This is a genomic window from Litoribacillus peritrichatus, assembly GCF_039537985.1.
GTDB classification, from domain to species: Bacteria; Pseudomonadota; Gammaproteobacteria; order Pseudomonadales; family Litoribrevibacteraceae; genus Litoribacillus; species Litoribacillus peritrichatus.
Map to the genome: position 1 here is coordinate 114,621 of NZ_BAABBN010000004.1, position 230,686 is coordinate 345,306.

The window sequence follows — 230,686 nt, forward strand, 5'->3', positions numbered from 1 at the left end:
AGTGGCTAATGCAGATTTTTGAGTGTAAGGAATATTTACGAGAAGAAATTGTAAAAAATCCAAAGCTGTTTGCTCAGTTAGAAAAGCATTTTAAGATTTAATGGTAGCGGCGCTAGGTCGCCGCTAGTTGCTTAGAAGTCATTCAAAAGAAAACAGCCGCTTCGAAGTAATAACTTCTGCCCGGGCCGCCCGGCGTTTCGACCAGATTGGTTCGAATGTACTCGGGGTACGTGTAGGATTCATCCAGCAGGTTTTTTATTTTACCTGTGAATTTGTAACGCTCAGAAGGTTGGTAGCTGAGGTTGGTGTTGAGTAGCAGGTAGTCGTTCACTTTCCCAGAAGTACCGTCGTTGGTGGTGTAGGCCTTGTCTCCAATGTACTGAGCGTTGGCGGAAGCGCCCCAGTACTTACTGGCTTTATAGGCCACAGAGGCATTGCCCTGGATGTGCGCTATGTATTCCAGCCCGTTGTTTTGGCTGTCCTGACCTTCTTTGTAAGAAATGTTCACAAAACCACTGAGCTGTTTGTTCAGTGAGTATTTGAGTTCGGACTCAAGTCCCCAGATGTTCACATCGTTGCCATTTACGTAGGTGGCAGATGCTCCGTTCATGGGTGGCTGTCGGACAATGCCTTCTTCCAGTTGCTGATAAAATGCATTAATCCGCAAAGCCAGGGTTTTCCATTGGGTATCTATGCCTAAATCCAGGGTTTTAATTTTTTCTCGGTCGAGGCTCTGGTCACCGAGGATGACGTTGGATTCAGAGTATCGCTCTAAATAATCCGGATTTCGGAAGGCTTCGCCATAGAGCAGTTTGATCCGGGTGTCGGGAGAAAGGGAGTAAACGGCGCCCAGTCTGGGAACGAAATCGCTGATGCCAGCGTCTTCATTATGATTTAACCGGCCACCGGCGATGAGTGAAAGCTGATCATTAGCCTGCCACTTCCACTGTGTAAAGATGGATTTGTTGGTGGTGCGTATTTCGCCATAGTAGGGCGTAAGCTGGTTGTCTGCACCCGTGTCATTGAAGGTTACGGAATAAGGCTCGCTCTTATCGTGTTCTATTTCCAGCCCGCTGATTAAGGACATCCCAGGCTGAATGTGCCATTCGTAATTCAGGTCGAAGGCCCACATACTGCTCTGGGTATCAAGCGTCGAGTTGTAGTTGCTTCGGTTCGGGGTAAACGGGTCTATCAAATTGCCGCCATCGGTTTGTCTTGAGTTTTGGTCATGGCGAAGTCGGGTTGATAAAACGCCATTCTCAAATTGCCAGTTATATTTGGCGTCAATGTAATAGGCTGAGAATTCATGGGTGCCAGCTTGTTGGACTTGTGGCCAAACACCGTATTTCATTTTGGTTTGTTTGAAGTAACCGACGTTTAATCGAAAATCATTCTGGGTGAAGTCAATGAAGAGGTTGGTCAGGTCGTTCTGATAATCCAGATTAACGGGTTCTCCCAGCTCATCGATGGTGTCGTTGTAATCATAGCCATTGTCTTTTTGGGTACTGGCGCTGATCAGCAAAGGGCCGGCCTGGCTTATGAGTTCGGCGTAGCCGTGGTTGTTTTGTCCTATTCTGGTGTAGAGTTCGGTTGAGTTTAAGCTGGCACCGTCTCTTGTAATGATATTGATGACACCTGAGAGGGCATTAGTGCCATATAATGCAGAACCAGGACCTCGTATAATTTCCACCCTTTCAATCATGTGTAACGGCATGAACTCAAGATGTGAAGAGCCAGTAACGGTCTCAAACGTAGGATGGTCGTTGATCATAACTAATACTTTATTATTGTGATGTGGCTGCAATGTGCCACGAACATTAATAGCGGTATATCCAAAATACGTTTCAGTCAAAGTAATTCCAGGAACAAAACTCAGCGCCTCATAAAGTGTATTCGCTCCAAGGTTTTCAATATCTTTGCGGGTTAATACACTGATTATTGATGGGCTTTGGGAAACAGTTTCCTTTTGTCGGCTACTGGTTATAACTTCAATTTCGCCGAGCGCCTCGAGAGGAAGGTCAAAAAAGTCTTCGTCAGGTTCGCTGTCAGCGACAACTTGGGTGCTGTGTAATAGAAACACAAGAACAGAAAAAAAGAGACGAATACACATAAAAAGTCTATGGCTACTAAATTATTCTTATAAGTTATGTTCTGTAACCATACTAGACCTTTAGAAATGGTCAAGTAATTGACGATGTTTGATGTGTAAAAAAAGTAACAGTGACGCAATTTTGTTAATCAATCGTAAACAGTTTTTTCGGGCCTTAAAAAACCACTTATAAAACACAGGGTTCTGAAATTGGCTATCTTGTAATACAAGAGGATCGGTTAATCTGCGCGTTACGCAAAATTTTCGGGGAAAAGTCATGACATTGGATACCATTGAAGGCTATTTGATGACCATCGTAGGTACATTAAATGATGTAGTCTGGGGTAATCTGCTTATTTATTTGTTATTAATTTCGGGTGTGTTTTTTACCTTAGCTACGCGTTGTGTTCAGTTCCGGTATTTTGGACACATGATTAAAAACTTAAAGAACAGTCGCGAAACCCGAGGAGGAATTTCTCCGTTTCAGGCGTTTTGTACCGGATTAGCTGCTCGTGTTGGCACAGGTAACCTGGCGGGAGTTGCGGTGGCTATTAGTTTGGGTGGCCCTGGTGCGATTTTCTGGATGTGGCTGGTGGCGATCATTGGCATGGCAACCAGCTTTGTTGAATCAACGTTGGCGCAAACCTTTAAGGTCAAAAACGAAGATGGCAGTTCACGAGGCGGACCGGCTTACTATATTGAGCAAGGGTTGGGCTCTAAATTTTGGGGCGTCATTTTTGCGTTGTGTTTGATGGTGTCTTTCGGATTTGCTTTTAATGGCGTTCAATCAAACTCGATCAGCGCTGCATTGGAACTATCCTTCGATATTCCGACCTGGTTAAGTGGCGTCTTTATTACCTTAGCGACCGCAGCTGTAATTTGGGGAGGCACCAAGCGCGTCGCGAAGTTTGTTGAGGTGGTTGTACCTGTGATGGCGATCGCCTATATCCTGGCTGCATTGACTGTGGTGGTGTTGAACATTCCTGAACTGCCGTCGGCATTCATGAATATTCTCTCCTCGGCATTCGGTTTGCAGGAAGCGGGTGCCGGTGCTTTGGGTGCTGCCATGATGAATGGAATCAAACGGGGTTTATTCTCGAACGAAGCGGGTATGGGCAGTGCAGCCAATGCGGCAGCCACGGCCAACCCAAATCCTCATCACCCGGCGACACAGGGTTTCTTTCAGATGTTCGGTGTTTTTATCGATACCATCATAATCTGTACCTGTACTGCGGCGGTTGTGCTGTTATTCGACGGATATGCCGATTCAGATCTGAAAGGCATTCAACTGACTCAGGTTGCGCTTTCTTCCCATCTTGGTGATTGGAGTGGTACTTTCATTGCGCTGATTGTGACTGTGTTTGCGTTTACCTCCATCGTGGCGAACTACACTTACGCAGAAGGCAATCTGAAGTTCATTACTGAAAGTGATAATGCGTTGAATGCATATCGCATCTTGCTGTTAGGCATCGTTATGTATGGTTCCATTGGTAGTCTGCCTTTGGTATGGAACTTTGCAGACTTGACGATGGGCATCATGGCGTTAGTGAATTTAGTGGCGTTATGTTTATTGTTCAAACACGTAAAAGTGATCTTCAAAGATTACGAAGAGCAGCATAAGAAAGGGGTTATTCCTGTGTTTGAGAAGAAACGCTACCCTGAAATTGAAAAGCGGATTCAGAGTGACGTTTGGACGGAAAACCGTTCAGAAGTTTAGAATTGATGTTTTCATAGCATAAAAAAGCCCGAGTGATCGGGCTTTTTTATGGATGACTTCTGGTGTTTAAGTCGGCTTCAGACTAGAGCTTAAACCAGTTCGAAGTTAATTTGTTTTCTGTCCCAATTGACACCTTTGACTTTAATCGTAACATTGCCTTGTAACTGGAATCGTTGGCCTTCTTTGGCGTGTTCCATCAGTTCTTGATTAAAGCTGGTACCCAGTTCTTTGGTTGCGATAAAGCCTTCAACGCCATTTTCATCAATGCGAGCGTGGAAGCCTGCGCTGTTTACGCCGCAGATTACTGCTTCAAACGATTGGCCCGCCAGAGTTTCAGCATATTGGCACTTCATCCATTGTTCCAGATCGTTCGCGGCGGATCGAGATTGCAGCTGTTGGCTGTAAATGGACTGGGCTTGCTCAAGAGAAAGCGCTGGTTGAGGTACGTCAGTCAAATGCGCCGCAAGAATACGATGAATAATTAAATCATTGTATTTACGGATTGGAGAGGTACAGGTGGTGTAACACTCAGCGGCCATTCCTACATGCGGTTTGGCTTCTAAGGTCATTTCGCTGCGCTCCATGTTGCGGTTTACGATCACCGCCAGAGGGAAGTCCAGATCAAGTGCATCGGCACTCTTTAATACTTGCTGGTATTCGCCCGGCTTTCGTAGTGCCTCACCTTGAATGTTCAGACCGTGGTTAGTTACCAACTGAACCAACTGTTCGACCCTGTCTTCTCTGATTCCGGCATGGTTGATGAACAAGGCGTTAATTTTTTGAGCTTTTAAGAAGGCTGCAACCAATTGGTTGGTGGCGATCATGCATTCTTCGACAATTTTATGCGCGACGGTCTTTGATTGTTTTTCAATAGACACGACTTTCTTATTGTCATTCAATCGAATGCGATAATCAGGTCTGTCTGGTAAAACAGAGGTAGGACGCTGGTTGTTCAGTTGAGCACTGGCTTGTTCAAGCACTTTTAATGATGTCTGAATGGCGTCGGAGTAGGTCGCAATTTCTTCTTGGTTATCTTGATCTTCGGTTAGGAAAGAAGCGACGCCTTGGTAGCTTAATTTACCGTGAGATTTTACGACGGCTTTTTGCAACGCTAAATTGCTTGTTTTACCTGAGCTGTCGATGTCCATAGAAATGACTAAGGCTAAACGTTCCTGATCAGCCACTAATGAGCTGAGTTCGGTCGATAACTCGGCAGGAATCATAGGGATGGCGTTATCAATCAGGTAAGTCGAGGTCGCTCGTTTCTTCGCTTCGGCATCAATAGCGCTGCCGGGAGCGATCAACGCTGCAGGATCTGCAATGGCCACCATTAATTTGATGTCGCCATTGTCTTGCTGTTCAGCGTAAAGAGCGTCATCCATGTCTTGTGTGTTGGATGAGTCAATCGTGACAAAAGGAATGTGCGTCAGATTCTCTCTATTGGCTTTAAAGCCCTCAATGCCTTGCTCTGTAATGGCCTTGGCTTCTTCAATGACTTTTTCCGGCCATTGGTGGGATAACTGATAGCGACGAATAATGAGCTGTTCTTCAATGCCTGGTGTTTCTGTATTCCCCAGAACGGACAGGATTTCTGCCTGAGCCTTACCTTCTGACTTAAACGGGTGACGTGTCAGCTTACATTCAATGAAGTCGCCATCTTTAGCGTTTGCTCGTTTGTTTGGTGGAATGAATATCCAGCGGGTGGCGCGGCCAATTTCCGCATCCACAAAGTGCCCTTTGCCTTTTATTATGTAGCGGCCGATTACATCGGAAACATCGCTTTTAATCAATCGCTCAATTTCAGCGGTGGGCTTATCCGACTCTGCGTTAAGCAGAGACACTTCGACCCGGTCTCCCGGTAATACTTTCATGTATTCATCGGGAGGCAGAAAAACTTCACGTCCTTCATCCAGAATGACAAAACCAAATTTGGTGGAAGTGGCTTTAATCTCGCCTTCAAATGTTGGTTTACTTGCTTTGATTTCGCTTTTAAGTTGTTCTAACTGGGCAAATGCTTCTGGATTAATCATGATAATAATTCTGAATTGATGCGCTTTTGAGTAAATCGAGACGAGTGAATATTCGTTGGCTCGATATAAAGGATGATTGGTCAGGTCTGGATGGATTCAGAACTGTCGATTAAGGCCTATAACAGGTATTATTTCTAGGAGCGCATGATACCGCCAGTGTTTATAATAGGCCAGCGATCCGTCAAAGAATCTTGATTCGGTTGGTAAACTGGTGGCTTTTTTACTTTGTCTGAGAGGTCTGCTCGTATGGGGCAAGTCATAGAATTTAAAAAACCGAATCAGAAACAAAAAACCAAGGAAAAAGCCAAAGGCAAGACCTTGTGCATTAATGGATTCCATAAGTGGGCTGTGGATAAGTCCAAACAGTTTGATGTTAAATCAGGCAAACTGGTAACTGTGTATCGCTGTGAACGTTGTAATGAAGTGAAGGTAAAAGCCCATTAAAATGTCTGTGGATCATTCCGCTCAGCTTGCTGAAGCATCTCGAACTTGTCCTTTATGCCATCAAACGGACACCAACCTTTATTTTGAAGATAAGCGAAGACCCTACCTTCAATGCAGTCAGTGCGATTTGGTGTTTGTGCCGGATGTTTTTCGGCTGGAGCCAGACGAAGAAAAAGCCGTTTATGATTTGCATGAAAATGATTTCGATGATCCAGGGTATCGTCGGTTCTTATCACGATGTCTTGATCCGGTTGTTGAGCGGATTAACAAAGGAGATATCGGTCTGGATTTCGGTTGTGGCCCCGGCCCTGTTTTGGCCAGCATGTTTGAAGAGAAGGGTTGGTCAATGGCGATCTATGATCCCATTTATCACTCTGATGATTCGGTGTTTTCTCGGCAATATAATTTTATTACCTCCACGGAGGTCATTGAGCATGTGTATGAGCCGGATATTGTCTTGAAGACGCTCATAGATCTGCTCGCACCCCAGGGACTTTTGGCGCTTATGACAAAGCGGGTTCGTTCAAAGGAAGCCTTTACCGGATGGCACTATAAGAATGATGTCACTCATGTAGGCTTTTATAGCGATGCTACATTTCAATGGATTGCAGACCAATATCGGTTGGAATTGACGTTCGTTGGGGCCGATTTAGCGTTATTAAAGAAGTAAACTATATCAATTTTTTTCGATTTATAATTAAGCGTTCTATCAATAACTTTATTCATATTTTTTCTTTATGCCGCTTATCCTCAATCGGTGGCTACTTTTCCTAAAATGAGCATTAATTCACAATTATCTTAAATTTCGGCTTGAAGGTCTGAATCACAACGATTAGTCTTAGGGTTGAACAGACAACAACTATATGTTCCAAAAATAATAACAATATGGAAGCAGTCCAATGCGTGATTACTATAAGTGGATAGGGCCCGTTTACGACTTTCTTGGCAGAGTCTACAGTGGTCAACAGATTGAACATTGTAAAGTTGCTATGTTAGAGCACTTGAAACCTGGTGAAAAAGTTCTGTTTGCCGGGGTTGGTCACGGCCGTGATGCAATTCATGCTGCAAAGCAGGGCGCGGACGTTACCGTTGTCGACTTATCGAAAACCATGCTTGATAACTTCCAAAAGTTGCTGGATAAAGAAAATGTTAGTGTGAACGTGCGTCAGGTTCGCAGTGATATTTTTAAGGTCGATGAGTTAGAGCAATACGACATGGTGGTGGCTAACTTCTTCCTGAATGTGTTCAGCAAACCTATGATGCAGGATGTTCTTAAGCATCTGATTACTTTATGCAAACCAGGCGGTTACGTGGTTGTCGGGGACTTTATCTATCCGACAGGTAATATTATCTCTCGTACTCTGAAGAAAGCTTATTGGTACGGCGCTGTGGTGATATTTTGGGCGATTGCGAACAATGCCTTGCACGAAGTGTATAACTATCCGGAATTTATGAAAGAAGCGGGCCTTGAAATTGAACAAAAGAAACGCTTCAGCTTATGGAAATTTAATGCCTATTGGTCCGTTTTGGGCCGTAAAACTGCGTAATTTTAATGCCAGTTTAGTTATTTAATAAAACCGGGACGAAAGATTCCGGTGACAAAATAAAAATAAAAAATAGAGGGCGGAATAATGGAAGATCAAACACTACTTGTCTCAGGTAGAGCGCTGACTGGTTTTAACGGTTTCTCTTTATCGGAGCGCGTTGAATATTTAAAACAGTTTGGTGGTCACAGTCAGTCATATTCAGCGATGCAGCCGGATATGAGGTATTTTGATTTGCCTGGTGTGGGCTTTATCGGATATAAGCAGAAGTTTGGTATTTCCTTTGTGTTGGGTGATCCGGTTTGTGCTACTGAGCACAGAGAGCATCTCGTTGCCCAGTTTTTAAGTAAATTCCCTAATACCTCGTTTGTTCAGGCATCGGAAGACGTCGCCGTTATGATGCATAAGCGTTTTGGTTATCATTCCACTCAGTTTGGTATTGAGTCTTTCATTGATTTAACCAAGTGGTCTTTGAAAGGAAAGAAAAAGCAGGTATTACGTACTTCGCTTAACCAAGCTGAAAAGCGAGGCATCGAAGTTAAAGAGAGTTACGCAGAGCAGCGTACCAAAGAAATCTCAAAGGCCTGGCTTCAAACGCGCCGGGTCAGCAAAAAAGAAATTAATTTCGTGATTCGCCCGATGTCGATGGATTACAAAGAAGGCACCCGAAGCTTCTATGCCTATCAAGATGGTGAGCCTGTCGGTTTTATCTTCTTCGACCCTATTTATGAAAACAACAAAATTGTGAGCTATGTTCCAAACATCTCACGTGCATGTGCTTCATTTAAACAGGGCATTTGGTATACCTTGATGATTCACGCGATGGATGTTTTCAAGTCGGAAGGTTTAGAACGTGTGGATTTAGGCCTGATTCCTTTAGCCGGTTTGGATGCACCAGCTTCACATGAGTCCAAGTTATTGAAAGGGATCATGAATTTTGTTTATGACAAGTGTAACTTCCTTTATAACTTTAAAGGACTTCACTTTACCAAGAGTCGTTTCAGGGGTGAGGATTTTAAGATTTATTATTGTCACCGCCGCTCATTGCCAACTCGCGACATATTGGGCGTGATGTTGCTCTCGAATCTGCTTTAACCTCTATTGAGGCAGATATTCCGCTTTTGCGTTATTACGTTTCGGCCCATCCTTTGATGGGCTTTTTTATGTCCGAGTGTTATTTAACGATCCAGGTTTTGTGTTTGTGAAAGGGAATCGCTGGGTTCATCTTCGGCAAAGTACTCTTGGTATTGTTTGTCATCAAGCTCACTGATGTCTCTTCTTTCTTCTACCTGCTCTGCAAATGTCCAGATATAGCCATTCAGGTCTTTTGCTGTGTAAATGCGATCTCCCCAAAAGGTATCCAAAGGCTCGGATACAATTTCAGCGCCACACTCGTTTGCTTTTGTGTAGTGCTCAACAACGTTAGGGACATAAAGATACAGACCGATGCCTTGTTGTTGCCCCGATTGGTTTGGTGTTTGTGAAGCGCTGCTGAAACTGCCTTGTCGTTGAAGCATGATCCTGGCGTCCAGGCAAAACATTTCAGCAAAAATAATCAGACCGTCACGGATCAGGGGCGTGTCTATTCTTTCAAATCCAAAGACAAGTTCGTAAAAACTCATGCTTTCTTCTGGCTCTAGAACTGTAATACATGGCGTTAATTGAGGAATGTGCTCGGGTTTGAAGTGGCCTGATGACATGAGACTGTCCTGCAGTAGGAGAGTTGGTATCCGTTAACTCTAGAACAGTCTCTGCATCTCGACAATGTAATCGCATTAACTTTGAGTATTTTTTAATCGGGGTTAATCCGCGCAATTTATGCATTTAGTCGCATAGGGTAGGGCGGCTATACGCGCCGGGTTAATTGTATTTCCACATTCGGAGCACAACCCGTAATCACCGGTTTCAATTCGGTTGAGCGCGTTGTTGATTAATTTAAGTTCAAACTTACCTTCGGATTCAAGGGCATGGAGGACATCAAGGTTCTCTTGCTCGGTTGCTTGCTCGCTAAAATCCTGGCTGAGCGGTTCTGACCGGTTCAGGTCATGGCTGATTGCATTGACCCGGCGCTCGATTTGGTCTTTCTGTTCTTCTAGCTTGAGTTTTATTTCATGAATATCCATAGGCTACCTCTTTGTTTCTATAAGATGCCTCCCCATTAAGGCATCTGACTGCCAGGGTTTTCCTGGCTCAGCCCGTTGGACATGGGCCTAACTGGTTTTTGGCAGTGCCGATATTTCTGATAGGATCACGAATCAAGCAGATTGATTGTGCACTTTTATCAAATTCATTGTCTAATTTAAGTATATCTAAGGATTCTAATTTGTGTTCAATTTAAGGGGAGAAAACATGATTGAGCCAGAACAGGCGTTGAAGGGGCGTTCAAAAGTCATGGACGTTTCTGGGGTGCATCGGGTCACTGGAAATTCCATGCGGATCTCTCCGGCTTCGGACATGTCGAGTATTGTGGTTGGGATGGGCTGTTTTTGGGGGGCTGAACGTTTGTTTTGGAATATCCCTGGTGTCTACTCAACCGCTGTGGGGTATGCCGGAGGGTATACGGAAAACCCCCTGTACGAAGAGGTTTGTTCTGGAATGACAGGCCATACCGAAGTTGTTTTGGTGATTTACGATGCGAGCAAAGTAAGTCTTGAAACTCTCTTAACGTGCTTTTTCGAGAATCACGATCCGACGCAAGGTATGCGGCAAGGTAATGATATGGGAACACAATACCGGTCCGCAATTTACACCTCAAACGAGCTTGATAAACAACTGGCTGTTTCGATGAAAGAACAATTTGAACTGGCGTTATCCAGGCGAGGTTTTGGGTCGATCACTACTGAAATAGACCTTCTGAATCATTTTTATTACGCAGAGGAGTATCATCAACAGTATTTAGCGAAGAACCCAAACGGTTATTGTGGGTTGGCCGGAACCGGTGTGTGTTTCAGTCAATAAAGTTCTTGATGGCATGATGTACATCATCGCGTCATTCTGCAGGTTTTGTAATCTCAATCTATACTTTGATGATTCAATAGGAGTTTTTTAAATGCCAAAACAAACCCTGAGACAAGCCATTGACGAGTTAAGAGACAACCTTGATGGTGTGGAGCTTAAGAACCCTGAGAAGGTGAATGACCTGTTAGACCGCATTGATCACCAATTGGTGTATCAGGATGTTTCCGATTGGGATGAAGATATTATTTCAGAAGTTGAAATGAGTGTGATTGAGTTTGAAGATCAGCACCCTATGGTGGCCGGTGCTTTGAAAAGCATCATGAATGCCTTACATTCTATTGGTGTATAGAATTGGGGTTATAAGCAGGCGATTTGTCGCCTGTTTATAACCTGTGGCCTGAAGAGCTTCAGGCTAACATTATTTTAGTGACGCGTAATAAGCTGCTAGATTTTTGATGTCGTCGTCGCTAAGAGGTTTTGCCATTGATCCCATCACAGGGTCTTTGCGTCGGCCATCTTTAAACGCTTTTAATTGCTTAATCAGATAACCTTTTTTTTGTCCTGCCAGATTTGGATACATGTCCATTGCAGCAATGCCTGCCGCGCCATGGCAGGCAGCGCATGTGCCTGATTTTGCTTTACCTGCAGCGATATCGCCTGCTTGGACGGATGTTGAAAGTGCAGCTATGGCTACCAGGCTCAAAAACTTTTTCATCGGCTTCTCCATTTATAATAATTGAGCAGACTTTCACTGCTCATGCTAAGTCGTATTATTAAAGAGAAAACAAAAAATAGTTTTGCTACAGGTCAATGGTTTCATTAATCAGGCTATCGAGCGGCAGGGGTTTCGCGATGCCGTAGCCTTGGCTGAATTCCACTCCGATGTCATTGATGATTTCCAGAATGGTGTCGTTTTCAACGAATTCAGCGACGGTGCTCATGCCCAGTGCTTTGGCGACGTCGTTAATTGATTTAACCATGGTTTTATCAATATGGCTGTTTGCGATGTCGCGGATAAAACAACCATCAATTTTAAGAACGTTAAACGGTAAGTTTTTAAGGTAGCCATAAGAAGCGAAGCCGGAACCAAAGTCGTCCAGTGCCAGATTGAAACCTTCATCCCGAATGCGGCGAAGTAAGGGTAAGGATTTGTCCATGTTAATGATGGCACTGCTTTCCGTTACCTCGAAACAAATTTTCTCGGGAGGAATGTTGTTTTCATGAAAACAGTTGATGATGAAGTTAATGGCGCTGACGTCATTGAGCGACGCTGCGCTTAAATTAATGGACGCCCGGTTAAGCTCTTTTAAATGTTCCGGGTGTTTAATAAGCCATTGGCAGTAGTTTTCAACTACCCATTGGTCGATGGCCGGCATTAAGTTATAGCGTTCGGCGGCAGGCAAAAACAACCCTGGCGGAATAATTTCATTGGCACGATTGGTCATTCGCACCAGTATTTCGTAATAACCTGAATAAGCCCCTGTTTTGGTGGGGACGATCAGTTGTTGATGCAGGACGAATCGGCCGTTTTCCAAGGCCTGGTTGATTTCAGACACCCGGTGCATTTCGGACTTTAAGGCCTGGGCTTCGCCTCGTTCATGATCATAAATATGAATGCTGTTGCGGCCCTGGTCTTTTGCAGCAAAACAGGCGGTGTCTGCCAGGCTGTGAACGTATTCAACGGAGCTGCAATCGTCGTTGATTGAAATAATCCCTATGCTGGCCCCCAGAGAAAACATAAGGTCGCCCCATGGAAACTGGAAGTTGCTGATGGTTTGTCGCATGTGTTCGGCAAACTGGTAGCTGCTCTCTTCGTTATACCCAGACAAGATGATTGCAAACTCGTCTCCACCTAATCGTGTTAGGCATGACCCCAGCGGAATGAGGTCGCTCATGGTGGCAGTCAGCTCTTTCAATAACTTATCACCAGCGGTATGACCGCAAGTATCGTTTACGACTTTGAACTGATCCAGATCGATGTAAATTACGGACGAGTCGACGTTTTTGTTTTGATAGTTCTTAATTGCTTCAGACAACGAACTCATGAACTTTCGTCGGTTGTAGAGACCTGTCAGTGGGTCGTGATCCGCCAGGTACTCAAGTTTCAGCTGGCTTTCTTTGCTGTGGGTGATGTCCAGTAGTGCACCCGAGAATACTTCAGAACCGTTTGCGTTAAATTGATCCGTGCGTAAGTAGACGGCGGCCCAGAAATTACTGCCGTCTGTTCTTTTACCCTGAACCTCATAGCTTCTGACTTCACCTTCTTCACGAATTTGCTTCATGATGTTTTTCAGATCGTGGTCTGAAAATAATTTATCGGACTTTACAGAAGATTTAAGTTCATCAATGTCTGCGTAGCCGAGCATGTTACACAATGCTGGGTTTGCTTCAATGAGCTCGCCTTGGGTCGTGATGGTGAAAATACCTTCCAGCGAGTTTTGAAATAAGTTGTAGAATTTTTCCATCAACTTTAACGAGGTGGTTTGGGCCCTTTCTTGCTCCAGTTTAGCACTGTTGATCCGGTTCGCTAATGAAAAAGACAATAAGAACAAACCTGTTAGCGAGGTGTAGACCAGAAGGTATTCGGTAGAATCGTTACGGGGAAGAATGCTTAAACGATTGAGGATCATAATGGCCCCGCCAAAAAGGAATAACCCCCATGAAATGGTAAATAACCGGACGCCGGGTACTTTTTTTATCCACAGATGAATGCTGAGAATATTGATCAGAACAATGGAAACAGATGTGATAGCAAACGCTGCACCTATGCGTGTGGAGTGGTTCAGGATGAATGCAGATAAAATGATCCACACACCCAGCAAGGCAATGGTATTACAAATATAGTAGTAGGGTTTTAAGGTGTATTTTAATCGCAGCGCGACAATCGGTAACAGTGCGCCAGAGATGGTCATGATTCCTAAGCAAACGGTCATCCATCGTTCATTCCAGGTTTTTAAGTCCAGGCCCAAGTATTGGATGGATACTCCAGAGGAAATCGAAACCAACGCCGAGGTGCTGATGGCGAGTAAGGCGAACAGTAAGTAGGTTTTTTCATTTACGGATAAAAACAAGAAAATATTATAAATGCCCAGTGCGGTTAAAATCCCAATGAACGCAAATAGCAGCGATTGACTCATCAGTCGGTTTTCATAAAAGGCAACTTCGTCCCAGACGGTGATCGGCGCCTGAATAAAGCCGTCATTCTGTAGACGCATGTAGACGGTCACTTCCTGACTTGGGCCTAAGTGGATCGGAAAGGCAAATGCCGAATCGCCGATGGGTCTGGTTGAGTAGGAATAAATGCTGCCTGTACGGTAGTGGTCTGAATAATCGGTACTGTTACCATAGCTGTAAAAAACTTCGACATAATCCAGTAAGGCGTAATCAAGATGAAGTATTTTCTTTGTTCTTTGGTGGTCCTGATTTTCCAGTTTTATTCGTAACCAAATATCACCAGTCACCAGAGAAAAGCTTGGCACACTCTGGTTGCTGGATTGCCACAATTCAGATGGCAGGTTGATCATGTCGTGAATGTCTTTTTGTTGTTGAGGCGCTAAATAATAATCAACGTATTTGCCAATGCTGTCGCCTTTATTTTGGTGGTTCAACGGAAAGCGATCGAATTCACTGTTGGCGATACTGGCGGTGCTTATTAGTGTGAAAGCCATAACGCAAACTAATTGCAGAATGTAGGTAGGAAGCAGGGCTGTTATTTTTAGAATTTGCAGGGAGGTTAAATACATTGGGCCAATCAAAGTGAAAGATATCGTAAGTGAAATATGGACTATAAATCTAAAAATCCAGTGCTAGACTGAGGTTAACCCATAACTAACCTTCAGGGTAGTCTAAATTCACGGATGTGCATGTTTTAAATAGGATTTTTTGTGATTTTTGCCCATTTTAAATCATTTTTTCCATACCGGATTGGCTGTTTTGTTGTTATCTCCGTGTTTTCGATATTGGCCTATGAACTGCAATTTCCTTTGTTGGAAAGAGTGGCTGGCGGTTTTGATGATATAAAGACGGTCATGCGGCAATCCATGGGTGCTGCGCCGGAACCGCATCCGAACTTGGTGGTGGTGACAATCGATGAGCCGAGCATCAATGAGTTTGGTCGATGGCCGTGGGACAGAAAAAAAATGGCGGCGTTATTCCAGTCGCTGAAACCTGCCGCCGTCGTTGTGATGGATATTGTCTTTTCCGAACCCTCCAATCCTGATTCGGATCAAGCCATGGTTGACCAGATTGAAGCGAATCAGAATGTTATTTTAGGGTATTTCTTACGCAATGAAGCAACCGAGCATACCGATGAGGAAGCGCTCGATTTTTTAGAAGAGTGTTCTTATTTTGATTACGAGCTCAAAGCCGATAAAGTGAAGGTTCGGGAATTTCCCTATTCCGAGCTGAATATACCGGACGTTGCAGACGCAGCTTTAACTTGCGGTTTTTTCACTACGGAACCCGACCCCGATGGTTTATTCCGACATTATTCCATAGCCTATATCCATGAAGGATTTTTGCTGCCACCGATAGGCATTCAAGCCGTCCGACAGTACTTAAACCAAGAAGCTAAGTTGGTTTTGGATGAAAAAGGCATTCAACGTTTTTCTTTGGGCGACTCACTTTTAGAGTCTCAGAATTTTCTCAGAATTAATTTTACCAAGTCCGTGAACAGTTGGTCTGCAAAAGACGTTTTGAGTGGCAGTATTTCCGCAAAAGACATCAAAGATAAAATCGTTATTGTTGGGGTGACGGAAGTGGGAGTGTTTGATATGCGTCCAACTCCGATTGATGCAGTGACACCGGGAGTGTTTCTTCACTACATGGCTGCCAGTAATTTACTGAATAATAACCTGATTGAAGAATGGCCTGCGCTGGATGTGTTCAGTATTTTGTTTGGTTTATTGTTGGTGTTAGTCATTAGTTGGATGAAACAGCCCAACTATAGAATGACCTCGTATTTCTTTGTTATACCTCTGTTTATTGTGATTTCTTGGCTGCTTTATTTTCAGGGGAATATTTGGCTTAGGGAGTTCTATACGGTCATGCCGATGGTGATTTTAGCTATTGCCATTGAGTTGATGTCCGCAATCCATGCTGATCGGCAAAGCCGTCAAATTAAAGATGCCTTTTCTTCGTATGTGTCATCCGAACTGGTGGGTGAAATCATTAAAAATCCGGAAAGCCTTAAGTTGGGGGGGGATGAAAAGGAAATTTCGGTGTTGTTTTCTGATTTAAGAAACTTCACTTCCATGTCTGAAAAGCTGACGCCAATAGACCTTGTTTCTTTGCTGAATCAGATTTTTGACCCCATGACTGAAGCCATACTGAAAGAAAAAGGCATGCTCGATAAATACATCGGTGATGCCATTATGGCGATTTTTAATGCGCCCATAGAACTGGAGCAACACGCAGACAGAGCCGTTCAGGCGGCACTGGCTATGGTTACGATCAAAAATCAAAAGAACATTTCGCTCCGGGAGCAAGGGCTGCCAACCATTGAGATTGGTATAGGGGTAAATACCGGGCCTGCGGTGGTAGGGAACATGGGGTCTAAGCTCAGATTCAGTTACACCGCAATCGGTGATGCAGTGAACTTGTCCTCTCGTTTAGAAGGCATGAACAAGCCTTATGGGACGAGAATTTTAATCAGTGAAAACACGAAAAACGCTTTAAGCCAACCTTATCAGGGCTTCTTATTACGGATGATGGATCGAATCCGTGTGGCCGGTAAAAACGAACCTGTCATTATTTTTGAAGTGATGATCGATAATGACAACAATAAAGCTTTGGCAGCTCAATTTGAACGGGCTTTAACTCAGTATTTTAACAGCCAATTTTTACTGGCTCTGGAGTTATTTTCTGAGTTGGCGCATGCCTATGAGGATCAGGCTTCGAACTACTTTATTGCCCGATGTGAACAGTGTTTGGCTGAGCCCCCCCCGGAGGACTGGGGTGGGGTGACCAGTTTTAAGAAAGGATAGCTTTTGCGGTGGGCTTAATTGCTCAGGATTAATCGTTCAGGGTTAATCGCTCAAATTTAAGCGCTTACGCGTTAATTCCGCCTGCTTATCGAGTGCTTCAAATAAGGCGTTATAATCGTCGGGCATGGGGTACGAAGTCAGTTCATCGCCTGAAATAGACACCGCTGTTCCTGCTTCCATATCAAACGATTTTAAATACTCAACAAATTCGCGTTTCATGTCGGCAATCCCTTGGCGCATTTTCTGTTTCTCTTCTTCGAACTGGCTCATCATTTGTTTGCTGTATTCATCGAAACTGTCTGAGGTCACGGCTTTATAGTGTTTAAATGAACCCTCAACCGGGTTCACTTCTACACGGCCTTTGTTGAGGTAGACATCCACCTGATCATTTTCATCCTTAACCAGAAATTGAGTGCCTTTTACGCCAATAACGGCGGTTTTAGTGGAGACTCTTAGCCCTTTTGAATTGCCTCGTTTTCGGATATCAAACAGGACGGTGCCTTCTTCCAGGCTCAAAGACTGAAGCCCTTTCAGATGGATGGAAGATTTTTCCTGAAGCAGTACCGTTGATCCATCAATCAGCTGAATGACGGCATTTGAGTTTCTTTTGGTTCTCAGTACGTCCTGAGCCTTCAGGGCATCACCAACGGATGCACTGGCACCTCGTGCTTCACCTTGCTTGTTGAGAATTGCCTTACCTGATAGCTCCCTGATTTCACCTACGACCAGGTTTTCTGCAATGACAATCGGGTTGGGTTTGTTTTCGGAGGTTCCAAACGCTTTTTGTGGTGAAGCAGATGCACCGGCGGCATCGGTTTTTTCCAGAGTTGACGGGACACTTGAGCTTGCAAATACAGCTAAAGAGCATAAACAAAGCACTACTAGGGTCAGTAGTTTTTTCAGCATGGCAGTCTTCCTGACAGGTCAAAAAGTGGATAAATATACTGTTAACTTTAGACCAGTCCGATCCAGTGTCTAACCATATGATCGGCTAAAATTGCGCCAAATAATCCTAAAAGATACACAATGGAATATTTAAACAATTTTCGGGCTAAGGCATCGGTGCCTTCAATGAACAGTTGCCAGGCTAATTTAATGAATTTGAGGTTGAGGTAACTGACGAAAAGTAAGTAGACCCAGGATGAAAATTGAGTGATCCATGGCAAGGCTGTAACCAGTACCAACAAAATCGAATACAGCAGTATGTGCAGACGGGTAAATTTTTGCCCGTGTGTGACAGGCAGCATTGGCACCTGGGCTTTTTTGTAATCATCCACGCGGTAGAGGGCCAGCGCCCAGAAGTGAGGCGGGGTCCAGGTAAAGATGATCAGTACTAATAATAGTGCGTGGGCATTAATGGTTGGGCTGATGGCTGTCCAGCCAAGTAGGGGCGGGAGGGCACCGGCGATGCCTCCAATGGTGATATTCTGAGGTGTGATGGGTTTTAAAATTAATGTATACATCACGGCATAACCTAAAGTGGCCGCCAGCGTTAAGAGCAAGCAGAGTGTGTTTACATTCAGAAGCAGAAGCACCCCGGTGGATAATAAACCGGCTGCAAACAAGAGCGCTTTGACCACCGGGAGGTTTCCGGCCGCTACAGGGCGTTTACGGGTTCGGCGCATTTTCTGGTCTCGCCAACGATCAACCACATGGTTAATGACGGCGGACGAAGATGCACAGAAAGCAATACCGGTTAATGCAATGATCATGGTTCCCATCTGATTTAAGGTTGGGATGGACTCTAAGGCCAAACCCATTCCTACCATCGAGGTAATTAACATTACGGCGACAACCTTAGGTTTACATAACTCTAAATAATAATTAAAGATTGTCCTGTAAGAGGAATGGCTACCTGTTTGATTAATTGTGGTAGATAAGGCCATGCTCGATCTCCTTATGATGTACACCGTGAATCAAGTTGCTTGTCAGTATCCAAACCAACATTGCCAACAAGGATGCTGCAACCAGGTTATGGCCCAGTGCAACGCTCAATGGTAATAACAAAACCGCAGATAAAATGCCTAAGATGATTTGAGTGAATAACAGCACCAATAACCCGTAAGCTTTATATCGATTGCTGGTGGACGATTGTTTAAGCAGCTGATAGGTAAAAAAGAGTAAGGCAATGGTGGTCAATAAAGCGCCAAGCCGGTGAAAGTACTGTATTGAGACCCGGGTTTGGGCATCACTTCGCCCGTGTAAATAGGACTCGTCATCGTAATTCGGCAGTTCAAATGCTTTATTGATTGAAACGTCGGGCAGCCATTGGTTTTGGCACGTCGGAAAGTCAGGGCAGGCAAGCCCAGCGTAATTACTGCTCGTCCAGGCACCGAGGGTGATCTGAAGGACTAACAGGAAGAGCGCAGCCACCCCGGAAACTTTAGGAAATGAGCCAGAGGTTGAAAAAGAAACGGCGTTTTGGCTCGGCTTGCTGGCCTTAATGTAACTGGTGTTCAAAGACTTCAGCGCGATGAGTAAACAAAGTGTTGTGAAGCCGCCTAAAAGATGAAGAGTGACCACTGGCGGCCATAGTTTCAGTGTGACCGTCCACATCCCGAATAATGCTTGGGTGACTACTACAATACAGAGCGTGATGGTGAGCTTTTTCAATAATGGAGGTTTTTGGGTCTGGAATGCAATCCAGGTAAGAGCGAGAACTAAGATTCCTAGGCTGCCTGCTGCGTAACGATGGATCATCTCCATCCATGCCTGATGCTCTATGACAGGGGCCTGAGGAAATAAGGCTTCTGCTTGTTCAAGTGCTTCGGTGGTATCGGGCGGGATAAGTTGACCGTAACAACCCGGCCAGTCCGGGCACCCTAACCCTGCATCCAGCAGCCGCGTTAAGGCGCCAAGGCCAATAACAATAAACACAAAAATCAAACTGATATTAATGAGTCTTTCAAACATAGTTTTAACCCAGTTTGCTGTATTTGAGTAAACGCTTTATGTCTTGGAATATGTCTTTATGACTGGCGTTTTCGGGATAAATCATGATCAAATTGTTGAGTGGGTCAACGATCCCGGAAGCAACATCCGCACCTTTAGGCATGACTTGCCGAAGGCTGGGCTTCAAACAAACTTCGCCATTTTTCACTCGGTGAGATTCCCGACCGAGGGCTTGAATGATCTTTTCGAGTTTTTGATTGTTTGGGTTGATGGTCGCTGGATCTGTAGAAACGGAACAGGCACTGGTGCCCTTCGTTGCTTTAAGTGTAACTAATTGCCATTGTCCAACATTCAGGGAAGACTTATCTTGAATGTCCGGTTTCCCCTGATGGGTTAAAGGAATGACAGGAGATAACAGGTTGCCATTATGCTGGGGCTCCAGTTGTTGGTGAAAGTTACCAAAGAATAATACAAAGGCGGCAACCATAGGTGCTAATCCAAAAAATGTGATTAAAAATAAAGGCAATAATCGCATTCGGCTTACAGTGGTTTTAGTTTCCATATGAGTTACTCCTTCCGTGTTAATTGACTGAGCACTTAGCGCTTGAACGTTAAGTCGCTAACTTTTTATTGATCGTTGAGTGCTGATCTGCTTTTTTTCGGTGTATTGAACTGATGAGTAAGATGATCGCTGCTACTGCTGTAAGCAGAAACCATTGCACGGCATAACCCATGTGCTTTTCGGGGGCCATTTGGTTGTTAATCCAGTGGTTTGTGGTCAATGCTGTGTTGTGTGACTGCAATCTCAGGTAGTCAAGGCGTGGTTGATTTAAGGTGCTCAACAGCTCGGGATTGATTGCTTGTACTCGTAGGATGTCTTTGGTAAGCCATTCTGTATTGTGCGACGGGCTTCTGGTGGACAGCGTATGCTGCTTTAACGGCAGGGATACTTTGACATCCGAAGGGCGCTCCAGTGGCGGTATGACAGAACGTTGCGAGTGAGCTGGCACCCACCCTCGGTTAACTAATATCTTCTGGCCTGAACCCGAGGGTGAGAAGAATTGGATAACCTCATAACCGACTTTTCCATGGGCGTGCTGGTTGTCTAAGAGAATGATAGGTGAAGCAAGAAATTTACCGCTTATGAGCTGGACTTGTCGGTTCTGTTCGAGCTTCAACGCTTGTTCTTTTTGATCGGCCCGGTCGAGCTGCCAAACCCCGAGGCGAATGCCTAACGCAATAACCAGTAGCATGAAGATCCAATAAAAGGGGCGCACTTGCAGATACCAGTTTGCATTCAGCCAGCTAAACTGAATATTGATTTCTTTTATTGGGGTATCTTTCGTGTTTTTTAAAACCATTATTATTGTTCTGCTTATCGCTGTAATTGGAAGTTTATTCTGGTCTTTCTGGCATCTCGTTCGTCATCAGCAGCCAGGTCGTAAAGTGCTTCATGGCCTGGCTGTTCGGGTTGCGCTCAGTGGTTTGACGCTGTTAGCGATCTTTATATTCTTGTGGTCTAAATCGACCTGAAGTTATTCGTGTATGCTCTTCAATGAATTTTTTAAAGCACATACACAAACGTAAATAACAACAACCAAACTACGTCCACAAAATGCCAATACCAAGCGGCGGCTTCAAAGCCAAAGTGTTTTTCTTTGGTGAAATGCCCCTTGGTTAAACGCACTAACATCACGGCCAGCATAATGGTACCGATGGTGACATGAGCACCGTGAAATCCCGTTAGCATGAAGAACGTAGAGCCATAAATGCCCGATGACAGGGTCAGTTGCAGCGAGTTGTACGCCTCATCATATTCGTGAATCTGGAACCCAAGAAAAATAATGCCCAGCGCCACAGTGGAGGCCAGCCACAAAATGCATTTCTTACGGTGATCTTCTTTCAGTGCATGGTGAGCCAGTGTCAGGGTGAAACTGGAAGTCACTAAGATTACGGTATTTAAAAAGGGAATCTGCCAAGCGGGAATAGTGCCGCTGGGGCCAGGAAAGGTTTCTGGGTCCGGGTTGGTTAATAACGGCCATTGTGCGCTGAAATCTTGCCACAGCAGGTTGCTGATACCTTTATCCCCTTCGCCTCCGAGCCAGGGAACGGCGAGAGTTCTGACATAAAACAGTGCGCCAAAAAAGGCGGCAAAGAACATGACTTCTGAAAAAATAAACCATGCCATGCCAAGGCGAAAAGACTTATCCAATTGATGTGAATAAAGCCCGAGGCGGCTTTCCTTGACGACGCTGGCGAACCAACCGTAAATCATGTAAACGGTCAGCCCTAAACCGGCGAGCATGATCCAGCTGGGCAGGGCACTGGACTCTCCCATTTTGGAGGAGTGAAGCATCGAAGCCATGCCATAAATAAGCAGTACAACTGCGATGGTCGCAATGATCGGCCACTTGCTTTGGTGTGGCACATAATAATTGGGCACGTTGGAATTATGTATTTGGCTCATCAGATTTTTCTCCTTCAGCGAAGTTGGTATCTAATTCTTGAGCGGAGTCCTCTACAGAAACGCTTTCGATCGGGTAGAGGGAATAGGAAAAGGTGATGGTTGAAATATGATCTGGCAGTTCTTCGGATACCTGAAAGGTTAATCCCATTTCCCGGGTTTGCTGTGGGTCTAAGCTTTGTTGGTTAAAACAAAAACACTCCATTTTGGTCACGTAGGAGGACGCCTCCGAAGGCGATATGCTGGGAATGGCTTGCAAGCTGACCTTCTGATTGGAGGCATTACGCGCAAAGTAGGCGGTGGTTACCGGCTTGTTCAGCTCTGCTTTTAATGTGGCTGAGTCGGGATAAAAGTCTCCGGAAAATCCAGTCTGCGGGCTGGCAAGAAACTGGACTTTGACCAATCTTGCATTGCTCTGGGGCTGATTTTCAGTTACTTCCGCCGTTGGTACGGGGTTCAGTTCAGTTATATCTGAACGTTCGAACCCTTTCCCATTAATGCCGGTAATGTCGCAAAATACATCATATAAAGGCACTAAAGCGAAGCCAAAACCGAACATGCCTAATGTGATCACTGCCAATTTGGTTGGTAAGTTTTTAATCGCCATGATTAATCCACCTTTGGTGGTGTTTCAAACGTATGAAGTGGCGCAGGAGAAGGAATAGACCATTCAAGACCTTCTGCGCCTTCCCAAGGCTTTTGTGGTGCCGGTTCGCCTTTGCCTCGGGCACACTGAACAACTATGTATAAGAACAACAGTTGGGTTGTTCCAAACAGAAAGGCTCCAATACTGGTGATCATATTGAAGTCAGCAAATTGCAACGCGTAATCAGGAATACGGCGTGGCATGCCTGCCAGTCCGAGAAAATGCATTGGGAAAAACGTCAGATTCAGGCCGATGAAAGATAACCAGAAATGAAGTTTCGCCAAGGGTTCGTTATACATGTAACCAGACCACTTTGGCATCCAATAATAGGTCGCGGCAATGATGCCAAAAATGGCGCCAGGCACTAAAACATAGTGAAAGTGTGCTACCACAAAATAAGTGTCATGGTATTGAAAATCCGCAGGGGCAATGGACAGCATCAGGCCGGACAGCCCTCCGATGGTAAATAACACCACGAAAGCGATTGAAAACAGCATCGGTGCTTCAAAGGTCATAGAGCCACGAAACATGGTTGTGACCCAGTTAAAGACTTTTACACCGGTGGGTACGGCAATCAGCATGGTGGAGTACATAAAGAACAGCTCAGCCGCTGCGGGTAGGCCAACCGTGAACATATGGTGTGCCCAAACAATGAAAGACAGTATGGCAATGGATGCGGTGGCATAGACCATGGACTTATAGCCAAACAGCGGTTTTCTGGCAAATGCCGGAATGATTTGAGAAACCACCCCAAAGGCCGGCAAAATCATGATGTAAACTTCCGGGTGACCAAAAAACCAAAATATGTGTTGAAATAACACAGGATCGCCGCCACCGGCCGCATTGAAGAAGCTGGTACCAAAATGAATATCCATCAGCATCATGGTGACTGTGCCTGCAAGCACGGGCATTACCGCGATTAATAAAAACGCAGTGATTAACCAGGTCCAAACGAACATGGGCATTTTCATGAGGGTCATGCCGGGGGCTCTCATATTCAAAATGGTGGTGATGATATTGATTGCCCCCATGATTGAAGACAGCCCCATCAGGTGGACCCCAAAGATGAAGAACGTGGTACTCGGCGGAGCATAGGTGGTGGAAAGGGGCGCATAAAATGTCCAACCAAAGTTAGGACCGCCGCCTTCCATGAATAAACTGGAGAGGAGAATGGCGAATGCGAAGGGCATGATCCAGAAGCTCCAGTTATTCATGCGAGGTAAGGCCATATCTGGCGCACCAATCATCAGAGGAACCATCCAGTTCGCCAGCCCCACAAAGGCCGGCATGACAACCCCGAAGACCATAATGAGGCCATGCATGGTGGTCATCTGATTAAAAAATTCAGGATTAATGAATTGAAGTCCAGGCTGGAAAAGTTCGGCCCGAACCACAAAGGCCATGCCTCCGCCAATGAATAACATGACAAAGCTGAAAATCAGGTACAGTGAACCGATTTCTTTATGGTTTGTAGTGTACAGCCACCTTGTTATGCCTTTTGGGTGGCTTTCGTGGTGGTTGAGATCGACCTTAGTGGTTGATATGGATGATGTGTCCGTCATAGTGCACTCCCTGCCTGACTAGCGAAGACTGGTTACGTCTGAAGGTTGAACGGTTTCACCTGTATTCTGGCCCCAGGCATTTCTTTCGTAGGTGACAATTGCGGCCACCTCTGAATCACTGAGCTGTGGTGCGAACGCAGCCATTGCAGTGCCTGTTCGACCATGCAGGACGATGCGAATGTGGTCTTCAATCGACCCTTTGATTACCGGGCTGTTCTTAAGTGCAGGAAATACCGGGGGAAGTCCCTCGCCTTGTGCCTGATGGCAGGCCAGGCAATTTTTCTCATAAACGCTTTTGCCTAATGGCATCAGGCGATCCATGTCCCATCTCTGGGCGGCTTCTTCGGCTGCTTTGGCCAGCTTAAGGGCGGTTTCCTGCTGCTTGGTTTGAACCCAGAGATCGTATTCTTGCTGTTCAACAGCTTCGACAACGATGGGCATAAAACCATGGTCTTTCCCGCACAGTTCAGCGCATTGGCCACGGTAAGTGCCAGGCTCTTTAATGTAAGTCCATGATTCATTGATGAAACCAGGAATGGCATCTTTTTTAACGGCCAGTTCCGGCACCCACCAGGCATGAATGACGTCGTTGGAGGTGAGTAAAAAACGAATTTTTTTACCCACCGGAACCACCACCGGGTTATCTACTTCCAGAAGGTAGTTTTTGTTCTTTGTCTGTTGGTTTTGGATTTCTTCGCTGGGGGTGGTCAGTGTGGAAAAAAAATCGATGTCGTCATTGAGGTACTCGTAGCGCCATTTCCATTGGTAACCTGTGACTTTGATGTCTATTTCGGAGTCATCGTAATTGTACATGGCAAATACGCCTTCGGTGGCGGGTACCGCCATCACTACCAGTATCAGTAAAGGAATGACCGTCCAGATGATTTCCACTGTGGTACTTTCATGAAAATTCGCAGGTTTATAGCCTCGGGATTTTCTGTGATAGATGATTGACCACAGCATTACTCCGAAAACAATGACAGCGATGACTACGCAGATATAAAAAATAATCATGTGTAAGTCATAAACGGTTTCGCTGATGGGAGTCACGCCTTTCGGCATATTTGTTTCCCAATCTGCGAGTAAAGACGTTGGAAAAAAGAGGGCAGAGATCAGAAGTAAAAATCGAGAATAAGACCGTATTGCGACTGCTGTCATAAAGGTGTCTCCCTGATTACCTGTTACTCACGTTCCTTATGATTCTGGCTGTCTGTCCAACATATCCATTCAGCCAAAACTCCTTTTAAATTCTTATTGTGCAATTTTTAGTCAGTATAGACAGGGGCTTCGCTTTCACAAATTTGATTTGGAATATATTTCATTTTTTCCCACGCCTATATGCTATGTTTATGATAAGAAAGGACTTATTTTTATTTGTAAATTCGTGTTGAAATGTTATTTGGTTGGGGCTAATCATGCGCGTTTTCATCCTGTTGATTGTTGGGGTTGCAGCTTCCCTGAATGTGCCTGTTACGCAGGCGGGTGAGGTTCAATATCAGAAAGGAAGTGTTCTTACACCGGCCTCCGGTTCTATTTCCTATTCGGTGTCGAAAGGTGAAAAAGGAGAGAGTGAGTACCGTGAAGGTGAAAAGGCCAGATTAAAAAAGGATTTTAAGCGTGCTGAAAAGTACTTGTCTAAGTCCGCGCAGAAAGGGTATGGGCTTGCTCATTTTCGATTAGGCCAAATGTACGCAACGGGCAGGGGCAGTGTTCGTAGCCTGGTTGAAGCGCATATGCATTATAACCTGGCGTCTTATCTTGGCGTGGAAGACGGTCGTAAGGCCATGTTGGTGATGGAGCCGCAGTTGACGGAAGATCAGTTGGAACGAGCGATGAGAAGGGCTGTTTCTTACCGGGAGCGTTATCACTTGTAGAGAAAGTTATTCAAGAATGTCAGTTAAATGTTTGTTTGCTTGGATCTTTGTCTAAACTGTGGATGAACGACTGTAAATTGTTAGGATCGGCAGGAAGGAAAGGAACCGAGATGCTTGCCAGTGCAAATAATGCTGTGAAACCCAGACCAACCTGTTTACTGAAACAATTATCGACTTTGACTTTGTTATCTTGCTGCTCCGTTAGGGCGCACGCAGATCTTGAACATTCCCTGTTACCTACTTCAGCCAGTGTGTCGTTAATTTTTATTCTTATCTCTGCTCTGATTGTTCTGGTGGTTTTTTTATTAAAATCACTCAGGCGTAATCATGAACTCTCGTTGGCTGTTGACCGACTGGAGGCCTCAGAAAAAAGTTTTAAGCGATCTGAGGAGAAGTATGCTCTGGCATTTCATGCCAGTCCGGATGCGGTTCTCATAGTCCGTTATTCTGACATGAAAATACTGGACGTTAATGAAGGTTTTGAACGTTTGCTTGGATACCCTCAGCAGGAAGCCATTGGGAAAACCACCCTGGAGCTGGATTTATGGCAAGACCTGATGCGAAGGGATGTACTGCTTAGGCACGTTGTCGAGCACGGGGAAGTCAATAGTTGGGAAATGGGACTCATCACCAATGATGGAGACACCTTGAATTGCGAAATGTCCTCCAGCCTGATTAATCTGGATGGTGAAATGTGCTTATTGACCATTTTACGTGATATCAGTGATCGCAAAGCTGCAGAGCAAGAATTGAAACGCGTTAGTGCACTGTTGGAAGCGGCATTAGTGAATTCTCCGGTGGGAATAATCATCGTCGATGCACCTGACGGGCGCATTCGCTTGATAAATGAGTCCGCCCGCCGTATTCGTCAGTTGTCACACTCTCAGTATGTGGGAGGCCAGGAAGATCACTGTTTGATATTGGACGAAAAAGACAGGCCTTTGGTCGGTGATGAGTCCCCGTTGATGAAAGCGGCCAAACAGGGCGAACACACAATCAATAAGGAAATAAAAATTGTTTACCCGGACAAGTCGTATTGCTGGACTATCGCGAATGCTGCGCCCGTTATGGATGGTCAGAATCAAATAATAGCGGCGGTGATCGTTTACCTCGACATTACCGATATGAAGTCGGTTCAAAATGATTTACAGAACTTAAATCGGGATCTTGAAAAGCGCGTTGATGAGCGAACGAAAGCGATTACAGAAACCAACGTTCAGCTTAACCAGGCGATTAAACGGGCCGAAGTTGCTAACCAGGCCAAAAGTGATTTTTTAGCCAATATCAGCCATGAAATACGGACGCCGATGAACGGGATTTTAGGCATGACTCAGTTGGCGATGAATCATTGCAAAGATGAGCGACTGTTCAGATTCTTGAATAATATTGAAAAGTCCTCGGATGTCCTGATGCATATGATCAATGACGTTTTGGATTATTCCAGAATCGACAGTGGCAAAATGCTGATTGAGCATGCGCCGTTTAATTTAATGGAAATCATAGAGCAGCTTAATCTGTTTGCGAACAAACAGGCTGGCGAAAAGCTGTTGAACTATCACTTTGTTGCAGAGGATGATTTACCGGACTTTATTATTGGCGATGCTTCAAGGGCTAAGCAGGTTTTGGTGAATTTGTTGGACAATGCCATTAAGTTTACGCCCGAGGGGGAGGTCGTCTTATCGGTAGCCATAGACACGTCTTCTGATCTGGCTGAAAAAGTTATTTTTAAGGTGAAAGATACCGGTATTGGCATCAAGGAAGCCAATATTGCTGGCTTGTTTGACAGTTTTGCTCAATTGGACAGCTCCATGACCCGTCAATACGGTGGAACCGGGCTGGGGTTGGCATTGTGTCAAAAGCTGGCTCGCTTAATGGACGGTTCAATCGAAGTGGTCAGCAAAGAGGGTGAAGGCAGCACATTCAGTTTGATTATCCCGCTAATTTCAGAGGAGCCCTCTGCAGGTAAGATTTGGGATGAAGCCACTATTGAACAATCAGATCGAGATGAGTCTGAGGGGGTGGTGGGTCATGATCAGGTGATGAAGAGTAAGGACATCATTGAACATGTGAATCTAAACACTGACAAGGAGGAGAGCGCTGACCCTGTTAAAAGGGTGGCGCATTTTAATCTGCAAGAGCTAACTGAAAAGGTGGGTGGAAATGAGGCCACTATTCTGAAACTTCTGCTTATGTTTTATAAAGACTACATTGAATCGGAAAAAGTCATTGAGTCGCTTTTGGACGATGTTGCCTATGATGTTTCAACAAGCCTTGAGCAGTTGACCCAAGAGTTAATAGGGCGGGTGCATGCGTTAAAAGGGGTTGCTGGTAATCTGTGTAACGATTATCTGCATAATATTGCGAAGGATGTTGAGTCGGCATTAAGAGAGAAAGGAATAACGAACATCATCAAAGAACATATTCGCTCGTTGTTTTCGGTGGCGCAAAGAGAAGCAGGTGAGCTTGAAGTGTTTTTGTCCGCCATGCAGGAAGAAACTAAGGTTGGGGGTGAATCCAGTTCTGTGTCTGATAATGAAATTAAAGTTGAATTAATGCCGGTATGTAAGGCGTTACATGAACAAGTAGCGAATAACTTTATGATAGATAATGAGGACTTAGGCCGCCTTAAAGCCTTGTCTGGTCAATTAAATCTTGACCATATTGCAAACGGAATAGAGCACTCGTTAATGGCGTTTGATTACCAAAAGGCAGGAACCTTGCTGGAAGAGCTGGCTTTAAAAATTGAGTAATAGGATGTTTACAGACATAAAAAAGCCGAGAATAAATTCTCGGCTTTTTTATTAAAATCTGGTTGCGGGGGCCGGATTTGAACCGACGACCTTCGGGTTATGAGCCCGACGAGCTACCAGGCTGCTCCACCCCGCGTCATTGTGGGCGCTATTATAGGCATATCTTATGTGGTGTCAATGGAAAACTGAATTAATTGGACAATCTTTATTGGAAGTGACGAAAAGTTAAATTAATTCGTGCTTTGAGTGGCTTTTTTGATTTGGGTATCGAGTGTTGTAAATGACTTTGGCAGCCTTCATTCATGACCAAAGCAGAGTTATGAGCCAGGGGTAAAGAAAACATCTGTTTCGTTTCTGTATTCTTTCGAACGGCAAACATTCGTGGTTGGCCGAAAGAGACCGAAGTGATGATCGGGTTCTCTCCCAGTTCTTTTTCATTGTCACTGTGCCAACCCATGGCGTCGCAGCCATCTCGATAGAGGTTGCATAACACACCATTAAAGGGAATATTACAAAACTGGCTGACTTTGGCATTTAACCAGGACAGTTCTTTACCCCATTTTTTGGCGTGAAAGGTTCGTCCTGAGTACCGATATGAGACATTGGGCTCACCGTAGAAACATTGTAATCTGGGCGAAGGAATCTGCTTGCCAAAAATCATGATGTTTTCTTGTTGCCAGTCCAGTGTTTCAAGAAAAATCTCAAATAGATCATCTGCCAGACTATCTTCCAGGAAATGGCGATAGTAATCCAAATTACAGTGCTCTAGCTGAATCCGTTGACAAAACATACTGAACTTTTTTGATTGTGTGTCTGTTGAGGGCCATTTGGTCGATTTCGCCATTGTTAATGGCTCAAGGGATGAGCCCTTGGGATCTTAATATATCAACTGCGTAAGGCAAAACAAGGGCGGTGTATGCTCCGGTAAGGCCCATAGACAGGGCTGAGAAGGCGCCGCATTGGGGGCTGATTTCAAGTGCTTTGGCGGTGCCTACTCCATGAGCTGCAATGCCTATGCTCATTCCTTTGATTCCATCGTCATGCTCTCCGATCAGCTTGAACAAAGGTTCGGCAATAACGGCACCAATGACTCCGGTAATTAATACGAACGCGGCCGTTAAAGAAGGGATGGCACCAATACTTTCTGAAACACTCAGGGCAATTGGCGTGGTTACCGACTTTGGTGTCAAAGACAACAATACATCGTGGCTGGCATCAAAGCTCCAGGCAATCAAAACAGAAGCAAATACAGCCACGCTGCCGCCAATGATGACCGCCAGAAATAAAGGTACTGCCAGTTGTTTTATGCGTTCTCTGTTTTTAAAAAGCGGGATGGCCAAAGCAACAGTGGCAGGGCCTAAAAGCAGATGAATCGGGTAGTTGTATTTAAAATAGGTTTCGTAGGGAATTTCAAGCAAGGTTAAGGTTGTGATGATTGCGACGATACTTGTCATGACCGGCTGTAGGAGAGCTGTGTGATTAAATCGGCGATATAACGCTAAACACAAGTAATAGAATATCAGGGTGATGAATAAGCTAACGGCGGCATTGTTTTGGAGCCATGTGTATAAATCGGCCATTATTTTTGAATGTCCTTACGCGTTTGACTTTTAAAGAACAGACGAGTGAACAGTGAAATGAAAATCATTGTAAAGGCTGTTCCCACCAGCAACGCACAGGCAATAGCAATGGCCTGGCCTTTAATGAGTTCCAGGTATTGCATCACACCAACTCCGGCAGGAACTAAAAGCAGCGGTAAGTACATCAGTATTTTCTCACTGGTTGTAATCAAAGACGGCGGAGCTTTTCCTTTTAGAGTCAGGGCAATGAACAGCAATAACATGCCAGCCACAGACCCGGGAATAGGACTGGCCAGGAAATAGACGACAAGTTCACCTAAAATATAGAAAAAGAACAGAATTGAAATACCAAGTAACATAGCTTTACTGTTTTATAGTCGGAACGATGATTTTCTTTGAGGTCAATAATTATCACAGGATTTTAACCGTTCTAATTAAGTATGGACACTTAATGTATTTAATAAATGCTCTTACAGCAGTTAGTTTTTTGGGGAGTCGTCATAATGTCGCGTTTGGATTTAAAACACGTTCGTGTAGGAAATGAAGTTTTTCTTAAAACTCAAGTGCTTAAGAAGCTTTCAAATGAAATTGCTTTAATGGCACAGCACATGGTTGATTTGTATGCGAGCGGTCATGACGAGCTGGAGGTTGAACGAATCGATTTAATGATTAAACAGCGAGCGGAAGTTATCGCACAATTGACCGGAAACTAAGTCGCCAACTTCTTAAAAAGCGCCAGCTGTTGTCGCTTTTTTTGTAGGATTTTGGCTAACGATTGATCTATGATTGACCTATCTAATATTGGAAGTTGTTAGTAGAGGTGTATATGGATTACGAAGTTGTACTGGCGTTGGTCGCTATTGTTCTTTTTATGGCTGTCTGTGGGATGGTACTCAGAGGCCAGTGGGCTGACTATTGCTCAAGAGTGTTTAAACGGTCTGAAAAGAAAGCCCGCCGACAGGATAAAACCCACCACGCATAGTACCGTATCTGGTGTCAGGCTCATTGGCTGATATCGGTTCCGGCGTATTTTTGGCAATGGGCTTCGGCTTCGCTAACTATATAATTTAATTGTATTAAAAAAGGCCTTGTAAGATTAAGGCCTTTTTAGTGTGACGACAAAAAGCCAGCGCTTAACTGTCTTTGATGCTTTCGTATTCTTCGAGCGTCAACTCACGAGCCTCGTGCTCCAGCATGACCGGAATGTCGTCTTTGATTGGGTAAGCCAGTTTGCTTTTTTTGCACCAAAGCTCTTCCGTTAATTGGTGGTAGCTAAGTTGTCCTTGGCTAACCGGGCAGACCAGCATGGCAAGTAGTTGTTTATCAATCATGTTTAGAATCCTGTCTGTTACAGCAGTCTTGTTCTGTGCCGGGCACATAATCAAAGCCACCGTCACTCCATGGGTGACAACGACTTATTCGTTTTACAGCAAGCCAGCTTCCTTTCAATACGCCGTGCTTTTTTAGAGCAATGATCGTATATTCTGAGCAGCTGGGGTAAAAGCGGCAATTGTTACCCAACAGAGGGCTTATGCACCACTGATAGACGGTGATAAGCCCGATGAATAACTTACTGATCCAGTTACGCACGTTGCCAACGTGTGCCTTCACGAGTGTCTTCCAGCTCAATACCTTGGGCTTTCAGGTCGTCGCGAATCTGATCGGATCGGGCAAAATCTTTGTTTTTCTTTGCTTCAATTCGTTCTTGAATCAGCGCTTCAATGGCGTCATCGCTCAGGCCGCCTTCAGATTGGTTACCCCGTGATTTAAACCAATTTTCAGCATCGTGAGAAAGTAATCCAAGCAGCGAGGCCGACTTTCTTAATTGTGCCGCAACCAGGGATTTTTCTTCTGCTGATTCAGTTTTGTTAATTTGTTTTGCTAGGTTGTGCAATTCCGCAATGGCCATTGGGGTGTTCAGGTCATCGTTGAGTGCATCAATGAACGCTTGAGGCAGTTCAGCGGATTCAATTGAAGTGGAGGCCGGTATGTCTCTTAGCGCTGTGTATAAACGATCCAGCGCAGTGTAGGCCTGCTCAATCAGGTCAATGGACCAATTCAGTTGTGAACGATAGTGGGCAGATAACAGCGCAAAACGAACCACTTCCCCCGGAATTTCTTCAAGTAACTCTCGAACGGTGATGAAGTTACCGAGCGACTTGGACATTTTTTCCTGGCTGTTACTTTCTTTGTTCTGGATGGTGATGTAGCCGTTATGCATCCAATATTTTACGTAAGTTTCACCGTCATGGGCACAGGTGCTTTGTGCTATTTCGTTTTCATGATGAGGGAAAGTCAAATCCTGACCGCCACCATGAATATCAATGGTGGTGCCAAGGTGGCGTTCGATCATTGCTGAACACTCAATGTGCCAGCCAGGTCGGCCATTGCCCCATGGGCTGTCCCATCCTGGCTGTTCATCAGAAGAGGGCTTCCAAAGCACAAAGTCACCGGCGTATTGCTTGTAAGGTGCTACTTCAACCCGCGCACCGGCGAGCATGTCGTCCAGTGAACGTTTGGAAAGCTCACCGTATTGCTCATAGGCTTTCACGTTAAACAGTACATGGCCTTCAGCGGCGTAAGCAAAGCCTTTTTCTATCAGTCGCTCGATCATGTCGATCATTTGATCGATGTTCTCGGTGGCTCTTGGTTCAATGTCAGGCGTCAGTACATTCAATTGGTTGATGTCATCGCGATAGGCTTGGGCAAATTTGTCACTGATGACACGAATATCGACGTTTTGTTCTTGTGCTGCTTTATTGATTTTATCATCTACGTCCGTGATGTTGCGTGCGTAGGTCACTTTCGGGTAGTGATGCTGAAGCACTCGATACAGCGTATCGAAGACAACCGCCGGGCGAGCATTACCAATGTGTATGTAGTTATACACAGTGGGGCCACAGACATACATTTTAATATGGTCTGGGTTGCTTGGAGTGAATGCTTCTTTCTTTTGAGTCAGCGTGTTGTATACCGAAAGCGTCATTTGTTTTTTGTTTCCTGAATATATTCATCTGGCCGCTATGATAGCGAAGCCAATTAAGAGTTCAAGCGATGAGCTTGAAGTTTGGCCGTTACTGATCGTGGATTAGTATTCAGCAATGGCGCCTTTCCGATAGCCCTCAAACGCTTTGACCTTATAGGTGTTCGACGGTGTTTCTTTTTTCAGCTGTTGTGCGATGTGGTCGGCAATCCACTCTACCGTTGAGTCAGTGTCAATCAGGTACACCTGGTCTGAATTGATCGACAGTTCAAAGTGCCCCTGAGGAGCCTGATAGCTGAACTTGGTGCATGAGACCTGATTCTTGCTGGTTGTGGCAGCAATGTCTTCACGGGTACCGATGTAAATATCTTTAAATTTTTCAGCCCAAACTTGTTCTAACTCAGCGCTTCTTTGTTGGTTTTCATAGATCTCAATGGGCGATCTGTGTCCGTGGGCGATTCGCTGGCAGTTTCCTTCGTGTTTTTTCAAACCGTGGCTGTAGTGATAGAACGATCCCGCCAGGTTTTCGCAATACAGGTGCAGCTTAATACCTTTTACATTTTCCGGAAGCAGCGTTTTAATCCAGGTTTCAAGCAGCTCAGTCAGTGATTCGGTGGTGACTTCTTTATCTTCTAAAAATAAAAAGGCATCTTCAGGTGCGCTGGTGGATAAGTAGCGCTGACCGTTTTGCCATTCAATTTCAGTTTGTCCGTCCCCGAGGTCCGAAATGGTTAAATTGTCTGTTTGGGTGGCAATGATGAGCTTATGGTCTGCGTAGGTATCAATAAATTCTTTGATGAATTTTTTTACATGGCCAAAATCAAACAACATACCTTCGTCATTTAATTCGCCGGATAACTCACAATCAACCAGCCAGCTTTCTCCTAATAGGCCTCTTGAGCTATTAAGATACGAGAAATCAATGACAGTCAGTTGGTCAACAAAAAGGGTTTTCATTCTTTAAACAACACACGCAGAAAAAAGGTTGGTAATCATACCGTAATCGACAGGTTTTGTATTCTGTTTCATCACTTGTCGAGATTAGATCTTAGTCGGTTTACAGTGGTTTTGGCATAAAAAAAGACGCCCGTAAGCGTCTTTTTTCTGAACCGGGCCGCTAAATTATGCGAAATTTTGAGCAGCGAAGTCCCAGTTAACCAATGCCCAGAAACCTTTCAAGTATTCTGGACGTACATTGCGGTAGTCAATGTAGTAAGCGTGTTCCCAAAGGTCGACAGTGATCAGTGGTGTCACGCCTTCTTCAGTGATTGGCGTACCCGCATTAGACGTGTTTACGATGTCTAAAGATCCGTCCGCTTTTTTCACCAACCAAGTCCAGCTTGAACCGAAGTTGTTGACTGCTTTGTCGTTAAACTTCGCCTGGAACTCTTCAAAAGAACCGAATGCTGCATTGATTGCATCTGCCAACGCACCTGTTGGTTGGCCGCCACCGTTTGGTGATAGGCTGTTCCAGTAGAAAGTGTGGTTCCAGATTTGTGCTGCGTTGTTAAATACGCCGCCTTCAGAAGTCTTGATGATTTCTTCAAGAGTTTTGTTCGCTAGATCAGTCCCTTCAACAAGACCGTTTAGCTTCTGAACGTATGTGTTGTGGTGTTTGCCATGATGGAACTCAAGTGTTTCCTGAGAAATATGTGGTTCCAATGCATTAATTTCATAAGGTAAAGCAGGCAATTCAAAAGCCATTTTAACTCTCCATATCAAGTCACGGTTTAAAAGTGCCATTGAGCCGTTGTGTAGTTGTGGTGGTCTCCGGCATATGTGGTGGCGATAGTACCACCGTTTAAAATTCTAATCTATTCATGAAAAAAGTGTGGTTTTTATTCATTCATATCGCCAAAAGTGATCTTACCGCAGTTAGGCAGGTTTTCGATCAATTTCCAGGTCATCAATTGAGCGGGCGTATAAACTCCACCGCTTCTTTCGTGCTTTAGCAAATACAGCGCAATATGAACGGCGGCATCCACAGTAAACCGATAAATGTCCGGAGTAGAAACCCTGGCGGTCATGGTTCTGCCATTTTCTGATGTTCCCCTCGCCCAGAAATGGCTTTGAGAGGATGCTTTATAAGTTGAGTTGAGGAACAAGCGGTCGATGGCTTTAAAAAGGGGTTGGGTTCTGAATATGCCGGGAAGCCAGTTTAATAGTTGCAGGAGGGGAATAAACTGTTTTGAGGTTGCAAAGTAGCTTTTTACATTCGGGCAGCCTGTACTGCTGTTGATCGCAATCAAGTCGCCCGTAGGAACTTGGCTGACACGTTTTTTTCTGTTTCTGAACAGTACTTGACGCGCTCCAATTGTATAGGGCGCAGCATTGGGATGGCCGTTGTGAATTTCTATGTTGCCTCTGGTGAGGCGTTGTATGGTTGACTTGATGCTACCCGACGAAAACTTGTGATCGATGTCGTAGGCAACCTCAAGAGACGCCAATGACGTTAGATTGTGTTTGATACTGCCTGCCAAACATTCACCGGGTATACACTCGGCACCTATGCCGGCGCAAATTACTGAGTGGTTTTGGCTTGCAAGTGGTTTAAGTGCCTGAAGATTGGAAAGCGTGCTGAATTGACCTCCTACGTCCAGGTAGTGGCAGTTTTGGGCGATGGCCGCTCGTACAGCAGGTTCAGGGTTGTCAACTAATGACCCGGCGCAGTTCAGAAACAGTTCTGTGGATTGGAGGTGTTTCTCGATGGTTCGGTTGTTAATAAGGTTGAAACATAGGTAGGGAAGGTTCGTTCTGCTGGCCAAAGCGATCAGTTTTTTTTCATCTCTTCCTGCTAAAAGTGGTGCGACCCCTTTGTTAACCAGTTCGTTAATAACTGCTTGGCCTATTTGCCCATAAGCGCCATAGACAATTATTTCGATGGTTTTTGTCATTGATGATTCCGAAAATGAGGGCTTAATAAAAGAGTATGAATACCACAGTTTTCAGGTTGATTTCGAGAGGAAGATATTTTTTAAACTCGGTATACTTGTCCCGGCATTATACGTTGATAATAAACTTTAAGCATTTAGCCTAACAATAGGAAATAGTTAATGGCTCACGATGATTTATTGGATTTAAAGGCTGAAAGGGACGATTGGCAAAACAACGCGCCTTCAGATCGCTCAAGTAAAAAGAAAGGGAATAAAGCGCCTGCGTCGTCCGGCGGGAATAATACCGGGCTGATTATTATCACACTGGCTTTGGCCCTATTGCTGGGGGCTATGGGGTATTGGGTTGCCGGTCAGTTTAATCAGGTTTACGGACAGTTTGATCGTGTCACTCAGCAGTTTGAGCTGTTATCTCAAAGAGTTAAAACACTGGAAGGTAAACTGGATTTGTCGAATGATACTATGTCCAGTTCTGATGCGGCTGTTCGTGCGACATTAAAGGAGCACGGTTCTGAAATTCGTAAGCTTTGGGGCGTCAGTTATGACACCAATAGAAAAGCAATTAAAGCGAACAAAACGGCGTTAACCTCATTAAAAAGTACTGCAAATCAGCTTCAGAAAGAAAGTAAGAGCCTGGCTTCTCAAATAAAAGAGGCGGAAGCGCAACTGACCGCTTTGTCAAAGCAGTTGGGAAGTATGGACTTTAAAGGCTCCATTGCAAAACTCAGAGAAAGCCAGAATAGCCTGAAAGAAATCCAGAGTAAGTCTGAACAGAAACTGGCTTCCTTATCTGAAAAAATGAAACCCATTTCGTCAACACTTGAAAGCCATCGGGCTGATTCGGTTGCTCAATCCAAGAAAATCAAGGAACTGAATGACGAGCTGTTAAGATCTATAACGGATATTCAGATTCAGTTGAATGATGAATCGCTGAAGAAACGAGTGGATAAACTGTCTGGTCTGATTGATTCGATCGATAAAAACAGAAGTCGGGTGAATGCTGAATTGGTTAAACTTTCAAACCGGGTGAATGAGCTTCAAAAAGCTGAGACAAAGTAAAGCGGGTTCATTTGGGTAGCTGAGAACTTGACTCAGCTACCTTTCTTAAGATCAGAAATTAGGACTTTTTATTTAAACGGTCGAACTTGGTAACAAGGGATTCAGGGTACTTTTTCTTGTTACTTTTGTTGAGGACAAAAACAACCGTTTCACCATTGGCTCCGTAGCCAATTTTAGCGTGACGATACGCAGCTTCGCCTGTTTTACGAACGGCTTTCATATCTTCCAGTTCGCTGAACACAAATGTACGGCCATGTAGGTTCATTTCTGCATAGAAGTTTTCAGCTGGTGCAAGCTTTCCGTCCAACAACTCCACGCTAGGAATACCTTCACGTTTTTTCTTGTCTTGCTTGGTCAGCCCGAAAACCATTGTTTCGCCGTTCGGGCCTGCACCAATTCGAGTGTACATGTAGGCTGTGTGGCCGTGTTTCAGAAAATCCTGGTACAATTTAAAATCATAGAAGGTGTAAATTCTGTTATCTTTGTGTACTTCAAACAGCTGGCCGTTTCGCTTATCTTCTTGTTGGATTTGAGCAGTCGTTTGATTGTCTGACGTACTCTCTGGCGTAGTTTGGCAGGCTGCGGTGAATGCAATCGATGTGGTTAATAATGCAATTTTTAGTGATTTCATATTAGTCTCCTATTTCAATTGCCTAATAGGCTAAGACCGGTGTGTTTCAAAAAGATGACAATAAAGGCGGGGGAAGACTAAAAATGGAAGTATGGACAGCTCTGAAATCTAAAGTCCATGAGTATCGATCTGTTTCAGATCAGAGTCTCTACATAAGAACATGCCTTGAAACGTCCCGGTCGGCAAGCTTGCTCGACAGCCTCGAAGTGTTGGTTTCAAGTGCTGCCAGTGCTTCTTCTTCTGCTTCGTTTTGGTTGGGGTATCAGGTGGCGATTCAGAAGCTCTTCGGACATGTTCTTGAAGGTCAGCTTGCTTCATTTGTTGTCAATGAGAAAAAAAGCCCGGTTCCCAAGCATTGGCAAACTTCGCTGAATAAGCAGGGGCCTGATGCGCTGTTGGAGTTACAGGGAGCTAAAGATTTTGTGACGGCGGATGATCAGATCGAGGCGTTGCTCGTAGCGGCCAACCTGAAAATGACCAGCCTGAAAGTGACCCCTAATGAAAATCAGAACGAACAAAAACCGGAGTGTAAGGTGGCCTTAATTCCCTGCCAGGCTAAGGGGGTTCAACTGACCGAATTTGATGGTATGCCGGTTTTTAAAGATCTTAAAAAAGCCAGGTCGGTGTTTGATCGCGTGCACGTAGCTGATCAGGGTTTATTGCCTGGCGATGGTTATGACCTTTATGTGAAGCCTTTCAGGGTTGTTGAAGACTTTTATGTATCTGCTTCGTTGCTTGGTTATGTTTCCAGGCTGCTAATTATTTCTGGTGAATTGAAGCAAGAAAATAATCTTATTGTGGAGCAGCTGAATACGCTGTTTAAGGCGTTGGCTGAAGCAGAGCGGGATTTATTATTGGTAATGCCTGAATGCCAGACGACCTCGTTCCTGTTTGAGACTGTGCTTAGAGATATCAGCGCTTTTATTTCGGAAATGGTGCTGAAACACAAAGATGATGCCGGATGGGAGGGGTTGACCGGGGATCTGATGGTTTTGAAAATAGGAGAGAAAGCCCGATCCATTCGTTATGATCGGGCCTCTGAGCGCCTTACTTGAGAAACATTATCTGAAATTGGTGTTGTTCAGATTACTTTGAGAAATGCTGGAAACTGAGTTATTGGTTACGCGAGAAGATATGTTGGCGTTCACTCTCACCCCAGAAGCGTTAACGGCACCAATGTTATTCAGACTTGAAGAGCTGCCTCGGTTGTGAGATGTACTGAGCAGTTCTAAGGTTTCACGAATTCTTTCGTTCAGATCTTCCTGGTCAATAATATCGGTCAGACCTTCGGTGTCTTCGTCGTCATTTCTTTCAATATCTTCAAGAACACTGGTGTCCGCAATTATGTCTGCTGTTTTTAATGTTGTGGTACTTACGCCACCAGCGGCAGTTGCATCAAGAGCACCTAACACAACAAGATCAGACATCTCGTCGGCTTCCAGAGCTGATAAACCGATATTGCCCGTTAGTGGGGAAGGTTGCTGATTGTCGGCTTTTTGAATCGCTTCAACGATGTCCGAGCTGTAGTAAGAATCAACTTGCCGGTTTGGAGGGATGTAGTCACCGTAATACTCTTCCGGAACCTGCTCCAAAGCGTCACTGGCATTTTCGGATTGTTGAGTTTGGTCTGCAGACTCTACAATTTGTTCTCTTTCTATTTCTTTCTGTTGAAGTACGGCGGTTGCTTCCGGATCATTTTTTTCTATGACCGATATAGACTCTTCTGAAAGCAGACTGTCGTCAATGACAGGGTTGTTCTCATGATTTACTTCAGGCGCAGGCTGTAGTGTTGTTTCCTGGCTAAGTTGCTGTTCTATTTCTGTTGGGTTTTCCGCAATCGCTTTAGGCTCTGGCGTGCTGAGTTCTGAATTAGCTATTGTTTGTGGCTGAGCTGTAAGCTCGGCGGATGATTTCTGTCCAGGGTTAAGAGGCTGCTCGGCAACGACCGGTTTGCTGTCTTGCACGACAACCACGGGTTGCGCTTGTTCATTGTTTTGCTGGGTTTCAGTCTGGTGTTGATCGCCTGTTTGAGGTGCTGAGGACTGTGCCGCCAGACCTTCTTTGGATTCTGATGGTTTTTGGTTGTCGGCAGGCTGTACCTTGGAGGTATTTTCGACCAGAGCTTCGGCTTCAGTTTTTTCTTGTATTTTAGGTTGGGAAGCGAACTGATTATCGGTGTCACTTTCATTTAGGCCGGCGTCTTGAGTACTTGAGTCGCTGGACTGATTGGTACCTTCGGTGGATACTTCTCCAATGACTTGGGCTGAGACTTCTTCTTCGGAGGAGGGTTCACTGTCGTCACTGCCAGGCTTTTTTACAATTACAATGGTCAGTTCTTCGTCATCAAGTTCAATGCCTGCTTCTTTGACGGCTTCTGCAATCAGTTTATTAAGCTCTGCCTGTTTTTCTGCAGTTAACTTTGATTTGCCGTCTGCACCGTAACTGCTGGTGGCTGATAGCCCAAGAATGATTGACAATGCCGTTGTCTGATAAATTTCTTTGGTTAGAAATTTCATATCCATGCCTAAGATGAGATTATTTTTATTGTTAATTGTTAAGTAATGTTAATAAATTCTGTACGAATCTCAACCAAAATTCGCGATATTGGCGGTAAAATGTGAACAAGCTCCATAAACTTGCTCAATACCATTCTTTTAGTTGGTTTTAGTTGTTATAGTTTCCGTTACAAAATAACAATAAAAGTCTGTAACTTGGATTGAGTTATGCCTTCAAAAATATCAAAAGCACTGACCCTTATCTTAATTTCTGTCGTTGCCCTTAATTTGGGTGGTTGCCGTATCTACCAATCTTTAGGGAAAAGTATCCCGGGATCTTGGCTTCATCCGGTGAATGGCCCTGAATATGCCTTACCCTCCGATGTGGATATGGAGAACAATGCCTTATTGGTGATTTATCGTCCTGATTCAAAGTGGGCTTCAGAAGAAATTGAATCTCCCAGCTTTTACATAGACGATGAACGTGAGTTTGGTATCAAAAACAACGCGCATTATTGGTTTGAAGTGGAGCCAGGCAAGCGTCATCTCGTCATTCGAAGACCTTTGTTGGGGTTAGAGGGCGTTACATTCTTTAGTTTACGCATCATTTCTGACTTTACTGTGGATCTGAAAGCAGGGCAGACTTATTTTCTAAGGTATTCGGAATTGACTGCACCGCCGATGGATAAAGCAATCAGTGAAGAAGAGCCTATGGGTGATGGAGCTCTATTCTTAATTCCTGAGGCCTTAGCAAAAAGAGATTTACTGACGACCATGTTTGATGATCAAAGCGGTCGTTTTCTTACCTATAAAATGGAATATCATGAGCCTGAACAATACGCTGCACTTGAAGAACAAAAAAGTCAGGGCGAAGGCAAGTGGTGGTGGCCATTTTAATTCAGGTGTAATTTGAGCAGGCCGACAGCGGCCTGCAAAAATTCCATATCATTCCCTTTTAAACTCTAATTTACGCCGCAAAGTGGCTGTTGTTGGCCGGTTCTGCGAGAATAACTTGGTTCCTGCCTCTTTGTTTTGCGTTATACAGGGCTGCATCTGCCCGAGCAATCAGGCTCTCTGTTTTTTGATGGTCTTCTTTGGACGAATACAGGGTTACGCCAATAGAGAGGGTGAAGGAAGGGGCATCCGGTATTTCGTCGAAAACTACTTTTCCGAATTCAGTACGAATTCGCTCTGCACATTCCATCGCCGCATATTTGTCGGCACGTGGAAGAAACAGAATAAACTCTTCGCCGCCATAACGAGCCAGTAGGTCGTTTTTTCGCAAGCATTTACGTGCTGTTTCGGCAAACCGCTTGAGGACTAAATCTCCAATGATGTGGCCGTATCTGTCGTTCACTTGTTTGAAGTGGTCTAAATCCAGCAAGCACACTGAAAACTCACTTTCAGGGGTGGATTGTTCCAGGTAAGGCCGTAGACAATCAATGAAATGACGACGATTGGCCAGGCCTGTGAGTTCATCCGTCGTGGCCTGCGTGCTTAGCTTTGATAATACGGCTTGTAATTCATTGTTGGTTCTACGGATTTCATCTCTCTGTCGCTCTATCTCCATGCGCTTTCGGATGAGTTGAGATTTTTTCACTTTGTTCTCATTACGCAGCTCATGGACTTCATGTCCGAAATACGAGAACCATATTAATAAAATGGCTAATACTGCCCATTGAACGAGATTTAAAGTGAGGTTGAAATGCGGCGCCAGCAATGCAACGTCTTTGGCAATAATTAGTCCGTATCCGATGAGAGCAAGTAATGACAGGGCTAAATATTGACGAGCTGTCAGCCTGAAAATACCAAACATTAAAATTACAAAATAAAAAACCAGAACCACCCCTCGTACGGACTGGGTAATAGAGAGTAGGTAGGTTACCCACAAAAAGCCCGGAATCATTTGCTGGATGGTAAGCGAAGGGTCTTTAAATCGTAGGTTTTTACCACTTTTTATGAACAGATAAAACGCTGCTTGCAGGATCAATGAAAGCGAGGAGGCCATAGCAATTTCTGTGATATGAGTTTGCTCTGTTTGGTCGGTTAAATAGTAAAGCCATACGATCGCGCCACAGACAACGTAGGCGGCAACCGCCATCATCAAGCGCTTGAGTCTTATTTTTTGTTTTTGTTGTATTTCATCTGACAAGGTTACAGCTTCCTTTATCACTCAATACTTTCTCTTATCGGTGTGCTTTCAAATATGAATCGGACTTTTAACGAATCAGTTAAGGCTATCACGGCGATCTGTTAGTGAGATTTATGATTCGTTCGTTTTTGTTACGATATGTCGAACACAGTGTTGTTTTATATGTATAAAGGTAGGTGATAATTCGCCAAACTTATGCTTTCTTTTGTTAAATAATGTAGAATTAGCTCCGTTTTTTAACGCATATAATTTGGGTAAGCGCGAAACCTGAAGTGAACCGCAGTTGATGAACTTAACTTTTTTTTGAAGGGTTAAGTGTATTGAACAGCAGGTGTTCAGATTCCGGATTTCGAAAAACCAGTTTTACCCCACCAGATTAGCCGGAAAGAGGTTCCTCAATGACTGTAATTCGCCAGGATGATTTAATCGACAGCGTTGCCGATGCCCTGCAATACATATCTTATTATCACCCGAAAGATTTTATTGATGGCGTGTACGAAGCCTATCAACGTGAAGAGTCTCAGGCGGCGAAAGATGCCATGGCTCAGATTCTGATCAACTCTCGTATGTGTGCAGAAGGTAAACGTCCTTTGTGTCAGGACACAGGTATTGTGACTGTGTTCGTTAAGGTGGGGATGGATGTCCAGTGGGATGCTGACATGGGCCTTGAAGATATGATCAATGAAGGTGTTCGCCGGGCATACACGCACCCGGATAACGTCCTTCGAGCTTCTATTTTGGCTGATCCGGCGGGTAAACGTCAGAACACGAAAGATAATACACCAGCGGTGATTCATACTCAGGTTGTACCTGGAAACACGGTGGATATTCAGGTTGCTGCTAAAGGTGGTGGTTCTGAGAACAAGTCTAAAATGGTTATGCTAAACCCTTCTGACAGCATTGTTGACTGGGTAGTTAAAACGGTACCAACCATGGGTGCAGGCTGGTGTCCACCTGGCATGTTAGGCATAGGCATTGGTGGTACGGCAGAAAAAGCGGCATTAATGGCGAAGGAGTCGTTAATGGAGCCGATCGACATCCATGAATTGCGTGAACGTGGCCCTCAGAACCGAGTGGAAGAGTTACGTATTGAAATCATGGATGCAGTGAATGAGCTGGGTATTGGTGCTCAAGGTCTGGGTGGTTTAACTACGGTTCTGGACGTGAAGATCATGGATTACCCAACGCACGCAGCCTCTCTTCCTGTTTGTATGATTCCTAACTGTGCTGCGACACGTCATGCGCACTTTGAACTGGACGGTTCTGGCCCTGCATTGCAGACACCGCCGAGCCTGGAAGATTGGCCTGAAATTACCTGGGAAGTGGGCGACTCGGTTCGTCGAGTGAATCTTGATACGCTGACTCAGGCAGAAATGGAAGAGTGGCAACCGGGGGAAACCGTGTTGCTGTCAGGTAAGATGTTAACTGGCCGAGATGCAGCCCATAAGAAGATGGTTGATATGATTTCGAAAGGCGAGAAATTGCCGGTCGACTTGAAAGGCCGTTTCATCTATTACGTAGGGCCGGTTGACCCGGTTCGTGATGAAGTCGTAGGCCCTGCAGGTCCAACCACTTCTACTCGTATGGACAAGTTTACTGATACCATGCTTGAAACCACAGGTTTGATGGGAATGATCGGTAAGGCTGAACGTGGACAAGTGGCGATCGAAGCGATTAAGAAACATAAAGCAACCTACCTGATGGCGGTAGGTGGTGCTGCTTACTTAGTTTCAAAGGCTATTAAAGGCGCTGAAGTGGTTGCGTTCCCTGAGTTGGGAATGGAGGCCATTTATGAGTTTGACGTTCAGGATATGCCTGTAACGGTGGCGGTTGATGTGAATGGTACGTCCGTGCATCAGACCGGCCCGCAAGAGTGGTTTGAAAAAATTCATGAAGCGAAGGCAATTGAAGTTAAATAAACTTTAACTGCTTTAAAAAGCCCCAGTGTTGCTGATGGTGACTCTGGGGCTTTTTTATTGTTTAATCCGTCTCGTAATATTAACGAAAAGAATTTAGGTAATTAAATGGAACGCGTTTATCGATTGGTTATATCTTGTCCTGATGCTACTGGCATTGTTGCGAAAGTGAGTAATTTTCTTTCCGGGCATAATGGTTGGATTACAGAGGCTAATCATCATGCCGACAGGCCAAGTGGCATGTTCTATATGCGCAATGAGATACGAGCGGACTCGCTGCCATTTGATTTAGAAGAGTTTGAAACGTTGTTTCAGCCGATTGCCCAAGAATGTGGTATGAATTGGCGCATTACCGATTCTCATCAGCCCAAGAAAGTTGTTTTGATGGCATCGAAAGAAAGCCATTGTTTGGCGGATATTTTACATCGTTGGCACAGTAATGAACTGCCGTGTGAAATTTCGTGTGTGATCGCAAATCACGATCATTTACGCTCAATGGTTGAATGGCATGATATCCCGTTTCATCATGTACCGGTAGATCCGAACAATAAGCCAAAAGCATTTGCGGAGGTGTCAGGGTTAATAAAGCAATACCAGGCCGACACGGTGGTTTTAGCCCGGTATATGCAGATATTACCACCTGAACTGTGTCATACCCATGCAGGGCGCATTATTAATATTCATCATAGTTTTTTGCCTTCGTTTGCGGGTGCAAGACCTTACCATCAGGCTGCGGAAAGAGGTGTGAAGCTCATCGGTGCAACATGCCACTATGTCACGGAAGTGCTGGATGCAGGGCCAATCATCGATCAGGATGTGAGCCGTATCAGCCACAGGGATACGGTTGAGGACATGGTTCGGCTGGGCAAAGACGTAGAAAAGAACGTGCTGGCTCGAGGATTGCGTTGGCATTTGGAAGACCGTGTGATTGTTCATGGCAATAAAACGGTCGTTTTTAGCTAACTCAATATTGCCAGTCATTAATTAAAAAGTGACTGGCTCAGTGTTTTATTATTGATTGATGTTTTTCCTTTCAGAATCTCAATTTGCTGAGGTTCTGACCCTTCTTCTGTTAATTCTATCTTACCTTTTGTTTTCGCTATAAGTGACAGAAGGTGGTCGTCCATGTATTCGGGCAGGTCTGGAAACTCTATTTTTCCTGTTAATCGTTTGTGTTGTTTTTGAGTTGGTGAGTAAAAAGAAAGCTGATTCAAGTTCAGTGTTGCTCTGTCTGAAAGCAGCGCTGGCGTGAGTGTTTGTATGGCGGTCATATACTCCAATTGAGCATATTCATCTGTAATCGAGTCAAACTCCAAATACACTTTCTCTATCAGATCATAAATTGCGGACATGGCAGCCAAATCTGCTCGATGTATCCGGGCATCGAGTGTTAGGTTTTGCCAATGGCTCCAGGGGGTTTTTAAGTCGTTGGACTTTGCCAGAATAATCAGATGAGTTGCCTGGGCGGATTCTTCTATGTTGATGACGTTATGAATGGAAAATGTCAGTTGCTTGATTCGAAGAGGAAGATTAGGGACGTCTATTTCTTCTGCTTTAAATTCAGTATTTCCTTGCCAGCTTTGATCGTCTTTACGCTCGATGGCGCCAGCCAATCTTAAATTTTTAACATTGAGCCCGGAGTTCTGATCATTGGATGAAGCGCCTTGCCAGTGAATTCGGTAGTGAATTTCATCAAACTCATAATCTGCTTCGATGGACGCGATTAATGGCTGCAGTTTGGTTTCCTGAGAATCAGAAGAATCCATATTTAAGTTTAAATTTAATTGGATATTGCCCAAGAATCCGGCTCGGGCAAAGGCAATCAACGAAGGCTGTTTTGAAGTGTCCGTTTTACGCTGAGTGAATAAGTAGAAGGCGCCAATACCGGGCTGACGATTTATGACCGTTACTGGGCCGTGGCCAAGCTGAACTTGCAGTGTGCTGATTTCTATGTGGCTTTCTTCATACTCATCCAGCACGCTGGCGGTCAGATTGAACGAACTGCTGAACCAGCCTTGCTGATAGTCACTGATTTCAAGATGAAGCGCTGTGTTCAGGTTGTTTAGGTAAATACCACGCTCAATATACTCTTTGGCTAAGTAACCTAACGCACCGGGTAGCGTCAGCAAGCAGAACAGGGTTGTCAGGGTGAAAACCAATAAACGTTTTATCTGCATTTGTTGCAAGCCTTAAGATTGAGCAGAGTATATTTTCTCGATCTTAAGCGTAAATTGATTCATGTTTGGCGAGCAAGAGTATATGTCTGTTTCAGGAAACGATTCTTTGATGGTGTTCATTATTTTAATTCGGTTGTCTGGAGAAAGAGCTGCACCGAGATAAACCCGCTTTAAGCTGTCACCATTAAAGGTGTAGTCCGTGTATTTGGTTTGCTCTGATTGGGTTACCTGAACTTCAGAAAGCGTTCGTAAGCAGCGCCATTCCTGCTCTGCTATGAAAGACTTTGACTTTACCAGGAACTGACCTGAAAACATGGTCTTTGGGTCGAGGCGACGAATTCCCATGATATGTTCAATCTGTGCTCTCATGTCGGTTAAAACAGGGCGTTGTTCACCGTATTTCACTTTATTCGGGTTCTGGGGGGCGCCATCGTCGTGGGCGGCATTGACTTCAAAACCAAAGGCGACGCCACAGTGGTTATCAGCGTGATGCTGCCAAAGCGCTAAATTGTCTGGCTTGTCTCCTAAGCACAATAAGCGTAGGTGGGATAAGTAGAAGTCCCAATGCTCAAGCATTTCCTGGTTTTTTTCTTGTTGATTAAGAATTGTGCTTTGTAGTAAATCAGTTAATACGCCTCGGGCTTCTTCTTCTGAGTCGAACCGCTCAGTGGAACGCCAGCGGATAATGGCTTTGACAATCGGGTTGGATGTGTCTTTGAAGGGCAGTGAGTGGGTAAAGATCATGTTTGCCACAAACTTGGCCAGTGCTTCAGTTAAAACATCGTCTTTAATCATCAATGACTTAGCGGAGTTAACGGCAAAAGGCTCTGGAAGTTCAGACGGTGCAATCCAACGAAGTTTCTTGGATGTGATAATTTTATTGGCTGTTTCGAGATCAGCGAACTTATAAAGTAAAGCGGGAATGGAGGACACTCCGTAACTCCATGTTTAACAAAATATAGTTATTTGAATGGGTAAAAATATTAGTATTGTTTAGATCGGCCCTGAAAGCAATGGCTTTAACATCTTAGAATAATTTAATTCAACAGGCGGTAAGAGGAAGTTGGCCTGGATAGATTAATAGCTGTCGACCATAATGTCTGTTTAGATTAAAATGTGAACGAAAATCCGTCAGTAGAATTCTAGATCAGAGGAAAAGATAAATGCGTCGAGTCGTGTTTAATCAGAAAGGTGGAGTAGGGAAATCCAGTATTACCTGTAACTTGGCTGCTATCAGTGCTCAACAGGGATTTAAAACGCTTGTTATTGATCTGGACATTCAAGGCAATACCACGCATTACTTGCTTGGCAAACCTTCATCCGAGTGTGAGAACAACATTGCCCAATATTTTGAGCAAGTGCTTTCTTTCAAGGTCTTCAATAAAAAACCTGAGGATTTTATTACGCCAACGCCTTATGAAAATCTGGACGTGATTGCCTCAAGCCCCGAGCTTGAACATTTGGAGCGTAAGCTGGAAGCAAAGCATAAAATCTATAAGTTAAGAGATGCTTTGAAGGCGCTTGAGCGTAAGTACGACCGCATTTATGTGGATACGGCACCGGCGTTAAACTTTTATACTCAGTCTGCATTGATTGGTTGTAATAAGTGCCTCATTCCGTTCGATTGTGATGATTTCTCGCGCAAAGCGCTTTATAACCTGGGCATGGAAATTCAGGAAATACAGGAAGATCACAACGAAGAACTGAAGATTGAAGGGATCATTGTAAATCAGTTTCAGCCAAGAGCAAGTTTGCCTCAGCAGCTGATTAAAGAGTTGTTGGACGAAGGATTGCCTGTGCTTCCCGTGTATTTGACCAGTTCAATTAAGATGAAAGAGTCGCATCAAAAGAATCGTCCTTTGATCCACTTGGATCCAAAACATAAGTTGACTCAGCAGTTCAGTGAACTTGCCGAAGTGCTGGAAGGGAAAAAAGTAGCTCACCCTGAGTTTGCTTAATTCAGGTTACTCGCTTTACTTTTTCTGCCCTTTCTAAAATACAAAAGCCGCATCATCCGATGCGGCTTTTTTGGTTCAGCAGGTTTGATCTAACAGTCCAGGCGTTACTTAATGCCATTGAATAGCACGCCAATGCACTTGCTAAGCGCTTCAGACCGTTCGGTGCTGCGAATGACAGCCATAAGCCAAGGTCTGACGCCCGGAATTGCCACCAAGTCACTGTAGAATTGAATGAATATGTACTCGCCACTGTCCATCTGGGCGATGCATTCAAATAATTGAAAACACAGGCTTTCGTTTTCTAGGTCTTTCCAGCAGCGGCTGGCAATCGCAGAAATCAGCTCCAGGTTATTATTTACCTGATCATTGGCTAACATCTCAATGATCAGCTCTTGCCTTGGCGTTGCTGCTTTCGAACCGGACATTGCGCGTAAGTAGGCAGCTAATAACGTTGGGTTGGGTGTGGATTGTGCCAGTTCCTGACGTGCGAGATCTAGAATGGTCAGAGACAAATCTGTGGAGGGTATTTCATTTTCCAACAGTGTTAGAACGAGCATCTTGGGTGTTTCAGGTAACCACTTTAATGAGCTTTTAATCACTTCTTCATGGTTCATGTCTTCCAGTCTGGCGCAAACATCGGCCAACCCCTGAAGGCCAATGGTATCCCAGCTGTCTACTTCTTGTTCTTTCTTTAAGTAGCTGATTGCAGGTTCGTAAAAACTGGAGGCATTTTTATTCAGAAAGTGTGAAATTTTTGCGTGAAACGCAGCCATGCGTTCCTGATTAGGCGTAAAAGCTAACTCTGATTCGCTTAAAATGCTTTGGTCTCTGGTTTCCGGGTTGTGAACTCGGTTCTGGATGGCTTTCATTAATCGCTGAATGAAGTCGTCTCTGGAGGCAGGAATAATAATGCCTTGCTCATCCAAGGGGAGTTTCAGAAACCATATCAAGGGCTCTTCTTTGGTTTCTTTCCACCAAATCAGAATTCCCAGCCAGGCGTGTCTTTGCAGTGGCGTGGGGTAAGGCGTTTCAAAATTTTCAAAGGTCTGGAATTGTTTGTTGGAGAGTCTATATAATCTCCGCCCCATATCAAAAACACGAAGCTCTGCGTCCAGTGACTTTACAAAATCTGTGATCGTATTAATGACGGTGTCCATGGTACCTCTAAACTTATTGATTGGGTTGAGCGTAATTTAGTGGGGCAGAATTATAGCACGCCGTTGGCAAAGGTAGGTTTATCTTTATGTATCATGATCGACAAGCTGTTCAGGAAGTATTGCGGGCTATTGAACAGGAAATGAAGCGACTTGAAGTTTGGTCCGCTAACCCACCTTCACCGGAGGCATTACTTAGTCGTCAGCCATTTTGCTATGACACCATGGCATTAACGGAATGGGTTCAGTTTGTATTTCTGGTGAAAATGGAGGTGCTGATGGCTCTTGGAAAACCTTTGCCTCTTCAGTGTGGTATTGCGCCCATGGCTGAAGAGTACTTTAAAGGTTACACGCTGGACGTAGATACTTTAATTCACTTATTCAGGCATTTAGACGAGCTTTTAGGCGGATTGGCTGAAAATTAAACAATTTGGTATGAGATGTGCATTACTCTGCTGAGAGATACGAAATGTTACATAGGCAGAGCTGAAACATGGCGATCAACCAAATTACCAACAATAGTGTCAATACTTCGACTCAATCGTCCGTCAAACAAACGAACGATGTTGTCGATAAGTCAAAAAGTGGTCGTAAGGAAGGTGAGGGCGATCAGGGTAGCCCTTACAGTGATAAAGTTTCAATTTCAGGCAAAGCCTCTCAGCTGGAGCGCTTATCCCAAGAGTTATTTACGGACTTAAAACCGGATACTCAGATCGGTGATGTTGCCCATAAATTGTATGAGTTTGGTTTTATTACTCTGGAAGACTTGAATCACATTCCGCTGGCAACCCGGACTCAGAAAATTAATAGCCCAGACCAGGCTGTCAGTGTTCTGCAAACGCAGTCCAGAGATCTTGCTCTTCAAGGAGAAGATTCCGCGACGCTGGAAGGCGTTAATCGCATGCTGACGACTTTGAAAAATATGACGGCGCCCAGTTATCCAGCCAGTGCTTATCAGCGTGTGACTGGATACGGTTATGTAGGGATACAATAATCGCTCCCTGTCGGTTTGGTTGCTTAATTCGGCGTCTCTTTGGCCCATTCTTAGCCGAAAGTGTGGGCTTTTTCCGTTCTGAAGTAAAATTCCTGTAAGTTGTGACGCTCATCATTTCTTGTTAAAACATCTAGTATGTCTATTCTAAATCCCGTTGTTACCATCCAAATTAGCCCTTCAGCACAACTTTGAATGGTTAAGCTGCACTTTCAAGGACGTGTTTGTGTTTAACTTTAAAAAGGATAAAAGCTATGTCTGAAGTAATTGAAGCTGTTGAAACGGAAGAAGCCACAAGCGCTAAAATTGCAGAACGTTTAAAGGTTTCAGCGCATCAAATTTGGTTGGCTGGTTTAGGTGCTTACGCAAAAGCGGAAGAAGAAGGCATTAAAGCCATAGAGTCATTGATTAAAGAAGGTGAGGACGTAGAAGTCCGTGCCAGCGAAGCTCGTAAAGAAACCATCGCCAAAACCACAGAGTTACGTGAAAAAGCGAATCAATCTATTGAAGACATTAAAGAAAATCTTTTAGGGTCTTTGGGGAAGGTTGAAACGGTCATTGATCAGCGAATAGAAGCCATTATTAACTTCTTTGGTTTGCCAAGTAAGTCCGATGTGGATGAGTTGATCATTAAGGTAGAAGAGTTGAATAAAGCCGTTAAGGCGTTAGTAAAAGCATCTTAGTATCTGCGTGTTATTCATAGGCCTCCTTATGAGGTCTATGAAAATACCGCTTATAAATATTTCTTACTTAAGTCCTGCATGAAGGCGCGATGCGTCGGTTCCAGGTAAGGCGTGAGTAGGCTCATGACCTGATAAACCCCCTTGCCTAAGTCTTCAGTGTGCTTACCTTTATTTCTCACATTTTCATAATTAAGCCAATACGTCATGGTCATTGCGATGTTGCGTGATAATGACTCTACTTCTTCCATACCGGCGATCATAGTTCCGTTTTGGATTAAGCCTTGGCAAATGGCTTTATTAACACGTTCTTTTTTATCCAGGATGCGGTTGAAGTGGGTGGCGAGTTTATCCACGCTGGCCAGAAGGTCAGGCAGGTTTCGGTAAATAAAGCGGTATTCCCAGATATGTTCAAACAGTAAATGAATGAACAGCCAGTGGTCTTCCATGGTGATTTCCCGGTCTTCGGGTGGCGCGACCAGGATCTCATTCATTCGTTTTTCAAACTGTTGATACAGCTCGTAGATGATTTCATTCTTGTTTCTAAAATGGTAGTACAGATTGCCGGGAGAAATATCCATTTCGTCCGCTATGTGAATGGTGGTTACATTAGGCTCACCAAATTCGTTGAATAATTCCAAACTGGTTACAAGAATTCTATCTCTAGTTTTCATAACTGCCGACCGCTTAGTCAATCCCTATGGCACAAATACAAACCGTCACTCTGGGGTGAAAGTTCTCATCCAAATAGTGTTATAACGAATTCAATTAGAATCAACCACCAAAAATGAACACAAGTTGGCCAAAACCTGCGAGAAGTCCCAGAATTCCGCCTGCCAGAATCAGCATCCACTCATCTTCCTGAAAGGCAGGGCGTAACACACCTTGAAATTCTTCCGGAGATAAGGCTTCCATGCGTTCCCTGATCATATCTGCGACCAAGGTTGCACGGCTTTCATTGAACTTTTTGTCTATGAAAGGCTGTTTGGAATACTCGAATGCAATGTCTGTAATGTTATCTTTAAGGTTGGCGTAGCCTGTAGGTCCCATGGTTACTTGGGCAAGGGTTCTTAATGCCACCGACTCATCAAGTAATGTGCGGATGTGTTTATCAACGAGGGCTTTGGTTTTGTGTGAGTCCGGCCCTTCCATCAGCGTTTTGGTGAAGTTCTCTACGGTTAATAATTCGTGGGCAACGATATCGCACCAGGCTCGGGATACTTCTTTTTGACGCTTCAGGAATATCCCCTGAATTTCAAACTTGCCGATTTTGATAGGACGTAACGGTCTGAAAACAATGTTCAGGGCAATCCAGTTGGTGACATAGCCAACCAATAAACCAAACAGAGGAAGAATCCACCAAGCCGGTAGAAAATACCAGATTAACATCTGAATGAAGCCAAAGGCCAAGCCAAAATATAAACCGGAATTGACGATGAATTTGAACTCTGCATTCCCTGATTCCAGGAAGATGCGGTTCAGCAATTTTTTGTCCTTACCTAATTCCGTAATGACCATGTGTTTTAAGTTGATCAGTTGGTCTGCGTCTTTTTGGAAGTCGTTGATGATGGAGTCGATGCGTTTTGGCAGCTCTCCTTTGATGTGGTTGTATACTTTGTTTTTTGCGACTTTTGGCAGATTCTCCCACAAAACCGGCTTTTCTTTACGCATGATGTCATCGACCATGGTTTCTACCTGGGGTAAAAACACGTGAATCATTCGGTCGATTAAAGCTTTGGGTTCGAGGCTTTGGATGATATCGGAAAGCGTACCCAGTTTGCTCATCGTGGTGTCGACGCAAATGGAAGCCATTTTTTTGTATGAGCGTGGAACAATGCCTTGCCAGCCAAAGAAAGGTTTTTTGTAACCTTGGAACTCAACGGGATAGAAAGTAAGTTGGATAGCCAGCCAATTGGTGCTCCAGCCAACTAAGCCGGCGATTAAAGGGATACTAAGGTATTTCCAGATTTCTGGATTAAAAAGAACTTCCTGCATGCAGATTTACCAATCTATCTTCGTTGTTATAGGTTTTAGAGCAATAGAGTATAACAAGGGGTCAGTGATATAAAGTTGAGAAATTACGACATAGTTGTTCAGTTGGGAACTGTGTCTGTTTGATGGTTTTTTAATTTCTGTTGTTTTGGTCAGGTATTTGTTTGTTTGAAAATGTAATTCCGTATTGAGTTCCGCTTTACCGAACACTATATTTCGCGTTTAAGGTGTAATAAGGCTCGGCGATTTATGAAGTGTGTGTTTTGTGAGCGTAGCGTGATAGGGAGTAGCGATGCAGTTTCCATTGACGGTGGTGCGCCAGCTCACCAAAATTGCTATCAGTTTCAGTTGCTGTCTCAAAGGGTGTTTAAAAACATACAGCTCAAAAGTCTGAGTGACCACGAGTTGGAGGAGTTGGAGGATTTAGTTAAACAGGAAAAAAACAGCAGGGAAGAGAGCTTTGAAATGGTTGAGTTGTTTTAATAACAAACGGTAAGTAATGTGGTCAGAAGCAGAGGAGTTCTGCTTCTAGGGTCTATTGATTAGCTTTCTTTGATTTCAAACACGCCTTCGGCTACGTTCTTTTTCACTTTTCCGGCTTCAAAAATACGGCCGCTCATGGATATATAGACCCCTTCAGGCAGGGATTGTACTGCACCCACGGCGCAACCTGCGTTAAATTCGGCATCGCTGGTTTTATACATGGCCGGTTCCATTGCGCCAAACAGAACAATGGTTTTGCCTGTGATTGCTTTTAGCGTTTCGGCGGTTTCTGGCATGGTATCTGTGCCGTGAGTCACTAAGATCAGGTTGTTGGGGCAGGTTGATATTGCGTCTTTTAAGGTATTTCTGTCTTCCTGGGTCATTTCCAGGCTGTCTTTGCGAAGCACTGAATGCACTTCAAATTCAATGTTCAGTTTGTATGCTTCCAGAATTCGGCCAACTTTGGGTTCGCCAACCTGGTAATCGCTTTTTGCATCGAAGTAAATCTTGTCGATGGTTCCGCCGGCACAAAAAATATCAATTTTCATAAGCATCTTAAGTTAATGTGTTGTGGGTAAATGGAATAAGTTAAAAAGACTGGTTTAAGAGTAAACAAAAAAGGAGGCTTTCGCCTCCTTATTGAGCTCAGGCGTGGAGGTTAGATATTTTTAATCTTTTCCATCTGCTCTGAAAGCTGCTTAACCGCCGTCGACATTTCTTCCAGCTTGGCTTTTTCTTTCGCAACAACGGCTTCAGGCGCTTTGCTGACAAACTTCTCATTATTCAGTTTGCCGGAAACACGTTGAATGTCTTTTTCAAGCTTTTCGATTTCTTTGGTTAACCGGCCTACTTCGGCTTCTTTGTCGATCAGACCGGCCATAGGTACGAGTACTTCCATTTGTCCGACCAGTTGAGTGGCGGACATCGGGGCTTCTTGACCCGCTTCCAGCCATTCGATGGACTCAAGCTTCGCAAGTGCTCTCAGGAAGTTTTCGTTGTCATCCAGGCGTTGTTTGTCTTCGTCACTGCCGTTGCGGAATAACAGGTTCAGTGGCTTCGTTGGTGAAATGTTCATTTCACCGCGAATGTTGCGAACGCCGTCAATGATGCCTTTTAGCCATTCAATGTCTTGTTCTGCGTGGGTGTCGATCTTAGAATCGTCCGCCTCAGGAAATGCCTGAAGCATGATGGATTCGCCGTCAACACCGGCCAAGCCTTTGATAGACTGCCAGATTTCTTCGGTAATGAACGGCATGATTGGGTGAATCAAACGAAGAATCGTTTCCAGCACTCGTACCAAGGTACGGCGAGAACCACGAAGCTGAGCATCAGTGCTGTTTTCATTCCAGAAAACAGGCTTGGACAATTCCAGATACCATGCACAATATTCGTTAAGAATGAAGTCGTACAGGGTTTGACTCATCAGGTCGAATCGGTACTGTTCGAAGTTTTTATGAACTTCGGTTTCAACCTGCTGAAGGCGGGAAATGATCCAGCGGTCTGCCAGGCTCAGTTCTACATCACCGCCATTTTGACCGCAGTCCAGAGCATTACCTTGTTCGTCTTCTGTGTTCATCTGGACATAACGTGCAGCGTTCCAGATTTTATTGCAGAAGTTGCGATAACCTTCGAGACGCTTCACGTCGAATTTGATGTCACGACCCAGAGAGGCCATGGACGTCATGGTAAAGCGGAGGGCGTCCGTACCACTTTCGGCAAACCCTTCCGGGAAGGCTTTGCGGGTTGCTTTCTCAATTTTCTTTTGCAGTTGAGGCTGCATCATGCCGCTGGTGCGTTTTGAAACCAGGTCTTCAACGTTGATGCCGTCAATTAAGTCAATAGGGTCTAATACGTTGCCTTTTGACTTAGACATCTTTTGGCCGTTTTCATCACGGATCAGGCCTGTCACGTACACTTTCTTGAACGGAACCTGAGGGGTGCCGTCTTCATTTTTGATGAAGTGCATGGTCATCATGATCATTCTGGCGACCCAGAAGAAAATGATGTCAAAGCCGGTGACTAACACGTCGGTCGAATGGAAAGTTTTGACCGCTTCCATGTCATCAGGCCAGCCAAGCGTGGAGAATGTCCACAATGCTGAACTGAACCAAGTGTCTAACACATCGTCGTCCTGACGAAGTGTTACGTCGTCATTCAGGTTGTGTTTTTCACGTACTTCCTGTTCTGTACGACCGACATACACTTTGCCGTCTTCATCGTACCAAGCGGGAATTTGGTGACCCCACCAAAGCTGACGAGAAATACACCAGTCCTGGATGTCTCGCATCCAAGCAAAATAGGTGTTTTCCCACTGTTTTGGAACAAATTCAATGTCGCCATCTTCAACGGCTTTGATTGCCGGTTCAGCAAGTGTTTTTGCGGAAACGTACCACTGGTCTGTTAACCATGGCTCAATTACCACGCCGGAACGGTCGCCACGAGGCACCACCAGGCTGTGATCTTTAATCTCTTCTAGTAACCCCTGAGTTTCGAAGTCAGCCACAATTTGCTTACGCGCATCGTAACGATCCAAGCCTGCATAAGCTGCCGGAATAGAGCAGTCCACACCTTCGATTGGCTTGCCTTCAAAGTTAAATGACTCCGCTTCTTTCAGAATTTGTGCATCGCGGTTAAAGACATTGATTAATGGTGTGTTATGACGCTTACCAACTTCGTAGTCATTGAAGTCGTGTGCCGGGGTAATCTTTACACAGCCGGTTCCGAAATCTTTGTCCACATACTCATCTGCAACGATAGGAATGCGACGGCCTACAAGAGGTAATTCAATGAACTTACCCACTAATGCAGTGTAACGCTCGTCCTCAGGGTGCACTGCGACCGCCGTATCACCGAGCATGGTTTCAGGTCGGGTGGTTGCGACAACGATGTAGTTTTTGCCTTCGGCTGTGGTTTCGCCATCCGCTAATGGGTATCGGAAGTGCCACATGTAGCCGGATTCGTCCTTGTTTTCTACTTCCAGATCAGAAATGGCGGTGTGCAGTTTCGGGTCCCAGTTCACCAGGCGTTTGCCACGGTAGATCAGGTTTTCTTCATACAATCTGACGAAGACTTCGTTTACTGCGTTTGACAGGCCTGCGTCCATAGTGAAGCGTTCGCGAGACCAGTCCACTGAGGTGCCTAAACGACGCTGCTGGGAGGTGATGGTCCCGCCGGATTGTTCTTTCCATTCCCAGACTTTGTCGATGAACTTCTCGCGGCCAAGGTCGTGGCGTGTCACATCGTCTTGAGCTAACAAGCGTTCAACCACCATTTGAGTTGCGATGCCTGCGTGATCAGTTCCCGGCTGCCATAGGGTATTATGGCCCTTCATCCGGTGGTATCGGGTTAACGCATCCATGATGGTTTGCTGAAATGCGTGCCCCATGTGAAGGCTGCCAGTGACGTTCGGCGGCGGGATCATGATGCAGTAGGATTCACCTTGACCTGAGGGAGCAAAGTAGTTTTTCTCTTCCCAGTTTTTGTACCAGTTTGTTTCTATATCTTGGGGTGCGTATGTTTTATCCATAGTATCCGAACGTCAGTAATCTTTAAGACAGAAAAATGCAAAACATTATATAGGGCTAACAGGTGTTTAGCTATGATTGAATGGCCTCTGTAACGGTGATTTCAGAGGAATTCTATATCATTCGTCGGAGGGGGCATCTTTCAATGATTGTTTAATAAACTCCGTTAATGACTTTCTCAGCGCTTTTTCCATGATCGGGCGATATTCATCCATGACCTCATCTACAAGAGATTGTATTTCAGTATCGCTGGGCAGCTTGATGACCGCTGCGACGGGCTTTGATTGAATGCCAGGAGGTGTTTCGGGTTCAGTTGGTGACAGTGAATCTGGCTGTGTTTCTGTTTTTACTTCCGGCTTCGGGGCATTTTTCGAGTATTTAAACAGGTCAAAGCCATCAATGGGCGGTTTTTCAATGCCTTGTTGCGCTGCCTGCATCACTTCGGCGGCAAAGTTACGCATGGAACTCCGTTCTTTGTTCAGGCGGTCAATGGCCTCGTAAGGAATGAACGGGTTGTTGTTTTTTGGCTTGCCTTTTTTCTCTGCCGGAGCTGCGGAGTTTTGATCATCAACTTTTGCATCACTTTGGCCTGAGACTACGTCTGACAGGAGTGGTATGTCCGGAGCGTTTGACTGATCTGTTTCTTTCGAAGGCGTCTCACTGTTAAGCAGTTTTTGGATTTTTTCCAAATCACCCAATAAGCTTTTTTTACTGTCCTTTGAATCTTTCATAGATAACTCAATCGCTATTATCTGTTTCTAAGGTCGTGGTTGTGCAGAGGGTAGCCTCGTTCTTTATAAAACTTATAGTGTTCCCTGCTTTTGGCTCTTTGCGTTTCGTGTTGTGACGCAATCTGGGTGACGCGTTGAAATCGTGTGAATTCAGAAGGGACTTCACTGGATAAGTTAATTAACACTTCGTAGTCGTTGCCCAGTTTATCCCATACGATTCTTACAGGGGCGTCTTCCGTATCATTCTCTTTGACATGAGGAATGAAACTTTCTGGCCTGAATTCCCATAATAGACGATCCAAATCGGTTGCCTGTGCTTCGGTGTCCACTTTAATGGTGATTTTGTGATCGAGTTTGAATGCTTTTTCTGCCAGTTTGCAGGCGAATATTAAAATCTGCTCAGGTTGATCCTGAGGAATTATGTAAAAATCAATCCGGGTCATTCGTTGGCACTGCTGTTTGTACTTTCTGTGTGGATGCAATCCATCGGTCGATGAATTGCACAGCTTTGGTGGCTAAATACCTGATTCAAGTCTTTCATGACGGTGGAGACCATCGACGGCTAGCAGTGACTTGAACAACAAACTAAATACCCCAATGGGGTGTTTAGTTTGTTGTGGGTGTTCAGCGTAAAGCAATTATGAAGTGATCAGGCTTGTTTTAAAAGGTAATCTACCAATAAGGGTACAGGTCGGCCTGAGCTGCCTTTCTTTTTACCTCCGCTGTGCCAAGCGGTGCCAGCGATATCAAGGTGTGCCCACTTGTATTTCTTGGTAAACCTTGAAAGGAAGCAGGCTGCTGTAATACTGCCTCCTGCCCGGCTGCCGATATTTGCCATGTCTGCGAAGTTCGAGTCAAGCTCCTCCTGATACTCATCCCAAAGCGGCATTGGCCACACTCGATCCCACGATGCCAGCCCAGACTCCACAATGGTTTTGCTTAATTCGTCGTCGTTGGCGTACACCGCAGAAGGGTGATGACCAAGCGCAATCACACAGGCACCGGTTAATGTTGCTATATCGATGACCGATTTAGGGTTGTACTTTTCAACGTATGTCAGTGCATCACAAAGTACCAAGCGGCCTTCTGCATCGGTATTCAAAATTTCAACGGTTTGTCCTGACATGGTTTTGACGATGTCGCCCGGTTTGGTTGCATTGCCGCTTGGCATGTTCTCTGCCGCGACTGCAACGCCGATGATGTTGGACTTAGGCTGGATATCAATGATGGCTTGCATGGTGCCAAAAACACTGGCAGCACCGCACATATCCCATTTCATTTCGTCCATGCCTGCACCTGGCTTGAGGCTAATACCACCGGTATCGAAGGTAATGCCTTTGCCCACTAATATGTTCGGCTGGTTATCGCCATCGTTTGTGTAGTGCATGATGATCAGCTTAGCGGGTTGTTCACTGCCACGACTGACGGACAATAGAGAACCCATACCGAGTTCTTCCATGTCACTTTCTTCAAGAATGGTGACGCTCAGTTTGTCGCTCTTAGCTTCCAGCGCTTTTGCTTGCTCGGCAAGGTAGGTCGGGGTACAGACGTTACCAGGTAAGTTACCCAGCGTTTTGGTTAACGCCATGCCTTTGGCAGTGGCCTGAGCTTTATTCAGGTTGTCTTCGTTTACGCCGGAGGCGTGGATGCTGATGGTTTCCAGTGTTGCCGCCGGAGCTTTTTCACTTTTCAGTTCGTCAAACACATAATGCGCAGATTCGATAGCGATGACTTGTTGTTCTGCTTTCCAGTTTGCATCACGGTTGCCAACTTCTGCTTCCGATAGAAAGAGTGCTGCTGAAGTCGTTGGTGTGGCTTTGATTGCTGCGGCTGCGGCATTCACCACGGATACATAAGCGCTTTCGTTCAGCGCTTCGCTGCCAAGCCCGACCAGAACGAGGCGGCCTGTGGATAAACCGGAAGGGCGATGCAGAGTCAGTGTTTCACTCTTTTTACCTTTAAAGTCGCCAGAAGAAATTAGTTCGCTGATTAAACCATCGGTGGCTTTATCTGCTGATAAAGAAGAACCCGACAGTGGTTTCTCTTGTTGCACACCGATCACAATGCAATTAGCTGAGCTGGATAGAATGTCTCCGCTTTCCAGTACAAAATTCATTAGTTGCTCCGCAAGACTTTATAAGGATATTTGTGGATAATTGCCATTTTCTGTTGCCTGTAAAAATACCTATCTGGATTAATAAGATAGGGCAGTGTTTGTATTAATGACAATTAGTCGTAATTGTAATTTGAATTAGTGTATCCCTCCATTCGATGGACTTCCAGTGTCTTAAGTGAGGGAATAAGGGTTTCTTTTGATTATATTTCGTTATTTAGCCCGGCAGGTTTTAGTCAATATGCTTGCCATCATCAGTATTCTGCTCATGATCATTGTCAGTGCGAGGCTGGTGAAATACTTCAAATACATAGCAGAGGGCACTTTAGCGCCCGAGTTTTTATTACTTTTTATTGGTTATCGTATTCCTGGTTTTTTGGAGTTGATTGTGCCACTGGCGTTTTTCTTAAGCGTCCTGCTGGCGTATGGCCGAATGTATCTGGACAGTGAAATGTCGGTGCTTTCATCGTGCGGGATGAGCCGTCAGCATGTATTACGTTATACCTTAGGGGTCAGCATGGTGGCCTTTGTGGCGGTGGCTTCAATGACTTTAGGCATTACTGCCTGGGGGGAGCGAGAGGTACAGAATATTAAAGACAAACAAAAGTCGATGCATGTGCTGGATTTCATTTCTGAAAAAGCATTTAGTTTCATTGGTCGTACCGGCATGGTGGTTTATGCCGGTGACATGTCAAAAGATCGCTCTGAAATGTTCGATGTATTTGCAACCCGGCCTGTGCCGGATCAGCCTGAAATGCGTGATGTGGTGGTTGCCACCAAAGGCCATCAAATCACATCAGCAGATGGCGAACGCATGCTGGTGCTGGAAGACGGTCAGCGGGTAATGCTGATTCCGGGTAAGTTTGAAGCTGACGTGGTTAAGTTTGAGGAGCTTCGAGTTCGGCTGCCGAAGTCTGTGGTGGTGCAACAGAAAGACGTTGAAGGCATGGATATTCACGAACTTTGGGCGCAGAGCGACTCCGAAGCAAAAGCTTTTTTACATTGGCGGTTGGCGTTGCCTTTCATGTTACCGATATTGGCGCTTTTGGCCGTTCCATTAAGTGAAATAAACCCAAGAGACGGTCAGGTTAAGCGGTTTGTTCCTGCCATCGGGATTATCTTGGGCTATGCCGGATTAATGATTTGGGCAAGAGACAATATTGAAAAAGAGACGTTGCCTGTGATTGCCATTTGGGCGGTACACATTTTGTTTATAGGGCTGGCAGCCTTCCTGAATAGACAGATATGGAAAGATAAAAAAATCATGAATGATAACACTTTAATGTCTGCACCTGAGACGAAAGGAACGGCTGCGTAATGAATACGATTGAACGATACATTGCCCGAGTTGTTTTTTCTTCGTTTGCTGCGCTGGCTTTGATTATTCTTGGTTTGGACTTGTTGTTTTCGTTTCTGACTGAATTAGGTGACACTCGCAATCAATATCAGTTTGTTGATGCGATGATGTTTATGTTGATGACCACGCCACGTCGCCTGTATGAATATCTCCCTTTGTTGGCAATGATTGGCGCTTTGGTGGGCATTGGCCGACTTGCCAATAACAGTGAGCTGGTGATTTTAAGAGCCGCAGGGATGTCGACTTACCGTATTGTGTATGCAGTAATGAAGGCGGCGTTTTTCTTAATGCTTGTTGGCTTTTTATTGGGCCAGCTGGTGGTGCCGGTTTCTGAGGAATACGCGCAAACCTCCAAAGCGATTAAAATGGCGGACGGTAAAGTTCAGCTCAGTGGCAAAAAGAAAGGTTTTTGGCATAAAGAAAGCAGTGAGTTTGTGCACTTCAGTTTGGTCGAACCTTCAGGTAAGTTGCACGGCGTAACGCGTTATAAATTTGAGGCCGATCAGCAGCTTGAGTCCATCGAATATTCCAAAATGGCGGAATATACCGATGGTCAATGGCGCTTGTACGATACCGAATTAACGCGTTTTTCAAACAACAAAACGCAAGTTGAACAAATTCCTGAAAAAATCTGGGATGTTTCTTTGCAACCTGCGCTTTTGTCCGTCATTGTGCTGAAGCCTGATTATCTGGCGATGACCGACTTATACGACTTATCTGATTACCTTGAACAGCAAGGTCTGGATGCCAGTTCATTTAAACTTTCATTTTGGCGAAAAGCCTACCAGCCGCTGGCAATCGGTGCTTTGGTGTTGATTGGTATCTCTTTTGTGTTTGGGCCATTGCGTTCCGTTGCAATGGGAACCCGGTTGTTTTACGGCATCATTACCGGGTTAAGTTTTAAATACCTGCAAGACTTTATGGGGCCGGCGGCAACGGTTTTTGGTATTGAGGCCTGGCTGGCCGCACTGTTGCCAACGGTTTTATGTGCCATTCTTGGGTGGCTGATGTTAAAGCGGGCCGGTTAAAGCTGGTTGGTATTCTTATCGGAATAAATTAAGGGGAAGCAGAGTTCCCCCTTAATTGGTGATTACTTTTGTGGCTTCGGTATGACCGTTGTGCGGGTATTGGAAATACGTTCGTGCAAGGTTAATTGGTTACTGTCGACAAACATCCATAGATAACCAAGGCCTAAAGGCAGGGCTGAAACAAAAGCAAACAGAAAACGGATTAACGCTTGTTGAAGCGTAATTGGCCGGCCATCCAGCGTTTCCACTCGTATTTTCCATGCTTTCATACCAGCGGTTTGTCCGCCGTCTGTCCAGAACTTGGCGAAGAAGCTGAACGCTGCGATAAATAACAGGCTTTGAAACAGCGGACCTTTCACGGACTCCATGCCATTCACTCCTGTCACAATGAGAGTCAGTACAAAGTATATCCCCAACATGATTAACGTGTCGTAAACCATCGCGGCAAAGCGTACAACGATGCCGGCACTGGGAAGGGTTGCTTCAATTGGATACGGTTGAGATAAATTTGGTTGCATAATTTTTGTTGACCATAAGAACACGCGAAGTGCATTCTAATGGATAGCTCGCGCAGGTTCAAAGCCACTCCTCACTTTCAAGCTTTGTGTATCGCCGTCGGGTTGTTTGCTTCATGTTTTCCCGAATAGGATATGGTGTGATTTTTCGTTTAAAACCTTATTTGACAGGGCTTGTCATCATTATATTTGCCCAGTGGTTATTAGAGACTCAAACGGAAACCTTACGAGGTTGGTTTGATTTGTTAAAGTGGTCTGGCTACGGCTTATTGGTTTTAACGCTCGTTGTGTCCGTGCATTTTAATCGTCCGGTTTATGCGCACTTTATGGTGCTGGTGGGCATTCAGTATTATTTAATTCAGAATTTCCTGCAGGTTCCTCTCAGTGAGCCTTCTGCACAGGTGTTGTATTTATGGTTGGCCATTTGGTTGCCATTGAGTGCTTTGCTGGTATCAGTGGTTCCTGCCAAGCCGATTAAACACTGGTTCCAGGCACTGGTTGCCTGTGTGTATTTAGCCCCTTTACTTGGTGTTATTGCTTTATTGGATTCAATCAGTGTTTGGTATTCCGAATTCTTAGCCTCAGGTGCCGCACCGGATTTATTGTTTCAGTTCTGGCCTTCCGACTGGCTGGTTTCATCGGTTGGTGTTGTGATCTTTTACCTGATGTGTCTGCTGATAGGCCTTACCTTGGTCCGGTTTAACAAGGCATTAACGTTGCTGCCTTTGATGATTCTTCTGCAGGCCGTGTTGTTGATGCGTTTTCATTTAACCTTCGCTTCTGCGGTGATGTTTTTGGCGGGCATGCTGATTGTATTTGTGTATTTGCTTCAGCAATCCTGGCAGTTGGTGTATTTGGATGAACTGACCGGGTTACCTGGCAGGCGAGCGATGAATGAAACCCTTCAGGGGTTAGGGCGAAGATACACGCTGGCCATGATGGATGTAGACCATTTTAAGAAGTTCAATGATACCTACGGTCATGACATCGGAGATCAGGTATTAAAAATGGTGGCGTCACGGATAGGCGAAGTCGGCGGGGGAGGAAAACCGTTTCGTTATGGCGGGGAGGAGTTTGCAATTGTCTTTCCTGGCAAAGCGCTGGGTGAAACCCTGGTGCACCTTGAAACAGTGAGAACCGCTATAGAAAACTATCAGATGACCATTCGCCAGCCTGATCGCCCGGAAGATAACGTCGAAGGTAAGAAAAAACGCGCGGTTAAGGTGGCTGAGTCGACCAAGGTTGTTTCCGTGACGATCAGCATCGGGGCCGCTGAGCGGGTGCAAGGGGAAAAGGACCCTAATGATGTCTTGAAAAATGCCGATAAAGTTCTGTACCAGGCGAAAGAGGCTGGCAGAAATTGCGTATGCTATTAATTGGCTAAGATTTTTGCTTTAACAAGATGCGCTAGCAAAATTACTTGCCTGGTCTAAAGTAATAATTAGATCACTTAGGTGGGTAAGAAACATGTCTATATTATCAACGAGTCTATCGGCGAGACTTATTGCAGTAACCTTGTTCGGTACATTGGTGTCCGTTGTCGTTGCTCTGTGGGGAATGGGGAACATCAACTCTTCGGTAGATGGCTACCGTCATCTTGTCTCGGTTGAAATCGAATCCGAAAGAACCATTGCTGCGATGAACTATGCCTTTAAGGTTCAGGTTCAGGAGTGGAAAAATGTTCTGCTGCGCGGTGATGACCCTAAACAGCTAGAAAAATATTGGGGTAAGTTTCAAAAGAAACGTGCCGAAATAGACAAGTTGGCCAAGCACCTGAAAAGCATTCTAGAAAATGATGAGGCGTCCAAACTGGTCAGCCAATTTATTTCCGCTTACGCCGAAGCCATGCCCAAGTATGAATCCGGCTATCGGGCGTTTCAGGATGCCGGATACGACCACAAAGCGGGTGACAAAGCGGTCAAAGGCATTGATCGGGCCCCGGCTCAGCTTTTAAATCAGGCGCAAGAAATTATTTCTCAGGTAGCGGCGGATGAAAGCGCCCTGATGGACACCAACGCGTCTTCAGCGTTTGTGCTGTCGATTACGGTATTGATTATTTCTTCGCTCGTTGTGCTCGTAATACTCTTCTATGGCTTTTATAAAGGTTTGATTCGGCCGACCAAGTCCCTCGAATCTTTCTTCAGTGAGCTGGCCGATGGCAATCTGGCCGTTTCGTCTGATATTCGAAGTCAGGATGAAATAGGTCGTCTTGCAGCATCCGCTCGCTCATTACAAAGTTATTTAATTGAAGTATCGAATGGGTTAAATAACGCTGTTAAAAGCGTGGAGCAAGCATTTACTGAGATAAAAACAACGTCCAGTCAGGTTTCGGAAGCAGCGCAAGAACAAAGCAGCCGCGCTGAAACTGTGGCCGCTGCCGTTCATGAGATGTCTACCGCAGCGCAAGAGATATCCAGCAATGCGACGAATGCTGCGGAAGCGGTGGATGAGACGCGAAATATTTCTGCCTCGGGTACTAAAATTATGCAAAGTACGGTGGGCGGTATTAATCAGTTGGCCGAAGAGATAGGCAACGCGGCGGATGTGGTTCAGAAACTCGAAGAAGAATCCCAGAATATCGGAACGGTGTTAAGTGTTATTCAAGGCATTGCTGAACAAACGAACCTGTTAGCGTTGAATGCTGCCATTGAAGCAGCGCGAGCGGGTGAGCAGGGTCGGGGGTTTGCGGTGGTGGCCGATGAAGTGAGAACCCTGGCTCAGAGAACTCAGGATTCAACCACGGAAATTCAGGATATTATTGATAATATTCAAAAAGGCGCGCAAGCGGCCGTAACTGCTATGTCCAATGGGTCGGAGCGAACAGCAACTTCCGTATCTCAAGTGAACGAAGCGGGGACTGCATTAGAGAACATTAACCAGCAGGTAATGCGAATTCACGATATGAACATGCAGATTGCGGCGGCTTCTGAGGAGCAAACTCAGGTTATTGATGAAATTTCCACGAATGTGAGAAGCATTTCTGATTTGTCTGTTAAGACGGCTGAATACGCGACTCACGGAGAAGATTCGCTAAGTTGTCTGGATGAAGTGAAAGAAGAACAAATTAAATTAGCCAGCCGATTAAGAACATAAATCGGAATTGACGCTTTATAAATGCCTGCATTCGAATAGAATGTGGGCATTTTTTATGGATCGGAGAAAAATAAAATGAAAGACGTAGTGATTGTTTCTGCTGTTCGTACTGCGATAGGCAGCTTTGGTGGCGGTTTATCCAGTTTACCTGCTTCTAAATTAGGAGAGGTGGTGATTTCTTCTGCGTTGGAAAAAACGGGCATTTCTTCCGATCAGGTGGATGAAGTAATCATGGGGCAGGTGTTAACAGCAGGCTGTGGCCAGAATCCGGCAAGACAAGCTTCCATTAATGCAGGTTTGGCAAATACCACTCCGGCAATGACCATCAATAAAGTGTGTGGTTCTGGGTTAAAGGCTGTGCACATGGCGGTTCAGGCAATTCAGTGTGGTGATGCAGAGGTTGTTATTGCGGGTGGCCAAGAAAGCATGAGTCAGTCTCCTCATGTTCTTCCTAAGTCTCGTGATGGTCAGCGCATGGGGAATTGGAGCATGATCGACACCATGATCACAGACGGGTTGTGGGATGCGTTTAACGATTATCACATGGGGATTACCGCAGAAAATTTAGCCGAGAAATACGATATCTCCCGTGAGGCTCAAGACGCGTTTGCTGCGGAGTCTCAACAAAAAGCGGTTGCTGCTCAGCAAGCCGGTAAGTTTGCAGATGAAATAGTCCCTGTATCAATTCCTCAGCGTAAAGGTGAGCCGGTGATTGTCGATCAGGACGAATGCCCTCGTGCCGGTACCACCGCAGAGAAGTTGGCAGGCATGCGAGCTGCGTTTAAGAAAGGCGGTACTGTTACCGCTGCAAACGCTTCTTCTCTCAATGACGGCGCGGCTGTCGTGGTAGTAATGAGTAAAGAAAAAGCGGATGAGCTTGGCTTGGAACCTTTGGCCATTATCCGTGGGTATGCAAATGCAGGCGTAGCGCCTGAAATTATGGGTATTGGCCCTGTCACTGCCACTCAGCGTTGTTTAGAAAAAGCAGGTTGGTCCATTGATGAGCTGGATCTTGTGGAAGCCAATGAAGCGTTTGCGGTGCAGTCTTTGTCGGTTAATAAAGAATTGGGTTGGGATGCTTCCAAAGTGAACGTGAACGGAGGGGCAATTGCTCTTGGTCACCCAATTGGTGCCTCAGGTTGTCGTATTTTGGTGAGTTTACTGCATGAAATGAAGCGCCGGGGTAAAGCGAAGGGTTTGGCGACACTTTGCATTGGCGGTGGTATGGGAGTTGCGTTGGCGGTGGAAACCCTGTAACTCGAAAAGCCTGTAGTTAAGACCAAGACTAAGACAGTCAAAACTTCATGATTTTAATGCCCTGAAACCAAACAACGGTGGTTGGTTTCTGGGCATTTTTCGTTTTTGTCGTGGTGAATTTTCTAATAGTTTCAATAAAATCAACTGGTTGAGAGTTGGCCTGGTATTTGAATATGTATTCAATATATTCTAAGTACAGGGCATGGTTATGTTTGGCGCAGAAGTAATCGCATCTTTTATTCTTATTTTTTCAGCCGGTATGGTTTTGGTATTAGGAGGGTTGTATTTAATAACTTCCTACTCTAAAACACGCTATCAGCGTCGCTCTTTGGCCAACTATGAGGCTGTACTTCAGTTAATAAGACTGGTGCAACAACACAGGGGATTGTGCCAAGGTGTTATTTCCGGTGATGCATTACTGGGAAGTAAGTTGAGTGAAGTGCAACGGCAGATTGTCCATTTGGTGGATGTGCTAAACCATAAACTGGAAGGCAAGTCTCAACAGCGTTGGGAAGGTTTTTTTGATCATTGGTTACGTTTAAGCAAGGGGTCTACGTCAGCAAAAGCAGAAGACAGTTTTCAACAGCACAACCACATGATCAGTAACTTAATGTATTTGAGTGAGGATATTTGTCTTAATTCCGATTTGGGTTATGGCGCGAACAGGAGTCAAACACAGTTGCTTTGGCGGCAGTTATTGATGTTGTCAGAAAGCCTGGGTCAATCCAGAGCCATCGGCACTTCGGTGTTAACCCGTCAGGAAACCAGTTATTTAGAACAAATACGTGTACAGCTGTTGTTTGATCGTATTGAAGCTCATATCGAATATTTGGCGGGGTATGTGTCGGAAGGAACACAGGCAAAGTTACAGGCTTGCATTGCTCCTATTTCGGCCACTTTAAAATTTATTTCTGAGGATATATCAAAAGTCTCCTACTCCGGCCAAGAATTTTTCTCGGTCGCGTCGCATTCTTTGGCGCAGGTGACGGGTATGCTTGACAGTGAAATCCATAGAGTAAAGCAGAGTCTGGGCCATTCGACTTCGCCAACGGTTGTTGAGTCGGTTACGTTACAACCGGACGATACTCGCGTTCAAAACAGGATGGTTTTTCATTGATTTCAGACCCTTCTGAAGGCGCGGGCGTTAGGTTTTTTGAACTTGCTCAGAGGTTTTTTAACGTTTTATGAGATTGAAAGAATGCTTCTGCCTGCTCTTTGGTTAAAGGTCGAGAGTAGAGGTATCCTTGCGCTTCATCACAGTAATATTCTTTTAGAAAGTCGGATTGTTGTTGGGTTTCTACCCCTTCAGCAATGACTTTCAGGCCCATTTGGTGCGCGAGCGCAATGGTTGATGTTGCGATGGCGGCGCCACCTTCGTCGGTTAAAATATCATCGACGAAGCTTTTATCAATTTTCAGTTTGTCGATGGAAAAGCGTTTCAGGTAGCTCAAGGAGGAATAGCCAGTACCAAAATCATCGATCGCCAGGTGTATGCCGAGGGACTTTAGTTCTTTGAGGGTTTCAATGGTGACTTCGATGTTTTCAATGGCGATGCCTTCGGTAATTTCCAATTCCAGGTTGTCCGCTGGCAGCTCAAATGTGGCTAAGGCTTGTTTGACCTGGCCGACAATGTCGGAGCGATGGAATTGTTTTGCTGAGAGGTTCACGGCAACTCGGCCAAACTGATACCCCATGTCCAGCCATTCTTTGGCTTGCCGACAGGATTCCATCAAAACCCATTCACCTAACTTTAAGATTAAACCACTTTCTTCCGCCAACGGAATGAAGTCTCCCGGCGATATCATCCCTCTGCCGGTGTGCTCCCACCGAACCAAACTCTCAAGCCCTATGATGGATAAGTCGCTCAATGATAATTGAGGTTGGTAGTGCAATGTGAAGTTTTGATCCTCTAACGCCTTGTGCATGTCGTTTTCAAGAATGAGCAACTCGACGGCACGATGGTTGATTTCTTCGGTATAGAACTGGTAATTATTTTTGCCTTTTTCTTTGACCTGATACATGGCTGAATCAGCACAACGTAATAATTCATCGCCGTGAGTGCCGTTATCCGGGAAAAGACTGATGCCAATACTTGCGGTGCTGTGTAGGTTATGGTTTTCCACCTGAACGGGCTTTGATATGGCTTTTAACAACTTTTTAGCGACCAGAACGACATCGTGTATGTCTGGTGTGTCTTCCAGTAATACCACAAACTCATCGCCGCCTAACCGGGCAAATGTGTCTGATTGGCGAATGCACTCATTAGCACGGTTGGCGATGCATTTTAAAAATTGATCGCCTATTTCATGACCGAGGCTGTCATTGATGTTTTTGAAACGGTCTAAATCCAGAAGCAACACCGCTAATTTGTAGTTTTCTCGTGATGCTCGGGTAATCGCATGGTGGAGTCGATCATTATAAAGTAATCGGTTGGGTAAACCGGTTAATGTATCGTGATGAGCAAGGTGTTGCAGATGGGACTCATGCTCCAGCAATTTATCTTGGGCGACCTTGGTTTCCGTTATGTCCTGAATGGCGCCGACAATCACGGTCCGGCCTTCGTCATTCACTTTTCTGTTGCCTTGTAACCTGAGCCATTGGGTGTTGTTTTCGGTTTCCGTTCTGAGGTTTAAGTCCAGGGGTTCTCCGGTATCAAGGGTGATTTCAACGGATTTACTGAATAAATGGCTGTGCTCGTCGTGAAACATGCTAGAAAAGGTATCTAAGTCACTCTGGTTGTTGGTCAATTTAAGAATGGACGTGGTTTCCTGAGTAAAGAAAACAGTGTTGTCTGAGAAAAGTTCCCAACCGCCAACCTTGGCTAACTTGCCGGTTTCGGTCAGCAGTTGTTTGCTGTGCCTTAGCTTTTCCATGGTTTCTTTTTGACGGCTGATGTCTCTGACCAACAGCCAAAAGGCAACCGGATGGCCTAATTCATTAATATGAAGGCATTGACGAACGTTGACAGGAAATACTTCGCCATTGCTGCGAATGAGTTCTTTTTCATACTCCTGACAGTGCTGGCATTGTTTTATTTGGTTATTACGGATTTTGGCATCAATCCTGTGCCAGTTCTTAGGGGTCACGTGTTCTGAGTTAGACTCAATGACCTTCTCCCATTTCATGCCAAGCATGTGACAGTAAGTATCATTGGCATCAAGGCAGGAGCCGTCCAGATCATAATAAGCGATGCCGTCTGAATTGGTTTCGAAGAGGGTTCGGTAGCGACGCTCAGATTCTTTCAGCGCCCCTTCAACGACCATTTGGTCTGTAATGTCGTATTGAATGCCAACGAAATGAGTAACTTCCCCCGAGCCGTTAAACACTGGAGAGATGGTTAACTCGTTCCAAAACATTTCCCCCGACTTTTTGTAATTTCGAAGAACGGTTTTGCATTCAGTCCCTTTTTCAATGGCTTGATGAATGATGGGAATACCGCGTTGATCGTTATCGCTGTTTTGTAAAAAACGGCAGTTACGGCCAAGAATTTCGCCGATGTTGTAGCCTGTTAATTCTGAAAATGCCTGATTGCAATAAATGATCGGCTGGTTGGGCAGTCGTGCATCCGCAATTGTGATGCCGTGTTGTGCGGCTTCCAGGGCTCGTGATAACAGATACATGAATGTACTGTCTGTTGCCGGCTCAGCAACTGATATTTGCACAAGAGCGCAGTGCTCGGCCGGAGCCTGTTCACTGGATTGGCTTGTTGAATTTATTTCGTTTTTTTGAGGTAGCAGACTGGCACAGACATTCAGGTTGCAGTTGTCGAGTGCAATCTTTTTTTGAAAGTACTTGCTGTCGACCAGACAATTAAGTTCATTTTCTATGGCCGATAGCTCAGGAAAGGAATTAAATAACGGTTTTGAGACAAAGGTATTTAAGCAACGTTGAAGCGTAAGTTCTTTACTGCATATGGAGCGAACGCATTGGTCTGCGAGATGAATCACCAGAGAGAGATCATTGATCTGCCGAAAGTAGGTGGCTAAAGATTGTTGAATGACTTCCTTGTTGTCTTGCATATGCACTGAATTTCCGAATCTCAAAGAAACGTTATTTTGTAAAACTATAGTTGAGATCTAATGTGGCGTTAGGAATTTTGGTGAGAAGGCACACAATAAATAGGGCCAATTAGGGATGTTGGTATCAGGATAAATAGATTTTTCCGTCTTCGACATCATCCTGCTCAGGCAAAAGGACTTGTTTAGCGTATTTTTTCCACACTTTACTTCGAACAAACAAATCAAATAAGTCCGGATCAATGTGGTTGCTTTCTTTCATGTTTTTAAGAATTTTCAACGCCAGACTTAATGGCATCGGTGGTTTGTAAGGGCGATCTCTGGCAGTTAATGCTTCAAAGATGTCAGCAATGGCCATCATTCTTGCCGGTAACGACATTTGTTCGCGTGTCAGTCCTTTGGGAAAACCGGAGCCGTCCATTTTTTCGTGGTGGCCTCCGGCGTACTCAGGCACGCGTTTTAACTTTTTGGGGAAAGGCAGAGACTCAAGCATGTCGATGGTGACCTGCATGTGATTGTTGATGATCTTCCTTTCATCCACTGACAATGTCCCCTTGGGAATACACAGGTTTTCCACTTCTGAAGGTGTTAACAACGGGTGCTCATTGCCCTGTAGGTCTGTCCAGGTAATGCTGGCCAGTTCACGAACCTTTTCCTGATCTTCCTCCCGCATAAATTCCCCCCCTTTATTTGCTGAGGTGAGGAATTCTGCAATGCTTTGTATATCTTGGGTGGTAAGGCTTTGCTGGGTGCTCTCTGCAGCACTGGACGGGACGGTATTGGACAATCGATGGTTCAGTGCCGCGAGCCGGGCGAGTACTAAATCAATGCCGTCCTGCATGGTGTGCAGTTTGGTGGACTTTTCAAGCACGGTATCTGGTGTCGCCAATTTGCCACAATCGTGCATCCAGGCGGCCACCCTGACTTCATACCACTCGTCTTCGTTGAGGTTAAAGTCGGCAAAGACTTCCTCGTCGTCACAGGCCGCCTTCGCTATCAGCTCCATCAGTAAAGGAACGCGTTGGCAGTGCGCTGACGTATGCGGTGATTTTGCATCGATGGCCTGAGCAATGCATTGTATGAAGGCATCCAGCAGGTCTTTATGGTCTTGCAGCAGGATTTGATTGTTCAAGGCAATGGCGGCATAAGTGGCTAAGCCTTTAATTAATGGCTCTATGTGCCGACTGAATGGAATGGTTTCTTTGGTGTCCGGGTTTTTAGCGTTAATCAGCTGCAAGACGCCGATGACATCTTCATTGTGGTTGAGCAGTGGCACCGTCAGGAATGAGCAGGACTTATAGCCGCTTGAGCGATCAAAGGCTTTGGTGCCATCAAAACAAAATGCTTTGTTTTGATAAGCGTCTTCAATGTTTACCAGTTGCTTGGTATTAGCGCAGAAGCTGGCAATGTTGGTTAAGTTATCCTGGCCTTCTTTATCTTTTAACGGAATGGGCGGGAAATTACTTTTTTCCTCAGAACCCAACAGGTTTTTGTTGATGTTTAAGGTTTGGTTACGTATGACCGAAAAACACAGTTTTGGCTCGGTTTCTTCATCTTCCATCAGGTAAATGGTGCCTGCATCCGCCATGGTTAGTGCTTGCGCTTCCTCGAGAATTTTGGGAAGAAGAGTCTGTGTTGAAGAAAAGGCTGATAACTCGGCTAATAAGGCTCTTTGGCTGTTGATCTGCAGTTGCTGATCCATTGCGACGGAGGCAAAGCGCCCCAGTTCCGACAGTATTTCTTCACAAGCGTCGTCAAATTGAATGATGTTGTTGTTTTCGTCCTGAGCATTGATTAACTGAAGTACACCCACCAATTGATTGGCTTGGTTGATCAAGGGGAGGGCGAGGACAGACTCGGTATGGTAATGAGATTGCCTGTCTATTTGAGTGGTGCCCGAGTGATGCTGCTCGTCTTGGTAAACGTCAGAAATATTAATCAGCTCTCTTTCATGGGCAGCGCGCGTGACCACAGTGCTCAAATTGGGTTCGCAATTAAAGGAGTCGTAAAGCGGGATTGGAGAAAACTTAACTTTTCTTCCGGAGGTGCCTCCTTGGTGTATTTTTAACGAGGTGTTTTTGACAATAATGAATTCGAGTGATTTAGGTTGCTGAGGGTTGGTGATGTATAGGGTTCCGCCGTCGGCATGGGTTAACTCTTGGGCGTAAGAGAGTACTTTTTCGAACAGTTCATTGATGTCTCTTTCTGCGAACAATTCATGGGCGATGTCCATTAAGTGCCGACTGGTTTCCAGGTCTAAGACACGTTTTACTCGATTCATGAGATTGCTCCTGGCCTATGCACCGATTATGGATCTTTCCGGCTCCTTTGTTGAACTTAGAAGCAGAGACAAGGTGTGTCAAATGGGGACTTCCGTTTCCGTACTTGGCAGGTTAAGACAAGACAATTGAGTCTAATCAAGTGGTTCGTAATGTTAATTGTGATAAAGTTGCTCGCCCTTGATTTCGGCGCACAAACGATCGCTAAAGTTAAGGTAACGGGAAGAAAAATACATGGGCTTGGGCAGTGGATGTCGTTGTATGTTGAAGCCTCCAGAGATGAGAAATTATGAGTTCCACAATTGATACACTTACTAAAACCCGGAAAACGGCTGTTCAAGAGGCGGTGGAAGATTTAGAAATTCGTTCTGACATTACCTCGTTAGGGGGGGTGAACGAGGCTGAAGGGGTCGAAGAAAAGAGCAATGAATCCATAACGAAGAGCAGCTTTGGCCTAAGTTGGCACCCGAATCGTAACCGACTGTACGATGAGTTACATACACGACCATTCCCTGTCATCAGTTCGTCGGTAAGAGTTTCACATTTTGCTTCACTCCATGGTACGGAAGGGAAAACAGAGGCTTATCTGCACCTTGTCGAGTTGTGTTCTCGATATGGCGTGAATCCACCCGCTGAAGGCATCAATTGTTATTATCAGAGTTTTGGGGCCTTTGAAGTCCGGTGGGAAGCGCATACCGAGTTTTGTACTTACACTGTCATTCGTCCGGTGAAATCCGCATCGCCTTTTGACGGCAATGCATTGTCTACGCTGCCGGAAGACTGGGTATCCCAGATTCCGGGGCAGGTCATTGCGGCTGTGCACGTAGAGATGTTAAATGAACAGGAGTCGATTCCGCCACTGGATGAGTTGCATGACTATTTTGAAGGGCATCGGTTGATTGGCTGTATCATTGACAACAATCAGGCCAGGTTATGGACGGCTTTTCGTCCACACAGTGATGGGTTTGGCCGGGTGCTGGTCTATAACCGTAGTCTTAATGCATGTCAGGCGGGCCGGTTATTAAGGCGCTTATTGGAGTTGGAAGCGTACCGTTCGATGATGCTGCTCGGGCTTCCGGTCGCCCAGGATCTGAATGGTGAACTCACTCAGTTAGAGCAAAAGCTGACGGATCTTACCGGTGAAATTTCGGACATCCAGGGGGTCGCTGATGAAAAGAGAATGCTTGGTCAGTTGTCCACGTTGTCTGCCCGAATTGAACAGATAATCACTTCTCACAGTTATCGGTTCTCGGCCACTCGGGCTTATTACGAGTTGGTGGTGACGCGCTTGAAAGAACTTAGAGAAGCGGAAGTTTCTGGTTTGTTAACCATGACCGAGTTTTTGACCCGCCGTGTGACGCCGGCTTACCGTACCTGCGAAGCCACCAGCAGCCGAATGGACGACTTGTCCCGCAGGGTAGACCGCGCCAGTGAATTATTAAGAACCCGCATTGATGTGGTCATTGAACAACAGAATCAATATTTACTGAAGTCAATGGACCGTCGGAGCAAGCTGCAGCTTCATATGCAGCAAACCGTTGAAGGTTTGTCGGTGGCGGCGATCAGTTATTACTTACTGTCCATGCTGGACTTGGTATTGGGGTCAACTCACATATTGAGTATTAACCTGGATCATAAAATGATTATCGGATTGGCGGCCCCGTTTGTTTTGGGTATGGTCTGGTGGTCTCAGAAGCGGCTCAAAAATAAAATTCATTCGGTCAACCAGACCATGAAAGAGAAGCAAAGAACCACCGAAGAGCAAAAGCTTGTTGAGTGATGCCTTGCAGACAGGGCCACTTTATTGTGGCTCTGTTGGTGTTTCGATGGTGTGCCAATGCTGCTTGAACGCTTCCATGCGTTTACGATTGACGCCAAAATCAGAATAGCCCACTCGGCTTGAAGATCTTAACTGAATTTCAGTTAAGTCATCATTTATCATGAGTTCTATATCATCGACAAACCTGAAAAATGTCGATACTGCCTCAGCATGGACGTATTGAGCGCTGTGAATGGTTACGTTCAGCCCCATTTTGTCTGTCAGAATGTCTATAATTTGAGCCATTACCTGTTCTTGAGTGTGGTTTTTTTGTCCATGAATCTGGATAGGGGCTATGTAAAACTTACTCCGTTCATCGGTAGACGATACACAGTTAGGTGAATTCTTACATACGGTCAGGGCTTCTGGAGGTGCGATGTTTTCTGGTTTTTTCATAGTGCTGCATCCCGTCAGTAATACGAAGGTTACGCCAGCGGCTAAAAAAAGTGCTGGAGTATTGATGAAGGTTTTTAGATAATCTGACTCTTTGGTCAATATTTTGATCATAAAAATAAACTCAAATAACAATACATCAACAGAAGAACGTACTTATGTTGGAAAGACTCTTTAAACTATCTGAACACAATACGAATGTGAAGACAGAACTGGTCGCTGGTCTGACTACATTCCTGACAATGGCTTATATATTATTCGTTAACCCGGATATCCTGTCCGCAACGGGCATGGACAAAGGCTCTCTGTTTACCGCGACGGCGCTGGCCGCTGCATTTGGCTGTCTGGTGATGGGGCTGGTTGCTAATTTCCCTGTTGCATTGGCACCTGCGATGGGCTTGAACGCATTTTTTGCGTTTACCGTGTGCGGTTCAATGGGGTATACCTGGCAGGAAGCCATGGCTGCAGTGTTTGTGGCGGGTATCGTTTTCTTTCTTTTGAGTGCGTTCAAAATACGTGAGTGGATCATGAACAGTATTCCAAAGAACTTGCGCTTTGGTATTGCTGCGGGCATTGGTTTGTTTTTGTCGATCATTGCTTTAAAGAATTCCGGGATGATTGTTGACCATCCTGCAACCTTTGTCACCTTGGGTGATTTCACACAAATCGGCCCATTATTAGCGGCGGTGGGTTTGTTTATTATTCTTGCTCTTGAATACCGTAAAGTTCCCGGCGATGTGCTGATCAGCGTGCTGATCGTGACGGCCATTTCAGTGGTGATTACGGGGCAGGAAGTTGGTTCATTGGTGTCGCTTCCGCCAAGTGTTGCGCCAACGTTCTGGCAAATGGATTTCAGTAAAGTGATGGAAGGCGCCATGATCTCGGTGATCTTTGCGTTTGTGTTTGTGGATTTGTTTGACACGTCCGGGACTTTGCTGGCCGTGGCCCAGAAAGCTGAGCTGGTGGATGAAGACGGCAAAATTGAAAATATCGGAAAAGCCATGGTGGCTGACTCCGCCGCCAGTGTGGCGGGGGCTGCTTTAGGTGCTTCGACTGTGACCAGTTATGTCGAGAGTGCTTCCGGTATTGCTCAGGGTGGACGTACCGGCCTGACGGCCGTTGTGGTCGGTCTGTTATTTTTGCTGGCTTTGTTTTTTGCACCGATTGCTGGTTTGGTGCCGTCATATGCGACCGCACCAGCCTTATTGTACGTTGCTGTGTTGATGATGTCTGAGTTGCGCCACGTTGAGTGGGATGACCTGACGGAAGCGGCTCCGGTCTTTGTGGCTGCGTTGGGTATGCCTTTAACCTTTTCTATTGCCGACGGTATAGGTTTGGCTTTCATTACTTACGCGCTTGGTAAAGCGGTGACCGGTCGCTACAAAGACGTTAGCCCTGCCGTTTGGTTGGTTGCCTTTGTGTTTGCATTGAAATTGGCGCACGTTTTTTGATTTTGAGCGAAATGATTCATAAAAAAACCGCATGGATTTGCGGTTTTTTTATGTTTGGTTCAGTGGTTCAGGCCAATTAATGGGTGATCACAATCGAACCATTCCCTTCTGCTTTTGCTTCCAATAAAGCCTCTTCGGTGTTGTGGTACATTTGATCGAAGGGGAGTTGAGATCGTCCTAAAACATGTGCACCAATGGTTACGGAGGCTTTGAAAACCCGGCCTTCAAATTCAAGGTCCAGGTTATTGAATAAGTCTTTGGTTCGTTGCGCAATGGTTTCGGTTTGTTTTTGGTTTGCGCCGGACAGTAAAATTGAAAATTCATCGCCGTCTAATCGTCCGATTAAGTCGTAATCCCGATACAGTTCTTTGAGTTCGTTGGCCACCTGGATTAAGCAGTAATCTCCGGCCTGATGGCCAAACTTATCGTTGATGTCTTTTAGTTTGCATAAATCCATGAGCAATAGCGCGGTTGGTTCGTTGGCGCGATAGCCCCGGCTGATTTCACTTTTGGCCCGATCTGCAAAGGTTCTGTGGTTGAGCAAGCCGGTCATTAAATCCCGACTGCTGGCTTCGTTTAATAACGTTTGCGAGTGGATTAATTCTTCATGGGCTTCCCGGCTATCGGTTTGATCGTAAAAGAACACGCAGAGGTGGTCGTCTTCCAGCAATTGTTCAACGATTAAAAACCAGCGGCCGTCGAGGCTGTCCACTTCAAAGGAGCGATAAACTTCTGATCGTCGGTGGAGCATGGCTTCGGTCAGCCATTCATCAATGTCGTCTGACTGAATTGATAAACCGCTTTGTGTCGTATAGGCATGTCTGATAAGGCTTTGGTACTCCTTACCGCCTATTTCGTGGCTCTGGTAACCAAAGAGTTCCGATGCCATTTGATTGCAATACACGACCACATCGTGCTTATCTAAAATCATAATGCCGTTTTCAGTAAGGTCGAGTGCGGCAGTTAATAATTTGATGATGTTCGAGTTCATAGATAGCCATCTTACAAAACATGTTACGTGTATAAAGTATTAGTTCGGATATTCATGTTTTGCAACTTAGTGACTGATTTAACTGCTAAATCTGGCACAGTCGGGCAAGACGGTATTGAAAGCTTTTCTCGAACCAGTACATATGCCCCTGACCGGGCAACAGGTGATATTGGGCGTTAGGCAGGCAATCCGCGAGGTGTTGGCCAATGCGTTCAGGGACAAAAGGGTCTCTGTCGCCCTGAAACACCGTCACAGGGCACTCGATGCTTTTTAAATAAAACGGCCATTCTCTGAACTGGATTAACAGATCCATGAATAGGGTGGATGCCGATTGGCTGATGCTTTGCTTTTGCGCCTCAATCAGCATGTCCCGGTAATGAGGATGTGCTTCTATGATATCGGAGTCGGGCGTATGACAGTGCTGCATCAGCAGCTTGAAATAGAGAGAAGGCATGTATTTCAGCAGATATCCGGCCATCTTACATGCAAGTAAGCCGAGTGCCGGGAAGCGAGTGGTCACTTGCTTTAGAACCGAGGCTTGTCCTGCAAAATGCGATGGTGCCTGATCCAGTTCTGCAAAATGGCTGTAACTGCTCAATAAGATGACTTGCGATATTTGGGTATGGCTGTGTTTTGCCTGCCATAAAGAAGGAACGCCGCCAGATGACCAGCCAATTACCGTGACTTTATTGAATGCCAGTGACTCCAATAGAAAAAAACAATCTTGGGTAATTTGAGATAATGAATATTCGCTCAATGATGAAGATCGACCGATGCCTGGCCGATTCGGGCAGATCACGCGAAGTCCGTTGTCTTTAAACACATCATTCAAAACCTGAGCTTCAAACGCCGAGCCGGGCATTCCGTGGTTGTAAAGTACTGGTGTGCCTGAACAGTCTCCGTATTCAATGTATTCGAGAGATCTGCCGTCGGGCAGGGTGATTAACTGTGAAGTATTGATGGTGCTTTTCATCCCGAATTATGAATCCTTAGCCTTCAATGGCTTTCTTTGTAGATTATCTGGTCGATAATTCTCATGTGTCATGATCTGAGGTTTTTGCTACAATGCCGCCTCTTTGGTGATCACATAGTGATCAATGAATTGTATTTAGAGTGCGAGCTTAATAACGTTTAAGGCTCGTTCTCATGATTATTAACGGCTGAGTGATAAGCAGGCTGACCCTATATGAAAATTCAAGCACAAATAGAGCAAAAGATTAGCTCAGATTTTGAGCCTCAGTTTCTCGAAGTTCTGAACGAAAGTTATATGCACAATGTTCCGGAAGGATCTGAATCCCATTTTAAAGTGACGCTGGTGTCCGATAAGTTCGAAGGCAAGCGTTCGGTGGCGCGTCATCAAATGGTTTATAAGGCCTTAGGTAACTTAATGGATTCGTTTCACGCACTGGCGTTGCATACCTATACCCCTTCCGAATATCAGGAAGTGCAATCCGCACCTTCCTCGCCTCAGTGTATGGGCGGCGGAAAATAATCTTCTTTCAGAATTGAACAGTATCAGAGAACAGGCTTTAAAAATGACAGACCAAGCAGTAAATAACGAGCAGGGCGAATTTGTTGTCGCTGCAATGTATCACTTCGTGACGTTGGAAGATTATCAGGACATTCGGGACCCTCTGAAAGCGTTTTGTGATGAACACGAAATCAAAGGCACCTTGTTGCTGGCTCAGGAAGGCATTAACGGCACGGTTGCTGGCCGTCGTGAAGCGATTGATGCGTTGTTGGCGTATCTGAAAAAAGATGATCGTTTTGAAAAACTGGAGCACAAAGAGTCGTTTGATCAGGTTCAGCCGTTTTATCGGATGAAGGTCAAACTTAAAAAAGAAATTGTCACCATGGGCATTGATGGTGTGGACCCTAATAAAGAAGTGGGCACTTACATCAAGCCGAAAGACTGGAACAAAATCATTTCTGATCCGGATGTTATCTTGCTGGATACTCGCAACGACTACGAAGTTGAAGTCGGAACCTTTGAATATGCGGTAGATCCTAAAACCAAGATATTTCGAGAGTTTCCGGAGTATGTGCGTGAAAATGTGGATAAAACAAAACACAAAAAAGTGGCCATGTTTTGTACTGGCGGTATTCGTTGTGAAAAAGCTTCATCATTCATGAAAAATGAAGGCTTTGAAGAAGTTTATCACTTGGAAGGCGGCATTCTTAAGTACCTGGAAGAAGTGCCGAAAGAAGAAAGTTTGTGGAAAGGCGAATGTTTTGTTTTTGATAACCGCGTTACGGTGGATCACAATTTAAATAAAGGCTCGTATGAGTTGTGCCACGCTTGCCGTATGCCGATTACCGATGAAGACAGAGCGTCGGAACAGTTTGAAGAGGGCATTTCTTGTCCGCGTTGCTTCGATTCGTTGGATGAAACCACGCGTCAGCGTGCCAGAGATCGTCAGAAGCAAATGGCACTGGCTAAAACTCGTGGTGAAGAGCACATAGGTATGTCACTGGAAGAGCGAAAGGCCGCGAAGTTAGCGCGTAAAGAGGCGCAGCGTGCCCGCTCCCAACAAGCAGATTCGTAAAAAGTTCCCTGAATCTGCGTTCTGGCAGTGAGACGCTTCTATAGCGCACCTGGAACTCAAAAGGGCATACACTGGGAACCCTAGAAACATGATGTGTGTTTCTAAACCTTTCCAAGCGATTGTTTGGAAAGGAGATATCAGTCTTAATGATTGGTATCCCCTCCTATGATGTGCCCTTTCGCCCCACTATTGAGTGGGGCTTTTTTATGTCTATTGATTGAACTATAAATAACCAAAAAGGGCTGTCGTGAACATAATTTTGGTAACTCCTGACGACTTCATCGGTGAACAGACAGTACGCTTTGACGATCAGCGAGCCAAACATATTAAGGATGTCCATCAGGCAGAACCGGGTCGTCGACTGAAAGTCGGTTTGATGAACGGGTTGATGGGGATGGGGGAGGTGATCGAGGCAGAGGATTCTGGCGTGGTTTTGGAATTATTACTGGATCGACACCCTCCTCAAAAACTGCCCTTAACGGTTGTTTTGGCTTTGCCGAGGCCTAAAATGTTACGTCGTATTATCCAGAGTTTATCTTCTCTTGGAGTTCGAGAGTTAGTACTTATTAACTCTTATCGCGTTGAAAAAAGCTACTGGCAGTCCCCGTTTTTAAATCAGCTGGACGATTATGTGCGCTTGGGGTTGGAGCAATGCGTCGATACCGTGCCGATGCAGATCACGCTTGAAAAGCGCTTTAAACCTTTTGTTGAAGATCGTCTTGAAGCCTTGTCTGAAAACAGTTTAAAACTGGTCGCCCACCCATACGTGGATAGGGTTTGTCCCAGAAATGTCGAGCAAGCCACGACCTTAGTCATTGGCCCGGAGGGCGGCTTTATTGACTACGAAGTGGATAAGCTGGCAGCGGTAGGGTTTGAACCCGTTTCGCTTGGTGATCGTATCCAGAAAGTTGAGACGGTATTGCCTCAACTGATCGGACGCTTATTCTGACCGGTTACAAATTGACGTTTAAGCACAAATGGCTTCTGAGTCGTCACTGACAGAAGGGCCTAAGATAATAGGCTTTCGAACTTCCGCGTTTAAAATATCCGTGGCTTCTTGCCACTCCTGACGGGTGATGTATTTAAACCCAGGAAAGGCTGCATTAAGTAATGCGATTTGTTGATGCAAGGAAACGTCAGAATGGTAACTCATTGGTTTGAGTGTCAGCGCAACCGCAGCAATGGCCGTTGCATAGTTCAGGTTGGTGCACAGTTCGGTGTGTGGTGTTTTTAAAAACTGATGTTGACTGGCCAAGCCTCGAACCGAAGAAGCAAGGTTCGGGTTCTTTACCAGGTGGTCATCCCATATGGTGGTGTGTTGTTCTTCCTTGATGTGAAATAAGCCGAACGAATCCTTGGTTTGATGAAACAAACCGGAATTTCGGCCCAGTCCGATGGTGGCTGCCATGAGCAGGTAATGGTTTGTTTGCTTTGGTAATTCAACAAACTCCGCCACTTGATGAGTGATAGGGCCGATAACGTAATGTTTTAATGATTCTAGATTGAAATCCATAATCTTACCCTGTTTCCTTATAAATCAGGGGGAGAGAGGGAGTTTTAATTAACTTGATTAAGTTGTCTCCCTAACTCATTGATAACGCTACATTGAATAAGTTAGCTGGTTCTTGGGAATATAACAGTGGCTTTGGTGAAAAATGGCCAAAAAAAGGCAGGACCCGATAAATGGTCATGCCTTTGGCTTTTCTTTATGAGTGTACTTAAGAAATGGAACCTTGGTTTTGTTCTGGTTGCGCTAATTTTCGTCTTCAAATGCGCACAGACTGTACACGCCAATGCCCAGATTTTGCAGCCGGGTGGAGCCGTTCAGGTCAGGTAAGTCAATGATGGCGGCTGCTTCCATAATTTCAGCGCCCTGGCTTTTAAGCAGCGTGCTGGCGGCCATCATGGTGCCGCCGGTCGCGATGATGTCATCAATGATGAGAACCTTATCTCCTTTATTGCATGAGCCTTTCTGAATTTCAACGGTGGCGGTGCCGTATTCAAGCTCGTAACTTTCAGAGATGACAGGAGGCGGCAACTTGTCTTTTTTGCGAACCAGAATCAGTGGTTTATTCAGGTTGTATGCCAGGACGGAGCCGATCAGGAATCCTCGGCTGTCGATTGCAGCAATTCGATCAATTTCATGGTTAATGTAACGCTGGGTCAGTGCATCAATCACCATTCTGAAGGGCTTTGGTTGTTGCAGAAGCGGTGTAATGTCCCGAAATACGACGCCTTCTTTTGGCCAGTCATGCACTGCTTTGATGTTGGCTTTAATGTAAATTTCATCAACTGACATATTTGAATCCTTCCTGTGTTCAATCTCTTTATTGAATACCAGAATGGCAGAGGATGCCAGTCTGGTTTATATATTTACAATAAAAACAAATGCTTGCTGATTATCTTTAGAGGGGTTAGCAGAGCCTTACTTTGAAGGCTCTGCAGCAGGAGGCGTTGTTGTCTGAGGAACCGGGGGCGGTGTTCGGGTGACCGTACGTTTAATTGATAACTCATTGCCATCGTTATCTATGGCGTGAATTACAATTTTATTTTCACCGTAAGCCAATGGCACAACCACCGCGAAAGCCGTGTGGTAGAAAAATTTACCGCTGAATTGGCCCGACACTTTATTGCTGGTGGCGTACACGCGCTGTAAACCCACACCAATGTCGTAGGCCTGGCCTCTTAAGCGGATTTCTTCGGTACCTGAATCAACCACTTCTCCGTCATTGCCGGATAACTCGAGTGCTGGCTGCAGGTCGTCCGGGAAGCTTTTAGGGTCGTTCGGGTCTGAATCAAAGGCTTCTTCGACGTCATTGGCAAACAGGTCGCCATCGCGATCAATGTCTTTATTATCGCCGATGCCGTCCTCATCGAGGTCAGACCACTCGCTGTAGTCATCCGGAAAAACGTCCGTGCCATTATCGTAGCCATCTCCGTCTCGGTCGGCATCCAGGCTGTCCGGGATGCCGTCTTTATCCATATCTGGCGGTGTGCTGTTCGGGTCGTTCGGATCGGTGCCGACCTGAATCTCATAATGGTTGTTGATCTTATCGCCATCCCGGTCCGGGTCTGAATTATCGCCAATGCCATCGCCGTCCATGTCTGCCCATTCCGTTGGGTCGTAGGGAAATTTATCGGCTTCATTGAGGTGGCCATCGCCGTCAATGTCCGGGTCCAGGCTATCCGGGATACTATCTTTATCTAAGTCCGGAGGCGTGTCGTTCGGATCGTTCGGGTCAGTACCGACCCGTTCTTCATAATGGTTAGAAATGCCATCACCGTCGCGGTCTTTATCCGAGTTGTCGCCGATGCCATCCTGATCGATGTCCGACCACTCCTTGGCATTGCGGGGGAAGGCGTCCTGTTCATTCAGGTAACCATCGTTGTCCATGTCCGGATCGAGCGCGTCGGGAATACCATCAAAATCAAAGTCCGGCGGTACACTCTCAGGGTCGTTCGGGTCTGTGTTTAGCTGAATTTCATAAGCATTGGAGATGTTGTCGCCATCGCGTTCGGGGTCGCTGTTATCACCGATGCCATCATTGTCGATGTCAGACCATTCTGTCGGATCAAACGGAAAGGCGTCCTGATCGTTTAAGTGGCCGTCATTATCGATGTCCGGATCACTGTTGTCGCCTATGCCGTCTTTATCGAAATCTGCCCACTCTTTAGGATCTGTCGGGAAAACATCCACGTCGTTATTGTAGCCGTCACCATCCCGGTCTAAATCGTTTTGATCCGGAATGCCGTCACCGTCGGTATCAAGGCAATACCTTGGGTCGTCCGGAAAGGCATCTTCGTCATTTAAACATCCGTCGCCATCCCGGTCGTCATCAATGCTGTCTGGAATGCCATCGCCATCTGCGTCTGGTGGCACACTGTTTGGATCGTTCGGGTCTGTGCCGACTTGTTCTTCATAGTGGTTGGCTATACCGTCGTTGTCCCGGTCGGGGTCAGAATTATCGCCGATGCCATCACCGTCGAGATCGGCCCATTCTTTCGGGTCCGTCGGGAAGAGATCATCGTCGTTTAAATAGCCGTCGTTATCGATGTCATCATCCAGCGCATCCGGTATGCCATCGCCATCGGTGTCCCGAGGGTAGCTGTTCGGGTCGTACGGATTGGTTTTTAACTGACGCTCAATGGCATCACTGAAACCGTCGCCATCTTTTTCAAGATCGGCGTTATCCCCGATACCGTCCCCGTCGATGTCGCCCCACTCTTTTGGGTTTTTGGGAAACTTATCCAGTAAGTTATTTACCCGGTCACCGTCTAGATCAACATCAATTTCATCCGGCAGGCCATCTTTGTCCTGGTCAGCAGGCGTGCTGTTCGGGTCTCGAGGGTCTTTGTGGGTCTGGAGTTCGTAATGGTTGTCGATGCCGTCTCCGTCCATGTCGATGTCCCTGTGATCCGGGATACCGTCTTTGTCCATATCCGGTGCATGGTTAGCGGCGAGCTGTAAGCCGTTAAGTGCAGAAGAGGATTGGAACGGGTTTTCTGAAAGCACAAACGGCGCCGCAATTGCGACGGACAGAGTGCAAGCGGAAACAACGATCAATGTTTTTCGTTTAAATGGCTGGCTAGGCATTGTTTTTTTATTTGTTTTTTGATTTCCGAAGATTCTACTGGAGCAATTCTTTAATGGGAATTAATTCGGTGAAAGTTTGTCTATAAGTTCACGACTCGATGCTGGAAGAAGTTGATACATACGCCATTTTTATTGCTAAGTCGCCAAAAGCAATTGTTAAATGATATTGAGCCGTTTAGGATGGTATTTTTTATGCATTTCATTGAGAACAGATAATAATGTTTAAACCTACAAAATTAGCCGTACTATTATCATCTGCTGTAGCACTTGCTGCATGTGGAGAAAAAGAAGTTGAATTGAAGACAGAGCAAGACAAAGTTAGCTATGGTATTGGCTATAATGTTGGTTCTGGTATGCGTCAGGAAGGCCTTGAAGAGATGAATGTTGAGGCAATTGCTCTTGGTTTGCAGGACTCATTGGCAGACAAAGAGCGTCGTCTGACGATGGAAGAGTTAACTGCGGCATTTAATGAAGTACGCGCTCGTCAACAAGATAAGCAAAAAGCTGTCAACGACGAAAATGCGCGTGCGGGCAAAGAGTTTCTTGAGCAGAACGCTGAGCGTGACAACATCACTACCTTGGATAGCGGTCTTCAGTATGAAGTATTGAAGTCGGGCGAAGAAGGGGCTTCTTCTCCGGGCATTTCTGATATGGTGACCACGCACTATCATGGTACTTTGGTTGATGGAACTGTGTTTGATAGTTCGGTTGATCGTGGTCAGCCTGCAACTTTCCCGGTTGGTGGTGTGATTAAAGGCTGGATCGAAGCGCTTCAGCTGATGAAGGTTGGTGATAAGTGGAAACTGTACGTTCCTGCGGATTTGGCTTATGGTGCTCAAAGCCCGAGTCCTAAGATTCCACCAAATTCTGCGTTAGTATTTGAAGTTGAATTGCTAAGCATTAAAAACGAAGACTCATAATTCTTCGTTTTAATAAGAAAAACCGAGGTTTATACCTCGGTTTTTTTATGCCTTGGATATAGCTACATGACAGTTTGTGGACGGTTAGTTCTTATGATGGAAGAACGAGAGAGAACTGAACTTGAAGGCCTTTGTAAACAAAATGTCGGGGAAGGTTTCCAGCCTTTCGTTGTAGGTGGTTACAGCATCGTTGTAACCGTTTCTAAGCAGTGCCAGTTCGGTTTCCAGCTTGGTAATATCCGTCATGAACTGTGAAACAATGTCGTGGCTTTTTAAATCCGGGTAATTTTCAATGATTGCTTTCATGGTTTGTTGGGTGTTTTGAGTGGCAACAAAGCATTGCTCCAGTGACGCATGCTCTTCCTGGGCGTTCTCAAAGGCACGTCTGAATTCGGCGGTTTGCGTCATTACGGTTGTTTCATGTTGCAAGTATTCTTTTACGATGGTTTCCAGAGCAGGAATCAGGTTTTTCTTTTTCCGGATGGCTATGCTGATGTTGGCCCAGTTACGATCCGCGCGCTGTTTCAGAAATATCAGATCGTTGTAGTGAAGTAGCAGTGAAAACAGCAGCATGTAAATGGGGCCAAACAATGCGGCTAATAAGAAGTCGCTGGGCGAAAAGCTGCCCGTCTGAGCGAACCACAGTAAACTGCTGATGACAATGCCGGTAAACGCGAGGTTAAGAAACAGCAGTCCTGTCCATGCTTTTCTGAGCATGACTTTGGATTCCGGTAGGTTACTGACAATAAACGGAAGCTTGGAGCCTGCTTCGGTGATTTGCAGTTTGTCTTGCTGAGCAGGTTGTGACTTTGCTTCTCCAATGACATACAGAGGGTCATCAATTTTCACGATGGTTTCCGTGTATCGCCGATTGCCACTGCTACTGCTGTTGGTATGAGAAGAGATAACATCGGCATCTTCAGGAATGATTTTGACACTGCCTTCATCGTCTTCACAAAGGAAGTCGATATGCTCTTTGGTGTTAATTACGGTAACCCATTTATCCTTGTCACCACTTCTTCTTTTTTCTTGTACCCGGTAATGGTACCAGCAGCAAGGGGTTGAAGTTAAAGGGCTTTCTAGGGCTGTTGTATTCTCCGCAAGGCTGACTTTGCCTGCGACTTCGGCCATGCCGGGTACCAGGCCAAGGGTTTTTTGGGTGGGAATATTTTCTATGAGTCTTTTAAATTTTATGGTCTTGAAGCCAAAGTAGGTGCAAATGGCCATGATCACCAGACCTAGAATCAGGAAGAAGGTGCTGAACCCGCTGGATAACTTTGTTTTGGTAATACTGGACAGCCGCTGATTCAGTAATGTTTGCTGTTCTGGTGTCAGAGATACCCGCTGTTTCTCGTTTAAAGAGTATTGCCAGAGGGGGGCCAGAATGATTTCCGGGAACCGTGATAACTGATCATTAATGAGGTGCTCTGACATGGCTAAGTTTATTTTTAATTCGGTCAGTTCATCGTTCAAGGTTTCTTTATCTTGAGGGGTGTATGGTGTGGTTAAATATTTTTCCACCGTTTCATGGGGTTCACTGAAGCTATTTGCCAGTTTTACAAGAGTGCCTTGCCATTGTTGTTGATAACGAACGGTGGCTTGATTCAGATCTGAGTTCATTAACAGGAGGCTGAACTGAATTAACACCAGGCTAACGACTGTGATCAGAATTACCTGGTACTGCCAAACCTTATGAATTCGTAATACGATTGAAAAACCGTACAACGACATAGCGACCAGAGCGAGACCGCCCCACAGAAAGTAAATACCGGAACTGCCCATTTCCAGTTGTTCGTATTCTTTATCGAAAGAAGAAATTAAGGGTGAATACCCGTCTTGAGATGTGAATGTTAATTGGCTGGATGTTTTTCCGTCGGCACCAAGTGTTTGTTTTACATTGGAGAAGATAAAGAGCTTATCGCCGGGGTCTATTCGCCATTCAGTGTACCTTTCCTTGCCCGATACCGTTTGAAATTTACGTTTCACAGACCAGTTGATTTGGCTGAAGTCAGGGCTTGGACTAACTTCTGCGATGTCTGTTCGGTCGTTCAGGTTGAAAGATACCGAATCGGATTTGCTCTCCGCCAAGCTCCAGGATGTATTGCCGTCGGAATCTTTGGTTTCTACTTCGCGGGTGTAATAAAAATAAAGGGATGTCGTTTTGGTGTATGGGCTGGTCAGTGTTTCGTTGCGTATTTCTGCAAAGCCGCTTACCGCCGCTGGCCCCGGAATCAGACTGATCAAAGAGGATATCGGAGTTCTTTCCAGTTGCCTTAGGCTTTGGATGTCATTAAAGCCTGTGGTCATTAATTGCCAACCGCCCCAGAAACTTAATGCGCCGAGCAAAAGGGGTAAGAGTTGAGTTAAAAAGCGCTCCTTTAATGTCACAGTAGCTTTCCTTGAGTGCAATAGTTTTGGGTTGTAACAGAGTTTAGGTTTTTTTGATGGCGTTGTCACAGTCAGGTGTTTGTGACTTGCGAGTATGGATCAATTTGTATCCCTAACTGTCTCTTTCGCCTCGCTTTTATGTGTTGAGCTACTTTTTTTTTATGATTGGTAGTAAGGTGTTTGTGCTTGTTTTTTGATGGGAATCAAAGGCAGCTCAAATCTTACGACTATGATCGTGCAGATAACATAATAATCTTGGGGAAGAAGATGAAATTAGAAACGCTTGCTCTGCATGCAGGGTATGACGGTGATCCAACCACAAAAGCAGCGACCACGCCGATTTATCAAACAACATCGTATACATTTGATGACACTCAACATGGCGCGGATCTTTTTGATCTGAAAGTACCGGGCAATATTTACACCCGAATTATGAATCCGACCACTGGCGTGCTGGAGCAGCGCTTGGCTGCGTTGGAAGGTGGTATTGGTGCTTTGTGTGTGGCGTCAGGTATGGCTGCGATTACTTATGCGATACAGGCGATTGCTTCGGTCGGCAGTAATATAGTCAGTACCAGCCAACTGTATGGCGGAACCTATAATTTATTTGCACACTCTTTGCCGAAGCAGGGAATAGAGGTTCGTTTTGCTGCGCACGATGATTACGCTGGGTTAGAAGCGCATATTGATGAAAATACAAAGATGCTGTTTTGTGAGTCGATTGGTAATCCTGCCGGTAATGTGGTGGATATTGAAAAGTTGGCAGAAATAGCGCATAAGCACGGGGTGCCTCTGATGGTGGACAATACAGTGGCGACGCCTGCTTTGTGTCGACCGTTTGAGTATGGCGCTGATATTGTTGTGCATTCATTGACAAAGTACATCGGTGGTCATGGTACAACCATTGGTGGTGCCATTATTGATTCGGGTAAATTCGACTGGGCAGGGAATAAAGAGCGCTTTCCTATTTTAAATGAGCCAGATCCTTCCTATCACGGTGTGGTCTATACGGAAGCTATGGGGGAGGCCGCATTTATTGGTCGTTGTCGTGTGGTTCCGCTTCGGAATACCGGTGCTGCACTTGCGCCACACAGTGCTTTTCTATTAATGCAGGGTTTGGAAACCCTTTCTCTGCGGATGGAAAGACACTGCGAAAATGCGCAAAAAGTTGCAGAATATCTGGATAAGCATGAATTAGTTGAGTGGGTTAACTATGCCGGTCTTGAGAAAAGCCCTTATCGAGCTTTGTCTGAAAAGATCACACAGGGTAAGGCATCCGGTATATTGAGCTTTGGCATTAAGGGCGGTATTGAAGCGGGCTCCAGATTTATTGATGCGCTTCAAATGATTTTGCGTCTAGTAAACATTGGTGATGCCAAGTCACTTGCTTGCCATCCTGCTTCAACGACTCACCGCCAATTGTCCCCGGAAGAGTTGAAGTCTGCCGGTGTCAGTGAAGACATGGTTCGGTTGTCCATTGGTATTGAGCACATAGACGACATTATTGCTGATATTGATCAGGCTTTGAATGCATCTAAGTAAGATTTGGGTGCGCTTAAGGTAACGAGTCGGGTGACTTAGGTTGCCCGTTTTTTTGATGACTTCTGAGTAGGTTAGTAAGTTTTAGATAATGGTCGGAGTGGAGGGATTCGAACCCCCGACCCACTGGTCCCAAACCAGTTGCGCTACCAAGCTGCGCTACACTCCGATATATAAGATCAAGGATAACCTTGTCTGACTAAGCTTCATGCTTAAGAAATTGTGATTCCATCACAGGGGAATTGATGAGAAAGAATGGTCGGAGTGGAGGGATTCGAACCCCCGACCCACTGGTCCCAAACCAGTTGCGCTACCAAGCTGCGCTACACTCCGAAATGGCTCCTCGAGCTGGACTCGAACCAGCGACCAATAGATTAACAGTCTACTGCTCTACCAACTGAGCTATCGAGGAACAACTCATCAAGTTGGCGCGTATATTAATGACGACCTTGTTTAGTGTCAACTGTTTTTAACGTGAATTTTAATAAAAAACGATTTAATTTAACGGCTTGTATAAAGTTCGAACAAAAGTGTTTGGTGGTCGATTAAATAGTAAACAGAGTGGTTGATTATTGCTCTCTTTTGAGTAGCCAGTCACTGATGACAGGCCAAACTTTTTGGGGGGCATCGCTTCCGCAGATGATGTCCATGTGGCCAAAGTGTCGATGGTCTTCCGGTTTTCCGAATTCTCGCCATTGGCGATCAATGCTGCCTATTTTGTCGTACGCTCCGGCAATGGACTCTGGCGGTACGACTTTGTCTTTATCAGCAGATAAAAATAATACCGGGATAGTGATTTGCCGGATGGACTGTTCGTAATCGTGTTGTCGGTTAGTACTTAAAAATCGTCCTTCGGAAGCCCAGCTTAATAGAGTAGAGAAAACGGCCATGCCGGTTCGATCAAACGCAGTGAGTAATAATTGCGATAGATGATTTGGTTCTATAGTCCCAGGAACCCAAAGGGGGGCAAACCACCGGTTTTTATGATTATCTAAGAAGGGGGTTGCCCGGTGTGTTAACACGCCGACTAAATCAATGCTCAGGTGGCGGGGAAATAAACGGGTCATTTTAAGGGTTTTATTTATCCAGCTGTTATTGAGCCAGTTATACAGTTTGGCGAGAGGTCGAATGACTTTGGTTCCCTTACCAAAATTGAATGGCCCACAAACGGAGATAAAGCCTTTTAACTGCTTTTGCATTTCGGATGAAGCTCCGTAACAAATCGCACCTCCCAGAGAGTGGCCAATAAGGTAAATTTTGGGGTGCTGGGTGCGTTGGCAAATAAAATGGATCAGCGCGGGGACATCGTAATCCACGTACTCTTCAAAGCTGTTTGGGTAGGGCGCTCCGTTGGCACGGCTTAAACCATGCCCTCTGAGTTCGGCGATAAAGACATCAAACCCCTTGGAAACCAGAAAGTCAGCCATAGACCGGCCTGGTAAATCCCAGAAGTGTCTGTTTTGACCCAGCCCGTGAATCAGCAAGATAGGCGTTAAGTTTTGTTTTTGAATAAGCGGCAGTTTACGCGTGACAATCAAAGGGATGCCATCGTCTGTCGGAACTTCGAATAGCTCTTTATAGCCTATTTGAGATGCTTGGCCATGGTTGGTGGAGCTGAATCGTTGCCGCATTTTATCTTCCTTGGTTGATTAGTTGATGGGTTAACTAATTAAGTATGAACCAAGTATAGATGAGTTATTTCTTGTTAGAAGTCAGGGGCCATCTGGGCAGAGAGTCGTTCATTGCTGATTGGATGAGTCACGGTCAGTTGCTTGGCGTGGAGTAGTAGCCTGGGCGCTTTAGCAATTGAATCTTCACAGCCATAGAGGTTATCACCAATGATGGGATGTCCTAATGCTTTCATGTGCACTCGTAATTGATGACTCCGGCCGGTGATCGGGGTAAGTTTGACTCGGGTTCTGTCTGCTTGTTGATCGATGATTTGCCAAAGGGTCTGGGATGGTTTGCCATCCTGAAAGCAGACTTTTTGTCTTGGTCTGTTCGGCCAGTCGGTAATTAACGGCAGATCGACCGTTCCTTCTGTTGTGTTCAAATGCGTCTGCAAATTGCCGTCCACCACTGCGATGTAGTGTTTTTCTGTTTGTCGGTCCTGAAATTGTCGACTTAATTCACGATGAGTCGTGGGTGTTAAAGCGACCACTAATATTCCAGATGTTGCCATGTCCAGACGGTGAACCACTTTCGCGGTTGGCCAGTTCTTTTGAAGGCGGGAGATCATGCAGTCCGCTTTTTCCGGACCTTTGCCTGGAACGGTTAACATATCAGCGGGTTTGGAGACCATGAGTAAATGATCGTCTTTATATAGGATCTGGATATCTGAAACCTGATCGATCACATTGTTGTACAGGGGTTGTGTCATGCCTTGCTCTGGATGCAGTAGGGGAGCCGAAGGATTATCCAAAAAGAATTTCAGAGTGCAACCAATTATCTATCTTTGCAGACCGCCTGCTTACAATTTATTGCACAATTATTAACTCTGATGTCTAAACTCAGTGTAGATCCTTAGTTTCTTGAAATGTTCAGTCTGGGATTTGGAGTAGCTACATGTTTGATGTAATGAGTGAACATCAACTGCAAGAATTGCATTTATTTCAACATGATAAGTTGAAGGCCATCGTTGCAGTGCACAGTACTGAACTTGGTCCTGCGCTGGGGGGGTGTCGGTTTGTCGAATATGACGATGTGGAAAAAGCAACCGTGGATGCCGCTCGATTAGCACGGGGGATGACTTATAAAGCTGCAATGGCAGGTGTCCCTTACGGCGGTGGCAAATCTGTAATTATGCTTCCTTCGGAACCTTATGACCGGACCGAACTCTTTGCAAAATTCGGTCAATTCATTGAAACACTGAATGGCAGATACATTACCGCAATGGATTCTGGCACGAATGTCCAGGATATGGATGTCATTCATTCCAAAACACAGTTTGTGGCGAGCCATTCGGGCATAGGTGATCCATCCCCTTATACGGCTGAAGGCGTTTTTCAATGCATTAAATTTTCCCTGCAAGATGAGCTGAACATCCCTTTGAGTAAAGCTACTGTTGCGATTCAAGGGTTAGGCAATGTGGGCTATCGTTTGATGGAAAAGCTGATTGATCAAGGCGCGACAGTTATTGTATCTGACGTTGATCAGGAAAAAACACGAAAGGCCATCAATGAACATGGTGTGTTTGTTGCGCCTGTAAGTGAAGTGTTGATGGAGCCATGTGATGTGCTCGCACCATGCGGTTTGGGTGGTGTGATTACCGAGGCGTTAATTCCTCGTCTCAACTGTAAATTGATAGCGGGGTGCGCAAATAATCAGCTTCTGAAAGACTCTGTTGGTCAAATGTTGTGGGATAAAGATATTTTATATGCGCCAGATTTTGTAATTAATTCCGGCGGACTGATTTATGCCTCGGGAAGAATCGGGGGGAAATCCATGGATCAGATTAATGATGATATCGATCGATTATCAAGGACGCTTCTTTCTGTATTTTGTCGTGCTCACAAAGAAGGCCAATCGCCAGATCAAGTGGCTTTTGAAATGGCGAAAGAAAAGTTGGCGCCTTAATTGTGAGTATCTTAGGCTTTTGCTGATCGGGGCATATACCGAACAACCCAGGCTAATGAAAGCACAATCACAAATGATGCCGCATTGGCAGGTAGTTGCAGGCTAAAATCAACCGTACTGTGAAGTAGCATTGCGATGATCGACATGAGCGGTGCAAAAGCCATTGCTTGCATTTGAAGCGTTTTTCTCTTTCTCATGGTTTGTACTGAAAGTACCAGAGCAGCTATAACGATGGAGATTAACGGAATCACACCAATCAAGCCGTGTTCAGCTACAAACTGTAAATAGTCATTATGAGCATGGTCGTAATATAGCGTAATGTCCGCTTGGCGATACTGCGGAAATGCGGTGTAGAAACTTCCCGCGCCTGTGCCGAATAAAGGCTGATCCTGGATGAGCGTTAATGTGTCCCTGTTCACTTCATCACGGGTTTCTTTGTTAAAGGCGGTGCCTTCCAGACGTTCTGCAACTTTATCAATACCGAACCAGGCGCCCACGATCATGGTGTCGATAACGATTAGGCTGATAATTAAAGCAATGCTGCCTCGGGTAAACCGTTTTGTTGCGGCCAACCATATGATCCCCGAAGCGATCAAACTAAAAAAGAACGCCGTGTTGCCCATTCTAGAATGGGTCAAGACTAAGGCGATTACCATAATAGCTAAGCTTATTCTTACTCTCGCTTTGTTACCCAGTAATGAGGCTAAGATGCGACGGCTTCTTTCACGCCAAGTAGTTGATTGTGTTTGATAAAGCTCAGACAGCAACAGCCCTGTCCCCATTGCTAGGCAAAGAATTAAATAATTTGCTAAATGATTTCTGTTCCAGAACGTTCCTGTGGCTACACCATGGAAGGCTTCTTTCTTAAAAAAGAAGCCAAATTCAATCCCGGAGAGTGTCATTAAGCTGCCATACAGTGCTTGTAGAGCACCTGATATGACAAATACGAGAGCAAGTACTTTTAGACGTTTTCGGGTATTGATGAGCGCTAAGGTCAAAAACGCTAAGCAGGTATAAGCGAGTGTCTGTTTTATGTGAAGCCAGCTGATGACGGGGTCGATTGAGAGCGTAATCCAATTGCCTGGCTCAACGCTTTTATTGACAGGCCTTAATAACTCAATGAGCGAAGCTGGGAATGGGATTATTTGAAGCAGAATGATGGCAGCGAAAGTTAATAAGCCTGTAATTAACCAATTGTTTTTTGAGAATACGACTGGTAACTCAACTTTTTGCTGGATGTAATGGTAACCCCAGACGGCGACCAGAGAATAGCTCATTACTTCCATTAAGTGCCACGCCCAAGGACGATTACTGCCTAAGGGCAAAGGAAGCCAGATGATTAAAGCTAAAAATATATAAAAGAGGGTGGTGTCTTTTGGCTTGATTGCTTTTGAGGTATTCAGAGGCATGGGTCGTCAAGGAGGTTATGAGCGGGGTGAAATAAAAAATCCCGGAGAACCGGGATTTCATCAAATAGTAAAACTTTCCAAATACATTAACCGCCACTTGCAGTCGAAGTGCCGCCGCCGCCACTTCTGGCAACGATGGTTGGTGCTCTGAACTGGACTGGTGTTTCATTACCTGAGGCGGTTGTTGGTAAACCCTGGATGATGGCAGCTGCAATTAAGTCACCTGAAATTTCCATCGCTGAAGACAGTTCTTGGATGATTGAAGTTAACTCTGGGAATTTGCTAACCGCTTCAGCAATTAGCTCTGCAATTTGATCGTCACTCTTGTTTGCTTCAATGGCTGAGTTAAGCGCCTGACTGAAGTTTTCGATGGCAGACTTTTGCGCTGAAGTTAACTCTTCTGCCGCTGACTCATTTGCTTGGTCAGCATTTACTGCTTCTTCTGCAGAAGCCTGAACAGCAGGAACGGCACCCATGGCAACCGCAAGTGTGTATTTGACAAATGGATTCATCGGTAATTCCTTTTACAAAAGTGAGTTGAACTCATTGGTGTGAATACTAACTTAAATTTTTCTTCAACAAAAGCAGACATTTGCCATGATTGTTGAGATATCTCTTACGTATATTTGTGTGTAGTAAAGTATCAGGTTTGGGTATTTAAGCGTGGTGATTGTATGGTATATTGGAACACTGTGTTTATTTAATGTTATTAATAATGATGTCTTTGCATAAACGCTGAGTAGTTAATACAAGGAGTGTATGGTGAAAGTAATGCTTGTGTTTGGGACTCGTCCTGAAGCGATTAAAATGGTTCCTGTTGTTCACGCATTAAAACGAAGGCCTGATTTGTTTAAGGTTCAGGTTTGTGTAACAGCTCAGCATAGAGAAATGCTTGATCAGGTTTTAGATTTGTTTGAAATTACTCCTGACTTTGATTTAGACCTTATGCTACCAGGGCAGAGCTTAGGAGGGCTAACTTCAAGAGCATTACAGGGCTTAGAGTCTGTATTTCAAGAGCAAAAGCCTGATGTGGTTCTTGTTCATGGTGATACAACAACAACTTTTACAGCCTCTTTAGCTGCATTTTATCAGCAGATTTCGGTAGGTCACGTAGAAGCTGGTTTAAGAACACATAATATGTACTCGCCTTGGCCTGAAGAGTTTAACCGTCGTGTAACAGGCCTAGTTGCTAACTATCATTTTGCTCCCACAGAAAAATCTCAAAATAACCTATTACAAGAGAATGTCGATCCTGTTACTACGTTAGTAACTGGTAATACGGTAATTGATGCCCTTCAATGGGTAGTTAATAAAGTCCAATCTGATGACAATATTGCTGCTCTTATGGCAAGGCAGTTCGATTTTATAGATGAAACAAAAAAACTGATTTTAGTTACCGGTCATCGCAGAGAGAACTTTGGTGGTGGCTTTTTAAATATTTGTAAAGCAATCAGTACAATTGCTGAACGTGATGATGTACAGGTTGTTTACCCTGTTCACTTAAATCCTAATGTGCAGAAACCTGTGAATGAAATTTTATCTGGATTTAATAATGTTCATTTGATTGAGCCACAAGATTACCTTCCTTTTGTTTATTTAATGAATCGAGCCTATTTGATATTAACTGACTCTGGTGGTGTACAAGAAGAGGCCCCTTCTTTAGGTAAGCCTGTGTTAGTGATGCGTGATACTACAGAAAGACCAGAAGCGGTAGAAGCAGGTACAGTGAAACTGGTAGGTACAAGCCAAGAAAAAATAGAACAAAATGTTATTTCGTTGCTAGATGATATTGATGCATATAAAGCGATGTCATTTGCTCATAACCCTTATGGTGATGGTGAGGCTAGTGAACGTATTGCAGACTTTTTACAAAATTTAAATCTTAATAGGGAAATAATGTAATGAAGCAAGAGATCAGTTTTAAAACTGTTAGCGTGATTGGATTGGGTTATATTGGATTGCCTACCGCTGCGGTTATTGCTTCAAGAGGCATTAATGTTATTGGCGTAGATGTGAATCAGCATGCAGTTGATACGATAAATAATGGTTGTATACATATTGTTGAGCCGGATTTAGATATCGTTGTTCGGGGTGTGGTTTCTACAGGTAATTTAAAAGCTACGACTAAGCCTGAGCCTGCTGAAGCATTTATGGTTGCTGTACCTACTCCTTTTAAGCACAGTGAAGATGGTAGTCATAAACCAAACCTTGATTACATTAAATCTGCTGCACAGGCGATTGCTCCTGTATTAGAAAAAGGTAATTTAGTAATACTCGAATCTACATCACCAGTAGGGGCAACTGAAAAATTAGCAGCTTGGTTGGCAGAGGCTCGCCCTGATTTAAGCTTCCCGCAAGATAAAGGTGATAGTGCAGATATCAAGGTAGCTCATTGTCCAGAGCGCGTCTTGCCTGGTTATGTTCTGCAAGAGCTAGTAAGTAATGACCGTGTTATTGGCGGAATGAGTAAAGCTTGTAGTGAAAAAGCTGTTGAGTTGTATCAAACATTTGTGCGTGGCGAATGTATTATAACAAATTCACGTACAGCGGAGATGGCAAAGCTTACAGAAAACTCTTTCCGTGATGTCAATATTGCATTTGCAAATGAACTCTCAGTTATCTGTGACAAATTAAAAATTAATGTTTGGGAGTTGATTAAGCTTGCGAACCGTCACCCTCGGGTAAATATTTTAAATCCAGGCCCTGGTGTGGGTGGTCACTGTATTGCTGTAGATCCTTGGTTTATTGTTGATAGTTGCCCTGAAGAAGCAAAAATCATTAAGCAAGCACGCCTTACCAATGATGCTAAACCTCATTACGTTGTTAATAAAATAACAGAAGCTGCAGATCAGTTTAAGAAACCTGTTATCGCTTGCTTAGGTTTAGCTTTCAAAGCTGATATTGATGATTTGCGTGAAAGCCCTGCACTTCAAATTGTAGAAGAGTTGGCTAAATCAGATGTTGGGCAAATCATGGTTGTAGAGCCGAATATAAATGACAGTGAGATGCCAGAAACCCTAATCCAGTCAGAGGTCGAATTAGTAACGTTAGAGAGTGCATTAGAAAAAGCGAATGTAGTTGTTGTACTTGTCGATCATAAAGAGTTTAAATCAGCCGATCGAGTCCAGTTTGCTGCGAAAGTGGTAATAGATTCACGTGGTGTTTTATAGGTGATTCTATGCGTAAGTTAATGTTAGCTATTTATTATCTTAGTTACAAAATATTACCTCCGTCTATCGGGGGACGATTTTATTGGGGGAATGCAATTAGGTTTTTTCTGCTGAGCAGGATTGTGGATAAGTGTGGCTCCAATGTGGTTGTTGATAGAGGTGCTTATATTGGAAATGGCAGAGGTATCCGGGTGGGTGATAACTCAGGGATTGGGCCAAATTCATACTTGCAGGGGCCTTTAGTTCTTGGAGATTATGTGATGATGGCTCCTGATGTAAAGATTTTAACTCGTTCTCATGAGTTTGACAGAACTGATATACCTATGGCTTTACAAGGCCATCAGCCTCAAAGAGGTGTTGTTGTTGGTGATGACGTCTGGATAGGGACTCGAGTTATGATCATGCCTGGTGTCAATATTGGGCGTGGCGTAATTATAGCTGCTGGATCGGTTGTGACTAAGGATATGCCGGACTACGCAGTATGTGCTGGTGTTCCTGCAAAGGTGATTAGGTTTCGCAGTGATAAATAAGCTTGCCAAATACGCTGATCATTTTTTCTTTGCTGGTGCAAATATATTGCTGGGTTCTTGTGTGGCAAAATATGGAACTGAGGGGGCGTTCAATAATTTTGTATTAGGTGTAACTATAGCTCTTTTTGTTTATGGCTTTATCAAATTTGTTTTTGTAAATGCTTTGGCTGTGGGAGTTATTAAGTTTTCTAAAAATACGGTAGCTGGGTTATCTGTTTATCATCTTTGTTTTTCTCTTTTAGGTATAATCTGTTATTACTATGAGACGGCCTATGCCGATATCGTTGTATTTGCTACCTTTCTTATATCTGTATATTTAGGTATTGATTATTATCGTTTCTTTTTTATTGAAAAAGGTTCGTATATAAAGTCTCCATTATTTAGCGTTTTATTTTTCTTTTTTGTCTCGATTAATTATTGCTTAAGTAGTTTTCTTGATGTTGATTATTTGCAATTCTCTATGTGCGTGGCAATGCTAATATTGTTTGTTATTTCTTTTATTCGATTTATTTTTTCTGGAAGAAGGGGAGAGTTTGGTAAGGGAGTTGGAGAATTCCATTCCTGTCTTTATTGGTTAGCGAATTCAATGTTATCTCATGCTCCTGTAGTTTTTATGTCTCTGTATAAACCAAAAATGGCTGCTGGGTTTTATGCACTTAGAACAATATTTAATGTCGTATCAACTTTTCTTCGCCCCAAGGAGGTTGATTTTAGGTTGTCTTTGAAGTACGGGGTGGATGAGAGAAAAGAAGTTTTAGCTTTTCTTAGGTTGGCTTTTTTGATGTTTTGGGGGGTCGCAGTAATTGTTTCCTTACTGAGAGAGAGGATTTTTGAAACTCTTTACTCTGATAGCTTTGATCTAAATTTTGCCGATGTTTTAGTGTTTTCACTTTATATGCTTTTAAATTGGATGCCTCTTTTATTAGAGGGAATTGCAACAAAGCAAGGTAATGTGAGAAAGCTATCTGAAGCTAGGTTTTATGATTTAGTGTTGCTTTTTATTGTTTTAGCGGGTTGTTATCTTATAGATGCAGACTTTATTTTGGTTGTTTTTGTTCTAATGTTATCGGCTATACCTTCATACTTTTTATTGTTTAGGGTTGTTTCTGTAGGTAATAGGAGGGGGTGTGAAGGTTAGAGTCCCTGCTACTCAGAGGGAGTGGATGTCTCTTTTGATGATAATTGCAATATTTGTTGTAGATGCTGTTTTTCGGGTTAGATCATATGATGATAAAAGTTTAGATACTCAGGTCGTTTTAAAATTGTTGGTGTATTGCTGGATCTTTATGTTAGGTGGGCTTCTTCAGAGGGAAACAGGGGTAACTTTTAGATACCTTCATAATAAGGCAGTTCTTCTTTTGATTGTTGGTTTTACTTTGTCTAGTTTTTGGGCGCCTAATATGGCTTATGCTTTGGTAGCCTCTTTCTCTTTATTGTCGTATTTTTTATTTATAACCTCCTATGCTTCGCTTAACGGTACAGATGAGCTTCTTACGTGTATGGCTAAGGCTCTTTTCATTTTTATTTGTGTGTCGTTTTTATTTTATTTTTTTATTCCTGAAGTTGGAAAGATTTCTTATTGGGAGTTTGATGTCTACGTTGAAGGGGGGCGCATGTCTGGTATAGCAGGCAGTGCAAATAACCTAGGTAGAATAGCGTGTTTAGGGGTCATTCTTTCGGTGTATTTTATGGTAAAGGGGAAAACAGGAAGGCTTTATAAATGGCTTCTTATCCTTTCGCTTGCAGCTTTAGTTTTGAGTCTGAATCGCTCTAGTTTTCTTATGGCGATTATTGGAAGTTGGATTGTAACCTTTAGTTGGCGTTATAGACAAATTTACGCTTTGGTTCTTTTAATAGGGGTTATTTGTATTATTGGGTCTATGTTTTTTTTAGAGGACTTACTCCTTATTTTATCTCGGTCTGGTAATCTTGATGAGATTTTAACCTTCACTGGAAGGACTTATATTTGGTCAGTGGTTACGGATCTATTGCTAGAGAAACCCTTGATTGGTTATGGCTATGGCTCCAGTATGTTTGTGCTTCCTGTATATGAATACGCCATTGGGTTTACTGCTTCACATGCTCATAATATGATACTTCAGGTACTTCTCTATCTTGGAGTTGTGGGTGGACTAATTATGATGTCATCATTTATTTTATTCTTTGTTGGTCAAAAGAATATTACAAAAATTCAAATGGCATTGATTGTCTACGTTCTTTACAACGGCTTGCTTGAATCTGGTGCGTTTAATGGACTAGTCAATATTACTACTGTAGCGCTTTTTGTCGCCTTTAATGCTGTCGAAAGGGAGAAGGTAAGTTGAGAATATTAAATATTACTGCGGACTATCCTGATGTGTTTAAGCCGAATAAAACAAAAGCAGTTAAGCTGCTTATTAGTGAAAGTAACCATGATCATTTTATCATCTCAATAAATCGGTGTTCAAGTCCGCATTTAGAAAAGTGGGAGGAAATGGAAAATGGCGTTTCAATATCTTACTTCTCACCGCCTATGGGGTTGATGCTTAGGTTTTTTCTAAGGCGGTTAGCTAGTAAAATTAAAAATTATATTAAAAGTAAATCTATCCTAGTTGATTTTATCGTCGCGCATAAAATGACTGTGGAAGGGCTTATTGCAAAGGATGTTGCAATAAACCTTGGTGTGGGCTACGGAGTCTCTCTTTGGGGGTCAACTGATAAAAAATTTATTAAATTAAAGCCAGAGTTGCAAGGCACTTATAGGGATGTTTATCACGATGCACATATAGTGTTTCCAGCAAGTCCTTGGATTCGTGAATATGTAGAACAAAAGTTGAACTGTAATAGTAGTTCTATAGTATTGCTTCCGGTGGTTACAAATAATACTTTGCCCTGCAGTCCGACGAGTAATGAGATAAACTTTGTTAGTGTTTTTAACCTAGATCTATATCGACTTAAAGGCCTTCCTTGTTTATTAGAAGTTTTATCTGGTTATGAAGAGTCGTGGAGTCTGGATATTTATGGTGTTGGTTCTTTTAAATCTGTAAAGAGTATTCGGAAACTATTACAGAAGCTGGGTATTGATAATAGGGTTCGCTTGATGGGGCAAGTTGATAACGAGAGAATAACTGAAGTGATTTCGCAGTATCATTCTTTTTTAATGCCAACAACATCAGAGACATATGGAATGGTTTATATTGAAGCACTTTTTGCTGGTGTTCCTATTTTATATTCAAAGAATCAAGGAGTTGATGGATACTTTGATGAAGTTGATATTGGTGTGAAAGTGATTCCTAGTGTAAAAAAATCTATATTAAAAGGTATTACTGAGTTGGTGAGTATGCGGTCAGACTATGTAGAAAATATATCAAAGCTTCATGAAAATGGTTTTTTTGATAAGTTTAAGAAAAAGTCAATTGTGAACTCTTTTGATCAAGCGTTAATGGAAGTGAAAGACCATGGTTAGGCGATTTGTACTGTTTTACATTAGAGAGATTTTGATTTGGATTTATTTAAGCTACCTGCGGTTTCGTGGTGTCAATATCTCTAAAGGGGCTAAGGTTTCTCTTAAGTCTCGAATAGATTTTACAAACCCTGGTGGTGTTCATATTGCAAATGGAGCATATGTGGCGTTTGATGCTGTCATTTTGAGTCATTGCTTTGTAAGAGGGATTCATGTGGATACTTTTATTGGGGTGAATTCTTTTGTAGGCGCTGCATCGGTAATTATGCCTGGAGTAACAATTGGCGCCGGTTCAATAGTTGGTGCTGGCTCGGTAGTGACTAAGGATGTTCCAAGCGGCGTTATTGTGGCTGGCAATCCTGCGAAAATTATTAAAAGAGGCATAAAAACGGGACAGTATGGTCTTTTAATATACGATGTTAAGAAATCTACTTCTTAAATTTAAATAATAAGTTCACCTACCCATAAACTTACTCTTCTTTCTTAAGTGAATTTTGAATGTATCTTTTATTTATTTTAATAGGGGTATTATAAGGAAATTATGATGGATCGTATCGAATTTTTAGGTGCTCCAATGGACAGCGCTACCATGTCTGATACTGTGTCGCTGATTGCGGATCGTATTGAGAGAAAAGACTTTCTTCAGCACGTGGTGGTTAATGTCGCAAAGTTAATTAATATGCGTAAAGATGAAGAGCTAGCCCAATCTATTAAAGAGTGTGACCTTATTAATATTGATGGTATGGGGGTTGTGCTTGGAGCGCGTTTCATGGGCCATAAAGTACCTGAACGTGTAGCTGGTGTGGATTTGTTTCACAATCTTTTGGATATGAGTGTTGAGAGAGGTTTTTCTGTATTTCTACTAGGTGCAGAAGAGAATGTTGTAGCGAAAACAGTTGAGAATGTTTTATTGCAGTACGATGGCTTGCAAATCGCTGGTTATCATCATGGTTATTTTTGGGATGATGAAGAGCTGGTTGTTCAGAAAATTAAAGACTCCGGTGCTCGGTTGTTGTTTGTAGCCATTACATCCCCTAAGAAAGAGAAATTTATCAATAAGTGGAAAGACCAGCTAGGTGTTGATTTTGTAATGGGCGTTGGTGGTACATTTGATGTGGTTGCCGGCAAGGTGAATAGAGCTCCTGTGTGGATGCAAAACTATGGCTTAGAATGGTTTTATCGAGTGCTTCAAGAACCGCGACGTATGTGGAAACGTTATGCGATTACAAACAGTTTATTCGCATTGATGTTGTTAAGAGAGAAGTTCAAGCGAAAATCGTAAGTGGTATTCTACCCTCCCTTCTGATCTAGCTGCTAGCTAGAGCTAGCTAAATTTTTATTTGTTGTGCGGAAGTCTTACATTGTTGAAAAAATGGAATGATCAATCCATTAAATAGTGTGATAATGGTGTTGTTCTTACAAATAAAATAGACTACCTCTAGTGAGATGTTACTTAATTTCACATAGAATGCTCCCGTTCTTTCATTATATTCAAAGGATTGATTCATGTCTGATCGCTCTAACTTTTGTTTGAGTTCGTTTTCCTCAAATTCATTGATCTGTAGTTTCGCTTTGGTTTCTCTTTCTTTTGGTTGTTTTTCAGTTGCAAAAGCTGGAGAACCTGCAACCGTCGATGTAGGTATCTTTAAAGTAGCGCCAATTGTTATGTCTGACCAAGAGTATAACGACAATATCTTCTCGCAAGAGAGTGATGAGAAAAATTCTTGGGTTTCAGTGATATCTCCAAGCGTGCAAGCTAAGGCTGATAATGGTGTACACGCTTATTCGCTAGGGTACCAGTTAGAAGCAGGTTATTACGAAAACAGTACGGATGATAATTACATAGATCACCATTTAGATGCTGACGCCGAATGGGAACTAAATCAGCGGCATAAATTAGCAGTAAATGCAGGTTATTCTGCTACGCACGAAGATCGAGGAACTGGTTTTAGTCAAGGTACCGCTACGTTTAATAATGATAGTCCAGATGAGTTTCAAGAGATTAACCTTGGTGCTAATTATACCTTTGGTGGAATTCGTACCAAAGGCCGTTTAGTAACAGCGCTTGAGTATTTAGACGTACGTTTTACCAATCATCGAGGCCAAACTAGAGGTCGCGATCGGGAAGATATTAAGCTGGCTGAGACATTCTACTGGGATATCGGTGGAAGCACTGATGCTTTATTTGAGTTGGCTTATACCAATGTAGATTATAAAAACGATCCTACCAGCGTGAGCGGCTCTACTGATACGTTAGATAATGAGCTTGTTAAAGCGTTAGTGGGTGTTACTTGGCTGGCTACAGGTAAAACCGAAGGTACTGTTAAATTTGGCTACGCAGAGAAGAATTTTGATGATTCAGATCGTGATGATTTCTCTGGTTTTGATTGGTCGGTAGCTGTCAAGTGGTCGCCTAAAGCATACTCATCTTTAACGATCAATACGGGGCGTCGTCAAGATGAATCTAATGGTTCAGGTGATTTTATTGATGGCCAAGATTTTGGATTAGTTTGGAAGCATGCTTGGAGTGACCGCTTTAACACGCAATTATCGACAAACTACTCTATTGAAGATTATAAAGGCGATGTCAACAAGCAAGAAGATGATTTATTGGATTATAGCTTACGTGTGAATTATGAGATGCGTCGTTGGTTAACTCTTGGTACATCATTTACTTATGAAGAACGAGACTCAAATCAAGAAGGAGAAGACTTCACTCGTAACATAGTTGCCTTACATATAGAGGCATCTCTTTAATTTATAGAAGACTAAAGAGCTAAAAGAACTAATTGAAATATGAGAAATCTAATGGGTACCCCTACAATAATCGTTAATTATCTTCAGACTCTTTTAATTCTGTTTTTGTTGTTGATTGGCGCATTTTCTTTGAGTTTATTCTCTCCGCAAGCGAATGCTCAATCGGCAAATGTGCACGGTGGTTTGTCTGAATATTCATTAGGTTCAGGCGATTTGATTAAAGTACAAGTTTACGGTGAGGAGGATCTTACCAGAGAGGTCCGTTTAAGCGATGCAGGAACCCTATCTTTTCCATTCCTGGGAGAGTTTCAAGTACTTGGTCTAACAGTTGGACAGTTACAAACTTATATAACTCAAGGGTTGCTGGGAGATTACCTGGTTGATCCAAAAGTATCTGTAACAATTGTTGAGTACCGCCAATTTTTTATAAACGGTGAGGTTGAGAAACCGGGTGGATTCTCGTTCCAACCCGGGTTAACAGTCCGCAAAGCTGTATCCCTCGCAGGGGGGTTTACCGAACGAGCATCTAAAAAGAATATTTTCATCATTTCTGACTCTGATCCAACGAATACTCCAAAAAAGGTATCATTAAGTGGTTCTTTAAAGCCAGGAGATATCATTACAGTTGAGCAAAGTTTTTTCTAAGGTTGCTGTAGTTCTTTAGAACTGATTTAGGGCGTACTTCATTGATAAACAGACAGAAAATAAAAGTTAGTAATGAGTGTATAGGGTTGGGTTGTAAATTATGTCAAAACTAGAAAATAGCAATCAACAGGGCTCTATTTCTGCTGAGAAGGCTGAAGTCATTGATTTGAGCTATTACTGGACGTTGCTGCTTAAAAGTAAATGGAAAATTATTAGTTTTGCAATTTTTGTAACGATTTCTGTGGCTATTGTTGTTATATCTCTAAAGCCTATCTATAAGGCCACGTCGAGGGTTTTAATTGAAAACTCTCAATCTAAGGTACTGTCAATTGAAGATGTTTATGGTTTAAATACTTCGGGAAAAGAGTATTTTCTAACTCAATTTGAAATTTTGAAGTCTCGCGAATTAGCATTAAGAGTAATTAAACGCTTGAATCTTACAATACATCCATTGTTTGACCCTCGTATCCAGGAGAAATCGTTTGATTGGAAGGCTTATCTACCTATAGATGTTGAAGTTGAGAATGCAGAAGTCTCTGAAGAGCAGATATTACAGTTGGTCGTTGAGAAGTTTCGTAAGTCGTTAATTATTAGCCCTATTCGTAAAACACAGCTAGTCGATATTAGCTTCGAGTCTCGAGACCCAGAAGTTGCATCTTTGGTAGCGAATACTATGGCTGATATTTTTATTGAAAGTCACTTAGAGGCTAAGCTTCTAGCAAATAAAAAAGCGGTGTTTTGGCTGACTGAGCGTTTAGATGGATTAAAACAGAAATTGCAGCGATCAGAAGGGGAGTTGCAAAATTACCGAGTTCAAGAGGGGTTGATTGATGTTTCAGGAATACAAAACTTTGGTACTGAAGAGCTAGAGCAATTAACTCAACGTTATATCGAGGTTCGTAAGAATCGCGCCATTGCAGAGTCTATTTATAAACAGGTCCAGTCATTGGGTGGCACCCCAAGCTTTGAAGAGTTAATGGCACAGCCAAGTATATTAAAACATCAACTAATCCATCGCTTGAAAGAGCGCCACAATGAAGCTGCAATTAAGGTGGCAGAGTTAAGTAAACGCTATGGCCCTAAGCATCCGAAGATGATTTCGGCACTTTCTGAAGTTGATGTTGCATTGAGCCTATTGCAGCAGCAAGTAATTCGAGTCGCGCGGGGAATTAAGGTTGATTATTTAACAGCGAAGGAAAATGCTGCAGACCTAAAAAAGCAGTTGGATGATGCTCGAAAAGAATATCAGATAATGAATAGTAAGGAAGTGAAGCTTCGTGAACTAAGTCGTGAAGTGGAGAGTAATCGTCATCTTTATGAATTGTTCTTAAATCGAGCTAAAGAGACAGGAGAGACAGAAGGACTGCAGACGGCGCATGCGCGTGTAGTAGACTCGGCTGTTGCGCCTCGTTTGCCTATTAAACCAAAGAAAAAACTGATCGTTATGATCTCTTTGGTATGCAGTTTAGGGTTAGCTGCTGTATTTGTGATCTTATTGGATGTATTAGATAGCGCTGTAAAGTCCGTAGAGGATGTTGAACAGAAATTAAAAACAGCTCTTTTAGGCACACTTCCCCTAATTAAAGGCAATAAATCAAAAGTTGCTGTTGATGCATTTAGTTCTGGTAAGCATCCAGGTTTTACTGAGGCCATGCGCACCATACGTACAAGTGTAATGCTGTCGGGAATAGATAACCCTCATAAGGTTATTGTGGTTAGCTCTACCCAGCCAAACGAAGGCAAGTCTACCGTTGCTTTGAACCTGGCTTTGGCTATGGGCCAAATGGAAAAAGTTCTTCTGATAGACGCGGATATGAGAAGACCGACATTGGCTGCCAGCTTGTCAATGGACAAGCGGTCTGTAGGTTTGTCCAACTTAGTTTCTGGAAGTGATGAGCCAAAGAGTTGTATCCATAAAAATGAAGACTTGGGTATCGATGTAATACCTGCTGGTGTGATACCTCCAAATCCTTTAGAGCTGATTTCTTCGTCACGCTTTAATCAGGTATTAACTAAGTTGTCAGAGCACTATGATCGAATCATCATTGATTCTGCTCCTGGAAGCGCAGTGAGTGATGCCTTGGTGTTAGCATCTTATGCCGATGCGTTGGTGTTTGTGGTTAAAGCGGACTCAACACCAGCTCCTCATGCTCAATCTGTATTGAAGCGCTTTAGAGACCATGATGCCCCCATACTTGGTGTTGTATTGAATAAAGTAGATATGGATAAAAATCCAGTGTATGACGATTACTACAGTTATAACTACGAAAAAGGGTTAAGTGAACAAGGACAAACTTTGAAAAAAGGTCGGTCTGCAGCCTAGTCTTATGATTGATTTACATTGTCACTTATTGCCAGGTATTGATGACGGCCCCTCTAACTTAGAGGAGTCACTGGCGTTAGCTCAACAAATGGTTCAATCTGGTGTGACCCATGCAGTGCTAACGCCTCATGTTCATCCTGGGCGATGGGATAACACGAAATCAACCATTGAGCCCCATGTTATTGAGTATAAGAAAGCTTTGGCCGACGCCTCGATACCTTTAACCGTTGGGTTTGCTGGTGAGGTAAGGATCAGCCCGGATATTCTTAACGCCTTTATGGAAGGGGAGTTACCTTTTTTAGGTGAGTTAAACGGCCAAAAAGTTTTATTGCTCGAGCTACCTCACAGCAATATTCCGCTTGGCACGGATAAAATTATCAGTTGGCTTTTGTCTAAAAACATTCGAGTAATGATTGCTCATCCTGAGAGAAATAAGGATGTGATGAGACGGTATGAAAAGTTAGCGCCTTTGGTCGACTTGGGGTGTTTATTTCAAGTGACGGCCGGATCTTTAATTGGCAACTTCGGAGAGCAGGCGGAATTGATTTCAATTCGAATGTTAGAGGCTGGACTGATAACCATTTTGGCAAGTGATGCTCATCATGTAGTTCGCAGGCCATGTAATTTAGACCAAGGCTTTGCAAAGGCTTCAGAGGTAGTGGGTGGAAATGAAGCACTAAATTTGGTCAAAGGTATGCCTTTAGAAATATCAGCTTCTCAGTTTACTGTTTAATGGCGGAGTTTCGTTGAGGGTGCTTAGAGCTAAAAAAAATACGTTGGTTTATGGTGTTATTTTCACTTTATCCGTGCTGCTATTGAATTCTTTTAAGGACTTGATCATGGATGTGAAAGTTCATCAAGTTGAACGTGGAGAGAGGCTTTGGTCTCAAAATGTGCACAGCCTGAGCCCAGATAGAATTAACCATGCTCGCAAGATAATGAAAGAGGTTTTATTTTTTAGCCCTTTTAATCCTGATTATCTTCAAATTGCAGGCAGATTAGGCATTTGGAATGATTATGCTGAATGTGCAAATAGTTCAGGCTCGAAAGTTGCTGAATCAAACAATGAAAATAAAGAGACGGATGAGGCGACTTGTAGAAATGAAGCAATTGATGCCTACACGAATCTTTTCACTGACAGTCAGAGTGTCAGGCCTTATTGGCCCTACAGCTATTCTGATCAGGCTTTATTGTTATCCTTTTTTTTAGATGATAATGCAGCCAGAAAAGATGCGTATTACAAAAGCTGGGCGCTGGCGTTTGAGTTAGGGGGCAATGAACCGGGTGTTTCTTTATCATTGGTTCAAGCGTCTTTAAATGGCTGGGACCTTGTTAGCTGGAAACATAAAGCGAAAGTGGTTGGATTGGTTCAGCAAATAGCCTCAAAGCCTGGCGTTGAAATTTTGGGTGTTTTAAATGTCATTGAGCAATACGGTATGACAGAACAGTTTTGCAATGTGTTGTCACTCCAAGAGGGTGCTTCCAAGTTTGTAAGGCAAAAATGCAGACTTTAGCTATGAGGTTTGTCTGTTTCTCAATTGTTTCATATTGCTTGGTTATAACTTATTTATATTGAAGATAAAGTGGACTAGAACAGCGCAAAGTTGTTACGGATGATTTTGTTGGTTGATTTGATGTTTGTAATACGACCTGTTTCAGGAAGAACCAGGTGACAAAAGGAGAGGTGCTCAGGTGAAAGGTCAACAAGGGTTAATTAAACCTTATGCTTCCAAGTTTGTTTTTATATCAAGGTTCCTTGATTCTTTTTTAGTGGTTTCAGCGGTTGGTATGCTGGGTATGTTGAATGACCATACAGTGCCTCTTGAGTACTGGGTTGCAGGCTTGCTTGCCGGTCTTTTGCATCAAATAATGGCTGAATTTACTGAGATTTATCGTTCTTGGCGTTCTGAAAGTCTTTGGGCGGAAGCTAAGCAGGTCGTGCTTTGTTGGGGGATTTGTTTCGCCTTAGTATATATCGTAGGTAAATTTACTGTACTTGAAAACAGTTTATTTGCTTGGCCAGAAGTTTTTGCCTGGTTTATTTTTACGATTACTTTATTGCTTTTTTGGCGTCTTGTGGTTCGGGTTGCTTTAAGGCACTTAAGAATAAAAGGCTATAACTCTCGAACGGTTGCTATCGTGGGAACTGGTTCTTTGGCGCAGCAGGTGGCGAACAGACTTAGGTATTGCAGTTGGGGTGGCTATAAAATAGATGGATTCTATGATGACAGAAAAATTCATAAGCACTTGGATGATGATTGCAGACGTGCCTCTGGTTCAGATCACTTAGTTAATGACATTATCGGTAGTTTTTCTGATTTGGTTGAAAAAGCTGAAGCAGGAGAGCTGGACAGTATTTTTATTGCGCTTCCTATGCGGGCAGAGGCTCGAATTCAGGAGTTGCTCGATAGGCTTTCTAATTCGACTGCTTCGGTGTATGTAGTGCCAGATTTGTTTGTCTTTGAGTTGTTGCATGCTAGGACGATCAATTTGAATGGTATCCCTGCGTTTGGTTTGATTGGGGAGCCGATGAGTGGCTTAAACGCTTGGCTAAAACGTGCAGAAGATATTATTGGTTCGCTGGTCATTTTATCGGGGATTGCTATTCCTATGCTAGTTATAGCAATGGGCATCAAACTGACTTCTAGGGGACCTGTTATTTTTAAACAGCACCGTTATGGCTTGGACGGCAGGCCTATTGAAGTATATAAATTTCGTTCAATGACGGTATGTGAAAACTCGGAAGTGGTAACTCAAGCCACTAAAAATGATATGAGAATAACACCTTTTGGTGGTTTTTTACGCCGAACTTCGTTAGATGAGTTACCGCAATTTATTAATGTCTTACAAGGTCGTATGTCGATTGTTGGACCAAGACCTCATGCGGTAGCCCATAATGAGGAGTATCGGGTACTTATCCCTGGTTATATGCGACGCCATAAAATTAAGCCGGGCATTACCGGCTGGGCTCAGATTAATGGTTGGCGTGGTGAAACGGATACGTTAGAAAAAATGGAAAAACGTATTGAACATGACCTTCACTACATTCATCATTGGACGCTCTGGTGGGATGTCAAAATTATTATCAAGACAGTTTTTAAGGGCTTTGTTGGTAAGAATGCGTATTAATAGAGGTATTGTAGTTTTTTCTGGTGTTTTATTTTGTATTTTAGCTGCGGGGTTGTACCCGCAGCCAATTCCATTGTTTTTTCCCTACTTTGATCTAGTTCTACACTTTGTTGCTTTTTTTGTTCTTTCTGGCCTAGCATTGTTCGTTTTTCCTTCGGATAAAATATTAGCAGGCATTGTGTTATTGTTGCTTTTAGGTGGTTTTATTGAACTATGCCAAAAGCTTATTCTTACCGAAAGGTTTTTTTCATGGACTGATTTGCTGGCAAACTCTTTAGGTATTTTTATGGCCTGTATTTTGTTTTCTGCGTTTAAGTTAAAAAGGAAGTAAAGAATGTCTAAGTCTTCTATTTTACCTGTAATCATGGCTGGTGGTTCTGGGACTAGAATGTGGCCGCTGTCCCGCTCTCAATATCCGAAACAGTTTTTAACTCTTTGTGACTCTTTTTCGATGATTCAATCAACGGTTGAGCGTTTGACGGGGCTGGAAGCGTTTGGGATTAATTCTGATAACTCTGTTGTTATTTGCAATAACGATCATCGATTTATTGTTGCTGAGCAATTAAGACGAATTGATAAGCCTGCGGGTTCCATTATCCTTGAGCCTGTCGGTAGAAACACGGCACCTGCAATTGCCTTGGCTGCGTTGAATGCTCTTAACCAAGGGAACGATCCAGTTTTGCTGGTTCTGGCAGCAGATCATGTCATTCAAGATAAAGATGTATTTCATCAGTCAGTAAAGCACGCTTTGTCGTATGCAGAAGAGAACCAATTGGTTACTTTCGGGATTGAGGCAACGGCTCCCGAAACGGGTTATGGCTATATTCAAAGAGGTAGTGAGGTATCTCTTGAGGGTGATGATGATTGTCTTGGTTATTCTGTCGCTCGCTTTGTAGAAAAGCCTGATCAAAAAACGGCTGAAGAATATTTGGCATCGGGGGAATACTACTGGAATAGCGGGATGTTTATGTTTAAAGCCAGCCGCTATTTGGAAGAGTTAAAGTTGCACAGACCGGATATTCTCGAAGCATGTGAGCAGTCATTAGCTGGCTCAAGTATTGATTTGGACTTCTTACGATTAGACGATGAGGCATTTGCGAAGTGTCCGGATGAATCAATTGACTATGCGGTTATGGAGAAAACAGATCAGGCCGTTGTGGTTCCTATGGCAGCAGGCTGGAGTGATGTGGGTTCCTGGTCTTCTTTATGGGATGTAGAGAAAAAGAATGCAGACGGTAATGTTCTTAAAGGCGATGTGATATCTCAATCCACAGGAAATAGTTATGTTCACTCTGAAAGTCGCTTGGTGGCGACAGTCGGTGTCGATGATCTTGTGATTGTTGAAACAAAGGATGCTGTTCTGGTTGCACACAAGGACTCTGTTCAGGATATAAAATCCGTCGTTAGTACTCTTAAGAAAGAAGGGCGGAGTGAGTGGCAGTCTAATCGAGAAGTGTATCGGCCATGGGGGGTGTATGATTCGATTGATCATGGGACTCGTCATCAGGTCAAACATATCACTGTAAAACCAGGTGCCAAATTGAGTGTTCAGATGCATTACCACAGGGCTGAACATTGGGTGGTTGTTTCTGGCACTGCAAAAGTTACCGTTGGTGAGGAAACTTTCTTGGTTTCTGAAAATGAATCCACTTATATTCCTATTGGTATTGTTCATGCGCTTGAAAATCCAGGCAGTATTCCTTTGGAACTGATTGAAGTTCAGTCTGGCTCTTATTTGGGGGAGGACGATATAGTTCGCTTTGAAGATAGGTATGGTCGCTCTTAATCTTTTATCCGGATACTTATAAATGACTGAATTGACATGTTTTAAAGCTTACGACATTCGTGGAAAGTTGGGCGATGAGTTAAACGATGACATAGCTTACCGGGTTGGCCGAGCCTTTGGGGAACTTTTAAAGCCTAAAAAAATTGCAGTTGGTGGCGATGTACGTTCAACCAGTGAGCAACTGAAGCAGGCTGTTGCTAGAGGGTTAATGGACTCGGGGGTGGATGTGGTTGACCTCGGAGAGGTGGGTACAGAAGAAGTTTATTTTGCGGCATTCCATTTGGATGTTGATGGTGGCATTGAAGTTACCGCTTCCCATAACCCAATAGATTACAATGGTATGAAGTTGGTTACCAAAGGCAGTAGGCCCATTTCTGGAGATACGGGTCTTAAGGAAATCCAACGGCTGGCGGAATTGAATTCGTTCCCTGAAATTGAGACCAAAGGGGAGTATTCTAAGCTTTCCATTCTGAACGATTATGTTGATCATCTATTAACGTATGTAAATACGTCACAGCTTAAATCGCTAAAGCTCGTGGTGAACTCAGGTAATGGAGCTGCTGGTCATGTCATTGATGCGATTGAACAGCAGTTTCAGAAGCAAGGCGTCCCTGTTGAGTTCATCAAAGTGCACCATGAACCGGACCCAACATTCCCTAACGGAATCCCAAACCCTTTGCTGCCGGAGAATCGGAGTGCAACGTCAGATGCCGTTATTGAGCATAATGCGGATATGGGTATTGCATGGGATGGGGACTTTGACCGTTGTTTTTTGTTTGATGAACAGGGCGCATTCATTGAAGGCTATTATATTGTCGGTTTGCTTGCCGAAGCCTTTTTGAAAAAGGATCACGGAGCAAAGGTGATTTATGACCCTCGTTTGACCTGGAATACTCAGGAAGTTGTCAGTGAGGCAGGTGGCGTTCCTATTATGTCTAAGACGGGGCATGCTTTTATCAAAGAGCGCATGCGTAAAGAAGATGCCGTGTACGGTGGTGAAATGAGTGCTCACCATTATTTTAAGGATTTTGCGTATTGCGATAGTGGTATGATTCCCTGGTTGTTGGTTGCTGAACTGATTTCAACAAAGGGTGCATCACTATCCTCAATGGTGAGAGACAGAATAAATAAGTTTCCTTCTTCAGGAGAAATTAACTCTAAGTTAGAGAACCCTCAAGAAGCCATTCAACGTGTATTAACCAGGTATCAAGAAGAGGCTTTAGACGTTGATTATACCGATGGTATCGGTGTTAGTTTTAGTGAGTGGCGTTTTAACCTGCGTAGTTCTAATACCGAGCCTGTGGTTCGTTTAAATGTCGAGAGTCGTGGAGATACGGCCTTGATGGAATTAAAAACTAAAGAGATTTTAGGCATACTTCGTGCTTAATTCTGTATGCTGTCGTTATTTGAAATAAGAGTTTATTAAGGATTGAACTATGAAAGCTGTTATACCTGTTGCTGGTCTTGGTACAAGGATGTTACCAGCCACTAAAGCAATACCTAAAGAGATGCTGCCAGTGGTTGATAAACCGCTGATTCAGTACGTTGTGAATGAAGCTATTGCTGCTGGTATTAATGAAATTGTACTGGTGACACACTCAAGTAAAAATTCCATCGAAAACCACTTTGACACCAGTTTTGAACTTGAAACCCAGCTGGAACGTCGTGTTAAGCGACAGTTGCTTGATGAAATTCGTGCAATATGCCCTCCTCATGTGACCATCATATCGGTGCGTCAGAACGAAGCAAAAGGTCTGGGGCATGCCATTTTATGTGCACAGTCGGTGATTGGTGATGACGACGTCGTTGTCATGCTTCCTGACGTGTTAATTGATGATGCAGCAAGTGATTTAAAGAATGACAACCTGGCTTCAATGATTCAACGCTTTAAAGAAACCCGATCAAGCCAAATTATGGTGGAAGGCGTTCCTGAAGAGATCGTTGATAAGTATGGCGTGGTTGATTTGGGTGGCGAAGATCTTGACGTTGGTGAAAGTAAACCTATGACAAGTATTGTTGAAAAACCAAAAAGGGAAGACGCGCCTTCGAACCAAGCGGTTGTTGGTCGCTATGTTCTTTCTAAGTTTATTTGGCCATTGCTTCGTAAAACACCACTAGGTGCTGGCGATGAAATCCAGTTAACCGATGCCATTGCCATGCTAATGGATGTTGAAACGGTTGAGGCATATCGTATTGTAGGCAAGAGCCATGATTGCGGCAGTAAAATTGGTTACATGAAGGCCAATGTTGAATATGGTCTTCGTCATGCTGACTTAAATGGTGAATTCAAACAATACTTAAAAGACATTGTTAAGTAATAAGTCTGATAAAATTTTTAACAATTAATTTTTGATAAAAGTTCAATTTACTTATTTGATCCGGCTGGCTTGTTTGGTCTGAATTAAATTCTTTATGAACAATAAGTTATCAGAATTTGGTTGATGAATAGAGCCCTGCTTTTTTCCTGAAAGCGGGGCTTTTTTATGTGTGTTTATTTTCAGGTAGCTGTTCTCTGCAACGTGTTTAAAGCAACTTTGACTAAAATAGAGTCAGGGCTTCGTTTTACTGAGCTTCGTACTTTTGTGAGTAAGGAGAGCTTATGACAGAGTTATTGCAGGTTGAACTAAAGCGGTTTCTCAATGCTGGTGGGGAAGTCATCACTGATGATGCCCGCGCTGGTGTGATATTAAACGACTCGGAATTATTACAAAGCGCCTATCGTTGGATGACTCTTACGCGGTTGTATGATCAAAAAGCGGTCGCATTGCAACGAACAGGACAAATGGGAACCTACCCGTCATCGTTAGGTCAGGAAGCCGTTGGCGTGGCTGTTGGCTTGGCAATGACTGAACAGGATACGCTCGTTCCCTATTATCGGGATCACGCTACCATGTTAATTCGTGGAGGCAAAATTCGGGATTTACTACTGTATTGGGGAGGCGATGAAAGAGGGTGCAGTGGAGGCTACCCACAAGATTTTCCTGTGTGTGTTCCTATTGCCACGCAATCCTCTCATGCCGTTGGTGTTGCTTCTGCCATTAAAATACGAGGTGAAGAAAATGCCGTTGTTACCACCATTGGTGATGGTGGTACTTCAAAAGGAGATTTTTTAGAAGCCTTAAATCTGGCTGGTGCCTGGCAGTTACCTGTTGTGTTTATCATTAATAATAATCAGTGGGCAATTTCGGTTCCAAGGAACATACAGTGTGGCGCCAAAACCTTAGCTCAAAAAGGCGTTGGTGCAGGCATTCCTTTTGTTCAGGTGGATGGCAATGATTTTTGCGCACTGTACTCAGCCCTGCAAGACGCGCTTGTTCGTGCAAGAGCCGGGAAAGGCGCAACGCTGATTGAAGCGGTTACCTATCGTCTTGGAGACCATACCACCGCTGATGATGCAACACGATATCGCTCTCCTGAAGAAGTCAAAGAGGCCTGGAAAAATGAGCCGATCAAACGCTTACAAACGTATTTGGTTCAAAAAAACTGGTGGTCTGAAAGTAAAGAGAAAGATTGGCAGGCGGAATGTGACAAATTGGTCGAAGAAGGAATAGAGGCATATAAAGCAATACTTCCTGAACCAGCCGAAGCTATGTTTGACTATTTATATCATGATTTTCCGGAGGTGATGTCGGAACAGCTGGAATTGCTTTACCAAAAAACGGAACGTATCGAACGATTGAAATCCAGTGTTAATGATGCCTCAAACGATGCCTGAGAAGGAGTAAATTATGAACGAAAAGATTCATGAAATTACTTTGGTTGAATCGGTAAATTTAGCACTGGCTCATGAGATGCGTGTCGACGAGCGTGTTGTCGTTCTGGGTGAGGATGTGGGGGTAAATGGCGGTGTTTTCCGGGCGACGGTCGACCTGCGAGATGAGTTTGGTTTCAAGCGCGTAATGGATACACCATTGGCGGAAACGCTGATTGCCGGGATGAGCATTGGCATGGCCGGGCATGGACTAAAACCTGTGGCTGAAATTCAGTTTATGGGGTTTATCTACGCTGCCATGGAGCATTTGGTTTCACATGCAAGCAGGTTGCGTAATCGAACAAGGGGACGCTTGGAGTGCCCTCTCGTCATCAGAGCGCCTTTTGGTGGGGGTATTCATGCTCCGGAACACCATTCCGAAAGTACCGAAGCTATTTTTGCTCACATTCCTGGCTTGAGGGTGGTGATACCGTCTTCACCGACACGCGCATATGGTTTATTGCTGGCCTCAATCCGCTGTCCCGATCCGGTGTTATTTCTTGAACCTAAGCGTATTTACCGAATCGACCGACAAAAAGTGATCGACAATGGTGAAGCACTTCCTCTGGATACTTGCTTCACGTTAAGACAGGGGAGTGACATCACACTGGTGAGCTGGGGTGCTTCCATTCGAGAAACACTGATAGCGGCTGAAGCACTGAGTAAAAAAGGTATTGAGGCTGAGGTGATTGATTTGGCCTCGATTAAACCATTCGATTTAACTACGATTTTGAACTCGGTTAGGCACACGGGCAGATGCTGTATTGTGCATGAGGCTTGCCGTTCTTTTGGTGTGGGTGCTGAAATTGCGGCCAGTCTGGCAGAGCATGCTCTTTTGGATTTAAAAGCGCCTATAAAACGGGTGACGGGGTTTGATACGGTGATGCCTTATTTTAAGAATGAGCATTATTATTTACCGAATGAACACGACATTGTAGATACCTGTGAACAGCTGATGGCATTTTGAATGCTGCTCATGCTCGTCTTGAAAGACTGAGCGGTGTTGGAAAGACTGCGGTGTGCTGAAAAGGCTGTAAGTGCTGAATAAACAATCCCAACAAATTTTCCGGAGGCGCTATGAAGTATTTCAAACTTCCTGATTTAGGTGAAGGGTTATCTGAAGCAGAAATTGTTGAGTGGCATGTTAAGGAAGGGGATGACGTAAAAGAAGACGACTTGCTGGTTTCTGTGGAAACTGCAAAAGCGATTGTAGACCTGCCTTCACCTGTGACAGGTAAAATACTGGCGTGTTTCGGTCATACAGGTGATGTGCTGCACATTGGCGACCCTCTTGTAGAGTTTGATCATCTTTCTGATGATACAGGGACAGTGGTTGGTGAAATTAAAGCTGCGGATCAAAAGGTTCAATCGGACACGTTTATCATTGGTTCATCAGGGACTCAAATCAATCAGGCAAAAGCAACGCCCAGTGTCCGAGCCTTGGCTCGAAGGCTTAATGTCGATATTGAACAAGTAAAAGGCAGTGGGTCTGAGGGCAGGATTCTGTCTGAAGATGTAGAGGCATCCGCCAAAATAGATCAAGAAAAAGGTCAAAGTACAGTATTACGGGGTGTACGAAGGACGATGGCAAAAACGATGGCCATGTCTCATCAGCAAGTTGTCCCTGTCAGTATTTTTGATGTGGTTGATGTTCATAAGTGGCCGGAAGGCGACGACACTACTATTCGTTTGGCCAAAGCCATTGCCCTGGCTTGTAAAGAAGAGCCTGCATTGAATGTCTGGTTTGATGGTGAACGTAATTCGATTCGGCCGTGCCAACAAGTTGATCTGGCCATCGCGGTGGACACAGATCAGGGTCTTTTTGTACCAGTACTCAGGGACATCAATAATCGTTCTTTGAAAGACTTGCGCAGCGGTTTGGATCAGCTTCGGCAAGCAGTTAAATCAAGAAACATTCCGCCTTCTGAGATGTTAGGGGCCACAATTACTTTGAGTAATTTTGGGACAATGGCCGGGCGCTTTGCTACACCAGTTGTGGTGCCTCCCACCGTAGCGATTGTTGGTGCAGGAAAAATTTATCAAGGCGTTGTTGCTTATAAAGGGCGAGCAGTTGTACACCCAGTTTTACCTGTGTCGTTAACCTTTGATCATCGCGCGGTAACGGGAGGAGAGGCGGCACGTTTCTTAGGGGCCATACTAAAGAGTCTTTCTAAGAAACAAGTAAAATGATTTAAGCGTTTGATTTGTATGAGTATTGTATTATTGGACAAATAGTTGATTTTATACGACACTATTTTAATTGAACGACAATTCAATAAAGAAGGGTGCTAAATGACCTAAAATGGTTGCTATTTAACCTCTTTGGGCTGATGGTAGGGTGTTACTGTGCTACTAGCACTTCTATATAAACAAAATAACAATAGGTACATGAACAGAACAAGTGCATACATTTGTTCTCTCAGGGAAGTTCAGGCGTACCAAATGTCAGTTGTATCATAGGCAAGCCATGAACGATAAGTTACTCGATAAAGAGCAAATTCCGACTATTTACGCTGCTGTGCTTTATAAAGTCATTGAAAATGCTGGGGGGCATGACATTGACTTAGGCAGGACGGTTGGTATTAGCAAAGAAAAGCTGTTTTCTTCGGAAGGGAGAATCAGCCGTCGCCAATTTGGACGACTGATAGATTTAGGATACAAAGTCACTGATTCACCCGAATTAGGCCTTGAGTTTGGACGTCAACTGAATGTTCATACTGACGGGCTGATGTCTCAGGTGGTGATCACTGCGAATACCTTAGGTGAAGCCGTAGACCGGATGATGAAATATTACCCTGTCTGTGGTTTTTCTATGTTGCAATCGGTGACGGTGACGGATGATATTACCACCTTGCGTGTGACTTATCCGTATCATAATCGTATTAAACCTCAACATAAGATCTTTACTGCTGAGGCTGTGTTTGCAAGTTATTGGGTCAAGTTACAAAGCATGCTGGGCGATAAGATGATGTTGTCTGATATGAAGTTAGCATTTGGCCGACGAAAATACGCGAAAGATTATGAGGACTTATTCGGTTGTCCTGTGCGTTTTGATCAGCAGTTTAATGAAATGACCTTTCCTACTGCGTTGTTGAATCAGCCTTTGAAAACGGCCAACCCGTTTCTGGCTGACTTATCGAAGCAGTTGTGTGATCAACGCATTAAGGAAATTTCAGAGCAGGATACCTTGCCTAATCAGGTTAAGTTGATTCTTCAGAAAAATACCGGTGAAGTGCCCAGCTTAAATGACTTGGCGGACCACTTTGAATTATCGCCAAAAGCTTTACGTCAGCGTCTTGCAAGACATGACACCAGTTATCAGCATATAGTTAATTCTGTGTTAAAAGAAAAGGCGTGCTACTTCCTGGGTGATCATCGTTTGTCGGTGGACGATGTGGCAATGAGGCTGGGATACAGTGACAGTGCAAATTTCAGAAGAGCGTTTAAGCGCTGGACCGGAAAAGCTCCGAGTGAGTATCGTCGCTGTTAAAAAACTCTGACCGAGCAGGATTAAATGGAAGAAACTCACGTTTAATTCTGCTGGCAGGAATCTACGCTATTTTCGATTTGCTTAATTATTTTAGGGTGCTTCTGAATAAAGTGGTGCCCCAGATACACCCCTAAAGGTTTGCTTTTCGCAATCAGTGAATTCAGCTCAGAATCCACGGAATTTCTATAATTTAAATACATTGGTTCTGTGGCCAAAACATAGTCGAGTTTATCCAGTTCGAGCAATTCAAAAAGGTGTTTACTGCTTTCGTGGGCAATGATTTTGTAGCCCTCATGAGCGGAAATCCATTGATGCATATTTGTCCCCAAAACTACCCCGATGTTGATGTTTTCAGGGGTTGGTAATCCATTGTTATCCATTCTGGCTTCCCGTTCGTGTTTTAAGTACCAATGCCAGTAGCTGGTAATAAATGGGCCGAAATAGCGAGCGTATTGGTTTCTTGTGTTGTTTTCCGAGCCGACAAAAAAGCCGTCGTACTTTTGTTGTTTTACTAACTCCTGGGCTCGTTTCCAGGGGAGTAATTCCAAAGTGAATTGAAGGTCTGTGTTTTGTTCAATACACCGGATAACGTTTATTCCTAGGCCGGAAAGCTGCTGTTCCGGATCGTACTCCTGATAGGGTTCCATGATAGAAGTGGCAAGCTTGGCTGGAACGGCTTCCGATGCGTGGCTCGTTGGGCAAAGTGAAAGCGCCGTAAAGAAACTTAAGCTGGGCAAGCTGAAAAATACAGTAAGCCTGCCATACAGAGGTCGTTTAAGCATTGAAAATTAAACCGTTATAGCCACAAGGTATATTCAGTATGGCACGGTTTAATTGATTGAAAAGAAATCGGACAGGGCAAGCGTTCTCCCTGTCCGATTCTGCATTAACTTTTGGTTTTTTCCAGGTGGATAAAGAACGCGAGCAGTGCGGGAATAACAAACAGTGTTAGCAAAGTGGACAAGGCTAATCCTCCTAAGATAACACTGCCTAAACCACGGTAAATTTCACTGCCTGCGCCGGTAGCGATAACCAGTGGAAATAACCCAAACAAGCTGGTGGTTGTGCTCATAAAAATGGGGCGGATGCGAGTCCGAACAGACCAGAGAATTGCATCAATTCCTTGCATTGCGCTGTGTCGGATATTATTCAGAGACTGATGAACAATCAGAATCGCATTATTCACCACAGTTCCGACCAAAATCACAAAGCCCAGCATCACTAAAATATCAAACGGCTGTGGTGCCACGAAAGTATTGACTAAGGATAACCCTACAAAGCCGCCTGCAGCAGCTAATGGTACTGAGACCAGAATGATGACCGGGTAAAGGTAGTTCGAAAACAAAGCGGACATCAGCAGGTAGGTAATGAGAATAGCGAGTACAAAGTTCCATTGCAGGGCGTTTCGGGTTTCGGTTAACTTGTCTGCATTTCCGCCCACGGAAATTTGAACCTTATCAAGCAGCCCTTTTTCTTTGACGGAAGGGACGATGGTCTGAGTAATGTTTTCCAATGCGGTTTGCAGTGGAATATGCTCTGGAGGGGTTACTTGCAAGGTAATGGTTCGTTTTCGTTCCCTGTGGTTAATTTGAGGCACACCAGTCGCGTATGTCAGTTCGGCTACGTCACCAATGCGAACTAATTGTCCAAAATTATTGACGATGTGCTTATTCAGAATGTCTTCCGGTGAGGTGACGTACTGTTCATCATTCCTCAGAATGAGATCAATTTCTTTATGGCCGTCCGGTTTGTATTCACTGATTTTTCGACCGTCCATAATAATATCGATATAAGTGCCTAAGCTGGTTTCATCCAGACCATTGGCTAGGAGTTTATTTCGGTCGGGGATGATCCGGGCTTCTGGATAAGAAATTTCCAGGGATGGCATAGGGCGGATTTGTGCCCCTTCAATGGCACCCGATAAAGTGCCATAGAGAACACGCGCAGCATCCACGATATCGCTGTTGTCGGTGCCGGAGACATTCACATCAATGCTTCTGCCTTTTCCTATGCCACTTTCGAAAATCCCGGCCTGCAGGCTGACGCCGAACATGTCGGGGATGGATTGCATGACTCGATTAAACAGTGGCATTAATTCTTTGGCGCGGGTTTCGTGCTCACTGAGTCCGCCAAATAAGGTCAGGCTGTCGTGGCTCACAAAGAACAGGTCTTTGATCTGCGGGTAGCCTTCAACGCCATCCTCTTTGATGTAGGGTTCAAGCTCATCGTAGACGTATTCAGATATCTGTTCTCGTTTCTCGACGGAATAGCCGGGCGGCGGTACAAGTATGTTGAGTATTAAGTTGCGATTGCCTTGAGGAAGGTATTCGGCTTTGGGCAAAAGCCACATGGTGATCATGTATGAGCCTGCTACAAACAAAGTTATGGTAGCTAAACGACTCCAAAATGATTTAAGTGTTAATTGTGATAACAGCATGATGGTACGCACAAAGAGATTGCCTTCATGGAGTTTGACGGGCTTTTCATAGCCTGTTTTGTCTTTACTGCGACCGTAGAACCGTCGGATGATGGTTGGGATTAAGGTGATGGAAACCACTAGGCTGAATACAATGGAAGCGGTGATCGCAATGGCGATGTCCCGGAATAATTGACCTGCTTCTTCTTCGATGAAGAGCACCGGTAAAAAGACCGCAACGGTGGTGACGGTCGAGGCCAATACCGCACCCCAAACTTCAGTTGTGCCGTCAAGAGCTGCCTGAAATGCGTTTTTCCCCATTTGCCGGTGACGGTCGATGTTTTCAAGCACCACAATGGAGTTGTCGACTAACATACCGACCGCGAATGAGATCCCGGCCAGGCTGACCACATTGATCGACCGGTCGCCCAGGTAAAGAAAGATAAAGGTGCCCATTGCTGAGACAGGAATGGCGATGGCAACGGTAATGGTTGAGGCCAGTGACCGTAAGAACAGCAACAAGACTATGACGGCAAGTAAGGCACCAATGATCAGATTCGTTTTGACCATATCAATAGCGGTGTTGATGTACGGGGTTTGGTCGTAGACCCAATCAAAATATAAGCCCTGATCGGCCAGTACCGTTTCGTTTAATTCATTGACAACCGCTCGAACCCGCTCGGTCAGGTCGAGCACGTTTGCGCCTGACTCTTTTTTCACACCCACAATGATCATCGGCATACCGTTATGCAAAACGGCATCTGTCTTTGGCTCGTAGCCAATGCGGGCTCTGGCAATGTCTGCCAGCGTGATTCGGTAGAAACCATCGTCTCGAATAGGGAGGTTTTCTACATCCTGAGTGGATTGAAACTCCGCTAAGGTGCGTATTCGGTAGTTACGTCGGCTGATACCTTGGACACCGGCAGAGGTGGTTTGATTTCCTCTTTGGATTCTTTGCGCCAGTTGCTCAATGGTCAGCTGGTTGTTGGCCAATGCCGTTGCATCCACGACCACTTCCAGCTGTTCTTTGGTGCCCCCTAATACAAATAAAGAACCAACACCGTCTACCCGCTCCAGTTGAGCACGAACTTCGTTTTCAAAAAAGGTCCGTTCTTTTCGAACGTCCCGAAATGGTTCTTCCGTTTTTTTCAGCATCATCCAAATGATGGGGGAACTGTCTGCACCAGAGGTGTTGATGACCGGTTTGAGCGCATTTTCCGGGTAACTGGATACTTCATTCAGTTTATTCGAGACCAGCATGTTCGCATTATTCAGGCTGGTCCCTACTTTAAATGTTAGGGTGATTTCTCCGTAATCGTTGTAGCTGGCACTCTCCATCAGTAGCAGCCCTTGAACGCTTTTAAGGACTTCTTCCTGAGGCTCGATGATTTCTTTTTCTATCTCATAAGGGCTGGCTCCGGGCCAGGTTGTACGGATTGATATTTGAGGCTGTTCTACGTCGGGGGTAAGCTGAACCGGAAGTTCCATTAAGCTGACGATGCCAAACATCACCACAAGAATGACAGCTGAAACGGTCGCAACCGGATGTTTGATGGACTGAGCAATTAATGACATGGGTTGCAGCCTTTATTGAATGATGATCGGTTGGTCGGGACGAAGACGATCATTTCCTTTCACGATAATTTGAGTGGTTTCACTGATCAGGCCAGGTTGCACGGAAACCTTGGCACCGTAGCGACCGGTGATAGTGACCGGAATAATCTGCGCTTGTTTGCTGTTGTCGTCATTGGTTTTTACGGCATAGATAAACTCTTTTCCTTGGTGCTGGATTAACGCATCTCTGGGAAAGGTGACTGCGGTTCTGGGTTCTGATGTTGCTATTGATACTTTTAATGACATATTGCGAACCAGTCCGCTTTGGTAATCAATTGTGACTTTTACAGGAACACTTTTGGTTCTGAGGTCTGCCACCGGGACGGTGCTGTTTAAAATCCCTTCGATCTGAAGATCCAGGGGGGCGATGTTTACAGCGGTTTTGTTGCCTAGCTTAATGTAACGGACATAGCGCTCGGGTACGCTGACTAAGGCAATGGTTTCGTCGAGCTTGGCCAGTGTAACAATCGGGTCTGCCTGTCCTAGCCACTCACCAGGTTGTTTATGTTTCGCAAGAATTAATCCGTCGTATTGGGCTTTAATTGTGCTTTTACGAATCAGTATGTTCAAGCGCTCAATTTGGTTGAGCAGCTTTTGGCGGTTGGCTTTGTTGGCTTGCAAATTAAACTCGAGGGTTTCCAGTGCTCGTTTACTTTCAAAACTGGTTTTTAGCAATTTTTGAGAACGGGCCATGTCTTTCTCGATACGCCCTTGTTCGGCTTTAAGTGCTTCGAGCTCTGAGTTTTTTACTTTGATGTCTTGTTTCAGTAGGTCGGTGTTTAACTTGGCTATCAATTGACCTGACTTCACCATGTCACCCTCATCAAAGTAAATCTCAGAAATAATACCTGCTTGTTCGCTGGTTATTTGGCTGCTGGTATTGAAGTCGATGATGCCGGGTATTTCAGTGGTATCAGCCAGTTCTTCGATGGTTGCTTGCACTACTTCAACTTTTGCCGGTGGTGGTGTTTGACCAAATACAGAGGTCGTTGCAAGTGTCAGTATGGAAAATACCCCTAATACCATTGTTGCAGAGGGAATTGAAAGACGGCTGATAACAGTAGAATGTTTCATAACGATGTTCTTATATGGAATTAGGAGGGAGGCTCAATGGGTTAAACTGTTGAGATAATGTAATAATTTTATAGGGGTTTACGTGCATTGCACAATTGAGAAAATTGATCGTTCGATTAAGTTATTTTAACTCGAGTTATAATGACGTCAGGAAATAGGGAGCAGTTTTTTTTGAGAAGAAAAGTTTGGCACAAAAAAAAGCCCGATTTCTAAGAAATCGGGCTTTTCAGATTCTGGTGCCGACACCAAGAGTCGAACTCGGGACCTACTGATTACAAGTCAGTTGCTCTACCAGCTGAGCTATGTCGGCAAATCGTGGGGAGTATTATAGGTATATATTTATTGCTGTCTATACTTTTTTTAATTTTTTTATGTTTTATTTTTCAGGTGGTTAAAAAATACTCAGGTGGGCGCACTGCGTATTCAATAATTTTCTTATTGAGGGGTTCTGGTTGCGTTACGTCGTGTCAAATCATCGCCAATTGAGCTCAAACTGGTTAAAATGGCCGAAATCAGAGAAGTTACAATGCAGTTCAGAGACGGTTACTTCGCAGTTCAAGTGCCGTTTCTGCAAATAAGAAAGACACGTCAGGCTCGATGAATTAACGGAATCACCCTTTATTGGAATTTTCATGGTAAGAAAATCGGACTCTAAATACGTCGAAAAAATCCGCACAGGCAGTTTTGAACGAAAGTATCTGATGGCAAAAGCCGGGGTTGTTGCCGGTACTCGATACGCCTCTAAAAGTGCCGGAGCGATGCTGAAAAGTCAGGATAAGCGCCGTAAAGCGCATAAAAGGGCCTTGGCTCAAGAAGCTCAATATTTGGTTGAAGAACTTGGTAAATTGAAGGGCAGTGTGGTCAAAATCGGCCAAATGATGGCGCTTTATGGCGAATTGTTTTTGCCTCAGGAAATCACCGATGCACTTCATACGTTAGAAGAGGATACGACGCCCGTTGCCTGGACGACCATTCATCATGAGTTGGTGAAAGAATTAGGCGTTGAGCGTTTGACTGAGCTGGACGTTGATCCCGTTCCTCTCGGGGCTGCTTCGTTGGGACAGGTTCATCGAGCGACACGCAAGTCCGACGGCAAGCAATTATGCTTGAAAGTTCAGTACCCTGGTGTGGCGGAAGCCATAGACTCTGATTTAAGTTCGGTCGCGACACTGATTAAATTAACTCGTTCGGTAAAGATGGGTCGTGATTTTGACCAGTGGTTTAATGAAATACGATTCATGATGCACCGGGAGGTGGATTACCATGAAGAATTTCATACCACGCGGAAGTTTGGTCGTTTATTAGCAGACGACCCCCGTTACGTTGTACCTGAAGTGTTCGAGCGCTATTCTACAGGGGCGGTTTTGTGTACTTCCTATGAAGAAGGTCATAACGTCAACAGTGATGCGGTGTTGGGGCTTTCTCTAGAGCGCAGAAATGATATCTCCAAATGGGCACTGGACTTGTTGTTTAAAGAACTGTTTGTCTGGAAAGAAATGCAGACAGATCCTAACTTTGGTAACTACCGAGTGCGTTTAGGGTCAGACGGTGCTAAAGATCAGTTAGTTTTATTGGATTTTGGTGCGGCTCGTACGTTCGATGACTCCATTATGAAACCGGTTCAACTGATGATTAAGGGCGGTTATCTCAGAGATCGAAAAAAAGTGTTAGAGGGCGCTGTCGCTGTTAATTTTATGCAAGCTCACTTTCCACCGAAGGTGCTTAATGCTTTTACAGAGATTGTTTATGACTTGCTGGAACCGGTTGCTAATGGTCAAAATCCGCCTCCGGCGTTTGCACTGAATCAATTTGGTGATTATTGTTGGGTTGAAAGTGATTTACCGGCCCGGGTTGCAAGAAAAGCGACCATTTCTGCCATTTCCAAGCACTTTAATATGCCGCCTAAAGAGTTTTTATTTCTGCAACGAAAGCTGGTTGGGGTTTACACTATGATTTCGGTGCTGAAAGCAGAATTCAACGGGCAAGAGATTTTTGACCCCTATATTGATCTACTGGTGGATACGCTCGAACCGGTTTTATCTGAATAAAAACACAAGACAAAGAGTTGTATTCAGATTTGACTGCGGCCAATAACGTTGCGTAATGAGTGAAAACGAAAAGCAAAAGCGGGTTAACTACCACAGCTTTTGTTTTTCTTCTTGAAGCCATTTCTGTGCTTGCTCCATTTCTTCGAAATACTTGATGTCGCCAGATATGAACCAAGATCCGACTTTGGCGGCGTAATCCTGCCATTTCTTATTGCCGTAGATAGCAATTCTGGCAAATTCATTTCCATGTTTCATTCCAAGCTTTAAGTCATCCCAGGCGGCTCTTAATTCCCAGCCTTCAAGTTCAGAGGCATCGACAAATACGTTGATGTAAGGATGTTCTATGCCCTCGACGGCTGCGTCCAGCATCGGAATTATTTTGGTGTAGTCGTCGTGTGTTAATTTACCCAGAACTTTCAAGTTAAGCAGAATGACTTCATTCGTGCGTTCCAGACCAATTGATAAACCGTGTCGTTGAGTGCTCATGCTTTGGAACCTTACGAGGTCGTGCTGAATCGGCTGAACCAAGATTAATAGACTTATGTATCGGCTTCCTGATACTAACGTTTATACGTACCAAAATGGCCAAGAATCAAAGACCCTAGTACCCAAGTTTCTTAATAATAAATATAGGTCTCTGCGAGCAGGATGAAAGCTTTATAACAAAAAAAGACGAAACTTCTTTATGGTGCTTGGAATGCTTTCGATAGAATGTTGTTATATTTCGTTATCGCATAAACTTAAAACTTTTTATTCGATTAATTTTATGTGTTTTTAAAGTCGGTAAGGCTCAGGAAGGGCGCCGCATTTCGGTTTCTCGAAATTTTAAATTGTATGGTCTTAATAAGGTAAATCACTGCATGTTGCGTTTTTTTGAGGGACTCATAAACCCATTTCCAAAAGAAGAGCCAAAACAGCCTCCGAATACGTTTCTGGCGTATTGCAGGCATCATATCCGGGGGATGGAATTTCCATTGATTATGCTCGGTGTTTTGGCTGCAGCTCTTGCGGTTGTTGAAGTGTACCTTTTTGGGTTCATGGGGGATTTGGTGGATTGGTTATCCACAGAGACGCCAGATGAATTCTTTGATCAACACCGCGATCAGCTTTTCAATGTGGGGTTGTTATTGTTAGTGGGGCTGCCCGGTTTGATTTTGCTCCATTCCGCATTCATCTATTTGGTGTTGCTAGGGAACTTTCCTATGCAAATACGTTGGATGTCGCACCGTTATTTGCTCAAGCAAAGTATGTCTTTTTATCAGAATGATTTTGCAGGTCGTATTGCTACGAAAGTGATGCAAACGTCATTGGCTGTTCGTGAGTCGGTGATGAAGGTGCTTGATGTGTTGGTTTATGTCAGCGTTTACACCGTGTCTATTTTAGTGTTGGTTGCTCAAGCAGACTACCGGTTAATGCTGCCTATTGTCGTTTGGCTTTGTGTTTATGTTGGCTTGTTATCTTTTTTTATTCCGAGATTAAAACGAATTTCGATTGACCAGGCCGATGCCCGGGCAGAAATGACCGGCCGGGTGGTTGATAGCTACACGAACATTGCAACGGTGAAACTGTTTTCACACAGCCAAAGAGAGGCCGCATACGCCAAAGAAGGTATGGATGGTTTTTTACAAACGGTCTACAGACAAATGCGGTTTGCCTCAGGTCTGAGTGTTGGCGTTAACATCAACAATTACTTACTGCTGTTTTGCTTGTCTGCTATCGGCATTTGGTTGTGGCAAGGGGATTTGATTGGTGCCGGAGTCATCGCTGTGACAGTGAGTTTGGCGTTGCGTTTAAATGGCATGTCGCAGTGGATTATGTGGGAGATATCAGGGCTTTTTGAGAACATAGGTACAGTCACTGATGGTATTTCAACATTGGCTCAGCCTCAGGAGGTGCTGGATAACCCGAATGCACCGGCGTTGGAAGTTACTCAGGGAGAAATACAGTTTGATCATACGTCGTTTCACTACGGTAAAGACAGTGGCGTGATTGAAGATTTGAATTTACACATTAAACCGGGCGAGAAAGTCGGGGTGGTGGGACGTTCTGGCGCAGGTAAATCAACACTGGTGAATTGTCTTATGCGCTTTCATGATCTTGCTGGTGGCAGGGTGTTGATAGATGGTCAGGACATCAGTCAGGTTCAGCAAGAATCACTGCGAGCTAAGATAGGCATGGTCACTCAAGATACATCGTTGCTGCACCGGACGGTTCGCGAGAATATCCTATATGGTCATCCGACGGCATCTGAAGAGGAGATGATCCAGGCAACCCGAAAAGCCGAAGCCTACGACTTTATTCAGTCTCTGTCCGATCAACAAGGGCGAATAGGGTTTGATGCAAAAGTGGGTGAACGGGGCGTGAAATTGTCGGGTGGGCAGCGACAACGAGTGGCCATTTCGCGGGTGTTATTGAAAGATGCGCCCATATTAATTCTGGACGAAGCCACTTCTGCACTGGATTCAGAAGTTGAAGCCGCGATTCAGCAAAGCCTGAATAAGCTGATGGAAAATAAAACGGTGATTGCAATTGCGCATCGCTTGTCGACCATTGCGGCTATGGATCGATTAATTGTGCTGGATGAAGGGAGAATTGTGGAGCAAGGCACTCACCAAGAGCTGGTGGCTTCAAACGGCATCTATGCGCAACTCTGGGCGCATCAAACGGGTGGTTTTATAGGGGAAGATTAATCTCCCCCTAGCATCTTCTATACCTTAAATACATTCAGTCTGTTTTGTTGTTGATCCGCTTGCTCTTCCATATTTTGACAGTGCATGGTCTGTTCTTTCGCACCGTCGGCAACGATTTGGCTAATGTCGCGTATGTTGGTGGTGTTTCTGTTAATTTCTTCTGTGGTTGCACTTTGCTCTTCTGCTGCGGCCGCAATTTGAATGTTCATATCTGAAATTTCTGAGATACGATCACGAATGGCCTGAAGTGCTTCATTGGCCTGGCTTGAGATGTCTCGGGTATCGTTGGCCATGGTTTTACTGTGATTGATCTTTTGTTCGGCTTGTTTCACACCTGAAATTAACTGGTTAATCATGTTCTGAATTTCTTCAGTGGACTGTTGCGTTCTGGACGCCAGTGCTCGCACCTCATCTGCAACCACAGCAAATCCACGTCCTTGTTCACCGGCTCGGGCGGCTTCGATGGCGGCGTTCAACGCCAGTAAGTTGGTTTGTTCTGCAATGCCGGTGATAACCGACAAAATGGATTCAATATTACTGCTGTATTCGGCCAGATTATTGATGGTCGAAACAGCCTCTTCCATGTCACTTGATAATTGGTTAATGGCGCCAGTGGTTTTCGCAACCACTTCTGAACCGTGAGAAGCGGCATCCTGAGCTGAAGAAGCCGAGTCAGCCCCACGTTGCGCGTTATCAGCCACTTCATGAGCGGTAGAAGACATTTCACTCATCGCTGTGGCAAGTTGATCCAGTTCCTCCAGTTGTTGTAGGTTGTTGGACGCGTTCTGTGCCGCGTGGTTGGTTAAACTGCTGCCATCCCTGACGCCAGAAGAAAGCTGTTTAATTTCAATGATCATTTCCTGTAAATAGCTGATGAAAATATTAAATTGCTCCGATACTTTGCCGAACTCGTCGTTGCTGGTGATCGGTAAACGTTCGGTGAGATCCCCTTCTCCCCGGTTAATTTCAATCAATGATTCGTGCAACTGTTTTAATGGTTTTAACACATGGGTCATGACCGGGAACAGAATAACAGAGCTAATCAGTACCCCTAAAATCGCTGCGATCAGCGCGCGGGTGCCTATGGTATAGGCGTCAGACATAATGATGTCTTTATCCACGACGACGCCAATCATCCAGTTTGTGCCTTGCAGGTTTTTAAGTGGGTGAAAGGAAACCAGGGCGGTTTGATCATCCATATCCAGTGTTTGCAGTGTGGTAGTGAGCTTTGGCTTATCCTGAGTGAACAGTTTCGCAATTTTTTGGCCGTTAAGTTTGTTGTTCGGGTGGCTGATGATGGTGCCGTTGGCATTTAATAAAAATGTGTAACCTGCACCGCCGAAGTTAATGGTGTTCACTGCATCTGATACTGTTTTCAGGCTCAGGTCACCACCAAACGCACCTTTGAACGTACCGTTGTCTGAGAAGTTGGCAACCACTGAGATCAATATTTCGCCGGTAGAGGCATCGGCGTAGGGGTCGGTCAATGCGGCTTTGCCATTGGCCGCTTTGGCGACCCCGTACCAAGGGCGCTGACGGGCATCCCAGTTGGCCGGATTCCAGCTTCGGTCATTGGTAATGGCTTTTCCATCGGTGTCCAGGCCGCCGAAGATCAATAAAAACTCGTTTTTCAGTATGGGCAAGTTGAACGTTTGCTGAATTCGTTGCTGATTAAAATCGGCGTCGATACTTTGTGCCATCATATCGATTAAATGAAGCTTGCCGTTGAGCCAGTTAGAGACCTGAAAGCCAAGGGCTGAGCTGGTTTCATTAATATTCTTTTCTGCTTTCTGGTAGAGGCTGTCTCGGACCGTGACGTACTGTGTCCAGGATAAAATTGAAATGACGAATAAAATGATGACTGCTGAAACAAGAACAATCTTTTGGGATACTTTCATACTTGCCTTCCTTTACTTCTATACAACTTTAATCAGGCACTATTAAGTCGAGTTGATTTTTTATCTAAGATGAATAAAAAACGTCAGTAAACTCAGTGAGTTGTAATGCTTCGATATTAGAATAGTGTTTAAATACTATAGATCATATTTTTTAGTCCGAGCGGGCAAATTTTTGAAACTTGGGAAGGTGGGGCAAAACGACGGCTAATTACGCTTTTTGTGACCTTAATTTTTATGTGGACAGGAATCAGGAATGTTAATCTCATGAAAAATAGAACCATAGCTGTTGGGCTGTTATTGCTGGCTCGGATGGGTTCCGCTGAAGAAGCTCAGATTTCGGTGGATGAATGCATCATTAAGAGTGTTGGGGTCGCCGGTCCGGAAGTGACCGCCAAAGAGATTCGGGACAACTGCCAGCGGCTTGATACGATAGAGGAAGTTGAGGTTCCAAAACGGGTCTTGGTGGAAAAAGCCACCGAAGACAACCCTTATGTGATTACAGGGCATCGTCAAAACTATATTTTGCCTGTTTCTTATATGGAAGACCCAAACCAATCGCCGTATAACAATAATTTTTATCCTGGAGAGGAAGATCCGGTTAAAAATGAAGAGGTCAAGCTTCAGCTGAGCATTAAAGTACCGCTGACCTATTCGGAAGTACTGGTTCCTAATGATGCGGTTTACTTTGGTTTTACACTGAAATCATTTTGGCAGTTCTACGCCAGTGAAGTGTCTTCCCCGTTTCGTGAAACCAACTACCGGCCTGAAGTGTATTACGAAGCGCCAATTCCGAGCCAGTTTTGGGGTGGAACTTTACTTACGCGGGTAGGGATTGAGCACGAATCGAATGGACGTGGTGGTGATTTAAGCCGAAGCTGGAACCGGGTGTTTGCTGGTGTGGGCTTTGCGAAGAATGACTGGGGCGTTTATTTACAACCTTGGTGGCGCATTCCTGAAGATGCAAAAGAGATGGAGGATGATGCCGACGGCGATGACAATCCTGATATCAATAAATACATGGGGTATTACGAACTTCACGGGGTTTATAAACATAACGACTTCGAATTTTCGGCCATGAGCCGATTAAATTGGGCTACGGGTTACGGTGCCATTGAGGCGGGCATGAGCTTTCCTTTGTACGGTCGGTTAAGAGGTTTCGTGCAATACTTTAATGGTTACGGTGAAAGTTTGATTGATTATGATCATCACCAGCAGCGAATTGGCGTTGGTTTTCTGCTGACCGGGCTGTTGTAGCCTCCGGTGCCCGGCTTATTTCTTCAGAGCATGAACCAAGTAATTTGATTGACTGGCTCATGATCTGAGGAATGGCACGCTTTTCAGCTTTGTTAGGCAAAGATGATTGGCCCATAGGCCACCAATAACAGGGTTGTACCCATGACCAGCAGTGGCAGTAATAGTCGCTCATTTCGATAATAAAAGCTGTTACCTTCCTTCATGGCCAGTTGCACTTCCTTTTCTCCCACCACTTGCCGGGTAAAGACGTGATTGATTGCGACAGGAGGGCTGAGATAACCCAACTCAAAGGCAACCAGGCAAATCATCCAGAAATGCACGGGGTCGATGCCATGTTGATAGGCAATAGGCGCTAAGCTGATACTCACTAAAACCAAAGCTCCGAACGGGTCCATTAGCATACCAATGATGACCAGACAGAGTAATAAAAATGCCATCATTAAATACTGAGAGTCCACAAGGTATGAAAGCCCTTGTTCAAAGCCGCTGAACTCCATGGAGCCGCCGACAGCGTAGGAACTTGCCATGATCATCAGTAATGCGCCTATGTGTGGAGTGGACTCGTAAACGGAGGCTCGAACGGGGGTTGCACTGCTTTTTGTCCTTTGATTTGAGTGTTCTGTTGGCGGGGTGGGATACAGATCTTTTTCGAGTGCAGAGCGCTCCCAAATCAATATTAAGATGACGATGACCGGTAGCAGGAAAGGTGCGGTAAATTCATCAAGGTGTGCATCCAGCACAAAATGGTAAATCGACAGGGAAAAACCGATGATGACAAAGTAGGGAAAGAGTTGTTGAATGTCAGAAAATTTATCACCGATTGACGTGTCGGTTTCTTCTTTAGTTGGTTGTGCTGTCGATTCATTGTGTTTTTTAGCTGATCGCAGCAATAAGATGAAGACTGAAAAGACGATTAACGTCAGCGCGAAGATTTGAGTGCCCCAATAATAAAGTTCATCGGTTACAACTTCTTTGTTCAACATGGCGATGCCGACGATCAATAAACAGGGTCTCAATACCACGCCTGAACTTCCTGTCATCGCGGTGACCGCTAAGGCGAGTTGTCGGCGAGTCCCGACGTTCCTCAATTCCTGATAAACCACAGATCCCATCGCAATAATAATGATGCCCGACGCTCCTGTGTACGCAGTGGGTAGGGCCATAAGCAGAATAGCTACGATTGCCAGTGCCTCGGGAGGAAGTTTCCAGGCACTGAATACCTTAAACAGCCTTGTTCCGAGTGAACTTTGGCGGAGCAGCATTCCCACCCAGATATACAAGGCAATTTGCAGATAGAGTCCTGAGAGTTCGAACATTTGAGTAAATAATATGGCGAGACCGGCAGGGTGACTCTGCGAGATGAAAAAATGGTAGGCGGCACTGAATATCATGTAGCAATAGATGGGAATGGACAGAAATGAGTCTCGTAGTTTTCCTTGAGGGCGCTGTTTATCAGCGCCAGAAATAAAAAAAGCTGGCAGAGGGCTGAACAGTGCGTAAAGCGAAACTGCAGCAATCATTAAGGCACCGACTACTAACACATAGACTATTTCTGGCTGGTCGATCGCGATGCCGGATTTATTTTGTGTTAACAGGTAATCGATGCCAGAAATACAAATCAGGGCGTTGGCTGTTAATTGAGCGATGGAGGAGAGTCTGTGGTCGGACTCGGTATGCACTGGCCGGAAGCTGATGTGATTATTTTGAATTGTGGCGATGAATACAGTTGCGAAAAGCATAATCACCAGAATGAGCCGTTGTTGCTCTAGAATGAACAAGCTGAATGAAGCCGTATTTTGTTCAACTTCCCGAAACAGTATTAAACTTTGAGTGACTTGCTGATGGTAACGGTCAAACTGCTGGTGTTCTAGCTGACAGCTTGCAATTTGACTGTATAAGGATTTTCCTGCGGTTACTCTGTTGAACGGCTCATTGATGAACCCGAATTCATCTTCACTCAGGTTGTGATTTTGCTCCAGTTGGTTGAGCTTGCTTTCAATATCAATGTTGGGATCACACTGGGGCGCGGTCGGGCTGTTTCTTAATTGCGAGTAGTCATCCCAAACATAATCCCCGAGCTTTAAAAATTGGCTGTGAACATGTTCCCCGGTGCCTGCCAGTACTGTCAGCAATAATAAGAAGAAAGTAAAATAGCTTAAGTAGCTGGATAGGTTGCGTGTGCTTACTTTGCTATCAATGGCTGGTTGCATACTGCTGGTATTCAACGTTTTCGTTGGTTTATTTGTTGATACGTTAGGACGTTCGCCGGTGGAATAGGTATTCATAAGTGCGCCTATTCTTTGTTGTCTGACGTGCATTCTGAGAGTGTCGGATCTATTTTACAGCGGACTTTTCTGAATAATGTCAGTGCCTTGGCGTTATAAATTCCCTGGTCTCTTAATGCTAATCTGTTTTTCCGGTGAGTATCATTCCAGGCCGCTTTTACCTGTTGAGGAATTTTGATCCAGTATTTTTCAGGGATATTAGCTTCGCTGGTGGTGATGATGTCCATGAACAGATTATTGAACTCTCTGCTGTGGGTTCTGGAGTGCTGACCGAAACCGTCCGGGAATTTTTTCCAGCGAATCACCAGTTGAACAGTACTTTGATGCAGTGGCCAGTCAATGATGCCTCCGTTCGGCTCAAGTCCTTTATATAGCTCCATCGGCTCGTAAGCGATGGCCGGAGCGCCAGTGATGTCGACGGCGTGGCTGTTAAACTTTTGTAGTGCATTGGTGATGGTTGAGGAGACTGGTGTCATACCTGTTTGCTGGATCAAGTATTCTGATTCAGGCGCGCTATCCAGCACCGTAATTTTTTTTCCGGCCAGTTTTTCCGGGGTATTAATACTGCGGTCGATCACAAACCCAAACAGCGCGCCAGTGGGGGCTATGGACACAATTTCATAGTCGCCTTGACGCATGTACTTTGCTGCTTTTGGTGAGCTGAGTGTCGATAAGATTAACGTTAGATGTTGGTAGCTGGGGATGGCACCAATGGAGTTCAAGGAGCCGGTAAAGTGGTTATAGTTTCGAGCTCGAATGCCGGGAAGGTTGACCATGTCGCAGACGCCGGCATTGAAATCTTCTGCAGCAATACGGTCATTCGTGTAAGACTTAAATGTTAACTCTACGCCCCATTTCATGGCTGAAACTCGATACTCATTCATGATGTTATGAGTCGGACCGTTTTTACCAATGATGTCAAATACACACATGGTGATTGGCGTGAGTTGATTGGTTGTTTTGACGCTGGCGGCGGAATAAGTAGCTAAAAGCGTACAAGCCAGGCTGAGTAATAAATGTGGATTTACGAGCGACATTAAAAAGCGTTGAATGCTTGAGAAATACCCTTGAATACTGACTGGCTGATTCATGGTTTGTCCTTTTTATTGTTATTAGTGTCTGTTATTCCTAAAAATTGTAATGTCAGTGGGGCAATGCTTAATCCTACTAAAGTAGGGTTTGAACATTTTTTCGCTAATTTCGGGAGGCTCTTGTAAAATTGTCTTTTGTTCAAAAGGAGTTATAAGTCCAGTGATGAATTTTTTGGTAGTGGTGATTCTTGTTGCTTTGGTTGTATTTTTTACAAAACGCTTTTCCGATGGTAAGAAAAACGCTTTAGAAAATGTTAAAACAGGCAATGCGTTTCTTGAAAAAAATAAGCAGGAAGAGGGGGTTGTAACCACCGAATCCGGTTTGCAGTATCAGGTTTTAACCAAAGGCACTGGTACTGAAAAGCCTGCGGCTACGGATAAAGTAAAAGTTCATTACCATGGCACTCTTCTTGACGGCTCGGTATTTGATAGTTCGGTTGAGCGAGGCCAACCCATTGAATTCTTTTTGACCCAGGTGATCCCTGGCTGGACAGAAGGATTGCAACATATGGCAGTGGGTGACAAAACGCGTTTGTTTATCCCCAGTAAGCTGGGGTATGGCAACCGAAACGTTGGGGGCATCCCGGGTGGCTCTGTTTTGATTTTTGACGTGGAGTTGTTGGATATAAACTAAGAAGGCTCTGATGAAAGCCTACAATGCTTCTCTGAAGTCGCGCTGTATGGTGATTTCACGTTCAACTCAGTGTTCAAGAAGTGAGTGTTGTTTTGTGAGTCAAGCTTACTAAGTTTGCTCAGCGCCCTAGTTATATACCAGCTTCCATATAAGCAGACGGTGTTCCATTGTCTGTTTATATGGATACGTTAAGAACTTCTTCCTGTTCTAATTCTTCTCTTGCACCTCTCTTTGTTTAGGGAATATGTATTGTCTATAAAATAGACTTTAGTGTTCGTTAATTGAGATTTACCCTCTGTTTTTTGGCTCAGGTTATGCTTAAGGTGTTACTTTATATTGTTGATGTATAAAGTAAAATTTAAGTTTTTCCCTCTGGGTTGTCCAGTCGTCCCTTCAAATGATCCAGTTGTCATTCTGGTTGATATTTGAGCATTTGTTCGGTTTGATTTTATTTTCCTTGGTCTAAGATTAGTGTGAGAGATTGAGATTCTGCTTGGTGGTATATGGGCCAGTTCAAATGTCAGAAACTAGGAATGTACATGAAAAATGAACATGGGTTTAGCTTAATAGAGCTTATGATCGTCGTGGCAATTGTAGGTGTTTTGGGCTTTATTGTTGTGCCAAGTTATCAGGGATTTGTAAAAGACGGTAAACGTTCAGCAGCACAAAGCTATATGTTGGAACTGGCTTCTCGGCAAGCAAATTACTTACAAGACAATCGAAATTACACAAGTACAGTGTCTGAATTAAATGTTGTGGCTTCGGATGAAGTCACAAGTAATTATAGCTTTACGATAGTAATTGGTGCCGCTGGTGAAGCGCCCATTTATACTATCACTGCTTCCCCTAAATCTTCAGGTTCCATGTCTTCCGACGGTGATTTAACAATTAATCATCTAGGTGTGAAAACACCCGCAAGTAAATGGTGAGCACATGAAAAACCATAGATTTAAATGTTTTCGTCGTCTTGGGTCAGGGTTTACTTTGTTAGAGCTGTTATTGGTCATGGCGGTTACTTCTGTACTTTTTACTGTGGCATGGAGTGCTCTTAGAAATTACATCCCAAATGAGGATGTTCGACAAGTTGCTTTGCAGCTTCAAACAGGCTTGTTAATGGCCAGAAGCGAAGCAGTGAAAACTTCAAATAATGTTTACTTAACAGCATCTGCGAATGGTTACATTGATGGCTGGGCAATCTCTACTAATCAAGCAAGAACATTTGAAGATTGTGTTACAAGTGCAAACTCTGACTGTGTTTTTGTCTATCAAAATGATCGGCCTATTTCATTTTCTGGAGAAGTAGCTCAGGTGGTTTATGACCGGCAGGGTCGATTACCTTTAGGTAATAATTTGGATGTGGAAGTTTGTGATGGAGATGAGAGTAGTTATGTAACCAAAAGAACCGTTGTAGTGAACTCAAGTGGTTTCCCAAAAATTATTGCTGAAGGGGACTGTTTGCCATGAAATATGCTCGGTCTGTTTTCTTCGACGGTATTAATCAAAAGGGGTTTAGTCTATTAGAGACTCTTGTAGCCATGGTGATTTTTGCAGTCTCTATGTTGGGCTATATTGGCATGCAGTCTCGTGGTGTTCAATTAAATCTAGAGAGCGATCAAAGAGAGCAGGCTATAAGAATGGTTGAGTTCTTAGTTAACGCGATTAATACCAATAGAGATGCCCGAGGTTGTTATCAAACTATAGGTGGAGAGCATACAACACAATACGCAGGAACAGGTAATACTGAGAACTTTACTTGTCTAGGGTCTGGGGTTATCGAAACTCAGGCTCAGGCTAATAATGATATGGACTTATGGGATGACTTGCTTAAAGGAGAGAACCAAGGTGGCGCTATGATCAACGCCCGGGGCTGTGTTTCTCTTGATGGTGCAACAGGAGATATGACGGTAACTGTGGTGTGGCAAGGTTTGGTAGCTACGGAGGCTTCCGGTAGTGCCTGTGCCATAGACCTCTACACGGGTGATACTCGCAGAGTTCTTAGTTTTACTATTAGCTTTGCTGACCTGGAGGCATAGTATGAAATTACCAAGTCTTCAAAAGGGTATTACATTAATAGAGGTTTTGATTGGCTCTTTGTTAGGTTTTATTTTAAGTGCTGCAATTATGGCTGCTGTTATTAACTCAAATATTGTTAATCGTGAAAGTATGAAATCTGTAGAAATTACAGAAAATGGGCGTTTTTTAAACAGTATTCTAAGGCACGATATTGCAAATGCGGGTTTCTATGATGCTTTAGGGGATCTTCCATTTGGAGGGGCTTCAGTTGACCCGTGTAATCGAGCTATTTTCTCTGATAGTTTAGAATTTCCGATACAGGCTTTTAATGATACAGATACTCCGGCTATGTCCGCAGTTACTTCCTGTGACTTGGAAGTTGTTGATAACACTGATGTTTTAGTTGTACGCCGCGCAAGCAGTTTAATAGAAGATTCTGCTGCATTACCAGATGAATATAACTTTCAAGCGGATTACCAGAATTTCATAATTCAAAGAAGTACTGACCCTGCGCTGTTTCCTTTTACAAATAAACAGGGGGCTGAGGATATACGCAGGTACTTAGTGCATATCTATTATGTTAGCCCTTGTCCTGAAGATGATTGTAGTGATGGTTCTGCAACAGATTCCCCAACCCTTAAACGTCTTCAACTGGAAAACGGGGAGTTTACACAAGTGGTTGTGGCAGAGGGCGTTGAACAATTTCAAGTTGAGTACGGTATTGATCGTTCAGGAAATGGAATTCCTAATGAATCAGGTGTTGGTCTTGATGATGCCTATATTGATGATCCGAACGATGATGAGATGCAAAACATAGTTTCTATTCGATATTACATGATTGTTCGTTCTACAGAAGAGAGTGAAGAACACAAAGACTCTAATAGTTATGACCTTGGCGAGTTCGGCATAGTGACAGGAGAATCCCTTGGTGAATTATATAAACGACGTTTATTCATGAACTTGACGCGTGTTGTCAATATTGCAAGTAAACGGGAGAGTTAATTATGAACGTAAATCCAAGTTTTTGTGGCAATCGTGAAAAAGGAGCTGTCTTACTTTTGTCTCTTGTAATGTCTTTAGTGCTTGCTGTTACTGCAATAAGTTCTGTAAATGTAGGGACAATTAACCAAAAAATTATTAGAAATCAAACTGAAATTATGCGAGCTGAACAAGCAGGCTTAGAGGTCATTGAGATTCTATTAGGTGGCACAGCCGAATTTGAAACCGCAGCCAATAATCAATTTCTGGGGGTAGTTCATACAATCAATGACGATACGTTTGATCGAGAAGGATTTGAAGTTGCTGTGGTTAATGTTCGTTGTACTTATGCTCATCCTATCGCTGGTTACTCGTTGACGACGACAACTACTCCGGAAACGAATTACTTTGAGTTTGATGTGGTCGTCAGTGATGTTCTTACAGGTGCGAGTCTATCAATGACGCAAGGTGTCAGATTTAATTATCCTGCTGGTTTATGCCCATAAATTAGAGGATAAAGTGGAGACAGCTATGAAAGTTATAAAGCTCTGTTTAACATCCTTATTTGGTTTGTTTATGAATGCTGCTTTTGCGGCTGATACGGATATTTTTGAACCTAACCCTTTGGCCTCAAGTTCAAACCCTAATGTTCTTTTCTTATTGGATAACTCTGCGAACTGGGATGCTCAGAGTGGTGGCACGACAAAAAAAGTTCTCCTTCATGAAGCGCTTTATAAAGTCATTATGTCGTCAGATGAAAACATTATGAATTTGGGCATGGGGATTTTTGCTGACACCGGCGGTGGCGGTGGCGGTGGCGGAAAAAAGATTGAAGGCAGTAAATTTATTTCAAGGATTAAAAATTTAGATGCAGCGTCTAAAGATGAGTATGCGAACTTGTTGTACAACAACGCAGCAGATCTAACTTTGGTTGAGGTGAAAGATGCTGACGGCGAAGTCATTGGTTACAACATAAACGGCTTTGTGGCGGATCAAGAAGCAATTGACAAGGCGAATAATGCTCCCTACGCGATGTCTATGAATGAAGCTCGACTTTATTATGGCGGTTTGGCTCCTGAGTCATCAAAGACTAACCCTTGGGATAAACTTGCATTAGGTGCCGATCAACTGGGCGATTATGAAAGCCCAATTACATTACTTAACGCTTGTAGCGCAAATTACGTTATCTTGTTTGCTAATGGCTCTCCTGACAGTGGTGAGAATACTCAGGCACAAAATAGGCTTGCGGCTTATGGCGCCGATACTACAAAAATTGATTTAACCGCAGATAAATTTGAAACGAACTGGGTCGATGAATACGCGAGATATATGTCAACGGTGGATATGAATGATGATATTGGTGGCGACCAGCCAGTGATTACTTATGTCATAGATATTTATGATGAGTCTGCATTAACAGGAAACAATAAGCCTGGATCGAACAACTTTGAGGGAGCAAGAGCGCTATTAAAAAGTACGGCAGCTCAAGGGAAAGGTAAATACTTTGCTGCTTCTAATGCCGACGAGGTAGCAGCTGCATTACAGGATATATTAGATGATATTTTAGACAAATCTTCCGTATTTGCTGCAAGTGCTCTCCCTGTTTCCGTTAATAACAGGGGGACGAACTTAAATCAGGTTTATATGGGGGTCTTTCAACCAGATGCGGATCGCCAGCCCAGGTGGTATGGAAACTTGAAGTTGTATCAAATCGGGCTTGATAGTGGCAGTTTAGAATTGATTGATCAAAATAACGTTCGTGTTAGAGATGCGAGTCGTGGCTTCGTAAACTCGAATGTACAAAGTTTCTGGACACACGACTCAGACTTTTTTGATTACTCTCCAAGGGGGACAGGGGCGTTTTTAACTGGAAGCGACAACCCTGACGGTGAGGTAGTCGAAAAAGGTGGCGCTGCACAACAAATAAGAGACGCTTACCTGGCGGGCCTGAGCAGAAAGCTTTTAACCTGTACCACTTGTTCCGGCTCGTTTGATCCGGTGACGACGACAAACAGTGGCTTAAGTGCAGATGTTGTTTCATGGCTGTATGGCGCAAACAATGCCAGTGATCCGGCAGTAGATGCGGCATTGGCAGCTAACAATGATGATGAAGGCGTCCGTACTGTGAGAGCATCGGTACATGGTGATGTTGTGCATTCTCAACCGACGATTATTAACTACGGTAGCGGTGATATCGTTGTTTATTATGGTGCAAATGATGGCGTGTTTAGGGCTGTTAGAGGTGGGACTTCCGGTGCTGATGTGGGAAAAGAGCTGTGGGGGTTTATTCCTGAAGAACATTTTTCTGACATAGAAACTCTAAGAAATAATGAAGGGAGTAATTTATTTGGTAGCCCAAATAAGCCTTGGTTTGTAGATGGAGATATTACTTCCTACTTTGAGGACAGTGATAATGATGGGGTTATTGAAACAGGTGAAAAAGCCTATTTGTATTTAACCATGAGAAGAGGAGGCAACTTTATTTATGCAATGGATGTTACTGACTTTAACAACCCTAAATTCTTATGGAAAATCAGTGGGGGAAGTGGAGCTTTCTCTGAATTAACACAAACCTGGTCGGGCTTAAAAGTAACCAAGGTTAAAGGCAATACTAATCCCGTTGTTGTGTTTGGTGCAGGCTATGATGCTGATGCTGAAGACGTTGGCCCTGACTCTTTGAGCGGCACTACTTCGGCTGGTGCGGTGACGAAAGGCCGGGGGATTTATGTGGTTGATGCGTTCACTGGTAATCTGGTTGCTAATATTGGGCCGAATGGTTCAGCGACGGTACAAGAAACCGGGATGGTAAACCCAATGCCAAGTAACATCGCTGTTCTTGAAAGTGAAGGGGTTGCTTATCGGTTTTATGCCGGAGACACCGGAGGTAAGATTTGGCGTGTGGATACTGCCAATGATTCAAACCCTTCGAATTGGACAGTTACTTATTTTGCTGATGTCTCTGATGACTTTGATGGTGATTCTTCTAATGACGGTCGTAAGTTCATGTATCGAGTTGATGTGGTTGAGGCTCATGATTCCTTGGGGGCTTATCATGCGGTACTTGTAGGAACAGGAGACAGAGAGCATCCTTTTGATACCAGTGTGCAAAACTACATGATGATGTTTAAAGATCGTTATACAGGTTTATTATCAGAGCAAGGTTCTCCAATTAAGATGACATCACTGTATGACGCAACGGATAACTTGATTCAAGAAAGTTCTGACCCAACGGCTGAAATTGCTTTATTGGATTCTGCCAATGGTTGGTATATTGAGTTAGGCTCGGGGGAGAAGGTGGTCAGTCATGTCACTTCTTTAGCGGGCGTTGCGTACTTTAATACCAATCAACCGGACCTTAGCCCTACTTCTTGTGGCTCCAATTTAGGCATTGCCAGAATTTATCAGATTGCTGTGACCAATGCTGTTGCTGTCACCGACAATGACGCTATTAGTGGTTTAACCATTGATGACAGAAGTTATGAAGTTCCAGGCGGCGGTTATCCACCACCTCCTGTTCATATCATTGTAGAAATTGATGGTGAGTTCCAGGAAGCGGTTATTTCTGGCACAGAGGTAAATGCGTCACCTTCTGAGTTTAATACGAGAACGAGAACTTTCTGGACCCAATGGCTTGATTAATTTGAGTTAGAATAAGGTTGGTTTATGAGTCCGGGTGAAGAGTTAAGGATTTATAAACCAGTTTGAGTGTTCATCCTGAGGTTGGAAAGTCCAGGCGATGAATCGGCTGACTTTCTGGCCTTGCGCCATTTCAATGGTTCTGAACTTCACGGCCTTGGCTTTTTTTAGTGCTCGGTAAATGTCTGTTAGGTGTTCTTTTTTTGATACTAATGAAGTGAACCACAAACATTGATCTTTCAGTTCGGTGCTTTCGGTGATCATCGTTTTGATGAAGGCGGTTTCTCCGCCTTCGCACCACAGCTCGTCTTGTTGGCCACCAAAGTTAAGTGTTACTTGGTGTCTGGCCTTGTTGGCATTTTTCCCTTTATTAAGGTTACGGTTTTTCCGTTGAGTACCTGCTTGGGCTTCCTCGGCAGAAGCATGAAACGGGGGATTACACATCGTAAAGTGGAAACGTTCTGTACTGTTAATAACGCCGTTCAGGATCATCTTTTCAGACTTCTGTTGCCTGATGCTGACCGAATTTCTCAGACGCGGGTTGGCTTCTGTAATCAGTTTGGCAGAGTTGAAGGCAATTTTATTGACTTCGGTTCCGGTCATTTTCCATTGATAAGCATGTGTGGCTATGATCGGATAAATTAAGTTAGCCCCTGTGCCAATGTCCAACCCTTTGATGTGTTTACCGTGTGGTGTTTCCCCGTTATTTGAGTCAGCCAGAAGGTCCGCCAGATAGTGGATGTAATCGGCTCGCCCCGGAATGGGTGGACAAAGAAAGTCTTTGGGCAAATCCCAATGCTCAACGTGATAAAAATGCTTTAACAAGGCTGAATTTAAAGCTTTAACTGCTTGTTGGTTAGCAAAATCGATGGTTTGCTCACCTTTGGGGTTAAGCGTAATGAAGGTTTTTAAGTCTGGTTGACTTGCACAAAGTTCAGCCAAATCGTATCGGCCATGGTGAGGGTTACGCGGGTGCAACTTGGGTTTACCCGTAACCCCGTGTTTCGATACTTCTTTTTTCGAATTCATTCAGAGATTACCCTAGTTCTAGGCCTGCATCTTTTTTATTGATGAGTTCAATGCTGTAGCCATCCGGGTCTTTTACAAACGCGATGACAGTATTGCCACCTTTTACTGGGCCAGGTTCCCGGGTTACGATGCCGCCTTTTGCTTTAATGGCTTCGCAAGTGGCATAGATATCTTCTGTTTCCAGGGCGATGTGACCGTAAGCGGTGCCTAAGTCGTACTCTTCAACGCCCCAGTTATAAGTAAGTTCGATGACCGCGCCGTCTTTTTCGTCGCCATAACCGACGAAGGCCAGCGTATATTTGTATTGCTCATTGTCTGATTTTCGAATCAGGTTCATACCTAATACTTCGGTGTAAAACTCGATGGATGTGTCTAAGTTGCCAACGCGCAGCATGGTATGAAGTAATCGCATGGGTGTCTCCAAAGAGTGAATGACTAATCAGGTTATCAGAATTGGGTGATGTGACCATCAGTATATACTGATCATTATTAATCGCTGGTCTTTTCTTTGTATTCGCAAAGGTCTTCAATGATGCAGGAGGTACATTTAGGTTTACGCGCTGTGCATACATAACGGCCATGAAGAATCAGCCAGTGATGTGCGTCCATCAAAAATTCTTTAGGAACGAGGCGAATGAGCTTGTCTTCCACTTCTCGAACGTTTTTACCCGGGGCGATCTTAGTTCGGTTTGAGACCCGGTCGATGTGAGTATCAACCGCCATGGCGATTTGTCGGAAAGCGGTATTTAATACTACGTTTGCCGTTTTACGACCAACTCCTGGCAGAGCTTCTAATTCTTCCCGTGTTTCAGGGACAACGCTGTTGTGCTTTTCAATTAATATTTTGCACATAGCAATGGCGTTTTTGGCCTTCGAATTAAACAAGCCAATGGTCTTGATGTATTCGGTCAAACCCTCGATGCCAAGGTCATAAACCGTTTGTGGGGTATTGGCCACAGGAAACAGTTTGCGTGTGGCTTTGTTGACGCTCACGTCGGTTGCCTGAGCAGAGAGTGCCACCGCCAGCAGTAGCTCGAACGGGGTGCTGTATTCGAGCTCCGTGACTGGGTTCGGATTTTGTTCTCGCAGGCGTGTGAAGATTTCGGTTCTTTTTAATTTATTCATTTTAGACTCAAGAAATCGTGCCTGTTACCCGCGCTCGTTTGGAGCCCTTCACAACTTCTGTTTTATTGGCTTCTTCTCGTTCTTTGATTTTAGCATCAATGATGTTTTTCATTGCGATGATCAAACCTAAACCAATAAAAGCTCCGGGAGGTAAAATTGCGAATAACATTCCTTTGTAGTCTTCAACGATGACCCATGTCCAGTTTTCCGCCATGCTACCGAACAGCAGGTTCATGTTAGAGAACAGGGTGCCTAAACCGATGATTTCACGCATACCACCCAGCAGCACCAAAATTCCGGTGAAGCCAAGCCCCATCATCAATCCATCAATAACGGAAGGTAATACCGGATTTTTACAGGCGAATGCATCCGCACGGCCAAGGATGGCGCAGTTTGTTACGATCAAAGGAATGAATATCCCCAGAATCTGATACAGCTCGTAAGTGAATGCTTGCATCAGCAACTCAACACAGGTGGTGAAAGAGGCGATGATCATCACAAATGCAGGTAAACGCACCGCTTCCGACACATAATTACGAATTAATGAAACCGCTAGGTTAGAGCCGACCAGGACCAGAATAGTCGCAAACCCGAGGCCTAAAGCGTTGACGACCGAACCGGTAACAGCAAGAAGAGGACACAGGCCCAGCAGCTGTACGGTCGCCGGGTTATTTTTCCAGAGGCCGTCGACAACAATTTTTTTCATGTCACTCATTGGTTTTCCTCTTCTTTGATGGTCAGAGTCAGAATATCCGCAGGGACGGGATTTTCGGTGCTGTTGTGCGTTTTCGCATTAAGAATGGCGTCTTTGTTTTGCTCGTAGACTTTCAATGCTTTATGGACCGCTTTAACAATGGCTCTTGGCGTGATGGTTGCGCCGGTAAACTGGTCAAACTGGCCACCGTCTTTTTTAACTTTCCAGTGCTGCTCTTCCGGTGATGTTAACGATAGGCCATTAAATGAAAGCACCCAATCGGATTTCTTTAGTTCGATTTGATCGCCGAGGCCGGGCGTTTCCCGGTGCTTTAAAACACGAACCCCAGCCAGTTTGCCGTTGGTTTGAATACCGACCACCAAACTGATTGGCCCTGTATAGCCTTCCAATGCTCTCACGGGAAAAAAGACAGCAACAGGAGTATTCGCCTGTTTGGCAATGAACCCTTCCTGAGGTTTGATCAGACCTAAATCTGGGCTGTCAATCCAGAATGCATCCTGGAGAAGGTCATTGTCGTGGGTGCTTTTGGGTAATATTTCATGCAGGGCTTTGACGCGCGCTTGCTGCACATTTTGGCTGATTTGTTGTTTTGTGGTGACTTGAACCAGAGCAATCAATCCTGCGGTGATAGCAGCAAAGATGGCTAAGCCAATACTGTTTTTACGGATGGCGCTAGTTAATGAATCCATCGATTAATCCTTTTTCTTCGGCAAGCCTTTACGGGCCTTTCGGTGGCCGTAAGTACGAGGCTGGCTGTACTGATCAATGAAAGGGGCCGCAAAGTTCATCAGCAGAACCGCAAACGCAACTGCATCCGGGTAGTTACCAAAGGCGCGAATGATATAGACCAGGATGCCAACGCCAATGCCGAAAATAAAACGGCCTTTGGTACTGGTGGCGGAAGTCACCGGATCGGTAATAATGAAAAATGCACCCAGCATGGTGGCGCCGGTTAACAGGTGGAAAGTAAGTGGTGCGTAAGTATCCGCATCGTACAGGCTGAAGATTAAGGCCATTACTGCCAATGATCCTAACATCCCAACCGGGGCGTGCCATGTATAAATGCGTCTGGCCAGTAAATAGACGCCTCCGATCAAGAAACAAATGCTGACGGTTTGCCACGCCACTAATGTTTCTGCCATCAGAGCAGGGGTGTTCATGAATAATTCGTCGAGCGTTTGGTTGGAGCTGTGCTTAAAGGCGTCTAAAGGTGTAGCACTGGTCATGCCGTCGAATGTCACACCAAGTCCGAAGATATGCTGGAAGGTGCCAATGAAGGAGGGTGCTGTCTCAGGCAAAACCCACTGCGTCATGTCCACTGGAAAAGAAACCAGCAGTAACGCATAAGCAACCATTGCAGGGTTGAACGGGTTGAAGCCCATACCGCCGTACATATGTTTAGCGACGATAATGGCAAAAGCCACACCCACTAAGGTTAACCACCAAGGCGCTAGCGGTGGAATAGCCAATGCGAGTAACAGGGCCGTTACAATGGCGGAGCCGTCTTTTAAGTAAAAGCCAACAGGGCGCTTTCTTAATTTTAATACCAAGGCTTCACTGATCAGGGCAACGAGCAGCGCGAAGCCAATATTGATTAAAGTTCCCCAACCGAAAAACCAGGTCATAGCCAGAATACCAGGCACGGTAGCGAGAATGACTTGGGTCATTACAAAGCCAACACCGCGTGTGTTGGATTTGTTCATATGAGGTGATGTGATCGCGAGTAATGACATGCGATGGTTTGTCCTAAATAAATGTTGTCTTAACTGTCCAGTGCCGCCATCGCTTTGGTTTTCGCTTCGTTGGCCTGTTCATAAGTTGTTTTTGCAGCAGAAACTTGTTGTTCAAGTTCAGAGGTATCTTCCCCGGCTTCCTGAGCTTTCGTTAATTCTCGCTCCAGTTTTCGCCAGGCGGCTTTGCTTTGTGAAGCGGCGACTTTTAGCTCTTTAACTTTCTGGGCCGGGTCTTCTGTATTGGCTGTTGTTTCAGTCGGTGCTGCCTTACTGGTCTCCCTTTTAGCCGGTGTTGACTCCGCAGCTGTTACCTCAGCATTATTTGCATCCGAACTGGCAGCGGCAGCTTTACGCAGTTTAACCTTTTCCTGAAGCACTAATTTTTTGGCGTTCAGTTTTTCATAGGATTGAACGGCTTCGGCTAATACTGTTTCGAGCGCTTTCAGTTGTTCCGAATCTTTGCCTTGCTCGTTGGCTTCATCGACTGCTTTTTGAGCCTGCTTGGCTGCTGCTCTTGCTTGAGAGGTCTCAACTTTCAGTTGCTTGTATTTGTTCTCAAGGGTTTGAGCCGGGTCGGTCGCATCTTTGGTCTGAGCTGCTGGCGCAACTGGGGAAACGGCTCCTTTGCCGGATTTAGCGTTATCCAACGCCGCTTTCGCTTTTTCAAAAGCTGCTTGTAATGACTCTATTTCTTTTAATTGGGCATTGAATGCTTCTTCCGGTTCACTGCCTTCTTCTTTGGCTGCATCGTACGCTCTTTGGGCTTTCAGGTAGGCGGCTCTTGCCTGAGATGATGCAACTTTTAATGCTTTTACATCGACAGCTGGTGCCGTTGCCTGTTCGGCAGAAGGTGTGCTATTGCCGTTCTTTGCCGCATCCAGTTTGGCTTTGGACGCTTCGTAGGCTGTTTGAAGCTTGGACACCTCAGCTTCTTGTTCCGCCAGTTGCTCGGCCGACAACTCGCCGGCTTCTTTAGCGGCGTCGAGTGCTCGCTTGGCTTTGAGGTGAGCAGCTCTTGCCTGCGATGAAGCAACTTTAAGTGCTTTTACATCAACGCCAGAGTCTGGTGTTGAGGTGGCTTTCTTTGATTTTGCTCGCGCAACAGCAGCGGCAATGGCCGCCTTTTTATCATCTTCGACCGAACTACCAGTAGGCTGGGATGCTGTTTCAGTTACCTGATCTGCTTCAAGCTTGGCTTTGGCTTCTTTTTCAGCCTTGGCTTTAGCGGCTGCTTCTGCACGTGCTTTACGACGGGCTTCTTTTTCGGCTTCTTCTTTTGCAAGACGTTCTTGTCTCGCTTCGAAACGCATTTTGGCATGTTCCGATTTAATATGTGCTTGCTCTTCTTGGCGAATCCCGCCTTTGGCAAAACGGAAATGCTGAACCAGCGGAATGTGACTCGGACAAACGAACGAACAAGCACCGCATTCGATGCAATCGAACAGGTTAAAATGTTTGGCTTTCTCGAACTCTTTTGAGCGAGAGAACCAATATAGTTGTTGTGGCAACAACTCAGCCGGACAGGCCTCGGCGCACATGCCACAGCGAATACAGTCTTGTGCTTGTGCCGGGTTCGGAAATTCTTGTTCGGTGGCTGCCAAAATGCAGTTTGTGGTTTTGATCACCGGTAAATCAGTGCTGTGCAGAGTGAAGCCCATCATAGGGCCGCCCATGATCAGGCGGAACAGTTTGGAGTCATCCACACCGCAATGGCTCAACAGGTCTTGAATCGGGGTGCCGATGAGGGTTTCAAAGTTGCCTCGGTCGCTGACAGCGTCACCGGTGACGGTGGTAATTCGGCTGATCAGGGGCTCACCTTCAAGTACGGCTTTAGCCACAGCGGCAACGGTGCCCACGTTTTGACAAACGATGCCCAAATCTGCGGGTATGCTGCCGTGCGGTACTTCTTTGCCGGTAAGAATCTGGATAAGCTGTTTTTCGCCGCCGGAAGGGTATTTGGTCGGAATGGCTGCGACTTTTACTTCAAACGGTAATGTTTTCGGATGCGCCTCGACGGATTCCCGAAGGGCTTTTACCGCATCCATTTTGTTGTCTTCAACGCCAATAATGCAACGCTTTGGCTTGAGGATTTGTCCCAGAACACTGATGCCATCGATTACTTGATCAGCACGCTCGCGCATTAATAACTGATCTGAGGTGATGTAAGGTTCACATTCAGCACCGTTGATGACCAAGGTATCTATATGGTCATCGTCCTTTGGCGTCAACTTAACAGAGGTCGGGAAGCCAGCGCCGCCCATACCGGTAATCCCATGATTACGGATGTGGCCTAATAGCGCCATAGGGTCAGTATGGAGGTAGTCTTTGATAACCTCGCGCTCACACCATTCTTCTTTGCCATCGGTTTCAATAATGATAGTTTCAGCGGTCAAACCAGAAGAGTGAGGTATTTGGCGTGGCTCAATGCTTACGATGGTGCCTGAGGTAGGCGCATGCAATGAGGCGCTGATGAAGCCGTTGGCTTCTGCAAGGCGCTGCCCTTTAAGTACTCTGTCTCCGACATTTACTGTCAACTCAGCAGGGTTGCCAATGTGCTGCTGGAGAGGTAAATACAACTTTTTGGGAAGTGGCAATACGCGAATCGGTTGCTGATTCGATTGTGACTTGTTTTCTGCGGGATGGATGCCACCGTGGATGTCCCAGAGTTTTATAGCTTGACTCATTAGGCAGCCGCTCCTCGACCTTTATCGGTAATAATTAAATTGTCGTTTTTCGCGGTAATCAAGTCTGCCGTTGTTGCAGGTTGTTGCCAGCTCCAGGTTTGGACGGTAGGCGCAACCGGAACCATGTCAATACAATCTACCGGGCATGGCTCAACACAAAGATCACAGCCAGTGCATTCGCTGGAAATAACTGTATGCATTTGCTTCGCTGCGCCGAGGATTGCATCAACAGGGCAGGCCTGAATACACTTGGTACAACCGATACATTCGTCTTCCCGAATGACGGCGACTTTGGTTACGGATTCTTCGCCGTGCTCTGCATCCAGTGGCTCAGGCTCTACACCAAGAAGGTCTGCCAATGCCTGAATGGTACTTTCGCCACCAGGAGGGCATTTATTGATTTTTTCACCGCCAGCGATGGCTTCTGCGTAAGGCTTACAACCGGGATAGCTGCATTGGCCGCACTGGGTTTGAGGCAGTAGGGAGTCAATTTGATCGACAATCGGGTTGCCTTCTACCTTGTACCGAATCGAAGCGAAACCAAGAATGGCGCCGAACACCAAAGCCAAACCAACCAGTGCAAGGATGGCAGTTAATAAAGTCATATTGCCTCCTGTCGTTTAAAGTGTCACCAGGCCGGTAAAGCCCATGAATGCTAGAGACATTAAACCGGCGGTAATCATACCGATGGCTGCGCCCTGAAACGGTACTGGTACATCTGAGACCGCTATTCGTTCCCGCATGGCAGCAAATAACACCAGAACTAATGAAAAACCAACCGCTGCACCAAACCCATAAAATACGGACTCTATGAATTCGTTTTCTTTTTTGATGTTCAGTAACGCAACGCCCAGTACTGCACAGTTGGTTGTGATCAGGGGCAGAAAAACACCGAGTACTTTATAAAGCACCGGGCTGGCTTTACGCACAAACATTTCCGTGAACTGTACGACAACAGCAATCACAAGAATGAAAGAAATCGTTTTGAGGTAAGTAATGTCTAAGGGTTCTAAAATGAATTCGTAAGTTAAATAGCTACAAACAGAGGATAGGGTCAGAACAAAGGTGGTGGCCAGTGACATGCCCATTGCAGTTTCCAGTTTGCTGGAAACGCCCATGAAAGGACACAAACCTAAGAATTGTACCAATACGAAGTTATTCACCAGTATGGTACTGACCAGAATCAGTAGGTAATCAACCATCAGCTTTCATCACTTTAATTTGTTGGCTATTTGTACGTGCTCAGGTGAATTAATTGAGTGCAGATTTCGATCACTAAAACGAGATAAAAAGAGCTGATCGAGTTAAAAATACATCACAGAGCTCGGGCGCGCGTATTATCTGGTACTGAGGCTTTCCAATCAAGTTGAATTGGGTGGGTTATTAAGAGAATTGTCTATAATCTTTATCGGCTGGATCGATAAGTGTTAAGTGTTTGTTCGGGTTTGTGAATAAGCTTGATGAGTTCTTGTGGGGTTATCTATATGGTGTTGGCTATATGGGACTATCTATACGGGAATTATCACATCTGCTTTTATAGCGACTTGTCAGAACTCGCTTCGCTCATACACGCTGACTGCATCTTTTATAAAAGCGGATGTGATTGTTGTAGTTAAGGGGGGAAGGGATAGATAAATGTTTATCCCTTCCTGAAAGCAGTTAAAAAATACGCATACCAGGCTCGGCACCATCGTCTGGTGAGAATAGGTAGATTTCTTTCCCGCCTGGGCCTGCGGCCATGACCATGCCTTCGGACATGCCGAACTTCATCTTACGAGGTGCAAGGTTGGCGACTAAAATGGTTTTACGGCCGATCAGGTCTTCGGGTGCGTAAGCGGATTTGATGCCCGCAAAGACATTACGCTTTTCGCCACCAAGGTCGAGTGTTAGCTGAAGCAGTTTATTCGCGCCTTTCACGTGCTCTGCATTTTCGATCAGGGCAACACGCATATCCACTTTGGCGAAATCATCAAAGGTGATTTCGTCAGCGATTGGCGTTTCTTCCAAGTGCTTATTTGAAGTGGCTTCAGTTCCGCCAATCGACTTCTCAGCCAAGGCTTTTTCTGCTTCTAAGTCCGTAATGGTTGCTTCTTTCATTTTTTCGATTTGAGCGCCTTCTACACGTTGCATCAGAGGCTTGAATTTATTAATTGCATGGCCGGTTAGGATTGTTTTGCGGCTTTCCCAGTTCAGGTTCTCCAAATTCATAAATGCCTGAACTTTTTCTGCCATTTCAGGCAGTACAGGAGAAAGGTAAATAGTGATTTGGCGGAACAGGTTGATACCCATTGAGCAAATATCCAATACTTCTTGTGCCGTGCCTTCTTTTTTAGCCAGTGCCCAAGGTTCTTTGGTTTGGATGTATTCGTTGGCGCGGTCTGCCAGCTCCATAATTAATTTCGTGGCTTTACCAAACTCACGTGCTTCGTAGTATTCGGCAATCTGGTCGCCTGCATCTATGAAGCTTTGCAGCATTTCGGGTTCAGCAACATTTGCAGATAGCTCGCCACCGGCTTTTTTCACGAAGCCTGCACAACGTGAAGCAATGTTGACGTACTTGTTCACAAGGTCGGCATTAACGCGCTGAATGAAGTCTTCAAAGTTCAAGTCAAAGTCATCAACGCCGCTGCCCAGCTTAGCTGCGAAGTAATAGCGCAGAGCTTCTGGGTTGACGTGGTCAATGAAGGTGCGGGCTTTAATGAAGGTGCCGCGTGATTTAGACATCTTAGCGCCGTCTACCGTTACAAACCCATGAGCGTTTACAGCGGTAGGTGTACGGAAACCAGAACACTCCAGCATTGCCGGCCAGAAGAGGGCGTGGAAGTTGATGATGTCTTTGCCGATGAAGTGATATAGCTCGGTTTCTGAACCAGGCTTCCAATATTCATCGAAGTCGATGCCTTCGCGATCGCACAATGCTTTAAAGCTCGCCATGTAGCCGATCGGGGCGTCCAGCCAAACGTAGAAATATTTGCCAGGAGCATCCGGGATTTCGAAGCCGAAATAAGGGGCATCACGGCTGATGTCCCAATCCTGAAGGCCTGAGTCCAACCATTCTTGCAACTTGTTTGAAACGGAATCCTGAAGATGACCTGCTTTCGTCCAGCCTTTCAGAAAGTCCTGGAAGTCGGTCAGTTTAAAGAAGTAATGCTCAGAATCTTTCTGGATGGGTGTTGCGCCAGAAATCACGGATTTTGCGTTCTTCAGTTCAGCTGGCGAGTAAGTTGCTCCACATGCTTCGCAGTTGTCGCCGTACTGGTCATCAGTGCCGCACTTGGGGCATTCCCCTTTGATGTAGCGATCCGCAAGGAACAGGTTTTGTTCCGGGTCGAATGCCTGAGTGATGCTGCGGGTGGCAATGTGGCCTTTGTCGCGACACTGCTTATAGATGTATGAAGAAAGCTCGCGGTTTTCTTCGGAGTGTGTCGAACCGTAATTGTCGAACTGGATTTTAAAGTCAGCGAAGTCGGCCTGGTGTTCTTCTGAAATACGAGCAATCAGCTGTTCCGGCGTAATGCCTTCTCGTTCAGCGCGTAACATGATGGCCGTACCGTGTGCGTCGTCCGCACAAACGTAGTGGCATTGGTGGCCACGAGATTTCTGGAAGCGAGACCAGATGTCGGTCTGAATGTATTCCAGGAGGTGGCCTAAGTGGATTGGACCGTTTGCGTATGGCAAGGCACTGGTAATAAGAATTTTACGCGGTTGAACGTCAGTCATTGTGTAGCTCAGCTCGTCAGAAATGGGTGAACAAAAGTGAACTCGAATTATGGTTTAAATTCGGATGTAAATTTGAGGCGCAATACTACTCTTTTTAAAGGGTATTTTCATCCGGTATGAACTTGTCCGGGGTTAAAAACTCAATATGCACCGACTAAACAAAGTTTGAGTGTGGTTTGTATTAGGTGGTAAGTCTAATTTCTGGTTTAATACGCGCCATTAATTATCGACATTAATTGTCTGCGTTAATTAGTTTGCATAACACCCATATGATTTGTCAGTACGATAGCTTGGAGAACACCTATGGTTGATCAGTCCCAAATTGAAGAGATCATTAAAGGCCTCATTGATCCTTATCTTGAGCAAGATTATGTATCTTGCGGTTCTGTTCAGAGCATTGAGGTGGATGATCAGTCCATTGTTGTGAAGCTGACCCTGCCTTATGCCTCTGGTTATTTTGGTGGTGGCGTTCAGCAGATGTTGCAAGGACAGCTGGCGTCCGAGTTTGATGATCATAAAGTTAGTGTTGAGGTGGACTGGCTGGTTCGGGCGCAAAAAACGGCGAATAACCTGCCTGGGTTGAAAGGCGTAAAGAACATCATTGCGGTGGCGTCAGGCAAGGGCGGTGTTGGTAAGTCGACGACCTCTGCGAACCTGGCTTTGGCAATGAAACAGGAAGGCGCGCGCGTTGGCCTGTTGGATGCCGATATTTATGGCCCAAGTCAGGGGTTGATGCTGGGGGTTGCAGAGAACACCCGACCAGAAACTAAGGATGAGAAGTATTTTATTCCGGTTGAAGCGCATGGCTTACAAGTGATGTCGATGGCGTTTCTGGTGACAGACAATACGCCGATGGTGTGGCGCGGCCCTATGGTCAGTGGCGCACTCCAGCAGTTGTTAACTCAAACATTGTGGGATGATCTTGATTATTTGATCATCGATTTGCCGCCGGGCACGGGGGACATTCAACTGACGCTTTCTCAAAAAGTACCTGTTACGGCGTCCGTAATTGTTACAACACCGCAGGATCTGGCGCTTTTGGATGCCAAAAAAGGCATTGAGATGTTCAAGAAGGTGAATGTGCCGGTGTTGGGGGTGGTTGAAAATATGAGTACTCATATCTGCACCAACTGTGGTCATGAAGAGCCGATTTTTGGTGAGGGCGGCGGGGATCGTATTGCCGCTGAATACGGTACTTCGCTCTTGGGCGAGTTGCCTTTGTCGTTAAGTATTCGAGAGAAGGCGGATTCCGGTAAGCCTTCTGTGGTGGATGACCCGGAAAGCCCGATTGCGATGATGTATTTGGAGATCGCTCGCCGTTCGATGGCCCGTTTGGCATTACAGAATCAAAATCAGGATGAAATTCCTGTGATTCAAATGAGTGACGATTAATACCTGGCGGGTTTAATGCTTGGTGCGTGCGATGCTCGGCAGAAAAATGATGTCTGGCGTTCTCTTTGAGTTGGGACGCAGGTATCATGTGGAAAATTTTTTGAAGTGGTTGAATGAACCGCTTCTATGGAGAAAAAGATATGGCAATTAAGTCAGATAAGTGGATTCGTCAAATGTCGTTAGAGCACGGCATGATTGAGCCCTATCAGGAAGGTCAGGTTCGTTATGGTGAGAATAATGAGCGTTTGATTTCGTACGGAACGTCCAGCTATGGCTACGACGTTCGCTGCTCAAATGAGTTTAAAGTGTTTACCAATATCAATTCGGCGACGGTTGATCCGAAGCACTTTGATGAGGGCAGCTTTGTCGACGTTGTCAGTGATGTTTGTGTGATTCCGCCGAACTCATTTGCATTGGCTCGTACCGTTGAATATTTCCGTATTCCTCGGGATGTGTTGACCATTTGTCTGGGTAAGTCGACTTATGCGCGCTGTGGCATCATTGTTAATGTCACGCCGCTGGAACCTGAGTGGGAAGGGCATGTGACACTGGAATTTTCAAACACAACGACCTTACCGGCTAAGATTTATGCCAACGAAGGTGTGGCTCAGATGTTGTTTTTGCAGTCTGATGAAGTTTGCGAGACCTCGTACCGTGATCGTGGTGGCAAATATCAGGGTCAGACGGGCGTGACTCTGCCTAAGGCGTAATCGCTGAATGATTGTTAATGAGTTTCTGTTTGGTTTGATTCGATGATAAAAGATGTGTCCCCCAGAGTGGAGTTGCGTAAGAAACCCGCGCAAGCTCGCTCAATTGAAAAATACAATCGAATCCTGGATACCGTGGCGGAGTTGGTTGAAAGTGGTGGTACGGATTGTATTACCACCAATCTGATTGCTGAAACCGCAAAGGTGCCCATTGGCACTCTGTATCAGTTTTTTCCGAACAAAGAATCGATTCTTTATGCACTGTTTGAACGTCAGCTTGAGCAGTTGGATGCTTTGTTTGAACCCTTCTTCTCGGAAGAATTTGATCGCTACTCCGTAAGAGAGCTCATGGATCGAGCGATTCTGAACATGAGCAGCGCTTATGAAACGATACCGGGGATGGTGAATATTATGAACAGCATGCATGTTCACCCGGATTTTCGTGAGTTGAGTGCGATCAATAATGCAAAGTTAGCTAAGTGGATGACGATGGTGTTGGTGCGTCGTTATCAACAGGCGTCTGAGTCGGATGTGAAGTCCGTTGCTGAAGCGGTGATTGAGCTGGGCGATGCTATTTTCAGAAAGCTGTTGTTGAATGGCTCGAAGGGCGAGTTGAAAAACAACATGCTGTTAGGCTTTCGTTTGTCGGTAGAGGCGCTGGTGGAAGTAAAGTTAACGCCTTAAAAAAACCAGCTTTTGTTCAAAAGCTGGTTCTGTGTTTTTTAATCTTATTCTTGATCAAAACTTCTGATTTGAAGGCCTTCGGTGGGAAGTACTTCGCCATCCAGTAAGCAATCATTGTTTTCCATTCTTAAACGCCCTTCGGAAAAAAGCTGAACGGTTCTGGGAAAGATGATGTGCTCTTGGGTGAGAACGCGCTGAGCAAGCATTTCGGGTGTGTCACCTTCTTGAATAGGTACAACTGCCTGAAGTGCCGTCGGGCCACCGTCCAACTCTTCTGTGACGAAATGCACGGAGCAGCCGTGTTCTTTGTCGCCGGCTTCAATGGCGCGTTTGTGGGTGTGCAGGCCTTGGTATTTAGGTAATAAAGAAGGGTGGATGTTGATCATCCGACCTAAATAATGACGAGTAAATTCGGGCGTAAGAATTCGCATGAAGCCAGCCAGGACGACTAATTCTGGTTGGTATTGATCGATGATTTTAATTAATGACTGATCAAACGATTCTCTTGAGTCAAATGCTTTGTGGTCTAGCACATCGGTTTGGATGTTCGCCCTTGAGGCTCTTTCTAACCCGAAGGCATCCGCTTTGTTGCTGATAACTGATTTGATGTCAATGTTGAGTGAGCCGTCCAATTGGCCATCAATTAATGCTTGTAAGTTGGTGCCGCCACCGGAAATTAAAACAACTACGTTCATATTGGACTACATCAGAATGGATTTTTTACGAGGATTCATTGAAGGCTGGATATGAAGCCAGGCCATTGGCCTGACTTCATTTAAGCGCAAGTTTATAGATTATTAACTACAACTTGCTCTTCTTCGCTGCCCGCTTCTTCGATCTGACCAATGATGATTGGTGCTTCACCTTCCGCTTTCAGTACTTCCAGTGCTTTATCTGCTTGGTCAGAAGGCACTACTACTACCATGCCGATACCGCAGTTCAATGTACGTAGCATTTCTTTGTCTTCTACGTTGCCTTGCTCTTGCAGCCAGTCAAATACGGCAGGGCGCTGCCAGCTGTTAGAGTCGATTACGGCTTTTGCGTTTTCAGGCAGTACACGAGGCAAGTTTTCATACAAACCACCACCAGTGATGTGACACATTGAGTTCACTTCTACTTCTTTAAGAAGCTTGAGTAACGGTTTAACATAGATACGTGTCGGCTCAAGAAGCACTTCGCCTAAAGGACGACCGTTGAAATCTTGGTTGATGTCGATGTTCTTAACTTCAATAATTTTACGAATTAACGAGTAACCGTTTGAGTGCGGGCCAGAGGATGGCAAGCCAATCAGAGTATCGCCGACCGCAACTTTTGAGCCGTCGATGATTTCAGATTTTTCAACCACGCCAACACAGAAACCGGCAAGGTCGTAGTCGCCGCCTTCGTACATGCCTGGCATTTCAGCCGTCTCACCGCCAACCAATGCACAGCCGGATTGCTCACAGCCCGTGCCTATGCCATCAACCACTGAAGCGGCAACGTCGACGTCGAGCTTGCCCGTTGCGTAATAGTCCAGGAAGAATAATGGCTCTGCACCCGCGACGATCAGGTCGTTCACACACATAGCTACGAGATCAATACCGATGGTGTTGTGTAGGTTTAAGTCCATTGCTAAACGCAATTTAGTACCTACTCCATCGGTACCAGATACTAGAACGGGTTCGTTGTAGCCTTTTGGAATCTCAAAAAGGGCACCAAAACCGCCTAAGCCTGCCATTACGCCAGGACGACGAGTGCGTTTCGCAACGCCTTTGATTCGCTCTACCAGTGCATTACCCGCATCGATATCAACGCCCGCGTCTTTATAGCTAATGGATTTCTGATCTGTCATGTGTTTTCGCCCAATCAATAATTTGTGATAAAAATGTATCTTTTCGTACTTAGTTCTGGAGACGTGGGACTACACGTTGGGAATGTATTACAATTGCCACGCCTATACGAATGGTGCGCTATTTTAACAGTACCCTGTATGACGACCAAGATTAATTTCGATTCACCATGGATGTGAAGCGTATGTTTCAGATTTATAAGAAGTTTTTTGTTTTTATTTGTGCTTTGCTAATGGCCGTTTCAACAGCTTTTGGGCAAGAAATAGGCTCGATGAGCATTGTGCGCAAGGTTGTAAGTCAAAATCAAACCGAATTTAAAGCTGCTGTGCAGAGTGCATTTCGGCAATATTTGGTTCATATGTCCGGACACGGCAGTACGCCTGATTTGCCTCAGGTACAAAGTTTGCTGGTTAAACCGGAAAAATATTTATTGGAATTTCGCTATGAACCGTTGGCGGAAGAGGAGCTGGAAATCGGCTCTGAATTTGTTCAGACCAAACAAGCGAAGTGGTTGCTGAAACTTCGTTTTGATTATAAAGCGGTTGAGTCTGCATTATTTAATGTTGGTGCGCCGATTTGGCAAACGCCTCGTCCGGATTTGATGGTGTGGTTAGCCTATGAGTCTGAAGATGGTTTGAGGCAAGTGATTACTTCGAATGAGCCGGATGCACTTCAATCCGTACTTGGGGGTGTTGCATCCACTCGGGGCCTGGTTATTAAGCTGCCGCTATACGATGACGAAGATCGAGAGGTCTTGCCTGAGTCGGCATTGTGGGGGTTGTTTGAGGAAGAGTTAAAACAAGTTTCCCAAAGTTATAATGAGTCTAACAGTATTGCGTTAAGGGTGTACCCGATCTCTGCTTCGGAGTGGCAATATGACACACGGTTACTGATGCCTGACAGCTCAGTGACATCTTCTGGCGTTGCTGCTGATAAAGTATCCGCCATTCAGGCGGCTTTGCTGGATGCTATGGATAAAATGGCCGACCGCTATGCGTTACAGGTTGATCCGACTCAGAGTGAAACTGTGCTGTTCCGTTTGTCTGGTGTAAATACCTTTGATCAACTTCAGGGGTTAATGGCGGAACTGAATAAAGTATTAATGATTAAAAATGTTGTGCCTAAAGCGGCGCGCGGAAATGAAATTTGGTTGGAGCTTACCATTGTTGGTAATAAAGAGCTTTTACAGTTAACTTTGGCCAACTTTGATCAGTTGGCAGAAGAGCTTGAAGAACATGGTGTCCAGGAGCATATACTCCCTGGCACTGAGGAAGTGGAGTCCGGTGTATCTGAGCTTTCTGATCCTTTAATGATGTCACAGGATAATCAGCCAGTTGATCTTGAAACAGAGGGTGAAGCTGATAAGGGCATCGATGATTCGGCAGGTTTGTTTCAAGGGCAAGCGGAGCGTTCTTCAGAGAGTGCGGCAGAGATGGTGGGGGTAAGTAGCCCAATTGAACCTGTTCAGGCGAACGAAAAGGGTTTGCACTATCGGCTTGTTCCTAAGGTTCAAGAATCAGATAACATTCTTCAAACGCAAGAAAATAACGATGTTCTTTTTGAAATAAAATAATGGGTGTTTATTCTTTGATATGGGCATGAGTAATTACAGTTGGTTACCTAATGCGCTTACCGTATTGCGTTGTTTGTTGGTTGTACCGGTCGCATGGTTTATTCATCAACAGAATTTTGTTGCTGCGTTGGTGACTTTTGGTGTTGCTGGATTTACAGACGGTCTGGATGGCTACATAGCAAGAAAATATCACTGGCAGAGTTATATTGGCGCCATTTTAGATCCTTTGGCTGATAAGCTATTAATGATGGTAAGCTTTATTTCGCTTACCTTTATTGGCTTGGTTCCGTTCTGGTTGATGATCGTGGTTGTGATCCGGGATTTAGTGATTGTGGCTGGTGCGGCTTTGTTCCGGTGGCTGCATGGACCATATATGATGTCGCCCAGTATTTCAGGAAAGGTCAGTACTTTTCTTCAGATTCTTTTAGTTTTGTGGTTACTTGTAGAGCAAGCTCTTTCTTTGGAAGGCGGGCCGATTACAGTGCTGATGATTTGGTTTACCTTGGTGGTTGCTGTCATCAGTGGCTTGGAGTACATAGTTGTTTGGTATCGAAAGTCGACGGAGTTTTAGTCGATTCATTACAAGGAAGTGGGTATGACGGTTTCCCAGCGTTGGTTTTTTTTAGTGTTGTTTTTGGTTGTGTCTTTGTTTTTATACATGTTACAGCCTATTTTAATGCCGTTTTTATTGGGCGCTCTGATTGCTTACGTGGGTGACCCCATTGTTGATAAGTTGGAAGAGCATCAATGCCCTCGGGCGGTTGGCGTCAGCATCGTCTTCTCCGTTTTTACGCTATTGAGTATTCTTGCGCTGTTATTGATTGTGCCAAGTTTGTTGAAGCAGCTGGAGGCTTTGCGAGCCTTAGTGCCTAATGCCGTAATGTGGGCTGAAAAGGTCGCGGCACCTTGGCTAGCCGATAATCTTGGGTGGGAGCTGGAGCGGCTGTCTTCCAGTAATATTCGACAGGCAGTACAAAATAAATTGTCCGGTCATGGTAGTTTGTTGGCTTCGGTTGCAGCTCAGGTCACCACTTCAAGCCTTTCTATGTTGGTGTGGGTCGCTAATCTGTTACTTGTTCCTGTGGTTTCGTTTTATTTGATGAGAGACTGGGACACGATTATTGAGCGCATCCATAACCTGCTGCCTCGTAATCTTGAGCAAAACATCACGTATCTGGCCAAAGAAAGCGATGAGGTGTTAGGGGCGTTCTTAAAAGGGCAATTAATGGTCATGTTAGCTTTGGGGGTTATTTATTCTCTTGGCTTGTGGATTGTGGGGCTTGATTTAGCGTTATTAATTGGTATGGTGGCGGGGCTTTCCAGTATTGTGCCATATCTTGGTTTTATCGTCGGTATTGGTGCGGCATTAATTGCTGCTGTGTTCCAGTTCCAGGAATGGTTGCCATTGCTTTACGTTTGTATTGTTTTTGGTGTGGGTCAAACACTTGAAAGTGTTTTGCTGACCCCGATCCTGGTTGGTGATAAAATTGGTTTACACCCGGTCGCTGTTATTTTTGCCATTATGGCGGGCGGGCAGTTATTTGGTTTTGTTGGTGTGTTACTCGCTTTGCCTGTTGCCGCCGTAGTAATGGTGATTCTGAGGTTTGCCTATCACGGGTACAAAGGCAGCCATTTTTATCATGCCGAAAAGTAACTTTATTGAGTAGATGAACTGAAGAGAATGACAACCTCTCACGTAGTACAGCTTCCACTGGATATTCAATTAAAACAAGAAGCCAACTTTGATAACTTTTGGGTGGGCGAAAACGCGCCTGTCTTTGAAGCATTTAAAATGTTGGCGGGAGGTTTTCATTCGCCTCAGGAATTTCAAGAGACCAATTATTTTCTGTGGGGCGGTGAAGGTGTAGGCAAAACGCACTTGTTGCAAGCGGTATGCAATCATGTTGCTGCACTCAATATCGACTGCGCTTATATTCCCTTGGCGGAATTGATGAAATATCAACCTGAAGTACTTCAGGGGTTGGAGCAAATGCGCCTGGTTTGCCTGGATGATATTCATTGCATTTTAGGCCGCCGGGATTGGCAGATCGCTATTTTCCATTTATTCAATAAACTTCGGGATCAAGGGCATACATTAGTGGTGTCGAGTGATCAGTCTGCATTGCATATTCCTATTGAATTGGCCGACCTGAAGTCTCGCCTGAGTTGGGGTCTGACGTTTAAACTTGATCCGCTTTCTGAACAGGGGGCTAAAGATTTATTGATAGACCAATCTTTAAAGCGTGGTCTTGAGATGACGGAAGAAGTGGCTGATTATATTATCAGTCGCGCTCGTCGCTCAGCGCCCGAATTGATTGAAACGCTGGATGCTCTTGACTTAGCCAGCTTATCTGCAAAACGAAAACTGACTCGCCCGTTTGTGAAAGAAGTGCTTGGCTGGTAGGCATGAATGCATCAAACAATAGAATTTTACTGATTGATTCTGGCATTGGTGGCCTGAGTATTTTCAACGAGCTGACGACTCAACTTCCTTTTCTTTCTATTGATTATTTTTGTGATCACGCATTTTTTCCTTATGGCAACAAAGAGCTGAGTACTTTGGTTACTCGGGTGCATGACATTGTTGAAAACTGTTTGCAGAAACACAGTTATGATTTGGCGGTGATTGCCTGTAACACAGCAAGCACTGTTGTGTTGCCGTCGCTGAGATCTTCTTTTGATATTCCGTTTGTTGGTGTTGTTCCTGCGATTAAACCTGCCTGTGCTCTGTCCCTGACTCGTCAGGTGGGGTTGCTGGCAACGGAAGGTACGGTGACCAGAGAATACACTCATAACCTGATTAAAGAGTTTGCCTGTGACGCTGAACTTACTTTGGTTGGTTGTGCGGAACTGGTAAAGGAAGCGGAAAAGAAGCTTGCCGGAAAGCCTGTTGATCTTGAAGTACTTAAACAGGTCATTGCACCCTTTAAAGCGAAAAATGTGGATACGATTGTATTGGGTTGTACGCATTTTCCATGGCTGGTTGAGGAATTGGCTTCGGTGATTGAGTGGCCGGTAAAGTGGGTGGATTCGGGTAAAGCCATTGCTGCGCGGGTAGAAAGTTTATTGAACGATCAGGCGAGCCATCTGCTTGATCGTTCTGCAGCCCAATACCGGTTTTATACCTCTGGCGCGTGTTCCGATATTCATTTAGATCATCTGCCGATGGACTTTACTCTGATAGAAAGTTTTCAGGTCTAGATGTGCTTTGCCGAACATAGTTATCGCTCGCCACAACTAAAAACACACTTCAAAATTAACCTCCTCTAATCATGTCATGGCATCCAATGGCAGGGCATAGAGTGATTATTGAATCGCAATTTCTTTTTGATGGCTGAAATATTTTCCTAATAAATCCTGTAATGCATTCATTGTGACTGGCTTAGGAATAAAGTCATCCATGCCGGCTTCAATGCATCGGCGTTTATCGCCTTCGATGGTATTGGCTGTTAGGGCAATGATCAGGTTTTTTCCTCCCAGTCTGGCTTCCTGTTCCCTGATCTTTCGAGTTGCTTCAAAACCATCCATTACGGGCATTTGGCAATCCATCAGAATTACATCGTAATTGTTGTGAAACATTTCGAGCGCTTTGGTTCCATCCTCTGCCAGCTTTACTCGACAGCCCAGTTTTTCCAGAATGCGTGTGGCCACGCGCTGATTCACAGGGTTGTCTTCCACCAGTAAAATATCAATACCAAAGTGGGCGTCCTGAGTACTTTCGTTGGTTTGAGTTAAGTTGGACTGCTCTGTTATGTCCGCCTTGGTAATTGGCTTACTTGATTTCTTTTCTTGTGCGTGCAGTTTTTGAAGGATGGGTTCCAGAATGCTGTACCGGTAAACTTTTGAATAGCAGCCGTCAAACAGATTCGCATTTAAGCTGGCCGGTAAGGTGTCGTTTTGCGCACTGTTGGAGAAGATGACTTTGGTGTGTCCGATCAGGTCTTGATACTTGGAGAATAAATGATTCATGCAGTCGTAGTCGAAATCATCCGAAACATGAATCAGTGAAATGGATTTGGTAACGTCATCATTTCGGGTAAGCAGCTCTTTTAACTCATCTTTATTTTTGACCCAGTGCACAGTGGCACCAAAGTGCCGGAATATCTCCCTGAGCGAATCAAGCTCGTTTTTATCTGTGCAGGCAAGCCCGATATGCTGACCCTGAAGAAGGCCACGGGTGAGCATTTCGAAAGCGCCTTTCGGGGCTGCCAGAGGCAGATGCTGACTGAAGGTGGAGCCTGAGCCCTTTTGGCTTTCTACACTGATTCTGCCGCCCATGAGTTCTGCGAGTTGTCTGGAGATGGTCAAGCCTAAGCCAGTGCCACCAAACCGGCGGGTTGTGGAGCTGTCTTCTTGAGTGAAGACTTTAAATATGTCGGACAGCTTTTGGGTGCTGATGCCGTGGCCGGTATCGATGACTTCGATCACAATCGGAACCTTATTCGACATTGGGCGCACCTGTACCGAGGTGTCCCGCTTTACGTGAATCATGACATGCCCTTCATCGGTGAACTTGATGGCGTTAGAGCACAGGTTCAGAATGATTTGCTTGATTCTGACGTAGTCACCGATCAGCTCACCTTGTAAGTCGGGCTGAATTCTCGTATCCAGGCTGATGTTCTTTTCTGCGGCTTTGACACTCAATAGGGCCGTCACGTCTTCAATTAATTTGACCAAATTAAAAGGTAATATCTCAATTTGAAGTTTGCCGGCTTCAATTTTTGAGAAATCCAGAATGTCGTTCAGAATATTCAGCAGGGTGGATGCGGAGTTATTGATGGTTGAGACGTATTCGTTTTGTTCCGAGTTCAACTCGGTTTTCTGGAGAATGGACGCCATACCCAGAATACCGTTCATTGGTGTTCTCAGTTCATGGGACATGTTGGCTAAGAACATACTCTTGGTTTTATTGGCGGCTTCCGCTGCCCGCTTTGATTCAATCAGGGCTTTTTCAGCGCGTTTTTGAGCGGTGATGTCTTTGCTGACGCAATAAATGATGTTTTCTCCGCGAAGTACCATGGAGATCATTGACAAGTCGATGATGGAAACATCTTCCTGATTTGGCGCTAAAAAGTTGAGCTCTTTGTGCGCTGAGCCGTTACTGGAGGCTTCATCAATCAGCTGGTTTATTTCGTTTATTCTGTCTTCTTCACTGAGATTTGGAGCAATCAGAAGTTCGCCTAAATTTGTGCCGTTGATGTCTGTTTCTTCTGTATCCACTGTTTTCAGCAGCAGTTTTGCTGAATGGTTGTGATCCATGATTTCGTGATTGTGGATTAAAAAAATCGGGTCGCTTGACGCGTGGCAGACTTCAAGGAATTTGTTCTCACTGTGTTCCAGTGCGATGTTCATCGATTCGCGTTCATCAATGACCTGATTGAGGTGGAGTGCCACCTCACTGATTTCATCGTTGCCGTAAACGGTGACTTTATTAGAAAAGTGTCCTCGGCTTGCATAACTGGTCAGTGTTTTATTGATTGACCCCAGCGTGCTTGATGCTCTGGATACCAATAAATAACCAAGCCAGAGCGATCCGATGATAGAGAGCAGAGTGACAATGATGTAACGAACCAGCTGGTGTCTGGCGCTGTCAGACAGGTCAATGATTTCACTCAATGCTTGCTGGCTGATAATCTGGCGAATATTGTGGATGTGCTCGCTTTTTTGAAGTGAAAGGTCGTACCAGCGTTGTAAACTAAATGTTAACGCCGCTTTTTTAAGCTCTTTTAACGAGTTTCCGAGTTCACTGGTCCAATAGCTTGCGTCTTGTTGATCTTCCAGATCGTTACAGCCATTCAGGAGGGTGTTTAACTGTCGAATGGAGGTTTGTTCGGAATCTTTGGTTTTGGATAAAAAGCGATATTTATCCAGCAGGATGTAAATACGACTGCTGGAAGATTGGATTAAAGGGGAAATCTCGCTGCCTTCCTGAACCAGTTGACATAAATTATACCAGGAGCGGGTTTGAAGAATGTGCTCAAGTTGTTGAATGATTTCCAGTTTCGCTGGCAGGTTCAGCATCTGGTCTCTTAATTCATTAATTTTTTGGGACGCTGACTGGCTTTCACTGCCGTAGAGCATGTTTTTTTGTTTTTCAGTGGCCAATTCAAAGTGAAAGTCATCGTATAGCGTGTTTTGAACCAGCATGTTGGTTTGAAGAAACTTTAACTCATCGTTTTTTTCACTTGGGGTGCCCATGAAGGTCAGCCCATGTGCGGTTTCCAGACTCACCTGCTCTTCGATTCTGGCTAACAGATTTACCACGTTGGTCTTTTGAAGTACGGATAAGTCGTGGTTGGTGGAGGTGATGGCTTTTACAAGATAAAGGGCCGTTTGAATGATGTCGGAGAAAAAGTAGAAGTAGTCGCTGTTTGGGTTTTTGTTATCAAAGCCCGCACGCACATCCCGGATGGACTCCAGGTCGAAAATCAGTTGGTTCAGGTCATTGATTGGGTCATTGATACGACGATAAGGGTTTAGGCTACGAGGGTCTTTAAAGCGCTTGCTTATTTCACTTCGCTTGATGAACTGCTCAAGTTGATGAATTGCGTTGTCCACCACTTTTCTGTGCCGTAATAAGGCTTCCTGGTAAGACGCATCATTTGTTATTTCATAGGTTCTGCTGAGTGTTCGTTCTGTTTGCAGACCACTGACGATGGAATAAATGTAATCAATCGCATGGAAATCGGTCGCGGTTGTCGAGAAGTCTTGATAAACATCGTATCTTTCATCAATAGCTTTAATCGCAAAAGCAAGGAGGGTGATTCCTGGTAGCAATACAATTAGGGCGAGCTTGTAGCGTATTTTAAGGTTGTTAAACCAATTCATCCCTGTTTTCTCTTGTGTAAGTTCTATCAGTGCAGTCAAAACTGCGTAAATCCATCCTTTGGTAGTGCTGATATTTTTATTATGTAACTAGATTATAGGCAAAGTCCGCGTAAGTGACGCTTTGTTATTGTAAAAATATTTATTTTTATGCCGTTTACTTTCAAAACCAACCTATAAAGTTCAGTCTGGAACATTTTTTTGTTGTAATTATTGACTGGTTTGCCTTTAAGTTGGTGACGAATTATACGATTTTATTCCCCGACTGGAAGCGGTTTTTTACTTGGCGTTTGAGTCATTGGGTCAGAAAAGGTAAAGTGCTGGGTTTTCTTTGAAGAATATTCTAAAGAGAACACTCTTAGGAAACGTGCATAGTTGCTCCGTGGTGTACGTCCGGAAAGAACGATAAAGAGATCAAGGCATGGCATTTAATTTAAGAAATAGGCACTTTTTAAAGTTGTTGGATTTTAACCAGCAAGAAATTGCTTTTATGTTGAAGTTAGCTGCGGATTTAAAAGCTGCTAAATACGGTGGATACGAGCAACCGCGCATGAAAGGTAAGCAAATTGCTCTTATTTTTGAAAAGAGTTCAACCAGAACTCGCTGTGCTTTTGAAGTGGCTGCTCAGGATCAGGGCGCATTTGTCACCTACCTTGGGCCGAGTGGTTCGCAAATCGGTCAGAAAGAATCGATGAAAGATACGGCGCGGGTTTTAGGTCGTATGTACGATGGCATTCAATATCGTGGTTACGGCCAGGCCATTGTTGAAGAGCTGGCTCAGTATGCAGGTGTGCCAGTTTGGAATGGTTTAACTGACGAGTTTCATCCAACTCAGATATTAGCCGATTTCTTAACCATGCAAGAACATTCGACCAAAATGCTGGAAGACATGGCTTTCTGTTATTTAGGCGATGGTCGAAATAACATGGCCAATTCTTTAATGGTGGGTGCTGCCAAGATGGGGCTGGATTTCAGAATAGCAGCGCCTAAAAGTTGTCAGCCAGAAGAGTCACTGATTGAACAGTGCCAGGAAATAGCCAAAGCATCGGGCGGATCTATCTTGATTACGGAAGACGTAGAAGCCGGTGTGAAAGGGGCGGATTTCTTGTACACCGATGTCTGGGTGTCAATGGGAGAACCGGATTCAGCTTGGGAAGAGCGCATTAAGCTTTTAAAACCGTATCAGGTTAATCAACAGGTCATTGATCAAACAGGTAACCCGAACGTTAAGTTCATGCATTGTTTACCGGCCTTCCATAACCGGGAAACCGTAGTCGGTGAAGAAATCTATCAGAAGTTTGGCTTGGATGGCATGGAAGTGACTGAGGACGTGTTTGAATCTCATCATTCCATTGTTTTTGATCAGGCTGAAAACAGAATGCACAGTATCAAAGCTATCATGGTTGCAACCTTAGGCGATTAATGGGGATTTTGGGTTATGAGTGAGTGGATCACCATTTATCAAGTAGACGCGTTTGCAGATCAGGTTTTCAGGGGCAATCCGGCGGCCGTGGTGCCGTTGGCAAAATGGTTGCCTGATGAGAAATTACAGCAAATAGCTGAAGAAAATAATTTGTCTGAGACGGCTTTTTTCAGCCCGGATGAGACGGGCCAATTATTGTTGCGCTGGTTCACCCCGGTCAGTGAAGTGGAGTTGTGCGGTCATGCGACTTTGGCTGCAGCCTATGTGTTGTTTGAAGAAATGGGGTTTGCTGATGAACAGGTTGTTTTTAACACTTTGCACAAGGGGCCTTTGACGGTTAAACGGGATGGAAAAGCCTTTGAAATGACTTTTCCTAAACTTCAGCCGGAAGTGGTGAACGAAGTTCCGGCCGGGATTTCCCAAGGCCTGGGGATTGACGTTGCGGAAGTGCTGGCTTCAGATGATTATCTTGTTGTATTGCCCTCCGAAGACGATGTTCTGAATGTGAACCCGGATTTTAATGCGTTGGCGAAGCTTGATCGACGTGGGGTGATTATTACCGCGCCAGGTAAATCTGAGGATTTCGTTTCTCGTTTTTTTGTGCCTTCGCTAGGGGTTAATGAAGATCCTGTCACAGGTTCTGCTCACTGCATCTCAGCTCCTTATTGGGCCGAGAAATTGGGTAAGTCTCAGTTGACTGCGAAACAAGTATCCAAGCGAACGGGGCTGCTGTCGTGTGAGGTATCAGAAAGCTCGGTGACACTGAAGGGAGAGGGGGTGTTGTATATGAAGGGTTCGATTTTAATCGGGTAACGTCATCTACTGCTATTTTCCTATTTGCGCTCAATCTGCATAATGGCGGTTATTGTGCGGGTTGAAAGCGTTTATACTCTGGTTTTCAAATTCTAATCAGCTGATTTAAAAGTGTTTTTTTTAGTGATCTGGATCACTTGGTTACATTTTGATACTTGATTTATTGGTCATCATTTACTTTAATCTTTGGAACTTTTTCTTTGTAGCGTTATTGAAATAATGCTAGAAATGTTGAGTTAGTTAGCTCTCAGTTGGATATCTGGGTGCTAAAAATGGAAATAGATTCTCTTGTACTCATTTACGATTGGATACAAATATTTAGGTTGTATCTCAATTATTTGTCTAGAGTGAATGGGTGAGAGTCTAAATTTGAAACTCTATGTATCATTAAATTAATTCGCATAGATATATTAGTAAGAGGAATTACTATGAAAAGATCTTTATTGGCAGCAGGTTTATTGGCGGCTTCTTTCTCAGCTTCAGCAGTAGTACCTGGTGGTGATAGCTGTGGTTGGGGTAACATGTTGTTTGAAGGACAGTCTGGTCTTCCAATGCACGTTGTTGCTTCTACAACTAACGGCACTTCTGGTAACGCTTCATTCGGTATGACAAGTGGTACAAACGGCTGTTCAGCTAACGGTACTTTGACATACGGTGGCCAGCCTATGATCGATCTTTCAAGCATCATGGACGAGTTTTCTGAAGACGTAGCTCGTGGCCACGGCGATGCACTAAGAACTGTTGCTGTTGCTTTGAACATCGAAGCACAAGATCGTGCAACGTTTGATGCTGTAATGCATGAGAACTTCGCGGTTATCTTCCCGAATGAAAATGTAACTTCAGACCAAGCAATGTCTGCAGTTCTTGAAGTAATGAAAGCAGACGATCGTCTAAGCAAGTACGCTGCTTAATTTGCTTTTATAAAGAATGCCTGGCCCGGTTCGGGCATTCTTTAATATGATTTCTCTTCTTGTTCATGTTTTTGCCCGCTAATCTTCTTCAAATTTAGTTTCTTATATGCCCCAATTTATTGTTTTGATGCTGAGTGTTTTACTGAGTTTCAATCTTCACGCGCAAACTGAAAATTCCCAACCGATTTCATCTCATGTATCACCGGTTTCATCCCCTGTATTAAAGTATCAAGGTCTCGCCATTGAAATGAAGCTGGCGGAAGAACAGACTTGGTTAGCTTTACTTCATTTTCATGAAGATTCTTTTTCTTCTACCGGTTACAGCAGCTACGTGGATGATCCCGATTTCTTTTATTCCAAAGAAGGAGACACCAACAGCGAAGCTGAGTTATTAGCGACCATTGAGCGTCTCTTTTCTCAGGAAGAAACCGGAAATGAACAAGCCCAGTGTCGGTTTGTTTTTCGTTATCAGTGGTTATCTGAGCAACTGTCTATCGACCCGAAAGAGTTGCCTGCAGTCGATTGTGCCGACTATAAACAATGGCGAAGTGAAGTGAATGCCCACTCAGCCTCTTTAATTTTTCCCGCAAGCACATTAAATAGCCCTTCTTCTATGTTCGGCCATACGTTATTGCGCTTTGATCCGAAAGACATTGACGATGGTTCCGACTGGCTTTCATATGCCCTGAACTTTGGTGCGAATGTGGACAGCGGTGATAACTCTATCTTTTTTGCTTATCGTGGTTTGGCCGGCGGTTATCCGGGTGTTTACAACATGATGCGATACTTTGAAAAAATTAAAGAATACAACCGCATGGAAAACAGAGACATGTGGGAATATAAACTCAATTTAACGCCTGAAGAAGTGGATTTGATGTTGGCCCACGTGTGGGAATTAAAAGACATAAACTTTGATTATTTTTTCTTGGATGAAAACTGCTCTTTTCGATTGCTTGAGTTAATGGAGTTGGTTCGGCCTACTGTAAATTTAACGAACCAATTCAGTTATGCCGTCATTCCGACCAACACGGTCAGAGCGGTCATTCAGGAAGACATGGTGGATGAAATTCGTTTCAGACCTTCGGAAGTCAGCAGCCTTCGCTCCCGTATTAAGGCGCTTTCCAATGAGCAGCAAGCGCTGGCAAGAGCGCTGGCCGATGATACTCAAGTATTGGAGTCCGACTCTTTTAAAGCACTGACCGTTGAAGAACAGGGCAAAGTTGTTCAACTGGCATACAGTTACTTGCGTTATGAGCAGCGCCAGACTCAGCGTAGTAAAGATATGGCGAAAAGAAGTCACAAGCTGCTTTTGACGCTGAATAAACTTCCTACTCAAGCGCTGGAAGTGGAAGCGCCAGAGTCTCCTGAAAATGGTCATGAGACCAGTATGATTGCCTACGGTGTGGGTGAACGAAATGAGGACTTCTACCAGCAAATCAACTTTCGCGTGAATTATCATGACTTACTGGATAATGAGTTAGGGTATTTGCGCGGCGCTCAAATTATGTTTGCTAACTCTGAGCTGCGTTATTATGAGGATGCGGGGTTTAAATTTAACCGTTTTGATTTGATTGATATTAACTCCATTTCTAAGCGGAATTTATTTTTAACACCGTTGTCATGGCGAGTGAATGTCGGGTATGAGCGGGTTTTCAGTGAAACAGATGATACCGGTGTTTTACAGGTGAATGCCGGTGCCGGCCATACTTATGAAATGACTGATGATATTGCTTTCTATGGATTATTAACTGCACGAGCGGAGCACAATGAAGACTTTGATTATCTGGTGGAACCTGCCTTCGGCAGCGCAATTGGGTTGTTGAACAATACGTCTTTTGGCGCGCAACGGATCGATGTTAACGGTTATAAATTCTTTAATGGTGAATACCGAGCGAAAGCCGAATTTAATCAGAACTTTAATTTGTCGGTAAATCATGCGTTACGGGTGACTCTTGGTTATGAATGGCATAAGGATGATACCTTCTCCGAGATGTTGGCCAGTTATCGGTATTACTTTTAGGCCGATCCTGGAATAATTTAAACTAGGCCGCGTTTGAATCAGAATGAGCAATGAAGGGGGCAGGATGTGATCAGAGGTAAGGAATACTTCAGACTTTTTGCGATGGTGAGCTTCTTTCTCTCGCTGACTGGTTGTCGTTCATTGACGACCTTATATTTTCATCCGAGTACCCAATACTTTAATGACCCAAAAGATTATGGGCTCTCGTACGACACTGTGACCCTCAAGACTGCTGACGATCAATCTCTTACCCACTGGCTGTTTCATCCAGAGGGTTCGCTCAAAGGTCGTGTCGTTTTCTTCCATGGCAATGCAGAAAATATCAGTACTCACTTTGCAAGCGTTCATTGGTTGCCCAAAGCGGGTTACGAGGTTTTGCTGGTGGATTATCGTGGCTATGGAAAATCCACAGGTGTGCCTGCACTGCCTGATGTGCTTGGGGATATGCAATTGTCGTATCAGTGGATGAAAGCGCGCTCTGCGCAGGATGATCAGCCGGTTTATGTATTAAGTCAAAGTATTGGGTCTGCATTGACTGTGATTGCAATGGCAGAGGAGTCTAGCCAGCCAGATTGTATAGTACTGGATGCTGGATTTGCTTCTTTCAAAGATATGGCAAGAATTTCATTTCAACGATCCTGGTTATTCTGGAGTTTTGCCTATCCGGCCAGCTGGTTATTGCCCTCCGAATTTGAGCCAATGGATTATGCCAGCCAAGTTACCGTGCCTGTTTTGCAGATGCACTCAAAAGCCGATCAGGTGGTTCCTTATGAACAAGGGCTCAAACTTAATAAGACCTTCTCTCGTGCCAAATGGCTTGAAGTCTCGGGTCCTCACATCGCAACCTTTAATTTGCAGCGCAATCGGGATGCGGTGTTGAAATTCTGGGAGACGGGGTGCGCAACCGATTAAGCAAGGAACGGATTTATTAAGCTGTATTTATGATGCGTTTTGAAAGGGCTTTTAAGAGGATCTAAATAGGCGCTTCAACGAGAAGCGCCCACTTTATTGGCTGAGAAGTAGTTAGGGTTGGGTTTAAACCAGATGACCCCACATGTCGTACTCGTCGGCTTCTTCAATTTCAACGGTAACGATGTCACCAGGCTGAAGGTGTACTTGGTTATCAAGGAATACCTGACCATCAATTTCCGGAGCGTCGGCCATTGAACGACAGACCGCACCTTCTTCAACCACTTCATCGACGATGACGTCCATGGTTTTTCCTACTTTGGACTGCAGTCGTGCCGCACTGATTTTCTGCTGAACGGCCATGAAGCGATCCCAACGCTCTTGTTTGACGTCTTCGTCTACCTGATCCGGCAATTCGTTGGCTGTCGCGCCTTCCACGGGGGAATACTTGAAGCAACCGACTCTGTCCAGCTGAGCTTCTTCCAGGAAGTCCAACAGCATCTGGAAATCTTCTTCTGTCTCGCCAGGGAAACCGACGATGAAGGTTGAGCGCAGTACAATTTCAGGACAAATCTCACGCCACTTCTTGATTCGGTGAAGCACTTTCTCTGAATGAGCAGGACGCTTCATGTTTTTAAGCACTTTAGGAGAGGCGTGTTGGAATGGAATATCCAAATAAGGCAAAATTTTCTCTTCTGCCATGAGCGGAATCAGTTCATCGACGTGCGGGTAAGGGTATACATAATGAAGTCTCACCCAGATTCCCAGTTTAGACAGCTCTTCACAGAGTTGCGTCATGCGAGTTTTAACCGGGCGGCCTTCCCAAAAATCCAGTTTATATTTGGTATCAACGCCATAAGCACTGGTATCTTGTGAAATCACCAGTAATTCTTTTACGCCAGCATCGGCAAGACGCTTAGCTTCACTTAATACTTCGCCAACGGGTCTACTGACGAGATCACCTCGGAAGGAAGGGATAATGCAGAATGTGCATCTGTGATTACAACCTTCGGATATTTTCAGGTAAGCATAATGTTTTGGCGTTAACTTAACGCCTGTGTCTGGCACTAATGATTCATAAGGATTGTATTCTGGTTTGTCGACCACTTCGTGTACCTGAGACATGACTTCGTCATAGGCGTGCGGACCGCTGACGGCTAAAACATTTGGGTGTACTTCGCGAATGACGTCTTCTTTTGCGCCAAGACAGCCAGTCACAATGACTTTGCCGTTTTCTTTCATGGCTTCGCCGATGGTGTCCAGAGACTCCTGCACTGCGCTGTCGATGAAGCCACAGGTGTTAACCAATACCACGTCTGCGTCGTCATAACTTGGGGATATTTCGTAACCCTCGGTTTTTAACTGAGTGAGGATTCGCTCGGAGTCCACAGTATTTTTAGGACAGCCCAAGCTGACGAACCCTACTTTGCCTTGACGGTTTGACATATAGATATACTTCTTGCTGAATTGGTTATTGAATGATCAAAATTGGCGCGTATTGTAGCGTCAGACTAGGTATCCGTTAAGGGAAATCATGAAACTTTTTTTTAATAAGTGTTTTTTCATCCTAAGCGGTGCAGGTTTGAGCATGATTCCGCGAAAGTACACAGAAAAATTCTGAATATTTTCTGTGGGTTGCGAGGTTTTTGACTACACTCAAAGGCATGTGTTTGTGTTCTCCGGCGAATGCAGTAATAAGAAAAGGCTGTGCGGGTTTTTGAAGTCAAATCCGTAAACCTGTGAAAATCAAATGTGTTTTCCAGTTGTCACTTTATACCCGGTTGAATGATTCGTCATCGTAACAGGCCAGGCTGATGCTGGACTCTTTTATCAAAGTAGAGGATCTATATGGAACTAGCGGCAATTTTTGATTCTTCAAAGCAACTTCCTAACATTCCTAAGGTTGTCCAAGAGTTAATCGAAAGTTTTAATGATGAGGACTCGATTGATATTGATGATATCGCCGATAAGATCTCGAAAGATCAGGTCTTGACTGCCAAAGTGTTGCGGGTGGCGAATTCTGCTCGTTATAGCACCAGCCGGGATGTCAAAACCATGAATGATGCTGTGGTTTTATTAGGACTAAGCATGCTGAGAACCATGGTATTGGCTTCGGGGATTTCGGGTGCGGTCACTGTGCCACAGGGGTTTGACCGAAAAGCATTTTGGAAGGACAGTTTTGCGGTGGGGGAGTTGGCTAAGTGGATTGCGCGCTATACCGATGTAAACCCTGAAACCGCATTTACCACAGGAATGTTGTATTCGATTGGTATTGTTCTGATGCATACAGAATACCCGCAGGAGTGCGTCGGCGTTGATGCTATGGTCAGTGAGGGCAAAGACCGCATTGAAGCTGAAAATCAAGTCTTTGGCTACAGTTATGCCGATGTGAGTGCCGAGTTGGCAAGACGTTGGCGTTTCCCGGATGAAATGAGTGAAGGCATTGCATATCATTATAAGCCGTTGGAGTCTGATCCTATTTCAAAAATGGCCGGTATTTTATACTTAGCGCGTTTTTTAAGAAAAGCACATCAAGAGAAAATGAATGAAGCGCAGATTATTGAAGGATTCCCTTCTGATGTGGCGGATGCCATTGGAATGGATCATGCCAAAGCGCTGCAGGAAGTTCAGGATACGGTAGGTGTTGAAGAAGGGTTAGAGGCCTTATTAGAGGGTTTGTAATTTTCCAATCCACACGTGATCAAAGGTCAGCTTGTCTGACCTTTTTTTGTTTTTACTGACGTGACTCTGTTGTAGAATAGTCGCCCTTAAATTTACTTCGTGATCCTTTGTTGTCTGATGGGTCGCTCTCACATTTTATCTAGGGTCGATATGAATCTTCGTAATTTTCTTGATCAGTCTTTTTCAAAAGCATTAGTAGCAGCGGGCGCTCCAGAAGGTACTTCAGGTATGGTCCGACCAAGTGCTAAAGCGAATTTTGGTGACTATCAATCCAATGGTGTGATGCCAGTTGCGAAGAAGCTGGGTATGAATCCTCGTGATTTTGCTCAGAAAGTCATTGACCAAGTTGAACTGGACGGCATCGCTGATAAGCTGGAAATTGCCGGCCCAGGGTTTATTAATATCACGCTTAATCCTCAATGGGTTGCTGAGCAATTGTCTGCGTTTGATGATCGTTGTGGGGCTGAGAAGCAAAACCCTCAAACCATTGCCGTGGATTACTCTGCACCAAATGTTGCGAAAGAAATGCACGTTGGCCATTTACGCTCAACCATCATTGGTGATGCGGTGGTTCGTGTCCTGGAGTTCTTGGGACATAAGGTGGTTCGTTGCAATCACATTGGTGATTGGGGGACTCAGTTTGGGATGTTGATTGCGCACCTGGAAGAGTTGATGCGTGATAACCCGGACGTGATGCAATCGGAGTTGTCTGATCTGGAAGAGTTTTATCGTGAGTCTAAGCAGAAGTACGACAGCGACGAAGCGTTTGCGTTGCGTGCCCGAGGGTATGTGGTAAAACTTCAGGGCGGTGATCCGTGGTGTAATGACATGTGGCGCAAGCTGGTGGATGTCACTATGGATCAGAACCAGAAAACTTATGATCGATTGAACGTGACTTTGTCCAAAGACAATACCATGGGCGAAAGCATGTACAACGACATGTTACCTGGCGTGGTAGAAGAACTTAAAGCCAAAGGCCTTGCAGAAGAAAGTGAAGGCGCCATGGTGGTGTTTCTGGATGAGTTCAAGAACAAAGATGGCGAGCGCATGGGCGTGATCATTCAGAAAAAGGATGGTGGCTTTCTGTATACAACGACAGACATTGCTTGTGCGAAATATCGTCATGAGCAATTAAATGCCGATCGTGTGCTTTACTTTATTGATTCTCGTCAGGCTCAACATTTACAGCAAGCCTGGACCATTCTGCGAAAAGCCGAAGTCATCCCTGAAGCGATGTCATTGGAGCACCATGCATTTGGCATGATGTTGGGTAAAGACGGTCGCCCTTTCAAAACGCGTTCTGGTGGTGTAGTGAAGTTATCCGACTTGCTGGATGAATCAAAGGAAAGAGCGGCGGCATTAATTGAAGAAAAGAGTACCGAGTTGACCGAAGAACAAAAGCAGGCGGTCATTGATGCTGTGTCTATTGGTGCGGTGAAATACGCTGACTTATCCAAGAACCGCACGACGGATTACATTTTTGAATGGGATAATATGTTGTCTTTTGAAGGCAATACGGCGCCGTATCTGCAATACGCTTATACCCGGGTTGCAAGTGTGTTTCGTAAAGCAGAGGTAGACATGACCTCGTTCGAAGGCGAAGTTGCTATTTCTGAAGCTGCGGAACGTACATTGGCGATCAAACTAATGCAATTTTCTGAGATTGTGGATTCTGTGGCGAAAGAAGGTACACCGCATGTACTTTGTTCTTATCTGTATGAATTGTCTGGCAACTTCATGACCTTCTATGAAGCCTGCCCAATCAATAAAGATGGCGTTGCAGAAGACGTTCGTGCCAGCCGTCTGGCCCTAAGTAAACTGGTTGCTAATACCTTAAAAACAGGTTTAGACTTGTTGGGCATAAAGGTTGTTGATCGTATGTAATAATCTTGTATGACATAATTCTGTCGCCTATTCACATAGGGCGAAAAAATTGCAAAACAGTCCACATTTTTGTGGAACCCAAACCAGTACACTAGGTCAAACGCAGGGTGGTAATCCAAAACCGACTTGTGTACTGGATGACTAACAATAAAAATATGGGATCAGAGATAATGTTTAAGAAAATCATCGCATGTGGCGCAATGGTATGCGCAATGTCTGCTTCAGCTATGCAAGTTGCTGATGTTGAAGTGCCGGAAAAAATGTCTGCAGGTTCTAGTAACCTGATTCTTAATGGTGCAGGTATCCGTGATAAGTTGTTCCTGGATCTGTACGTTGCTGGTTTGTATCTTGAGAGCAAAGGCCTGACGGCTGAGCAGGTTGTAAATGCAGATCAACCAATGGCGCTTCGTCTGCACATCATTTCTGGTTTAATTACCGCTGAAAAGATGGTGAACGCTACCAACGAAGGCTTTGAAATGGCAACGGGTGGCAACACTGCGGCTATCAAGTCTGAGATCGAGCAATTCATTAGTGTTTTCCGTGAAGAGATCAAAGAAGGCGACGTTTTTGATTTGGTTTATGTTCCGGGTGTGGGCGTTAACGTAACTAAAAACGGCGTAGAGAAAGATGTTGTAAAAGGCGTTGAGTTTAAGAAAGCCATGTTCGGTATTTGGTTGTCAGATAATCCAGTACATGATGGTTTGAAGGCTGAGCTTCTGGGCAGCTAACGGCTAAGACTTTTAAGTCAATAAAAAAGCGGGCTTTTAGCTCGCTTTTTGTGTTTATGCCAGACGCTTTAATAAATTTGAACGAACAGGTTTTGATTAACTGTCCTTCTCTCTGAGGATGTAAAACACATTCCCGCCTTCGCTGCACAGCCATAAATCTTTACCTTCCTGGCTAGCTTTAGATGTCGCGGCTTTTGCAGAAATGTAAAATACCTTATCTCCGTCTTTCAGAATAAGTTTCTCATGCCTGTTTTTCCACGAATCTATCTTTCTCAGGTATTCCATCGAATCATCTCTATATCACGCTCAATACAAGTATAGCTTCAATATTTGCTAAAACTTGAGCGGTTGTCTCTATTTGCGTCGGTATTATTCAGGCGATTTAAGCGTCAGAAAATGATGCATTCCTTCTTCGCAGAGCCATATATCTGAGTTAGTGTCTCTCGCCATCTTTTGTACGCACTTGAATGACACCCACATTCTGTGTTGTTCACTGTCCCAAAACATGACGTGCTCTTCCATTGGGATGTAGTTTACTTTTGAAAGATATTTCATTCCTAAAAGCCCTGTTTTTAAATTTGGCATTCGATCAGAATCGTCAGATTTATTTTTTTACTCGCTTGTTACTAATGTAGACTATGAGTCAGTGAGAAGTTTGTATTTTTTATAAGATGATGGGAGTGTTGAGTGGAGTGTCGATTAGGTTGTGGTGCGTGTTGTATTGCTCCTTCCATCAGCAGTGCTATTCCGGGGATGCCTCATGGTAAAAAAGCCGGAGAAAGGTGCATTGCATTGTCTGACGATAACTTATGTACGTTATTCGGTAAGCCGGAAAGGCCTAAGGTTTGTGCTCAATTCACCGCTGAAGTGGAATTTTGCGGTACATCCAATGAATCTGCCTTGAACACGCTGAATGCGTTAGAACAAGACACGTTAATTATTTTAAAAACCTAAACGGTTAGTCAGTGCTAAACGATTTATGTCTACGCGTAGTGAGAGGCTGCTTTAGGGGCATCCAAGTCTGGTAAATCCTGCCAAATTCTTAACCCTTTATCCCGATAATACTGAAGATCAATTCCAAACGCGCCATCGTTGTGAATCTCTTTAATTCGCAGGGGTGTACCATCTTTTAGTTTTTGTACTTCGTGGAGGTCGATCACTTTCTCCATCGGTGTCTGTTTATCCGTTGACCTTACAATCATTACCTTTGGTCTGAGTTTATGATCCTGTTGGCTGGATAGGATGATGCCTATATGGCCGGTATTTAATTCGGCAATGTGCCCTGGTGGGTAAATACCAATAAACCTGACAAATCGCTCGGCTAATTCACGATCGAAATGAAGGCCTCGGTCGTCATAAATAATGCGTAGTGCTTCCAGAGAGGAGCTTCCGTTACGATAGCAGCGGTTACTGGTGATGGCGTCATAGGCATCGGTAATCGCCACGATTTTTGCAAAATACGGTATTTTTTCGCTGGTGATGCCTCTTGGGTAACCTTTGCCATCGACCCGTTCGTGGTGGCTGTAGGCCACATCAACCGCGCCTGCAAACACATCCCGTTTCGATTGCAGCAGTTTTTTCCCTTCTGTCGGATGGGCGCGCATCGCTTGAAATTCTTCCGCTGTTAATCGGCCTTCTTTGTTCAGAACTTCCAGAGGCACTCTGACTTTCCCTACGTCGTGTAGTAAGCCGCATACCCCCAGGTTTTCCAGTTCTTCTTCCAATAAATCAAGATCTTTGCCGAACGCGATGGACATGATTGCAACGCGCAACGAATGCTCTGCCGTGTAGTCGTCCCGGTTGCGAATCTGAGTCAGCCATGACAGTGCACCAGAGTTTCGGATTACGCTCTTAACACAATCTTTCACCAGCGACTTTATTTTAGGCGCATCTAAATCGTAGCCCATTCGTAAGCTGGTCAGAATGGTATCCACTTGTTGTTTGGTTTGTTGGTAAGCGTTGACGGCTGTTGGTAGTTCATTTTCGAAGGACACTGTGTCCAAGTACCTGCTTTTTTTCTTTACTGCCGCAGTTCCGCCCGGTTTATGCTGGATTTCAATGGTTTGTTTGATGTCGATAAACACTTCTCTGCAATATTGCTGCAGTTGATATATTTCTTCTTGGTTAGAGATTAGAAAGCCCTGAAAAATAAAGGGAGTCTGTTCCCAAGGTCTGTCCAATTTTGAAACAAACATGCCTATTTCTAGGTCTGTTGTGGAAATTACTTTTTGGGATATGTCGGTATATCGGCTCACAATGGCTCTTTCCTAACAGTTGGCTCCACCTCTTCTAATAATAGGACTTATTGACAAGAAGATTAGACCGTTCAGCTATATTAACTGTGCGAAAATCTAGACAAAGCTTATGTTTCATAAGTTCAATTTGCTTGAAGTCTAGATTGGAGGGGATGACCACAGTGCCAACGCTTTTTCCAGATAGAACTGGAGCTTGATGCCGAATGCGCCGTCATTATGAATGTCTTTAATTCGTAGCTGAATCCCGTTTTTTAGCGTGTCGGTTTTACTTAAATTGATAATTCTTTCTGGTATGGGTTCTTTATTTGGCGAGGTGATTAACAACAGTTTAGGCTTTAATTTATTTTGCTGAGTATTGGATAGAATGATGGCTAAATGACCGGTATTCAGTTCCGCTATATGGCCTAATGGGTAAATGCCAATAAATTTTACAAACCGCTCCGCAAGCTCCCTGTCATAATGCAGCCCTCTTTCATCGTAAATGACGCTTAATGCTTCTGGAGATGAGATGCCTTTGCGATAGTTGCGATGACTGGTAATGGCGTCAAACGAATCTGTTATAGCAATAATCTTGGCAAAGTAGGGGATCTTTTCGCCGGTTATGCCCAAGGGATAACCTTTACCATCTATTCGTTCATGGTGGCTATAAGCGACATCTATCGCTTCCTGAATGGGGACGTTCAGCATTTCTAACAGCCGCTTACCTTCTTCGGGGTGGGTCCTCATTCGTTTGAACTCTTCTGCATTGAGCCGACCTTCTTTATTTACGATATCCACAGGAATGGTAGCTTTTCCTATGTCATGTAATAGTCCACAAATTCCCAGGATTTCAAGGTCGCGCACGGGAAGTTCAAGTTCCTTGCCAAAGGCGATGGCGGTTATGGCCACACGAATGGCGTGTTCAAAGTGGTAGGCATCCTTGTTGCGAATTTGTGTTAACCAGGTCAATGCACCCGTATTTCTTAATAGGCTTTTGACGCATTTTCTTATTAAATCAAAGAGGTCTCCTGAGTTAAGACCTTTGCCTGAACTGGCTTCAATCAGAAGTTCTTTGTATCGGTTGTTCATGAACAGATAAGTATCGTATGCAAAGGACAACTCTTTTTCGAAGGTGACAAGGTCTGTGTATCTTGGTTTGTTTGGTTTTTTCTTTTGTTCGGTTTTCTTAACTTTTTCTTTCAGGCTTTCTTTTTGGGTAAGCAGCGTTTGTTTGATGTCGACATAAACTTCCTGGCAATGCTCTTGCAGTTGATAAATTTCATCTTTGTTGGAGATAAGAAATCCCTGGAAAATGAAAGGTGTTTGTTCCCATGGACAGTCCAGTTTCGACACGAACATACCGACTTCCAATTCAGAAGAAGGGATGAGTTTTTGATAAGTATGGGAACGGTTGCTCACGGCTTAATGACTCCAATGACGCTAGATAAATTAAATATAGAACTTATTTGATGGGACACTGCTCCATTTGCATGGTTGGTGAGGGTTTGTTTAATGGCTTTTAGTGATTAATTTGGTATTCCCTCCGATGGCGGCCAGATTTTCAGAAATACACTGTTCATTCACGAATTGAAGTAAGTAATTGGGGCCGCCTGCTTTGAAGCCTGTTCCTGAACGCTTGTTACCGCCAAATGGCTGTGCGCCGACCTGAGCACCCGTGATGTGTCGGTTGATATAGATATTCCCCATGCTTAATTGAGAGCAAAGGTAATCCACCCAGTTCTTATCCCGGCTGTGTATGCCTATGGTTAGGGCGTAATCTGATGTTTCGATGTCGGAAATGATTTGTTCTACTTCGTTGGTTTTATAGCGAACAACGTGCAGAATCGGGCCAAAGGTTTCTCGGGTTAATTCAGTCAGTGATTTAAGCTCGACCAGTATGGGCGATAAATAATGGCCGGTTTTCATGGAGGGCGGGATCGCGTGCAGGATCTGATTGAGTTGATCTTTTTGCGCAATGTAACTGACTAAAGAGGTTAGTGCATCCTGGTCGATGATTGGGCCTAAATCTGTGCTTGGAGTCAGTGAGTTCCCAACCTGAAGTACATTCATCGCGCCGATCAACGCTTTGACTGTTTCTTCGAACACCGAATCATGAATGAACACCACTCTTAAAGCGGAACACCTTTGGCCAGCAGAACCGAAAGCAGAGTGGACGACGTCTTTGACCATTTGTTCGGTCAAAATGGAGTCGTCCGTGATCATGCAGTTAATGCCGCTGGTTTCTGAAATGACAGGAATGGGGTAGGGGTGGTTTTCCAACAAATGCTGTTGAATTTTTCTGGCGGTACTCAGTGAACCCGTGAAAGCTACGCCATCAATGTTTGGTGTACTAAGCAGTGTTTGGGTTAACTGGTTGTCAGACGTCAGATAGTAAAGGCTGTCCGCAGGGACATTGCTTTCTCTTAATAAATCGAAGATTCGTCTTGCACAGATTCTTGTTTGCGGGGCTGGTTTGATGATCACTCGGTTTCCGGTAATCAAGGCTGCAACCACTTGCCCCACTAAAATGGCTATAGGGAAGTTCCAGGGACTGATGCAAATAAAATTGCCTTTTGGGTTGTACTTGAATTGGTTTTTTTCATTCACGGTGCCAGGAAGTACAGTGGTTGATTTCATGCCGTTGTATTGATTGGCGTAGTAACGACAAAAGCCAATGGCTTCTTTCATTTCGGCAATGGCGTCTTGCCAGGTTTTACCTGCTTCCCGAATGCACAAAGTAATGAATTCATACTGGTTGGATTCAAGTTTGGAGGCAAAGACTTTAATGATGTCTATTCGTTTATCGGGCGGGTAAGCGGACCAGCTGGCCCTGCCGGAGAGTAAAGTTCGGAATGCTGGTTGGTCAACTTTGGTGAGAGTGTAACTGATGCCGAGGCGATGTGTTTTATCATTGGGGGAGAATAACGTTTCTGCGATTTCTTCTTGTTTAAGGTCGTCGGGAATGGCTGAGTGTACCTGATAGATGGTGTCAGTAAACGGGTTGCATGCCTCGGACAGCCGTTGCCAGTGGCCCGGTTGGTTTATATTGCAGCCAACGGTCTCTGTAAAAAATGGCTGGTAGATGTCTATAGGTAAAGGGAAGTCCTGATGATAACGATCGTATTGCACTAAACCGTGAATGGGTAATTGGCTGAGTGTTTCTGCGTTGTCTTTAAAGCTGGCCAGCTCATTTAAAAAGGATTGATTTGCACCGTTCTCCAGAATTCTTCGTATCAGGTAAGGCAAAAGCTCTTTGTAGGGGCCTACCGGGCAGTAGGTTCTGCAAACATACTCGGTAAAATGTTTTTGGTATCCGCTCAGTGCGTTGTAGATGGTTTCGCCCATGCCATGAAGCCGTTGGAACTCGATCGGAAACAGGGTTTCTTGTTTATCATCCAGTAAGCGGGCTAATGTGATCACGGTGGCGATGCTTGTGGCGTTGTGGGTGGCAAATTGAGGTCGAACGTGACCTGCAAGTTGTTGCTCAAGTAACAGTTGGATGCACACCTGATAGTTTAAATCTGTGGCTTGTTTCTGGATGAATACCGGATACCCTGCCAAACCCAGTTGTTGTGCTTTGTTGATTTCGTTATCCCAATATGCGCCTTTCACTAGCCGGACAGGTACCCTGGTTTGATGTTCCTTTGCTAATTGAGCGATAAACAGAATGGTTGGTATGGCTCTGAACCCGTAAGCCTGAATGGCGATGCCTAAACGCCCCCAGCCTTTCAGGCCCGGTAAGGTAAGACAATGTTTGAACACGCTCAGAGTTAACTCCAGTTGGTCGGACTCTTCTGCGTCCATTGTGATTTCTACGTTTTGTTCGTGAGCGCTGCGAACTAACTTTTCCACTCTGACTAAAAAACGACGTTGTAAGGGCGATTGGTGTCTGAACTCGAACTTGGGGGTCAGTGCTGATAACTTGATTGATACGCTGTCTTTTGGGGAAGAAGGGGGGGCTTTGGGGGCATTTTTTTCATGCAAGGCAACAGCATCAATGGCCGCCAGGTAATTTTCTAGGTACCGGTCGGCATCTTCTTCGGTTAAGGCTGCCTCACCCAGCATGTCGTAAGAACAACAGTGGGTAGTATTGCTGGTGCCTTTCGAAAGTGCGGACTGAATACTGGCACCACGGATGAATATAGTGGCTAATCTGGAAACAAGTAGTTTTAGCGCTTCTCTGGCCAGGACGTTACGACTGGCGTTTAACCAATGGTGGAAAGGCTTCTCTTCTTCGTTGGATACCAGCCAGGACTTAAGTTTGGAAAGGCCTTCGGTTGCCAAGTTAACAGCACTGTGTTTGCTTTTTTGTTTGTGGGACTCCCAGTCACCCGCAATGACTTTATCTTCTATGAATCTCTGTGCAGTGTCTTGATCTTTGATGCGTAACAGGCCTTCGGCCAAAGACAGCAGCTGAACGCCTTCTGTACCGTTGAGTTTATATTCCGACAGTACTTGGTTGAGTAAGGGCAGCTTATGACTTTCAGAGGCTACGCTGATTAACGTGGCTGACAATTGTTGGATGGCCTGCTCTGCAGAGGGCTCAAGATGAGAAATTGCTTTGAGTTGCTCCACAAAATCTTTTTCGTCGTATAGGTAATAATCTGAGACTATCTCAATTAAGTGATCAGAAGTTAATTTCTGGTATCTCAAAAGTAAATCTTTTAGGATGAGCATCGGCTCTCCAAGTCTGTTCGGCGGTTGTGGGCAAATATCTAATTTATCTATTAAAAGTAGCTAAGACACTCATATTTAGAAAGTTTAGGCGTGATTGAACTCATGGTAGGAAGTCGCTCTTGGAGGACTTAATAACCTCAATGGAATATTTCTTTCCCGATGCTATATCGGGCCTTCCGCTGTTATGTTTATTGGCTGCGAGTTTTGTTGGCTCACTGATCACTGCAAGCCTGGGGGTGGGTGGCGGTGCTTTTTTAATTATTGTGATGGCGGAATTCATCACTCCGGTTGTGCTTATTCCTTTGCATGGATTGGTTCAGTTTGCTTCCAACGGAAGCCGAGCCTGGCTTACCCGCATTCACATAGATCGCTCGTTGGTGGTGGCTTTTTTTATTGGCGCTTTTTTGGCCGCGTTGATTGGTTTGACGGGCATTCGAGCTCTGCCGGAAGATGCCATTAGCTGGGCCGTTGCGATCTTTATTTTATACAGCTGTTGGGGAAAGCTTCCCAGTGCAGGCTTTTCTGAATCCAAGACCGGACGAGTTTTGGGCGGTTTCTTAACTACTTTGGCTACGCTGTTTGCCGGAGCGACGGGGCCTTTGGTGGCCAGTTGGTTACGAACCCCGAACATTGACCGTTTCTATTACACGGCCAATTTTTCTTCGTGCATGACATTGCAGCACGCTTTAAAAGTTATAGTTTTTTCGTTTGCTGGTTTCTCATTCTATGAATGGGCTGGAGTGCTTGTACTAATGGTATTGGCCGGGCTGGTGGGCACTAAGCTGGGCTTAAAGTTATTAGGGAGGTTGCCTGAAGAGACTTTTAAGACGGCCTTTAAGTGGCTCTTGACGCTGTTGGCGGTTCGCTTGATTTATAAGTTGGTGTGAGACATATCGGCTGAGAATGGATTAAAATGCGAGATAAGAAAATGGCCTCCCCATGAGGACTCGAACCCCAATCACCCGCTTAGGAGGCGGACGCTCTATCCTGTTGAGCTATGGGGAGAAGCCGAATCGGATTTTACAGTGAGTCATTAGGATTGTCACCCGAACGCTAAAAAATTAATGGGTTCTGAACTTATTTTGATCAACTCGCTCTAAGCATCAGATTTCCACCGGATGGAACGGCCTAATAATTAAATAAATGAGATAGCTATGAGAGATACCAAATCCTTATTGATTGCGACTGACTTTCCGCAGATTACCCGGTCTAAACTGACGACACTGCAAGTAAATCTTGGGTATCTTTGCAATTTAAGCTGCACCCATTGTCACGTGAATGCCGGGCCGAAGCGTACGGAGTTAATGGATAAAGAAACGGTTGAGCTGATTATTGAATGTATTGATCAGTTAGGCATTAAATCTCTGGATTTAACCGGGGGTGCGCCGGAGATGAACCCGCATTTCAGGTGGCTGGTGGAGCAGGCGAGAGCTCGGGATGTGGAAGTCATTGACCGCTGTAACTTAACCATTTTACTGGAGCCAGGTTATGAATGGCTGGCGGAGTTTTTGGCTGAGAACAAGGTGCAGGTGGTGGCATCTCTGCCTTGTTATACCGAAGATACAGTGGATGGTCAGCGAGGCAAAGGGGTTTACCAAAGCAGTATCGAAGCATTGAAATTATTGAACAGCATTGGTTACGGCGTTGGTGATCCTTCGTTGCCTTTGAATTTAGTATACAACCCATCAGGGGCCTTTTTACCGCCGCCCCAGAAGCCTTTAGAGGCGGACTATAAACGTGAGTTATCCGAGCAGTTCGACATTACTTTTGATCAGCTTCTTACCATCACTAATATGCCGATCAGTCGGTTTGGTGCCGTGTTATTGGCAAAGAATGAATTTGATAATTACATGACATTGCTGCGTAACAACTTTTCGGAAACCAATCTTGACAGTGTTATGTGCAAATCATTGGTCAGTGTCGACTGGAATGGCAACTTATACGATTGTGATTTTAATCAGATGCTTGAAATGCCTTTGGCTGCGACTTCAAAAACGCAGCCCCACTTGCGTGATCTATTGGAGAATCCATTAACGGAGCAAGGCATCCGAATCGCAAACCATTGTTATGGTTGTACCGCAGGGCAAGGCAGCAGTTGCGGTGGTGCACTTGAGTAATGGGTTTCAGCTTGATCAGAATGCAAGGCTGAGTGTCATCATTCCGGTATTTCATGACACTCGGCCGCTGTTAGATTTGATTGATGATTTGAAGCCTTTGGGGCGTCTGGTTCATGAAATCATTGTTGTGGATGGTGCTCAGGACGCCTCTTTGGATTCATTGCTGTCGGCCAACCATGTTCAGTTGTTTCGTACCAACCCTGAACGCGCAGGACAAATGAACTTTGGTGCCCAACAGGCTTCTGGCGATATCTTATGGTTTTTACATGCAGATACACGGTTAACGAAAGAAACTGTATCGGATCTGGTGAATTTTATTCAGTGCCCAAAAACCTGTTGGGGGCGATTTAATGTTCACCTTGAGCCTTCTGGTTTTTTGCTGAAAATAGTCGCTTGGTTTATGAATCACAGAAGTGCTTTAACGGCAATCAGTACTGGTGATCAGGGGATGTTCGTCAATCGGGTGGCGTTTAACCGGGTAGGCGGGTTTCCTTCGCAATTGTTGATGGAAGACATCGAGCTGAGTAAACGACTTAAGCGCTTGTCCCGTCCTTTCATTCCCAAGTCGCATATCATTACTTCCAGCAGAAAGTGGCAGCGTGAGGGTATATTCAAAACCATTTTTACGATGTGGTATTTGAGGTTTATCTATTGGCGTGGCGCGTCGGCGGAGCAGGTTCATCGTATTTATTATCGAAGGAAATCCCAATGAAGGCTCACAATATATCCAACTCACAGGATGTGGCGGCCAAGGTGGCAGTGCTGGTATTTTCAAAGGCACCAAAGCTTGGTCAGGTGAAAACTCGGTTGGCTACAACCATTGGAGAGTTAAACGCGTTGAATACTTACCAGGCAATGCTGACGGTAATTGTGAACCGTTTGGCTCGCTTGGACGATATTGATTTGTACCTCAGCGCAGCGAATGAGCTTGATCATGCGTTTTTTACGGACTTGTCTTGCAGGTACGGGGTGTCAGGCCATCTTCAGTCCGAAGGGGATTTAGGTGTGAAAATGGCGAATGCCATAGACTCTATGCTGGTTCACTATGACAAAGTCGTTATTGTAGGCGGTGATGCCTTATCGATTACTGAGCAGAGTATTCGGGAGGTGGTTATTCAGTTATCGAATAATGATCTAGCCATTATCCCGTCTGAAGATGGCGGTTATGTCACGATTGGAGCGTCGAAAACTTGCTCAAACATTTTCAATGACATTGATTGGGGAACGGAACGGGTTTTTGATCAGCAAGTTAAGCGGATTAATGATAACGGCTTTAAGGCTTGGATTGGTGAGCCGCTTTGGGACTTAGACGAGTATCAGGATTTAGAGCGGGTGTATCAGTGTTCTGAGTTGTTAGCTGAGATGACTCATCATGGTTTTACTGTCGAGCCTTTAGCCTGATTTGTTATTCGAATCTTTGTTTTCTGGCTTCTCGCTGAATTTCATTGACAAAGCGTTCCATGGTTCTGTGACCCAGGCCAAACAGTTCGGTCAGTTGTAAACCAATGATGAAGGACGCATCTTCTTCCACTTCTGAAATAAAACGGACTTCAGCCTCGCCTTCAACGTGTATGTTTTGGCTGATTTTGAAGTTAAAAAAAGGAATGTGGTCGCCGTTTTCGAAAGGCGGCTCAGGCATTTTTTTAATTTTTAAGCGACAACCCGTTGCTGAAATATCCAACACTTCCGCATGGGTGGTTGATTGATGCTCATCCCCACGAAATTCAACGAATACCTCGCTTTCTTCCGGAATATCTACCCGAAAGGCATGGCGTCTTTGTAAATAAAGAACTTCTGACGGAAAGGTGATTTTATAAAATTGACCGGTTTCAGACTTTCCTGCGCCGACGATGGAGGAACCTTTGATGATGATTTCGACGCCGTTTAATTTAGTGACGATGTCGAAAGATTCCCCGGAAGCTGCCAGTTTATGGCCGCTGGGCGGTCTGAGTTCGTCAATATAGAAGCAACGATTAGCAATATCCGCTTTGATGACCTGAGTTAAATACTCTTGATCATGAGAGTGGAAAGTCAGTGTGGTAGGGTAGCGATTGTCCTGAATAGTACGTAATACAGAATAATGTTCTTCTGGTGTTTTTAGTATTCTATATGTCATCCAGTACTACCCAGTTCCTGTTTGCTTGTTATCGCGTAAATTAATCGGCTTTCATCATGTGGTCAAGAGCAGGGGCCACAAAAGCAGAGAATTCACGCGATCAGGCTATGCTTCACCTATTAGGTTGCCTGTAATAATAGCTGAGGTATTGCCTAATGGGTTATAAACCTTGGGTTTATTTGATTTTCCCTGGACAATTTTTAAAACGTGCTGCAGTGATTGGCGTGTACGAGACGCAATTTTGCTGTTGATGATGTTTGCTTCCTGACATTCGGTCAGGTGAGCCTTCAGAGTGTGCCAGGCGGTTTCCAGTTCTTTTCGCGGCGATCCTTCGAACAGGGAAAAAACGCCTGACTCATCATTACTGAAATTAAACAGCTTCAGGATTTCACTGCGCTTATTAGCACGCTTCTCCATCGCATCTGTAATTTCCAGTTTTCGTTTGCTTAGAGCTTGAACTGTCTCAATGTCGCGAGAATCGAGGGCTGTTTTTTCATTTGACAGCAAGGTGCGAAGCTCGTTGGCGTCTTTTAAATCACCTTGAATATCCGTTGAAATTATTTGTCTCGCTTTTTCTATGTTTGCTGACATTGATATGTTCCTTAATAACAGTCAATTCAATTGCTGCTATTCAGTTTTAATTAACTAAATAGCTCTTCAAATTGAATAATGTTGTTAGCTAATGCTTCGTCATCGATGGCAAAATTGCCTTCGGCGATGGCTGCTTTGATTTGTGCTACTTTGTCTGTGTCAAAATCTGGCTGTTCTTTAATAGAGCTCTCTAAATCGTTCATTGCTTTACTTTCTGAGCTAATGAATACGGTTTCACCTGCGCTTGGTTGTGAGGTGATGTCCTGAGATTTTTCTTTGCCTGCTGAGCTTGTTTCAGCTTGCTTAGCCTTAGGACTGCTGCTATTAATATTTAAGTTGTTGATTTCCATTGTTTACTCCAGCCTTGCCGCGAAAAATTAATTGCTTTCACTCGGTTATATCGGCAGATGTCATAGTGACTTTAGTTAACTTTTGCAATTAGTTGCCTGCAGGTTGTTGATTTTCTATCTGTGTTGCCCTACCGGCGTTAAAATCAGGCTCAAAATGCTCATTTATGACCTATAAACTCCGCTTTTTCGCCTGATTTTGCCTTGTTAAGCCTGCCTCGATAACGAAAATCAACAGCCTGCTAGTATAACATAACAATTACGGTGTCCCTGTCCTTCACTCTGGCGATCACTTCCCGGTCAGATTTCAGGTTTCTGACTCGGATATTTTCGCCCAACCGACCATGAGTCAGGGCTTCTCCCGGTGTGCTTACGGTTAACAGTTTGCTGACGGCCTGGATCATGATGCCGTCCCCCCGCTTAATTAACTTAGGGGCTTCAAATTGGTTGTGAGTCAGCATGTATCCTTGTCTGATAGGCCTTTTAGCGGCCAGTCCAAGTATTGAGTCTGCTTCCGTCAAGACATTGCCATTCATTTTGGCTAAATTTACTTTGCTGTATTTAATGTGGTCTTTGGTCACAATTTCTCCTTTGCCGATGGGAGAGCTTGCAGTTATTACGGTTCCGTAAGCTTTGACCGTAGCGCCACTGTAGAAACTCCATCTGGGACTGGAACAACTTACTTTGATGGTGTGCCGCCCATAATGATTGGCGTTTTTACCTGTCCGAACGAGATCCAGGGGTTGAGTGCATTTCGGCAATCTCAACGATGAACTGATTTTATGAGGCGCGATGTCAATTTCTTCTGTGCTGGTGTCCAGCTCGAACTCAGTTTCAATGAAAGCGATTATTTGTTGCTGAATGCCTTCAGGCGATATCTTGATTGAGGCGTTCGCTGAGACCGGGTGGCAAATAAAAAAAGCGAATCCGGCAAGAATCGGCCAAAGAAGGGGCTTTGCCTTTTTATATATTCGTCTAGAATTGTCTAAATGCTTCATCAGATATGACATGTGTATGTTCCAGGTGTCATGTTTTTGCCGCTTTGTTGTCTCTGTGGTTAAAGAAGCAATAGCTGTGCCATGAAAAATAATGTCAGTGGCTGTTAAGTTGCTATAGTTATATGTGAAACCGTGATAAGTAGTACCTGCAATTCATTGGTTGTTGATAAATTTTTTCAAGAAACGGTCAATGACGCCGATAGGACAATCTGAATTGAAAAATAAAGCCGTTAGCCTCATTAGGAGTGTGATTTAAATGGCGGGTGTATTAGACGCAGTAAATTCCCGAACGCAGCTGGTAGGCCAAAACAGGCTGGAACTGCTGCTGTTTCGATTAGGGTCGGATCAGGTATATGGTATTAACGTCTTTAAGGTTAAAGAAGTTTTACAGTGTCCTAAGTTAACCATGATGCCTAAGCTAAATCCTGTTGTTCGTGGGGTTGCTCATATTCGTGGTGGCACAATACCTATTCTGGATTTGAGTATGGCGACCGGAGCTTCTCCGTTGCCGAACATTGAAAACAGTTTCGTGATCATCTCTGAATACAATCGTACGGTTCAGGGGTTTTTAGTCAGCTCTGTTGAACGTATTGTCAACACGAATTGGGAATCCATTCATCCGCCACCACCGGGAACAGGCAAAGAGAGTTATTTGACTGCGGTTACTGAGCTGGAAGGCAAGCTGGTAGAAATCATTGATGTTGAGAAAGTGATTTCTGAGGTTGTACCAAGTGGTGAAGCCATTAGTGAAGAAATTCTTGAAGAGATTCCTCAGGAAGAAGACGATGAAGGGTTAGGTCATATTCTTATTGTTGATGATTCTTCGGTTGCTCGCAGGCAGGTTCAGAAATGTATGGAGTCTGTGGGGCTGGAAACGACTTTGTTTAAAAACGGTGCTGAAGCTTTAACGCATTTGAAAGGGCTGGTTGAGCAGGGTGTGAATCCTGCAGACAAATACATCATGATGATTTCGGACATTGAAATGCCTGAAATGGATGGCTACACCCTGACTTCTGCAGTGAAGGCTGATCCGAGTATGAATGAGTTGCATATTATGCTTCATACGTCGCTCAGTGGCGTGTTTAATCATGCGATGGTGGAAAAAGTTGGTGCCAATGACTTTATGGCGAAATTCAGTCCAGATAATCTAGCCTCAAAAGCAGTGAGTGTTTTAAAGGGAGATTATGCACCTGTTTATAAGGGAGGGGAGTAATCATCCCTTTCTGTTTACGCTGAATTTGAGGTAATGGATGTCGATATCGGGCTCTATACGATTTGAAAAAAATGACTTCGATCAGTTTCGGGCTTTTCTTGAGGGAGAGTCCGGCATTGTATTGGGTGATAACAAGCAGTATTTGGTTGCCAGTCGATTAAGAAAAATCATGCAGGAAGCCGATCTGCATGACTTAAAGGACTTGTTGTCTAAAATTCGGATGAATACCCGCTTAAAAGAAAGCGTGATTGATGCGATGACAACCAATGAAACCTTATGGTTTCGTGATAAGCATCCGTATCGAATTTTAAAAGAGATCTTATTTCCCGAACTGGTGGCACAACGTAAAACCAGCGTGAAAATTTGGTCTGCTGCCTGTTCTTCCGGTCAGGAACCATACTCAATGAGTATGATGGTGGAAGAGTACAATCGAGCAAACCCTTCCAAAAGATTAAGTCAGGTGCAAATTCTGGCAACGGACTTGTCTTCTGAAATTTTGGCGATGGCCAAAAAAGGGTCTTATGAAAAGCTGGCATTGGCCCGTGGGCTGGATGCTGACCTTCAGCGCCGGTATTTCACGGAAAATACGGACGGTTCCTGGTCCGTGAATCGTGACATCAAAAGCCGTGTGGATTTTCGCTCATTAAACTTACTTCAGAGTTATGCCAGCTTTGGTAAATTCGACATTATATTTTGTCGTAATGTGCTGATTTATTTCTCGGCAGAACAGAAAAAGGATATATTGACGCGCTTGTCTCGTTGCCTGAACCCCGGAGGGTATTTGGTGATTGGTGCTACCGAGTCTTTAACCGGACTGAACGACATCTATGAAATGATTCAATGCCGTCCTGGCCTGATCTATAAAGTGAAATAATTAAATTATGGCCCGGAGGCAGTTTCTTCGGGTGTTTTGTATCTTTTCTTTCTTTCCTCTTCTTTCTAGTATTTACTGATTCTAGCCCTGTTTGCCTTTCCGTGGTGTTTTTTGCCGTTTTTGCCGCTTGCCGCTTAATATTTGTCTTAATAATCATAACTTATTGAATTTATTGTGTATTTTTATTTGGCACGCTATTTGTTTGTTAAATAGAAAGTTTAAGAATTTGATCGTTGAAGGCGGCAATATGGCAATTTCATTTGATAACGCATTAGGTATCCACCCACAAGCAATGGGTGTGAGGGTTCAGCGCGCAGAAATCATCGCGAATAACCTGGCAAACTCTGACACCCCTGGTTTTAAAGCGAGAGATATTGATTTTAAAGCCGTTTTGAATGCTGAGTCTGATCGGTTGTCTTCTGTCGGGCTGGATAAAACGGACGACAAGCATCTGGATGGCTTATTAAGCCCGGATCAGGGGCTTAAGTTCAGAAATCCGCATCAGCCAGCCATTGACGGAAATACTGTTGAGACTCAGGTTGAAAACTCAGAGTACATGCAAAATGCCATGCAGTATCAAGCGACTTTTCAATTTTTGAACAGTAAATTCAAAGGCTTAACTGGCGCAATTAAAGGCGAATAAGGAGACTGATTATGTCACTGGGAAATGTATTTGATATAGCCGGAACAGGCATGATGGCTCAGTCTATTCGCTTGAATACGACGGCCAGTAATATTGCCAACGCAGAAACGGTTAGCAGCAGTATTGACGAGACCTATCGTGCACGTCACCCGGTTTTTTCACAGATTCATAAGGATGAAATGGGGTATAAGTTTGAAGGTGTGGACGTCAATGAAGATATTGGCAACGGCGTTCATGTGATGGGCGTGGTGGAAAGTGATGCGCCGCTGGAAGCGCGTTATAACCCGGAGCACCCGATGGCAGATGAAGAAGGGTATGTATATTACCCGAACGTGAATGTGGTCGAAGAAATGGCAAACATGATTTCGGCATCGCGCTCTTATCAGACCAATGTCGATATCATGAACACAGCAAAAACAATGATGCAGCAAATTTTGACGTTAGGTAAGTAAGGAACCTGGGAACCAATATAGGTGAAATCAAATGACTGATATTAATGGTACTTCAACAGATGCGCTTGCTACCTATCGAACTCAGACAAGTAACGCATCATCGACTCAAGGTTCGGATGAGCTGGGTCAGGATCAGTTCATGGAGCTGTTGGTTGCTCAGCTGACCAATCAGAACCCGCTTGATCCTCAGGAAAACGGCGATTTTATTGCAGAGCTGGCACAGTTCAGCTCGGTGGAAGGCATCGACAAGCTGAACACCAGTGTCGAATCCATGATGAGTGACTACAAGTCGAGCCAGGCTTTACAGGCTTCATCATTGGTTGGTCGGCAGGTTGTGGTGAAGCAGGACACGGCGTATTGGTCGGGTGAAGGCAATGTTGCCGCCATGGTGGATGTGCCGGAAGGTGCCACGAATGTGATGCTGAGCATTACCAACTCGGCCGGTGCTCTGGTGGGGGAGATTCCAATGACTAAGGCTGTGCCGGGAGAGAATGGCATTCTTTGGGACGGGAAGGATAACGAAGGCAATGTTTTGCCTGCCGGTGCTTATAAGTTTAAAGCCACGGGCGTGGTAGATGAAAAAGCTAAGACGTTCGAGGTGTATGGCTCGGCCAAGGTGAATAGCGTGACTTTAGCGGGCGGTGACATGATGCTGAATGTGGCAGGGGTTGGTAAGGTGCCAATGTCCGATATCCGAGAGATTTTTGAGTAACGCAAACAAGTTTTAAGTTCAATAACGGTTGTCTGGCCTGCAATTTACCAGTCAGGTAACGAAGAGATTTTTAACTTGTTGAAGTGTCAGCAGGTTTAGCTAGAAGAGGATCAGAATATGTCTTTTGGAGTCGGCTTGACGGGCCTGAAAGGGGCTCAAACGGATCTGGATGTTACGGGTCATAACATTGCGAACGCAGGAACCACCGGGTTTAAGCAGTCACGCGTTGAGTTTGGTGATTTGTATGCCGCCAATGTCTCGGGCAATGGTGCCTCCGGACAAGGTGTCAATATAAACACCATCTCGCAGCAGTTTAACCAGGGGGATATTAACTTTACTGAGAACAGTCTTGATCTTGCTATTAATGGTGAAGGATTCTTCGTCGTGCAAAATGATTTGGGCGAGCAGTTTTATACTCGATCCGGCATGTTTAGCTTAAATAATGAAGGTTTCATTGTAACAAATACCGGCGAACTGGTTCAGGGTTTTGGGGTGCCGGAAGAACTTCAGCTGGAGGCGGCTCCGAACCCGTCACGTCCTTTGGGCGATATTCAGGTTGATGATGCTGATATGGCGCCAAACCGGACAACGGACGTGGATACGGCTTTGAACCTGGATGCCAGAATGGCATTTGCCACCGGAGGGTTGCCGGCAACCACCAATGGTACGGGGATCAGTGTAGCTCAGGCGGGTACCGTTAATGGGTATTCTGCTACGACTACCACAAGTACTATTCAGTTGGTGAATGCTGCAGCGTCACCGAATGAGGTGATTTCGGACATCAGTTGGGCTGCAAACGCTTCGGCATTCGATATTGCGACGACTATTTCAAATGTGGATGGTGCGACAGCGTCGGCGTCTACCACGCTTCAGCTTACAAACTGGAATACAGCACAAAATGCCACTTTGGATGGGTTGCCGCTTACGGTGACAGATCCGGCCAGTGCCAGTTTTGGTAGTGGTACGGCATTGGCGGCAGAAATCAGTGGGCGGGCAAACTACAGCGCAACTTATGATGCCGCGACGGATACTTTGACGGTCGTCAACTCACTGGGTAATGACGTGTCCTTTGCTATTAATGATGCTGCAGACCCGACCTCTCCGGGGGTTGGCAGTATGGATGTGACCGGGGTAGTCAATGGCCAAACGGTTGGTGCTGCAGTTACGACAACGCCAGGTGCTGGTAACGAAGTGACGGTCGGCGGTTTTGTTGATGTGATTGTCGATCCCGGTTTTTATATCGTGAATAACGATGCAGCAACGGCACCGAACTCCGTGGTGTTTGGTGCAACGCCAACGAACGATACGGCGGTGATTCGTCCCTTCAGTCCGACGGATTCCAAAAGTTATAACCACACTACTTCGGTCAATATTTATGATTCCTTGGGTAATCAGCATGTGATGACTCAGTACTTTGTGAAAGAGCCGGCAACGCTGAACGCTACAAATACCAATACCTGGACGATGTATGTTGTGGTGGATGGTGAAAATATTGGCGATGTTAACCCTGGGTTTGACCCTTCTCAACCGGTCTCAGATACAAATCAGCGTAACTTGACCTTATCTCAAACGCTGGTATTTGATGATCGGGGGGATTTAGCATCGAGCAACCCTGCAACGCCTTTGTTGGTTGATGACTGGGTGCCCAGAGATGCCGATGGTAACCCTAATGGGGCGGCAGGGCCTGTCGCGGGTGAGCAGCCGACGGTGCCGCCAACCAGCTCCAATTTCACCATTGATATTACCGGCAGTACCCAGCGAGGTTCTCAGTTTGCGATTAACTCGTTAGCGCAGGATGGCTTTGGTACAGGGACTCTGGTTGGTCTTGATGTGGATACGAATGGTCAGGTCATCGGTCGGTACACGAATGGTGAAACGCGCACCTTCGCTTATGTGGCAATGGCTAACTTTACCAATGAGCAGGGTCTGGTGCCTATTGGCGATACCATGTGGCGGGGCTCTACTGCCGCAGGGGAGGCAGTAATTAACCTGCCGGGTACGGCAGCGCTAGGTAAGATTCAGTCTTCAGCCCTTGAAAGCTCTAACGTTGACCTATCGGATGAGCTAGTTGGCCTAATCATTGCACAACGTAATTATCAGGCAAATGCTAAGACAATCGAAACTGAAAATACCATTTCACAGACGATTCTCAATATCTAAATAAGATCTGATGTTGATTTGGGTTCATGAGGTATGAGCCACATGAAGAACGAAACCAAGGCAACGTCGAAGCAGTTCAGGGAGGAAGACCAACCTCCAGCCGCAAGTCGCACAGGGATTCGTGCGGCGACTGTAGCGGTCAGCTGAAAACGGAATTTTTTCTTAATTGAGTATTGAGTCTGTTTTGTAAATAAATGCGAAAGTTTCCGGTTGTCAGGCGTTTGAATTAACAACTATGGCTGGAGACCATTATGGACAAAGCACTCTATATCTCAATGTCTGGCGCTAAGCAGAATATGTTTGCTCAGCGATCTCATGCGAATAACCTTGCCAATGCAAATACCACCGGTTTTCGAGAAGACTTTGCTCAAGCTCGCAGCCAACCTGTGTGGGGCGATTACCACCCGACTCGCGCCTATGCCATGACCGAACGACCTGCCAGTAATTTTAAAGCAGGTGCGATGATGGAAACCGGCCGGGCGTTGGACGTTGCTATTCCGAACCAAGGGTTTTTCGTGGTTCAGGACCCGGAAGGCAATGAAGCACTGACCCGTCGAGGCGACTTTGTGCAAGACGTTGCAGGCCAGCTGCTGACACCGGATGGCCTCCCTGTTTTGGGGGAAAATGGCCCTATCATCATTCCGCCGGCAAGCACCGTTAATATTGCCAATGACGGTACGATTTCCTTGGTGCCAACGGATGGTCTGGCCACTGAAATTGTTGATATTGGTCGTTTGAAATTAGTGAATCCGGAGATTGCGACTTTGGATAAAGGCACTGACGGGCTTTTCCGAATCAAAGGTGAGCCTGGCGCCGCTTTTGAACAGGACCCAACCGTGAGTGTTGTGTCCGGATTTCTGGAGTCCAGCAACGTAAATACCATAAATGCCATGACCGAAATGATGTCTCATCAGCGTCAATATGAAATGCAAGTCAAGATGATGAAGACCGCCGAGGAGAATTCCGAGAAGGTGGCAAGCTTATTGCAAATTCAATAATTAACTGAATATTTTGACTGATCAGTGACGGCAATCGGCAGCCAAATGCCTAACCCGGTTTGGGGTTCTCCTGGAGAATAAAGGCAGCTTAAACACTGATCTGATCTTGTATGAATTAGGTGCTAGGAGATAGGTTATGCACGGCGCATTATGGGTAAGTAAAACAGGTTTGAGTGCTCAGGATACACAACTGACCACCATTTCAAACAACTTGGCAAACGTTGCGACGGTTGGCTTTAAACGTGACCGGGCAGTGTTTCATGATTTGATGTATCAGGTACAGAAGCAACCGGGTGCTCAGTCTGCTCAAGACTCCCAGCTACCTTCCGGCTTGCAGTTGGGTACAGGTGTTCGGGTGGTTGGTACGCAAAAAGAACATACACAGGGGAACTTTCAGATCACGGATCAGCCGCTGGATATGGCGGTTAACGGCCGAGGTTTCTTTCAGATTACGTTACCGGACGGCTCCACAGGTTATACCCGTAATGGTCAGTTTCATAAAGATGCTGACGGTAATGTGGTTAACCCGATTGGTTTCCAGTTGGAACCCAATGTTGTGATTCCGCAGGACACCACCTCCATCAGTATTGGCCGTGATGGTACGGTCAGTATTACTCAGGGCAGTGAAACCGAGGCAACAGAAATCGGCAATATAACTTTGGTGTCATTTGTGAACCCGGCGGGTTTGCAGTCCATCGGTGATAACTTGTACGTTCAAACAAATGCCAGTGGTGACCCGGTAGAGGGTGAGCCCGGATTGGACGGCATGGGCAGTATTCTGCAAGGCTCTCTGGAAAACTCCAATGTGGATGTGGTGGAAGAAATGGTCAACATGATCACCACGCAACGTGCCTATGAGATGAACTCGAAAGTGATCTCTACCGCCGATGAAATGCTTGGATTTATCAGTCAGACGCTTTAATAACCGTTGAAGTTAGCGGGATTTACCTCTAATAGTTCGGGAGAGGGCAATGAACAAGAACAGTAAGCTGTTGATGGTTGCAGTAGCAGCGATAATAATCTCAGGGTGCAGCAAAGACATCGTCAAACCCGATGATCCTATGTATGCGCCAATTCAACCGACGGCATTGGTGCCGCCTGAACGGCAGGATGGGTCTTTGTATCAGGCTCGATACAACATGGGATTATTCAATGATCGTCGTGCCCATCGCATCGGAGACATCATTACCATCGTACTTTCAGAGCAAACCAATGCGAAGAAATCTGCTAATACCGAGTTAACCAAAGAGCAGGATATACAGTTTGATCCGGGTGTTTTACTGGGCAAAGATATGGGAAACCAAATCACCAGTACCATTCCTTTGTTGAAGGATCTTGGGCTGTTAACCAGCTTGTCTCAAAACCGGGAGTTTACCGGTGAAGGCGACAGTGACCAAAGTAACAGCTTGTCCGGTCAAATTACGGTAACGGTGTCGAATGTCTTGCCGAACGGAGTATTGGAAGTTCGAGGCGAAAAGTGGATGACCTTTAATCAGGGCGATGAATATATTCGCATTCGGGGGCTTGTTCGTCCTGATGATATTGCTGATGATAATACCATCATGTCCAACCGGTTGGCGGATGCTCGCATCACCTACAGTGGTACCGGTGATTTGGCGGATGCAAACCGACAAGGTTGGGTGGCAAGATTCTTTAACAGCGATTATTGGCCATTCTGAGGAGCTTAATTATGAACGTGGCTGGGATGATTAAGACGATTTTCATTCAATCATTTTGTTTAGTGATGTGTTTGCTTTCAATCGAGGCATACGCTGAACGCTTGAAAGACATTACCAGTGTCGCCGGGGTGCGATCGAATCAACTGGTGGGCTATGGTTTGGTGGTGGGGCTGGACGGCTCCGGTGATAAAGCACCTTTCACAGATCAAACCTTTAAGAACATGATGAGCCAGTTTGGAATCACCATTCCGCCTGGTACTAACCCGAAACTGAAGAACGTTGCCGCAGTGGCAATTCATGCCGAGTTACCCGCATTCAGTAAACCGGGTCAGAACATTGATATAACGGTGTCTTCCATTGGTAACGCCACCAGCTTACGCGGTGGTACTTTGTTGATGACGCCTTTAAAAGGCGCTGATGGCCAGGTTTACGCTGTGGCTCAGGGCAGTATGGTGGTTGGTGGATTTGGTGTCGAAGGTGCCGATGGATCACAACTGACGGTAAATGTGCCGAGTGTGGGTCGCATTCCAAACGGGGCCATCGTTGAACGAGCGGTTCCGACGTCGTTTAACCAGGGTGACTCGCTGGTGTTTAACCTGAACAGTTCCGACTTTACTACCGCTAAAAGAGTTGTCGACAGAGTGAATCAGTTGCTGGGGGACGGTATTGCCTCGGCTATTGATAGCACTTCGATTCGGGTCACAGCACCGAGAGATCCGTCTCAGCGGGTTTCATTTATGTCCATTCTGGAAAACCTGGAAGTTGATCCGGGTGAAGATAAAGCCAAGGTAGTGATCAACAGCCGGACCGGTACCATTGTTGTTGGTCAACATGTAAAAGTTGATCCGGTGGCTATTACCCATGGCAGCCTGACGGTCAGCATCAATGAGAACCTGGATGTTGATCAGCCGAACGCGTTTGGTCGGGGTGAAACCGTGGTGACGCCACGAACAGAGCTGAACGCGCAAGAAGCGATTAATCCGATGTTTATGTTTGAAGGTTCAACGTCACTTCAGGAAATAGTAACGGCGGTGAATCAGGTAGGCGCTTCGCCCTCTGACTTAATTGCAATCCTGGAGGCCATGAAAAAAGCAGGCGCCTTAAAAGCTGAGTTGATCGTACTGTAACGGGGTTATTAACATGAAGTCTAACTTTGATACCTCGTCTTTGGGGTCTTATCACGACTTAAATAGCTTGCAGAATTTAAAAGGCAAGTCGAGAGAGTCTGATCAGGGCAAATTGGAAGCTCTGAATAACATCGCAAAGCAATTTGAAAGTATGTTCGTGGGGATGATGCTGAAATCCATGCGTGATGCCAATGCAGCATTTGAGCAGGATAATCCATTAAACAGCTCGGAGATGAAGTTCTACCGGGATATGTATGACCAACAGCTATCCATGCATTTATCGGAAGGCAAAGGCATTGGTTTGGCTGATACCTTAGTTCGCCAAATCAGTCAGCAGGTTCCTGGACTGGAGTCGTTGACACAGCAAGGAAAAGGATGGGAGCAGCTTGGCATGGATCACTCTGGACCGGGTGGTCAGGGCAAGGATATGCCTGGCAGGGACGCCACTTTTTCTCCCTTTGAAAATAATAACTTTTTCCCGACGGTGAAGCTGGACCCCAAAAGTGGTTTGCCGATTAAAGATCAGGATATTCTGTACGCACAGCCGGATTCACCACAGGCGAAGCGCATAGCGAATGCGGTTAAAGACTATATGGATCGCCAGCAAATCTCGATGTATGCACAGGACGAGCAGGCGTTGAAGGTGGGGGTTGAGCACGCGCGTTCCAAGCAAGATCGCTTTGATTCACCTGAGGAGTTTGTGAATGTTCTTTGGCCCGTGGCACAAGTGGCGGCTAAAAAACTGAATGCTGATCCGAAAGCGTTATTGGCACAGGCGGCTCTGGAAACCGGTTGGGGCAAAAAGATTCCGACGCATGCCGACGGTGGCAATTCTTTTAACTTGTTTGGCATTAAAGCCGATTCCAGTTGGAGAGGGGAGGCTGTGAATTCCGATACCACCGAGTTCAGGAATGGCATTGCGCGAGAAGAAAAAGCTCTGTTCCGATCTTATGGCTCCTATGTTGAATCCATGCTGGATTATTCAAGTTTCTTACAAAGTCGTAGTCATTATCAAACGGCACTGAATCAGGCGGGTGACGCAGAGAAGTATTTAAATGAGCTGCAAAGTGCCGGTTATGCAACCGATCCTAAGTACGCGAATAAGATTGTTCGAATCATGAACAGTGACATGATGAAGTCGCTGTAACTTACTTTGTTTCTTTCTTGAATTTGTTTTAGTAAGAATGGGCCGCGCGTCCATTCCTTATTCATTCTTCACGTTTTTGCATTTCTCTGACTTTCTTTTTTGGCACGTTTTTTGTTCTATCCCTTGTAGATGAATATTTTTTGGCCGTTGAGCGGCAATTATTTTCCAGGGGTAATGTCATGTCTCTTATCAATATTGGTTTAACCGGGTTGAAGGCAAATCAGGCTGCCTTAGCAACGACGGGTCATAACATCACGAATGCGGACACCCCTGGTTATACCCGACAACGGGTTGAAAGCTCTACGAACCCGGCAATATTTAAAGGCGGCCTGGTACAGGGGCAGGGGGTTAAAGCGGATGAAGTGGCCCGGATCTTTGACCAGTACATTAATGATCAACTGATTCGTGATACTTCCGTGTATAAACAGGTGGAGTCGCACCTGTTGAATATCGAACAAACCAATAAGCTGCTCTCCAACCCGGAAACAGGCATCCTGAATGAATTGTCCGGTATGTTTGATAGCTTTCAGGTGGTGGCGGATGACCCTTCTTCCGTCAGTATCCGAAATACCGTAGTGAATGACATCAAAGACGTTGTGGTACGTTTTAATCAAATGTCACAGAGTATTTTTGATCAGCAATTGACGAACTCCCAGCAGCTGGAGTCCTCAGCCATTGAGATCAACACCATCTTAAATAACATTGCTGCGCTGAATAAGGAGATCCTTCAAGCCGAAGGTGGCGGTACGGCCACTGCAAATGACTTGTTGGATAAACGAGATGAATCCATCCGTCAGCTCTCCGAGTTTGTTGATATCAGTACGGTTGAAACGGAAAGTGGTGCACTGTCTGTTTTCATGTCCAATGGCCAGAATCTTGTTGTGGGTGACACTGCGTACAGCATTGAAGTTCGCGACGATGATTTCGATTTAAACCGGAAATCGGTGTCGGTCAATGTGGCTGGTGTTTTGGTGGATGTTACCGATCAGGTTGGCGGAGGCTCGGTGGCTGGTTTATTAGATTTCCAGAATGAGTCAATTCCGGAAGCACTTAACCAGTTGGGGCGGATTGCCATTGTTATGGCTGATCAGCTTAATGAGCAGCATCGTTTAGGAATGGATGCAAACGGCGATTTAGGCGGCTATATCTTCACTGATGTGAACGATCTGGATATAGCCCGCAGTCGTTTCATGGGCTCCGGTGAGAATGTGGCACCGATTGATCGTGTGGGAAATGTGACCATCATTGATTCCAGCATTATGACCGCTGACGATTATGTGCTTGAATTCACCGGGCCTAATGACACCAACTACGAAGTTCGTCGGTTATCGGATGACTCTGTCGTTACCCGGGGGGTGGTATCCACCGTTTATCCCTTCGAAATTGATTTTGAAGGCGTCAGAATTGAGCTGGAAAGCGGCAGTTTTGTGGAAGGCGATGAGTTTGAAATTCGACCAACACGAACTGGTGCATCGGACATCGCCACAGAGATCGAGCGGGGGGATCAGTTAGCGTTGGCCTCACCCATTCGAACCGAAGGGGATTTAGGCAATTTGGGCACGGCAAGCATTAGCCAAGGTTCTATTCTGGACATTTACCAGGAGGCTCCAAACGATGATGTCTTGTTATCCACCTTTGCCACAGCAGGGCAGTTGTCACCGCCTTTGATCGTGAAGTTCACCAGTGAAACCACTTACGACGTGCTTGATAATTCTGACCCGGCCAATCCGGTCAGTCTGGTGCCTCCCTATGAGGATCAGGTGTTTATTCCCGGGGTAACGAACAAACTTTTTTCAGAAGATCCGGGTTTAACTGTGGTTGAGTCGACGGGCGCCAATGCGGGGGTTGTGGTCGCAGGTGGCACCAACGGCTATTTGGCTGAAAACTTAAGTTTCACCTTCACTGATCCGGATACGGGCGTCGTAACGGCCCGGCCTGGAGTGGCAATCGCGGCGAATACGCCTGCACAGCAAATTGCTAATCAGCTAAATCAGCAACAAGGTATTGTGGCCACGGCCAGAACCGAAGTGACACTCAGTAATTTTGTCGATAACGGGGCCGGAACCGCGTATGAAATAGTAATCAACGGTGAAACCTTAACGATTACTGCACCGGATGTAGTGGATGCGGACACCATTGCCAGAGAAGTAAATGCGAACGGCAACCTTTCTACGCAAAATATTCGTGCGTTCAGCGATGGTACCAACGTTCGTCTTGAATCTTATGTCGGTGTAGATATTACCGTGACAGTCAATGGCGACGCCAACCCAGGCGGAGACACTGTGGATGTGACGGACAGCCTGTCGAATACCTTAACGGTGGATGGAGGAAACTCTGCAACCGTTGGTGGCACGATCGATATTCAGTTAGAAGAAGGCTTGCTGGTTACCTCTGATGCCATCGGCTTGGGTAATATTTTTACACCGGTCCCTACCGCGACGGGTTTGTATTTGGGTTATCAGGCTGAGATCAATGGTGAACCTCAGCGAACAGACTCTTTTACTATTGATTACAACACTGACGGGGTTTCAGACAATCGAAATGCCACAAACTTGATTGATATTCAGCGAGAAAAAACCATTGGCGTGGATCAGTCCGCAGGTCAAACCCTGGAAGAGGGTTATAACCAGTTGGTCGCAAAGGTGGGCTCTGAAACCGCGTCTTTAAGAATTAACGAAGCGGCCGCAGAAAGTGTGTTGGCTTTGACTCAGTCTCTTAAAGAATCGGTGTCAGGGGTGAACCTGGATGAAGAGGCAGCCAACCTGATTAAGTATGAACAGGCCTATAACGCTTCGGCGAAAGTCATTCAGGTCGCTCAGGAAATTTTAGATACTTTATTAAGTACATTTTAAATCTTCAGACGTTAAAGGAGTTTGATTATGGCCGTACGTATTTCATCCAGTCAGGCGTTTGAAGCCTCAGTGTCTCAAATGATTGACTTGAATTCTCAAATGCTGAGAACACAAGAACAAATATCCACCAGTAAAAAGAACCTAAGTGCTGCGGATGACCCACTGAACAGCACGCGTATTTTGCAACTGCAACAGTCCATCTCTTTGCGGGATCAGTACAGTACGAACCTGGATACTTTGGATGGTGCCTTACGCTCTGAAGAGTCTGCTTTAGACTCTATTGTGACCAACATTCGTAAAGTACGTGAACTGACGGTGAGTGCCGGTGATGGTACTTACAGTTTTGATGATCGAAAGTCGATAGCGCTTGAAATTGGTCAGCGAGTGGATGAACTTCTGGCCCTGACAAACACTAAAGATCCGAATGGTGAATACATATTTGCCGGTTTTCAAGGGTTTACTGAACCTTTTGTTGAGCAGCAAGACGGACGTTTTATATACCAGGGGGATGAAGGCGAGCGCTTTGTAAAAGCGGATGAAGCGACAAACCTTGCCAGGAATAATCCGGGAAAAGAAATTTTCATGGACATTCCAAGTGAAAATAACACGGTATCCACTTCTACAGACCCGACCAACTCAGACGCAGATACCTACATCACCTTGGGCAAAGTGGTTGATCAAACGGTATATGATGCGTTTTACCCTGAAGATATCGTCATTGAGTTTAATGCGGAAACGAATGTAATACCCAACGGGCCAAACTTTACCGCCTATGAAAAGGAAACTGGCCGACCCATCGTTCAGGATCAGTCTTATGTACCGGGTCAGGAAATTCAGTTGGAAGGTGTTGCCTTTAAGGTGGTGGGAAGCCCTGATCCAGGCGATAACTTTTACATTGATTCATCTTCAAAGCAGGACATATTTACCACCTATAAGTTACTTGAAGATGGTTTAAACTCGTTAACAGATACGCCAGTAGATCAAGAACAGCTGGAAAAGTTATTAAGTGATACTTTGTCGAATTTGGATAACGCGTTGAACTCGGTCATTAACGTGCAAAGTGACGTTGGTGGCCGGATGAATATCGTAGCGACCAGCCGGGAGACACAGGAAGAAGTGAAGCTGGTCAGCCAGGAGGTGTTGTCTGATCTTCAGGATTTGGATTATTCTGAAGCTGTATCGCGGTTGAGTTATCAAACCTTTGTGCTTGAAGCGACTCAGTTAAGTTATACCAGAGTGACCGGTTTAAGCTTGTTTAATCAGCTATAAACGTTAATTTTTTATCTATGGAAAATACACAATTATGCAGAATAAACAGGGTATGGCTGAAGAAAGTACTGATTATAAGAGTGAATTAGCCTCATCTTATGATGATCTTCAATATCAAAGCCAGCCAATCTGGAAAACCCACCCGGAAAATATGGCTGCACTTGCTCATTTGTATGGTTTAGATCCGGTTTTACCCTCTAAAGCTAAGGTGATTGAAATAGGTTGTGCTACCGGTGGAAATTTATTGCCGATGGCGATGAATAATCCGGATGCACTGTTTGTGGGAGTGGATATTTCTGAGCAACAAATTCTTGAAGCGGTAAAGACAAAGCAAGAGCTGGGCTTAAAAAACATTTTCTTTTTACACAAAGGCATTGAAGAGGTTGATGAAGAGTTTGGCCTATTTGATTATGTGATTTGTCATGGTGTGTTTTCTTGGGTGCCAGAGCATGTTCAAGAGCAGATACTAGAGTTCTGCAATACGAGAATGTCAGCTAATGGCCTGGCGTATGTGAGCTACAATACTTTTCCGCTTTGGCATCATCGTATGCCAATGTTGAAGTTTATGCGCTTTATATCCAAAGGGAAGAGCGACATCGCGACGGTCTCGGACACCATGTCAAAAACCAAAATGTTTTTGAATGCCATATCGTCTGATACCTTGTCTTATAAAACCTCTTTTATTGGGGCTTATGAACAGGCTTCAAAGTTCCCTGAATATTATCTCGGGCACGAATACCTGGAAGACTACAATAAGCCGTTTTATTTTAACGAGATTTCTGATCTTTTAAAAAAATACGGTTTAGATTATGTTGCTGATTCGGAGTGGCAAAGAAACTTTGGACGACTCTTTAATAAAGAACTGAACGACAAGGTTGAATCATACGGTGCCGATCGTCTGGAACGAGAACAACTGTTCGATTTTATTGAGGGAACGGGTTTTAGATCCAGTTTATTTTCTAAACAGAAAGTGCTTGGCCGAGTTGATTTCAACAGGGCTAAAGATTTGTATTTGTATAGCTCCGCAAGCTATAAAGGACAAAATAATGGTCGTTATGAATGGAAGCAGGGAACGAGCCTCATAACTTTTGACGATCGCTTTACTCAAAATGCACTATCGTTTTTATCTTCCAAAGGGCCGGCAGGGGCTTCCGTTCTTCAGGTCATGGAGGCTGCATCTCAGGGGTTGGAATTTGGCTCTCATGAGCAAATGGATCAGTTCATTGCAGACATTGTCCGTAACCTAATAAAAACCAATATATGTGTGTTTCGAGTGAACCCTGCGCTTTGCGTTGACTATATTTCTGACAAGCCAATGCTGAATCCGGTTGCTTTGGGGCAGCTCAAAAAGCATGAGATGGAAAGCACGAATCAACTGCATTTTTCTATTTCGGTAAAATCCGAATTCAGAAAACTATTTGCTATGTTTGACGGAACAAGGACTCCTCTGGATGTTCAGGAAAACTGGGGCGATATTTTTTCAGAAGAAATGTTAAACGGTAAGAAGATAAAGCACTTCTCTTCTCAGGAAAAAGAAGAGCTGATAGGTAAGGTATTATCATCAATGAAAAGAAATGCAATGCTGATAGGGTAGTGGTAGAGGGGGAAGCCCCTCTACTTTAGTTATTTATTTTTTGAAATATTTATTGTAGATTTTTTGACACTCATCTCTTCCGTAAATTGAAACAACCCGACTTTGCATTTCTACCATCTGAGGGTACTCAGGCGTATTTTTGCTCTTGAGAAACATTAAGCCGGTATTGTTTAGAGCGTTGTATATCTTATAAAACTGGCTGTATATGTTTTCTAGACTTTCATTTGGGTTGAGCTGACTGACTTCAACTACAATTTCACCGATGGATTTTTTGCCATCAATGGCATTGAACAGGTCTTTGGTACACTCCCTGCGAAAAATCTCTACAGCGATATTGATTCTGATCTTTTCGCCATTTCCGTTGAATTGTTTTTTTAGGTCTTCAAATTCAACGGCGCCTTGGCTGGTGATACTGTGTATTGGAACTAAGTCTTTGTTTGTAAATTGAGCTTCTTTGTTTGAAGCGTTTGATATGTAACAGCAATGCTTAATTCTTTGGCCATACAATAATTCGCTAATAGCCTCTTGTTCTCGCTTTGGCAAGCTCATAACTTCTTGAATTAATTGTGGGTCATTCAAGAAAGTTTTGGGGTCGAATATCATTCTTCCTAAAGCGCTTTCAAGCTCAAACATTGTATTGAGAACCAGGCCCTGGCTTTCGACGAATTCATATAATTCCGTCGTAGTGTAGGATCTGTCTTGTGAGTGCAAAAGAAGATCATATATTCCAATATCACTGGCTAAATCCAAGTTAAATATTTGTTTGTTAAATTTGAACCAATTGGTGTCAGGCAAACAATTTAGAACTTTTTTTGTATTTGAAATTTTCGCTCTGATGTCTTCTGTTGTTTGGTTTACTCGCTTCATTAAATCTTGCATTTGGTATACGGCAGTTCGGCCATAAGTGCCGTATAACATTAAAAAAATAGAACCATTTTTTTTCAGAACTGATTTCAGTGCCGCAAGACCCGCTTCCGGACTCGATAGATGATGAAGCACTCCTGTACAAGTAATGTAATCAAACTGGCCTAAATTTAAGCTCTGTAAGTTAAGAATAGAGTCATGTACCCACTGAATGTTGGTAAGCTGCCTGACCTTGGCCCTTTCTTGAGCGACTGCCATGGACGCTGTGCTCATATCGAGGTATACCACTTCTGCATTAGTATTTCTGAGTTGTTCTGCAAGGTAAATCGTGCAGTCTCCAGTACCTCCTCCTGCAATAAGTACTCTGAAATTTTCAGTGTGGTTGAGGTTACCTTCGAAGCAGTAGTGGTTAATGCAATCTAAAGAGGACGACTTGGTTGATAGGAGTGTTCCCTTTTCTACCTCCGGGTTTCTTTCCGGGTATGGGTACTCTTCATATTGACGTCTAACCTCTTCTAAATAGTTGCTATCCATAAAGTGTCCGTAAAGTTTAAGAGCTGTGTTGGGTAATGGCTGAAAGGGCGCTAAAAAATTCTTTAGCGCCCTTATTTTTTAAAGTTTTTGGCAGAAAAACTGGTACATACCCGAGAAAAGTTCTTTGTTTTTCTCTTCGAAAGATTCCCAGTTATGGAGGTCTGTCATGTCTTTGTCCAGAGGGAATCGGCGTCCATATTCTTGTTTTCGTTCTGGTGTTAAGCCAGTAAACCCCTGGAATTTTAAGCCAGTTGTTTGAGTAAGCTTCCTTAGCGAATTTATATTGTAGAGGTGCTCAAGTGGGTTATAAAGTAAATCGGCACACCCTGCCATATGAAAAAAGTCAGGCGAGCTGATTAGTTTTCCATACTCAGCCTTTAAATTATCATCGGTCATGATTAACCAGCGTAACTTTCGGATTTGTTCTTCGTCTGCCTGAGTGAAGTTACCGATAATTTCTTGTTTCAGCTGATTGATTTTCAACCGGGCTGCTTCACTGTATAGCCCCAGTTTTATAAAACCGTAGGGCTTGAGGCAATTGGTCAGTGCTTTTAACCCTTCTTCGGGAGAGGGTAGATGGTGCAGTACACCACTGCATTCAATAATGTCGAACTCTTCATTCAGTTGCTCAACCTTGGTTAAGTCTAAAGCGAGAAATTTTACATTACGGATCTTAAGCTTTTCGGCTTGTTTTTCAGCGAACGCGAGGCTGGAAGCACTGATGTCAATGGCGGTTACTTTGACATTTTGGAAGTACCTGGCCGCCTTCAGAGCCTGCAGTCCTGTACCACAGCCTGCAACCAACATGTTCAAGGTTTTGCCTTTCAGTTCAGGCGGGATAACGATATGAGACAGTTCGTGGCGTAGAGCTTGTGTATAGTCACACAGTGTATGGAACCCTAAGTTGCTCCAATGTGGGTATGGGAAGCGCTCATATTGCTTCTTGATATTATGGCTGGCATGAACCGTCATACCTGGGTTTTTATAGCGCTCCGCTCGGCGCATGATTTCTTCTGGTTCAGTAAGTGCTTTTTCAAGCATTGGCTGCAGCAGCTCAGGCCATTCAGAAACGGTTGTGTTGTTAATGGTGTCACCCACGTTTGAGCCAGTTAAAGGCTTATACATGGACAGAAGAATCAAAGCGCCAGTAACATCTTGTGGCTGCCAATCTTCTAACGCAATGATCTGCTCTATAAGACTTTCAATGCTTGCAACCACTTCTGTTTCGTCTTCGTACATGGACATAACATAGCCGTTTCTGGCTGACTGCATAGAAATAGCAATAGCGAGTTGGATGAACTCATCTATGATGTGACCGGCTTCCATGCTCTGGCTTAGAATTAAAAACCGCAGTGCCCGGATCGTATTTTCAAGGTCAACGTTTGTGCAGTGTACTTTTCTTAGGGTCTCTAAAAATAATGTGTCTTTGGCAATGGCAAAAATGTCCAGAGGGGATTCTTTATCTCCGCTGATGTTGTATTTATGATCCAGGGTGCTGGTGGCCAGGTTGGACAGTAAATCATGATCGGCATTAGGGTATTGAAGATATCGAATTAAGTCGTGCTCTAGCTCAACCTGATAGTAATCCGCTTTTAACATGGCCGCTGAACGGAAAACACCCGATTGGATGTTTTCATTAAAATGACCTGCGCGTATCAGGTTGCGGTAAGCTTGAAAAGACTCACCGTAACGTCCCATATTCAGGTATGTTAAGGCAATACCTGAAAGTGCCTGAGTGTGTTTGTTGTCCAGCTCAATGGCTTTCTTAAAGTGTTTAAGAGCGAGGTCAAATTTGCGTTGCATTAATTGCAAATAGGCTAAGTTGGTGAAGAACATCGGCTGACTTTGGTCGAGTTCAATGGCCGTTTCGAAGTGTTCTAAAGCCTTGCTGTAATCGTGCTGATCCAGTGAGATACGGCCAATCAGGTTGAGAACCTGTGGTTGGCTCGGATTTTTATTGTATAAGAATTCACAAAGCTGAGCGGCTTTTTCACGCTCAATTTCACGCATCTCTTCAGTAAGGTTACCTTGGCATGATCGGTTGTAATGCTCGTTGGCCTGGATGAGCATACTGGCAACATCGAGCTGCATGGCACCGACAGGATTTGTTAAATTTTTATTAAACTCTGTGTTAAATGCTTGTTGTGCCATAGCGGCAACCCTCCAGCTAAATTCATAACTTTTCTATTAATTAGCGAAAGCCATGCCAATAATTAAAGTTACTTTAAATCAATGGCTTATGGTGCTTTTCTTATGGGGGAGGTAAACTTTGCCGCTAACTTGTTGTTAAAGCGGTAAGCAATCTCAGTGGTTTGTATTTAAGAGATTTGTATTTAAGGGGTTAGTGTTTAAGTGGTTAGTGTTTAAGTGGTTAATAGTGCTGCGGTTGTAACTATTGAATGCACTTGGGTTATCAGCGCGATTTTGGGCGCAGAGAAGTAAAGACAGATAAGCAAAGACAGAGAAGTAAAAACAGAGGTGAAAAGCAAAAAGACCCAGCAGGCAATGCCTGTTGGGCCAATAGTTTCAGGTCAGTTAGGTGATTGAGTTTACTGCAGTAAACTAAGTACCTGCTCCGGTTGTGCATTTGCTTGTGATAGCACAGAGATACCTGCTTGTTGCAGCACCTGAGTTCTGGATAATTCTGCGGTTTCTGCAGCAAAATCCGCATCCCGAATTCGAGAATTCGAAGCACTTAAGTTTTCTGACGTGATTGACAGGCTTTCAATGGTGGATTCAAATCGGTTCTGATAGGCACCCAGGTTCGCTCTCTCAAAGTTCACTGAAGCCACAGCATTATCAATTGCCGCTAAGGCTTCTACGGCACCTTCAACCGTTGAAATATCAATGTCTTTGATGAAAGTCCCTTCCGTTGCTCCACCGTACTCGCCAGAGTTGAATCCAATCTCAGTGAGAGCATCTGGGCCATTAGAACCTGGACCAATTTCAATTTGTTCAGCAGAGGTCAGCGTTAGTGTTGAATAGGTGGTTTCTGCTGCATTGATGTAAGTCGCCGTTGCCGCAAAGTCGCCGGAACCAATGCCATCAATAGAGCTGTCTAAGCCAATTCCTTGGGTAAACGCTAATGCCTGAGCTGCTGTAAATCCATTGGCCGTATCGTTGGTATCAATGGCAACAGATATGTTTCTGCCGTCTTCGGCTGTCAGTGTGATTGATGTACCGTTATCTTCAGCAACGACTCCGGTTTGACCGGTGATGGCATTAATGGCATTAATTGTGGAAAGTCTATCGGACTCACTGTCTCCAGTACCTGCAACCAGGCTGGTTTGGACGCCGTTAATATATACTGTGCCAGTGCTGCCAATAGGGGCGCTGGCTGAAGAGGAACCACCAGTGACTTCGGTTGGGTTTACTGTCGCTGTAACACCTGTTTGCTCTGTTGATCTATTGATTGCGGCGCCTAAAGCAATACCACTGGATGCTCTGTCAGAAGTAAAGGCGGTATCGTCTGATGCGGTGTCATCCAATGAGCGTGAAGCACTGATAACTACACCGTTCAGTACTAAGTCACCTTCGTCTAGCGCTTGTGGCAGATCAGTACCTTCCGTCGAGTCTACTGTGTCTGTTACTGTGCTTTCACCGTACCAGGCTGCCATGTTGATATCAGCATTGGCAGCGCCCTGGAAATCTGAGACCTGAATATTCGTGCCGTTGGCCACCAGGGTGCCTGTCATTTCATAGGTGATGGTGCCTGTGCCATCGGTGGAACCGGTGACGACCACATCCAATTGCGCGGTTGTTAAACCTGCGGCCGCGATGGCGGCTGTAATGGCAACGTCTAGGGCGGGTGCCGCCAGCGCAGTGGATGCGTTCAGGTCTGCAGCACCGGATAAATCAGTGGCGAATACAATGTTATCGCCGTTGAATACTGTATTGCCTTGGGCGTCCTGCACGACAAAGTCAAAGGTGGCATTGTTGGTGTTGAAATCAAACAGTCCGTTTGCAGTAACGTTTGTGCCATTGCCGTTGAACGAAGTAATCAGCTCTTGAGGGCCACGAACGGCAATACGTTCCTGGCTTGTAGATGCTGCAATGCCGGTTTCATATTCGCCTCTGACTAAACCTACGTTATTTAAGTCGCCGCTGCCTGAGCCGTCGCCGCCATCAATAGTGACTGGTCCGCCATCGGTTTTATTATAAAGAGTGAAACCGCCTTCATAGGTGCCGTCCCGACCATTGGTGGTTTGTACCGTCGCGTTATTGAACAGTTCGGCAACGTCGCCTGCGCCACCGCTGGCATCGTTACCTGTGATGGTGAAATTATAACCACTGGCGGCTGCTTCCCCTGTCGCTCTGTAGAGAATGTTGGCCGCGTTATTTGGATCAACTATGGCTTCCAGGTCAACGCCGTTGCTGGTGAAAATAGTGGTCAGTGCAGCAGCACTTTGTGCAATGGTGTTACCACCAAAGTTAGCAGCACCAAGGGTAATGGTTTGAGAAGCGTTGGTGACTGTATTGCCGTTTTTGTCTGTAAATGTGATGGCAATAGTATCTGCCGTATAGTCACCAACAAAACCTGCCGGTGTAATTGACTGGTTGGCAATTTCGCCGCGAGGAAGCCCGGTTGCCTCAGCAATGGCTTCGGAAACACCAGTGATGGTGATGTTTCGCCCGTCATCGGCTTCCAGAAAAATACCGTTTACAGCGGAGCCCGAATCAACCGCAACAATACCTGTTTGGTCTGATTTTGCATTGATGGCTTCAATCACGGATGCTCTGTCAGCATCGCCGTTTTGGCCACCCCAACTGACGGTGATGTCCACACCGTTCAGCTGAACAGTGGCAGGGCTGGTGGCAGTGCCTGCGAGGGTACTGCCTGTTCTTTGGGTGGTGCCTTCGGCAACGGTAGTATTCGGTTCTGCTACTACGTTGGTTTCATCGGTATGTTCGTTAATCGCGGCTGATTTGGCGATCGATGAGGCGTCAGCATTGGCAAATGAGGCGCTGTCTGAAGATGAAACGGAAGACTGAATGGTTACACCATTGATGACTAAATCACCTTTGGTGATCTTTTCATCGGTGGCTATCGAACTAATGCCTGCCGTATCGCCACCACCCAGAGAATCAGTGGTCAGTTTGCCAATGGTGACATCAATGGTTTCACCTGCGTTGGCCCCCACCTGAAACTGCGTATCAAACGATCCGTCTAAAAGTTTACGGCCGTTGAAGTTTGTGGTTTCAGACGTACGCTGAACTTCATCGATCAGTTGCTGAGCTTCTGAGTTAAGGGCTTCACGATCAATGTCGTCATAGGTTCCGTTTGCGGACTGAAGTGCCAGTTCCCGAATTCTTAACAAGGCATCAGTAACGGTTTTTAACGCGCCTTCAGCCGTTTGGGACAATGAAATGGCATCCGATGAGTTTCGAATGGCAACATTGGTGCCTTCGATTTGCGCATCAAAACGTGTGGAGATCGCTAAGCCTGCCGCATCATCCTTTGCACTGTTAATACGTAAGCCAGAAGACAATCTCTGCAGCGCGGTTTGGTTGTCCGCTTGTGATTGGTTCAAGTTTCTCTGTGCGTTCAGAGAAGCAATGTTGGTATTAATGACCTGAGGCATAACGCTCTCCTATTTTATTTTAATGTCTTGCATATCAATGCGTGGTTATTGCGCTTCTTTAGGTTTTCAGCGCTTTAACTTCTTTAAGGAAACTCCTATGCGGAATTGAATCACCACGCATTAGAGCTATGAAAAGCTTTATGCTAAAGGTATGCCAGATTTTTTTTGTATTTTAAATCAATGGGTTATCGTGTTATGTGGTGAGCGATTATCTGCTCTGGTCGAAAAGTAGCCTGTTTTTCTAAAGTCACGGCAAGGGTTGGCCGATAGCAAATTTGAACAGAAGTAGGCGGTAAGTAATTTTTTGTAATCGATGAAAAAATGTTCTAAAGGTTTCAAAAGAAGTGCCGCTAACCCTGTTGAAGATTAAAAATTAGGGCCAAAAGAGCCCAATGCCAAGGCCGCTTGCGGCGGTATTGAATGGAGAAACAACCATGCCACAGATTATTAACACAAATATCGCTTCGTTGAATGCGCAGCGTAACTTAGATAAAGCCCAGTCGGGCAACGATACCGCTTTGCAGCGTCTTTCTTCTGGTCTTCGTATTAACAGTTCGAAGGATGATGCAGCGGGTCTTTCAATTTCCACACGTTTTGAAGCGCAGATCAGTGGTACTGATGTAGCAATTCGAAATGCAGGTGACGGTATTTCACTATCTCAAACAGCAGAAGGTGCGTTGGATTCAATTACAACCAACCTACAGCGTGTTAGAGAGCTAGCGGTGCAGTCTGCCAACGGTACTAACGCAGATGTTGATCGTGATGCACTGAATGCTGAAGCACAGCAGTTACTCGATGAGATTCAAAATACAGCAGATAACGCCAACTACAACGGCATTAACCTTTTAGACGGTTCATTTGCTACGTCTTTGCAGGTAGGCGCTAATGCAGGCGATACATTGGACGTTAATATTGGTGCTGTTACTACTGATACATTAGGTGTTGCAGATACCGCTGGGTTAAGTGCGGTCGGTTCTGATAATGCCATCAGTAATGGTGATTTGTTCATTAACGGGATTGCGATCGGTTCTTCATCTAAAGATGACGATACCGCATCTACAGATAATGCCGCAGCATCGGCGATTGCTAAAGTAGCGGCTATTAATAAGAGCACAGAAGAAACAGGCGTTCAGGCAACGGTTAACGAAAATACTGTTTCAGGTAGCTCTCAATCTGCTGCAGCGGCGGCCGATGCGGGTACTCTTGTAATTAACGGTGTTTCTGTCGAGATTTCGATTGCTGCAAATGATACTGCAGCGACTCGTTCAGGTATTACTCAGGCGATTAACAGCATCAGTGGTTCTACTGGTATTACAGCTGTTGATACAGGGGAGGATGCTAACGGTATTATCCTGACAGCGGCAGACGGCCGAAATGTGACTTTAAGTGCGGACTTAACCAACGACTTTGCAAACTATGCAGCTGGTGATGAAGCAAACTTTGCCCGAGATACAGGTTTGGCATTGGGTGGTGACTCAGGCTTAGGTACCCCGACAGTACAGACTTATGAGGGTGGCTTTACGCTAAGCACAACCAGTGGTACGTCTGAGATTGTAATCAGTGGTGGTGATGGTACTGGTACGGGCGATTTGTCTAATGCAGGTCTAACGGCTGGTACATACGGTTCAAGCAGTGCTGCTTTGGTTTCGGACAGTGTTGCTATTGGTGATTCAACTAACTCAGTGACCGGTGGTACAGCGGCGAATGATAATGCCACAGTTAAAACCGGTACAGTTGCGACCTTCAGTGTGGCTTTTGATGATACTTCAAATACTGCAGTGGCTAACGCGGCAGCAGATACGTTGGCTGATTTTGCTGCGACTGTGAATGGTTCTGTAGCAAATACTGGCGTGTTTGCTTATGAGCAGTTGGATGTTGTCATTGATGTGGCTTCTTCTGGTATTTCAACTCTGACAGACATTACTTTCGGTAATGGTGCTGTTGGCTTGGGTAACGCACTGGTAGCTGGTTCATCCGCCCGGGATCTTGTATCTGCGATTAACGCGACAGATTATACGGGTTCGAACTTTGATATAACGGCAAGTTATGATGCGGACAATGATGATATTCTTTTGAATATCCGAAGTGCAGATACCGCAGCCGCTGCATTTAAGATTGCAGCAGTGGGTGGAGCGATTGAAGTTGAGAGTGTCAATGGTGATACAGGTGCTCAGTCTACAATTGCAGCAGCAGGTAACGATGTCTTTACCGGGCAATTGGCTTTTGAGCAATTAGCAACAGGCAGTTCTACTGTTTCTGTAACGGATACTGGTGGTACTAACCTAGTTGATGGTAACTCACAAACCGTTGGTCTTACTCAGGACAGTGTGCTGCAAAGTGGTGACTTAATCATTGAAGGTGTTGCTATTGGCGCGGCAAACGCTGCGGACGATACTGCAACGGCTACTCTGGGCTCTGGTGGTGACTTGATTACATCCGTAGATACTCGAGCAAACGGTATCGCAATTGCAGCCGCTATTAATAAAAACTCGACTGAAACCGGTGTAACTGCAGAAGTTCAGGCGACTACCTTGGTAGGTGGTTCAGGTGGAACGGGCTCAGCGCTGGAATATGCTAAGACAAGAGCTGATATTGGCGATTCCGGTACTGTTTATATCAATGGTGTTGAAATTGGAACAACTACACTGGTAGATGATGGTTCTGGTGCTGTTGATTTTGATAAGGCGCGTGCTGATACATTAGCAGCAATTAATGCGAAGAGTGGCCAGACAGGTGTTGTTGCTGAGGATAATGGTGTTTCATTAACGTTAACAGCTGCAGATGGTCGCGCAATATCCGTCGCGGTTGATACAAACGCGGCAGCGAATGATGCTGCAGCTCTTGGTGCTGGTGATTCCATCTCTGCTTTGTTTGGACTGGATACCGAAGTTGATGGTATCGGTGGTGGTGACTTTACTACATTACAAGCTGGTTTGGCCGTGTACGCCGATGCAGAAGCGGTAGAAGCAAACTTGTATGAGACTACTTACTCTACAGTTAAGTTGTCAGCCGCAGGGTCATTTACTGTTGAGTCCGGTGCGAATGGTGCCTCTCAATTGTCTGCGCTAGGTTTGACTGCCGGTACGTTCGGTGGCTCTGAAAGTGGCCAGTTCCTTAAGGATGTGGATATCTCTACAGTTGAAGGGGCAAACGAAGCGTTGAGTGCAATTGATAATGCTCTGAGCCAAGTTGCAAGTGAACGAGCTAATCTGGGTGCGACTCAGAACCGCTTAGACTCTACCGTGAGTAATCTGGCGATCACGAAAGAGAACTTGAGTGCTGCTAACTCTCGAATCAAGGATGCGGATTTCGCAGCCGAGACCGCAGAGCTATCTCGTACTCAGGTATTGATCCAGGCTGGTATCTCTGTATTGGCTCAGGCGAATGCCCGACCACAGCAGGTGTTATCACTATTGGGTTAATCTGAGGCTTATGAAAGAGTGGGGGTTAAACCCCACTCGCTTTTGGTTTAAAAATATATTAAGGAGGGGGTCATGGCTGATTTAAGTCCGTTGGTCGGAATGACTACTTCAAATAGCTCAAGTACGAAAACAGATACTAAAGCTTCACAAGGCTCAGCCGTTAAACCAGATAAGTTTAACGAAGTGCAAAAACTTGCCGACGATGAGGTGACTCTAGGTGGCAAGGATGTGCCTGCGGTATCTGCAAAAAAAGAACCTGAACAATTGAGTAATGCGGTAGAGCAGTTGAATGACTACATTCAAACGGTAGATCGTAAGCTTCAGTTTAAGGTTGATGAAGATTCTGGTGAGGCGATTGTTACTGTTCTGGATGCCAGTTCTGATACGGTTATCAGACAAATTCCGGATGATGTGGTGATTAAATTGGCCAGAAGCCTGGAGCAAGATGAACCTGTTCAGTTGTTTCAGATCTCAGTATAACCATTAATGATTTACGGGATGGTTATGCTGGCCCGGTAATTGCAGAACGGCAGGCAGGTCATGGAAAGATCAATGACTTGACTGGCGTTTTTTGCTTTTAGAAAGGTGGAAATATTATGGCTGTATCATCAATTGGTATTGGTTCGGGAGTTTTAACAAGTGAATTGATTGATTCGCTGGTTGAGGCTGAACGTGCTCCAACTGAGTTGCGCCTCGATCGTGAGAAAGAGGATTTAGATGCGCAGCTTTCCGCCTATGGGAAAATTCAAAGTTCTTTGCAAGAGTTTCGTTTACCCGCTCGTGTTCTAAGCAACCCTAATGCTTTGTTGGGCACCGATGTTTCCTCTTCTGCTTCAGAGATTGAAGTTTCTGCTTCTTCCAGTGCGCCTTTGGCTGAGTATACCGTTGATGTCAGTCAGACAGCTCAAGCTCACTCACTGGTATCAGGAACGTTTGCCACCAGAGATTCGGATATTCTTGGTACTGGTACTTTGAGGTTTGAACTCGGTACATATACCACGACTAATGACAATGGAACTCCTGGGGATACATCGGACGATACAATCAATTTTGATAACAATGGCAGTGGTAGTTTTACCGTACCTATTACTTCCGGAGATTTAGATAGTATTGCAAAGGCTGTAAATGAAGAAACAACAAATACGGGTATACGTGCCGATGTAGTAGATACAGGTTCTGGTTTTGTATTGGTATTTTCTTCAGAGGAAACAGGTGCTGAAAACGCGATACGCGTGACGGCTCAAGTTGATGGAGATTCAGATACAACAGATAATGCAGGTTTGTCGCAGCTTACTTATACAGAAAATCCTGCAACTGAGCGGTTCATGACAGAAACGCAAAATGCTCAGGATGCAATGCTAACAGTGAACGGGCTGGCGATTACTAGCTCTTCTAACAAAATTAATGATGTTATTTCGGGTGTAACGCTTGATCTGAATGGGGTGACCACAAGCAGTGCAAAAATTAAGGTTACTCGTGATGCCTCAGTGGTCGGAGAACGAATTCAGGATTTAGTGGATGCCTATAATGGCTTTAAAGAGTTGATGGATGAGTATTCGACTTTTGATCCGGATAACCCTGAAACAGGCCTTCTACTCGGTGACAGCACTTTAAGAAATCTGGAAAATCAGGTGGATTCTGTTTTTGGTCAGGTAGTGTCCGGAATGGAAAACGCAAATGTTCGTTCTCTGGCGGAGCTGGGGTTGACACTTTCTAAGACTGAAAATGTATACGAGTTCGATCAGGATAAGTTTAATAAAGTTTTTGATGAGTTTCCTGAAGACGTCGCGGCCATATTTTCTCAAAAGTTAGAAAGCTCCTCGTCTCGTGTTGATTTTAAAAGCGTGGTTTCAGGAACGACTGCGCCAGGTTCTTATGATTATTCAATCACACAGCTTGCATCTCAGGGGTCGTATACAGGTGTAACAGCTGTGTCATTCCCTGCTGACTCATTCACTGTCACGGCTGGCGTTAATGACGCATTTAAACTTGAAGTCAACGGTGTCGCGTCGGGCCAAATTACTTTGACAGCGGGCGCTTATGACGGAGCTGCTTTGGCGCTTGAGATTCAGTCGCAGATCAATAATGACAGTACCTTAAAAAATAACTCAGCCAGTGTTGTGGTTGCTTACGACAGTGGCACCAATAGCTTTAGTATTACTTCGGACCTATATAAGAGCTCATCTTCCGTTGCTTTTACTGAAATTGCCGCCTCAACTGAAAATGACTTTGGTTTCTCTTTGACGAATGGTACAACGGTTGCGGGCAAAGACGCAGAAGGCACCATTAATGGTGTCGGAATGAAGGGAACCGAGTCCAGCGGTACTTTTACGGCTTTGTCTGTTTTAAGTTCATTTCCGTTCACTGTTGATGCCAATAATGATGAGTTCTCGATCAGTGTGGATGGCATCACTTCCGGTATTTTATCGTTGACTCAGCAAGCCTATGCCTCTGGTGGAGATTTAGCGACTGAGGTCCAAAACCAAATTAATGCAGATCCAACGTTACTGGCGGCGGGTAAGTCCGTTACGGTCAGTTTTGACACAGATAAGTTGATTATTACCTCGGACTCAAAGGGTACTTCATCCACGGTATCTTTTGCGTCACTGGATACCAATTCCAGTACCGACCTGGGCTTCAGTTTAAACAGCTCTTTGAGTAAAGCGGGCGAAGACTTTACTACAACCGGCGTGACGGCAAGTGGCAATCGCTTAGAGCTGGATGATCCTGATAATGCAGCCGATGGCGTGGTGTTAAATGCTTTAGTGAATGACTTCCAGCCAGGTGAAACGGAAATAACAGGAACCGCTAACTATGTTTCCGGTGTTGCGGATGAGTTGGTTTCTCTCTTTAACGGGTTCTTAGCATTTGATGGTTTAATCAATAATAAAACGGACAGTATTAAAACCGAACTGAAGTCGGTTGATGATGCTCGCAGTAGCATGGAGGATCGCTTAAAGGCTTTGGAAGATAAGTTAACGATTCAATTTATCTCTGCTGATCTTCGTGTTTCACAGCTAAAAAACACCGAACAGTTCGTCACCACTCAATTGGCGGCCATTGTTAACTCATTCACGAATTCGGATAAATAAGGCGGTTTAGCGTTGGCCCTCACTTTGTGGTTTTCAGATTCAAACTGTTACAAATAAGCGAGAGGCTTGGGTTAAAGTTTTTCAAAGAATAGCCGTTAAACTATATTACATATAGACGTCTTAGACTTTAATAAAAGAGTGCTGCGATCATGAATACATATGCAAATCGTATGAACCAATACAATAAAGTGAATCAACAAACGGGTATTGTTGATGCCGATCCTCATCGCTTAATTCAACTTCTTTATAATGCGTTGAAGTCTAATTTATCAAAGGCTCGTGGTCATATTGAAAGACGGGAATTTGAACAAAAGGGCAAGTTGCTTACTAAGTCTGTTGAGATATTAAAGGCATTAAGCGATTGCCTGGACGTAAAGCATAACCCAGAGTTGGTTGAAAACTTGGCTGCGCTTTATGATTATTGTGCCCGTCAGTTGATGCAGGCCAATTTACAGAATGAAGTGAAGTTTGTTGATGAGGTGGTTGAGTTGATAACGCCTGTTCAGCAAGCCTGGGACGACATTCGTGATCAAGTGGTTCAGCCTAAACAAGAGCCGACTTATAATGGCACGACGGCTACTGCGTAATACTCAATCGTTTTGATTTAAGATCTGGAGAGAAAAATGACAGACGTTACAAAAAGAATTGCCGATGTCCAACAGGCGATGCGCTTGGCTCTCTCCAATGACGATTGGGAAGAATTGAGTACGCTTGATTTAAAGTGCCGGACATTGGTTGAAGAGGCTGTCGCAGATGCCTCAAGAAATCAGATTATCGTTCGTGACGCCATTATTCCGCTGCTTGAACTGTACAAGCATGCGGTAGCCGCTTGTGAGGCGCATCGAGATCAAATAGCGGCAGAACTCAAAGGGTTTAATCGACAAAAGACAAGTGCTCAAGCCTATCAAAACTGTCAGTTTTAGTGGTTAAGTGATTCATCTTGCTAAGACGTGTCCTCTGTTTAATGCCAGTAAAAACAAAAAGTTAATTATTTTTCTGTTTTAATAGTGTCATTTAGTTGACTCTTCTGGCATCCTCGGCTTTACTTTTTCGGTACAAAAAAAGAAATAATTTTGGCGCACTGATTCCAGAAGAGATGTCAGGCGATTTAAAACTGCGTTTGGTTGAAAAAGCCAAACTATCAAGGGGTGGGTTTTATATCTATGTGGCGCGAAGTAAAAGTTCTGGTGATTGATAATAATGAAGAACGCCGCAATCAAATAGGCATAGTTTTAGGTTTTTTGGGTGAAGAATTCTTATTAGCGGATGAAGCCAGTTGGTCTTCCGTGTGTGACGCTTCCGTTAGTGATCCTGCATTAGGTGCGGACTCCGGCGCTTACTCTCCGGAAGTGCTGGCCGTTATTGGTGATTGCTCAAACACCGAAGCGTTATTGGCTAATCTTAAAGAAAGAGATCAGGCCATTCCTGCGATTTTACTGCGTGGCAGCGATGACGATGGCCGTGAAATTTCAGAAGGTGCCCTGCAAAGAATGTGTATTGGTCGGTTAACCTGGCCGGCAACGTATAATAAGTTAATGGATCATATCCATAGGGCTCAGATTTATCGTGAACAATACGATTTGAGCCGGGGTCATCAACAGCGACGAGAAGTCCAGCTGTTCAGAAGCCTTGTGGGGACCAGCAGGACCATTCAGCATGTCCGTGAGATGATGGCGCAGGTTGCCGATAAAGACGCCAGTGTCTTGATTACAGGGCCTAGCGGAACGGGTAAAGAAGTGGTTGCCCGCAACCTTCATCACAATTCTCCTCGAAAAGCGAACCCCTTTGTTCCGGTCAACTGCGGTGCCATTCCTGCTGAGCTGTTAGAAAGTGAATTATTCGGTCATGAGAAGGGCGCTTTTACCGGGGCAATTTCCAGCCGCTCGGGGCGTTTCGAAATGGCGGAAGGCGGCACATTGTTTTTGGATGAAATTGGCGACATGCCATTGACCATGCAAGTGAAGTTGTTGCGTGTTCTTCAGGAACGAACTTATGAAAAAGTGGGCGGTACCAAAACCCTTAAAACCGACGTTCGTATCATTGCTGCGACCCATAAAAACCTGGAGAGCATGATCGACGAAGGTGAGTTCCGGGAAGATTTGTATTACCGACTGAATGTTTTCCCGATTGAAATGCCTCCGTTGAAAGATCGAATTGAAGATGTCCCGCTGTTATTGAACGAGCTTATCTCTCGTTTGGAAAATGAAAAGCGTGGTTCTATTCGTTTCAACTCCGCAGCCATTATGTCTTTATGCCGTCATGAGTGGCCTGGAAATGTTCGTGAACTGGCAAATCTGGTCGAACGAATGGCCATTATGCATCCATACGGGGTGGTTGGTGTTCAGGAACTTCCGAATAAGTTTCGTCATTTAGAGGGCTTTGAAGAGGATCATGACGCTGGGGAACCAATGGAAATACCAGCCGCCACTAACACCGGCATGGTTGACCCTGAAGCGACAGCGTTATTGCCCGTGAACGGGATAGACCTAAAAGATTACTTAGGGCGTCTTGAAAAGTCTCTTATTTCCCAAGCTTTGGATGATGCCAACGGCGTTGTTGCTCGTGCTGCAGAAAAGCTCTCACTGCGACGAACCACGCTTGTGGAAAAGATGCGGAAATTGGGATTAAGTAAAGAAAAAGAAGCGAACTAAAGGCTTTAGACTAGCACAACCAGAGTCATCGCTTGATGATTCTGGTTATGACTGGTGGTTCGAATGAATGTTTAACTTATTCAAGCGCTCATTTCTGCGTTTCTAAACGGGCGCCATGCCTGCTTTACTCAGCCCTCCATCGACGTAAATGATCTCACCGGTAATGCCGCTGGCCATCTCTGAACATAAAAAGGTAGCTGTATTGCCGACTTCCTCAATGGTAACGCCTCGCCTTAAAGGTGCTACCTCTGCACTGTCGGCCAGCATTTTTCTGAAGTTTTTAATGCCGGCGGCGGCCAAGGTTTTGATTGGCCCGGCAGAGATAGAGTTTACCCGGATGTTGTTTGGTCCGAAATCATTTGCCAGATAGCGAACACTGGCTTCTAAACTGGCTTTTGCCAAACCCATTACATTGTAGTTCGGGATGATTTGCTGTGAGCCATGGTAGCTCATGGTTAATAAACTCCCGCCTGGACGAATCATTGGTGCCAATTCGCTGGCAAGCGCAGTAAAACTGTAGCTGCTGATGTCATGGGCAATTTTGAAGGATTCTCTGGTGGTGTTGTTCAGATAGGTTCCGTCGAGTGCTTCTGTCGGGGCAAAGCCAACGGAATGAATCAGAATATCAAACTCGCCCCAGTGTTCTTTAATGGCTGTGGCGACGTTTGTTATTTGTTGATCACAGCTCACATCACAAGGAAGAACAAGCTGTGCTCCCCATGCTTCCGCAAATTTTTCAACACGCGGCTTCAGTTTTTCGCTTTGATAAGTAAGTGCTAACTCAGCGCCATGCTGGTGAAAGGCTTCTGCAATTCCTTTTGCAATGGAGTGCTTGCTGGCAAGGCCGATGATCAAGGCACGCTTGCCTTTGAGAAGCTGAAACGTTTGTGATGTGTTCATACTGTGGCCTCGTAAAATGCGGCTTCCATCAGGGTTTTTGTGTACTCATGGCTTGGGCTTTCGAATACATCAGCGGCCTGACCTTGTTCAACAATATGGCCCTCTTTCAGGACGATCAATTGGTGGCTGATTGCCTTTACGACGGCAAGGTCGTGGCTGATGAACAGGTAAGTAAGTTTGTACTTACTTTGTAAATTTTTGAGCAAATCCAATACCTGGGTTTGAACGGTTCGATCCAGGGCGGAGGTCGGTTCATCTAATACGATCAGCTCTGGTTTCAGGATGACGGCTCGGGCTATGGCAATGCGCTGTCTTTGGCCGCCTGAAAATTCATGGGGATAACGATTCCGAACGGAAGGCTCCAATCCAACTTCTTGCAAAACATCAATCACCGCTTGCTCTCGGGCTTTGGCATCCAGTTGCGGCTCATGAATCTCCAGGCCTTCTTCGATAATTTCCTGAATGGACATTCTTGGGCTTAAACTGCCATAAGGATCTTGAAAGACAATCTGCATTTTTTTACGGAAAGGGAGCAGTTGTTTCTGGTTCATTTGATCCAGCCGATCCCTGTTGAGCAGGATGTCACCTTCACTGTTTATTAAACGGATGATCGCATGGCATAGGGTGGTTTTTCCTGAACCGCTTTCTCCTACGATGCCTAAGGTCTCGCCTTTTTTAACATCGACGGAAACGTTTTGAACGGCGTTAAAGTAATCTTTGACCCGGTTTAAGATCCCGCCCTTGATCGGGAAGCGAACGGCCAGTTGATTTGTGTTCAAAATTTCCGGTGCGTCGGATGCAATGGTGACAGGCAGTCCTTTCGGATCTGCATTCAACAGGGTGTTGGTGTATTCATGTTGTGGGTCATCGAATACTTGTCGGGTGGTTCCAGATTCCAATAAATCGCCGTGCTTCATTACACAGACATCATCGGCATAGCGATGTACGACGTTCAGGTCGTGGGTGATCAGTAAAATCGACATGCCGACTTTTTGTTGAAGTTCTTTGAGCAGTTCAAGAATTTGTTTTTGAATGGTGACATCAAGCGCGGTGGTGGGTTCATCCGCCAATAAAATATCGGGCTCATTCGCCAAAGCCATGGCAATCATGACTCTTTGTTTCTGACCGCCGGACATTTGGTGAGGGTACTTTTTCAAACTCTCTTCCGGCGAAGGTATTCCTACCAAATCTAAAAGCTCCAAAACACGCTTTCGTGCCTGAGAATTTTTTAACCCCTTGTGAAGTGACAGCACTTCTGTGATTTGTTTTTCGACCGTATGGAGGGGGTTTAGAGACGTCATCGGCTCCTGAAAAATCATGCTGATGCGGTTGCCTCGAATGGCGCGCATTTCAAGCTCATTCAGTTCAAGGATGTTCTGACCTTCAAACAGTATTTCCCCCTGATACTGCACGCTGCTTTTGGGGTGGAGTTGTAAGGCTGAAAGGGCAGATACAGACTTACCAGAACCACTTTCGCCCACCAGAGCCAAAGTCTTGCCGGGGTAAAGGTTGAATGAAGTTTGTTTGACGGCCCGGGTTACTTCAACGCCGTTGTTGAACGACACGGAGAGGTCTTTTACCTGTAAAATCGGTTGCAGGTTTTGTTTGGATTGGTCTGTCATAGTTTGGCCTGCATTTCTTATTTCTGTTTACGAGGATCAAAGGCATCACGTGTGGCTTCGCCAATGAACACCAAAAGAGTCAGCATGACGGATAAGGTCACGAAGGCGGTAATGCCTAACCAAGGCGCTTGTAGGTTCTCTTTGCCCTGTTTTACCAGCTCACCTAATGATGGAGAACCTGTTGGCATACCAAAGCCTAAGAAGTCGAGAGACGTTAACGTGGTCACCGCGCCTGTTAAAATGAACGGCATAAAAGTTAATGTGGCTACCATGGCGTTCGGAAGCATGTGTTTAAACATGATGGCGTGATTGCCAAGGCCTAAGGCACGAGCGGCTTTTACGTATTCCAGATTTCTGGCCTTCAGGAATTCGGCCCGAACCAGATCCACCAACTGCATCCAACTGAACAGCAGCATAATGCCCAATAACCACCAGAAATTCGGGGTTACAAAGCTTGATAGAATAATCAGTAAATACAGTGTTGGCAGCCCAGACCAGACTTCGATCAAGCGTTGCCCGATTAAGTCAATTTTACCGCCGTAGAAGCCTTGGATGGCTCCCACCATGATGCCAATGACGGTGCTGACGATGGTCAGCGTTAACGCGAACAGGACAGAAATTCGGAAACCGTAGATCACACGGGCCATGACGTCTCGGGCCTGATCATCACTGCCTAGCCAGTTGTTACTTGAAGGCGGCGCCGGCGCCGGAACCGGTAAGTCGTAAATGTGCGTGTCGTAGCTGTACCGAATGACAGGCCAAATCATCCAGCCACCAGACTCTTCGATGATTTCTGAGATATAAGGGTCACTGTAATCGGTTAAAATGTCGAGGTCACCGCCGAAGGTGGTTTCGGGGTAGTCGATTAACACCGGAGTGTAGAGGCCGCCATCGTATTTCACCAAAATGGGTTTATCGTTGGCAATGAATTCGGCAAATAAAGAGAGTACAAACAGGACCAGGAAGATCCACAGGGACCAATAACCCCGGCGGTTTGCTTTGAACTGTGCCAGACGTCGCTGATTGATAGGGCTGATATTCGCAAACATGATTAGCCCTCCCTGCTTTCAAAATCAATTCGAGGGTCAATGATCACGTAACTGATATCACTGATTAATTTCAATATCAGGCCGAGCAAGGTGAACATAAATAAGGTGCCGAAGACCACAGGGTAATCACGGTTCAGCGCCGATTCAAAACCGAGTAAACCGAGGCCATCCAGAGAGAAGATCACTTCGATGAGCAGCGATCCGGTCAGAAAGATACCGATCAGTGCCGCCGGTAAGCCGGCAATGATGATCAGCATCGCATTACGGAACACATGGCCGTAGAGTACTTGGTTCGGAGCCAGGCCTTTGGCTCTGGCAGTCAGTACATACTGTTTGCCGATTTCGTCTAAAAATGAGTTTTTGGTCAGCATGGTAATGGTGGCGAAACCACTGATGGACAGCGCAATGACCGGAAGGGTAATGTGCCAGAAATAGTCTTTGATTTGCCCCCAGGTACTGAGTTCGTCAAAATTGGATGAGGTTAAACTGCGCAGCGGGAACCAGTCCAGATACGAACCGCCAGCAAACAGAACGACCAACATAATTGCAAATAAGAATCCGGGGATGGCATAACCGACAATGATGATGGAGCTGGTCCAGACATCGAATGAAGAACCGTGTTTCATGGCTTTTTTTATGCCCAAAGGAATTGAAATCAGATAGATGAGTAAGGTGGACCAAAGTCCTAATGAAATTGAAACCGGCAACTTATCAATGATCAGATCGATCACTGGTTTGTCTTTGAAGAAACTGTCTCCAAAGTCGAACGTAATGTAATTTCCTAACATTTCCCAAAAGCGCTCGTGCGCAGGCTTATCAAACCCGTACATTTTTTCAATACGTTCAATTAGGTCGGGGTCTAGGCCTTGCGCTCCTCGGTATTGGCTGCTGCCACCGGAAGCTCCACCGGAAATTTCACTGCTGCCAGCACTGCCGGTACGTGAACCGACGCCTGTGTCGAGGCCTTGCAATTGGGCAAGCATTTGCTCAACAGGGCCTCCAGGGGCGGCTTGAATAATAATAAAATTGATTAACATGATTCCGAACAAGGTCGGAATCATCAGTAATAATCTTCGTATGATGTAGGCTGCCATGATTACTGCTTTCTAATTTTTGTTAATAAAAGTGATGATGCTTATTTCAGTTTTTCAGCCTTGATCGGGTCATACCACCAGGTGTTTGGCGAGAGTGAATGGGTTGTTACGCCTTTGGGGAAGTCAAACTTGTTCCAATAAACCACTCGGTTGGCGGGTAAGTGCCATTGAGGAATGACGTAGTGGTTCCAGAGTAACACCCGGTCCAGTGCGCGGGTTCTGGTCACTAAAGCCTCTCGAGTTGGCGCCTGAATCACTAATTCGATTAATTCATCAATCACTGGGTTTTTAATGCCAATGACGTTTCGGGAGCCTTTCTTGTCGGCTTGGGAGCTGTGCCAGAAGTCACGTTGCTCGTTGCCGGGGGAACTGGATTGGCCAAATGAGTTTACGATCAAATC

The 230,686-nt window shown here is 44.8% G+C and carries 198 protein-coding genes, 6 tRNA genes and 1 pseudogene (2 of these 205 only partly in view); 111 read left to right on the forward strand and 94 right to left on the reverse strand.

What is annotated here, in order from left to right:
- A protein-coding gene (locus ABD744_RS01715; RefSeq protein WP_344794813.1) for a hypothetical protein crosses the window boundary here: on the forward strand, positions 1-101 show its 3' end. It extends 115 nt beyond the left edge of the window; only the last 101 of its 216 coding nucleotides appear in the window; its start codon lies beyond the left edge, outside the window; its stop codon occupies positions 99-101.
- Between the two features lie 41 nt (positions 102-142).
- Here ABD744_RS01715 and ABD744_RS01720 read toward each other — a convergent pair whose 3' ends face one another.
- A complete protein-coding gene (locus ABD744_RS01720) occupies positions 143-2,110 on the reverse strand; it encodes a TonB-dependent receptor plug domain-containing protein (protein ID WP_344794815.1) in 1,968 nt (655 codons plus the stop codon).
- Between the two features lie 256 nt (positions 2,111-2,366).
- Between ABD744_RS01720 and ABD744_RS01725 the strand changes: the two genes are divergently transcribed.
- On the forward strand, positions 2,367-3,806 hold the full coding sequence (locus ABD744_RS01725; RefSeq protein ID WP_344794817.1) for an alanine/glycine:cation symporter family protein: 1,440 nt from the start codon (positions 2,367-2,369) through the stop codon (positions 3,804-3,806).
- Between the two features lie 89 nt (positions 3,807-3,895).
- Here the strand turns inward: ABD744_RS01725 and ABD744_RS01730 are convergent, their stop codons facing one another.
- Entirely contained in the window at positions 3,896-5,836 is a 1,941-nt protein-coding gene (locus ABD744_RS01730; RefSeq protein WP_344794819.1) for a ribonuclease R family protein, read from the reverse strand.
- A gap of 246 nt (positions 5,837-6,082) precedes the next feature.
- Here ABD744_RS01730 and ABD744_RS01735 point away from each other — a divergent pair, with 246 nt between their 5' ends.
- The 4 genes from ABD744_RS01735 to ABD744_RS01750 all read left to right on the forward strand — a co-directional run bounded on the left by ABD744_RS01735 (position 6,083) and on the right by ABD744_RS01750 (position 8,919).
- A complete protein-coding gene (locus ABD744_RS01735) occupies positions 6,083-6,280 on the forward strand; it encodes a hypothetical protein (RefSeq protein WP_344794822.1) in 198 nt (65 codons plus the stop codon).
- A 1-nt stretch (position 6,281) separates the two neighbouring features.
- Entirely contained in the window at positions 6,282-6,950 is a 669-nt protein-coding gene (locus tag ABD744_RS01740; RefSeq protein ID WP_344794824.1) for a class I SAM-dependent methyltransferase, read from the forward strand.
- A gap of 229 nt (positions 6,951-7,179) precedes the next feature.
- Positions 7,180-7,827: a class I SAM-dependent methyltransferase gene (locus tag ABD744_RS01745; protein ID WP_344794826.1), complete on the forward strand. Its 648-nt coding sequence runs from the start codon at positions 7,180-7,182 to the stop codon at positions 7,825-7,827.
- Between the two features lie 84 nt (positions 7,828-7,911).
- Entirely contained in the window at positions 7,912-8,919 is a 1,008-nt protein-coding gene (locus ABD744_RS01750) for a DUF2156 domain-containing protein (protein WP_344794828.1), read from the forward strand.
- Between the two features lie 83 nt (positions 8,920-9,002).
- Here the strand turns inward: ABD744_RS01750 and ABD744_RS01755 are convergent, their stop codons facing one another.
- Entirely contained in the window at positions 9,003-9,524 is a 522-nt protein-coding gene (locus tag ABD744_RS01755) for a VOC family protein (RefSeq protein WP_344794830.1), read from the reverse strand.
- Between the two features lie 102 nt (positions 9,525-9,626).
- Positions 9,627-9,947 carry a TraR/DksA family transcriptional regulator gene (locus ABD744_RS01760; RefSeq protein ID WP_344794832.1) on the reverse strand — a complete coding sequence of 107 codons (321 nt, stop codon included), beginning with the start codon at positions 9,945-9,947 and terminating at the stop codon, positions 9,627-9,629.
- 226 nt (positions 9,948-10,173) lie between these two features.
- Between ABD744_RS01760 and msrA the strand changes: the two genes are divergently transcribed.
- Both msrA and ABD744_RS01770 read left to right on the forward strand, forming a co-directional pair.
- Entirely contained in the window at positions 10,174-10,782 is a 609-nt protein-coding gene (gene msrA, locus ABD744_RS01765; protein ID WP_344794835.1) for a peptide-methionine (S)-S-oxide reductase MsrA, read from the forward strand.
- Between the two features lie 91 nt (positions 10,783-10,873).
- Positions 10,874-11,131 carry a DUF4404 family protein gene (locus ABD744_RS01770; protein WP_344794837.1) on the forward strand — a complete coding sequence of 86 codons (258 nt, stop codon included), beginning with the start codon at positions 10,874-10,876 and terminating at the stop codon, positions 11,129-11,131.
- 69 nt (positions 11,132-11,200) lie between these two features.
- Here the strand turns inward: ABD744_RS01770 and ABD744_RS01775 are convergent, their stop codons facing one another.
- Together ABD744_RS01775 and ABD744_RS01780 are read right to left on the reverse strand one after the other, a co-directional pair.
- Positions 11,201-11,497 carry a c-type cytochrome gene (locus ABD744_RS01775; RefSeq protein ID WP_344794840.1) on the reverse strand — a complete coding sequence of 99 codons (297 nt, stop codon included), beginning with the start codon at positions 11,495-11,497 and terminating at the stop codon, positions 11,201-11,203.
- Positions 11,498-11,582: 85 nt separating this feature from the next.
- A complete protein-coding gene (locus ABD744_RS01780; RefSeq protein ID WP_344794842.1) occupies positions 11,583-14,450 on the reverse strand; it encodes an EAL domain-containing protein in 2,868 nt (955 codons plus the stop codon).
- A gap of 216 nt (positions 14,451-14,666) precedes the next feature.
- Between ABD744_RS01780 and ABD744_RS01785 the strand changes: the two genes are divergently transcribed.
- Positions 14,667-16,766, forward strand: a complete 2,100-nt coding sequence (locus tag ABD744_RS01785; RefSeq protein ID WP_344794844.1) for a CHASE2 domain-containing protein — start codon at positions 14,667-14,669, stop codon at positions 16,764-16,766.
- A gap of 42 nt (positions 16,767-16,808) precedes the next feature.
- Here ABD744_RS01785 and ABD744_RS01790 read toward each other — a convergent pair whose 3' ends face one another.
- From ABD744_RS01790 to ABD744_RS01810, 5 genes are read right to left on the reverse strand one after another with little or no spacing between them, the layout of a single operon-like run.
- Positions 16,809-17,672 carry a FecR family protein gene (locus ABD744_RS01790; RefSeq protein WP_344794846.1) on the reverse strand — a complete coding sequence of 288 codons (864 nt, stop codon included), beginning with the start codon at positions 17,670-17,672 and terminating at the stop codon, positions 16,809-16,811.
- 47 nt (positions 17,673-17,719) lie between these two features.
- Entirely contained in the window at positions 17,720-18,652 is a 933-nt protein-coding gene (gene cyoE, locus ABD744_RS01795) for a heme o synthase (protein WP_344794848.1), read from the reverse strand.
- The gene (locus ABD744_RS01800; protein ID WP_344794850.1) at positions 18,630-19,679 is read right to left on the reverse strand and encodes a COX15/CtaA family protein; all 1,050 of its coding nucleotides are present in this window, start codon (positions 19,677-19,679) and stop codon (positions 18,630-18,632) included. The genes cyoE and ABD744_RS01800 overlap by 23 nt, the downstream gene beginning before the upstream one ends.
- A 4-nt stretch (positions 19,680-19,683) precedes the next feature.
- Entirely contained in the window at positions 19,684-20,220 is a 537-nt protein-coding gene (locus ABD744_RS01805) for a hypothetical protein (protein WP_344794852.1), read from the reverse strand.
- Positions 20,221-20,269: 49 nt separating this feature from the next.
- Positions 20,270-21,019 (reverse strand): SURF1 family protein, encoded by a 750-nt coding sequence (locus ABD744_RS01810; RefSeq protein WP_344794854.1) that lies wholly within the window; start codon positions 21,017-21,019, stop codon positions 20,270-20,272.
- Here ABD744_RS01810 and ABD744_RS23130 point away from each other — a divergent pair.
- Positions 21,003-21,191 carry a DUF2909 family protein gene (locus tag ABD744_RS23130; protein ID WP_425562109.1) on the forward strand — a complete coding sequence of 63 codons (189 nt, stop codon included), beginning with the start codon at positions 21,003-21,005 and terminating at the stop codon, positions 21,189-21,191. The two genes, ABD744_RS01810 and ABD744_RS23130, sit on opposite strands and share 17 nt — an antisense overlap.
- A 31-nt stretch (positions 21,192-21,222) precedes the next feature.
- On the opposite strand, the gene ABD744_RS01815 is transcribed toward ABD744_RS23130, so the two are convergent.
- Genes ABD744_RS01815 through coxB form a run of 4 tightly spaced genes read right to left on the reverse strand, consistent with a single transcriptional unit; the run spans position 21,223 to position 25,488 of the window.
- Positions 21,223-22,125, reverse strand: a complete 903-nt coding sequence (locus tag ABD744_RS01815; RefSeq protein WP_344794856.1) for a cytochrome c oxidase subunit 3 — start codon at positions 22,123-22,125, stop codon at positions 21,223-21,225.
- Positions 22,109-22,729 (reverse strand): cytochrome c oxidase assembly protein, encoded by a 621-nt coding sequence (locus tag ABD744_RS01820; protein WP_344794858.1) that lies wholly within the window; start codon positions 22,727-22,729, stop codon positions 22,109-22,111. Before ABD744_RS01820 ends, ABD744_RS01815 begins: the two co-directional genes overlap by 17 nt.
- 2 nt (positions 22,730-22,731) lie before the next feature.
- A complete protein-coding gene (ctaD, locus tag ABD744_RS01825; protein WP_344794860.1) occupies positions 22,732-24,330 on the reverse strand; it encodes a cytochrome c oxidase subunit I in 1,599 nt (532 codons plus the stop codon).
- 18 nt (positions 24,331-24,348) lie between these two features.
- Positions 24,349-25,488 carry a cytochrome c oxidase subunit II gene (coxB, locus tag ABD744_RS01830; protein ID WP_344794863.1) on the reverse strand — a complete coding sequence of 380 codons (1,140 nt, stop codon included), beginning with the start codon at positions 25,486-25,488 and terminating at the stop codon, positions 24,349-24,351.
- Positions 25,489-25,745: 257 nt separating this feature from the next.
- Between coxB and ABD744_RS01835 the strand changes: the two genes are divergently transcribed.
- A complete protein-coding gene (locus ABD744_RS01835) occupies positions 25,746-26,204 on the forward strand; it encodes an SEL1-like repeat protein (RefSeq protein ID WP_344794865.1) in 459 nt (152 codons plus the stop codon).
- A 110-nt stretch (positions 26,205-26,314) separates the two neighbouring features.
- Positions 26,315-28,954, forward strand: coding sequence for an ATP-binding protein (locus ABD744_RS01840; protein ID WP_344794868.1), 2,640 nt, complete (start codon positions 26,315-26,317; stop codon positions 28,952-28,954).
- A gap of 59 nt (positions 28,955-29,013) precedes the next feature.
- Here the strand turns inward: ABD744_RS01840 and ABD744_RS01845 are convergent.
- The 4 genes from ABD744_RS01845 to ABD744_RS01860 form a co-directional block, all read right to left on the reverse strand.
- Positions 29,014-29,090, reverse strand: a tRNA-Met gene (locus tag ABD744_RS01845).
- A gap of 69 nt (positions 29,091-29,159) precedes the next feature.
- On the reverse strand, positions 29,160-29,744 hold the full coding sequence (locus tag ABD744_RS01850) for an alpha-ketoglutarate-dependent dioxygenase AlkB family protein (protein WP_344794870.1): 585 nt from the start codon (positions 29,742-29,744) through the stop codon (positions 29,160-29,162).
- 64 nt (positions 29,745-29,808) lie between these two features.
- Positions 29,809-30,534 carry an LrgB family protein gene (locus ABD744_RS01855; RefSeq protein ID WP_344794872.1) on the reverse strand — a complete coding sequence of 242 codons (726 nt, stop codon included), beginning with the start codon at positions 30,532-30,534 and terminating at the stop codon, positions 29,809-29,811.
- Positions 30,534-30,893, reverse strand: a complete 360-nt coding sequence (locus ABD744_RS01860) for a CidA/LrgA family protein (RefSeq protein ID WP_344794874.1) — start codon at positions 30,891-30,893, stop codon at positions 30,534-30,536. The genes ABD744_RS01855 and ABD744_RS01860 overlap by 1 nt, the downstream gene beginning before the upstream one ends.
- A gap of 144 nt (positions 30,894-31,037) precedes the next feature.
- On the opposite strand from ABD744_RS01860, the gene ABD744_RS01865 reads away from it, so the two are divergent.
- Entirely contained in the window at positions 31,038-31,247 is a 210-nt protein-coding gene (locus ABD744_RS01865) for a hypothetical protein (protein WP_344794876.1), read from the forward strand.
- A 113-nt stretch (positions 31,248-31,360) separates the two neighbouring features.
- The gene (locus tag ABD744_RS01870; protein ID WP_344794878.1) at positions 31,361-31,516 is read left to right on the forward strand and encodes a hypothetical protein; all 156 of its coding nucleotides are present in this window, start codon (positions 31,361-31,363) and stop codon (positions 31,514-31,516) included.
- Between the two features lie 151 nt (positions 31,517-31,667).
- Here the strand turns inward: ABD744_RS01870 and ABD744_RS01875 are convergent, their stop codons facing one another.
- The 6 genes from ABD744_RS01875 to ABD744_RS01900 form a co-directional block, all read right to left on the reverse strand.
- The gene (locus ABD744_RS01875; RefSeq protein WP_344794880.1) at positions 31,668-31,865 is read right to left on the reverse strand and encodes a Trm112 family protein; all 198 of its coding nucleotides are present in this window, start codon (positions 31,863-31,865) and stop codon (positions 31,668-31,670) included.
- Positions 31,858-32,145 (reverse strand): membrane protein insertion efficiency factor YidD, encoded by a 288-nt coding sequence (gene yidD, locus ABD744_RS01880; RefSeq protein ID WP_344794882.1) that lies wholly within the window; start codon positions 32,143-32,145, stop codon positions 31,858-31,860. Before yidD ends, ABD744_RS01875 begins: the two co-directional genes overlap by 8 nt.
- Complete coding sequence (gene cysS / locus ABD744_RS01885) at positions 32,117-33,520, reverse strand: cysteine--tRNA ligase (RefSeq protein WP_344794884.1); 1,404 nt, start codon at positions 33,518-33,520, stop codon at positions 32,117-32,119. Before cysS ends, yidD begins: the two co-directional genes overlap by 29 nt.
- A 102-nt stretch (positions 33,521-33,622) precedes the next feature.
- The gene (locus tag ABD744_RS01890; RefSeq protein WP_344794886.1) at positions 33,623-34,474 is read right to left on the reverse strand and encodes a 6-pyruvoyl trahydropterin synthase family protein; all 852 of its coding nucleotides are present in this window, start codon (positions 34,472-34,474) and stop codon (positions 33,623-33,625) included.
- A gap of 165 nt (positions 34,475-34,639) precedes the next feature.
- Positions 34,640-35,221 (reverse strand): Fe-Mn family superoxide dismutase, encoded by a 582-nt coding sequence (locus ABD744_RS01895; RefSeq protein ID WP_344794888.1) that lies wholly within the window; start codon positions 35,219-35,221, stop codon positions 34,640-34,642.
- Positions 35,222-35,355: 134 nt separating this feature from the next.
- Entirely contained in the window at positions 35,356-36,411 is a 1,056-nt protein-coding gene (locus ABD744_RS01900) for a saccharopine dehydrogenase NADP-binding domain-containing protein (protein WP_344794890.1), read from the reverse strand.
- 159 nt (positions 36,412-36,570) lie between these two features.
- Between ABD744_RS01900 and ABD744_RS01905 the strand changes: the two genes are divergently transcribed.
- Complete coding sequence (locus tag ABD744_RS01905; RefSeq protein WP_344794892.1) at positions 36,571-37,467, forward strand: hypothetical protein; 897 nt, start codon at positions 36,571-36,573, stop codon at positions 37,465-37,467.
- A 58-nt stretch (positions 37,468-37,525) separates the two neighbouring features.
- Here ABD744_RS01905 and ABD744_RS01910 read toward each other — a convergent pair whose 3' ends face one another.
- On the reverse strand, positions 37,526-38,098 hold the full coding sequence (locus ABD744_RS01910) for a hypothetical protein (protein WP_344794894.1): 573 nt from the start codon (positions 38,096-38,098) through the stop codon (positions 37,526-37,528).
- 83 nt (positions 38,099-38,181) lie between these two features.
- On the opposite strand from ABD744_RS01910, the gene ABD744_RS01915 reads away from it, so the two are divergent.
- On the forward strand, positions 38,182-39,153 hold the full coding sequence (locus ABD744_RS01915; protein WP_344794896.1) for a hypothetical protein: 972 nt from the start codon (positions 38,182-38,184) through the stop codon (positions 39,151-39,153).
- A gap of 6 nt (positions 39,154-39,159) precedes the next feature.
- Here ABD744_RS01915 and ABD744_RS01920 read toward each other — a convergent pair whose 3' ends face one another.
- Entirely contained in the window at positions 39,160-40,614 is a 1,455-nt protein-coding gene (locus ABD744_RS01920; RefSeq protein ID WP_344794898.1) for a hypothetical protein, read from the reverse strand.
- A gap of 207 nt (positions 40,615-40,821) precedes the next feature.
- On the opposite strand from ABD744_RS01920, the gene ABD744_RS01925 reads away from it, so the two are divergent.
- Positions 40,822-41,490, forward strand: a complete 669-nt coding sequence (locus ABD744_RS01925) for a DUF2846 domain-containing protein (protein WP_344794900.1) — start codon at positions 40,822-40,824, stop codon at positions 41,488-41,490.
- Positions 41,491-41,560: 70 nt separating this feature from the next.
- On the opposite strand, the gene ABD744_RS01930 is transcribed toward ABD744_RS01925, so the two are convergent.
- Positions 41,561-42,745 (reverse strand): GGDEF domain-containing protein, encoded by a 1,185-nt coding sequence (locus ABD744_RS01930; protein ID WP_344794902.1) that lies wholly within the window; start codon positions 42,743-42,745, stop codon positions 41,561-41,563.
- 398 nt (positions 42,746-43,143) lie between these two features.
- Here ABD744_RS01930 and ABD744_RS01935 point away from each other — a divergent pair, with 398 nt between their 5' ends.
- Positions 43,144-44,664 carry a fumarate hydratase gene (locus tag ABD744_RS01935; RefSeq protein ID WP_344794904.1) on the forward strand — a complete coding sequence of 507 codons (1,521 nt, stop codon included), beginning with the start codon at positions 43,144-43,146 and terminating at the stop codon, positions 44,662-44,664.
- A gap of 105 nt (positions 44,665-44,769) precedes the next feature.
- Positions 44,770-45,624, forward strand: coding sequence for a formyltetrahydrofolate deformylase (gene purU / locus ABD744_RS01940; RefSeq protein ID WP_344794906.1), 855 nt, complete (start codon positions 44,770-44,772; stop codon positions 45,622-45,624).
- 17 nt (positions 45,625-45,641) lie between these two features.
- On the opposite strand, the gene ABD744_RS01945 is transcribed toward purU, so the two are convergent.
- Both ABD744_RS01945 and ABD744_RS01950 read right to left on the reverse strand, forming a co-directional pair.
- Positions 45,642-46,838 (reverse strand): DUF945 family protein, encoded by a 1,197-nt coding sequence (locus tag ABD744_RS01945; protein ID WP_344794907.1) that lies wholly within the window; start codon positions 46,836-46,838, stop codon positions 45,642-45,644.
- Between the two features lie 12 nt (positions 46,839-46,850).
- Complete coding sequence (locus tag ABD744_RS01950) at positions 46,851-47,771, reverse strand: DUF2971 domain-containing protein (RefSeq protein WP_344794908.1); 921 nt, start codon at positions 47,769-47,771, stop codon at positions 46,851-46,853.
- A gap of 230 nt (positions 47,772-48,001) precedes the next feature.
- On the opposite strand from ABD744_RS01950, the gene ABD744_RS01955 reads away from it, so the two are divergent.
- Positions 48,002-48,796, forward strand: a complete 795-nt coding sequence (locus tag ABD744_RS01955; protein WP_344794909.1) for a ParA family protein — start codon at positions 48,002-48,004, stop codon at positions 48,794-48,796.
- Between the two features lie 104 nt (positions 48,797-48,900).
- Here the strand turns inward: ABD744_RS01955 and ABD744_RS01960 are convergent, their stop codons facing one another.
- Positions 48,901-49,953: a DUF3549 family protein gene (locus ABD744_RS01960; RefSeq protein ID WP_344794911.1), complete on the reverse strand. Its 1,053-nt coding sequence runs from the start codon at positions 49,951-49,953 to the stop codon at positions 48,901-48,903.
- Between the two features lie 86 nt (positions 49,954-50,039).
- Between ABD744_RS01960 and ABD744_RS01965 the strand changes: the two genes are divergently transcribed.
- The 3 genes from ABD744_RS01965 to ABD744_RS01975 all read left to right on the forward strand — a co-directional run bounded on the left by ABD744_RS01965 (position 50,040) and on the right by ABD744_RS01975 (position 51,624).
- Positions 50,040-50,375 carry a YqcC family protein gene (locus ABD744_RS01965; protein WP_344794913.1) on the forward strand — a complete coding sequence of 112 codons (336 nt, stop codon included), beginning with the start codon at positions 50,040-50,042 and terminating at the stop codon, positions 50,373-50,375.
- A gap of 68 nt (positions 50,376-50,443) precedes the next feature.
- Positions 50,444-50,944: a hypothetical protein gene (locus tag ABD744_RS01970; RefSeq protein ID WP_344794914.1), complete on the forward strand. Its 501-nt coding sequence runs from the start codon at positions 50,444-50,446 to the stop codon at positions 50,942-50,944.
- A gap of 251 nt (positions 50,945-51,195) precedes the next feature.
- Positions 51,196-51,624 (forward strand): phasin family protein, encoded by a 429-nt coding sequence (locus ABD744_RS01975; protein ID WP_344794916.1) that lies wholly within the window; start codon positions 51,196-51,198, stop codon positions 51,622-51,624.
- A gap of 50 nt (positions 51,625-51,674) precedes the next feature.
- On the opposite strand, the gene ABD744_RS01980 is transcribed toward ABD744_RS01975, so the two are convergent.
- Both ABD744_RS01980 and ABD744_RS01985 read right to left on the reverse strand, forming a co-directional pair.
- Entirely contained in the window at positions 51,675-52,295 is a 621-nt protein-coding gene (locus tag ABD744_RS01980; RefSeq protein ID WP_344794918.1) for a TetR/AcrR family transcriptional regulator, read from the reverse strand.
- A 100-nt stretch (positions 52,296-52,395) separates the two neighbouring features.
- On the reverse strand, positions 52,396-53,616 hold the full coding sequence (locus ABD744_RS01985; protein ID WP_344794921.1) for a DUF445 domain-containing protein: 1,221 nt from the start codon (positions 53,614-53,616) through the stop codon (positions 52,396-52,398).
- A 273-nt stretch (positions 53,617-53,889) separates the two neighbouring features.
- Here ABD744_RS01985 and ABD744_RS01990 point away from each other — a divergent pair, with 273 nt between their 5' ends.
- On the forward strand, positions 53,890-54,096 hold the full coding sequence (locus ABD744_RS01990; RefSeq protein WP_344794923.1) for a hypothetical protein: 207 nt from the start codon (positions 53,890-53,892) through the stop codon (positions 54,094-54,096).
- 59 nt (positions 54,097-54,155) lie between these two features.
- On the opposite strand, the gene ABD744_RS01995 is transcribed toward ABD744_RS01990, so the two are convergent.
- The 5 genes from ABD744_RS01995 to ABD744_RS02015 form a co-directional block, all read right to left on the reverse strand.
- A complete protein-coding gene (locus ABD744_RS01995; RefSeq protein WP_344794926.1) occupies positions 54,156-54,644 on the reverse strand; it encodes an asparaginase domain-containing protein in 489 nt (162 codons plus the stop codon).
- A 110-nt stretch (positions 54,645-54,754) separates the two neighbouring features.
- The gene (locus tag ABD744_RS02000) at positions 54,755-57,622 is read right to left on the reverse strand and encodes a valine--tRNA ligase (protein WP_344794928.1); all 2,868 of its coding nucleotides are present in this window, start codon (positions 57,620-57,622) and stop codon (positions 54,755-54,757) included.
- A gap of 117 nt (positions 57,623-57,739) precedes the next feature.
- The gene (locus tag ABD744_RS02005; RefSeq protein ID WP_344794930.1) at positions 57,740-58,351 is read right to left on the reverse strand and encodes a hypothetical protein; all 612 of its coding nucleotides are present in this window, start codon (positions 58,349-58,351) and stop codon (positions 57,740-57,742) included.
- A gap of 17 nt (positions 58,352-58,368) precedes the next feature.
- Positions 58,369-58,794 carry a DNA polymerase III subunit chi gene (locus ABD744_RS02010; protein WP_344794932.1) on the reverse strand — a complete coding sequence of 142 codons (426 nt, stop codon included), beginning with the start codon at positions 58,792-58,794 and terminating at the stop codon, positions 58,369-58,371.
- Between the two features lie 206 nt (positions 58,795-59,000).
- Positions 59,001-60,467 (reverse strand): leucyl aminopeptidase, encoded by a 1,467-nt coding sequence (locus ABD744_RS02015; RefSeq protein WP_344794934.1) that lies wholly within the window; start codon positions 60,465-60,467, stop codon positions 59,001-59,003.
- Between the two features lie 196 nt (positions 60,468-60,663).
- Here ABD744_RS02015 and lptF point away from each other — a divergent pair, with 196 nt between their 5' ends.
- Complete coding sequence (gene lptF / locus ABD744_RS02020; protein WP_344794936.1) at positions 60,664-61,782, forward strand: LPS export ABC transporter permease LptF; 1,119 nt, start codon at positions 60,664-60,666, stop codon at positions 61,780-61,782.
- On the forward strand, positions 61,782-62,849 hold the full coding sequence (gene lptG, locus ABD744_RS02025) for an LPS export ABC transporter permease LptG (protein WP_344794938.1): 1,068 nt from the start codon (positions 61,782-61,784) through the stop codon (positions 62,847-62,849). The genes lptF and lptG overlap by 1 nt, the downstream gene beginning before the upstream one ends.
- A gap of 62 nt (positions 62,850-62,911) precedes the next feature.
- Here the strand turns inward: lptG and ABD744_RS02030 are convergent, their stop codons facing one another.
- Positions 62,912-63,367 carry an RDD family protein gene (locus ABD744_RS02030; protein ID WP_344794940.1) on the reverse strand — a complete coding sequence of 152 codons (456 nt, stop codon included), beginning with the start codon at positions 63,365-63,367 and terminating at the stop codon, positions 62,912-62,914.
- A 137-nt stretch (positions 63,368-63,504) separates the two neighbouring features.
- Here ABD744_RS02030 and ABD744_RS02035 point away from each other — a divergent pair, with 137 nt between their 5' ends.
- The 4 genes from ABD744_RS02035 to ABD744_RS02050 all read left to right on the forward strand — a co-directional run bounded on the left by ABD744_RS02035 (position 63,505) and on the right by ABD744_RS02050 (position 68,831).
- On the forward strand, positions 63,505-64,740 hold the full coding sequence (locus tag ABD744_RS02035; RefSeq protein WP_344794942.1) for a GGDEF domain-containing protein: 1,236 nt from the start codon (positions 63,505-63,507) through the stop codon (positions 64,738-64,740).
- 91 nt (positions 64,741-64,831) lie between these two features.
- On the forward strand, positions 64,832-66,457 hold the full coding sequence (locus ABD744_RS02040; protein WP_344794944.1) for a methyl-accepting chemotaxis protein: 1,626 nt from the start codon (positions 64,832-64,834) through the stop codon (positions 66,455-66,457).
- 75 nt (positions 66,458-66,532) lie between these two features.
- Positions 66,533-67,714, forward strand: a complete 1,182-nt coding sequence (locus ABD744_RS02045; RefSeq protein ID WP_344794946.1) for an acetyl-CoA C-acetyltransferase — start codon at positions 66,533-66,535, stop codon at positions 67,712-67,714.
- Between the two features lie 208 nt (positions 67,715-67,922).
- Positions 67,923-68,831 carry a radical SAM family protein gene (locus tag ABD744_RS02050; protein ID WP_344794948.1) on the forward strand — a complete coding sequence of 303 codons (909 nt, stop codon included), beginning with the start codon at positions 67,923-67,925 and terminating at the stop codon, positions 68,829-68,831.
- 46 nt (positions 68,832-68,877) lie between these two features.
- On the opposite strand, the gene ABD744_RS02055 is transcribed toward ABD744_RS02050, so the two are convergent.
- A complete protein-coding gene (locus ABD744_RS02055; protein WP_344794950.1) occupies positions 68,878-71,733 on the reverse strand; it encodes a sensor domain-containing protein in 2,856 nt (951 codons plus the stop codon).
- A gap of 124 nt (positions 71,734-71,857) precedes the next feature.
- On the reverse strand, positions 71,858-74,011 hold the full coding sequence (locus tag ABD744_RS02060) for a GAF and HD-GYP domain-containing protein (RefSeq protein ID WP_344794952.1): 2,154 nt from the start codon (positions 74,009-74,011) through the stop codon (positions 71,858-71,860).
- A 287-nt stretch (positions 74,012-74,298) separates the two neighbouring features.
- On the opposite strand from ABD744_RS02060, the gene ABD744_RS02065 reads away from it, so the two are divergent.
- The gene (locus ABD744_RS02065; protein ID WP_344794955.1) at positions 74,299-75,789 is read left to right on the forward strand and encodes a DUF3422 family protein; all 1,491 of its coding nucleotides are present in this window, start codon (positions 74,299-74,301) and stop codon (positions 75,787-75,789) included.
- Positions 75,790-75,810: 21 nt separating this feature from the next.
- Here the strand turns inward: ABD744_RS02065 and ABD744_RS02070 are convergent, their stop codons facing one another.
- The gene (locus ABD744_RS02070; protein WP_344794957.1) at positions 75,811-76,335 is read right to left on the reverse strand and encodes a DUF1499 domain-containing protein; all 525 of its coding nucleotides are present in this window, start codon (positions 76,333-76,335) and stop codon (positions 75,811-75,813) included.
- A gap of 44 nt (positions 76,336-76,379) precedes the next feature.
- Here ABD744_RS02070 and ABD744_RS02075 point away from each other — a divergent pair, with 44 nt between their 5' ends.
- A complete protein-coding gene (locus ABD744_RS02075; RefSeq protein ID WP_344794959.1) occupies positions 76,380-77,672 on the forward strand; it encodes an NCS2 family permease in 1,293 nt (430 codons plus the stop codon).
- 76 nt (positions 77,673-77,748) lie between these two features.
- On the opposite strand, the gene ABD744_RS02080 is transcribed toward ABD744_RS02075, so the two are convergent.
- Positions 77,749-78,663, reverse strand: coding sequence for a GGDEF domain-containing protein (locus ABD744_RS02080; RefSeq protein WP_344794961.1), 915 nt, complete (start codon positions 78,661-78,663; stop codon positions 77,749-77,751).
- An 85-nt stretch (positions 78,664-78,748) separates the two neighbouring features.
- Entirely contained in the window at positions 78,749-79,636 is an 888-nt protein-coding gene (locus ABD744_RS02085) for an alpha/beta fold hydrolase (protein WP_344794963.1), read from the reverse strand.
- Between the two features lie 213 nt (positions 79,637-79,849).
- Here ABD744_RS02085 and ABD744_RS02090 point away from each other — a divergent pair, with 213 nt between their 5' ends.
- The 3 genes from ABD744_RS02090 to ABD744_RS02100 all read left to right on the forward strand — a co-directional run bounded on the left by ABD744_RS02090 (position 79,850) and on the right by ABD744_RS02100 (position 82,158).
- Positions 79,850-80,155, forward strand: coding sequence for a BolA family protein (locus ABD744_RS02090; RefSeq protein WP_344794965.1), 306 nt, complete (start codon positions 79,850-79,852; stop codon positions 80,153-80,155).
- Positions 80,156-80,198: 43 nt separating this feature from the next.
- Positions 80,199-81,209 (forward strand): oxygen-dependent tRNA uridine(34) hydroxylase TrhO, encoded by a 1,011-nt coding sequence (gene trhO / locus ABD744_RS02095; RefSeq protein WP_344794967.1) that lies wholly within the window; start codon positions 80,199-80,201, stop codon positions 81,207-81,209.
- Between the two features lie 247 nt (positions 81,210-81,456).
- The gene (locus ABD744_RS02100; protein WP_344794969.1) at positions 81,457-82,158 is read left to right on the forward strand and encodes a 16S rRNA (uracil(1498)-N(3))-methyltransferase; all 702 of its coding nucleotides are present in this window, start codon (positions 81,457-81,459) and stop codon (positions 82,156-82,158) included.
- A gap of 18 nt (positions 82,159-82,176) precedes the next feature.
- Here the strand turns inward: ABD744_RS02100 and ABD744_RS02105 are convergent, their stop codons facing one another.
- The 3 genes from ABD744_RS02105 to ABD744_RS02115 all read right to left on the reverse strand — a co-directional run bounded on the left by ABD744_RS02105 (position 82,177) and on the right by ABD744_RS02115 (position 85,803).
- Positions 82,177-82,722, reverse strand: a complete 546-nt coding sequence (locus ABD744_RS02105) for a hypothetical protein (RefSeq protein ID WP_344794971.1) — start codon at positions 82,720-82,722, stop codon at positions 82,177-82,179.
- 240 nt (positions 82,723-82,962) lie between these two features.
- Positions 82,963-83,508 (reverse strand): adenine phosphoribosyltransferase, encoded by a 546-nt coding sequence (locus ABD744_RS02110; RefSeq protein ID WP_344794973.1) that lies wholly within the window; start codon positions 83,506-83,508, stop codon positions 82,963-82,965.
- Between the two features lie 126 nt (positions 83,509-83,634).
- On the reverse strand, positions 83,635-85,803 hold the full coding sequence (locus tag ABD744_RS02115; RefSeq protein ID WP_344794975.1) for a thrombospondin type 3 repeat-containing protein: 2,169 nt from the start codon (positions 85,801-85,803) through the stop codon (positions 83,635-83,637).
- Positions 85,804-86,021: 218 nt separating this feature from the next.
- On the opposite strand from ABD744_RS02115, the gene bamJ (ABD744_RS02120) reads away from it, so the two are divergent.
- The gene (gene bamJ, locus ABD744_RS02120; RefSeq protein ID WP_344794977.1) at positions 86,022-86,723 is read left to right on the forward strand and encodes a BamJ family beta-barrel-assembly machinery protein; all 702 of its coding nucleotides are present in this window, start codon (positions 86,022-86,024) and stop codon (positions 86,721-86,723) included.
- Between the two features lie 84 nt (positions 86,724-86,807).
- Here bamJ (ABD744_RS02120) and ABD744_RS02125 read toward each other — a convergent pair whose 3' ends face one another.
- The gene (locus tag ABD744_RS02125; protein WP_344794979.1) at positions 86,808-89,111 is read right to left on the reverse strand and encodes a LemA family protein; all 2,304 of its coding nucleotides are present in this window, start codon (positions 89,109-89,111) and stop codon (positions 86,808-86,810) included.
- Positions 89,112-89,378: 267 nt separating this feature from the next.
- Here ABD744_RS02125 and ABD744_RS02130 point away from each other — a divergent pair, with 267 nt between their 5' ends.
- A complete protein-coding gene (locus ABD744_RS02130) occupies positions 89,379-90,653 on the forward strand; it encodes a bifunctional O-acetylhomoserine aminocarboxypropyltransferase/cysteine synthase (protein WP_344794981.1) in 1,275 nt (424 codons plus the stop codon).
- A gap of 89 nt (positions 90,654-90,742) precedes the next feature.
- Here the strand turns inward: ABD744_RS02130 and ABD744_RS02135 are convergent.
- The 5 genes from ABD744_RS02135 to ABD744_RS02155 form a co-directional block, all read right to left on the reverse strand.
- Positions 90,743-90,819: transfer RNA gene (locus ABD744_RS02135), tRNA-Pro, on the reverse strand.
- A gap of 87 nt (positions 90,820-90,906) precedes the next feature.
- Positions 90,907-90,983: transfer RNA gene (locus ABD744_RS02140), tRNA-Pro, on the reverse strand.
- A gap of 3 nt (positions 90,984-90,986) precedes the next feature.
- Positions 90,987-91,062, reverse strand: a tRNA-Asn gene (locus tag ABD744_RS02145).
- A gap of 157 nt (positions 91,063-91,219) precedes the next feature.
- The gene (locus tag ABD744_RS02150) at positions 91,220-92,281 is read right to left on the reverse strand and encodes an alpha/beta fold hydrolase (protein ID WP_344794983.1); all 1,062 of its coding nucleotides are present in this window, start codon (positions 92,279-92,281) and stop codon (positions 91,220-91,222) included.
- Between the two features lie 74 nt (positions 92,282-92,355).
- Positions 92,356-93,030 (reverse strand): RluA family pseudouridine synthase, encoded by a 675-nt coding sequence (locus ABD744_RS02155; protein WP_344794985.1) that lies wholly within the window; start codon positions 93,028-93,030, stop codon positions 92,356-92,358.
- A 185-nt stretch (positions 93,031-93,215) separates the two neighbouring features.
- Between ABD744_RS02155 and ABD744_RS02160 the strand changes: the two genes are divergently transcribed.
- Positions 93,216-94,226, forward strand: coding sequence for a Glu/Leu/Phe/Val family dehydrogenase (locus ABD744_RS02160; RefSeq protein WP_344794988.1), 1,011 nt, complete (start codon positions 93,216-93,218; stop codon positions 94,224-94,226).
- 11 nt (positions 94,227-94,237) lie between these two features.
- On the opposite strand, the gene ABD744_RS02165 is transcribed toward ABD744_RS02160, so the two are convergent.
- The gene (locus ABD744_RS02165; RefSeq protein WP_344794990.1) at positions 94,238-95,635 is read right to left on the reverse strand and encodes an O-antigen ligase family protein; all 1,398 of its coding nucleotides are present in this window, start codon (positions 95,633-95,635) and stop codon (positions 94,238-94,240) included.
- Positions 95,636-95,721: 86 nt separating this feature from the next.
- Entirely contained in the window at positions 95,722-96,147 is a 426-nt protein-coding gene (locus tag ABD744_RS02170; protein WP_344794992.1) for a hypothetical protein, read from the reverse strand.
- A gap of 250 nt (positions 96,148-96,397) precedes the next feature.
- Between ABD744_RS02170 and wecB the strand changes: the two genes are divergently transcribed.
- The 22 genes and pseudogenes from wecB (at position 96,398) to ABD744_RS02280 (ending at position 120,658) form a co-directional block, all read left to right on the forward strand.
- Complete coding sequence (gene wecB, locus ABD744_RS02175) at positions 96,398-97,537, forward strand: non-hydrolyzing UDP-N-acetylglucosamine 2-epimerase (RefSeq protein WP_425562111.1); 1,140 nt, start codon at positions 96,398-96,400, stop codon at positions 97,535-97,537.
- Positions 97,537-98,805: a UDP-N-acetyl-D-mannosamine dehydrogenase gene (gene wecC, locus ABD744_RS02180; protein ID WP_344794996.1), complete on the forward strand. Its 1,269-nt coding sequence runs from the start codon at positions 97,537-97,539 to the stop codon at positions 98,803-98,805. The genes wecB and wecC overlap by 1 nt, the downstream gene beginning before the upstream one ends.
- Before the next feature lie 365 nt (positions 98,806-99,170).
- Positions 99,171-99,323 (forward strand): annotated as a pseudogene (locus ABD744_RS23135) (DapH/DapD/GlmU-related protein); the annotation flags it as partial.
- A gap of 1 nt (position 99,324) precedes the next feature.
- Positions 99,325-100,473, forward strand: a complete 1,149-nt coding sequence (locus ABD744_RS02190) for a hypothetical protein (RefSeq protein WP_344795000.1) — start codon at positions 99,325-99,327, stop codon at positions 100,471-100,473.
- Entirely contained in the window at positions 100,463-101,659 is a 1,197-nt protein-coding gene (locus ABD744_RS02195) for an O-antigen ligase family protein (RefSeq protein WP_344795003.1), read from the forward strand. Before ABD744_RS02190 ends, ABD744_RS02195 begins: the two co-directional genes overlap by 11 nt.
- The gene (locus tag ABD744_RS02200; RefSeq protein ID WP_344795005.1) at positions 101,656-102,780 is read left to right on the forward strand and encodes a glycosyltransferase family 4 protein; all 1,125 of its coding nucleotides are present in this window, start codon (positions 101,656-101,658) and stop codon (positions 102,778-102,780) included. The genes ABD744_RS02195 and ABD744_RS02200 overlap by 4 nt, the downstream gene beginning before the upstream one ends.
- Positions 102,781-102,811: 31 nt before the next feature.
- Positions 102,812-103,216: an acyltransferase gene (locus ABD744_RS02205; RefSeq protein WP_344795007.1), complete on the forward strand. Its 405-nt coding sequence runs from the start codon at positions 102,812-102,814 to the stop codon at positions 103,214-103,216.
- Between the two features lie 105 nt (positions 103,217-103,321).
- A complete protein-coding gene (locus ABD744_RS02210) occupies positions 103,322-104,059 on the forward strand; it encodes a WecB/TagA/CpsF family glycosyltransferase (RefSeq protein ID WP_344795009.1) in 738 nt (245 codons plus the stop codon).
- A gap of 224 nt (positions 104,060-104,283) precedes the next feature.
- Positions 104,284-105,534 carry an outer membrane beta-barrel protein gene (locus ABD744_RS02215; protein ID WP_344795011.1) on the forward strand — a complete coding sequence of 417 codons (1,251 nt, stop codon included), beginning with the start codon at positions 104,284-104,286 and terminating at the stop codon, positions 105,532-105,534.
- Positions 105,535-105,585: 51 nt separating this feature from the next.
- Complete coding sequence (locus ABD744_RS02220; protein ID WP_344795013.1) at positions 105,586-106,179, forward strand: polysaccharide biosynthesis/export family protein; 594 nt, start codon at positions 105,586-105,588, stop codon at positions 106,177-106,179.
- Between the two features lie 100 nt (positions 106,180-106,279).
- On the forward strand, positions 106,280-108,502 hold the full coding sequence (locus ABD744_RS02225; RefSeq protein ID WP_344795015.1) for a GumC family protein: 2,223 nt from the start codon (positions 106,280-106,282) through the stop codon (positions 108,500-108,502).
- Positions 108,503-108,506: 4 nt separating this feature from the next.
- A complete protein-coding gene (locus ABD744_RS02230; protein WP_344795017.1) occupies positions 108,507-109,235 on the forward strand; it encodes a tyrosine-protein phosphatase in 729 nt (242 codons plus the stop codon).
- Between the two features lie 106 nt (positions 109,236-109,341).
- On the forward strand, positions 109,342-110,016 hold the full coding sequence (locus tag ABD744_RS02235) for a hypothetical protein (protein ID WP_344795020.1): 675 nt from the start codon (positions 109,342-109,344) through the stop codon (positions 110,014-110,016).
- A gap of 178 nt (positions 110,017-110,194) precedes the next feature.
- Positions 110,195-111,631, forward strand: a complete 1,437-nt coding sequence (locus tag ABD744_RS02240; RefSeq protein WP_344795022.1) for an undecaprenyl-phosphate glucose phosphotransferase — start codon at positions 110,195-110,197, stop codon at positions 111,629-111,631.
- The gene (locus ABD744_RS02245; protein WP_344795024.1) at positions 111,621-111,962 is read left to right on the forward strand and encodes a VanZ family protein; all 342 of its coding nucleotides are present in this window, start codon (positions 111,621-111,623) and stop codon (positions 111,960-111,962) included. The genes ABD744_RS02240 and ABD744_RS02245 overlap by 11 nt, the downstream gene beginning before the upstream one ends.
- A 3-nt stretch (positions 111,963-111,965) precedes the next feature.
- On the forward strand, positions 111,966-113,417 hold the full coding sequence (locus tag ABD744_RS02250) for a mannose-1-phosphate guanylyltransferase/mannose-6-phosphate isomerase (protein ID WP_344795026.1): 1,452 nt from the start codon (positions 111,966-111,968) through the stop codon (positions 113,415-113,417).
- A 22-nt stretch (positions 113,418-113,439) separates the two neighbouring features.
- Positions 113,440-114,804, forward strand: coding sequence for a phosphohexomutase domain-containing protein (locus ABD744_RS02255; protein ID WP_344795028.1), 1,365 nt, complete (start codon positions 113,440-113,442; stop codon positions 114,802-114,804).
- 49 nt (positions 114,805-114,853) lie between these two features.
- Positions 114,854-115,735 (forward strand): UTP--glucose-1-phosphate uridylyltransferase GalU, encoded by an 882-nt coding sequence (gene galU / locus ABD744_RS02260; RefSeq protein WP_344795030.1) that lies wholly within the window; start codon positions 114,854-114,856, stop codon positions 115,733-115,735.
- A 281-nt stretch (positions 115,736-116,016) separates the two neighbouring features.
- On the forward strand, positions 116,017-117,132 hold the full coding sequence (pdhA, locus tag ABD744_RS02265; RefSeq protein WP_344795032.1) for a pyruvate dehydrogenase (acetyl-transferring) E1 component subunit alpha: 1,116 nt from the start codon (positions 116,017-116,019) through the stop codon (positions 117,130-117,132).
- 13 nt (positions 117,133-117,145) lie between these two features.
- Positions 117,146-118,135, forward strand: a complete 990-nt coding sequence (locus ABD744_RS02270; protein WP_344795034.1) for an alpha-ketoacid dehydrogenase subunit beta — start codon at positions 117,146-117,148, stop codon at positions 118,133-118,135.
- Positions 118,136-118,245: 110 nt separating this feature from the next.
- Positions 118,246-119,358, forward strand: a complete 1,113-nt coding sequence (locus ABD744_RS02275; RefSeq protein WP_344795036.1) for a dihydrolipoamide acetyltransferase family protein — start codon at positions 118,246-118,248, stop codon at positions 119,356-119,358.
- Positions 119,359-119,635: 277 nt separating this feature from the next.
- Positions 119,636-120,658, forward strand: coding sequence for an AraC family transcriptional regulator (locus tag ABD744_RS02280; RefSeq protein WP_344795038.1), 1,023 nt, complete (start codon positions 119,636-119,638; stop codon positions 120,656-120,658).
- Between the two features lie 41 nt (positions 120,659-120,699).
- Here ABD744_RS02280 and ABD744_RS02285 read toward each other — a convergent pair whose 3' ends face one another.
- The 4 genes from ABD744_RS02285 to ABD744_RS02300 all read right to left on the reverse strand — a co-directional run bounded on the left by ABD744_RS02285 (position 120,700) and on the right by ABD744_RS02300 (position 126,072).
- Positions 120,700-121,440, reverse strand: a complete 741-nt coding sequence (locus ABD744_RS02285; protein ID WP_344795040.1) for a substrate-binding periplasmic protein — start codon at positions 121,438-121,440, stop codon at positions 120,700-120,702.
- 104 nt (positions 121,441-121,544) lie between these two features.
- The gene (locus ABD744_RS02290; RefSeq protein ID WP_344795042.1) at positions 121,545-124,649 is read right to left on the reverse strand and encodes an efflux RND transporter permease subunit; all 3,105 of its coding nucleotides are present in this window, start codon (positions 124,647-124,649) and stop codon (positions 121,545-121,547) included.
- A gap of 12 nt (positions 124,650-124,661) precedes the next feature.
- The gene (locus tag ABD744_RS02295; RefSeq protein ID WP_344795044.1) at positions 124,662-125,762 is read right to left on the reverse strand and encodes an efflux RND transporter periplasmic adaptor subunit; all 1,101 of its coding nucleotides are present in this window, start codon (positions 125,760-125,762) and stop codon (positions 124,662-124,664) included.
- Positions 125,763-125,996: 234 nt separating this feature from the next.
- Positions 125,997-126,072, reverse strand: a tRNA-Thr gene (locus ABD744_RS02300).
- Positions 126,073-126,394: 322 nt separating this feature from the next.
- Between ABD744_RS02300 and ABD744_RS02305 the strand changes: the two genes are divergently transcribed.
- Entirely contained in the window at positions 126,395-127,810 is a 1,416-nt protein-coding gene (locus ABD744_RS02305) for an ABC1 kinase family protein (protein WP_344795046.1), read from the forward strand.
- Between the two features lie 87 nt (positions 127,811-127,897).
- Here the strand turns inward: ABD744_RS02305 and ABD744_RS02310 are convergent, their stop codons facing one another.
- Positions 127,898-128,296: a SpoIIAA family protein gene (locus tag ABD744_RS02310; protein ID WP_344795048.1), complete on the reverse strand. Its 399-nt coding sequence runs from the start codon at positions 128,294-128,296 to the stop codon at positions 127,898-127,900.
- Positions 128,297-128,670: 374 nt separating this feature from the next.
- Here ABD744_RS02310 and ABD744_RS02315 point away from each other — a divergent pair, with 374 nt between their 5' ends.
- The gene (locus ABD744_RS02315) at positions 128,671-130,500 is read left to right on the forward strand and encodes an ABC transporter ATP-binding protein (RefSeq protein ID WP_344795050.1); all 1,830 of its coding nucleotides are present in this window, start codon (positions 128,671-128,673) and stop codon (positions 130,498-130,500) included.
- 17 nt (positions 130,501-130,517) lie between these two features.
- Here the strand turns inward: ABD744_RS02315 and ABD744_RS02320 are convergent, their stop codons facing one another.
- On the reverse strand, positions 130,518-132,398 hold the full coding sequence (locus ABD744_RS02320) for a methyl-accepting chemotaxis protein (protein ID WP_344795052.1): 1,881 nt from the start codon (positions 132,396-132,398) through the stop codon (positions 130,518-130,520).
- Between the two features lie 264 nt (positions 132,399-132,662).
- Here ABD744_RS02320 and ABD744_RS02325 point away from each other — a divergent pair, with 264 nt between their 5' ends.
- A complete protein-coding gene (locus tag ABD744_RS02325; RefSeq protein ID WP_344795054.1) occupies positions 132,663-133,652 on the forward strand; it encodes a phospholipase A in 990 nt (329 codons plus the stop codon).
- Between the two features lie 92 nt (positions 133,653-133,744).
- On the opposite strand, the gene ABD744_RS02330 is transcribed toward ABD744_RS02325, so the two are convergent.
- Positions 133,745-135,937, reverse strand: coding sequence for a TRAP transporter large permease subunit (locus ABD744_RS02330; RefSeq protein WP_344795056.1), 2,193 nt, complete (start codon positions 135,935-135,937; stop codon positions 133,745-133,747).
- An 8-nt stretch (positions 135,938-135,945) separates the two neighbouring features.
- A complete protein-coding gene (locus ABD744_RS02335; protein ID WP_344795058.1) occupies positions 135,946-137,028 on the reverse strand; it encodes a putative solute-binding protein in 1,083 nt (360 codons plus the stop codon).
- Positions 137,029-137,191: 163 nt separating this feature from the next.
- Here ABD744_RS02335 and bamJ (ABD744_RS02340) point away from each other — a divergent pair, with 163 nt between their 5' ends.
- The 7 genes from bamJ (ABD744_RS02340) to ABD744_RS02370 all read left to right on the forward strand — a co-directional run bounded on the left by bamJ (ABD744_RS02340) (position 137,192) and on the right by ABD744_RS02370 (position 144,292).
- The gene (gene bamJ, locus ABD744_RS02340; RefSeq protein WP_344797695.1) at positions 137,192-137,662 is read left to right on the forward strand and encodes a BamJ family beta-barrel-assembly machinery protein; all 471 of its coding nucleotides are present in this window, start codon (positions 137,192-137,194) and stop codon (positions 137,660-137,662) included.
- Positions 137,663-138,201: 539 nt separating this feature from the next.
- Positions 138,202-138,591, forward strand: a complete 390-nt coding sequence (locus ABD744_RS02345) for a type IV pilin protein (protein ID WP_344795060.1) — start codon at positions 138,202-138,204, stop codon at positions 138,589-138,591.
- Positions 138,592-138,595: 4 nt separating this feature from the next.
- Complete coding sequence (locus ABD744_RS02350; protein ID WP_344795062.1) at positions 138,596-139,126, forward strand: GspH/FimT family pseudopilin; 531 nt, start codon at positions 138,596-138,598, stop codon at positions 139,124-139,126.
- Complete coding sequence (pilV, locus tag ABD744_RS02355; RefSeq protein WP_344795064.1) at positions 139,123-139,695, forward strand: type IV pilus modification protein PilV; 573 nt, start codon at positions 139,123-139,125, stop codon at positions 139,693-139,695. Before ABD744_RS02350 ends, pilV begins: the two co-directional genes overlap by 4 nt.
- 1 nt (position 139,696) lies before the next feature.
- Positions 139,697-140,677 (forward strand): PilW family protein, encoded by a 981-nt coding sequence (locus ABD744_RS02360; RefSeq protein ID WP_344795066.1) that lies wholly within the window; start codon positions 139,697-139,699, stop codon positions 140,675-140,677.
- Positions 140,678-140,679: 2 nt separating this feature from the next.
- Complete coding sequence (locus tag ABD744_RS02365) at positions 140,680-141,159, forward strand: hypothetical protein (protein ID WP_344795068.1); 480 nt, start codon at positions 140,680-140,682, stop codon at positions 141,157-141,159.
- 25 nt (positions 141,160-141,184) lie between these two features.
- Positions 141,185-144,292 (forward strand): pilus assembly protein, encoded by a 3,108-nt coding sequence (locus tag ABD744_RS02370; RefSeq protein ID WP_344795070.1) that lies wholly within the window; start codon positions 141,185-141,187, stop codon positions 144,290-144,292.
- A 42-nt stretch (positions 144,293-144,334) separates the two neighbouring features.
- Here the strand turns inward: ABD744_RS02370 and rlmF are convergent, their stop codons facing one another.
- The 10 genes from rlmF to metG form a co-directional block, all read right to left on the reverse strand.
- A complete protein-coding gene (gene rlmF / locus ABD744_RS02375; RefSeq protein ID WP_344795072.1) occupies positions 144,335-145,318 on the reverse strand; it encodes a 23S rRNA (adenine(1618)-N(6))-methyltransferase RlmF in 984 nt (327 codons plus the stop codon).
- A gap of 7 nt (positions 145,319-145,325) precedes the next feature.
- Positions 145,326-145,730 carry a lactoylglutathione lyase gene (gene gloA / locus ABD744_RS02380; protein ID WP_344795074.1) on the reverse strand — a complete coding sequence of 135 codons (405 nt, stop codon included), beginning with the start codon at positions 145,728-145,730 and terminating at the stop codon, positions 145,326-145,328.
- Positions 145,731-145,807: 77 nt separating this feature from the next.
- On the reverse strand, positions 145,808-146,443 hold the full coding sequence (gene nth / locus ABD744_RS02385) for an endonuclease III (protein ID WP_344795076.1): 636 nt from the start codon (positions 146,441-146,443) through the stop codon (positions 145,808-145,810).
- 7 nt (positions 146,444-146,450) lie between these two features.
- Complete coding sequence (locus ABD744_RS02390; protein ID WP_344795078.1) at positions 146,451-147,158, reverse strand: electron transport complex subunit E; 708 nt, start codon at positions 147,156-147,158, stop codon at positions 146,451-146,453.
- A complete protein-coding gene (gene rsxG / locus ABD744_RS02395; protein WP_344795080.1) occupies positions 147,155-147,847 on the reverse strand; it encodes an electron transport complex subunit RsxG in 693 nt (230 codons plus the stop codon). Before rsxG ends, ABD744_RS02390 begins: the two co-directional genes overlap by 4 nt.
- A gap of 3 nt (positions 147,848-147,850) precedes the next feature.
- Positions 147,851-148,891 (reverse strand): electron transport complex subunit RsxD, encoded by a 1,041-nt coding sequence (gene rsxD, locus ABD744_RS02400; protein WP_344795083.1) that lies wholly within the window; start codon positions 148,889-148,891, stop codon positions 147,851-147,853.
- Between the two features lie 29 nt (positions 148,892-148,920).
- Complete coding sequence (rsxC, locus tag ABD744_RS02405; RefSeq protein WP_344795087.1) at positions 148,921-151,575, reverse strand: electron transport complex subunit RsxC; 2,655 nt, start codon at positions 151,573-151,575, stop codon at positions 148,921-148,923.
- The gene (gene rsxB, locus ABD744_RS02410; protein WP_344795089.1) at positions 151,575-152,180 is read right to left on the reverse strand and encodes an electron transport complex subunit RsxB; all 606 of its coding nucleotides are present in this window, start codon (positions 152,178-152,180) and stop codon (positions 151,575-151,577) included. Before rsxB ends, rsxC begins: the two co-directional genes overlap by 1 nt.
- Before the next feature lie 15 nt (positions 152,181-152,195).
- Positions 152,196-152,777 carry an electron transport complex subunit RsxA gene (rsxA, locus tag ABD744_RS02415; RefSeq protein WP_344795091.1) on the reverse strand — a complete coding sequence of 194 codons (582 nt, stop codon included), beginning with the start codon at positions 152,775-152,777 and terminating at the stop codon, positions 152,196-152,198.
- 457 nt (positions 152,778-153,234) lie between these two features.
- A complete protein-coding gene (metG, locus tag ABD744_RS02420; RefSeq protein ID WP_344795093.1) occupies positions 153,235-155,295 on the reverse strand; it encodes a methionine--tRNA ligase in 2,061 nt (686 codons plus the stop codon).
- Positions 155,296-155,598: 303 nt separating this feature from the next.
- Between metG and apbC the strand changes: the two genes are divergently transcribed.
- The 3 genes from apbC to ABD744_RS02435 all read left to right on the forward strand — a co-directional run bounded on the left by apbC (position 155,599) and on the right by ABD744_RS02435 (position 158,078).
- Entirely contained in the window at positions 155,599-156,687 is a 1,089-nt protein-coding gene (gene apbC / locus ABD744_RS02425; protein ID WP_344795096.1) for an iron-sulfur cluster carrier protein ApbC, read from the forward strand.
- A gap of 140 nt (positions 156,688-156,827) precedes the next feature.
- Positions 156,828-157,397 carry a dCTP deaminase gene (gene dcd / locus ABD744_RS02430; protein WP_344795098.1) on the forward strand — a complete coding sequence of 190 codons (570 nt, stop codon included), beginning with the start codon at positions 156,828-156,830 and terminating at the stop codon, positions 157,395-157,397.
- A 42-nt stretch (positions 157,398-157,439) separates the two neighbouring features.
- Positions 157,440-158,078 (forward strand): TetR/AcrR family transcriptional regulator, encoded by a 639-nt coding sequence (locus ABD744_RS02435; RefSeq protein ID WP_344795100.1) that lies wholly within the window; start codon positions 157,440-157,442, stop codon positions 158,076-158,078.
- A 44-nt stretch (positions 158,079-158,122) separates the two neighbouring features.
- On the opposite strand, the gene purN is transcribed toward ABD744_RS02435, so the two are convergent.
- Both purN and purM read right to left on the reverse strand, forming a co-directional pair.
- Positions 158,123-158,773 carry a phosphoribosylglycinamide formyltransferase gene (purN, locus tag ABD744_RS02440; RefSeq protein ID WP_344795102.1) on the reverse strand — a complete coding sequence of 217 codons (651 nt, stop codon included), beginning with the start codon at positions 158,771-158,773 and terminating at the stop codon, positions 158,123-158,125.
- A 92-nt stretch (positions 158,774-158,865) separates the two neighbouring features.
- Positions 158,866-159,909, reverse strand: coding sequence for a phosphoribosylformylglycinamidine cyclo-ligase (gene purM / locus ABD744_RS02445; RefSeq protein WP_344795104.1), 1,044 nt, complete (start codon positions 159,907-159,909; stop codon positions 158,866-158,868).
- 269 nt (positions 159,910-160,178) lie between these two features.
- Between purM and ABD744_RS02450 the strand changes: the two genes are divergently transcribed.
- The 5 genes from ABD744_RS02450 to murI are packed head-to-tail and all read left to right on the forward strand — an operon-like array spanning position 160,179 to position 164,681.
- Positions 160,179-161,480 carry a DUF2066 domain-containing protein gene (locus ABD744_RS02450; RefSeq protein ID WP_344795106.1) on the forward strand — a complete coding sequence of 434 codons (1,302 nt, stop codon included), beginning with the start codon at positions 160,179-160,181 and terminating at the stop codon, positions 161,478-161,480.
- A 25-nt stretch (positions 161,481-161,505) separates the two neighbouring features.
- Positions 161,506-162,051, forward strand: coding sequence for a CDP-alcohol phosphatidyltransferase family protein (locus ABD744_RS02455; RefSeq protein ID WP_344795108.1), 546 nt, complete (start codon positions 161,506-161,508; stop codon positions 162,049-162,051).
- 24 nt (positions 162,052-162,075) lie between these two features.
- A complete protein-coding gene (locus ABD744_RS02460; protein WP_344795110.1) occupies positions 162,076-163,134 on the forward strand; it encodes an AI-2E family transporter in 1,059 nt (352 codons plus the stop codon).
- Positions 163,135-163,161: 27 nt separating this feature from the next.
- Entirely contained in the window at positions 163,162-163,884 is a 723-nt protein-coding gene (hda, locus tag ABD744_RS02465) for a DnaA regulatory inactivator Hda (RefSeq protein WP_344795112.1), read from the forward strand.
- A 2-nt stretch (positions 163,885-163,886) separates the two neighbouring features.
- The gene (gene murI, locus ABD744_RS02470) at positions 163,887-164,681 is read left to right on the forward strand and encodes a glutamate racemase (protein ID WP_344795114.1); all 795 of its coding nucleotides are present in this window, start codon (positions 163,887-163,889) and stop codon (positions 164,679-164,681) included.
- Between the two features lie 105 nt (positions 164,682-164,786).
- Here murI and ABD744_RS02475 read toward each other — a convergent pair whose 3' ends face one another.
- The gene (locus ABD744_RS02475; RefSeq protein WP_344795116.1) at positions 164,787-168,308 is read right to left on the reverse strand and encodes an ATP-binding protein; all 3,522 of its coding nucleotides are present in this window, start codon (positions 168,306-168,308) and stop codon (positions 164,787-164,789) included.
- A 418-nt stretch (positions 168,309-168,726) separates the two neighbouring features.
- Between ABD744_RS02475 and argF the strand changes: the two genes are divergently transcribed.
- The 5 genes from argF to ABD744_RS02500 all read left to right on the forward strand — a co-directional run bounded on the left by argF (position 168,727) and on the right by ABD744_RS02500 (position 174,384).
- The gene (gene argF / locus ABD744_RS02480) at positions 168,727-169,728 is read left to right on the forward strand and encodes an ornithine carbamoyltransferase (RefSeq protein ID WP_344795118.1); all 1,002 of its coding nucleotides are present in this window, start codon (positions 168,727-168,729) and stop codon (positions 169,726-169,728) included.
- Between the two features lie 15 nt (positions 169,729-169,743).
- On the forward strand, positions 169,744-170,541 hold the full coding sequence (locus ABD744_RS02485) for a PhzF family phenazine biosynthesis protein (RefSeq protein WP_344795120.1): 798 nt from the start codon (positions 169,744-169,746) through the stop codon (positions 170,539-170,541).
- A gap of 428 nt (positions 170,542-170,969) precedes the next feature.
- A complete protein-coding gene (locus tag ABD744_RS02490; RefSeq protein ID WP_344795121.1) occupies positions 170,970-171,452 on the forward strand; it encodes a DUF3015 domain-containing protein in 483 nt (160 codons plus the stop codon).
- 106 nt (positions 171,453-171,558) lie between these two features.
- Positions 171,559-173,472 carry an Lnb N-terminal periplasmic domain-containing protein gene (locus ABD744_RS02495; protein ID WP_344795122.1) on the forward strand — a complete coding sequence of 638 codons (1,914 nt, stop codon included), beginning with the start codon at positions 171,559-171,561 and terminating at the stop codon, positions 173,470-173,472.
- Positions 173,473-173,538: 66 nt separating this feature from the next.
- Positions 173,539-174,384, forward strand: coding sequence for an alpha/beta hydrolase (locus ABD744_RS02500; protein WP_344795123.1), 846 nt, complete (start codon positions 173,539-173,541; stop codon positions 174,382-174,384).
- 123 nt (positions 174,385-174,507) lie between these two features.
- Here ABD744_RS02500 and rimO read toward each other — a convergent pair whose 3' ends face one another.
- Positions 174,508-175,827 carry a 30S ribosomal protein S12 methylthiotransferase RimO gene (gene rimO / locus ABD744_RS02505; protein ID WP_344795125.1) on the reverse strand — a complete coding sequence of 440 codons (1,320 nt, stop codon included), beginning with the start codon at positions 175,825-175,827 and terminating at the stop codon, positions 174,508-174,510.
- A 402-nt stretch (positions 175,828-176,229) separates the two neighbouring features.
- On the opposite strand from rimO, the gene ABD744_RS02510 reads away from it, so the two are divergent.
- From ABD744_RS02510 to ABD744_RS02520, 3 genes are all read left to right on the forward strand, one after another.
- Positions 176,230-177,063, forward strand: a complete 834-nt coding sequence (locus ABD744_RS02510) for an HDOD domain-containing protein (protein WP_344795127.1) — start codon at positions 176,230-176,232, stop codon at positions 177,061-177,063.
- Positions 177,064-177,213: 150 nt separating this feature from the next.
- Positions 177,214-178,947 (forward strand): arginine--tRNA ligase, encoded by a 1,734-nt coding sequence (gene argS, locus ABD744_RS02515; protein ID WP_344795129.1) that lies wholly within the window; start codon positions 177,214-177,216, stop codon positions 178,945-178,947.
- 170 nt (positions 178,948-179,117) lie between these two features.
- The gene (locus ABD744_RS02520; RefSeq protein WP_344795131.1) at positions 179,118-179,675 is read left to right on the forward strand and encodes a chalcone isomerase family protein; all 558 of its coding nucleotides are present in this window, start codon (positions 179,118-179,120) and stop codon (positions 179,673-179,675) included.
- Positions 179,676-180,044: 369 nt separating this feature from the next.
- Here the strand turns inward: ABD744_RS02520 and ABD744_RS02525 are convergent, their stop codons facing one another.
- A complete protein-coding gene (locus ABD744_RS02525) occupies positions 180,045-180,230 on the reverse strand; it encodes a hypothetical protein (RefSeq protein WP_344795133.1) in 186 nt (61 codons plus the stop codon).
- Positions 180,231-180,362: 132 nt separating this feature from the next.
- Here ABD744_RS02525 and ABD744_RS02530 point away from each other — a divergent pair, with 132 nt between their 5' ends.
- Positions 180,363-180,629, forward strand: coding sequence for a YkgJ family cysteine cluster protein (locus ABD744_RS02530; protein WP_344795135.1), 267 nt, complete (start codon positions 180,363-180,365; stop codon positions 180,627-180,629).
- 29 nt (positions 180,630-180,658) lie between these two features.
- Here the strand turns inward: ABD744_RS02530 and ABD744_RS02535 are convergent, their stop codons facing one another.
- The 3 genes from ABD744_RS02535 to putA form a co-directional block, all read right to left on the reverse strand.
- On the reverse strand, positions 180,659-181,930 hold the full coding sequence (locus ABD744_RS02535) for a cyclic di-GMP phosphodiesterase (protein ID WP_344795137.1): 1,272 nt from the start codon (positions 181,928-181,930) through the stop codon (positions 180,659-180,661).
- 138 nt (positions 181,931-182,068) lie between these two features.
- A complete protein-coding gene (locus ABD744_RS02540) occupies positions 182,069-183,328 on the reverse strand; it encodes a cyclic di-GMP phosphodiesterase (RefSeq protein ID WP_344795139.1) in 1,260 nt (419 codons plus the stop codon).
- 90 nt (positions 183,329-183,418) lie between these two features.
- On the reverse strand, positions 183,419-186,586 hold the full coding sequence (gene putA / locus ABD744_RS02545; protein WP_344795141.1) for a bifunctional proline dehydrogenase/L-glutamate gamma-semialdehyde dehydrogenase PutA: 3,168 nt from the start codon (positions 186,584-186,586) through the stop codon (positions 183,419-183,421).
- Positions 186,587-186,726: 140 nt separating this feature from the next.
- Here putA and ABD744_RS02550 point away from each other — a divergent pair, with 140 nt between their 5' ends.
- Positions 186,727-187,473 carry a sulfite exporter TauE/SafE family protein gene (locus ABD744_RS02550; RefSeq protein ID WP_344795143.1) on the forward strand — a complete coding sequence of 249 codons (747 nt, stop codon included), beginning with the start codon at positions 186,727-186,729 and terminating at the stop codon, positions 187,471-187,473.
- A gap of 42 nt (positions 187,474-187,515) precedes the next feature.
- On the opposite strand, the gene ABD744_RS02555 is transcribed toward ABD744_RS02550, so the two are convergent.
- Positions 187,516-187,591: transfer RNA gene (locus ABD744_RS02555), tRNA-Arg, on the reverse strand.
- Between the two features lie 149 nt (positions 187,592-187,740).
- Here ABD744_RS02555 and arsS point away from each other — a divergent pair.
- Genes arsS through ABD744_RS02570 form a run of 3 tightly spaced genes read left to right on the forward strand, consistent with a single transcriptional unit; the run spans position 187,741 to position 190,104 of the window.
- Positions 187,741-188,703, forward strand: coding sequence for an arsenosugar biosynthesis radical SAM (seleno)protein ArsS (gene arsS, locus ABD744_RS02560; RefSeq protein WP_344795145.1), 963 nt, complete (start codon positions 187,741-187,743; stop codon positions 188,701-188,703).
- Positions 188,696-189,415 (forward strand): TIGR04283 family arsenosugar biosynthesis glycosyltransferase, encoded by a 720-nt coding sequence (locus tag ABD744_RS02565; RefSeq protein ID WP_344795147.1) that lies wholly within the window; start codon positions 188,696-188,698, stop codon positions 189,413-189,415. Before arsS ends, ABD744_RS02565 begins: the two co-directional genes overlap by 8 nt.
- The gene (locus ABD744_RS02570; protein ID WP_344795149.1) at positions 189,412-190,104 is read left to right on the forward strand and encodes a TIGR04282 family arsenosugar biosynthesis glycosyltransferase; all 693 of its coding nucleotides are present in this window, start codon (positions 189,412-189,414) and stop codon (positions 190,102-190,104) included. Before ABD744_RS02565 ends, ABD744_RS02570 begins: the two co-directional genes overlap by 4 nt.
- A gap of 4 nt (positions 190,105-190,108) precedes the next feature.
- On the opposite strand, the gene ABD744_RS02575 is transcribed toward ABD744_RS02570, so the two are convergent.
- The 4 genes from ABD744_RS02575 to flgA all read right to left on the reverse strand — a co-directional run bounded on the left by ABD744_RS02575 (position 190,109) and on the right by flgA (position 192,767).
- Positions 190,109-190,819 carry a flagellar brake protein gene (locus tag ABD744_RS02575; protein WP_344795151.1) on the reverse strand — a complete coding sequence of 237 codons (711 nt, stop codon included), beginning with the start codon at positions 190,817-190,819 and terminating at the stop codon, positions 190,109-190,111.
- A gap of 105 nt (positions 190,820-190,924) precedes the next feature.
- Positions 190,925-191,410, reverse strand: coding sequence for a flagella synthesis protein FlgN (locus tag ABD744_RS02580; RefSeq protein WP_344795153.1), 486 nt, complete (start codon positions 191,408-191,410; stop codon positions 190,925-190,927).
- A gap of 50 nt (positions 191,411-191,460) precedes the next feature.
- On the reverse strand, positions 191,461-191,760 hold the full coding sequence (gene flgM, locus ABD744_RS02585; RefSeq protein ID WP_344795155.1) for a flagellar biosynthesis anti-sigma factor FlgM: 300 nt from the start codon (positions 191,758-191,760) through the stop codon (positions 191,461-191,463).
- 239 nt (positions 191,761-191,999) lie between these two features.
- On the reverse strand, positions 192,000-192,767 hold the full coding sequence (flgA, locus tag ABD744_RS02590; RefSeq protein ID WP_344795157.1) for a flagellar basal body P-ring formation chaperone FlgA: 768 nt from the start codon (positions 192,765-192,767) through the stop codon (positions 192,000-192,002).
- A gap of 244 nt (positions 192,768-193,011) precedes the next feature.
- Between flgA and ABD744_RS02595 the strand changes: the two genes are divergently transcribed.
- The 14 genes from ABD744_RS02595 to ABD744_RS02660 all read left to right on the forward strand — a co-directional run bounded on the left by ABD744_RS02595 (position 193,012) and on the right by ABD744_RS02660 (position 209,475).
- Positions 193,012-193,968: a chemotaxis protein CheV gene (locus tag ABD744_RS02595; protein ID WP_344795159.1), complete on the forward strand. Its 957-nt coding sequence runs from the start codon at positions 193,012-193,014 to the stop codon at positions 193,966-193,968.
- 37 nt (positions 193,969-194,005) lie between these two features.
- On the forward strand, positions 194,006-194,842 hold the full coding sequence (locus ABD744_RS02600; RefSeq protein ID WP_344795161.1) for a CheR family methyltransferase: 837 nt from the start codon (positions 194,006-194,008) through the stop codon (positions 194,840-194,842).
- Positions 194,843-195,089: 247 nt separating this feature from the next.
- A complete protein-coding gene (gene flgB / locus ABD744_RS02605) occupies positions 195,090-195,485 on the forward strand; it encodes a flagellar basal body rod protein FlgB (protein ID WP_344795163.1) in 396 nt (131 codons plus the stop codon).
- 11 nt (positions 195,486-195,496) lie between these two features.
- The gene (flgC, locus tag ABD744_RS02610) at positions 195,497-195,937 is read left to right on the forward strand and encodes a flagellar basal body rod protein FlgC (protein ID WP_344795165.1); all 441 of its coding nucleotides are present in this window, start codon (positions 195,497-195,499) and stop codon (positions 195,935-195,937) included.
- A gap of 31 nt (positions 195,938-195,968) precedes the next feature.
- A complete protein-coding gene (locus ABD744_RS02615; RefSeq protein ID WP_344795167.1) occupies positions 195,969-196,649 on the forward strand; it encodes a flagellar hook assembly protein FlgD in 681 nt (226 codons plus the stop codon).
- A gap of 117 nt (positions 196,650-196,766) precedes the next feature.
- On the forward strand, positions 196,767-198,809 hold the full coding sequence (locus tag ABD744_RS02620) for a flagellar hook-basal body complex protein (protein WP_344795169.1): 2,043 nt from the start codon (positions 196,767-196,769) through the stop codon (positions 198,807-198,809).
- Between the two features lie 251 nt (positions 198,810-199,060).
- Positions 199,061-199,807: a flagellar basal-body rod protein FlgF gene (gene flgF, locus ABD744_RS02625; RefSeq protein ID WP_344795171.1), complete on the forward strand. Its 747-nt coding sequence runs from the start codon at positions 199,061-199,063 to the stop codon at positions 199,805-199,807.
- A gap of 136 nt (positions 199,808-199,943) precedes the next feature.
- On the forward strand, positions 199,944-200,729 hold the full coding sequence (gene flgG / locus ABD744_RS02630) for a flagellar basal-body rod protein FlgG (RefSeq protein ID WP_344795173.1): 786 nt from the start codon (positions 199,944-199,946) through the stop codon (positions 200,727-200,729).
- Positions 200,730-200,778: 49 nt separating this feature from the next.
- Entirely contained in the window at positions 200,779-201,486 is a 708-nt protein-coding gene (gene flgH, locus ABD744_RS02635) for a flagellar basal body L-ring protein FlgH (protein ID WP_344795175.1), read from the forward strand.
- 11 nt (positions 201,487-201,497) lie between these two features.
- A complete protein-coding gene (locus ABD744_RS02640) occupies positions 201,498-202,613 on the forward strand; it encodes a flagellar basal body P-ring protein FlgI (protein WP_344795177.1) in 1,116 nt (371 codons plus the stop codon).
- Between the two features lie 13 nt (positions 202,614-202,626).
- The gene (gene flgJ, locus ABD744_RS02645) at positions 202,627-203,760 is read left to right on the forward strand and encodes a flagellar assembly peptidoglycan hydrolase FlgJ (protein WP_344795179.1); all 1,134 of its coding nucleotides are present in this window, start codon (positions 202,627-202,629) and stop codon (positions 203,758-203,760) included.
- Positions 203,761-203,939: 179 nt separating this feature from the next.
- Complete coding sequence (gene flgK, locus ABD744_RS02650; RefSeq protein ID WP_344795181.1) at positions 203,940-206,612, forward strand: flagellar hook-associated protein FlgK; 2,673 nt, start codon at positions 203,940-203,942, stop codon at positions 206,610-206,612.
- A gap of 27 nt (positions 206,613-206,639) precedes the next feature.
- The gene (gene flgL, locus ABD744_RS02655) at positions 206,640-207,881 is read left to right on the forward strand and encodes a flagellar hook-associated protein FlgL (RefSeq protein ID WP_344795183.1); all 1,242 of its coding nucleotides are present in this window, start codon (positions 206,640-206,642) and stop codon (positions 207,879-207,881) included.
- Positions 207,882-207,915: 34 nt separating this feature from the next.
- The gene (locus ABD744_RS02660; protein ID WP_344795185.1) at positions 207,916-209,475 is read left to right on the forward strand and encodes a methyltransferase regulatory domain-containing protein; all 1,560 of its coding nucleotides are present in this window, start codon (positions 207,916-207,918) and stop codon (positions 209,473-209,475) included.
- Positions 209,476-209,508: 33 nt separating this feature from the next.
- Here the strand turns inward: ABD744_RS02660 and ABD744_RS02665 are convergent, their stop codons facing one another.
- From ABD744_RS02665 to ABD744_RS02675, 3 genes are all read right to left on the reverse strand, one after another.
- Positions 209,509-210,873: a class I SAM-dependent methyltransferase gene (locus tag ABD744_RS02665; RefSeq protein WP_344795188.1), complete on the reverse strand. Its 1,365-nt coding sequence runs from the start codon at positions 210,871-210,873 to the stop codon at positions 209,509-209,511.
- Positions 210,874-210,951: 78 nt separating this feature from the next.
- Complete coding sequence (locus ABD744_RS02670) at positions 210,952-213,024, reverse strand: methyltransferase domain-containing protein (protein WP_344795190.1); 2,073 nt, start codon at positions 213,022-213,024, stop codon at positions 210,952-210,954.
- 398 nt (positions 213,025-213,422) lie between these two features.
- Entirely contained in the window at positions 213,423-216,455 is a 3,033-nt protein-coding gene (locus ABD744_RS02675; RefSeq protein ID WP_344795192.1) for a flagellin N-terminal helical domain-containing protein, read from the reverse strand.
- Positions 216,456-216,889: 434 nt separating this feature from the next.
- Here ABD744_RS02675 and ABD744_RS02680 point away from each other — a divergent pair, with 434 nt between their 5' ends.
- The 6 genes from ABD744_RS02680 (at position 216,890) to ABD744_RS02705 (ending at position 225,620) form a co-directional block, all read left to right on the forward strand.
- Complete coding sequence (locus ABD744_RS02680) at positions 216,890-219,877, forward strand: flagellin N-terminal helical domain-containing protein (protein ID WP_344795194.1); 2,988 nt, start codon at positions 216,890-216,892, stop codon at positions 219,875-219,877.
- A gap of 72 nt (positions 219,878-219,949) precedes the next feature.
- On the forward strand, positions 219,950-220,357 hold the full coding sequence (locus ABD744_RS02685; protein ID WP_344795196.1) for a flagellar protein FlaG: 408 nt from the start codon (positions 219,950-219,952) through the stop codon (positions 220,355-220,357).
- A 116-nt stretch (positions 220,358-220,473) separates the two neighbouring features.
- Positions 220,474-222,969, forward strand: a complete 2,496-nt coding sequence (gene fliD / locus ABD744_RS02690) for a flagellar filament capping protein FliD (RefSeq protein ID WP_344795198.1) — start codon at positions 220,474-220,476, stop codon at positions 222,967-222,969.
- A gap of 149 nt (positions 222,970-223,118) precedes the next feature.
- Positions 223,119-223,556: a flagellar export chaperone FliS gene (fliS, locus tag ABD744_RS02695; RefSeq protein WP_344795200.1), complete on the forward strand. Its 438-nt coding sequence runs from the start codon at positions 223,119-223,121 to the stop codon at positions 223,554-223,556.
- 36 nt (positions 223,557-223,592) lie between these two features.
- On the forward strand, positions 223,593-223,892 hold the full coding sequence (locus tag ABD744_RS02700) for a flagellar protein FliT (RefSeq protein WP_344795202.1): 300 nt from the start codon (positions 223,593-223,595) through the stop codon (positions 223,890-223,892).
- A gap of 240 nt (positions 223,893-224,132) precedes the next feature.
- Positions 224,133-225,620, forward strand: a complete 1,488-nt coding sequence (locus ABD744_RS02705; protein WP_344795204.1) for a sigma-54 dependent transcriptional regulator — start codon at positions 224,133-224,135, stop codon at positions 225,618-225,620.
- A gap of 102 nt (positions 225,621-225,722) precedes the next feature.
- Here ABD744_RS02705 and ABD744_RS02710 read toward each other — a convergent pair whose 3' ends face one another.
- The 5 genes in view from ABD744_RS02710 to ABD744_RS02730 are tightly spaced (at most 41 nt apart) and all read right to left on the reverse strand, a layout consistent with a single transcriptional unit that may run on beyond the window.
- Positions 225,723-226,520, reverse strand: coding sequence for an enoyl-ACP reductase FabI (locus ABD744_RS02710; RefSeq protein ID WP_344795206.1), 798 nt, complete (start codon positions 226,518-226,520; stop codon positions 225,723-225,725).
- Positions 226,517-228,142, reverse strand: a complete 1,626-nt coding sequence (locus ABD744_RS02715) for an ABC transporter ATP-binding protein (protein WP_344795208.1) — start codon at positions 228,140-228,142, stop codon at positions 226,517-226,519. Before ABD744_RS02715 ends, ABD744_RS02710 begins: the two co-directional genes overlap by 4 nt.
- A 17-nt stretch (positions 228,143-228,159) precedes the next feature.
- On the reverse strand, positions 228,160-229,191 hold the full coding sequence (locus tag ABD744_RS02720) for an ABC transporter permease (protein WP_344795210.1): 1,032 nt from the start codon (positions 229,189-229,191) through the stop codon (positions 228,160-228,162).
- 2 nt (positions 229,192-229,193) lie between these two features.
- Positions 229,194-230,285, reverse strand: coding sequence for a microcin C ABC transporter permease YejB (locus tag ABD744_RS02725; RefSeq protein ID WP_344795212.1), 1,092 nt, complete (start codon positions 230,283-230,285; stop codon positions 229,194-229,196).
- 41 nt (positions 230,286-230,326) lie between these two features.
- Positions 230,327-230,686: the 3' end of an extracellular solute-binding protein gene (locus tag ABD744_RS02730; RefSeq protein WP_344795214.1), read on the reverse strand. Its footprint extends 1,539 nt past the window's final position; only the last 360 of its 1,899 coding nucleotides appear in the window; the start codon falls outside the window, past its right edge; its stop codon occupies positions 230,327-230,329.

Bases quoted from the DNA above. Each gene is read 5' to 3' on its own strand.
- ABD744_RS01720 (WP_344794815.1), bottom strand. From the start codon at position 2,110: ATGTGTATTCGTCTCTTTTTTTCTGTTCTTGTGTTTCTATTACACAGC.
- ABD744_RS01725 (WP_344794817.1), top strand. From the start codon at position 2,367: ATGACATTGGATACCATTGAAGGCTATTTGATGACCATCGTAGGTACA.
- ABD744_RS01730 (WP_344794819.1), bottom strand. From the start codon at position 5,836: ATGATTAATCCAGAAGCATTTGCCCAGTTAGAACAACTTAAAAGCGAA.
- ABD744_RS01735 (WP_344794822.1), top strand. From the start codon at position 6,083: ATGGGGCAAGTCATAGAATTTAAAAAACCGAATCAGAAACAAAAAACC.
- ABD744_RS01740 (WP_344794824.1), top strand. From the start codon at position 6,282: ATGTCTGTGGATCATTCCGCTCAGCTTGCTGAAGCATCTCGAACTTGT.
- ABD744_RS01745 (WP_344794826.1), top strand. From the start codon at position 7,180: ATGCGTGATTACTATAAGTGGATAGGGCCCGTTTACGACTTTCTTGGC.
- ABD744_RS01750 (WP_344794828.1), top strand. From the start codon at position 7,912: ATGGAAGATCAAACACTACTTGTCTCAGGTAGAGCGCTGACTGGTTTT.
- ABD744_RS01755 (WP_344794830.1), bottom strand. From the start codon at position 9,524: ATGTCATCAGGCCACTTCAAACCCGAGCACATTCCTCAATTAACGCCA.
- ABD744_RS01760 (WP_344794832.1), bottom strand. From the start codon at position 9,947: ATGGATATTCATGAAATAAAACTCAAGCTAGAAGAACAGAAAGACCAA.
- msrA (WP_344794835.1), top strand. From the start codon at position 10,174: ATGATTGAGCCAGAACAGGCGTTGAAGGGGCGTTCAAAAGTCATGGAC.
- ABD744_RS01770 (WP_344794837.1), top strand. From the start codon at position 10,874: ATGCCAAAACAAACCCTGAGACAAGCCATTGACGAGTTAAGAGACAAC.
- ABD744_RS01775 (WP_344794840.1), bottom strand. From the start codon at position 11,497: ATGAAAAAGTTTTTGAGCCTGGTAGCCATAGCTGCACTTTCAACATCC.
- ABD744_RS01780 (WP_344794842.1), bottom strand. From the start codon at position 14,450: ATGGCTTTCACACTAATAAGCACCGCCAGTATCGCCAACAGTGAATTC.
- ABD744_RS01790 (WP_344794846.1), bottom strand. From the start codon at position 17,672: ATGCTGAAAAAACTACTGACCCTAGTAGTGCTTTGTTTATGCTCTTTA.
- cyoE (WP_344794848.1), bottom strand. From the start codon at position 18,652: ATGGCCTTATCTACCACAATTAATCAAACAGGTAGCCATTCCTCTTAC.
- ABD744_RS01800 (WP_344794850.1), bottom strand. From the start codon at position 19,679: ATGTTTGAAAGACTCATTAATATCAGTTTGATTTTTGTGTTTATTGTT.
- ABD744_RS01805 (WP_344794852.1), bottom strand. From the start codon at position 20,220: ATGGAAACTAAAACCACTGTAAGCCGAATGCGATTATTGCCTTTATTT.
- ABD744_RS01810 (WP_344794854.1), bottom strand. From the start codon at position 21,019: ATGGTTTTAAAAAACACGAAAGATACCCCAATAAAAGAAATCAATATT.
- ABD744_RS01815 (WP_344794856.1), bottom strand. From the start codon at position 22,125: ATGAGCCAAATACATAATTCCAACGTGCCCAATTATTATGTGCCACAC.
- ABD744_RS01820 (WP_344794858.1), bottom strand. From the start codon at position 22,729: ATGGCGATTAAAAACTTACCAACCAAATTGGCAGTGATCACATTAGGC.
- ctaD (WP_344794860.1), bottom strand. From the start codon at position 24,330: ATGACGGACACATCATCCATATCAACCACTAAGGTCGATCTCAACCAC.
- coxB (WP_344794863.1), bottom strand. From the start codon at position 25,488: ATGACAGCAGTCGCAATACGGTCTTATTCTCGATTTTTACTTCTGATC.
- ABD744_RS01835 (WP_344794865.1), top strand. From the start codon at position 25,746: ATGCGCGTTTTCATCCTGTTGATTGTTGGGGTTGCAGCTTCCCTGAAT.
- ABD744_RS01840 (WP_344794868.1), top strand. From the start codon at position 26,315: ATGCTTGCCAGTGCAAATAATGCTGTGAAACCCAGACCAACCTGTTTA.
- ABD744_RS01850 (WP_344794870.1), bottom strand. From the start codon at position 29,744: ATGTTTTGTCAACGGATTCAGCTAGAGCACTGTAATTTGGATTACTAT.
- ABD744_RS01855 (WP_344794872.1), bottom strand. From the start codon at position 30,534: ATGGCCGATTTATACACATGGCTCCAAAACAATGCCGCCGTTAGCTTA.
- ABD744_RS01860 (WP_344794874.1), bottom strand. From the start codon at position 30,893: ATGTTACTTGGTATTTCAATTCTGTTCTTTTTCTATATTTTAGGTGAA.
- ABD744_RS01865 (WP_344794876.1), top strand. From the start codon at position 31,038: ATGTCGCGTTTGGATTTAAAACACGTTCGTGTAGGAAATGAAGTTTTT.
- ABD744_RS01870 (WP_344794878.1), top strand. From the start codon at position 31,361: ATGGATTACGAAGTTGTACTGGCGTTGGTCGCTATTGTTCTTTTTATG.
- ABD744_RS01875 (WP_344794880.1), bottom strand. From the start codon at position 31,865: ATGATTGATAAACAACTACTTGCCATGCTGGTCTGCCCGGTTAGCCAA.
- cysS (WP_344794884.1), bottom strand. From the start codon at position 33,520: ATGACGCTTTCGGTATACAACACGCTGACTCAAAAGAAAGAAGCATTC.
- ABD744_RS01890 (WP_344794886.1), bottom strand. From the start codon at position 34,474: ATGAAAACCCTTTTTGTTGACCAACTGACTGTCATTGATTTCTCGTAT.
- ABD744_RS01895 (WP_344794888.1), bottom strand. From the start codon at position 35,221: ATGGCTTTTGAATTGCCTGCTTTACCTTATGAAATTAATGCATTGGAA.
- ABD744_RS01900 (WP_344794890.1), bottom strand. From the start codon at position 36,411: ATGACAAAAACCATCGAAATAATTGTCTATGGCGCTTATGGGCAAATA.
- ABD744_RS01905 (WP_344794892.1), top strand. From the start codon at position 36,571: ATGGCTCACGATGATTTATTGGATTTAAAGGCTGAAAGGGACGATTGG.
- ABD744_RS01910 (WP_344794894.1), bottom strand. From the start codon at position 38,098: ATGAAATCACTAAAAATTGCATTATTAACCACATCGATTGCATTCACC.
- ABD744_RS01915 (WP_344794896.1), top strand. From the start codon at position 38,182: ATGGAAGTATGGACAGCTCTGAAATCTAAAGTCCATGAGTATCGATCT.
- ABD744_RS01920 (WP_344794898.1), bottom strand. From the start codon at position 40,614: ATGAAATTTCTAACCAAAGAAATTTATCAGACAACGGCATTGTCAATC.
- ABD744_RS01925 (WP_344794900.1), top strand. From the start codon at position 40,822: ATGCCTTCAAAAATATCAAAAGCACTGACCCTTATCTTAATTTCTGTC.
- ABD744_RS01935 (WP_344794904.1), top strand. From the start codon at position 43,144: ATGACTGTAATTCGCCAGGATGATTTAATCGACAGCGTTGCCGATGCC.
- purU (WP_344794906.1), top strand. From the start codon at position 44,770: ATGGAACGCGTTTATCGATTGGTTATATCTTGTCCTGATGCTACTGGC.
- ABD744_RS01945 (WP_344794907.1), bottom strand. From the start codon at position 46,838: ATGCAGATAAAACGTTTATTGGTTTTCACCCTGACAACCCTGTTCTGC.
- ABD744_RS01955 (WP_344794909.1), top strand. From the start codon at position 48,002: ATGCGTCGAGTCGTGTTTAATCAGAAAGGTGGAGTAGGGAAATCCAGT.
- ABD744_RS01960 (WP_344794911.1), bottom strand. From the start codon at position 49,953: ATGGACACCGTCATTAATACGATCACAGATTTTGTAAAGTCACTGGAC.
- ABD744_RS01965 (WP_344794913.1), top strand. From the start codon at position 50,040: ATGTATCATGATCGACAAGCTGTTCAGGAAGTATTGCGGGCTATTGAA.
- ABD744_RS01970 (WP_344794914.1), top strand. From the start codon at position 50,444: ATGGCGATCAACCAAATTACCAACAATAGTGTCAATACTTCGACTCAA.
- ABD744_RS01975 (WP_344794916.1), top strand. From the start codon at position 51,196: ATGTCTGAAGTAATTGAAGCTGTTGAAACGGAAGAAGCCACAAGCGCT.
- ABD744_RS01980 (WP_344794918.1), bottom strand. From the start codon at position 52,295: ATGAAAACTAGAGATAGAATTCTTGTAACCAGTTTGGAATTATTCAAC.
- ABD744_RS01985 (WP_344794921.1), bottom strand. From the start codon at position 53,616: ATGCAGGAAGTTCTTTTTAATCCAGAAATCTGGAAATACCTTAGTATC.
- ABD744_RS01995 (WP_344794926.1), bottom strand. From the start codon at position 54,644: ATGAAAATTGATATTTTTTGTGCCGGCGGAACCATCGACAAGATTTAC.
- ABD744_RS02000 (WP_344794928.1), bottom strand. From the start codon at position 57,622: ATGGATAAAACATACGCACCCCAAGATATAGAAACAAACTGGTACAAA.
- ABD744_RS02005 (WP_344794930.1), bottom strand. From the start codon at position 58,351: ATGAAAGATTCAAAGGACAGTAAAAAAAGCTTATTGGGTGATTTGGAA.
- ABD744_RS02010 (WP_344794932.1), bottom strand. From the start codon at position 58,794: ATGACCCGGATTGATTTTTACATAATTCCTCAGGATCAACCTGAGCAG.
- ABD744_RS02015 (WP_344794934.1), bottom strand. From the start codon at position 60,467: ATGAATTTTGTACTGGAAAGCGGAGACATTCTATCCAGCTCAGCTAAT.
- lptG (WP_344794938.1), top strand. From the start codon at position 61,782: ATGAATACGATTGAACGATACATTGCCCGAGTTGTTTTTTCTTCGTTT.
- ABD744_RS02030 (WP_344794940.1), bottom strand. From the start codon at position 63,367: ATGCAACCAAATTTATCTCAACCGTATCCAATTGAAGCAACCCTTCCC.
- ABD744_RS02040 (WP_344794944.1), top strand. From the start codon at position 64,832: ATGTCTATATTATCAACGAGTCTATCGGCGAGACTTATTGCAGTAACC.
- ABD744_RS02045 (WP_344794946.1), top strand. From the start codon at position 66,533: ATGAAAGACGTAGTGATTGTTTCTGCTGTTCGTACTGCGATAGGCAGC.
- ABD744_RS02050 (WP_344794948.1), top strand. From the start codon at position 67,923: ATGTTTGGCGCAGAAGTAATCGCATCTTTTATTCTTATTTTTTCAGCC.
- ABD744_RS02055 (WP_344794950.1), bottom strand. From the start codon at position 71,733: ATGCAAGACAACAAGGAAGTCATTCAACAATCTTTAGCCACCTACTTT.
- ABD744_RS02060 (WP_344794952.1), bottom strand. From the start codon at position 74,011: ATGAATCGAGTAAAACGTGTCTTAGACCTGGAAACCAGTCGGCACTTA.
- ABD744_RS02065 (WP_344794955.1), top strand. From the start codon at position 74,299: ATGAGTTCCACAATTGATACACTTACTAAAACCCGGAAAACGGCTGTT.
- ABD744_RS02070 (WP_344794957.1), bottom strand. From the start codon at position 76,335: ATGATCAAAATATTGACCAAAGAGTCAGATTATCTAAAAACCTTCATC.
- ABD744_RS02075 (WP_344794959.1), top strand. From the start codon at position 76,380: ATGTTGGAAAGACTCTTTAAACTATCTGAACACAATACGAATGTGAAG.
- ABD744_RS02080 (WP_344794961.1), bottom strand. From the start codon at position 78,663: ATGAACTCGAACATCATCAAATTATTAACTGCCGCACTCGACCTTACT.
- ABD744_RS02085 (WP_344794963.1), bottom strand. From the start codon at position 79,636: ATGAAAAGCACCATCAATACTTCACAGTTAATCACCCTGCCCGACGGC.
- ABD744_RS02090 (WP_344794965.1), top strand. From the start codon at position 79,850: ATGAAAATTCAAGCACAAATAGAGCAAAAGATTAGCTCAGATTTTGAG.
- trhO (WP_344794967.1), top strand. From the start codon at position 80,199: ATGACAGACCAAGCAGTAAATAACGAGCAGGGCGAATTTGTTGTCGCT.
- ABD744_RS02105 (WP_344794971.1), bottom strand. From the start codon at position 82,722: ATGGATTTCAATCTAGAATCATTAAAACATTACGTTATCGGCCCTATC.
- ABD744_RS02110 (WP_344794973.1), bottom strand. From the start codon at position 83,508: ATGTCAGTTGATGAAATTTACATTAAAGCCAACATCAAAGCAGTGCAT.
- ABD744_RS02115 (WP_344794975.1), bottom strand. From the start codon at position 85,803: ATGCCTAGCCAGCCATTTAAACGAAAAACATTGATCGTTGTTTCCGCT.
- bamJ (WP_344794977.1), top strand. From the start codon at position 86,022: ATGTTTAAACCTACAAAATTAGCCGTACTATTATCATCTGCTGTAGCA.
- ABD744_RS02130 (WP_344794981.1), top strand. From the start codon at position 89,379: ATGAAATTAGAAACGCTTGCTCTGCATGCAGGGTATGACGGTGATCCA.
- ABD744_RS02150 (WP_344794983.1), bottom strand. From the start codon at position 92,281: ATGCGGCAACGATTCAGCTCCACCAACCATGGCCAAGCATCTCAAATA.
- ABD744_RS02155 (WP_344794985.1), bottom strand. From the start codon at position 93,030: ATGACACAACCCCTGTACAACAATGTGATCGATCAGGTTTCAGATATC.
- ABD744_RS02160 (WP_344794988.1), top strand. From the start codon at position 93,216: ATGTTTGATGTAATGAGTGAACATCAACTGCAAGAATTGCATTTATTT.
- ABD744_RS02165 (WP_344794990.1), bottom strand. From the start codon at position 95,635: ATGCCTCTGAATACCTCAAAAGCAATCAAGCCAAAAGACACCACCCTC.
- ABD744_RS02170 (WP_344794992.1), bottom strand. From the start codon at position 96,147: ATGAATCCATTTGTCAAATACACACTTGCGGTTGCCATGGGTGCCGTT.
- wecC (WP_344794996.1), top strand. From the start codon at position 97,537: ATGAAGCAAGAGATCAGTTTTAAAACTGTTAGCGTGATTGGATTGGGT.
- ABD744_RS02210 (WP_344795009.1), top strand. From the start codon at position 103,322: ATGGATCGTATCGAATTTTTAGGTGCTCCAATGGACAGCGCTACCATG.
- ABD744_RS02215 (WP_344795011.1), top strand. From the start codon at position 104,284: ATGTCTGATCGCTCTAACTTTTGTTTGAGTTCGTTTTCCTCAAATTCA.
- ABD744_RS02220 (WP_344795013.1), top strand. From the start codon at position 105,586: ATGGGTACCCCTACAATAATCGTTAATTATCTTCAGACTCTTTTAATT.
- ABD744_RS02225 (WP_344795015.1), top strand. From the start codon at position 106,280: ATGTCAAAACTAGAAAATAGCAATCAACAGGGCTCTATTTCTGCTGAG.
- ABD744_RS02230 (WP_344795017.1), top strand. From the start codon at position 108,507: ATGATTGATTTACATTGTCACTTATTGCCAGGTATTGATGACGGCCCC.
- ABD744_RS02235 (WP_344795020.1), top strand. From the start codon at position 109,342: ATGGATGTGAAAGTTCATCAAGTTGAACGTGGAGAGAGGCTTTGGTCT.
- ABD744_RS02245 (WP_344795024.1), top strand. From the start codon at position 111,621: ATGCGTATTAATAGAGGTATTGTAGTTTTTTCTGGTGTTTTATTTTGT.
- ABD744_RS02250 (WP_344795026.1), top strand. From the start codon at position 111,966: ATGTCTAAGTCTTCTATTTTACCTGTAATCATGGCTGGTGGTTCTGGG.
- ABD744_RS02255 (WP_344795028.1), top strand. From the start codon at position 113,440: ATGACTGAATTGACATGTTTTAAAGCTTACGACATTCGTGGAAAGTTG.
- galU (WP_344795030.1), top strand. From the start codon at position 114,854: ATGAAAGCTGTTATACCTGTTGCTGGTCTTGGTACAAGGATGTTACCA.
- pdhA (WP_344795032.1), top strand. From the start codon at position 116,017: ATGACAGAGTTATTGCAGGTTGAACTAAAGCGGTTTCTCAATGCTGGT.
- ABD744_RS02270 (WP_344795034.1), top strand. From the start codon at position 117,146: ATGAACGAAAAGATTCATGAAATTACTTTGGTTGAATCGGTAAATTTA.
- ABD744_RS02275 (WP_344795036.1), top strand. From the start codon at position 118,246: ATGAAGTATTTCAAACTTCCTGATTTAGGTGAAGGGTTATCTGAAGCA.
- ABD744_RS02280 (WP_344795038.1), top strand. From the start codon at position 119,636: ATGAACGATAAGTTACTCGATAAAGAGCAAATTCCGACTATTTACGCT.
- ABD744_RS02285 (WP_344795040.1), bottom strand. From the start codon at position 121,440: ATGCTTAAACGACCTCTGTATGGCAGGCTTACTGTATTTTTCAGCTTG.
- ABD744_RS02290 (WP_344795042.1), bottom strand. From the start codon at position 124,649: ATGTCATTAATTGCTCAGTCCATCAAACATCCGGTTGCGACCGTTTCA.
- ABD744_RS02295 (WP_344795044.1), bottom strand. From the start codon at position 125,762: ATGAAACATTCTACTGTTATCAGCCGTCTTTCAATTCCCTCTGCAACA.
- ABD744_RS02305 (WP_344795046.1), top strand. From the start codon at position 126,395: ATGGTAAGAAAATCGGACTCTAAATACGTCGAAAAAATCCGCACAGGC.
- ABD744_RS02310 (WP_344795048.1), bottom strand. From the start codon at position 128,296: ATGAGCACTCAACGACACGGTTTATCAATTGGTCTGGAACGCACGAAT.
- ABD744_RS02315 (WP_344795050.1), top strand. From the start codon at position 128,671: ATGTTGCGTTTTTTTGAGGGACTCATAAACCCATTTCCAAAAGAAGAG.
- ABD744_RS02320 (WP_344795052.1), bottom strand. From the start codon at position 132,398: ATGAAAGTATCCCAAAAGATTGTTCTTGTTTCAGCAGTCATCATTTTA.
- ABD744_RS02325 (WP_344795054.1), top strand. From the start codon at position 132,663: ATGAAAAATAGAACCATAGCTGTTGGGCTGTTATTGCTGGCTCGGATG.
- ABD744_RS02330 (WP_344795056.1), bottom strand. From the start codon at position 135,937: ATGAATACCTATTCCACCGGCGAACGTCCTAACGTATCAACAAATAAA.
- ABD744_RS02335 (WP_344795058.1), bottom strand. From the start codon at position 137,028: ATGAATCAGCCAGTCAGTATTCAAGGGTATTTCTCAAGCATTCAACGC.
- bamJ (WP_344797695.1), top strand. From the start codon at position 137,192: ATGAATTTTTTGGTAGTGGTGATTCTTGTTGCTTTGGTTGTATTTTTT.
- ABD744_RS02345 (WP_344795060.1), top strand. From the start codon at position 138,202: ATGAAAAATGAACATGGGTTTAGCTTAATAGAGCTTATGATCGTCGTG.
- ABD744_RS02350 (WP_344795062.1), top strand. From the start codon at position 138,596: ATGAAAAACCATAGATTTAAATGTTTTCGTCGTCTTGGGTCAGGGTTT.
- pilV (WP_344795064.1), top strand. From the start codon at position 139,123: ATGAAATATGCTCGGTCTGTTTTCTTCGACGGTATTAATCAAAAGGGG.
- ABD744_RS02360 (WP_344795066.1), top strand. From the start codon at position 139,697: ATGAAATTACCAAGTCTTCAAAAGGGTATTACATTAATAGAGGTTTTG.
- ABD744_RS02365 (WP_344795068.1), top strand. From the start codon at position 140,680: ATGAACGTAAATCCAAGTTTTTGTGGCAATCGTGAAAAAGGAGCTGTC.
- ABD744_RS02370 (WP_344795070.1), top strand. From the start codon at position 141,185: ATGAAAGTTATAAAGCTCTGTTTAACATCCTTATTTGGTTTGTTTATG.
- rlmF (WP_344795072.1), bottom strand. From the start codon at position 145,318: ATGAATTCGAAAAAAGAAGTATCGAAACACGGGGTTACGGGTAAACCC.
- gloA (WP_344795074.1), bottom strand. From the start codon at position 145,730: ATGCGATTACTTCATACCATGCTGCGCGTTGGCAACTTAGACACATCC.
- nth (WP_344795076.1), bottom strand. From the start codon at position 146,443: ATGAATAAATTAAAAAGAACCGAAATCTTCACACGCCTGCGAGAACAA.
- ABD744_RS02390 (WP_344795078.1), bottom strand. From the start codon at position 147,158: ATGAGTGACATGAAAAAAATTGTTGTCGACGGCCTCTGGAAAAATAAC.
- rsxG (WP_344795080.1), bottom strand. From the start codon at position 147,847: ATGGATTCATTAACTAGCGCCATCCGTAAAAACAGTATTGGCTTAGCC.
- rsxD (WP_344795083.1), bottom strand. From the start codon at position 148,891: ATGTCATTACTCGCGATCACATCACCTCATATGAACAAATCCAACACA.
- rsxC (WP_344795087.1), bottom strand. From the start codon at position 151,575: ATGAGTCAAGCTATAAAACTCTGGGACATCCACGGTGGCATCCATCCC.
- rsxB (WP_344795089.1), bottom strand. From the start codon at position 152,180: ATGACTTTATTAACTGCCATCCTTGCACTGGTTGGTTTGGCTTTGGTG.
- rsxA (WP_344795091.1), bottom strand. From the start codon at position 152,777: ATGGTTGATTACCTACTGATTCTGGTCAGTACCATACTGGTGAATAAC.
- metG (WP_344795093.1), bottom strand. From the start codon at position 155,295: ATGACTGACGTTCAACCGCGTAAAATTCTTATTACCAGTGCCTTGCCA.
- apbC (WP_344795096.1), top strand. From the start codon at position 155,599: ATGGTTGATCAGTCCCAAATTGAAGAGATCATTAAAGGCCTCATTGAT.
- dcd (WP_344795098.1), top strand. From the start codon at position 156,828: ATGGCAATTAAGTCAGATAAGTGGATTCGTCAAATGTCGTTAGAGCAC.
- ABD744_RS02435 (WP_344795100.1), top strand. From the start codon at position 157,440: ATGATAAAAGATGTGTCCCCCAGAGTGGAGTTGCGTAAGAAACCCGCG.
- purN (WP_344795102.1), bottom strand. From the start codon at position 158,773: ATGAACGTAGTTGTTTTAATTTCCGGTGGCGGCACCAACTTACAAGCA.
- purM (WP_344795104.1), bottom strand. From the start codon at position 159,909: ATGACAGATCAGAAATCCATTAGCTATAAAGACGCGGGCGTTGATATC.
- ABD744_RS02450 (WP_344795106.1), top strand. From the start codon at position 160,179: ATGAGCATTGTGCGCAAGGTTGTAAGTCAAAATCAAACCGAATTTAAA.
- ABD744_RS02455 (WP_344795108.1), top strand. From the start codon at position 161,506: ATGAGTAATTACAGTTGGTTACCTAATGCGCTTACCGTATTGCGTTGT.
- ABD744_RS02460 (WP_344795110.1), top strand. From the start codon at position 162,076: ATGACGGTTTCCCAGCGTTGGTTTTTTTTAGTGTTGTTTTTGGTTGTG.
- hda (WP_344795112.1), top strand. From the start codon at position 163,162: ATGACAACCTCTCACGTAGTACAGCTTCCACTGGATATTCAATTAAAA.
- murI (WP_344795114.1), top strand. From the start codon at position 163,887: ATGAATGCATCAAACAATAGAATTTTACTGATTGATTCTGGCATTGGT.
- ABD744_RS02475 (WP_344795116.1), bottom strand. From the start codon at position 168,308: ATGAATTGGTTTAACAACCTTAAAATACGCTACAAGCTCGCCCTAATT.
- argF (WP_344795118.1), top strand. From the start codon at position 168,727: ATGGCATTTAATTTAAGAAATAGGCACTTTTTAAAGTTGTTGGATTTT.
- ABD744_RS02485 (WP_344795120.1), top strand. From the start codon at position 169,744: ATGAGTGAGTGGATCACCATTTATCAAGTAGACGCGTTTGCAGATCAG.
- ABD744_RS02490 (WP_344795121.1), top strand. From the start codon at position 170,970: ATGAAAAGATCTTTATTGGCAGCAGGTTTATTGGCGGCTTCTTTCTCA.
- ABD744_RS02495 (WP_344795122.1), top strand. From the start codon at position 171,559: ATGCCCCAATTTATTGTTTTGATGCTGAGTGTTTTACTGAGTTTCAAT.
- rimO (WP_344795125.1), bottom strand. From the start codon at position 175,827: ATGTCAAACCGTCAAGGCAAAGTAGGGTTCGTCAGCTTGGGCTGTCCT.
- ABD744_RS02510 (WP_344795127.1), top strand. From the start codon at position 176,230: ATGGAACTAGCGGCAATTTTTGATTCTTCAAAGCAACTTCCTAACATT.
- argS (WP_344795129.1), top strand. From the start codon at position 177,214: ATGAATCTTCGTAATTTTCTTGATCAGTCTTTTTCAAAAGCATTAGTA.
- ABD744_RS02520 (WP_344795131.1), top strand. From the start codon at position 179,118: ATGTTTAAGAAAATCATCGCATGTGGCGCAATGGTATGCGCAATGTCT.
- ABD744_RS02525 (WP_344795133.1), bottom strand. From the start codon at position 180,230: ATGAAATATCTTTCAAAAGTAAACTACATCCCAATGGAAGAGCACGTC.
- putA (WP_344795141.1), bottom strand. From the start codon at position 186,586: ATGCTCATCCTAAAAGATTTACTTTTGAGATACCAGAAATTAACTTCT.
- ABD744_RS02550 (WP_344795143.1), top strand. From the start codon at position 186,727: ATGGAATATTTCTTTCCCGATGCTATATCGGGCCTTCCGCTGTTATGT.
- arsS (WP_344795145.1), top strand. From the start codon at position 187,741: ATGAGAGATACCAAATCCTTATTGATTGCGACTGACTTTCCGCAGATT.
- ABD744_RS02570 (WP_344795149.1), top strand. From the start codon at position 189,412: ATGAAGGCTCACAATATATCCAACTCACAGGATGTGGCGGCCAAGGTG.
- ABD744_RS02575 (WP_344795151.1), bottom strand. From the start codon at position 190,819: ATGACATATAGAATACTAAAAACACCAGAAGAACATTATTCTGTATTA.
- ABD744_RS02580 (WP_344795153.1), bottom strand. From the start codon at position 191,410: ATGTCAGCAAACATAGAAAAAGCGAGACAAATAATTTCAACGGATATT.
- flgM (WP_344795155.1), bottom strand. From the start codon at position 191,760: ATGGAAATCAACAACTTAAATATTAATAGCAGCAGTCCTAAGGCTAAG.
- flgA (WP_344795157.1), bottom strand. From the start codon at position 192,767: ATGTCATATCTGATGAAGCATTTAGACAATTCTAGACGAATATATAAA.
- ABD744_RS02595 (WP_344795159.1), top strand. From the start codon at position 193,012: ATGGCGGGTGTATTAGACGCAGTAAATTCCCGAACGCAGCTGGTAGGC.
- ABD744_RS02600 (WP_344795161.1), top strand. From the start codon at position 194,006: ATGTCGATATCGGGCTCTATACGATTTGAAAAAAATGACTTCGATCAG.
- flgB (WP_344795163.1), top strand. From the start codon at position 195,090: ATGGCAATTTCATTTGATAACGCATTAGGTATCCACCCACAAGCAATG.
- flgC (WP_344795165.1), top strand. From the start codon at position 195,497: ATGTCACTGGGAAATGTATTTGATATAGCCGGAACAGGCATGATGGCT.
- ABD744_RS02615 (WP_344795167.1), top strand. From the start codon at position 195,969: ATGACTGATATTAATGGTACTTCAACAGATGCGCTTGCTACCTATCGA.
- ABD744_RS02620 (WP_344795169.1), top strand. From the start codon at position 196,767: ATGTCTTTTGGAGTCGGCTTGACGGGCCTGAAAGGGGCTCAAACGGAT.
- flgF (WP_344795171.1), top strand. From the start codon at position 199,061: ATGGACAAAGCACTCTATATCTCAATGTCTGGCGCTAAGCAGAATATG.
- flgG (WP_344795173.1), top strand. From the start codon at position 199,944: ATGCACGGCGCATTATGGGTAAGTAAAACAGGTTTGAGTGCTCAGGAT.
- flgH (WP_344795175.1), top strand. From the start codon at position 200,779: ATGAACAAGAACAGTAAGCTGTTGATGGTTGCAGTAGCAGCGATAATA.
- ABD744_RS02640 (WP_344795177.1), top strand. From the start codon at position 201,498: ATGAACGTGGCTGGGATGATTAAGACGATTTTCATTCAATCATTTTGT.
- flgJ (WP_344795179.1), top strand. From the start codon at position 202,627: ATGAAGTCTAACTTTGATACCTCGTCTTTGGGGTCTTATCACGACTTA.
- flgK (WP_344795181.1), top strand. From the start codon at position 203,940: ATGTCTCTTATCAATATTGGTTTAACCGGGTTGAAGGCAAATCAGGCT.
- flgL (WP_344795183.1), top strand. From the start codon at position 206,640: ATGGCCGTACGTATTTCATCCAGTCAGGCGTTTGAAGCCTCAGTGTCT.
- ABD744_RS02660 (WP_344795185.1), top strand. From the start codon at position 207,916: ATGCAGAATAAACAGGGTATGGCTGAAGAAAGTACTGATTATAAGAGT.
- ABD744_RS02665 (WP_344795188.1), bottom strand. From the start codon at position 210,873: ATGGATAGCAACTATTTAGAAGAGGTTAGACGTCAATATGAAGAGTAC.
- ABD744_RS02670 (WP_344795190.1), bottom strand. From the start codon at position 213,024: ATGGCACAACAAGCATTTAACACAGAGTTTAATAAAAATTTAACAAAT.
- ABD744_RS02675 (WP_344795192.1), bottom strand. From the start codon at position 216,455: ATGCCTCAGGTCATTAATACCAACATTGCTTCTCTGAACGCACAGAGA.
- ABD744_RS02680 (WP_344795194.1), top strand. From the start codon at position 216,890: ATGCCACAGATTATTAACACAAATATCGCTTCGTTGAATGCGCAGCGT.
- ABD744_RS02685 (WP_344795196.1), top strand. From the start codon at position 219,950: ATGGCTGATTTAAGTCCGTTGGTCGGAATGACTACTTCAAATAGCTCA.
- fliD (WP_344795198.1), top strand. From the start codon at position 220,474: ATGGCTGTATCATCAATTGGTATTGGTTCGGGAGTTTTAACAAGTGAA.
- fliS (WP_344795200.1), top strand. From the start codon at position 223,119: ATGAATACATATGCAAATCGTATGAACCAATACAATAAAGTGAATCAA.
- ABD744_RS02700 (WP_344795202.1), top strand. From the start codon at position 223,593: ATGACAGACGTTACAAAAAGAATTGCCGATGTCCAACAGGCGATGCGC.
- ABD744_RS02705 (WP_344795204.1), top strand. From the start codon at position 224,133: ATGTGGCGCGAAGTAAAAGTTCTGGTGATTGATAATAATGAAGAACGC.
- ABD744_RS02710 (WP_344795206.1), bottom strand. From the start codon at position 226,520: ATGAACACATCACAAACGTTTCAGCTTCTCAAAGGCAAGCGTGCCTTG.
- ABD744_RS02715 (WP_344795208.1), bottom strand. From the start codon at position 228,142: ATGACAGACCAATCCAAACAAAACCTGCAACCGATTTTACAGGTAAAA.
- ABD744_RS02720 (WP_344795210.1), bottom strand. From the start codon at position 229,191: ATGTTTGCGAATATCAGCCCTATCAATCAGCGACGTCTGGCACAGTTC.
- ABD744_RS02725 (WP_344795212.1), bottom strand. From the start codon at position 230,285: ATGGCAGCCTACATCATACGAAGATTATTACTGATGATTCCGACCTTG.